This window comes from Streptomyces sp. NPDC006208 (assembly GCF_040613775.1).
Classification (GTDB): Bacteria; Actinomycetota; Actinomycetes; order Streptomycetales; family Streptomycetaceae; genus Streptomyces.
On the sequence record NZ_JBEXSW010000002.1, the window covers coordinates 55343 to 284865 of the forward strand.

Here is a 229523-nt window from a genome sequence, read left to right on the forward strand (position 1 = left end):
CGGTGGGACCCGTGGGGCCGGTGTCCCCCGTTGGTCCGGTGGGGCCCGTTGGTCCGGTGGGACCCGTGGGGCCGGTGTCCCCCGTTGGTCCGGTGGGGCCCGTTGGTCCGGTGGGACCCGTGGGGCCGGTGTCCCCCGTTGGTCCGGTGGCACCTGTGGGGCCGGTGGGGCCCGTTGGTCCGGTGGCACCTGTGGGGCCAGCGGCACCTGTGGGTCCGGTGGGACCCGTTGGTCCGACGTCACCCGTCGGGCCGGTGGGACCCGTTGGTCCGGTGGCACCTGTGGGGCCGGTGGGACCCGTTGGTCCGACGTCACCCGGCGCGCCGGTCGGACCCGTCGGACCTGTCTCACCGGTCAGGCCGGTTGCGCCGGTTGGGCCTGTCGGACCCGTGGGTCCTGTGGGTCCGGTTGCTCCGGTCGGTCCCCGCCCGCATTTGTCGCGATCGAGCGCGGCGTCGGCTCTCGCACCGTCTTCGGACGGCTTGCACTCTCCGTTGCTCAGATTCCTTGCCGTGCCCGCCGTCTCCGACCAGACGTGCGCCACGGCGAGTTGCGGACCTGCGATCCCGGCAAGCACCAGGGCCGTGGAAGCCACGAGCCCTCGAGCAGCCCACCTTCCTCTTCTGGGCACGGGGCCCAGAGATGACTTGGTCCTGCGCTCAGGACGCATACAAAGCCCTGCCTCTCTGACGTGAGTCTGAACCGGTCTCTTGTAACGGCGGTTCTTGCGAAACCGATCCGAGTGAGGATCCGGAAGCCCGTGCGAGCTCCCCGGCCGCATCGGCATGCAAAGGCGACCACTTAAGAAGCACGCGCACATATCAGCGCATTGGAGTAGCAGGCTCGGGTGAGGGCCTCGAACGGAGGCTCGGCCGCCTGGCAGAGGATTTCCGGAACGGCGGCGGGCGGGTCGGCGGCGCCCGAGCGTGCGTTTGGGTTCCGCCTTGTCCATCGACGAGCGAGCGCGGAGGTTGCGACGGCGGGCCTCCGCGCAGAGCTGGTCGTAGGTGGGCCGTCGGCACCGGAATGGGGAGCGCCGACCGCCCCGTTTACTGGAGGACATGTCGCGGGTGGAGGTGCGGCTCGCGGTGCGGGCCTAGAGCTCCTGGCTCTGCGCCCCCGTGTCGAAGGCGGCCCGCAGCTCTTCCCGCAGCGACCGCTGGAACGCGGTCACCAGGGCCTGGATCACCATCGGCTGCATATGGGCCGACAGGGACTTCATCGCCGCCACATGATCCGCGTCCGACTCGCGCTCCCGGTACGGGCCCCAGACCTCGTCCCGGAACAGCCGGGTCAGGTCGTGCGCCGCAGCCCTGGCGTGCTCCAGCAGGACCGTGCGGGAGGCGAGGATCGTCTCGTGCGCGATGGGCACGTCCAGCAGTTCGACGCCGAGCCGCAGCAGGCCGCCGTCCAGACGGAAGCTGCCCGGATCGCCCGGGCGCCGGTCCAGTACGCCCATCGCCGCCAGCCGGTCCACGTCCTGGTCCGTGAGCGGGCGTCCGGCGCGGCGCTCCAGCTCCTGCCGGGTGACCTCCTCGGCGGACTCGGGGGCCCAGGAGGCCACCAGGGCCCGGTGGATCGCCAGATCCTGCGCGCTCAGATCCTCGGGCAACTGCTCCAGGTAGCGCTCGATGGCGGCGAGCGTCATGCCCTGGTGCTGGAGCTCCTCGATGAGGGCCAGCCGGGACAGGTGGTCGGCGCCGTAGTGCCCCACTCGGCGGGCGCCGATCACGGGCGGCGGCAGCAGGCCGCGGGTGCTGTAGAACCGGATGGTGCGAACGGTGACCCCCGCGCGCGCGGCCAGTTCGTCGACGGTGAACGTCGGCTCCGCGGTCTCGGTGGCCATGGCTCTCCCTCTGTCCGAACCCTCCAGTACAACAGTATTGCTGTCTCACCGATGTTGTGAAAGTGGTGGGAGGGCACCGGAGATCGATTGTCAGTGGTGGATCGTACGGTTGTGCCATGTCCGAGATCAGATATGTCCGGGGGGACGCCACGGCGCCGCACGGCAAGGGCGTCAAACTGATCGCGCACGTCTGCAACGACCTGGGCGGTTGGGGCAAGGGCTTCGTCGTCGCCCTGTCGCGTCGCTGGCCCGAGCCGGAGGCGGACTACCGCCGCTGGCACCGCGAGCGCTCGCACAACGATTTCGCCCTGGGGGCCGTGCGGTCCGTCCAGGTCGGCCCGTATCTGTGGGTGGCCAACATGGTGGGCCAGCGGGGGATGCGCACCGGCAGCAACGGCGTCCCGGTGCGCTACGAGGCCATCGACCGGGCCCTCGCCGCGGTGGGGGACAAGGCTCTGGAGCTGGGGGCGTCCGTCCACATGCCCCGCATCGGCTGCGGCCTCGCGGGCGGGAAGTGGCCCCGCATCGAGCCGCTGATAGCCGAGCGGCTCACGGCCCGCGGGGTCACCGTGACGGTGTACGACCACGACGGCTGAATGTCGGGTCCGGGGGTGTCACAGGTGGTGCTCCGGTCCCGGCCGCGGTCGGGACCCGTCTCCCGGCCCTCCCCTGCTCAGAGCTCCGCTCGGACGAGTGCCTGGGAAACGGGCACACCGGAGCGGCGGGCGTACGCCATGCGCTCACGCACCTCGCGCATCGTCCGCGGCCGGTAGCCGGGCCCGCACCCGCAGCACTTCTGGTGGAAGCCCACGCCCGCGTTGAGCAGCAGGGTCACGACCCGCCACGCATCGGCGTCCCGCCGGGGCGGCGCTTCGAAGGCGTCCCCGGCGTGGACCAACGGCTTCGCGCACCTCGGGCACAGCCGCTCGCGCCGTTCCCCGTGCTTGAAGGAGGATCGGCAGGGCAGGCAGACGTACGCACTCCAATCGCGACCGCCGGCCCTAATCTGCGCCCACGAGCCTCGGCGACGGCGTCAGGTTGAGCCGGCCCACGGCCTCGGAGACGTCCCAGGGCCAGAGGAAGAGCCGGTAGACCGGGTCGACGCGGAACCAGTCCTCCGGGCCGTGGAGTACCCGGGTGCGCATGTCCACGCAGTACCGCTCCCGCCAGGAGAACAGGTCGCTCGGCCGGAGCTTCTTGTCCCCCTCGACCTTCCTCTTCGTCACCGAGAAGAGGTCCTCGAGCGCGCGGTATTCGTACGCCAGCAGCGTGGTGGACTTCTCCCAGATGCCGCGCTTCTCCGCCACTGCCTTCTCGGCCGCGGCCAGCATGATGGGAAGGTCGAGCTCGCCAGGAATCGAGGGGTAGATGATGAACGTCGGTGACCAGCCCTTGGTGACCAGGTCGAGGTTGAACGTCGCCCGCTCCTCGCGGGGCAGCGTGGCCAGCTCCTTGGCGGAGTAGCTGGGCGCGATGTAGGCCAGCAGCCGGTGATTGGGATCGAATGGGCTGTCGGCCATGCGGATGAACAGGTTACGAGGCGGCTTGCCGGGCCGGGCCAGCCGGTCGTTGATGTTCTTCTTGTTGAATTCCTTCGCAGCGGTGCCCTGCTCGAACTGCAGGCTGCCCGCCTTCCCGGTTTCCAGCTTCGGGAGCACGAACTCGGCGAGCCCCGGGGTGATGGGTGCGACGCCCTGCCGGATCCACTCGGCAAGCTGAACGAAGTTCTGGTCGACCTGTGCCGCGCCCTCCGCTGTGTCGGCCGTCACCTCGGGGGTGTCGACGGAGAGCATGCGAATGGGCATCCGGAAGTTCGGCGTGTCGCCGTCGTGCACATCGACCAGCGGCCGGGAGCCCAGGGCCGGCATGGTGGCACCGGCGGGCGACCACAGAATCTGGATGGGGTCGATCATGACGAAACTCCTTGCCTGGTGTCGGAGTTCGCATGGCGCATGAATGACTGCCCTTCCAGCATCACGTCATCGCCCTGCACGTGCAACCGCACGGGAGGGCAACCACGGGGGAGTGAAAGGAGCTTGGGGCAAGCGCCGAGGGCGCGCCCACACGGTGGACACGCCCTCGTCGTACAAGGGTCAACCTTCTGCCTACCGGCCGGAGCCGATCACCGGATAGTGGTCGGACAGATTCGTGTAGGTGTACGTGGTGCCCCAGCTGGACACCGACCAGGGCGCACTCTGCTCCTTGACGACCTCATTGGCCCAGCCGGCGGGCCGTGCATGCCCGGCGCGGTGCAGGACGTAGTCGAGGTCCTCGCGCGGGTCGTCCGGGTAGCGGTCCGCGGCGATGGAGTTGTCCTGTGTGTCGAAGGAGTACGGGTGCCCTGTACGCGCATCGGCGCCCGCGAGGCCCGCGTCCGCCAGCATCGAGGCGTACTCCGGAGTACGCGAATCGACGTTGAAGTCGCCCGCCACGATGACCTGTTCGGAGGCCGGAATGTTCTTGGCGTCGAGGAAGGCGTCCATCGCGCGGAACTGACGGCTGCGCATCTGGGCCGCTTCGCCCGCGGAGCAGCCCGGATCGGTCGACTGCGCGTGTGTGCCCACGACATGGACCTTCGTGCCGTTCACATTGAGCACGGCGTAGACGAAGCCCTTGTTCGACCACCAGTCCGCGCCGCAGGCGTCCTTGTAGACGTACTGCTCCTTGCGGACGATGGGCCACCTGCTCAGCACCGTGACGCCGCCGTCCTCCGGCGTGGTCGCCGAGTACGCTCCGCCCGTCGCGTCCCAGCCGCTCCTGCTGCGCCCCATCACCGGGGTCTGGTAAGGGTACTGGGCGGCGGCCGTCCGCTGGAGCGCGTCCGACGAGGAGTTGTCGAAGGCCTCCTGGAGCACCACGACGTCATTGCCCTGGAAGAACGAGGTCTTCGGTATGGCGGCGGCCCGGTGGTCCTGGCCCCAGTTGGGGTACAGCGTCTTGCTGAACAGGAACGCGTTGTACGTGAGCACCTTCAGATGCGGCTGCTCGGCGGCAGCGGCGGTCGCTGACGGCGCGGCCGCGGCCAGCACGGTGGCGGCCAGCGCGGCGGACAGAGCTGCGCCGGGGATGCGGCGAAGCGCGGAGTGCAGCACAGGATCTCCCGTTCGGAGGTGGGGGGTCAGCCGGTTGGTCAACCGGCGCGGCACATCAAATCAGCCGTAGTTACCTTCAGGTAATAGGCAGGTGCCGAGTTTCTTTCCGCAGCCGCAACGATTGCCCCCGGCACAGCCGGCGCCTGCCGAGAACGCCGCAGTCCTGTGAGCCGCTGACCCGGCTTCAGCGAGTCGGCGGCACCCGGCTCAAGGGGGACCCGGGAGGTGACCGGCCCGGGGCGCATACTGGAACATGCATGAACCGGGCATCGATCCGCGCGCCCGACGACAGCCTGGAGCGAGCAGATGAGCAAGCCGGCAGCCGAGCCCCTGCCGCCCGCCCCCGGCGGCGTGCTGTGGAGCCTCGCCGGGGACGTCCGAGCCCTGCTGATGCTGCCCGCCGCCCTCACCATGCAGGTCGCCCACCCGGCGGTCGGCGCGGGCGTCGACGAGCACTCCGTTTTCCGCACCGACCCTTGGGGCCGCGGCGAGCGCTCCCTGCGCTCGCTCCAGCTGTGGATCTACGGAGGGGACGAGGCCGCGGAGGAGGGCCGCAGACTGCGCGAACTGCACCGCACCATCCAGGGCGCCGACGCCCATGGACGCCGCTACCACGCGCTCAGCCCCGCCTACTACTCCTGGGTGCACGCCACCGGATTCCCCGTCTACCGGCACGCCGCCCGCTATCTGGTGCGCCCGCTCACCGACGCCGAGGAGCGGCAGCTGTACGCCGAGTGGCTGCAGGTGGGCCGGATCCTCGGCATCCACGACCGGGACATGCCCCAGACCGTCGAGGAGTTCTGGCCCTACTACCGCAAGGTGCTCGCCGACGAGCTGGAGGCGACCGTCGTGGTACGCGAGCTGGTCGCCGTCGACCAGCCCGTACCCGCGCCCGACCGAGGCCCGCTGCTGCTGCGATTGCTCCTGCGCGTGCTGTGGCCTGCACTGCTGCCCCCGCTCGCGCGGTTCCGCCGGTTCATGACCATCGGGCTGATGCCGCCGGACGCCCGCGAGGCGATAGGCCTGGAATGGAGCGACGAGCAGGAGCGCAGACTGCGCAGACTCGCCCGGGTCGTACGGGCCGTGGTTCCCGTACTCCCCGAGCGGCTGCGCTACCTCCCGCTCGCCCGCGCGGCGCGGCGGCGAGAGCGCGAGGCCGAGCGGCTCAGGCGCTCAGACCGCCGCGCGCGATGACGTCCGCGTACCAGCGGGCGCTGTCCTTGAACGTGCGCCGCTGCGTCGCGAAGTCGACATGGACGATGCCGAACCGCTTGCTGTAGCCGTACGCCCACTCGAAGTTGTCCAGCAGCGACCACAGGAAGTAGCCGCGAACATCCGCGCCGTCCTCGATCGCCCGGTGCACGGCCGTGAGGTGGGCGCGCAGGTACGCCACCCGCTCCGGGTCGTGGACCTCACCGGACGGATCGGCGTAGTCGTCGTACGCGGCCCCGTTCTCGGTGATCACCAGCGGTACGCCCGGCAGATCGTCACGCAGCCGGGCCAGCAGCTCGTACAGCCCGTCCGCGTCCACCGGCCAGTCCATCGCGGTACGCGGACCCGGCGCGGGCAGGAACTGCACATGCTCCTCGGCGCCGGCCCACGGCGAAGGGCCCTCGCAGGAGCCCGCGGCGACGACGGTGGGGGAGTAGTAGTTGATGCCGAGCGAGTCGATGGGTGTCGAGGCCACCTCCAGATCGCCGTCCTGCACGAACGACCAGTCCGTGACGGACGCGGTGTCGGTGAGGAGGTCCTCCGGGAGCCGACCGTGGAAGACCGGGTCGAGAAAGACGCGATTGCCCACGGCATCGATACGGCGCGCGGCATCGATGTCCGCCGCCGCGTCCGAATGCGGCCGCACCGCGTGGAGGTTGAGCGTCAGCGAGACCTCGGCGGAGCCTGGCAGCGCCGCATGCAGCACCTGTGCGGCCCAGCCGTGCGCCAGGTTGAAGTGGTGCGCGGCACGCAGCGACGCGAGCGCACTGGTACGGCCCGGAGCATGGACCCCGGATCCATAGCCGAGGAACGCGGCGCACCACGGCTCGTTGAGCGTGGTCCAGGTCGCGACCCGGTCGCCGAGGGCCGAGGCCATGATCCCGGCGTACTCGGCGAACCGCCGGGCAGTCTCGCGCTGCGGCCAGCCGCCCGCGTCCTCCAGCTCCTGCGGCAGATCCCAGTGGTAGAGCGTGGCGACCGGCCGGATGCCGGCCGTGAGCAGCTCGTCGACGAGCCGGCGGTAGAAGTCCAGGCCCTTCTGCACGGCGGGGCCGCGGCCGGTGGGCTGCACCCGTGGCCAGGCGATGGAGAACCGGTAGTCGGTGATCCCGAGCCTGCTCATCAGCGCGACGTCCTCGCGCATCCGGTGGTAGTGGTCGGCCGCGATGTCGCCGGTGTCGCCGTTGCGGACCTTGCCCGGGACTCGGCTGAACGTGTCCCAGATGGACGGCGTGCGGCCGTCCTCGGCGGCGGCGCCCTCGATCTGGTACGCGGCAGTGGCGGTGCCCCAGCGGAAGGCGTCGGGGAACCGGAGGTTCGCCCTCGTGTCGGGGCGTGCGTCGAGCGCGGTCATGTGGTGGAACTCCCAGGAGTGAGACGGAGGCTGTGGGGCCGCGGGGGAAGGGGTTTCTGGCGTCGTCGGTCCTGGCGACCGGAGAGGCCTAGCCCTTGACCGCGCCCTGCATGATGCCGCCGACGATCTGGCGGCCGAGCAGACCGAAGACGAGGAGGACGGGCAGCGTGCCGAGCAGCGTGCCGGCCATGATCACGGACTGGTCGTGGACATAGCCGCCGCCGAGCTGGCGCAGGGCGACCTGGACGGTCGGCTCCTGCGAGGACAGCGCGACGATCGGCCAGAAGAAGTCGTTCCAGGCGGCCATGAAGGTGAGCATGCCGAGCACGGCCATCCCGGGCCGGGCGATCGGTACCACGACCGACCAGAAGATCCGGGCGGTGGAAGCACCGTCGACACGGGCGGCCTCGATCAACTCGTCGGGCAGCGACTGCACCAGGTATTGACGCATGAAGAACACGCCGAAGGCGGACACCAGTCCGGGCAGGATCACCGCCTGCAGCTGGTTCACCCACTCCAGCTTCGCGATCAGCATGAAGAGCGGGATGACGCCCAGCTGCGGCGGAATCATCATGGTGCCCACCGTGATCGCGAGCAGCGCGCCACGGCCGCGGAAGCGCAGTTTGGCGAACGCGAACCCGGCGAGCGTGCAGCACAGCACCGTGCCGACGGTGATGGAGCCCGACACGATCAGGGAGTTGAGCAGCGCCTTGCCGATGTCCGCCTCTTCCAGCACGGCCTCGAAGTTGCGCATCAGATTCGAACCCGGCAGCAGTGTCGGCGGCACCTTCGCCAGATCGGCGTTGGAGCGGCTGGCGGCGACGATGGTCCAGTAGAACGGGAACGCCGAGATCAGCACCGCGAAGATCAGGATCGCGTGGGCGAGCTTGCCGCCGTGCATCGTGCGGCCGGCGCGATTCCTCCCCGGGCGGGCGGTCCGGGCGCGTTCCCGGGTCGTGGACGGCTCGGTCGGCGGTGCGGCGAGCGCGGTCATCGGCCGGCCTCCTTCGCGGAACGGCGGCGCGCGATCAGGGCGTTCACCCCGACCAGCACCACGATGAGCAGGAACATCACCCAGGCGATGGCGGCGGCCCGGCCCAGGTGGAAGAAGCCCCAGCCCTGCTCGTACATGTACAGGCCGAGCGTCTGGTACTGGTGCGAGATACCGCCGGAGATGGAACCCTCGAAGAGCAGCGGCTCACCGAACAGCTGGGTCGCCCCGATCGTGGAGACGATCGTGGTGAAGACGATGGTGGGACGCAGCCCTGGCAGGGTCACATGGAAGAACTGCCGCCAGCGGGACGCCCCGTCCATCTCCGCGGCCTCGTAGAGCTCGCTCGGGATGGACTGCATGCCTGCCAGGTAGATCAGTGCGTTGTAGCCCGTCCAGCGCCAGATCACGATCGTCGAGACGGCGATCTGCGAGGCGAAGGTGCCGGTCTGCCAGTCCACGGGATCGAAACCGGCCAGGCCCAGCAGGTAGTTGATCAGGCCGAAGTCCCGGCCGAACAGCTGGGCGAAGACAAGCGTGGCAGCCGCGACCGAGGTGGCGTACGGCAGCAGCATCGCGGTACGCAGAAAAGTCCGCCCACGCAGCCGGTAGTTGAGCAGATGCGCAAGTCCCAGCGCCATCACCAGCTGCGGCACCGTGGACAGCACCCCGATGGTGAAGGTGTTGCGCAGCGAGGTCCAGAAGAACTCGTCCTTCAGCAGCGCGGTGTAGTTGCCCAGCCCTCGCCACTCCATGTCGCCGGGTGTCTGCAGCTCGACCCGGTACAGCGACACGAACGCCGTGTAGATCAGCGGGAAGAGTCCGAACGCGGCGAACAGGGTGAAGAAGGGGGCGATATAGGCGTAGGGCGAGAGTGTGCGCCACGCGCGCAGCGCGGCCTGCTGCCTGGGCGGCGTCGGCGGCGCGAGCTGCTTCGCCGGTGCGGTGAGGGTCACGGGGCGGCCCTTCGGGTCGAGTCGGTTCGGGGCTGGGCCTTCGGGCCGGTCCGTTCGCGCGAGCGGACCGGCCCGAAGGAGCGGTGTCAGCCGATGGTGTTGGCGACGCCCTTCTTGGCGTTCGACCACGCCTTGCCGGGCGCGGTGCCCTTGCGCTCGACCTCGCCCAGCGCGTTGGTGATCTGCTGGTTGATGTTCTGGTCGTGCAGACCGAGGACCTGGACGGGAGCGGCCTTGGCGGCCTCGCCGAAGATCTGGCCGATCGGGGCGCCGGAGAAGTAGGGGTCCTTGGCGTCGGCGACCTTCTCGATGGCGCCGGTGGCGGAGGGGAAGTTGCCCTGCTTCTGGAAGAGCTTGGCCTGCTGCTCAGGGGCGGTGAGCCACTGGATCAGCCGGTAGGCCTCCTTCTTGTTCTTGGCCGCGCGCGGGATGGTCAGGTACGAGCCGCCCCAGTTGCCGGCGCCGCCGGGCAGCTTGGCGACGTCCCACTTGCCCTGGCCCGCGTCACCGGCCTGGCCCCTGATGTAGCCGAGCATCCAGGCCGGGCAGGGGATGGTGGCGAAGGAACCGGCGGCGAAGGCCTGGTTCCACTGCGGCGACCACTGGTCGAGCTTGGCGCTCAGTCCGGAATCGGCCGCCTCGACGGAGGTGTCCCAGGCCGCCTTCAGCGCCGGGTTGGTCTCCCAGATCAGCTTGCCGGAGGCGTCGTAGTAGCGCTCCTTCTCCTGGCCGATCATGATGGAGAAGAGGCTGCCGACGCTGTCCAGCCAGGCGCTCTTCTCCGGCGCCTTCTTCTTGTACTGCTTGCCGAGCTCCAGATAGCCGTCCCACGTGGACCACTTGGCGGCGAGCTCGGCGCGGTCGGTCGGCAGACCGGCCTTCTTGAACAGGTCGCTGCGGTAGCACATCGCCTCGGGGCCGACGTCGGTGCCGAGCCCGAGCACCTTGTTGTCCTTGGTGGTCGCGGCGGCCCACTTGGCCTCGGCGAACTGGCTCTTGAGCTTGTCGGCGCCGTAGGTGTTCAGGTCCTCGAACTTGTCGGCCTGCTGCTGGGTGACGGAGGCGATCCGGCCCACCTCGATGCCCTGGACGTCCGCGAGACCGCCGCCACCGGCCAGCCGGGTCTGCAGCGACTTCCAGTAGTCGGCCTCGTCCTCGGTGTCGGTCTGCTTGATCCTGACGTTCGGGTGGAGCTTCTCGTACTCCGCGTAGAGCCCGGCCTCCTTGTAGCCGAAGGATCCGAACAGGTCGACGGTGAGCGTGACCTTGCCGCCGGCGCTGTCGGAGGCGCTGTCCGACGAGCCGGATCCGCAGGCGGCGAGCAGTGCCCCGGCGAGCGCTACCGCACCCAGGCGGACGGCGGCCCTCTTGGCGGCTCGGGCTATGGGCATGGGAAGCCTCCCTTGGCTTCGGGGTGGAGCGAGACCGCTCTGCGCCGGTGGCTTTGAGAGCGCTCTCAACGATGCGTCTGGAGAGTGCCCCGCACACGCTCGCCCCGTCAAGACTCGAAGACATAACGGCTTGGACTCGGGGTCAACTCCCGTCTGTGTCCCATCTATTGACACGTGTGTTTCAGGAGTTTTACGTTCCTGGCATCTGAGAGCGCTCTCGGCCCCCCTACTCATGAATGACATGAGGTGCCGTCCATGCCAGCCCCCCGCACCAGACCGGCCACCGTGCTGGTCCTGGCCACCACCCTGGCCGCTTTCGGCCTGGGTCCGGCAGCCGCTCCCGCGGCGGCCGCGACCGTGCCCGTAGGCTCCGGCAGCTACTCCGACACCCGTCCCGCCGGCGCATCCGGCCCGACCACCAACACCGGCACACCGGTCATCCCCAAGGTCACGGCCGCCGCGAAGAACCGGCCCGTACCCACCAACGACTGGTGGTCCTCGCTCGCCTTCCAGCGCTACGGAGACAACCCGCACTCCACGCCCATGTACGGCCATCCGCTCACCTACCAGGCGACCGGCGGCGGCCTCGAGGTCGGCTACCCGACCACGCCGGCCGTCGTCGGTGACGGCCGCCAGTACGAGTACGCGCACAAACGCGATCTGACCCTCGGTCTGACCGGCCTCAACTCACCCGACACCAAGGCCGACGACTGGTCCGACTGGACCGTGACGCCCTACTGGTCCGACGGCAGCCGCACCCTGCGGACCACGATCGGCCACGGCCTGCCGTTCGTATACGCCAAGGGCTCCGGCGGGGACGCCCGGATCACCACCGCGACGGCCCCCGCCGTCTTCGCCGACCAGGGCAACGTCCTCGGCATCACGGTCGCGGGTCACCACTACGCCCTGTTCGCACCGACCGGCAGCGACTGGACGGTCTCCGGCTCCACCATCAGCGCCGGCCTCGGCGCGAAGGACTACTTCTCCCTCGCCGTCCTGCCCTCCACGGACGCGCTCGCCACCTACAAGAAGTACGCGTACAGCTTCGTCACCGGGTCCACGGCGGAGTGGAGTTACACCGGCGGCACCGTGAAGGCCACGTACACGCTGACGACCGAGGCGAAGGAGGGCACCGAGCGCGGCACGCTCCAGGCCCTCTACCGTCACCAGTGGCTGCACACCAGCGACGCGCTCACGCCCTACACCTATGTGTCGCCGCGCGGCACCATGAAGGTCCGCGAATCGGCCGCCTTCACCACCAGCCAGAAGGCCTCCGCCGTGCTGCCCGCCCTGCCGGAGGCGGACGGCGTGGACACGGCCCGGCTCCGCGGCCATCTGAACGAGGCCGCCAACGCCGCGGACCCCTTCTCCGGCTACACCGACACCTACTGGACCGGCAAGGCGCTCGGCCGGCTCGCCCAGCTGGTGCCCGTCGCCGACCAGATCGGCGAGACGGCGACCCGCGACAAGCTGCTCGGCCTGATCAAAGGCAGACTTCAGGAGTGGTTCACCGCGGGCGGCGCCAGTGAGTTCAGCTACGACAAGGACTGGAGGACCCTCACCGGCTACCCGGCCTCGTACGGCAGCGACACGGAGCTCAACGACCACCACTTCCACTACAGCTACTACGTGTACGCGGCGGCGATCGTCGCCCAGTACGACCAGAGCTGGGCCGCCGACTCCGCCTGGGGCGGCATGGTCAAGACCCTCGTCCGGGACACGGCCAACCCCAGCCGCACCGACACCGCCTTCCCCTTCCTGCGCGGCTTCGACGTGTACGCCGGACACAGCTGGGCCTCCGGGCACCAGGGGTTCGCGGCCGGCAACAACCAGGAGTCGTCGTCGGAGTCCACCAACCTCAGCGCGGCTCTGGTCCTGTGGGGGTCGGCGACCGGCGACACCTCGCTGCGCGACCTCGGTACATATCTGCTCACCACGGAGTCCGAGGCGATCGCCCAGTACTGGTTCGACGCCGACGAGCAGGTCTTCCCCTCCTCCTTCGGCCACGACACGGCCGGCATGGTCTGGGGCAGCGGCGCGGCCTACGCCACCTGGTGGACCGCCAACCCGGAAGAGATCCATGGCATCAACGTCCTTCCGGTGACCGGTGGTTCACTGCACCTGGGCGGCAAGAAGGCCGCCGTCCGGCGCAACATCGCCGAGATGGAACGTGAGAACGGCGGCCCGGCCGTCGAATGGCGTGACATTCTCTGGGAGTTCCAGTCCTTCGCCGACCCCGCCGCTGCCAAGGCCAAATGGGATGCGGGCCACGCCGGTTACACGCCCGAGCAGGGCGAGTCCAAGGCCCACACGTACCACTGGCTCGCCACTCTCGACACGCTCGGCGCACCCGACGCCACGGTGACCGGTGACATCCCGAGCTCGGCCGTCTTCACCAAGGGCACGGTGCGGACGTACGCCGCGCACAACTACGGCGCGACGGCGCGCACCGTGACCTTCTCCGACGGTAAGGCGCTGTCGGTGCCGGCCCGCTCCACGGCGACCGGCACCGGCAGCGGCGGCGACCCGGACCCGGATCCCGGCCCCGAGCCGCCGAGCGGCAACACGTTCCAGCTGCGCAGCGGCGGTGTCCTCACCAACGCGACGGGCGGCACGGCGGGCAGCGACACGGTCGCATCGGCAGGCGGCGCCAACCACGACGGCACCCCGTACCAGCCACTCGTCTACGAGGTGAGGAACGTCAACGGCACGCTCACACCCGGCGCAGCAACCGCCTTCCGTCTCCAGCTGGACGCGGGCACCTCGGTCGGGCTCGGCCAGCAGGCCAGGATCAGCTTCGACCTGACGGGCGACGGCACGTTCGACCGCGTCGAGACGTACCACTACTTCGCGACCGATCCCGTGGCGGGCTGGGAGGAGTACGCCCAGTCACGCGGCCTGAAGTCGGCGACCGGGACCCTCGGTGACCTCGCAGGCGGCACGGTACGGCTGGAGGTGTGGAGCGCGATCGGCAACGGCACGTCCAGGCTCCAGACCGGTACCGACCGCTCGGTGCTCGTGATCCCCTACGGCTAGCCAGGGGCCGCAGGGTGTGCGGCGGGCATCGGAGGTCAGGCCGATGCCCGCCGCACGAGCGTGGTCGGGGTGATCACGGAGGCGGGCGCGCCCGTCTGCGTCCCGTGCTCGTTCAGCAGCCGCATCAGCAGGCGGACCATCAGCCGGCCCATGCCCTCGATGTCCTGGCGCACCGTGGTAAGCGCCGGACTCGATTGCTCGACGACTGACGGCATGTCGTCGAAGCCCACCAGCGCCACATCCTCCGGAACCCGCACATTCCGTTCGCGCAGCGTTCGCAGTGCGCCGAGCGCCATCAGATCGTTGGAGACGAAGACCGCGTCCACGTCCGGCCGGCGGTCAAGCAGTTCCGCCATCGCGCGGGCGCCGCTCGCCTCGGTGAAGTCGCCCTGGCACAGCAGCGCCGGGTCGGCGTCCACCAGCACGTCGTGATAGCCGTCGATCCGGTCGAGCGCGGAGGTCTGGTCGCGCGGGCCCGCGATGTGTGCGATGTGCCGGCGGCCGAGCGAGACCAGATGGCGCACGGCCTCCCGGGCGCCGCCGCGGTTGTCGGCGTCGACATACGGCACGGACAGGTCGGCCCCGGCTCCGGGGCGGCCGCCGAAGACGGTGGGGATCTTCGCACGGTCGATGATCGCGGGCAGTTCGTCGTCGTCGTGGAGGGAGAAGGCCAGCGCGCCGTCGACATGTCCGCCACCGAGATAGCGGGCTATCCGGTCGTGGTCCCCGGGCCCCTCCACCCACAGGAGCACCAACTGGGAGTCGTACGCGGTCAGCTCGCGGCTGATCCCGCGCACCTGCTGCTCGAAGAACGGGTCGGAGAAGATCCGGAACTCGGGTTCAGCGATGATCACGGCCACCGCACCGTTGCGCCGGGTGACCAGGGTGCGCGCCGCGTGGTTGGGCACGTACCCGAGCTCCTCGACCGCCTGGCGCACCTTGTCGACCAGCGGCGGGCGTACACCGGCACCGCCGTTGACGACCCGCGAGGCGGTGGCCCGGGAGACACCGGCACGGGCGGCGACGGCTTCCAGCGTGGGGCGTGCCCCGGTGGACTGCTCGGGCAAGGCGGGCGCTCCTCGTCTGCTCCAGTCAGCTGCTCGGCACGAGCGCGGACGGCCTGATGCTGCCGGGGACAGGATATCCGCACCTCACGCTCTGATGAGAGCGCTCCCATCCCTGGTTCCACGGCGGGCTGCGGGACTGGTGAGTACGCATGTCCAGGTGCCGTGGATCCGCGAGCAACACCCGCGTTGCCTGCCCTGATCCGGTAGAGCGCGCTGCCTCACCGGCCGAAGCCGTAGTCGCCGCGGCCGGCGGTGAGTCCGATGCCGAGGGCGTCCTGGTCGAAGGTGATGGTGTGCGAGGCCGAGATGCCGCGGGCGGAGCCGGGCAGCACCCAGAGGATCGGGTCGGTGCCGCCCGGTGACAAGTAGCCGCCGATCGCCAGTTCCGCAGAGTGGTCCCGGTCGGTGTCCAGCAGGGCTTTCCCGTGGCCGAAGCCGGCCTCGATGTCGTCGGATCCGGGGATGCCGGGGGTGAGCCGGCTGAAGAGCCGGGCGCCTTGCGTGGTCAGGCCCTTGGCGCTGCCGAGCAACAGGATGACGGTGGGGCGGCCCACTGCGTCCGTTCCCACCGAGCCGCTGAAGGCGACATCGGCGTGACCGTCGCCGTTGGTGTCCCCGACGGACACACCAGCGGCGAAGGAGCAATAAGTGAATTTCGGCGAGCCCGGCAGCGCGGCATGCTCGGTGATACGGACCGGCTTGAGCCTGGTGCTCTGCCCCTGGGGACCGCCGTATGAAACCTCGACCCGGCTGCCGCCCTCCGGGATCACCGGATCGCCGAACCCCTCGCAGGCGAGGCCCATGACGACGTCCGCATAGCCGTCCTTGTCGATGTCGGCGGTGACGGGTGCATGGCCGTACAGGTCCCTGCCCTGGGCGTCCTTCAAGCGCGGGCCCTTGGTGAGCCGGCCGTCGGCGGCACCCCGGAACAGGACGGTGGCGCGGGGAGTGTAGGCAGCGTCGCCGTACTCCGACCAGGTGACGACGAGGTCGTCACGGCCGTCGCCGGTGACGTCCCCGGCGGCGGAGGGTGTGGCGATGTCATCCCCGGGCGCGAAGGGCTCGCCCTCCGGGGCGAGGTCGAGCCGGACGGTGCGCTCCGGCTTGCCCGCACGGCTGAAGGGGCCGAGGGCCAGGGTGCGGACGTCGGCACCCTGGCCGAGGGCCAGGGTGCCGACGTCCGTAAAGGTGTCCCTGGAGACGAGATCGGTGTAACCGTCGCCGTTGAAGTCACCGGCCACGGGTGACACGCCGGTCAGCCGGGCAGCGCCGGACTCGGGCAGGCCGCGCTTGCCGCCCCAGACGACGAAGATGGTCCTGGTGCCCGCTGTTGCGACGAGGTCCGCGTAGCCGTCGCTGTCGAGGTCCGCGCTGAGCGAGTCGTCGCCGAAGCGGCCGCCCTGCCCGGCCTTGCCCAGCCCCAGGTCGTTCTGGTCGATGACCTTGCGGTGGGCGGTGCCGGGGCCCTTCGCGGAGCCGTGGACCACGACCACCTGTCCGGCGGCGTAGACGCCCTGGACGGTGGCGTCGGAGTCGGTGACGACCAGATCGCTGTAGCCGTCGCCGTTGAAGTCGGAACCGGTCGCCGCGTCGGCCGGGCGTTGCTTCGGCTTGTCGGCGGTGCTGCTACCCGAGCATGCGGTAGTGACGGCCAGGAGGGCAGCGAGGCAGGCAAAGGCTCGTTTGCGCATGGTCGTTGGACTCCTCGTCCGCTCCAAAGGGTTGTGCGGATCACCTTCCGGTCGATGGGCGGGATGTAAGTGTGCACGTCGAGCGCGCGCTCGACGGTGCCGAAGTGCTGAAGGTCTCGAGGCCAGTCCGTCGCAATGGTCCGGCCTGCCACCGCTCGTGACCGCGCACTCTCCAGGCGCTTTTCGGCGGACCAGTCGAACGGGCAGTTCGCGACGGGCAGCGCGTCATGGAGCGCCCGCAGCCCGGAGCCGATCGCGCGTACTGCGGTGTCGGGTTCGCGCTTCCAGTGGTGGTCCACCGCCATGCGTCCGGGCAAGCCATGGGTGATGATCCAGGCCCCTGTTTCGTCAGCGCCCTCGCCGAGTACCCGCGGCACCACGGTGAACCTCGCCGCCCACCGCAGGCGTGCCACCTCAGCCGCAAGGTCATGCCGCTGCCGGCCGGCGTCCACTTCACAAACTGCCGTGTATCGCCCAAGCCGACTTGGAACGTCAACCCGCCGAGCCCGTTCGTCCATACAGTCCGTACCGGCTGCCCGCCGCGAGCTCGGTGACGATACGTGGAGGCTCGACAGGCCCCTGGGGCGAGGTGGCGATCACCCGCTCATTCTCACCAGAGCGGCCGGTAGCCGGCCAACCATATTGGGCCCACGTGTCAGCCGCCCATCCGACCACCCTTATTAGAGCCCCGCCGATCCACAGAATGTGACAATTCCTCGCAGATGTTGCACAGCATCCTTGGGCACCAGGAGCCGCTGCACCGGTTGGCCGATTGCAATGCGGTCGTCAGTTGGCGGTGACGACGGTGATGTTTCCGCCACCTGTGTGCGCCTTCACCTTGTGCGAGGAGGACGGATCGCTGGCGATGCCCACCTCGCGGTCGCCGCCGTCGGTCCTGGCATCTACCGCGTAGGTGCCTTCGGGTAGTCGCACCGCGATGTTGCCGCCCTCCGACTCGGCCTCGATCTGGTCGGGCGCCGCGGTGAAGGAGGCGTCGAGGTTGCCGCCGCCTGTGTGTGCGGAGACCTTCTTCGGGGCCGACTCTGTGATCCGGACGTTGCCACCGCCCGTGTCCACGGACAGGATGGTGCCGTGCGGGACCGCCACGGTGTAGTTGACACTGCACTCTCCGGCGTCGTCCTCCGTGCAGCCAGGAGCGTTCAGCGAGAGCTCGCCGTTGCGCACGGAGTGTTCGGTGCGCGGCTTGTCGTCCGTGTACTCGAACCTCTCGGTGACGCTGACGCCGGAGCTGTTTGCGGCAACCACTTCGACGTTCCCGCCGTTCGTCTTGATGCGTAGGGACGTCACCTTCTCGTTGACCTGGTACTGCGACTCCTCCACTGTGGTCTTGCCGTTGCAGGCCGTGAGTGCGGCGCCGGCGAGGGCGGCGGACACGGTGGCCAGGAGAAGGCGTCCGGTCTTGTTCCTGGCGCACGTCGAGTACATGGTTCTTCCTCAGGTTTGGTTGGAAAGGCAGGAGCACGGATGGTGACGGGAGCGCTTCCGGTACTCCGGTGCTCGGCCGCGGCTACTCGACGTCCTTGAGAGTGCGTTCCATGGACTCGACCCGCGATCGCATGTCGGCGAGCTGTGTCGAGATCTCCGACAGCCTCTGGTCCGTCAGTTCCTGTGTTGTCAGGGCCAGTTCGGTGAGCTGACGGTATTCCTGCTCGCGGGCGAGGACGGCCTCGGCGCGCTGTGTCTTGCCGCGCTGGCGCAGGGCCACGATGATCACGGGCGTGAGCAGCAGCAAACCGCCCAGCGTGAGAATGATGCCGTCCAGACCGTAGATGTGGTTCAACGTTCCCCCTTGGCCTGGTCGGCCTCTTCGTCGGTGGCGATGGTGATCGTCTCGGCGAGCGCGATGACGCTGCGTGGAGTCAGGTTCAAGGCGAAGGGCACGACTTCGTAGTACTTCATCGCCTTTCCGTCCTCTGAGAGCTCAAGCGTGGAGGAGACCAGGCCGGCACTCTCCAGCTTGCGCAGGTGGACCTGCAGCAGGGCCCGGCTGATACGGAGCTCGCGAGCCAGTCGGCTCACGTAGTTGCGCTCCCTGGCCACGGCCGCGACGACACGCAGCCGATGCGGATTGGACAGAGCCGCGAGCACCTTCGTCAACTCGTCTCCGGTGAGATCAGAGAGGTTCATACGTACTCCTTGCTCCTGCCAAGAAAAATTAGCAGGTGCCAGCAACGCGTACAACGGGATGGCTTGTTCGGTGTGCAGGCGTGACGGAAAACCGCACGTCCCCTGCGGCACTTCCACGAGGCCGAGGTGAGGTGCGTCGTTAGGGCCGGCAGATCGTCATGGCTCGGCTCACCGGCTTCCGCCGCCTCTACCGACGCTATGAACGCAAGGCCGAGAGCTTCCTGGCCTTCACCAGCATCGGCTGCACCCTCATCTGCTGCCGCAAGGCCCGGCCTGCGGAGCCGTTCCGAGTCATTGTTGACCTGCGAATCCTCGTTGCCGGGGGTCACGGGAAGAGGCCATGAAGGAGTCATGACAGCCCCGAAGGCCCGCCCCCGCGCACCGGCGGGGACGGGAGAGCGCCGCCGCCCCCGGAGGGACGGCGGCGCTGTCAGGGCCGTGCGCCCGGATCAGTGCCCGTGGTCATGGACCGAGTTCGTCGCGGCGATCTTCTTCCAGGACGCCGGAGGCTGCGGTGCCACGGACTCCGACCGCGCGGCCCGCGCGTTCGCCGCGGCCGGGGCGGCGGGCTTCGACGGCTCGTACAGCCAGGTGTCGAAGAGTGCGGCCAGCGGCTTGCCCGAGACCCGCTCCGCGAACGCCACGAAGTCGCCGACCTTGGCGTTCTTGTAGGCGTACTCGGTGGGCCAGCCCTTGAGGATCGCGAAGAAGTCCTCGTCCCCGATCTCGTTCCGCAGGGCCTGGAGCGCGAGCGCACCCCGGTCGTACACGGCGAGGTCGAACTGCTTGTCCGGACCCGGGTCGCCCGGCTTGACCGTCCAGAAGGCGTCGTCGGCCGGGTGCTGGGCGTAGACCCAGTCCGCGAGCTCCTGGGCGGTGCCCTCGCCCTCCTTCTCCGACCACAGCCACTGGCCGTAGCGGGCGAAGCCCTCGTTGACCCAGATGTCCTTCCAGCCGTCGACCGACACGCTGTCGCCGTACCACTGGTGCGCCAGCTCGTGCACCACCAACGAGACATTGGCGCCGTTCGCGAACTGGCGCGGGCTGTAGAACGGCCGGGTCTGTGTCTCCAGTGCGTACCCGCTCTTCACATTGGGCACGTAGCCGCCCAGCGCGTTGAAGGGGTAGGGCCCGAAGATCCCGGTCAGCCACTCGGCGACCTCACCCGTCCGCTCGACGCTGGCCCGTGCCGCGCCCGCGTTGTCGCCCAGGTCCTTGCTGTACGCGTTGAGGATCGGCAGCCCGTCGGCCGTTCTGTCGGTGGTGATGTCGAACTTGCCGACCGCGAGCGTGGCCAGGTAGGACGCCTGCGGTCTGTTGGAGCGCCAGTTGAAGCGGGTCCAGCCGAGCCGTGAACTCTGCGACTGCAGCACGCCGTTGCTGATGGCCTGGGTGCCGTCCGGCACCGCGACCGAGATGTCGTAGGTCGCCTTGTCCAGCGGGTGGTCGTTGCTCGGGAACCACCACACGGCCGAGTCCGGCTCCTGCGCGGCGACTCCGCCGTCCGGAGTCCGGTGCCAGGCGGTCCAGCCGCCGATGCTGAGCTCGGACGGCTTGCCCGCGTAGCGGACCACGACCGCCACCGGCCGGCCCTTCTCCAGCGGTGCGGCCGGGGTGATGACCAGCTCCTGGTCGCCCTCCTTGGCGAAATCCGCCTTCCTGCCGCCCACCCGTACCTCGCTGACCGGGAGGCCGAAGTCGAGGTTGAAACGGCTGAGAGGCTGCTGGGGGGTGGTGAGGAGCGTCGCCGTCCCCTGCAGCAGATCCGTGGCCGGCTGGTAGGTGAGACGGAGGTCGTAGTGGGAGACGTCGTATCCCCCGTTCCCGCTGGCCGGGTAGTAGGGGTCGCCGATACCCGGGGCCCCGGGCGACGAAGTGGCGGCCGATGCCGGGATCGCCAGCAGGAGGGTGGCCGCCAGCGCGCTCGGGACGATGAGTCTGCGGTGCACGGATGCTCCAAGTCGTAGGGACAAGTGATCTCTCTGGACCCTAGGCACGACTCCTGCCGACCGTCAGGAGCGCGGCCCGGCCATTCACACGATCGCCATGGGGCCGACATGCCACCTGGTGTCCCTTTGGCCGCTTCGGAGCGCCGACTGCCCTCTTTTGCACGGGAGTTGACCGGAGTACCTTCCGCCCATGCCGAATCGTGTGCGGGGCAACCGCTTTACGTGCAGATCGCTGGTGGTGGCGGCCTCGGCCGCTCTGATGTCCCTGACGCTCGCCCCGACCGTCGCGCAGGGCGCGTCCGTCCGCGAGAGCAGGCCGGTCTACTCGTACAACAACGCGATACGTGAGTCCGTCTGGGTCGACACCCGGCTCGACGGCGACGGCGACGGCAGGACCGACCGGGTCGCCGTCGACATCGTCAGGCCGCGCGAGGCTGCCGAGCAGGGCCGCAGAATCCCGGTGATCATGGATGCCAGCCCGTACTACGCCTGCTGCGGTCGCGGCAACGAAAGCCAGCGCAAGACCTACGACGCGAACGGCGACCCGGTCCAGTTCCCGCTCTACTACGACAACTACTTCGTCCCCCGCGGCTATGCCTTCGTCGCCGTCGACCTGGCCGGAACCAATCGCTCGGACGGCTGCGTGGACGTCGGCGGCCGCTCGGACATCCAGTCGGCCAAGGCCGTCGTCGACTGGCTGAACGGCCGCGCCCGCGGCTACACCACCCGCACCGGTGCCGTGCGCGCCAGGGCCGGCTGGAGCACCGGCGCCACCGGCATGATCGGCAAGAGCTACGACGGCACCATCGCCAACGGTGTCGCGGCCACCGGCGTACGAGGTCTGAGGACCATCGTCCCGATCGGCGCCATCTCCTCCTGGTACGACTACTACTTCGCCAAGGGCGCACCGTTGTACGACTCGGGTCCCGAATGGCTCTCCGACTACGTGGAGAGTCCCGAGGCGCGCGCCCGCTGCGGGGCCGTCCAGCAGCGACTGGTCGACGAGGCCCCGCGCAGCGGCGATCTGACGCCGCTGTGGGCGGAGCGCGACTATGTGCCGGACGCCGGCCGCGTCACCGCCAGCGTCTTCGCCGTCCACGGCATGCAGGACCTCAACGTCCGTACGAAGCACTTCGGTCAGTGGTGGGACGCCCTGGCGGCGCAGGGTGTGGACCGCAAGATCTGGCTCTCGCAGACCGGGCACGTCGACCCCTTCGACTTCCGCCGCGGTGAGTGGGTCAGCACGCTGCACCGGTGGTTCGACCACTACCTCCTCGGCTACGACAACGGGATCGACCGGGAGCCGATGGCCGACATCGAGCGCGCCCCCGACCGGTGGTCCACCGACCGGGTCTGGCCGCCGCGCTCCACCACCGCCACCAGCCTGCGCCCGGGCAGCGGCACCGCGGCCGGCGTCGGCACCCTCACGCTGCGGCCCGCCCGGCCCGGCGCCACCGAGACGTTCACCGACGACCCCCGACTGGACGAGACGGACTGGGCCTCGGCCGTCGAGACCCCGACTCCGGCCAAAGCGGGATTCATCACCGAGCCGCTGACCCGCGAACTGCGCCTGTCCGGCTCCGCCCGGGTGACCGTGACGGCCACCGCGTCCACCTCCAGCGCCCACCTGTCCGCGGTCCTCGTCGACCTCGGTCCCGACACCATCCGCGACTACGCGGCGTCCGGTGAAGGCATCACCACCGTCGCCGAACGCACCTGCTGGGGCGCGAGCACCGCAGGAGACAGTTCGTGCTTCAAGGAGACCCGAGCGCGCACCACCCCGGTCGGCCACACCATCTTCAGCCGTGGCTGGGCCGACCTCGGCAACCACGCGTCCGACGCCCACGGCCGTCCCCTGACCCCCGGCCGGCCGTACACCATCAGCCTTGATCTGCACGCGAGCGACCATGTGGTCCCGGCCGGCCACCGGCTCGCGCTGATCGTCGGTGGCACCGACCGCGATCTGATCGACCCGCCGCCCTCCGTACCGCGCCTCACCCTCGACCTTGCGCGCACGGCCGCGCACCTGCCGATCGTCGGCGGAACACCGGCCTTCGTACGCGCCACGGCCGGTTCACCCGAAGCACTCGGCCCCCGCGAGTCCCGCCTCGGCGGGGTCGCAGAACCGCGTCCGATCCGACCGATCCCGGGAGGCAGCACCCGATGACGTCCCGCCCGCCCCGCCCGCGTGTCCGCGCTCTCGCCGTGACCGGCGCCGCCGTCGCGCTGGCGGTTCCCCTGCTCACCGTTCCCGCCGAAGCGGCCCACACCCTGCCGCGCACCGGGTTCGAGGAGAGCGACGGCCAACGCTGGACCAGCCAGAGCGAGGAACAGACGTTCCTCGCTGCCGTCGACCGCGGCAGCGAACGCATGTCGGTGGCCCGGATCGGCACCACGAAGGAGGGCCGCCCTCTCCAGCTCGTACGCCTCGGTGCCCGGCGCGCCGCCCACACCGTGCTGCTGATCTGCAGTCAGCACGGCGACGAACCGTCCGGCCGTGACGCCTGTCTGACCACGATCCGCGATCTCGCCTACGCCAGGGACGGCAGAACCCGCGGGATGTTGGCCCGCACCCGGGTCCTTGTCGTCCCGACCGCGAACCCGGACGGCCGGGCCGCAGACACCCGGGGCAACTCCGACGGCGTCGACATCAACCGCGACCACATCGCCCTCAGGACGGCCGAGGGCAGAGCCGTCGCCGCCGTCATCCGTGACCAGCGCCCGGACATCATCTACGACCTGCACGAGTACGGGGCGACCCCGCCCTACTACGACAAGGACCTGTTCGACCTGTGGCCGCGCAACCTCAACACCGATGCGCGAGTTCACCGTGAGGCGCGGACACTGTCGGACCGGTACGTGCGCCCGGCGGCGGCCGGAGCGGGGTACAGCACCGGTACGTACGGCATATGGACGGACCCGGTCACCGGGGATCCCGTCAAGCAGACCGCGGGCGACGGGCAGGAACGCATCCTGCGCAACGCCTCGGGCATCAAGAACGCAGTCGGGCTGCTCATCGAGAGCCGGGTCGACCCCCTGACCGACCAGGAGAAGGCGGATCCCGCGCTCAACAACCGGCGCCGGATGCACAGTCAACTGGCGGCATTGGAAGGCCTGTTTACGTTCAGTGCGGAACGGCGCGGCCGGATCGAGGCGGCGACGTCCAGGGCCTGGGCCGCCGGGTCGGCGGACAGCGGGCCGGTCTATCTGGGTGGAGCCGACAACGACCCCGCCACCGACGAGGAGACCCTCCAGGACCCGCCCTGCGGCTACCGCCTCGACGCCGCCCAGTACGCGGAGGTGAAGGACGAACTGGCGTTGCACGGCGTCATGTCACGGCCGGGGCCGGAGGGGGCGTTCGTGCCGCTGCGCCAGCCGCAGCGGGAGCTGGTCCCGCTGCTCCTCGACGGCCGTGCGACCTATCACCTGGCATCAGGTGAACCGGTCACCGCCTGTTGAGGTCTGTGGTGTGCATCACATGTGGTAGGGGGTAGTCGAGAGCGGAGCCCCGATTCCGCAACCCCGCGAAAGGTGCCACCTGTGCCGCACGACGAACAACAACCGGCAGACCGGGGAGAGCTGTCGGTGACGGCAGATCTCCCCGGCCATCCGCAGGAGACAGGGCGCCCCACGACCGACCGTGTGGTCTTCGGAGTCACGGCCGTTCTCACCCTCGCCTTCGTGGTGTGGGGGGCCGTCGCGACGGACACCCTCGAGGACGTCTCCGACGCTATGCTCGGCGGGCTGATCCACAACGGCGGCTGGGCGTTCGTGCTTGCCGCTTCCGGCTTCGTGGTCTTCTCGCTCTGGCTCGCCATCAGCCGCTACGGCAGGATCACGCTGGGGCAGGAGGAGGAAGGGCCCGAGTTCCGCACCATCTCCTGGGTCGCCATGATGTTCAGCGCCGGCATGGGCATCGGCCTGATGTTCTACGGAGTCAGTGAACCGCTCGCGCACTTCACGAGCCCTCCGCCGGGCGCAGCGCCGGCCGACTCGGCGGATGCCATGGTCACCGCCATGGCGACCACCCTCTTCCACTGGACGCTGCACCCCTGGGCCATCTACGCGGTGGTCGGACTCGCCATCGCCTACAGCTCCTACCGCCGCAGGCGGCGGCAGACCATCAGTGCTGTTTTCGAACCGCTCATCGGCAAGCGACGGGCGAACGGCGGCGTCGGCCGCTTCATCGACATCCTCGCGATCTTCGCCACGCTCTTCGGTTCCGCCGCGTCCCTCGGCCTCGGCACTCTGCAGATCGGCAGCGGCTTCACCGAACTGGGCTGGATGGAGAAGGCCGGTATCGGACTGCTGGTCGGCATCATCGCCACCCTGACCGTCGCGTTCGTCCTTTCGGCGGTGTCCGGTGTCGAGAAGGGCATCCAGTGGCTGTCCAACACGAACATGGTGCTGGCGCTGCTGCTGGCCCTGTTCGTGCTCATCGCGGGTCCGACCATCATCGTGCTCGATCTGCTGCCGACGTCCATCGCGGCCTACTTCGGCGAACTCCCGCAGCTCGCGGGCCGCACCGAGGCGAGCGGCGGGGAGGGCGTCGCCGATTGGCTGGGCAGCTGGACGGTCTTCTACTGGGCGTGGTGGATCTCGTGGACCCCCTTCGTCGGAATGTTCATCGCCCGGATCAGCAGGGGGCGTACGATCCGTCAGTTCATCGGCGGCGTCATCCTGGTGCCCAGCACCGTCAGCCTTCTGTGGTTCGCGATCTTCGGCGGATCGGCGATGAAGCTGCAGGAACAGGGGCGGCTCGGTGACGAGACCACGCCGGAGGGCCAGCTCTTCGCGGTCCTCAGGGAGTACCCGCTCACCACCGTGATGAGTGTGCTCGTGATGATCCTTGTCGCCATCTTCTTCGTGTCGGGAGCGGACGCCGCGTCGATCGTGATGGGAACGCTCTCCCAGAAAGGTTCGTTCGAACCGAACCGGCTCGTCGTGGTCTTCTGGGGTGTGCTCACCGGCGCCGTCGCCGCCATCATGCTGCTGATCGGCGACGGCAAGGGCGATGCGCTGGCGGGCCTGCAGAATCTGACGATCCTGGTCGCCGCGCCGTTCGTACTCGTCATGCTCGGCATGTGCGTCGCCCTGATGCGCGATCTGCGCAGAGATCCGCTGATCGTGCGCAAGGAGCTCGGAGCGGAAGCCGTGGAGTCCGCGGTGATCGCCGGACACACCCACTACGACGGCGACTTCGAGCTCCAGATCGGTCCGGGTACCGGCGAGGAAACCGGCGGCGAGGGCGACGGCGCCGGAGCAGGCGGCGAAGGTGGGGGGCGGCCGCCGGCCGGCGCCGGATGACCGGGCACGAGAGACGGGACCCGCACCGCTCGGGTGCCGGGGGTCCCGCCCCGCCTTCCCTGGGCACGGAACGGGAGTACCTTTGCGGCGGCTGTGACCGGCTCAGGCCGGCCGAGCCCGGGTCGTGGCGCCGGGCGCCCGCCCCGGAATACCTGACCGGATCGGACCGGATGGGACCGGCTCAGCTCCGCGGGTGCAGCAGCGTGCCCCGCACCCGGCCGGACGTCGCGGGGACGTTGCCCGCCGGGCGTGCCGGCCGAGTCAGGACGTGCCCTCTCGCAACCGGCGTCCACCGCACGGCCGTCCACATGCCCGTCGCCTCCCCGCCGGCGGGCGGCCATCCGGGCCCGGCCTGGCCCCGCGAACAGCCGCACCCCCGTCTCCTCGGGGCACTCGGCCAACTCCTCGCAGACGTGCCGGACATGAGCGATCAGTCACCGACCAGAGTGCGCGCTCCAGGAGATGCGGCCACCACAGGGCGCCCACCCCCCCGATGACCCCGCCGCCCAGGACCATGACGTCACCCGAATCACCGTGCGTGGACGGGCCGTAGTCGGAGCGTGACCCACGGGATTGCAACCCGCCGGGAAGCGTGTGCACGGATCACGTCACAGTTGGGGATACTCACGACATGTCTGTCGAGTACGCGACCTTCGGTCTGGCTCCGGCGATGCGGGCCGGCGGGGTCCTCGCCGATGGCGGCTATCAAGTGCACCGGGACTTCCTGGACTTCATTGTCGACGGCCGGCCCTTGCTGTTCCAGCTCTGCGACCTCGATGCGGTCTCCCCGCTGGCAGCCGACGTACCACCGGCGATCTTCAGCGCACAGGTGCGCACCCTGCTGCTGGAGACGGATGCCCCGTTCGAGGGGAGCCGCTGTGTGATCTACGGCTGCCCGGAGTGCGAGGACATCCAGTGCGGAGCGGTGACCGCCGTCATAGAGCGCGACGGCGACGACATCGTGTGGCGTGACTTCGCCTGGCAGACCGACGGCAGTGCTGACCTCGACCTCAACGGCTACCAAGGGATCGGCCCGTTCCGCTTCCGCGGCGAGGAGTACCGCAGTGCGCTGCAGCGTCTGCTGCCCGGCGACGCGGACCAAGTCCCCTGCCGCCGCCGGGTGCTGCTGATCGGTGCGCGCGTGAACGTGCTCGCCAAGCTTGCCGCCGCGCTGCGCACCATCGGCATCGGCGCGGAGATCGCGCACGACGCCGACACCGTGCCTCCTGAGGAGCTGCGCACCTATGGAGCCGTCGCCTTCGGACGCGGGGTGGGGGAGGGCGAACGAGCCGCGGTGCGCGCGGCGTTCGAGCGGGCAGCCGCCCCTGCGGCGTATGTGGAAGGGTTCGCCCCGATCATCCCCCTCCTCGTCGCCCAGATCGAACACGCCCTGGACCGCAGCCCCTTGGAGCAGCGACGGCTCACACGGCTGAGCGCCACGGAGGACGGCGCGGAGGTCGAGGTGACGTCCGCGTGCCGCGTCCAGCTGGTCGCGTACCGTCTGGACCGCCTCTACCGCAGCCACACCCAGCAGCTCTTCGACGGCATGCTCGAACCGGGCCGGCACCTGATTCCGCTGGACGCGAAGACGGCCAAGGGGCAGTCCTTCGTCGTGGCACGCGCCACGGGGGGTGTGCTGGTCGCACCCGTGTCGCGATGACGAGACCGGGTGGCCCGGGCGAGCCGTGGACCGCTGAGGAGAAGGCATGCAGCCGCCGATGAACCGGAGGTCTGCCTCCTTGCGCCGATGAGTGGCGAGGCGGATCGGACCCGCTTTGCACCCGTACGCGTGACGAGCTGCGCCGCAGGCACGGGCCCCCTACCGCCGGACCGCCTCCACGCAGCGCACCTGCCGCTGCACGGCGCCGGCCCCGGGAACGCTCGCCGGCACCTGTGATGCGGTCGGCGCCTGCTTGACCGTGCCACGCTTTCCGTGGGTGCTCGAGGTCCTGGCCTGCGGCAACACCCTGCGCAAGGCACTGGGCAAGCCGCTGTGCACCCTCCTGGGACTTCGTCCCGGGGGCTAGGATCTCCCCCTGATGACTGCAACCCTCGTCGCCAAGGACCTCGCCGCCGGCCACGGCGACCGCTCGCTCTTCTCCGGGCTCGACCTCGTCGTCGCGCCCGGCGATGTCATCGGCCTCGTCGGCGTCAACGGCGCCGGGAAGTCGACCCTGCTGCGGCTGCTCGCCGGACTTGTCGCACCCGAGCACGGGGAGCTGCGGCTCTCCCCGCCCACCGCCACCGTCGGGCACCTTCCGCAGGAGCCCGAGCGCCGCGCGGGCGAGACCGTGCGGGCCTTCCTCGCCCGGCGCACCGGCGTCGCCGCCGCCCAGGCGGCGATGGACGAGGCCACCCAGGGGCTGGTCGACGGCACCCCGGGCGCGGACGACGCGTACGCCGTCAGCCTGGAGCGCTGGCTGGACCTCGGCGGCGCCGACCTCGACGAGCGGGCGGAAGAGGTCGCGAGCTCGCTCGGCCTCACGATCGGTCTCGACCAGCCGATGACCTCGCTCTCCGGGGGCCAGGCAGCCCGCGCCTCACTGGCCTCCCTCCTGCTGTCCCGCTACGACGTCTTCCTCCTCGACGAGCCGACGAACGATCTGGATCTGGACGGCCTCGAGCGTCTGGAGACATTCGTCCAGGGCCTGCGCGCGGGCACGGTCGTGGTCAGCCACGACCGCGAGTTCCTCACCCGAACGGTCACCAAGGTCCTGGAACTCGATCTTGCCCAGCAGGAGATCACCCTCTACGGCGGCGGCTACGCGGCCTATCTGGAGGAGCGGGAGACCGCCCGCCGGCACGCCCGTGAGGAGTACGACGAGTACGCCGACAAGAGGGCGGCACTCGAAGGCCGCGCCCACATGCAGCGCTCGTGGATGGACAAGGGCGTCAAGAACGCCCGCCGAAAGGCCACCGACAACGACAAGATCGGCCGCAAGCTCCGCAGCGAGGCCAGCGAGAAGCAGGCCGCGAAGGCCCGCCAGACCCAGCGCATGATCGAGCGCCTCGATGTGGTCGACGAGCCCCGCAAGGAGTGGGAGCTGCGGATGGAGATTGCCGCGGCCCCCCGCTCGGGTGCGGTCGTCGCCACCCTGCGCGAGGCCGAGGTCCGCCGCGGCGACTTCAGCTTCGGCCCGGCCACGCTGCAGATCGACTGGGCCGACCGGGTCGCCATCACCGGCGCGAACGGCGCGGGCAAGTCGACCCTGCTCGGCGCGCTGCTCGGCCGTATCGCGCTCGATTCCGGCGACGCCTCGCTCGGACCGGGCGTCCTCGTCGGCGAGGTCGACCAGGCGCGGGGGCTCTTCCTCGGTACGGAGTCGCTGCTGGACGCCTTCTGCGCGGCCGTCCCGGACACCGAACCCGCCGAGGTCCGCACGCTGCTCGCCAAGTTCGGCCTGAAGGCGGCCCATGTGCTGCGCCCGGCCACCACCCTCTCGCCGGGCGAACGCACCAGGGCCGCGCTCGCACTGCTCCAGGGCCGCGGCGTCAATCTGCTCGTACTGGACGAGCCGACCAACCACCTGGACCTGCCGGCGATCGAGCAGCTGGAGTCGGCTCTCGACTCGTACACGGGCACACTGCTCCTGGTCACGCACGACCGCCGGATGCTCGATGCCGTGCGCACCACGCGCCGGATCGAGGTGGCCGACGGGAAGGTGACCGAGCTCTGACGCAGCCCGAGCCGGTGACCGGCTCGACGCGTCGACCGGTCCGCTGGCGGACCCGCACGCGGACCCGAACCTGGACCTGGCCCCGGCGCGGACGGGACGACCGATCCGGCCGACGATCTCCGTGCCTCCGCAGGACCGCGCAGCCCGTCGGCGAGGCGGGTCGGACCCGCTGGAGAGCGTGAGGCTCCGAGCTCCGTACGAGCACTGGGCCCCGCAACGTCAGTGATGCGACACAGCGGTGCGGGCGGGCCGGGGAAGCCCCGGCCCGCCCGCACGTGGCGCTCGCTCAGCCCCGCCTGCCTCCGCCGTTCTTCGGGTCCACGAGACCGGCCCTGCGCAGGGCGTCCGCCATCGCACTGTTGGCCGGCGCGGGGGCCTGCGCCTGACGGCCGCCGCCCGCACCGCCGCGCCGGTCGCGGGCCCCGCCGCCCTGGCGCTGTTGCGGCGGGCGGCCGCCGCGCTCCCGCCTGGGCGCGCCCGGCTCCGCCGCCTGCGCCGACGCCTCGTCGTCCAGCCGCAGCGTCAGTGAGATCCTCTTGCGCGGGATGTCGACGTCCAGCACCTTGACCTTGACCACGTCGCCCGATTTGACCACGTCACGCGGGTCCTTGACGAAGGTCTTCGACATCGCCGACACGTGCACGAGTCCGTCCTGGTGGACACCGACGTCCACGAAGGCGCCGAAGGCGGCGACATTGGTGACGACACCCTCCAGCACCATTCCGGAGACCAGGTCGCCGATCTTCTCCACGCCCTCCTTGAAGGTCGCGGTCTTGAAGGCGGGCCGGGGGTCGCGGCCCGGCTTCTCCAGCTCCCGCAGAATGTCCGTCACCGTCGGCAGACCGAACGTCTCGTCCACGAACTCCGTCGGCCTCAGCGACCGCAGCACCGACGTGTTCCCGATCAGGGACGCCACCTCGCCGCCCGTCGACTTCACCATGCGCCGCACCACCGGATACGCCTCCGGGTGCACGCTCGAGGAGTCCAGCGGGTCGTCCCCGCCGCGGATCCGCAGGAAGCCCGCGCACTGCTCGTACGCCTTGGGCCCGAGCCGCGCCACGTCCTTGAGCGCCTTGCGGGAACGGAAGGGACCGTTGGAGTCCCGGTGCGCGACGATGTTCTCGGCAAGACCGGTGCCGATGCCCGAGACCCGCGAAAGCAGCGGCGCGGACGCGGTGTTGACGTCGACGCCGACACCGTTCACACAGTCCTCGACCACCGCGTCGAGCGAGCGCGACAGTTTCACCTCGGACAGGTCGTGCTGGTACTGGCCGACGCCGATCGACTTCGGGTCGATCTTGACCAGCTCGGCCAGCGGGTCCTGAAGCCGGCGCGCGATCGAGACGGCGCCGCGCAGCGACACATCGAGACCGGGCAGCTCCTGCGAGGCGAAAGCGGAAGCGGAGTACACCGAGGCGCCGGCCTCCGAGACCATCACCCTGGTGAGGCCCAGCTCCGGGTGCTTCTCGATGAGTTCACCGGCGAGCTTGTCGGTCTCGCGGGACGCCGTGCCGTTACCGATGGCGACCAGCTCGACGGAGTGCTCCTTGGCGAGCCGCGCCAACTTGGCCAGCGACTCGTCCCACTTGTTCGCCGGGACGTGCGGATAGATGGTGTCCGTGGCGACGACCTTGCCGGTCGCGTCCACGACGGCCACCTTCACACCGGTACGGAAGCCGGGGTCGAGGCCGAGCGTCGCCCGCGTGCCGGCCGGCGCGGCCAGCAGCAGGTCGCGCAGGTTCGCCGCGAAGACCCGTACCGCCTCGTCCTCCGCGGCTGTGCGCAGCCGCAGCCGCAGGTCGATGCCGAGGTGGACGAGGATCCGGGTCCGCCAGGCCCAGCGGACCGTGTCGCCGAGCCATTTGTCGCCCGGCCGGCCCTGCTGCGAGACGCCGAAGCGCGCCGCGACGAGCCCCTCGTACGACGAAGGCCCGTCCACCGGCTCCTCCGGCTCGAGCACCAGGTCGAGAACCTCTTCCTTCTCGCCCCGGAACATCGCGAGAATCCGGTGCGAGGGCAGCTCGGTGAAGCCCTCGGCGAAGTCGAAGTAGTCGGCGAACTTCGCGCCCGCCTCCTCCTTGCCGTCCCGCACCTTCGCCGCGAGACGGCCCCGCGTCCACATCCGTTCACGCAGCTCGCCGATGAGGTCGGCATCCTCGGAGAAACGCTCCGTCAGGATCGCCCGCGCACCGTCCAGGGCGGCCGCCGCGTCGGCGACGCCCTTGTCGGCGTCGACGAACGCCGCCGCTGCGGCGAGCGGCTCCACCGACGGATCGCCGAGCAGCCCCTCGGCCAGCGGTTCGAGCCCTGCCTCGCGGGCGGTCTGCGCCTTGGTGCGCCGCTTGGGCTTGTAGGGCAGATAGATGTCCTCGAGGCGCGCCTTGGTGTCGGCGGCCCGGATCTGGGCCTCCAGCTCGTCGGTCAGCTTGCCCTGCTCACGCACGGACTCGAGGATCGCGGTCCGCCGCTCCTCCAGCTCCCGCAGATAGCGCAGCCGTTCCTCGAGCGTGCGCAGCTGCGCGTCGTCGAGCATCTCGGTCGCTTCCTTGCGGTAGCGGGCGATGAACGGCACGGTCGACCCGCCGTCGAGCAGCTCGACGGCCGCCTTCACCTGCCGCTCGCGTACGCCGAGCTCCTCGGCGATCCTGCCTTCGATGGACGTCGTCACGGTTCCCCGACTCGCCTTCTCGTGCTGGCTGTGCTTGAGAGTGCATTGTGCCGGGTGGCCGGGTGCCGTGTCGCGTGGCCTCACGGGTGCGCGGGTCGCCCGGTGCGGCCGCGCCGGGAGGGGACGGGTGCGCCAGGGGCGGTCCGGCCCGTCCCGGCGGCCGGTCGGCGCACCCGGCGGGAAGCGACCCTCGGGAAGGAACCGGCTGGAAGAAGGCCGCATCCCCCGCCGCGGCCGGCGCGCGATCCCCGGCACGTCCCCGCCGGCCGAGCCCTGGCCGACCGACCGGGGCCGAAGCCCCCGGCGCCGCGCGTCGGTCGTCCCGTTGCAGCGGCCCATCGGCCGATCGGTGCCGTCCGAGGTGGCGACGACGGCCTCGCCGGGACCGGCGGACCGGGCTCAGCCCGTGGCCTCCTTGGGGAACGCGCCCGCGGCCGCCGCCGACATCAGCAGGCTGCGCCCCAGCTCGGTCAGCCGCTCCACGCCCTCCGCGCCCAGGTGCTCGTACGGTGCGAGGTCGATCCGGTCCGTGTGCTCCTCCACCTCCGCCCGCAGCCGGGTGCCGGCCTCGGTCAGACCGTCCGCGTCGTCCAGCAGTCCGCGCTCGCGCAGCCGACCCTGGGCGGCTTCCCAGTCGGTGCGCCGCCAGCCGCGGCTGGCGAGGATCCAGCGCGGGGACATGCCCTTGCCGGTCGCGGTGTGGCTCACCAGCGCCTCCAGCGGGTCGAGCCCGGCGGACAGCAGGGCGGCGAGGTGACCGTCGCCGCGGTGCTCCCGCAGCAGGGTCGCGGCGTGCCAGTAGGCGAGATGCGGCTCGTCGGGCACCGCCAGATCGGCGTGCGCGGCATACAGCGGCCGGGCGTGCGGCGTGCAGGCCTCGGTGGCGCGCAGCGCGAGCTGCGCCGCCTCGGCGAGCTCCTTGGAGGCGAGGACCTCCTCACCCAGCAGCCTGCGCAGCGTGGCGTCGACGGCCCGGAGCCGCGCCTCCAGCACGGCTTCGGGCGCGGCCGTGGCCCAGACCGCCGGCAGATGCCGGGCGATCAGCTCGGGATTGAAGTTGTAGAAGGTCGCGGCCACCGCACCGGGCCCGACGGCGCCCATCGCGGCCGCGCGGGTCACGAAGTACCCGGCGCTCACGTCCTCGATCCCCAGGCGGCCGAGCTCCGCGGCCAGGTCCGGGGAGAAGTAGACCGTCGAGTGCATCGGGTTGATGACGTTGTGGCAGCGGCGTCCCGCGCGCGGTGGCAGAGAGGTCATGGGTGCAGGTTACCGACTGGTTGGTACGTTCGGAACCCAAGGTGCGTGATGGCAGGAAAGGTGGGGTTCTCGTCATTGCGGCCATGACCGGCAGCGTCAAGCATGGAGGGCATGACACAGCGACGCCCCCTGCTCGTCGTCCTCTTCGACGGCGTGCAGAGCCTGGACGTGACCGGCCCCGTGGAGGTGTTCGCGGGAGCGGGCCAGGCCGTCGGCGATCCCGGCGCCTACCCGATCCGTACCGCATCACCCGACGGGTCGCCCGTCCGTACGCACAGCGGACTCACCCTCGTGCCCGACTGCTCGCTGACCGACGCCGAGGTGCCTCACACCCTGCTCGTCCCGGGTGGTCGCGGCACCAGAACCCCGGACCCTCGGCTCGTCGACTGGCTGCGCGAGCACGCCGACGACGCCGAACGGATCGTGTCCGTGTGCACCGGGGCCGCGCTGCTCGCCGCGGCCGGGCTGCTTGACGGCTGCCGTGCCACCACCCACTGGGCGTTCTGCGACCATCTGGCCCGCGCGCACCCCGCCGTCGAGGTCGATGCGGACCCGATCTTCGTACGCGACGGGAAGATCGCCACATCCGCCGGAGTCACCGCGGGAATCGACCTTGCCCTCGCCCTGGTCGAGGAGGACCTGGGCCGGGACACGGCCCTCACCGTCGCCCGCCATCTCGTCGTCTTTCTGCGCCGCCCGGGCAACCAGGCACAGTTCAGCGCGCAGCTGGCGGCCCAGACCGCACAGCGCGAACCGCTGCGCGAGGTGCAGCACTGGATCACCGAGCACCCCGCCGGCGATCTCTCGGTCGACGCGCTCGCGCAGCGCGCCCGGCTCTCGCCGCGTCACTTCGCCCGTGCCTTCCAGGCGGAGACCGGCATGACACCGGGTCGCTATGTCGAACGCGTGCGGCTCCAGCACGCCCGGCGTCTGCTGGAGGAGACCGGCCACGGCGTCGAAGAGGTCTCACGCGCCTCCGGTTACGGCACGCCCGAGGCGATGCGCCGCGCCTTCGTCAAAGTCCTCGGCGCCGCGCCCGCCGAGTACCGCCGCCGATTCCGCGCACCCGTCAACTGACGCCGGTCCCACTGACACCGGTCCCACTGACACCGGTCCCACTGACACCGATCCCGGTGACATCGATCGAAAGAGGAACCATGCAGATCGCGATCCTGCTCTACGACCGCTTCACCTCGCTCGACGCCGTCGGACCCTACGAGCTGCTGGCCCGGCTGCCCGGCGCCGAGACGGTCTTCGTCGCCGATCGGGCCGGCCCGGTACCCAACGACCAGGGCAGCCTCAGCCTCGTCGCCGAGCGCACCATCGCCGAAGTGCAGGCCCCGGACATCGTCCTGGTCCCCGGCGGCCCCGGCGCACGCCAGGCGATGCACGACGAAACCTTGCTCGACTGGCTCCGCGCGGCCGATGCCACCAGCACCTGGACCACATCCGTGTGCACGGGGTCGCTGGTGCTCGGCGGTGCCGGGCTGCTCAAGGGGCGCCGCGCCACCTCGCACTGGCTGGCCCTGGACGACCTCGTGCCGCTCGGTGCCGAGCCGACGGGGGAGCGTGTCGTCTTCGACGGCAAGTACGTCACGGCCGCGGGGGTCTCGTCCGGGATCGACATGGCGCTGCACCTGCTCGGCCGCATCGGCGGCGACGAGGTCGCCCAGACGGTTCAGCTGCTGACCGAGTACGACCCGCAGCCGCCGTACGACGCCGGCTCGCCGGACAAGGCGCCCGCCGAGATCGTCTCCAAGTGGCGTACGCAGGCGGGAAGGGTCACGAGCTGACCGGACGCGGCCTCACAAGGACCGCTCTCCGCGAGATCACACGGACCACTCGAAGCGCGGCGTACGCCGTTCCAGGAAGGCGGCGACCCCCTCCGCGGTGTCGCCGCTGCCGCGCGCCTGTTCCGTCCAGTACGCGTCCCGGTCGGTGCGCCCCGCCGCGAACTCCTTTGCCGCGCACTGGGTGAGCTGCGACCGCGTGGTGAGGATCCGGGTGAACTCCGCGGCCCGCTTGCCGAGCTCCGGGGCCGGCAGCACCTCGTCCACCAGCCCGGTGCGCAGCGCCCGCTCCGCATCGATCAACTCACCGGAGAAGAGCAGATACTTGGCGGTGGCCGGCCCCACCAGCGCGGCCAGCCGCCGGGTGGAGGCCGCCGGATAGACGATGCCGAGCTTCGCCGGCGTCACGCCGAACAGCGCGCCCTCGGCCGCGAACCGCAGATCGCAGGCGGCGGCGAGCTGGCTTCCGCCGCCGACGCAGTAGCCGCGTACGACGGCCAGCGTCGGCTTCGGGAACGCGGCCAGCGCCTCCTCGGCGCCCACCGCCAGCGCCTGCGGGTCCTCGCCGGGGCCACGCAGCGAGGAGATGTCGGCGCCCGCGCAGAACGTGTCGCCCGAACCGGTCAGCACCAGCACCCGCACCGAGGGATCGGCCGCCAACTCGTCGAGCAGCCCGGGCAGTGACGACCACATGCCGGCGGTCATCGCATTGCGCTTGGCGGGATTGCTGATCACCACCGTGGCGACACCGTTCTCGACGGTGTGCGTCAGCTGCGGCTCGGAAGGCGTGGTCGGCGCGGAGGGCTCCATGCGCCGGATGCTATCCGCCAGGGCCGGACCAACGATCAAGGAGGGGTACGGCGAGCACCAGGGGAGCCTCTACGAGCGGAAAAAACGATCGATACGGCAAAGCGGACAGAAGGAGATCAAAATCAGCTGCACGACTGACGCTGTCACGCATGTCCGCTCAGAAGGCGTCGATAGGCGCTGACTTCTGATCAGCGGTTCGGTACGGACCAACCGACTGCCAACACTTGTTACTCGAAGGTCAGTGGCACGGGCCAGTGGCCGACGAGCCGAGGGTGGGTGCCGGACTATGGAGAGCCGCGGGAGCGTGCCGGCCAGGCCGCTGTCGTACGAGGGCGTCTGGCGTTTCACCGCCCCGGCGGTCGACGTCTCCGTTCCGCAGGCACGCCACGCCGTACGAGATCTGATCGGCCGGCAGCGGGTACCGATGCATGACGATCTCGTCCAGGGGTTGCTGGTGATCGTCTCCGAGCTGGTCACCAACGCCGTGAAGCATGCGGCCCTGCTCTCGCCCGAGGTCGCCGTCGAGGTGGCCATCGGCGCGCACTGGGTGCGGGTGTCCGTGGCGGACAACCACCCCTACCGGCCCAAGGCGCTCGAGACCGACTACGCCCAGACGGGCGGGCGGGGCCTGCTGCTCGTCCGCGAGATCACCCGCGAGTCCGGCGGCAGCTGCGACGTCGAGCACACCGCGAGCGGCGGCAAGATCATCTGGGCCGAGCTGCCGCTCGCTCCGGTGCACAGCAGCGGCGCGGCGCCGATCTGACCGCCGCGCCGCCGCCGCACCGGGGTGGCAGGGCTCACCAGCCCACGGACGGGCCCGTCAGCTCCTTGATCGCGGGCCGGGCAGCGTCCAGCACCGTCATGAACCACGCCGAGAACACGGCCTGCTCATGGCGCTCCGCGAGCTCCTTCGGCGTCACGAAGGCCGTTTCGCCGATCTCTGCGGGATCCGGCCGCAGCGGCGCCTGCACCATTCCGACGAAGAGGTGGTTGAACTCCTGCTCGACCAGGCCCGACTCGGGATCAGGATGGTTGTAGCGGACGGTGCCGGCCTCCGCGAGGAGCGAGGGCGAGATTCCCAGCTCCTCGTACGTACGCCGGGCAGCGGCCGCGAACGGCGCCTCGCCCGGGTACGGGTGACCGCAGCAGGTGTTCGACCACACCCCGGGGGAGTGGTACTTGCCGGGCGCCCGGCGCTGCAGCAGCAGCCGCCCGTGCTCGTCGAAGAGGAACACCGAGAAGGCGCGGTGCAGCTGACCGGGCGCCTGATGCGCGGAGAGCTTCTCCGCGGTGCCGATGGTGTTGCCCTGTTCGTCGACCAGCTCGAGCAGGATCGCTTGTGACGTGCCGTTCGACGAGCTGTTCGCCGTGACGGCTGGAGTGATCGGCATACCCATCCTTCGCATCGGTCCTCGGCCCTGACAGGCCTGTCCAGTCTGCCGTACAGAAGCAGCTTGTCCGCACTTCGGCGACTCGGCATGTCCGCCCCGTCGAGCGACGTCGCCGACGGGGCGGACATACACGTCAGACCCCGAAGGCGGCCGGATAGCGGATGGTTCCCCCTTGCACGTCCCGCGATCCGTCGAGTACCAGGGCCATCAGCACCTCGTCGGGTACGTCGAAAGTTGGCCGGATTCCGTACCGCGAGGCCCGCTCGAAACCGAATCGCGGGTAGTACTCCGGATGCCCCAGCACGACGGCCAGCCGCTCACCGCGGGCCCTGGCCGCGTCCAGCACCGCACGCACGACGGCCTGGCCCGCGCCCCGGCGCTGGTGGTCGGGCGCCGTCGCGACCGGGCCGAGCGCGAGCGCGGGTGCGTCACCCACCCGGCACCGGGTGAGCAGGGCGTGCGCCGCCACTGTGCCGTCCGCAGCCTCGGCCACGTACGAGAGGCCGGCCAGCCAGGCCTCGCCGTCCAGGCGCAGCGCGTCCACCAGTTCCGCCTCCTCGGCTGTAGAAAAGGCCGCGGCGTTGAGCTCGCGCACCGCCGGGATGTCGGCCGCCCTCTCGGGCCGGGTACGCCAGTGCGCATCGGCCGGGCGCAGCACATAGCCGGTGTAGCCGTACTCCGACCCGTGCTCCTCGCGCATGGCGATCTCCGCCCAGGTGGCGGCGAGCGCCTGGTCCATGCCGGGGGCCGCCGGGTCAGCGGCGGCTGCCCGCTCGCCGAGCGGACCGTAGTACTCCTGCCAGTCGCTCTCCGGCTGCCGGTACACGCCGCGCACCGTGCAGCCCGCGGCGACCGCGGCCGCGCAGTTCTCGGCCGTCGTACGCAGCGGATGGTGCAGGTCCCAGAAGGCGCGGGCGTCGGCCGAGGGATGCTCGGCCGTCCACTCGCACTCGGTCAGGACCAGAGCGCCACCGGGCGCCAGCAGCCGTTGCCACTGCCGCAGAGCGGTGTCGAAGCCGATGCTGTAGACGGAGCTCTCGGCCCAGACCAGGTCGAACGAGCCGTCGGGGAAAGGGAGCTCGCCCATGTCGGCGCGGAGCGTGCGGACGGCGGCGCCCAGCCCACGGGCGTCGGCAGCCTGCCGCAGCTCGTCGAGGAAGGGTTCGTGCAGATCGACCGCGGTCACCCGCGCAGCGGCATCGGCGGCCAGCAGCAGCGCGGACCGGCCGGGACCGCAGCCCAGATCCAGGACACGCGGACGGGCGGGCACCGGGCCGGCCAGGTCGAGCAGCCGGCGCGAGGTGGCGTCGGAGCCGGGGCCCTGGCGCGGCAGACCCTGGTGCAGGGCGAAGAAAGCGTCGTGGAGAGTGTTGTCGGACAACGTGAAACCCTTGAGTGTGAGAGAGCTCCGGCCGACGGGCGAGATCGGATCGGTGAGGACGCGATCCGATCAGGGCCGGTGGGGAGCCCGGAGGCAGAGGGAGGACCGGGTGCTGCGCGAGGCACGGGGCACCACCACGCCGCAGGCGTAGGGGGACCTCACCGCGGCGGTCATCAACCTCAGCTCCTCTCAAGGTGACGGGACCCGAACGGTCCCGACATGTTCCCGGCGGAAACCCTAACAGCCGGATCACCTCAGTGGCAGAGCTTCGCCTCGTGCTCCGCATGCCCGACGGGCTCCAGTTGGAACGTGCAGTGCTCGACGTCGAAGTGATGACCGAGGCAGCCCTGCAGATCGTGCAGCAGCTTCTCGTGCCCCACCGCGTCCAGCACGTCCTGGGTCACCACCACATGTGCGGAGAGCACCGGCATCCCCGAGGTGATCGTCCAGGCATGCAGATCGTGCACGTCCTCCACACCGGGCAGCGCCAGTATGTGCTCGCGGACCTCGGCCATGTCGACGCCCTTGGGGGCCGCCTCCAGCAGCACGTTCAGCGTCTCGCGCAGCAGCTTCAAGGTACGCGGCACGATCATCAGGCCGATGACCAAGGAGGCGATCGGGTCCGCTGCCTGCCAGCCGGTCGCGATGATGATCGCGGCGGACACCAGCACCGTCAGCGAGCCGAGCGTGTCCGCGAGCACCTCCAGATAGGCGCCGCGCACATTGAGGCTCTCCTTCTGCCCCCGCACCAGCAACGACAGCGAGACCATGTTGGCCACCAGGCCGACCAGGGCGAAGACGACCGTGAGACCGCCGCGGGTATCGGCCGGGTTGATGAACCGGTCGACGGCCTCGAAGAGCAGATAGCCGCCCACGACGAGCAGGAGCAGACAGTTGGCGAGTGCCGCGAGGATCTCGGCACGCGCGTACCCGAACGTGCGGTTCGCCGTAGCCGGCCGGCCCGCGAAGTGAATGGCCAGCAGTGCCATCGCGAGTCCGACCGCGTCCGTCGCCATGTGCGCCGCGTCGGCGATCAGAGCGAGTGAATCGGCCAGCACACCGCCGACGATCTCCAGCACCATCACGCCGAGCGTGATGGCGAGCGCGATCCGCAGCCGTCCCTTGTAGGCCGCGGCTGCCGTACCGGTCGGCGGCCGGCCGCCGTGCGCGTGCCCGTGGTCGTGCCCAGCCCCCATGAAACTGCCTCCCGCAATCGTCGGACGTGGTCTCCCGGCACGTGCAGTGAACTACGGGTGGGGGGTATGGGGCAACACGGGACTGAACACCGTTGTCATGTGCTCTGACCTGCGGAAATGATCGCAGGTCAGAGCGTCGGGAAGATCACGCGGCGGCGTCGGGGTGCCGGAGCAGCCAGCCCTCCCACGCCGACGCGACCATGTCGCGCACATCGTGCGAGGCCGCCCAGCCCAGCTCCTTGGAGATCAGTTCGACCGAGGCGACCGCGCGGGCGGCATCACCGGCCCTCCGCGGCTCGACCACCGGATCGAGGCGGTGTCCGGTCACCTCGCCCACCAGATCGGCGAGCTCCCGCACCGAGACACCCACCCCGCGGCCGATGTTCACCGTCAGGTCGCCGGTGGCGTCCGGCTCGGTGAGCCGGCGGGCGACGGCGAGATGGGCGTCGGCCAGATCCGACACATGGATGTAGTCCCGGATGCAGGTCCCGTCCGGCGTCGGATAGTCGGCGCCGAAGATCCTGGGCGCCTCGCCGCGGGTGATCCGGTCGAAGAACATGGGGATGATGTTGAACACGCCCGTGTCGGACAGCTCGGGGGTGGCCGCGCCCGCCACGTTGAAGTAGCGCAGACAGGCGGTCGACAGCCCGTGAGCGAGGCCTGTCGCCCGCACCAGCCACTCCCCGGCGAGCTTGGTCTCCCCGTACGGGTTGATCGGCTCGCACGGCGCGCTCTCCGGGATGAGATCCAGTTCGGGCACCCCGTACACGGCGGCCGACGAGGAGAACAGGAACCGCTGGACACCGGCCTCGACCACCGCGTCCAGCAGGACGGTCAGACCGTGCACATTCTCCCGGTAGTACGTCAGCGGCCGCTCGACGGACTCCCCGACCTGCTTCTTCGCCGCGAGATGTACGACACCCGTGACCTCGTGCTCGGCGAGGGTGCGCGCCACCGTCCGCGCGTCGAGCACCGATCCGCGTACCAGTGGGATCGAGTCCGGCAGCCGCTCGGGAATCCCGGTGGAGATGTCGTCGAGCACGACGACCCGCTCCCCGGCCGCCGCCATGGCGTGCGCCACATGTGCGCCGATGTATCCCGCTCCGCCTGTGATCAGCCAAGTCATGTCGGCCACCCTAGGGCCTTCCTTCCGGATCTTGCCGGGCTCTTGTGTCCTGGCTCTCCCACGGCCTCGGCGCGGGTGGTGCCCCGGACCGGACCCTGCTCACTGAGCAGGCCTGATCCGGCCTGATCCGGAAGAAGGGCCCTGGCGGACGGGGCAAGGACCCACGCGCCGACCGGTTCCCGAGGTCCGCGGTTTGGAGGGCGGGGCGGTGATCGAGGATGATGATTCCGGCGGGCCGCCAGGGCGTAAACGGCTGGTGAACTCCTGCTTCCATTCATCCGATAGCCTCTGCCGACGTGCCGCCGCCCGGGGACCGGGCCGAGCCGCCGTGCTCTTGCACCGTCAGCTCCAAGGAGTGAGTTCGTCTGTCGACCGCCATCCTCACCGGTCCGCCGGTACCCGGATCGTCGCTCGAGGGCGATCTGCGGTCGCTTGGGTTCGACGTACGCGTCGCCTCCGGCGCCGAGGACACCGCCGCCCTGATCGCCGCCGTACCCGGAGGCGACCGGGTCGCCGTCGTGGACCCCCGCTTCGTCGGGCATGTCCACGCCCTCCGTCTCGGGCTGACCGATCCCCGTTTCGACGCCGCCGCCGTCACCGGCGCGCTGACCGTCCAGCCGCAGGCCCGCCACGCGCTGACCGATGCCGTGCGCACGGTCAGCGCCCATGTGCCGGCCGGCGCCGCGCCTGCCGGTGCCGACGGTCTCGTGGACACCGTGACCGAGGCGCTGGTCACCGAGGGCACCGTGGTGCACCGGCCCGAGCTGGGCCGGCTGGTCGCCGCCGTACCCACCGACGCGCAGGCCCGCCACCAGGCTCGCGCCGACGTCGAGGCCGTGGACGAGGAGGCCGTACGGCTGCGCTCGGCGGTCAAGGCCCGCGACGGCTTCTTCACCACGTTCTGCATCAGCCCGTACTCGCGTTACATCGCCCGCTGGTGCGCCCGGCGAGGTCTGACCCCGAACCAGGTCACCACGGCCTCGCTGCTCACGGCGCTGATCGCGGCCGGCTGCGCCGCGACAGGCACCCGCGGCGGCTACGTCGCCGCAGGCCTGCTGCTGCTCTTTTCCTTCGTCCTGGACTGCACCGACGGGCAGCTCGCCCGCTACTCCCTGCAGTACTCGACGATGGGCGCCTGGCTGGACGCCACGTTCGACCGCGCCAAGGAGTACGCGTTCTACGCGGGCCTCGCCCTCGGGGCCGCCCGCAACGGCGACGACGTATGGGCGCTCGCCCTCGCGGCGATGATCCTGCAGACCTGCCGGCACATCGTCGACTTCTCCTTCAACGAGGCGAACCACGACGCGACCGCGAACACGAGTCCGACCGCTGCTCTGTCCAGCAAACTGGACAGCGTCGGCTGGACGGTGTGGGTGCGCCGGATGATAGTGCTGCCGATCGGCGAACGCTGGGCCATGATCGCCGTGCTCACCGCCGTGACCAGCCCCCGGATCGTCTTCTACGCGCTCCTCGTCGGCTGCTCGCTGGCCGCCTGCTACACCACCGCGGGCCGTGTTCTGCGCTCGCTCACCCGCAAGGCGCACCGCACGGACCGTGCCGCGCAGGCGCTCGCGGACCTCGCCGACTCCGGTCTGTTCGCCGAGACCGTCGCCCACGCTGCCGCGTCACGCGTGAGAGGGCTGCCGGGCCTGATACCCCTCGCGTCGGCCGTGGCCGGCGGCGTCGCCCTGGTGGCGACCGCGGCCTTCACCGGCTTCGGCACCGTCTGGCCCGTCCTCGCGGCTCTTGTGTACATCATCACTTCCGGCATCGCCGTCGCCAGGCCCCTCAAGGGCGCCCTCGACTGGCTCGTCCCCCCAGTGCTGCGGGCCGCCGAATACTGCACGATCCTCGCCCTCGCGGCCCACTCGGAGGTGAACGGGGCACTTCCGGCAGCTTTCGGGCTGGTGGCCGCCGTCGCCTACCATCACTACGACACGGTGTACCGCATTCGCGGTGGCACGGGCGCGCCGCCGCGCCGGCTGGTGCGCGCCATCGGCGGGCACGAGGGGCGGGTCCTGGCAGTCGCACTGCTGGCCTTCCTGACCGACAGCACAGATTTCACCATCGCGCTGGCGGCCCTGGCCGTGGCCGTGGCTCTTGTGGTGCTCGTCGAGAGCACCCGCTTCTGGGTGTCCTCGCAGGCACCCGCCGTACATGACGAAGGAGAACCCGCATGATCGGCCTTGTACTGGCAGCCGGTGCCGGACGCCGTCTGCGCCCCTACACCGACACGCTCCCGAAGGCCCTCGTGCCCGTGGATCCCGCGGGAGACGGTTCCAGCACGGTCCTGGACCTGACGCTCGGCAATTTCGCCGAGATCGGGCTCACCGAGGCTGCCATCGTCGTGGGCTACCGCAAGGAGGCCGTGTACGAGCGCAAGGCCGCCCTCGAGTCGACGTACGGGATGAAGCTCACCCTCATCGACAACGACAAGGCCGAGGAGTGGAACAACGCCTACTCCCTGTGGTGCGCGCGTGACGTCCTCAAGGAGGGTGTGATCCTCGCCAACGGCGACACCGTGCACCCCGTGTCCGTCGAGCGCACCCTGCTGGACGCCCGCGGAGACGACCGGAAGATCATCCTCGCCCTCGACACGGTGAAGCACCTCGCCGACGAGGAGATGAAGGTCATCACCGATGGCGACAAGGGCGTGTCGCGCATCACCAAGCTGATGGACCCGGCCACCGCCACCGGCGAGTACATCGGCGTCACCCTCATCGAGCCCGAGGCCGCAGCCGCCCTGGCCGACGCGCTGAAGGCCACCTTCGAGCGCGACCCCGACCTCTACTACGAGGACGGCTACCAGGAACTGGTGAACCGCGGCTTCCGTATCGACGTCGCCCCCATCGGCGACGTCAAGTGGGTCGAGATCGACAACCACGACGACCTCGCGAAGGGCCGTGAGATCGCGTGCCAGTACTGACCCGGCTCATCCCGTCCCCGGTCGTCGTCGACATCAGCTGCGGGGCGCTGGACAACCTGGCCGGCGTCCTGGCCGACCAGCGGATCTCCGCCTCCGGCAAGCTGGCGTTCGCGATCAGCGGCGGCTCGGGGAAGGCGCTGCGCGAGCGGCTCTCCCCGATGCTGCCCGGTGCGGACTGGTACGAGGTCGGCGACGGCACGATCGACTCGGCGGTCAAACTCGCCGACGACATCAAGGGCAGCCGGTACGACGCGGTCGTCGGCCTCGGCGGCGGCAAGATCATCGATGTGGCGAAGTACGCCGCGGCCCGCGTCGGCCTCCCGATGGCCGCCGTCGCGACGAACCTCGCGCACGACGGACTGTGCTCGCCGATCTCCATCCTGGACAACGACAACGGCCGCGGCTCCTACGGCGTCCCCTCGCCCATCGCCATGGTCATCGACCTCGACGTGGTCCGCGACGCCCCCGTCCGTTTCGTCCGCTCCGGCATCGGCGACGCGATCTCCAACATCTCGGCGATCGCGGACTGGGAGCTCGCCCACCGCGTCAAGGGCGAGCCGATCGACGGCCTCGCCGCGGCCATGGCCCGCACCGCGGGCCAGTCGGTACTGCGCCACCCCGGTGGCGTCGGTGACGACGAGTTCCTCACCGTGCTCGCCGAGGCACTCGTGCTCTCCGGCATCGCCATGTCGATCAGCGGTGACTCCCGGCCCTCCTCCGGCGCCTGCCACGAGATCAGCCACGCCTTCGACCTGCTTTACCCCAAGCGTGCCGCGAGCCACGGCGAGCAGGTCGGCCTCGGTGCCGCCTTCGCGATGCATCTGCGCGGAGCTCACGAGGACTCGGCCCTCTTCGCCGAGGTGCTGCGCAGACACGGACTGCCGGTGCTGCCCGACGAGATCGGGTTCTCCCCGGACGAGTTCGTCCGGGCTGTGGAGTACGCACCGCAGACCCGCCCGGGGCGTTTCACCGTCCTCGAGCACCTCGACCTCACCAACGACCAGATCAGGGACGCGTACGCCGACTATGCCAAGACCATCCGTAGCTGAACTCCGCCCGGTCGTGCACCCGGCCGGTGTCAAGGACCGGCGCAGCGGTGAGCACTGGGGCGGCCGCCTGTACATGCGCGAGATCTCCCTGCGCATCACCCGCGTCCTGGTCGGCACCAAGGTCACGCCGAACCAGCTGACCTACCTGATGACCCTCGCCGGTGTGCTGGCCGCCCCGGCCCTGCTGGTACCGGGCATATGGGGTGCCGTCCTTGCCGTGGTGATGGTTCAGCTCTACCTGCTGCTCGACTGCGTGGACGGCGAGGTCGCCCGCTGGAAGAAGCAGTACTCCCTGTCCGGCGTGTACCTGGACCGGGTCGGCGCCTATCTGTGCGACGCGGCGGTCCTGGTCGGCTTCGGCCTGCGCGCCGCGGACCCGTGGGGCAGCGGGCGGATCGACTGGCTGTGGGCTTTCCTGGGCACCCTCGCCGCCCTCGGCGCGATCCTGATCAAGGCCGAGACCGACCTGGTCGGTGTCGCCCGGCACCAGGCCGGGATGGAGCCTGTCAAGGAGGCAGCGGCCGAGCCGCGCTCGTCCGGTATGGCACTCGCCCGCCGGGCGGCCGCCGCGCTCAGGTTCCACCGGCTGGTCCTCGGCATCGAGGCCTCCCTGCTCATCCTCGTGCTGGCCGTCCTCGACCAGGCTCGGGGCGATCTCTTCTACACCCGCCTGGGTGTAGCGGTGCTGGCCGGTATCGCGCTGCTGCAGACGGTGCTGCACCTGATCTCCGTCCTCGCGTCGAGCAGGCTGAAGTGACGCCGCTCATGAAGGCACCGGTGAAGCCGATGAAGCTGGGCGCGGTCATCATCACGATGGGCACCCGGCCCGACGAGCTGCGTGCCCTGCTCGAGTCGGTCGCCCGGCAGGACGGCGACGAGATCGAGGTCGTCGTCGTCGGCAACGGTGCCGAGGTGAGCGGCCTGCCCGAGGGCGTGCGCACCGTGACGCTGCCCGAGAACCTGGGCATCCCCGGCGGCCGCAACGTCGGCATCGAGGCCTTCGGCCCGTCCGGCTCCGGCGTCGACGCCCTGCTGTTCCTCGACGACGACGGACTGCTGCCGAACTCCGACACGGCGCAGCTGGTCCGCGAGGCCTTCGAGGCCGACCCGGAGCTGGGCATCGTCAGCTTCCGCATCGCCGACCCGGAGACCGGGCTCACCCAGCGCCGCCACGTCCCGCGGCTGCGCGCCTCCGACCCGATGCGCTCCTCGCGCGTGACGACCTTCCTGGGCGGCGCGAACGCGGTGCGGACCAAGGTCATCGCCGAGGTCGGCGGCCTTCCCGACGAGTTCTTCTACGCGCACGAGGAGACCGACCTCGCCTGGCGCGCTCTGGACGCCGGCTGGGCGATCGACTACCGCGCGGACATGGTGCTGTTCCACCCGACGCTGCCGCCGTCCCGGCACGCGGTGTACCACCGGATGGTGGCCCGCAACCGCGTCTGGGTCGCCCGGCGCAACCTGCCGGCGCCGCTGGTCCCCGTATACCTCGGCGTGTGGATGCTGCTCACCCTGGTGCGGCGCCCGTCGCTGCCCGCGCTCAAGGCGTGGTTCGCAGGCTTCCGCGAAGGCCTGCGCACGCCCTGCGGACCGCGCCGGCCCATGAAGTGGCGTACTGTGTGGCGGCTCACCCGGCTGGGCCGACCTCCTGTCATCTGACAAGCTCGGTTCTGAGAGCATCGGGGGCGCTCCCGAAATGCCGCGCATCTTGGACACGAAAGTTTCAACTTGTGAGTGACACAACCCATGACGGTGCCATCGCGATGAGCCCCACGCCATCGCCCGACGACGGCCTGTCTCCGGCACAGCTCGCCGCCAAGTACGGCCTGTCGGTGAGCGGTGCCCGCCCGGGCCTGTTCGAGTACGTCCGGCAGCTCTGGGGCAGGCGCCACTTCATCCTGGCCTTCTCCCAGGCGAAGCTGACCGCTCAGTACAGCCAGGCCAAGCTCGGCCAGCTCTGGCAGGTGGCGACCCCGCTGCTGAACGCCCTGGTCTACTTCCTGATCTTCGGGCTGATCCTCGAGGCGAACCGGGGCATGCCGACGAGCATCTACGTCCCCTTCCTGGTGACGGGTGTGTTCGTCTTCACCTTCACCCAGAGCTCCGTCATGGCCGGTGTCCGAGCGATCGCGGGCAATCTGGGCCTTGTGCGCGCACTGCACTTCCCGCGTGCCTCGCTGCCCGTCTCCTTCGCGCTCCAGCAGCTCCAGCAGCTGCTGTTCTCCATGATCGTGCTGGTCGTGATCGTGGTCGCGTTCGGCAGCTTCCCCACGTGGTCCTGGTTCCTGGTCCTCCCTGCCCTCGCGCTGCAGTTCGTGTTCAACACGGGGCTCGCGCTGATCATGGCGCGGCTGGGGTCGAAGACGCCTGACCTGGCCCAGCTGATGCCGTTCGTCATGCGTACCTGGATGTACGCCTCGGGTGTCATGTTCTCCATCCCGATCATGCTCGCCGACCGGCCCGCCTGGATCGCCGACGTCCTGATGTACAACCCGGCGGCCATCTACATGGACCTCGTCCGGTTCGCCCTGATCGACGGATACGGGTCCGCGAACCTGCCCTCGCACGTCTGGGCAGCGGGCCTGGGGTGGGCGGCCCTGATCGGCTGTGCGGGCTTTGTGTACTTCTGGAAGGCTGAGGAGCGCTACGGCCGTGGCTGAGAACAAGAACGACCGGCCGGACGTGAACGCCGCCGCACGCGTCCCCACGGTCATCGCCGACAACGTCCACATCGTCTACCGCGTCAACGCGGGCCGTGGCGGCAAGGGCAGTGCCACGGCCGCGCTCAGCCGGATGGTCCGCCGGAACAAGGGCGAGTCCCGGGGCGTGCGCAAGGTGCACGCCGTGCGCGGCGTCTCCTTCACCGCCTACCGCGGTGAGGCGATCGGTCTGATCGGTACCAACGGTTCCGGCAAGTCCACGCTGCTGCGGGCCATCGCCGGCCTGCTGCCGACCGAGAGCGGCAAGGTCTACACCGATGGCCAGCCCTCCCTGCTCGGCGTCAATGCCGCTCTGATGAACGATCTGACCGGCGAGCGCAACGTCATACTCGGCGGCCTGGCCATGGGCATGTCGCGCGAGGAGATCCGCGAGCGCTACCAGGGAATCGTCGACTTCTCGGGGATCAACGAGAAGGGCGATTTCATCACCCTTCCCATGCGCACGTACTCCTCCGGCATGGCGGCCAGGCTCCGGTTCTCCATCGCGGCCGCGAAGAACCACGATGTGCTGATGATCGACGAGGCGCTGGCCACGGGCGACCGCCGCTTCCAGATCCGTTCGGAGCAGCGCATCCGTGAGCTGCGCAAGGAGGCAGGCACGGTCTTCCTGGTCAGTCACAGCAACAAGTCGATCAGGGACACCTGCGACCGCGTTCTGTGGCTGGAGAAGGGCGAGCTGCTGATGGACGGTCCGACCGACGAGGTCATCAAGGCGTACGAGAAGGAGACCGGCAAGTAGCCCGGTCCCGCCCTCGGTGCCGGTGGACCCCTGCCGCCGCTCAGCGGCGTCAGGGGTCTTCGGCCTCAACCCCTGTGGAGCCGGGGGCGGTTGGGAGAGCTGCGTTCCATGGGGCCGGAACGCGTCGCACCCTGACGTGTCGTTCGGTGTTGTACAACGTAAGCTGGAGCGGTGCTGAATCGCGGAGAGCGGGGCGAAACCCCCTAGGCATCCCGTCCGTCAGGCGATCACCCCCGAGTCGGGACGACCGGCGGCGTGTCCGAAATAGGATGTATTGGGTCGGCAGTGTAGAACGGGAGATGTGACGGCCATGACGGAAACTCTCCAGCTCCGCGAAAACGTTGCCGTCCCCGCAGCGGGCAGCGGGCAGTGACAGGCGTCCGCCAGTCGCGTCCCCAGGCGCCCGCCCGTGCCACCCTCGACAAGGCCGCGGACGAGAACTTCCCCGTCGCCCCCTTCTTTCTGCCGCGCGCATGGCGCCAGGATCTGAAGGCCGTCTACGGCTACGCGCGGCTCGTCGACGACATCGGCGACGGCGACCTCGCTCCCGGTGGCGCCGATGCCCGGTATCTCGGCGTCGAACCCGAGCACGCCGAGGACCCGGCCGTCCTGCTCGACGCCTTCGAGGCCGATCTGCGGCGCGTATTCGACGGCACGCCGCGCCACCCGCTCCTGCTGGCGCTGCAGCCGACCGTCCGCCGCTGCTCGCTCACCCCGGAGCCGTTCCTCGGCCTGATCGCCGCCAACCGGCAGGACCAGCTGGTCAGGCGCTACGAAACCTGGGACGACCTGCTCGCCTACTGCAGGCTGTCGGCCAACCCCGTCGGCCGACTGGTGCTGCAGATCACCGGCACCGCCGGCCCCGAACGGCTGCGCCGTTCCGACGCCGTGTGCACCGGTCTGCAGATCGTCGAGCATCTCCAGGACGTGGTCGAGGACCTCGGACGCGACCGGATCTATCTGCCCGCCGAGGACATGAAGCGCTTCCAGGTAACCGAGGCGGACCTCACCGCGGCCACGGGCAGCGCGTCAGTGCGCGCACTGATCGCCCACGAGGCCGAGCGCGCCGGTGAGCTGCTGGATGAGGGCACCGTTCTGGTGGGTAGCGTCCACGGCCGACTCCGGCTTCTGCTGGCCGGATTTGTGGGTGGTGGGCGCGCCGCTCTCACTGCGATCGCCACGGCCGGACATGATGTGCTGCCCGGACCGCCCAAGGCCGCCACATCGGATGTGCTGCGTGAAGCGGGTGCTGTCCTGCGACGAGCGCGTGGAGAGAGGTGAGCCGGACGATGGAGGGGCCCATCCAGCTGTCCGCGCCTGTGCAGGCCGCCTACAGCTACTGCGAGGCCGTCACAGGCCACCAGGCACGTAACTTCGCCTACGGCATCCGTCTGCTGCCCACCGACAAGCGCCAGGCCATGTCGGCGCTCTACGCCTTCTCCCGGCGCATCGACGACATCGGTGACGGCAAGCTCGCATCGGATGCCAAGCGGGGCAGGCTCGAGGAGACCCGGGAGCTGCTCGGACGCATCAGGCGCAACGCCGTCGACCAGGACGACACCGACCCGGTCGCCGTCGCGCTCGCGGACGCCGCGCAGCGCTTCCCGGTGCCGCTGGGCGGGCTCGACGAACTCATCGACGGCGTGCTGATGGACGTACGCGGCAAGACGTACGAGACGTGGGACGACCTCAAGGTCTACTGCCGGTGCGTCGCGGGGGCGATCGGACGGCTCTCCCTCGGCGTGTTCGGTACCCTGCCCGCCGCGCGCGGCACCGAGCGCGCCTCCGAGTACGCCGACACGCTCGGTCTCGCACTTCAACTCACCAACATCCTCAGGGACGTTCGCGAGGACGCCGAGGGCGGGCGGATGTATCTGCCCGCCGACGACCTCGCCAAGTTCGGTTGCGGCGGGGGCTTCCACGGTGCCACCCCGCCGTCGGGCTCCGACTTCGCGGGCCTGGTCCATTTCGAAGTACGGCGCGCCCGTGCCCTGTTCACCGAGGGCTACCGGCTGCTGCCCATGCTCGACCGGCGCAGCGGCGCCTGTGTCGCCGCCATGGCGGGCATCTACCGAAGGCTGCTCGACCGCATCGAGCGCGACCCCGATGCGGTGCTGCGCGGCCGGGTCTCCCTGCCCGGACGCGAGAAGGCCTATGTCGCCGTGCGCGGCCTGTCCGGCCTCGACGCCCGGCATGTCAGCCGGCAGTCCCTCAGGGGGCGGTTGTGACGAACTGCGCCTGCATCCACGGCCGGTGGGCAGCCCTGACCCACCCGTGCATGTCCGCGACTGCGGTGGCTCGAAGGGAGATCGCATGCCGGACCACTCCATGACGCCGCGGCACGCGGTGGTCGTCGGCGGCGGACTCGCCGGCGTCACAGCGGCCCTCCGGCTCGCCGACGAGGGCGTCCATGTCACCCTCGCCGAGGGCCGGCCCCGCCTCGGCGGCCTCGCGTTCTCCTTCCGCCGCGGCAACCTCACCGTGGACAACGGCCAGCATGTGTACCTGCGCTGCTGCACCGCCTACCGCTGGTTCCTCGACCGGGTCGACGGCACCGGACTCGCGCCCCTGCAGCGCCGTCTCGACGTACCCGTCCTGGACGCGGCCGCCCCGCACGGCCCCCGGCTCGGACGGCTGCGCCGCAGTGCGCTGCCCGTGCCCCTGCACCTGGCCGCGAGCCTCGCCGGCTATCCGCACCTCTCGCTCGCCGAGCGAGCGGGCGTGGGCCGCGCCGCCCTGGCCCTGGGCAGGCTCGACCCGGCCGACCCGGCGCTCGACGGCATCGACTTCGCCACCTGGCTCGGCCGCCACGGCCAGTCACGGCGCGCCGTCGAAGCCCTGTGGGACCTCGTCGGCGTGGCCACCCTCAACGCCACCGCGGCCAACGCCTCGATGGGGCTCGCCGCGATGGTCTTCAAGACCGGCCTCCTCTCCGAGCCGGGCGCCGCCGACATCGGCTGGGCGCGTGTCCCCCTCGGCGAGCTGCACGACACGCTGGCCCGCAAGGCGCTCGACAGCGCCGGCGTGCGCACCGAACTGTCCACCCGCGTCCGTGAGATCACTCGTGGCGAGGGCGGACGCTGGCACGTGGACGTCGACGGCGAGCGGCTGGACGCGGACACCGTCGTACTCGCCGTGCCCCAGCGCGAGGCCCATGCCCTGCTGCCCGACGGCGCGCTGGAGGACCCCGACCGACTCCTCGACATCGGCACCGCGCCCATCCTCAACATCCATGTGCTCTACGACCGCAAGGTGCTGCGCCGGCCGTTCTTCGCCGCGCTCGGCACTCCCGTGCAGTGGGTCTTCGACCGCACCGACGCCTCCGGGCTGGGAGAGGGCCAGTACCTTGCCCTCTCCCAGTCCGCCGCCCAGGACGAGATCGACGCACCTGTCGCCGAGCTCCGCGGGCGCTATCTGACCGAGCTGGAGCGACTGCTGCCCGCCGCGCGCGGCGCCGAGGTGCGCGACTTCTTCGTCACCCGGGAGCGGACGGCGACCTTCGCGCCCTCCCCGGGCGTCGGCCGGCTGCGGCCCGGAGCCCGCACCCGCCTGCCCGGTCTGTACCTGGCCGGAGCGTGGACCGCCACCGGCTGGCCCGCGACCATGGAGAGCGCCGTGCGCAGCGGATTCACCGCAGCGGGCGCCGCACTCTCGGCGCTCGGCCGCCCCCATGAACATCCGCTCAAGGAGGCGGTGTGAGCACCAGTACTGGAACCAGAGGAGAGATTGTGCCGACAGTGCCCTCGGCGGGTACCGCTGAAGACACCGCACACAGCCCAGGTGACGTGGCGAACACGGACATCCACGCGTTGCTGGAGCGCGGCAGGACCCTGTCCACACCGGTGCTGCGTGCCGCGGTGGACCGCCTGGCCCCGCCCATGGACACCGTCGCCGCCTACCATTTCGGCTGGATCGACGCACATGGCCGGCCCGCCGAGGGCGACGGCGGCAAGGCCGTACGCCCCGCGCTCGCGCTGCTGTCCGCCGAGGTTGCCGGTGCGGCACCCGAGGTCGGCATCCCCGGCGCGGTCGCGGTCGAGCTGGTGCACAACTTCTCGCTGCTGCACGACGACCTGATGGACGGTGACGAACAGCGCCGCCACCGCGACACGGTGTGGAAGGTGCACGGACCCGCCCAGGCCATCCTGGTCGGCGATGCGCTCTTCGCGCTGGCCAACGAGGTGCTGCTGGAGCTCGGCACCGTCGAGGCCGGCCGTGCGACCCGCCGGCTGACCACCGCCAGCCGCAAGCTGATCGACGGTCAGGCCCAGGACATCTCCTACGAGCACCGCGAGCGGGTCACCGTCGAGGAGTGCCTGGAGATGGAGGGCAACAAGACCGGCGCGCTGTTGGCCTGCGCCGTCTCCATCGGCGCGGTGCTCGGCGGCGCCGACGACCGCACCGCAGACACCCTCGAGGCCTACGGCTACCACCTCGGTCTCGCCTTCCAGGCCGTCGACGATCTGCTCGGCATCTGGGGCGACCCGGTCGCCACCGGCAAGCAGACCTGGAGCGACCTGCGCCAGCGCAAGAAGTCCCTGCCGGTCGTCGCCGCCCTCGCCGCCGGCGGCCCGGCCTCACGGCGTCTCGGCGAACTGCTCGCCGCGGACGCCAAGAGCCATGACTTCGACTCCTTCTCCGAGACGGAGTTCGCCACCAGGGCGGCCCTGATCGAGGAGGCGGGCGGCCGTGAGTGGACCTCCCAGGAGGCCCGCCGGCAGCATGCCGTCGCGATCGAGGCCCTCAGCCGAGTCGACATGCCGGAACGTATCCGCGCGCAGTTCGTCGCACTCGCGGACTTCGTCGTCGTACGAAAGAGATGATCACCATCACCCGCTCGATATGAATCGCAGTCGCCGGCCGGTGACCGACATCGTCACCGGCCGACGGCCACCCCAGCACAGCAGAGATCCACTGCAACGAAGGGGAAGCCATGACAGCGACGACCGACGGAAGCAGCGGGTCCTCGGGGACCCGTGCACCCGCGGCCACTGAATCGACCGACACACGGTCCGCACTCGTCCAGGCGCCGGGCGACATCCATGAGGCCGCGCGGCACGCCGCAGAACGTTCGAGCGCCTATCTGCTCGCCCGGCAGGACGCCGAAGGCTGGTGGAAGGGCGACCTCGAGACCAATGTGAGCATGGACGCCGAGGATCTGCTGCTGCGTCAGTTCCTCGGGATCCAGGACGCCCGCACCACCGACGCAGCCGCCCGGTTCATCCGGGGACAGCAGCGTGAGGACGGCACCTGGGCCACCTTTTTCGGCGGCCCCGGCGAACTGTCCGCCACCATCGAGGCCTACGTCGCCCTGCGGCTCGCCGGCGACCGGCCGGACGACCCGCACATGGCACGGGCCTCCGCCTGGGTCCGCAAGCACGGGGGGATCGCCGCCGGCCGGGTCTTCACCCGGATCTGGCTCGCGCTCTTCGGCTGGTGGAAGTGGGAGGACCTCCCCGAGCTGCCGCCCGAGCTGATCTTCCTGCCCACCTGGGCGCCCCTGAACATCTACGACTTCGGCTGCTGGGCACGGCAGACCATCGTTCCGCTGACTGTCGTCTCGGCCAAGCGGCCGGTGCGCCCCGCACCGTTCCCGCTCGACGAACTGCACACCGATCCGCAGGTGCCGAATCCCCCCAAGCGCCCCGCGCCTGCCGCGAGTTGGGACGGCTTCTTCCAGCGGGCCGACAAGGCGCTGCGCCTCTACCACAAGGTCGCCCCGCGCCGGTTGCGCCGAGCGGCCATGAACACCGCAGCCCGCTGGATCATCGAGCGGCAGGAGAACGACGGCTGCTGGGGCGGCATTCAGCCGCCGGCCGTGTACTCGGTCATTGCGCTCCATCTGCTCGGCTACGACCTGAAGCACCCTGTGATGCGCGCCGGCCTCGAGTCGCTGGACCGTTTTGCCGTCTGGAGCGAGCAGGACGGCCTTCCCGTCCGCATGATCGAGGCCTGCCAGTCCCCGGTCTGGGACACCTGCCTCGCCACCATCGCGCTCGCCGACGCCGGCCTGCCGGGCGACCATCCGGCCCTGGTCAAGGCCGCGGACTGGATGCTCGGCGAGCAGGTCGTGCGGCCCGGCGACTGGTCGGTACGCAGGCCGGGACTGCCGCCGGGCGGCTGGGCGTTCGAGTTCCACAACGACAACTACCCCGACATCGACGACACGGCCGAGGTGGTCCTTGCCCTGCGCCGGGTCAAGCACCCGCACCCCGCCCAGGTCGACGCCGCGGTGGAACGCGGGGTGCGCTGGAATCTCGGTATGCAGTCCGGCAACGGTGCCTGGGGCGCGTTCGACGCCGACAACACCAGCGCCTTCCCCAACCGCCTGCCGTTCTGCGACTTCGGCGAGGTGATCGACCCGCCGTCCGCGGACGTCACCGCGCATGTCGTTGAGATGCTGGCGTGGGAGGGCAAGGCCCATCATCCCCGCACTCGCCGTGGTGTCCGGTGGCTGCTCGCCGAACAGGAGGCCAGCGGCGCCTGGTTCGGCCGCTGGGGCGTCAACTTCATTTACGGCACAGGGTCGGTGGTGCCCGCTCTCACCGCCGCCGGGTTGCCGCCCTCGCACCCCGCGATCCGCCGCGCCGTCCGCTGGCTCGAATCCGTGCAGAACGACGACGGCGGCTGGGGCGAGGACCTGCGCTCGTACCTCCCCCAGCGACATCGTCCTGGGGGGACCCCCACGGAGAGCTGGATCGGACATGGCACGTCCACCGCTTCCCAGACGGCCTGGGCCCTGCTGGCGCTGCTGGCGGCGGGGGAGCGGGACAGCAAAGCGGTCGAGCGCGGGATCGTCTGGCTCGCCGGGACCCAGCGCGAGGACGGCTCCTGGGACGAGCCTTACTTCACCGGTACCGGATTCCCCTGGGACTTCTCCATCAACTACCACCTGTACCGACAGGTCTTCCCGCTGACGGCGCTCGGCCGGTACGCGCACGGCGAGCCGTCCGCCGACCGTTCGGCCACCCGCAAGGGGGGCTGATGCCGGACCCCGTGGAGCCCTTCGGCTCCGCCGCGCCGCTGCTGATCGCCTGCGCGCTCGGCATCGAGAAGTTCGCCCTGCGCACCGGCGACCACAGCGGCGCCCGCGGCCAGGTCACCGTCCTGCGCACCGGCATGGGGCCGGTCTGCGCCGAACGGGCGATGCTCGCCGCCTGCGGCGACGGCCCGCTGCGGGAGGCAGCCGTGATCGCCTCCGGCTTCTGCGCGGGGCTCGCACCGGGAATGCACCCGGGCGATCTCGTGGTCGCCGACCGGACCCGGCTCGCCACCGCGCACACCCCCTGCACCGCAACCGAACTGCTGGTCAAGGCGGTGTCCAGGGCGTTGCCCGGCCGCACGGTCCACACCGGACTGCTGACCGGAACCGACCATGTCGTGCGCGGACACGAGCGGACCGAGCTGCGCGCCACCGGCGCCGTCGCGGCGGACATGGAGTCGGCCGCCACCCTCAGCAGCGCCCTGAGCGCCGGTCCGCGTCCGGTTGCGGCCGTCCGAGTGGTCGTGGACGCTCCTGAGCACGAACTGGTCCGCATCGGCACGGTGCGCGGTGGAATATCAGCCTTCCGCGTTCTTCGCGCCGTACTTCCCGCGTTCTTCGAATGGCACCGTTCTTTGCTGCTCCCCAGGAGGTGAGCCAGATGGCCATGCCGCTGCGTCAGACCATCAGGGTCGGGACCTATCTCATTGAACAAAAGCTCCGCCGCCGTGAGAAGTTCCCGCTCATCGTCGAGCTGGAGCCGCTCTTCGCCTGCAACCTCAAGTGCGAGGGCTGCGGGAAGATCCAGCATCCGGCCGGAGTGCTCAGGCAGCGCATGCCGGTGGCACAGGCCGTGGGAGCGGTGCTGGAGTCAGGTGCCCCGATGGTCTCCATCGCGGGCGGCGAACCACTGATGCATCCTCAGATCGACGAGATCGTCCGCCAATTGGTCGCCAGGAAGAGGTACGTCTTTCTGTGCACCAACGCACTGCTGCTGCGCAAGAAGATCGAGCAGTTCGTCCCGTCCCCGTTCTTCGCCTTTGCCGTGCACATCGACGGGCTGCGCGAGCGGCACGACGAATCGGTGGCCAAGGAAGGCGTGTTCGACGAGGCCGTGGAGGCGATCAAGGAGGCCAAGCGGCGCGGCTTCCGGGTCACCACCAACTCGACCTTCTTCAACACGGACACCCCGCAGACCGTCATCGAGGTGCTCAACTACCTCAACGACGACCTCAAGGTGGACGAGATGATGATCTCGCCCGCATACGCCTACGAGAAGGCTCCCGACCAGGAGCACTTCCTCGGTGTCGAGCAGACCCGCGAGCTGTTCAGGAAGTCCTTCGCCGGCGGCAACCGACGGCGCTGGCGGCTCAACCACTCACCGCTCTTCCTCGACTTCCTCGAGGGCAAGGCGGACTTCCCGTGCACCGCCTGGGCGATCCCCAACTACTCGCTCTTCGGCTGGCAGCGCCCCTGCTATCTGATGAGCGACGGGTACGTGCCCACATACCAGGAGCTCATCGACGACACGGACTGGGACAAGTACGGCCGTGGCAAGGACCCGCGTTGCGCCAACTGCATGGCGCACTGCGGCTACGAGCCCACCGCCGTACTGGCCACCATGGGCTCGCTGAAGGAGTCGCTCAGGGCAGCCCGCGAAACCGTCACCGGGAGCCGATGACGCCGCACGAGAAGGGGGTCAGACCGTGACGATTCTCGAGACCATCCGGTGCCCGCGCGACCTCAAGTCGCTGGGCGAGGAGGAGACGGTCCAACTCGCACAGGAGATCCGGGATTTCCTGATCCAGGCGGTGGCCAGGACCGGCGGCCATCTGGGCCCCAACCTGGGTGTGGTGGAACTGACCATCGCCCTGCACCGGGTCTTCGACTCACCCGCGGACCGGATCCTTCTGGACACCGGCCACCAGTCCTACGTACACAAACTGCTCACCGGACGGCAGGACTTCTCCAAGCTGCGCGGGAGGGGCGGGCTGTCCGGCTACCCCTCGCGGGAGGAGTCCGAGCACGACGTGATCGAGAACTCCCATGCGTCGACCGTGCTCGGCTGGGCGGACGGACTGGCCAAGGCACACCAGGTACGGGGCACGAGCGACCATGTCGTCGCGGTGATCGGCGACGGAGCCCTCACCGGCGGCATGGCATGGGAGGCCCTCAACAACATCGCCGCGGCCAAGGACCGGCCGCTGATCGTCGTGGTGAACGACAACGAGCGGTCCTACGCCCCGACGATCGGCGGCCTCGCGAGCCATCTCGCCGCCCTGCGCACCACCGACGGCTATGAACAGCTGCTGGCCTGGGGCAAGGACATCCTGGAGCGCACCCCCGTCGTCGGGAAGCCGCTCTACGAATCCCTGCACGGCGCGAAGAAGGGCTTCAAGGACGCCTTCGTGCCCCAGGGCCTGTTCGAGGACCTGGGGCTGAAATACCTCGGGCCGGTCGACGGGCACGACATCGAGGCCGTCGAGTCGGCGCTGCGCCGTGCCAAGCGCTTCCGTGGACCTGTCCTGGTGCACTGCCTGACCGAGAAGGGCCGCGGATACCGGCCGGCCCTGGAGGACGAGGCCGACCGGTTCCACGCGGTCGGTGTGATGGACCCGGTGACCTGTGCGCCGCTCACCGCCTCCGACCGCGCGTCGTGGACCTCGGTGTTCGGGGACGAGATCGCCGAGATCGGGGCCGAGCGCCCGGACGTGGTGGCCATCACCGCGGCGATGCTGCACCCCGTGGGGCTCACGAAGTTCGCCGAGCGCTTCCCGGACCGGGTGTGGGACGTCGGCATCGCCGAGCAGCACGCGGCGGTCTGTGCCGCCGGGCTCGCCACCGCGGGGCTGCACCCGGTCGTCGCCGTCTACGCCACGTTCCTCAACCGGGCCTTCGACCAGCTGCTGATGGATGTCGCCCTGCACCGGTGCGGCGTGACGTTCGTACTGGACCGGGCGGGGATCACCGGCACCGACGGCCCGTCCCACAACGGCATGTGGGACATGTCCCTCCTGCAGGTCGTCCCAGGTCTGCGGATCGCGGCCCCGCGCGACGCCGTACGGCTGCGGCAGGAGCTGCGCGAGGCGGTCGATGTGGGCGACGCGCCCACCGTGCTGCGCTTCCCGAAGGAGAGCGTCGGCGATCCCGTCGAGGCCGTCGGGCGGATCGGCGGGATGGACGTACTGCTCCGGCCGGAGGACGCCGATGTGCTGATCGTGTCCGTCGGGGCGCTGGCACCGGTCTGCCTGCAGACGGCCGAACTGCTGTCGGGCCGGGGCATCCGCTGCACGGTCGTCGACCCACGCTGGGTCAAGCCCGTCGACGAGCTGCTCGCCCCGCTGGCCGCCGGCCACCGGCTGATTGCGGTCGTGGAGGACAACAGCCGCAGCGGCGGCGTCGGCTGGGCCGTCGCTCAGGCATTGCGCGACGCCGGGGTGGACGTGCCCCTGCGGGACTTCGGCATCCCCGAAGAGTTCCTTGCCCACGGCAGGCGCAGCGAGGTGCTGGCCGACATCGGGCTGACCCCGGTGGAGATCGCCGGGCGGATCAGTGCGGCCATGGCAGTCAAGGAGATCTGAGCGATGACCGAGCGGCCCAAAGGCTTCGATCTCGCGGCGCTGCTCGCCGAGCGCGGGGCCGAGCGCTATGAGCTGCACACCCGCCACCTCAACCACCAGCTGCCCCGCATGCTGCACACCATCGGCTTCGACAAGGTCTACGAACGGGCCGAGGGCGCGTACTTCTGGGACGCGGACGGCAACGACTACCTCGACATGCTCGCCGGCTTCGGCGTGATGGGCCTCGGCCGCCACCACCCCGTCGTACGCAAGGCGCTGCATGACGTCCTGGATGCCTCGCTCGCCGATCTGACGCGTTTCGACTGCCAGCCGCTGCCCGGGCTGCTGGCCGAGAAGCTGCTCGTGCACACTCCGCACCTGGACCGCGTGTTCTTCGGCAACAGCGGTACGGAGGCGGTGGAGACCGCGCTGAAGTTCGCCCGGTACGCAACCGGCCGCACCAGGATCCTGTACTGCACGCATGCCTTCCACGGCCTCACCGCCGGCTCGCTGTCGGTCAACGGCGAGGCCGGATTCCGGGAGGGATTCGCGCCGCTGCTGCCGGACACTGCCGTCGAACCGGGGGATCTGGACGCGCTGGAGCGGGAGCTGGAGCGCGGCGATGTGGCGGCCTTCGTCGTCGAGTCGATCCAGGGCAAGGGGGTGAACCCCACGCCGACCGGTTTCCTGCGCGCCGCCCAGGAACTCCTGCACCGGCGAGGGGCCCTGCTGATCGCCGACGAGGTGCAGACCGGACTCGGCCGGACCGGGGACTTCTACGCCTTCCAGTACGAGGCCGGGGTCGAGCCGGACCTGGTGTGCGTGGCGAAGGCGCTCTCCGGAGGGTACGTGCCCGTCGGGGCGACCCTCGGCAGGGACTGGATCTTCAAGAAGGTCTACTCGTCCATGGACCGCGTCCTGGTGCACTCCGCCAGCTTCGGGGGCAACGCCCAGGCGATGGCCGCCGGGCTCGCCGTGCTCTCGGTGCTCGAGGACGAGCATGTCGTCGCGAACGCGCGGGTGACCGGCGAGCTGCTGCGCGCCCGGCTCGCGGCACTCGTCGACCGCTACGAGCTGCTGCATGCCGTACGAGGGCGCGGGCTGATGATCGGCATCGAGTTCGGCCGGCCGGAGTCCATGCGGCTGCGCAGCCGGTGGACCATGCTGCAGGCCGCCCGCAAGGGACTCTTCGCGCAGATGGTGGTGGTGCCACTGCTGCAGAAGCACCGGATCCTCACCCAGGTCTCCGGTGACCACCTCGAAGTGATCAAGCTGATTCCGCCACTGATCATCGGCGAGCGGGAAGTGGACCGCTTCGTCGAGGCGTTCACCGCGGTGATGGACGATGCCCATGGCGGCGGCGGACTGATGTGGGACTTCGGCAAGACGCTGGTGAAGCAGGCCGTCGCGAATCGCTGATCCTTTGCCTCATTGGCAAGAAATTTGCCAATGAGGCAACCGCCTGGCGCAATGGACGCATGACCGATGCTGCCGCCGGACGGGGAACCGGCCCGCTCCCCACCGAAGGGACGGCCCCTGTCGAAGGGCTGCCCCACGTCGCGCCGCGCCTGCGCGATCTGCGCCGCCGTCGTCGGCTCACGCTCGAGGCGGCCGCCCGGCGCGCCGGCCTCTCGCCCGCCCATCTCTCCCGGCTCGAGACGGGACAGCGCCAGCCGTCGTTGCCGATGATGCTCGCCCTGGCCCGGATCTACGGTACGACGGTCGGCGACCTGCTCGGCGAGCTGCCACCGGAGCGCGAGCCCGTCATCAGGGCCGGCCGCCGGGAGCCCGCCTCGGCGGACGGCTGGACATATCAGCAGGTCGGCGCGCCGGGGCGGGCCATGCAGGCCCTGCGGGTGGTGGTGCCCTACGGCGCCCAGGGCGATATGGTGCGCGTCCATCCCGGCGAGGAGTGGCTGTATGTCCTCGAGGGGCGGCTGCGGCTGAGCCTCGGTGACTTCGTGCAGGAACTCGCACCGGGGGACAGCGCGCACTTCGACTCCCTCACCCCCCACCGCCTGGCGGCGGCCACCCCGGACGGGGCAGAGCTGCTGTTCGTCCACACCCTCCTGCAGAGCCCCGAGCTGCACCCGCACGTCTGAGACCTTGGTGCGCGGACCGCGCTCCGTCCTGAACAGAAAGGCCCGTCATGTCACAGCAGCAGGAAGAGCGGTTCCCCCGAGGTCTGGTGATCCGGCTGTTCGTCTACCTGATAGCCGGTCACCTCTTCGCCGGCTTCCTCTATCTGCTCTTCCTGGTGGGCGGCAAGGGGTAGCGCGGGGCGTCATGCCTCGTCGAGGAGCCGTTCGCGCAGGCGCTCGCGCGTCTCGGGGGAGAGCCCCAGGCCCTCGGAGAGATAGCGCTCCGTGCCGCCCCACGTCTCCTCGATCGTTTCGAAGGCCGCGGCCAGATACTCGGCGCGGGCGTCGAACAGCGGGGCGAGCAGCTCCATCACCTCGGGGGACATGGCGGCGGGGGAGTTGTCCTTGCGCCGGACCTGGTAGCGGCGGTGGGGGTCGTTGGACTTGAGGTAGTCCGCCTCGATCGCGTCGCGGTCCACGCCGACCGCGAGCAAGGACACCGCGATCGACAGGCCCGCCCGGTCCTTGCCGGCGGCGCAGTGCATCAGCGCAGGGACGCTGTCCTCGGCGAGTGCGTGCAGCACCCGGCTGTGCTCGCCGGTGCGCTCCTTGATGATCATCCGGTACGACGCGGACATCCGTCCCGCGGCCTTGCCGTCCGCGAGGATCGACTTCAGCTGGTCGAGGTTGCCCTCGCGCACCATCTTCCAGAACTCCGCGCCGTCGGCCGGGTCGCTGAGCGGCATGTTCACATTGCGTACGCCCGGCAGCTCGACGTCGGGACCCTCCAGCTTCTGGTCCGCGGCGTTGCGGAAGTCGAAGATCGTGTGCAGCCCGAGCCCGGAGAGGAACGCCGCATCGCTCGCCGTCGCGTTCGCCAGGTGACCGCTGCGGAAGAGCCTCCCGTACCGCACCCGCCGGCCGTCCACCGTCGGCAGTCCGCCCACATCCCGGAAGTTACGAACTCCGGCCAGCTCGGGTTCTGTCGACGGGGCCTGCGGCAGCTGCTGCGTCACGTGGACTCCTGAGGTGACTGCCGTCGGCGCGGCTCGCCGACGGTGGCGTGATGTGGCTCCCGACGATACGACACCCGTTTATCGGGCAATCATCTCGACCGCCGTCAAGGGGCGTTGCGCCGTCCGCCCCGGTCGCGGGGCGGTGTGCGGGCCTGTGTGTACCTGTGAGGGCCTGAAGGGTCGGGGTGATCAAGAGCGCCGACGGGGGCATACGGGGACCGGAAGTCGCTTCGGGTCCTGCTCGGGCGCGGGTGGTCGCACAGACCTGGGGATCCCGGCTGGTTCGGGCCAGGTCTCCGGCAACGCCGTCGCCGTGTCGACGTGCCTGACACGTGTATGCGGAGAGCCCCCGAATGTTTTCGCATTCCTCGACGGAGGGGGAGCCGGTCGAATTCAATGCCGACCCCCGACCTCGCCGGTGGTGAATTAAAGGATCGCCAAGGGCCCTCACGGCGGAGCAATGGGGTGACGTGCATCACTTTCTCTCGACCCAGGTAGGGGCGAATTGCGTTGATCGTCGTGGGGCTTGATCGGTGAGTGGCGGTGTAAATCATTAAATGGTGCTTCTGTCCGAATTGGGTGGTTCCGGTATGGCGTGCCCTGATGTGGGACGCGCCGGAATCGGGTCGTGAGCAGGGTCATATTTGTGACCGTCCGTGGCCGGGCCTCGAGGTCGAATTCCGTTGACGGTGCGGGGGTCGAAGATCCGCGATCCACGGAGCGTGACCGGAAATCCGCAGCGTTTTCCCCGCCCGGCATTACTCCTGGAAATCGGCGGCTTGTTCCGGCCCGTCGAACTCGCTTACGGTCACCGCAATCCGGACGGACCGCCCAATCCTGCCGCTGTCCGGAATTCGATCCCATCCACGTGTGGCAGGAGCGGGGGACCCAGGTAGTACGCCGTATCCGATCAAATCGGACGGCTTGGGGTGAAGTCGGACATCTCGTCCGGCCGGGCAGCTCCAGCCCGAACCCGACAGCTCACCTCGCCGGCGCCGGAGAGGAATGCGCCATGCCCGCAACGGGTAAGCACCGTCGTCCCAAGTCCAACCGGATCACCCGCGGCTTCATCGCCGCCGGTACGGGTGGCGCCGCCATCGCCCTCCCGCTGATGGGTGCCACCGGCGCACACGCCGCAGGCAAGGCCGCGCCCGCCACGGCACCTGCCGCCGCGTCCGGGAAGGCACATGCCGCTGCCCCGGCCACCTTCTCGGCCGGACCGGCCGCCCACGCGCCGGCCGGCAAGAAGGCCACCACCTACTCGGTCGTCCCAGGCGACCACCTCTCCAAGATCGCCGCTGAGCACGATGTGCGCGGTGGCTGGCAGAGCCTGTACGCGGACAACCGCGAAGCTGTCGGCGAGAATCCCTCGCTGATCCACCCCGGCCTCAAGCTGACGATCAACGGCAAGGGGAAGGCGAAGGCTTCCGAGGCAAAGGCCCCCGAGAAGTCCGAGTCCCCGTCCGAGTCGCAGACCCGGCCGTCCAGTGACGACGCGCGGCCCGCCCCGGCGGACACGGCAGAGCCTGTGGAGCAGCAGTCCTCCGAGCCGAGCGCCGAGCGGACCTCCGAGCCCGCGCAGTCCTCCGAGCCGAGCGCCGAGCAGACCTCCACCCCCGAGCAGGCGGCCTCCGGCTCCGGCTTCGCCGCACCCATCGAGGGCGCGCCGATGTCCACCGCTTACCGCACCGCCGGCGCGATGTGGTCCAGCGGCTACCACACCGGCGTCGACTTCGCCGCCGCCACCGGCACCTCCGTCAAGTCCGTGACTGCCGGCACCGTCGTCTCGGCCGGCTGGGGCGGCGCGTACGGCAACCAGGTCGTCATCCAGCACACCGACGGCACCTACTCCCAGTACGCCCACCTCTCCTCGCTGTCCATCTCCAGCGGAGAGTCGGTGACCGGCGGCCAGCAGATCGGCCTGTCCGGCAACACCGGCAACTCCTCGGGTCCGCACCTCCACTTCGAGATCCGCACCGGACCCGGTTACGGCTCCGACGTCGACCCGCTGGCCTACCTGCGCCAGAACGGCGTCTCCATCTGACCGCCCTGACTCCCTGACAGGTTCGGGCGCTGTTGGACCGGCTCCCCCGTCACCGCTCACGCGGGGCGGGGGAGCCGGGGTATTCCGGGTTGGGCGAAACTTGACCGGTGGTAAAGATCACCCCGCGTCAACCCCTCCTACGGTCGCGTAGGTCACACCCGTAAGGGAAAGATGTGCTCCCGTGGCAGACGATTCGAGAACAGAGAACAGCGGCGGAATCGGGTCGTACGCGGCGATCGGTGACAGCTTCACCGAGGGCGTCGGAGATCCCGGACCCGGCGGGACATTCGTCGGATGGGCGGATCGCTTCGCGGTCCTGCTGGACGACCGCATGCCGGAGCACACCTTCCGGTACGCCAACCTCGCCGTGCGGGGCAAGCTCCTCGACCAGATCGTGGAGGACCAGGTGCCGAGGGCCAAGGAACTCGCCCCGGACCTGGTGTCGTTCTGTGCGGGGGGCAACGACATCATCCGGCCCGGCACGGACCCCGACGACGTCGCCGAGCGCTTCGAGCGTGCCGTGGCCGATCTGTCGAGCACGGTCGGCACCGTCTTGGTGACCACCGGGTTCGACACCCGCGACGTCCCCGTCCTGCGCCATCTGCGCGGCAAGATCGCCACATACACCGCGCATGTACGGGCCATTGCCGACCGCTACAACTGCCCGGTGCTCGACCTGTGGTCGCTCAAGTCCGTCCAGGACCGCCGGGCTTGGGACACCGACCGCCTGCACCTGTCTCCGGAGGGGCACACCCGGGTCGCCCTGCGCGCCGCCCAGGTGCTCGGGCTCGACGTGCCCGCCGACCCCGACCAGCCGTGGCCGCCGCTGCCGCCGCGCGGCGCGCTCGAGGTGCGCCGGGACGACATCCAGTGGGCACGTGAGCACCTGGTGCCCTGGATCGGGCGCCGTCTGCGGGGCGAGAGCTCCGGCGACCATGTCGAGGCCAAACGCCCGGACCTGCTGCCGCTGTGACCCGGACGGCGGCGCGCCTGCCCGGTCAGGGGTGCGTCGCCAAGGTCCACGGCCCGCCGGCCGGGGCCGCCGCCGGGATCCGTTCCAGCACGCCGCCCGCGAACACGTCGTACAGCGGCAGCGTCTCCAGATGCACATAACCGATGTGGCAGTCGCAGACGGCGAGCGGGCAGGCCCTCGGGCCGAGGGCCCGCCGGAACGAGCCGTCGTAGAGATTGCCCAGCTCGGCACGGACGAAGTGGCAGCGGCGCACCGTGCCGTCGCCGTCCACGGAGACGACGGACCCGCCCGTACGGCACGGCAGGCCCGCGGAGCGGTGGGGGTGGCGGCTGTAGGGGAACAGTGGGTCGAGCGCCGTCCACAGCGCCGCCTCTTCATCGGTGTATGTGTGGCCCTCGGCCGCGTTGACCCACAGATACACGTGGGGCGGCAGCTCGGAGCGCAGTCTGCGTGCCTGCTCCAGATGGTCCGGAAGACCGACGACACCCACGCTGAACCGGATCTTTCGCCCTGCCAGATCGGTGCATTTCTGAAGGAACCTGTCGTACGGGGTCTGGCCCGGGTGGTAGGTGCACCACAGCGCGAGCGTGCCGGGGTCCGCGTCCGCCATCCAGTCCGTACGGCAGCTGAGATTCGTCTGGACGGCCACCCGGCGGATGTGCGGCAGATGCGAGAGCTCGGTCAGGGTCCGCCGGTACCAGGAGCGGACGAGCCCCTCGCCCCACGGTGTGAAGAGGATCGACAGCCGGTCGTCCTGCTGCGCCGCGGCCCAGGCCGCGAACCGCTCCAGCGCCGCCCGGTCGGCGCGCAGCTGCTCCGTGCTGTCACGGCGCTTGGCGAACGGGCAGTACGGACAGTCGTAGTCGCAGGAGGCGAGCGGCCCGCGGTACAGCATGGTCAGGTCCACGGTCTGCTCACTTCAGCTCGTACGCGGCCATGGCGGCCCGTACCGGGGCCGAGAACAGTTCAGGCCCCAGCGCGTCCGAGCACGCGAGACCCTCGGGCGTCAGCTTCAGCCGGCCCGGCGCGGCGTCCTCGTCGAGCCAGCCCCGGGCCGCGAAGCGTTCCAGCTCCGCGGGGAAGTGCTCGGCGGCATCCGCGCCGAACCGCTCGCGGTAGCCGGCCCTCTCCATGCCCTCGGCCTGGAGCAGCGACTGCAGCAGGTGCCGGCGGCGCGCCTCGTCCTCGTCGACCCGGCGGCCCACCTCGGCCCGCGTGAAGTCGTCGGTCTGCGTGAAGGTGTCGATGATGCCGCGTATCTCTCGCATCTCGACGGCGTAGTCGAAGGAGTAGTGGAGGGCCGAGGTGTACGAACGCGCCCCGCAGCCGAGGCCGATCATGCCGTCGGTCTGGCAGGCGTGGTCGCCGGGGCCCTGCCGAGGGGCGCCGCGGCGGCGGAACATCCGCATCGACACCTGCTCGTAGCCGTGCGTCAGCAGATGGTCCCGGCCCGCCCGGTACAGCCGCAGCCGCTGGGTGTCCCATGCCGCGTCGCTCCGGTCCCCGAGCCGGCCGAGGCCGGTCAGCGGGCGCACATACAGCGGATACAGGTACAGCTCCTCCGGCTCCCAGGCCAGTGCCGCATCCAGCGACGTCCGCCAGGTGTGCTCCGTCTGGCCGTCGATACCGTAGATCAGATCGATGTTGAGCACCGGGACACCGGCATCACGGATCCGGCCGAGTGCCGCCTCCACGTCGGCGCGGCGCTGCGGGCGCACCGCCGCTTTCGCCTCCGCGTCGACGAAGCTCTGCACGCCGATGCTCACCCGTGTGGCGCCGCGTGCGGTGAGCACGGCAAGCCGGTCGGCGGTGGCCGTGGCCGGAGAGGTCTCGACGGAGAGCGGGACGGCCCGCAGATCCGCTCCCATCCGTTTCTCGGCGATGTCGCACAGCCGCTCGAGCTCGGCCGCGGTGAGATAGGTGGGCGTGCCGCCGCCGAAGGCGGCCGCGGCGAAGTGCACCGGACCGTCGTCGCCGAGCGCCTCGCGCACGGCGGTCGCCTGGCGGTCCAGGGCGTCGAGATAGCGGCCGGTGAGCTCGTCGGGCGCGCCGATCCGGGTGAAGAGATTGCAGAAGCCGCAGCGGACCTCGCAGAACGGTATGTGCGCGTAGAGCGAGAGCGCGTCCTTGCCTTCCCGCGCCCAGACCTCGCGCAGCGCCGGCCGGTCTCCGCCTTCCCTGCCCAAGGGGCGGTAGGCGGTCTTGTGCGGGTAGGCGTAGACGTAACTCTGGTACGGACGCAAGATGTTGCTGCCGGCGCTCATGCGGATGCCTCGAGGAAGAAGTGGGCGTACGGGACCGTCCAGACGGATGCGTGACCGAGCCGGTGGCCGGTGAATCCGTCGTCGCCGTACGCGGTGCCGTGGTCGGAGCACACGATGGCGAAGCAGCGGCGGCGGCCGGCGGCGGCCGCGAACAGCCGGCCGATGTGCCGGTCCACGTACTCGAGGGCTGCCGCGTGCGTCTCGCGGGAGTCCCCCGCCGCAGGGGTCGCGCCCGGCAGATGGAACCAGTTGGGCTGGTGCATCGAGGGCACGTTGACGAAGAGGAACACCCGCTGCTCGTGCGGCAGCGCCGCGACCACCTGCTCGGCACGAGCCACCTGGGCCTCGAAGGAGGTGGGCGAGGCGACGCCGAACTCCGGCTCCCAGTGGCTGTCCTGGAACAGCCCCGGCAGGACGGAGCCCAGCGGACCCTGTTTGGTGAAGAACCCGACGCCGCCGATGCACACCGTGCGATAGCCCGCCCCCGCGAGGGCCGACACCAGGTCCGGGGTGTCGTAGACGAAGGTGCGGCCGGCGGTGGTCTCGCTGCCCGCGAAACGGGCGGCGAACAGCCGGGGATGCGGTCCGGGCGTCGCCGGGGTGGGCAGAAAGCCGGCGAAGATCGCCTGGTGCGAGGCGTAGGTGAAGCTGCCGGGCGCATGACGCCGTTCCCAGGCGCCGCCCGGCAGATGCCTCGCCAGGTTCGGGATCCGCCCCGCCGCAGCGAGCTCGGCGGCGACGTCGAAGCGCAGCGTGTCCAGGGTGACGAGCAGAAGATCGTCACGGCCGACGACCGCGTTCATGTCCGGCTGCGGTTCGCTGCGGGGTCCGGGCTCCGGGTGGGGAGGCCGGAGGGGCTGCGGGTCAGACGCTTGCACGGTGGTGGTTCCCTGTTCCGTTCGGTTCGGTGGATCTGCGCAGTACGGCGGAGACCTGCGCCGCGTAGGTGTCCTGGCCTTCGGCCCCGCTGCCCGCCAGGCCGGACAGTCCGGGGAGCAGATCCCCGAAGGCGTTGACCTCGCCGACGGCGAAGCGACGCCAGCCAGTGGCAGGCAGCAGATCCACGCCCACGCGAAGGGACCTCGGGAAGCAGGCCGCGGTCCGCTCGCAGAGCTCCAGCGTCCGCCCCCAACTGCCGCCCGCCGCCTCGGTTGCCGCACGGGCGGCCGCCAGGTCGCCCCGAGCACCGCCCAGATGCAGGTTGGTCATGGGGGAGCGGCTTGTCCTGACCACCGCGTGGGTGGCGCGGCCCGCGACCACCACCACCCGGAGATCGGCGGTCCTGCCCCGCTGCGCGGCTTTCGGGAGCCAGCGCTCGATGTGCAGGCCGTCCGGCGCGAGCGCGTCGACGAGAGCGGCGACTTCGCGCTCGGTGGTGCAGCGGCGCACCCGCAGGGAGTTGAAGAGCCTGCCGTCCGGTGCACGCTCCACCGATGTGGTCGCCTGCACCCGGCCCCGGCTCGCCGTCTCCAGCGCCAGCACGCCGGACGCCGAGGAGCCGTGCGCCGGCTTGACGAACACCCGCGGCAGCCCGAATGCCTCCTGAAGGGCGCGGACATCGTCCCAGCCGCGCACCACCGGAGCATCCGCACCGGACGTCGGCGACGGCGGAACGGGCACTCCGGCGCGGTCGAGCACGGCATGGCAGAGCCGCTTGTCGAACAGCACGGCCAGCTCGTCGGGGTCGTCGAGCAGACTCGCGCCGCCGGCCGCGGCGAGTGCGGCCAGCTCCCGCAGGGCCGCGGTGAACCGCTCGTACCAGCGGGCAGTGCCCTCCACCCGGGTCGGGTCGTCCGTCCCGCGCAACTCCAGCTCGACCTCGGGGTCCTCGCCGGGCGAATCGATCCGCACGAGCTCGCCGGGGCGGAACCCGGCGCGGCCCCGGAGCACATCGAGCCACGGCACCACGCGAGCGGCGGGCAGCCCGGCGGCACGCACCGCGTCCTGGAACATGCCGACCCGGCGGTTCTCCGGATTGCCCACCAGGGCGAGGCGTGGCCCCGAGCGGCCACGGGCCGGGCCGGTCACTCGGCGACGGCCGTGTAGCGGTCTTCCCTCGCGCGGGTGGCGTTGCGGGCGGCCTGCTCGTCCGAGAGGTCCACCTCGACTCCGGCCGGCTCCAGGGCGTCGGACAGGCGCTTCATCATCGCCTCGCTCAGGAAGTGATGATGCACGTCCAGCTTCTTGAGGTGGGTCAGCGGCTGTCCGGTCAGCAGAGCCTCGGCGCCGTCGTCTCCGAGCGTGCCCATCGACAGATCGAGCGTCTCCAGGCCCGCCACCACCGGTGCGCTCGCCACGGCAGCGGCTATCTGGTCCTGGATCTCGCTGTTGCGCAGGGCCAGGTACCTCAGCCGGGGCAAGCGCGTGCCGGAGAGGACCGGCTCCACGTCGGACACGTCCGCGGTCCCGCCGTACCAGGACGTGCCGAGCCAGACGTCGAGATGCTCCAGCGCGGGCAGCTCGCTCGCCGCGATGCCGCGCACCACCTCCGCGCTCAGCCCGCCCGCCTCGACCCTGAGCTCACGCAGCCGCTCGTGCTTCAGGGCAGGGAACTCCAGCCCTTCGCCGCCGCGCACCCCGAACACCTCCAGTTCGGGGAACCCGTCGAGCAGTGGCCCCACCGACCCCTGGTTGATCCAGGAGATCTCGCACTGCTCGTACGTGATGTCGCCGAGGAACAGCGCGCGCAGCCGCGGCAGCCGATCCTTGGCGCCGAGGAGCGCCGATACGATCCCCTCCGGTGCCGAGTCGTACGCATCGCTCCACGAGCCCGCGATCAGCGCCCGCACCTCGGTGGTGTCCACCACGTCCGTGAAGCGGGCGAAAGCCGTCTCCCACTCCTCCTCGCTGTCGTAGGAGTCGACGGAGATCCGCCACGCCACGGATGCGGGCGGCGGCAGCTCGGTCTTCGACTCGGCGCCGGGGAAGTCGAACGCGGGCAGGCCGTACAGCTCCTGCAGATGGTCCGAAATGGTCATGACGGGCTCCAGACACCGGTGCGGTGACGATCGGCTGATGTGCGTGCAGTTCTACCAACTCCCACTGACAACGGCCGTGGCGGGGCTGGTCCGCGGCGGCGGCCGGGGCCGTTGTCAGACCCTGCCTCTAACTTCGGGTTCAGGTCCCCGGCGCACTCGGCGCCGGGCTCGGAGGGGAGAGTCATGTACCGGCAGGGGGATGTGCTGATCGTGCCCGTCGCGGACGAGGCCGTGCCGTCGCATGTGACGGACGCGCCGCACGAGGCGCGCGACGGACGAGGGCGACTGGTGCTCGCGCTCGGCGAGGTCACCGGCCATGCGCACGCGGTGCTGGGACCCGGCCGGCTCGTGCGTGAGCCGGGCCCGTTCGGTCCGATGCTGCTCCATCTGCCGGAAGGCGGACGCGTGGTGCACGAGGAGCACGCCGCGATACCGCTGCCGAAGGGCTGGTACCGGGTGGTGCGCCAGCGCGAGTACCTCCCGGGCGCGGTACGGATCGTCGCGGACTGACCGTCGGCGTACCACCACCACATCGACACAGGAACGAAACAGGGGACGGGGCTCACACATGCAGTACGCGGACAAGTGGCGGGCCGTCGCGGCGGCGACGGGACCGGCGGACCGGACAGCCGCGGAAGAGGGCGTCCGGCTCGCCTACCGCACGGCCGGGCTCGCCGCGCCGGAGCGGATCATCTGGGCCGGCTCGCCACGCGCGGGCGCCCTGGCCGTGCGTGCGCTCGACAGCCCGGGACGCTCGGTGCGCGACGAGGTGCGCACCAAGCCATGGGCCGAGGAACGGCGGCGCGTGCACGACGAGTTGGGTGCGGCCGGCTGGGCCGAGGTATGGAGCGTGACCGGCGCCCGCCTCTGGGACACCACGCGTGCGCTGGCCGAGCGGATACGCGCGGGAATCGTGGACTCCCTCGTCTGGGCGGATCCCGACGGCAGTGCGGCGCACGCCGCGGCCGAGACCGGGATCCGGATCGCCCTGCTCGACGCGGTCCTCGGCCAGCACGACGCCGCCTGGCTGGCCGCGTTCGACGGCCGCAGCGACCGGCTCGAAGGGCTGGCCAGGGTCGCGTCGCACGCCGGCTGGTGGTGGCCGTACGAGAACGTGGCCGTGATCTGCGAGCGGCCCGCTCAGCTGCACCGCGACGAAGCCGGCCGTCTCGACTGCGGGGACGGCCCCGCCCTGGTCTTCCCGGACGGCTTCGCGCTGTACGCCTGGCGGGGCATGCCTGTGCCCGCCGACTTCCTGCGCGAGCTCACCTCGCTCACCCCGGAGCGCATACGCACCGAGGAGAACGCGGAGCTGCGCCGCGTGATGCTGGAGCACTACGGCTACGACCGCTATCTCGCCGAGTCCGCGGCCGAGCCGGTGCACCGCGACGAAACAGGGATCCTGTGGCGCATCGCCCTGGCCGACGACGAGGACGTGGTGATGGTCGAGGTGGTCAACTCCACGCCGGAGCCGGACGGCACCCACCGTACGTACTGGCTGCGGGTCCCGCCGGACACACGGACGGCGAAGGAGGGTGTGGCGTGGACGTTCGGGCTGCATGCGGACGTCTACGAGCCGGTGCGGCAGACCTGAGGCGCAGGTGCGCGTGCCGCCTGCGCACCGGGGGCGACAGGCGTGCCGAGGGTGGGTCAGCGGGCGCCGGCGCTGAGGGCGGCACGATCGACGCCGAGTTCGCGGGCGAGCGCCTCGTCGGTCCACTCCAGCATGGCCGCCCGGGACAGCGACCCCGCATACGAGGTCATCTGGACCGCCAGACCGTCCAGGAAGGCCGTGAGCCGCCAGGCGGCCGCCGCCGGGTCCTCGCACGGGAACTCCCCGGCGGCGGCGCCCTCGGCTATGACCCCGGTCAGAGCCGCCTTCCACTGCTGGTCGAGATCGCGGGCCACATCACGCAGGGCCGGTTCGCGCAACGCGACCGCCCAGCCCTCGATCCACAGGCGCCAGCCCTTGGCCTGCCCGGTCGGTGCATACCAGCGCACGGCGGACCGCAGCCGCCGCAGTGCGGTGGTGCGCCGTCCGAGCAGTTTGCGCAGATGGGCGAGATCGCCGTCGGCGGCGTAGCTGAACGCAGCGGCCACCAGCTTCTCCTTGGTCGAGAAGTGGTAGAGCACCAAGGCGCTGCTCACACCCAGGGAAGCTGCCACGTCGGAGAGGCGCACGGCTGCCACGCCCCGCTGCTCGATCTGCTCGACGGCGGCGCACAGCAGTTCCTCCCGCCGCTCCGCCACACTCAACCGGACTCTGCCCACGGCGTCACCCTACACAGCGGATCTTGGAGCAGGCCCGCCGCTGTCGGAGACAGGGGCTCGCCTGCCGGTTCCGAGCGAGCGGGCGTGCTCCGCCGGTCCGACAGGGCCCCGCTGTAGGGCTGTTGGGCGCTGTTGCCCGGCCTGCTCGTGCCGTGCGCCGCCGGGCCGGCCGGGCGCGGTAGGTCAGCGCGCGGCGGCGGTCCGCGTGGGCGGCTTCACCGGGATCTCGCAGCGATCCTTGAAGCCCTGACTGGTCAGGCCCAGCGCGGAGTTGATCCGCGAGCGGAGGTTCTCCACCGCGACCATCGCGGTCAGTTCGACGAACGCCGGCTCACCCAGCGCCGCGACCAGCCGGTCCGCCAGCTCGTCCGCGACCTGTGGCGGGTTGGCCGTCATCGCTTCGGCGTACTCCATGACATCCCGCTCCAGCGGGCTGTAGGCGTCGCTCTCGCGCCACACGGGCACATCCTGCACCTTGCGTGCGTCCATCCCCTGTCGTCGGCTTTCCCAGTGCCCGAAGTCCATGCACCAGCTGCAGCCGATCGACGCGGCCGTCGCCATCACGGCGAGTGTCTTCAGCTCCTCGTCCAGGCGGTTCCACCTGGCCACCGACATTTCGAAGCGGAGATCGGACCGCATCACCCGCGGGTTGTGGGCCAGCGCCCGGACGGGGTCCAGGACCTCACCGTACGAGCGCTTCGAGTACCACTCCGTGAAGCGCAGGAACAGCGAACGGGGCGGGGTGAGCGAGATGCGGGCCATGACGGGCCTCCCTCTTTCTTCGTGATCGCTTGGACCGGCTCGGTCTCGTGCGATGCCCTTCACCGATATGACGGACCGGCCGCCCGGGAATGTGACATCGGCGGGCGGCACCGAATTCCGGCGGGGCAGGAACACCGGAAAGGGAGCAGGCGTTGCCTGGTCATGACGGATATGGACGCACAGCCGGAAGCGACCTCGAACCCAGGCGCGGACCCGCGGCACGACGCCCTGCTGAAGCTGGTCGCCGAGCAGGACGGTGGCGTGCTGGTGACCCTCAAGCGGGACGGCAGGCCCCAGCTGTCGAACGTGAACCACGCCTATTACCCCGACGAGCGGACCGTGCGGGTCTCCATCACCGACGACCGCGCCAAGACCAGGAACCTGCGCCGTGACCCGCGTGCCTCCTACCACGTCACGAGCAAGGACCGCTGGGCATGGACCGTCGTCGAGGGCGTCGCGGACCTCTCGCCGGTCGCCGCCGACCCCCACGACGACACCGTCGAGGAGCTGATCAGGCTCTACCGGGACGTCCAGGGCGAGCACCCGGACTGGGACGACTACCGGCGGGCGATGGTCGAGGACCGGCGCCTGGTGCTGCGGCTGAGGGTGGAAAGGGCCTATGGCCAGCCCCAGGCCTGATGCCCCAGGCCCCCGCCGGGCCGCCCAGCCCCGCGATACCGCTTCACACATACATACATAATGGATGGAACCCGAGCTTCAGGAGGTGCCGTGACCGGCGCTGGTACCCCCCACACGCTGCGCTCCCGGCTGCGCTCGCTCCGATCGGCCGCTTTCGGAGCCGACCCCACCGGGGCCCGGATGGAGCGGATCCGCCGCTCGCCGAACTTCGCCGACGGTGTCTTCCAGAACCCCGTGGGGGCCCGGACCCGGCCCTCCGGCGGTTCCATGGTCGAATTCGTCAAGATCTACTTCCAGAAGGAGGCGCGGGCGCACCGGTCACCGATCGGCACCGTGCCCGTCCACGCCACCACGGTCGCCGACCTCGCCAAGCCCCCGGTCACCGACCTGCGGCTCACGTGGATGGGACATTCCAGCGTCCTCGCGGAGATCGACGGCCACCGGGTCCTGTTCGACCCGGTCTGGGGCGACCGGTGCTCGCCCTTCAGCTTCGTGGGCCCCAAGCGGCTGCACCCCGTCCCCGCCCCGATCTCCTCTCTCGGTCCCGTCGATGTGGTCGTGATCTCCCACGACCACTACGACCACCTGGACATGCCCACCATCCAGGCACTCGTCTCCACGGACACCGTCTTCGCGGTGCCGCTCGGCGTCGGCGCCCACCTGGAGCGCTGGGGCGTCTCCGCCGACCGGCTGCGCGAGCTGGACTGGAACGAATCGACGAAGGTGGACGGCCTCCGCCTGACCGCCACCCCCGCTCGCCACTTCTGCGGCCGCGGGCTGCGCAACCAGCAGCACACCCTGTGGGCGTCCTGGGTGGTTGAGGGAGCCGAGCACCGGATCTTCCACAGCGGGGACACGGGCTATTTCCCCGGTTTCACGGACATCGGCGCCGAGCACGGCCCGTTCGACGCCACCATGATCCAGATCGGGGCGTACAGCGAGTACTGGCCCGACATCCACATGACTCCCGCCGAGGGCATGCGGGCCCACCTCGATCTGCAGGGCGGGCAGCCGGCCGGTGTGATGCTGCCGATCCACTGGTGCACGTTCAACCTCGCACCGCACCCCTGGGCGGAGCCCGGTGAAGGCACCGTCGCTGCCGGCGCCGAGGCCGGGGCCCGCGTCGCACTGCCCCGCCCCGGTGAGCCCTTCGAGCCGACCTCCGACACCGTCCCGGCCGTACCGTGGTGGCGCGCCGTCGCCACCGCGCCCGGCGGAGGATGGGGCTCCTCCGCCGGCAGCGGCACCCCGGAAGTGGCACCGACGGCCTGACCCCGGCCTTTCGGCCAACATCCGTTCGGGTCCCGGCCTGCCCGGTCCGCCACCCGCACCCCGCCTTCGCCCAGTTCGACGCCCCCTTGACCCCGCTGCCACGACAGATCCGGCCGCGGGGTCAAGGGCATGCTTTCGGGCGTTCGTACGAGCCCTCATACCAGAGCAGGACGAATAACGGGCAACTTTGTCAACTGCCCGTCGCACGTGTCCGTTTGGCCACTACCGTGTGTTGCCGGCGATCAACGATGGGCTCATCCTGCATGCCCGGGTCCAGCGTCGAGCCGATGTCGACCACTCGAACTACGTCGTTTTCCTGGGGCCCCACGTACCAAGGACGCTGATGTCTCAACTACGAGCACCCGCCGCGCGGTCCGACCGCCGAGAGGGCGGGCGTCACGGCCGCCCCGGCGCCCGATCCCTGTCGTCGGGGAGATCGAACCCCGCGCCGTCGTCGCCGGAAACCCGCATACGCCCTCAACTCCTGCGCACCGCGGTCCTGCCCACCGTCGTCGCCGCCCTCAGCGGTGCGACCGCGGTGATCGTCACGATCCGTGCCACCTCACCCGAGCCGACCCTCGGCCTGTGGGCGGCGCTCACCGGCATGGCCGCGCTGGCCATAGGGGCTGTCGCGGCGGCCGCCGTGGGTGCGGACCGGACGTCCAAGTCCGTGCTCGACCGCTGCTCCGCACTGCGCCGCAGCACGGCGCGCGAACAGGCCGGCCTGCGTACCCTCGTCGACCAGCTCAGACGCGGCGAAGGACCGCCCGCCCGCCGGACGCCGGCGCCGCCACCGAAGGGTGGGGACGAGTTCGACCTGCTCACGCAGGAGCTGAGCCGCTCGCACGACGCGGCCGTCGCGGCCGTGGTGCAGGCGTCCCGGCTCTCCAGCAGCGTCGGCAACGAACAGAAGGTGGAAGTCTTCGTCAATCTGGCCCGGCGGCTCCAGTCGCTGGTCCACCGCGAGATCCAGCTGCTCGACGAACTGGAGAACGAGGTCGAGGACCCCGAACTGCTCAAGGGCCTCTTCCACGTCGACCACCTGGCGACCCGTATCCGCCGCCACGCCGAGAACCTCGCCGTCCTGGGCGGCGCGATCTCGCGGCGCCAGTGGTCCAACCCGGTCACCATGACCGAGGTTCTGCGATCCGCGATCGCGGAGGTGGAGCAGTATCCGCGGGTCAAGCTGGTGCCACCGATCGACGGCACCCTGCGCGGCCACGCGGTCGCGGACGTGATCCACCTGCTCGCCGAACTGGTGGAGAACGCAACCCTGTTCTCCGCCCCGCACACCCAGGTGCTGTTGCGCGCCCAGCATGTCACGGCCGGACTCGCCGTCGAGGTGGAGGACCGCGGCCTCGGCATGCCGGTAGGCGAACAGAACAAGATGAACGCGCTCCTCGCCGACCCCGACCAGGTCAATGTCGCGCATCTGCTGCAGGACGGCAGGATCGGGCTGTTCGTGGTCTCCGCGCTCGCCCGCCGCCACGGCATCGCGGTCCGGCTCCAGACGAACATCTACGGCGGCGTGCAGGCTGTACTCGTCCTGCCGCAGGGCCTGCTCGGCGCCACCACCGACCGGCTCGAGCAGCCCGGCACCGCCTCGGCGCCGCAGGAGAACGCGCACCATATCGCCGCCACCACGCCACCCCCCTTGCCCACGCTGCCCACGCAGCCCGAGCACCCGGCCCCGGCCCACGCCCATTCCCATGTCCCACCGCATCCGATGCCGCAGCAGGCCCACGCCCAGCCGCATCACCCTCTGCCCGCGCAGCGCGAACCGGCCCCCTCCACCACAGGGACCAGCCCGTTGCCCGTACGGGGTGAGCACAGCGACCGGCCCAATCCCGCAGCCGCCCGGCCCCCCGCGGGCCGCCCGGCACCGCAGCCGGGCATCCCGGCCGAACCCGTACGCACCATGCCGAGCGACATCCCGGCGGGCCATCTGGCCCCTGGCAGCACCGGCCGCCCCCAACTGCCCAAGCGCCGGAGCCAGGAGCACCTCGTCCCCCAGTTGCGGGACGCCCCCATGCGCCGCAAGGACGACGACCACACCCTGCACGATCCAGGGCTGATGGCGGCCTTCCAGCGAGGCATCGGCCTCGCCGAGTCCCAGTCGTCCGCACAACCCGCAGCGCACCACACCCCGCAGCTCCCCGACAACACCCCCAAGGAGTAGATGACCATGGCGAGCGACATGCCGGCCGGTCATGCCTCGGACCTCGACTGGCTGCTCAGCGGTCTTGTCCAACGCGTTCCGTACACCCGCAACGCGGTACTGCTCTCCTCCGACGGCCTGGTGAAATCGGTGCACGGACTGGACACCGACAGCGCGGACCACATGGCCGCACTCGCCTCCGGCCTCTACTCGCTCGGCCGCAGTGCCGGAGCGCGGTTCGGCGACGGCGGCGAGGTACGCCAGGTGGTCGTGGAACTCGACTCCACCCTGCTGTTCGTCTCCACAGCGGGCTCGGGCACCTGCCTGGCCGTGCTCGCAGGCCGTGAGGCCGACGCCGCCGTCCTCGGTTACGAGATGGCGATGCTGGTCAAGAGCGTGCGTCCGTATCTGGTGACGCCGGCGAGACAAGCCGCGGGAGCGACGCCCAGCGCTGCGGGGCAATGAACATGCCGGCGCCCAAGGACGGGCCGTTGCTCGACGACGCGGCGGGACGCCTGATCCGTCCGTACACAGTCAGCGGCGGCCGCACCCGTCCGACGGCCGCCCTGGACCTGCTCTCGATGGTGATGGCCACCGGGACCACACCCCAGCCGCAGCTCGGCCCCGAGCACAGTGTGGCGCTGGGACTGTGCGACGGCCCGACCTCGGTCGCCGAGATCTCCGCGCATCTGCGGCTTCCGGCGGTCGTCACCAAAGTGCTGCTGTCCGACCTGGTGGACTGCGGCGCGCTGACCGCGCGGGCCCCGCGCGGGAGCGACACAACCACGGACCGTTCTTTGCTGGAGGCGGTACTCGATGGCCTACGACGAAGGCTCTGAAACCGGCGACCTCTTCCCCACCGCGCTCAAGATCCTGATCGCGGGCGGCTTCGGTGTGGGAAAGACGACCTTGGTCGGCGCGGTCAGCGAGATCGACCCGCTCAGTACGGAGGAACTGCTCACCCAGGTCAGTGTGGCGACCGACAGCCTGGACGGCATCGAGTCCAAGACGACCACCACCGTCGCCATGGACTTCGGCCGGATCACGCTGGACGCGCGCCATGTGCTGTATCTCTTCGGTACGCCCGGGCAGGAGCGCTTCTGGTTCATGTGGGACGAGCTCTCCGAGGGCGCGCTCGGAGCGATCGTCCTCGCCGACACGCGCCGGCTCGAGGACAGTTTCTCCGCCGTGGACTTCTTCGAGCGGCGAGGCATCGGATTCGTCGTCGCCGTCAACGAGTTCGACGGCGCCTATCGCTACGAGCCGGAGGAGGTGCGGGCAGCGATCGACCTCAAGCCGGAGGTTCCGGTCGTGCTGTGTGACGCGCGGATCGCCAGCTCGGGGATCAAGACGCTGGTCACCCTGGTCCAGCATCTGCTCACCACCACCGCGGTGCCGGACGCGGCACCCAGCTATGGAGCACCGATATGACCTACGACCCCACCGGCCATCTGCTGCTGACACCGGTCGACCGTGAGGCCCCCGTCCGGGTGCAGCGGCTGCGCCAGCTGGGATTGGGAGACCGGCCCGACCCGGCCTTCGACGAATTCGCCCAAAAGCTCGCGGAGGTGACCGGGGCGCCGTTCTCCATGGTCAACTTCATTGACGAGAACCGGCAGTTCTTCGCCGGACTCCATACCCCGACCGGTACGCGCAGCGGCTCCGACCTCGGTGCGGCAGCGGCGGGCAGTGGCGGGGTCAGCCGCTTCATGGCGCGCGACCACGGCTACTGTCCGCATGTGGTGGTGCGCCGCAAGGCACTCGTCCTGGAGGACGTGTGCGACTATCCACGGTTCGCGGGCAATCCGGTCGTCGACGAGATCGGCATCCGCTCCTATCTCGGGGCGCCGCTGATCGACCGGACGGGTATCGCGCTGGGCACGATCTGCGTGGTGGACACCGAGCCGCGGCCCTGGGGCAGAGCGGGCCTGGAGACCATCAAGGCCCTTGCGGCGGAGCTGATCGAGCAGATCCACCGCCGCGAGGACGGCGGCATCTGAGGCGGCGTTCCCGGGCCCACTCCCGCGGCCCCCGGGAACGCCATGAGTACGGCCCCGGCGGCGGTCCGCAGCGCCTGCCGGGGCCGAACGCCGTCTGCACTGCGGCACACCCGTCGCACGCGGACATCAGATGGCGGGAGCCATCCGCACCAGGTCGGACAGTTGCTTCGACCACTGCCCCTTGGACGTGCCCAGCGCCACCTCCGCCAGGCGCAGCAACTGCACGTCGGAGGTGCCGGCCGGGGCGAACATGTGCAGGGCATCGCGCAGATAGCGCTCCATCGGCCGGTCCGTGAACAGGCCCGAGGCCGCGTGGATCTCCATGCCGTTGCGGGCGGAGTCGATCGCCGACTCCACATTGACCAGCTTGGCGTTCATCAGCTCGGCGTCGCAGGCCATTCCCTCGTCGAGCAGATGTACGGCGTGGTAAGCGGCGAGTCTGGCCGTCATCAGCCGCGACTGCATGGCCCCCAACTTCAGTTTCACCGAGGGCAGTTCGTGCAACGGCTTGCCGTATCGGTGGCGCTGGGCACAGAAGCGGGTGGTCTCCTCGAGGACGGCACAGTGGATGCCGAGGGACACGGCAGTGAGGTTGGCCCGCCCGTACAGCACACTGGACGAGTAGGCCACGGCCAGCCCGTCGCCCTCGTCGCCGAGCCGATTGGCCGCGGGCACCCGGCAGTTCTCGAAGTGAAGCTCGCCGAAGCTGAACCCGTGCAGTCCCATTGTCGGACTCTGTTCGCCGATCCCGAGACCCGGCCGGTCCGACTCGACGAGAAAGGCCGTGAGCCCACCTGAGCCGGGCCCCGTCCTGGCCACCACGCCGTGCAGATCGCCTACGTGGCTGTTGCCGACGAATATTTTTCGGCCATTGAGCACGTACTCGTCACCGTCCCGCACCGCGGTGGCGCTCATGCCGAGCACATGGCCGCCCGATTCGGCCTCCGTGACAGCAATGGTGGGCAGGCATTCGCCGGCGGCGATGGCCGGAAGCCAGGTCTTCTTCTGCTCGTCACTGCCGAAATGGACAATCTTCGCCACTCCCAGCTGGGACGCCTGCACCATCGCGCCCATGGCGCCGCTGACTCGTGACAGCTCCTCGATGATAATGGTCTTGGCGAGGTGTCCGAGTGCCGTTCCGCCGTAATCGCTGCTGATGGTGACGCCGAGCCAGCCCTGTCGCGCTATCAGCAGGGACAGCTCCCGGTGGACCGCGCGGGCCTCCTCCATCGCCGGTATCCGGGGCTGCACCTCCCTCTCGGCGAATTCCCTCACTTCGGCCCGAAGCTGATGATGCAGTCGACTGGCGAAGTATCCGTCCATCGCGAGCCCTCCTCTGCGAAACGCCTGCTCGCGCGATTGTTCGAGCAGGTGGTGCATCGGCAGTGGTCCCGTCCCGAACAGGCCGACCACATCAGCGTGTTGACCCTTCCGGAGCGGGACAAGGTCGTTGTCAACTTTGGCCGATTTCTTGACCGTTGACGTTTGATTGAACGCGTGTTCTGTGTGGTAAAGCCTTGTCCGATCCCGTCGTACGGCATTCCCCGTGCATCACTTCCTGCCACATGCCAACGGCAAAGGTTTCGTGGGCATATGGCACTCAGGGCCAATTGATCACCTCAGAAGAACACAGGTGTGTCATCCGGGACCATCTGCAGAATCGATAAAGCGCCGAAGCGGACTGAAAAGAGCCCTTCCCTGCCTGGCTGGTGGCCACGTGCGGCGCAATGTGGTGGCGCAGAGCGCGCGGGCGCGCATCGCGGGGCGTGCATTGAGGTGTCGCACCTTCACGCGCGCCCGTACGGGGCAGCCCCACTCCCCGGCATCCCGCGGTGCGTATACCGCTGTCAGTGGTGAGTCGTACGGTCGTTTCCATGGCCACTGCCGACGACGTACGCCGCATCGCGCTCGCGCTCCCGCGGGCTGTGGAGAAGCTCGCCTGGGGTATGCCCACCTTTCGGGTGGAGGGAGGAAGGATCTTCGCCTCGCTGGACGACGACGACCAGGTGATAGGGGTGAAGTGTCCCCAGGAGGACCGCGAGGAGCTGATCGCGTCGGAGCCCGGGAAGTTTTTTCTGCGCACAGGCCACGACGAGAACTATCCGTGGATGCGAGTGAGGCTGGCGGCCCTGGACGACGAGGACGAGCTGCGGGCGATCCTGGCGGACTCCTGGCGCCAGGCCGCCCCGCGCAGACTGCTCGACACGCATCCGGAGTTGGCCGCGCCGCGGTTGGACTGAGCGGCGTCGGCGGCGCTCTCGCCGTACGGCCACCGGAGCAGGGTCCGGACCCCGCGTCCGGCGCTTCGGCGGCTGCCCGTCGGTTGGCATGGGCGGCGCCGAGCCGGGAGCGCGGCCCCGCGAGGCCTGCCCTCGGGTGACGAGGTGCCGGGGAGAGACTGCTCCGCGATCACCCCATCGGGGCGGTCGCCCGCCGCACGGTCGCGCTACCGTCGCCGACACTGCCATGTCCATGCCCTCGGTCGGGCACGCCTGCGCGCTGCCCGGCATGCGTCGGACCGCGACGACGCTCCGGCCGCGGCCCCTCGCAGCGCAGCCTCCGCCGCGTCCGGGTGGCCTGCGGCTCGCCGTCCTCAGGGAGTCCCGAGCCGGGAGGCCCGGCCTGCCTGTGCTCCCGTCGCCGGGCAACCCGAAGTGTGGCCGAGGGGAGGAGGCGCAGGGGCGACGTGGCGGACGCGGAGGGACATGAAATACGGGTTCGTGACCACCGGTCCAAGTGCGGTATTGTTCTCGTGCGCGTTCAGCCGGGGGAAACCCCAGGTCAGGCGGGCATCGGGACGTGGCGCAGCTTGGTAGCGCACTTGACTGGGGGTCAAGGGGTCGCAGGTTCAAATCCTGTCGTCCCGACTTTTCGAAGTCGCAGGTCAGAGGCCGTGTCGGAGACATCCGACATGGCCTCTGACCGTTTCTGGCGTCCTTGTGACCCGATGCGGCGTCATCCGGTCGGCTGCGGGATACCCAGCTCCGCCCAGATGATCTTGCCGTCCCGGGTGTAGCGGGTGCCCCACTGGGCCGCGAGCTGGTTGATGATGAACAGCCCCCGTCCGTGCTCGTCCACCGCCCGGGCATGGCGCAGATGCGGTGCGGCCGTGCCGGTGTCGTGGACCTCGCAGGTCAGCGTATGTGTCTTGATCAGGTGCAGGCGCACGGGCGGGGCGCCGTAACGGACCGCGTTGGTCACCAGTTCGCTGACGACGAGCTCGGCCGCGTACATCTCTTCCGCGCCGAGATCCCATGCCACGAGCTGCTCCCGCACGAGGGTGCGGGCGGTCTTCGGTGCCGTGCGGTCGTGTTCCAGGTCGAATGCGGCGTGGCAGTCCTCCACGACCGACCCGGTGCGGGCGAGCAGCAGCGCGGCGCCGTCCGGGTGGGCGTCGGGAGGCAGGTGGTAGACGAAGGCGTCGCACATCTCGCTGAGAGGGCGGCCGGGAGGCGACAGTACGTCCCGCAGGGCCGTCGGACGGACGGAGCCCGGCGTGTCCGGCCGGCCGTCGAGTGTCAGCTCACCGGTCGTGAGGGCCAGGACGCTGCCCTCCGCCAGCTCGATCTCGGCGGTCGCGAAGGGTGCGCTGTCGGACGAGCTCAGCTGTGGTCCTTGGGGCATCTCGGGCGTCTGTGTGCTCCCGTCCGGGTGAACGACGAGCGGCGCCGCGTGCCCGGCACGGGCCATCGTCAGCGTCCGGGTGAAGGGGTCGTACACGCAGAAGAGGCAGGTCGCCGTCAGTGACTCGGTGCGCAGCCTGTCGCCGGACGGGAAGGCGGCGCGCTCGGAGGCGAGGTGGACGGCCGTGTCGTTGAGGCGGGCCAGAAGCTCGTCGGGTTCCAGGTCCAGCGCTGCCAGGGCCTGTACCGCCGTACGCAATTGGCCCATGGCCGTGGCCGTGTGGATGCCGCGCCCGTGGACATTGCCGACGACCAGAGCGGTGCGCGCCCCGGACAGCGCGATGGTGTCGAACCAGCAGCCGCTGTTGCGCCCGGGAAAGTAGAGATGCGCGGTCTCGACGGCGATGCGGTCGGCGGCGGCGTACGGGAGCAGACGGCGCTGGACCGTCGAGGCGATGGTGTGGTCCCGGGCGTAGCGACGGGCGTTGTCGATGCTCAGTGCGGTGTGCGCGGTCAGCGTCGCGGTGAAGGAGAGATCGTTCTCGCTGAAGGGCTCGGACCTCTTGCAGCGGTAGAGGCTCACCGCGCCGAGGACCATGCCGCGCAGCGCCAGGGGAGCGACGATGAGCGAATGGGCCCCCGTCGCCTCGATCGCGCGGCTCCTGGCCGGGTCGGCCGCCAGCCAGGGGGTGTCCGGGCCCAGCGTGACGCGGCGCGGCCGCAGGTCGGACAGCGCCTGCGCATAGGGGGTGGGGTACGGGACGTCGCGCACATCCCCCACCGGATAGGCGGCGTCGACCCCGCTGGGGCCGCGGAAGGCGGTGCGCCGCAGCGCGGAGTCGCGGGTGAGGGGCTGAAGGGGCGGCTCCGCGCCGCGCAGCACTTCCTCCACCACGTCGACCACCGCGATGTCGGCGAAGGCCGGTACCAGAGCATCGGCCAGATCGCGACAGGTGGCCACCAGATCGAGCGACTGCCCCACGCGTTCGCGCACCGCGTCCAGTGCCGCCGCCCTCGAACGGCCCTGTTCCTCCTCCGAGACATCGGCCACGAGCACCAGCACACCGGGCGTGGCACGGTCGGAACCGGCGAGCCGGTAGAAGGAGACGGTGAAGCTGCGGTCCGGACCGGAGCCGTCCGCACGCCGGCCGCGCACGCGCCATCTGCGGGTGGGCGCACCGGTGTCCAGGGCTCTCTCCAGCAGGCGCTCCGCCTCGTCCGGCCGCTCGAGCCGGTAGATCTCGGTGAATCTCCGGCCCAGGAGCGATCCGACGGGTGCCACAGGGGACGCGGTGTCGACGCGCACGGTCCGCAGGTTTGTGTCGAGGACGTACAGCGCCATGGTGGACTGGCTGAACAGCGCGTCGAGGAGTGCCGCCCCCATGCCGTCGGTCATCGAGTCGTGAATCGGCGCATCGGCGTCCGACACGGTGTCACCGCCTCCAAGGTGCCTCTGATGCTGTGCGCCAACACCAGGACACCAGGATCGGACGACGGTCGTGCCACCGCGACCGAGCGGGGGCGTGCGGGTGAGGCCGCGCGCGGCGGGAGGCATGTCCGGCCCTTACGGCGTTGCTCCCAGAAAACGCTCCGCCCACAGACCCAGCAATTCCTGGTCGAACGAGGGGTTCTCACGCAGCACGCCGGTGAGTGCGAGGCCGCGGTGCAGGACCAGCAGCGACTCGCAGAGCATGGCGAAGTCCGAGCGTGCGGTGACCTCGGGCCCGAAGATGTCGGCGAGGACGGCGCGTTGGGCGGTGCCCACCTCGCGCTCCGCGGGCAGCAGGGCCGACTTGAGCTCGGGGTCGGTGCGGGCGGCCAGCCACAGTTCCAGGCCGGCGAGGAAGTAGGGTCCCGACATCGCGGCGCGCAGCAGTTCGAGACCCTTCTCCGGGGTCCTGCCGTCGCTGTCCGCCTCGCTGCGGATGTGGGCGAGCCGCAGCTCGGCGGCATGGTGGGTCGCGGCGGCCAGCAGGGCCGCCTTGGAGGCGAAGTGGTGGAGCAGGGCGCCGCGCGAGACTCCGGCCCGCTCCTGCACCCGGTGGGTGGTGGTGCCCGCGAAGCCGTACTCGACAAGGCAGTCGATGGTGGCGTCGAGGAGCCGCTGCCTGGTCTCCTCCCGGCGTTGCTGCTGGGTGCGTCCGGTGGGTGGCATGGCGGGAGCGTACGGCACGGATCATGTATCAACAAACAGTCTGGACGGACTGTATGGGGGTCCTCTATCGTCCCGGTCACCACGCGTCGCCGGACGGGTGCAGGCTGGGGACGTCTGTCGAAGGCATCCGCCCGGCCCGGCCGGTCCAGGTGCCAGGAAAGGGGATCGATGGACGACAACCCGGCCGTGCGGATCGAGCGGTACGGGCCCGTCTTCACGGTGGTGCTCAGCCGTCCCGCGGTCCGCAACGCCGTCGACGGGCCGACGGCAGGCGAACTCGCGGACGCCTTTCGCCGGTTCGAGGCGGACAAGGACGCGTCGGTCGCCGTTCTGTGGGGCGAAGGCGGCACGTTCTGTGCGGGTGCCGATCTCAAAGGCATCGGCACCGAGCGCGGCAACAAGGTGCTCGCCGAGGGCGACGGGCCGATGGGGCCCACGCGGATGCGATTGACCAAGCCCGTCATCGCGGCGGTCTCCGGGCATGCGGTGGCCGGCGGGCTGGAGCTCGCGCTCTGGTGCGATCTGAGGGTTGCCGAACAGGACGCGGTCTTCGGGGTGTTCTGCAGGCGCTGGGGTGTGCCCCTCGTGGACGGTGGAACGGTACGGCTGCCGCGCCTGATCGGCGAGAGCCGCGCCATGGACATGATCCTCACGGGACGCCCGGTGCCGGCTTCCGAGGCGTACGACATCGGGCTGGCCAACCGGCTCGTACCGCCGGGCGAGGCGCGCCGGGCCGCGGAGCAACTCGCCCGGGAGATCGCCGCGTTCCCGCAGCTGTGCCTGCGCCACGACAGGCTCTCCGTGCTCGAGCAGCACGGACTGGGCACACCGGACGCGCTGGCCGCCGAGTACCGGCACGGCATGGTCCCACTGACGGCGGGGGAGACCCAGTCGGGCGCCGACCGGTTCGCGGGCGGCGCGGGCCGTCATGGGTCGTTCACGGACTGACCGTCGGGGCTCCTTCCGCGCCCAAAGGGGTCCGCTCACAGATACGGCAGCGGGGTCCGGGCCGGGCCACCCAGCGGCAGCGCCGCCCCGGCATGAGCGCGGGCCCGACCAGCGGCGGTGCGCCCGGCCCTGGTGCGGCCCCACGCGTGTCCCGGCAGGCTCGGCGCCCAGGGCCGGCGACATCCCCGCGCCGGACATCTCCCAGGCCGTCTCCCAGGCCGCCGCGCGGCAGAACCGGGCCTTCCTCCGAACGGCCCCGCCCCGGTGCCGCACCCGCACTCCATCGGCGACCCTGGACAGATGCAGCACGACGCCTCCCGGATCCGGGTCCGCAGAATCTACGACGCCCCCGAGCCGGACGACGGCACGCGGGTGCTGGTCGACCGCCTGTGGCCGCGCGGCCTGAGCAAGGCGGACGCCCGCGTCGACGAGTGGCCGAAGGCTCTCACGCCGTCCACGGAACTGCGGCGCTGGTACCACGGCCCGGAGGGGACGTACGAGGAGTTCTGCCGGCGCTACGAAGGCGAACTCGCCGCAGCCGCCGCCGCCGAGGCGCTGGAGCGGCTGCGGACGCTCGCGGAGGCCGGGCCGCTCACACTCCTGACGGCGGCCAAGGAGCCGGCGCACAGTCATACGTCGGTCCTGGTAAGGGCGTTGGCACCGAACCGCTCCTGACGCGGAGGTGTGACGCGCCCTTCACGCGCGCTGCGGGCCTCGTGCACGATGGCGGACGTTCCGGGTGTCCACAGGGCCCGGAGTCCGCTGTCCGTCCTCAAGCCCTGGAGGCGCCGCATGGCGAATAAGGATCACGGAAGGCTCGACGCGTTACAGCGCGACCCCTATCCGCTCTACGCCGAGGCCCGCGGCACGCCGGGCCTGACCTTCGTGCCCGAACTCGACGCCTGGCTCGTCGCGCGCGACGCGGACGTACGCGAAGTGCTGATCCGCTCCGACGACTTCTCGTCCGTGCGCGCGCTGCTCCCCGACGTCATGCCCTCGCCCGCCGCGCTGCAGGTGCTGTCCAAGGGTTCGGCAAGCGGCCCACCGTCGTCTCCACCGACGGCGCGCCGCACCAGCGGCACCGGGCCCCCCTCAACCGCGGGCTCTCCGGGGCCCGCGTCGCGGCCCTCGCGCCGTACGCCGCCGAGCGCGCCGAGGCGCTCGTGGACGACTTCGCCACGGACGGCCGCGTGGAGCTGATGCGGGCGTACGCCCGCAAGCTGCCGGGTCAGGTGATCGGCCGGCTCATCGGCATCGACCCGGAGGACGTGCCGGCCGCGGTGTACGGCGGCTACCGCGCCGAGCAGCTGCTGTTCCGTCCTCTCGAGCCCGACGAGCAGGTCGGTGCCGCCGAGGACGTCGTGGCGCTGCAGACCATGCTCGACCGGTACATCCGCGACAGGCGGGCGCATCCCCGCGACGATCTGCTGTCCGGCATGGTCGAGGCCCTTGCACCCGGCAGCGGCGAGCTCACCCTCGACCAGCGCCACGAACTCGTCTCCAGCTTCCAGAACTTCCTGATCGCCGGGCATCTGACCACCTCGGCCCTCATCGGCACCACGCTGCTGCACCTGCTGCGCGACCGGCGGCAGTGGGAGATGATCTGCGACGATCCCGAGCTGGTACCCGCCGCGGTGGAGGAGGCCGCCCGCTATGACACGGCCGTCCAGGGCTTCCGCCGCACCACCACCCGACCGGTCACCGTCGCCGGAACCGAACTGCCCGCCGGAGCGACCGTGTTCGTGGCCTACGGCTCCGCGAACCGCGACGAGAACAGTCATGATCGACCCGATGTCTTCGACATCACCCGACCCCTGTCCCGCCGCCATGTGGCCTTCGGTCACGGTGCGCACGGCTGCCCCGGCTCCCAGCTCGCCCGCGAACAGCTGGCCCTGACCCTTGGACTGCTCGCCCGCAGACTGCCCGGACTGCGGCTCGACGAGGAACAGGCCCCGGTCGTCATGCGTCCGACGCTGATCCACCGCTCGCCCGAGACCCTCCATGTCCAATGGTGAACGGATCCCGGTGACCCGATGTTTCACGGCCCGGGTTGGGACGCATGGCCCGTCATCCCGCATATCCTCCGGCCATGCGCGTCGCACTCTTCATCACTTGCGTCAATGACGCGGTGTTCCCGGATACGGGCATCGCGACCGTGAAACTCCTGGAACGGCTGGGGGTCGAGGTGGACTTCCCGGCCGGGCAGACGTGCTGCGGACAGCCGCAGTTCAACACCGGATACCGGCGCGAGTGCGAGCCCCTGGTCCGGCGTACGACGCGGGCCTTCGAGGGGTACGAGTACGTCGTGACCCCCTCGGGCTCCTGCGCGGCCATGGTCCGGCAGCACTATCCGCGGCTCGGCGGCCCGCCGGGCGGGGAACTGGCGGCGCGCACCTACGAGCTCACCGAATTCCTCGTCGACGTGCTCGGCGTGACCGACGTCGGCGCGTACTTCCCGCACGTCGTCACATATCACCCCTCCTGCCATGCTCTGCGGCTGCTCGGCGTCGGGGACCGGCCGCGCCGGCTGCTGGCCGCCGTCAAGGGCCTGGAACTGCGCGAACTGCCCGGCGGTGAGGAATGCTGCGGCTTCGGCGGCACCTTCGCCGTGAAGAACGCCGACGTCTCCGCCGCCATGGGACAGGACAAGGCGACGAGCGCGGTGTCCACCGGGGCCTCGGTCCTGTGCGGCGCGGACAACTCCTGCCTGATGCACATCGGAGGCATTCTGCGCCGCCGAAGGGAGGCGATGCGCACCCTGCACATCGCGGAGATTCTCGCCGGCACGGAAGCGCATCCCCGCACGGGAGAGGAGTCCCTGGCATGAGCGGCACCTATCTCGGGATGCCGTCCTTCCCCGTGGCGGCGAGGGAAGCGGTGCACAACCCCACACTGCGTGCCAATCTGCGGCACGCCACCCACACCATCCGCGACAAGCGGGCACTGGCCGTCGCAGAGCTGGAGGACTTCGCGAAGCTGAGGGAGGCCGGCAAGCAGATCAAGGACCACACGCTGCGTCATCTCGACCGCTACCTCGTCCAGTTGGAGGCCGCGGTCACCGCGGCGGGCGGCTCCGTGCACTGGGCGGCCGACGCCGCCGAGGCCAACCGGATCGTGGCCGATCTCGTCAAGGCCACCGGCGAGCGCGAGGTCGTCAAGGTCAAGTCGATGGCCACCCAGGAGATCGGTCTGAACGAAGCGCTGGAGGCCGAGGGCATCGTGGCGTACGAGACCGATCTTGCCGAACTGATCGTGCAGCTGGGCGACGACCGCCCCTCACACATCCTCGTCCCCGCCATCCACCGCAACCGCGACGAGATCCGCGACATCTTCACCCGCAGGATGGCGGACTGGGGCAGAGGCGCGCCCGACGGACTGACCGACAGCCCGGCCGAGCTCGCCGAGGCTGCCCGGCTGCATCTGCGGGAGAAGTTCCTGCGTGCCAAGGTCGGCGTCTCCGGCACCAACTTCATGGTCGCCGAGACCGGCACCATGGTGGTCCTCGAGTCCGAGGGCAACGGCCGGATGTGCCTGACGCTGCCCGACACGCTCATCTCCGTGGCCGGCATCGAGAAGGTGGTGCCGACCTGGCGGGATCTGGAGGTCTTCCTGCAGACCCTGCCACGCTCCTCGACCGCCGAGCGGATGAACCCGTACACCTCCATGTGGACGGGGACCAGGGACGGCGACGGGCCACGGACCTTCCATCTGGTACTGCTCGACAACGGCCGTACGCGGACACTGGCCGACGACGTCGGCCGGCAGGCCCTGCGCTGCATCCGCTGCTCGGCCTGTCTGAACGTCTGCCCGGTGTACGAGCGCGCCGGCGGCCATGCCTACGGCTCCGTGTACCCCGGCCCGATCGGCGCGATCCTGAGTCCCCAACTGCGCGGCACCGGCAGCGAGATCGACGCCTCGCTGCCTTACGCCTCCACCCTGTGCGGCGCCTGCTACGAGGTGTGCCCGGTCGCCATCGACATCCCCGAGGTGCTCGTCCACCTTCGGGAGAAGGTCGTGGAGCAGGGCGGCAAGGGCCACAGACGGGAGAAGGCCGCGATGAAGGCCGCCACCTGGGTGCTGAACCATCCGGGGGCTCTGGCTGCCGCCGAGCGGGCAGCGTCGAAAACCCGCGGGCTGCACCCGAAGAAGCCGCCCGGCGCGGGCGCGTGGACCGGCACCCGCGAACTCCCGCAGATGCCGGCCACATCCTTCCGTGACTGGTGGAAGAAGAACCGCACATGAGCGAACGTTCCCACCGGGCGAGCTCCCGCGACCGGATCCTCGGCCGCATCCGGGCCGCCGTGGCCGACGCCCCCGCGGCACCGGAAGCCGCCCGCGACTATCTGGAGAGTCACACGCCGCACGACCCGGCCGCGCTGCTCGACCTGCTGCACGAGAACCTCGCGGACTACCGGGCCCATGTCCACCGCGCCTCCGAGGCCGAGGTGCCTGCCCTGATCGCCCGGTTGCTGGCCGGGCGCGGTGCGCGCTCGGTGGCCGTGCCCGACGGACTCCCGCCGGCCTGGCTCGCCGCCGCCGACGTCGAACGGCGGACCGACGAAGTCCCGCTGACTCCGTACGAACTCGATGCGACGGACGCCGTGGTGACCGGCTGCGCGCTGGCGATCGCCGAGACCGGCACGATCGTCCTTGACGCCGGTCCGGGCCAGGGCCGCAGGGCCCTCACCCTCGTACCCGACCTGCACATCTGCGTCGTGCGCGCCCCGGACCAGATCGTCGCCTCCGTTCCGCAGGCCATGCCACGCCTGGACCCGACCCGCCCCCTGACCTGGATCTCCGGTCCGTCGGCCACGAGCGACATCGAACTCGACCGGGTCGAGGGCGTGCACGGCCCGCGCACACTGGAAGTGGTCCTGCTACAGGGTCAGCCGCGGCGCCTGTGACGCCGCGTCCACCGGACCGCTGAGGCCGGCCGCCAGATCGCGCGCCCAGGCGGTCAGACCGGCGACATCGATGGCGTACGGATCGGGGAAGTCCGCGATCCGGTCCGCGCCGCGCCGCAGCAGGCGCGCGCCGCCCGTCGTATTGCCGCGGGCCGCGTGCGTCAGGCCGACCGCGAGCTGGGCGAGGCCCCGCCACAGCTCACGCTCGGTGTCCGGTCCCGACTTCCACGCGTCCTCGAAGACCTCGTGCGCATGGAAGGGCATGCCCGCATCGAGCAGACGCTGCGCCTCGGCCAGCGTCTCGGCCGGAGTGCGCAGCACCCCCTCGGGCTGGCGTTCGACGCCGCTCTCTCCGTACGGCAGGGGGCGGCCCAGTCCGTCGCGCGGGCGGGCATTGTGTGCGCGGCCGTCGGCGTCGCGGTCCCTCGGTGCCTTCTCCACGCCCCGATTGTGCCCCGGACACCGCCCGGCGCGGCGGGCCGGGCGGTGTCCGGCAGCCGAGTGCGGCGCCGGAGCGGACGGTGGGCCGCCCACGTCGCCGCAGTGGTGGGGATCCCCGCCGCAGCGGACGGCCTCCCCGCCCGTTCGGTCCCGTCGCCGCGCCGGCTGGGACCGGTCCCGCCTCACGGCCGGTACCGCCGGCCTGCGGCGCCGGGACGGCCCCGGAGGACCCGTGCTCCAGGTGCGTGCGCGCCCCCGGCCGGGACGGCGCGGTCCCGTCGGGCAGCAGCCCGACGCGGCCGGCCCGGCCGCGACCAGGGTCCTCGTGGCTGCCCGTCAGGTCGGGTGTGCGCACACAGCGTTCGATCCGCCGGCGGGTGTCACACCGGCCACGGCACACCCCGTCCGCCCGCCCCGCGGAGTGGGGTATGGTTCTCTTGCACGTTCGGCCAGGGGGAAGCCCCAGGTCAGACGGGCATCGGGACGTGGCGCAGCTTGGTAGCGCACTTGACTGGGGGTCAAGGGGTCGCAGGTTCAAATCCTGTCGTCCCGACTTTTCGAAGTCGTCGATCAGAGGTCGTGTCGGAACATCCGGCACGGCCTCTTGGTCTTTCCTCCAGGCACCCATTCGTGCGGCCGGCAACGCCGGGAAACTCCGTTCGCCCACGTCAGTGCGGATCGATAGGGTTTATGTGGAACTGCACCCGGACAACGGGAGCGGTCGGCAGGCGGAGCGCCCGACACCCCGGGGTTAGGTCGTTGCGTTGGACACACACGGGTCGACGAGTGATGCGCCGGATCAGCCACTGTCGGCGATCGGGTATGCCGGTGTGCTCCGCGACCTGCTGCCGATCGCGCTGTGGAGGTCCGATGCGGACGGACGCATCGTGGAGTGGTCGCTGGCCGCCCAGGACCTGCTCGGCTATACGCACGAACAGGTGGTGGGCCGGAGCGCGGTCCCCGCTCTGGTGCCCCCCGCCGGCTGGGAGCCGGCCGAGCGGATGAAGCAGAAAGTGCTGGCGGGCGAGGCAGTCGTCGGGACCCTGGCGCTGCGGCACCGCGACGGCCACCTCGTGCCGATGGAGATGTGGGTGGTCCCCTCCGCGGACGTGCAGGGGCACACCGGCATCCTGGCCATCGCGGTGGAGACATCCGCCGTCCGCACGATGAGGGACTCGCTCGCCGCCCTGGAGGGCCTGTTCACCCAGTCACCCATCGGTCTCGCGATCCTCGGCCCCGATCTGAGTTTTGTCCGGGTCAACGACGCGCTGGCGCGGATGAACGGCCTCTCCGCGCCCGAGCACCTCGGCAGACGGCTGTCCGAGGTCGCACCCGGCATCAACGCCACCGTCCTGGAGAGCGTGATGCGGCAGGTCCTGGACTCCGGGGAGGCGGTGGTGGACGTCCGCCGTACCGGTCGCACCCCCGCCGATCCCGACCAGGAGCGGACGTGGTCCTGCTCCTACGCGCCGCTGCTCGACAGCGCCGGCCGCCGGCTCGGCCTGATCGCCTCCGTGATCGACATCTCCGCGACGGAGCGGGCACAGGCCGAGGTGGGGCGGGCGCGCCAGCGCTTCGCCTTCCTGGCCGAGGCCGGTGCGCGGATCGGGACCACGCTGGACCTGCGGCACACCGCCGAGGAGGTGGTGCAGGTCCTTGTCCCCCAGCTGGCCGACTCCGCCGACGTCCAACTGCTGGAGGAAGTACTCGGCCCCGACGAGGCAACCGCGTCCAGCCACGGCGTTGTCCGGCGGCTGGCCGCCGCCTTCCCCGACCCCACCCCACAGCTGGCGGTCGGCATGACCTTCCAGATCCCGCTGGGCTCGGTGTACGAGCAGGTCATCACCGACGGACGCCCCATGAACCTCTATCTGTCCGACATCCCGCAGCTGATCACCGATCCGCGCGCCGACCGACTGCGCACGTACCTCAGCACGCGGTTCGGCTGCGCGCGGCTGATCCCTCTGGTCGCGCGCGGTACGGTGCTCGGCGCCGTAGTGGTGACCCGGGTCCGCGGCCGTGAGCGGTTCGACGAGCAGGACTGTGTGCTCATGGACGAGCTGGTCTCCCGTGCTGCGCTGAACATCGACAACGCGCGCATGTTCACCGGCCAGCGGGAGGCCGCCCTCACACTCCAGCGCAGCCTGACGAACACCGCGCTGCCCGACGTGGCGGGGCTCGAGCTCACCGGGAGATATCTGCCTGCCAGTGACCACGAGGTCGGCGGGGACTGGTACGACGTCATCGCCCTGCCCGACGGCACCACCGGGCTGGTCATCGGCGATGTCATGGGACATGGCATCCACGCGGCGGCCGTCATGGGGCAGCTGCGCACGGTGGTACGCACACTGGCCCGGCACAGCATGCCCCCGGCCGAGCTTCTCCGCTCCCTCGACTCCGCCGTGGCCGACCTGGGCGAGAACGAGATGGCGACCTGCGTCTACGCGGTCCACGACCCGGCGGCCGAGGGCTGTCTGATCGCCCGGGCGGGGCATCCGCCCCCGGCCGTGGCCCACGCCCGAGGGACGATCACGTTCCTCGACGGGCCTTCCGGTACGCCGCTGGGTGCGGGAGGGCAGGACTTCCCGACCGAGAAGGTGCCGCTGCCCCCTGGGAGCCTCCTGGTGCTGTACACCGATGGTCTCATCGAGGCCCGCGACAGGGATCTCGACCAGGGCATGGAACAGCTGGCCCGGGCACTGCGCGACTTCGACCGCCCGCTGGACGAGATCTGCGACCACGTCCTCGACCGGTTGCTGCCCACCGAAGCGCAGGACGACGTGGCGATGCTTCTCGCCCGGACCCGGCACCCGCACCGTTCCGCGGCCGGCACCCCGCCGGCTCGGCGCGGTCCTGCCGGCCATGAGGTGGGGAGGGGGTGGTAGCTGTGGACACACCGGTGACGACATTCAGCGAGGGGCCCGAGGATCCGTTCGCGCTGAGCCGTGCGGCGAGCGTGGTGCTGGACGACCGCGGAGACATCGTCGGCTGGAGCGAGCGGGCAGAGGCACTGCTCGGCTATCCGTCCGGTGAGGTGCTCGGGAAGTCGGCGGCCGCCCTCTTGGTCGACCCACGCGACCGGGAGGTGGTGCTGGAGGCGGTCACGGACTGCCTGCACGGCCGGGGATGGTTCGGGGTCGTGCCGGTGCGGCACAGCAGCGGCCGCCGGGTGGAACTGGGCTGCCGGGCCCGGATCATCCTGCGGGAAGACTCCGGCGTCGAGTGGTTCCTGGTGGCCGCGCCCGCCGCGGAGGTGATCCAGTGGGAGACGGACCGGGCGGTCCTCGACGGACTCTTCCGCCGTTCCCCGATCGGCCTGTCCGTCCATGCCCCGGACATGAGCATCCTGCGGGTGAACCGGGCGATCGCGAGATTCAGCGAGCTGTCCGTCGAGGAGCATCGAGGTCTCCACACCAGTGACTTCCTGGTCCAGCAGGACACCGACACGGTCGAACGCCAGATGCGGGAGGTTCTCGAGACGGGCCGGTCCACGATCTTCGCCGAGCAGCCGGCCCGGCTGCGCCACGATCCCAGCCATGAGTTGTTCGTGTCGGTGTCGGCGTTCCGGATCCAGGACTCGGCGGGCCGGATCCTCGGCGTGACGCAGACGGTCGAGGACGTGACGGAGAGATACCGGGCCCGGCGCCGGCTGGCCCTGCTCAACGAGGCAAGCGCCCGCATCGGCACCACGCTGGACGTCGCGCGGACGGCACGCGAGCTGGCTGAAGTCGCGGTCCCCGAACTCGCCGACTGCGTCTCCGTGGACCTGCTGGAGCCGGTGACCCGCGGTGAGGAGCCCAGCCAGGAGATGCTCGGCACCGTGCGTCGCGCGGCGATCCGCAGCATCCTGCCGGGCCAGTCGGAGATCATGTACCCGGTCGGCCACACGATCCACATCCCGCCGGAGTCCCTCCAGGCCCAGTGCATGGCCGAGCGGAGGCCGGTCCTCGACGCCGACCAGAAAGGGCTGACCAAGTGGCTCGCCGGCGACCCGGAGCGGGCCGCGCGTATCGGCGAGGCCCTGGGTACCCCGTCGCTGGTGGTGGTGCCGTTGATCGCACGCGGACTGGTGCTGGGACTGCTGAGCCTGTGGCGGTGGCACCGGCGGGACCCGTTCGAGGAGGACGATCTCACCCTCGCCGCGGAATTCGCCTCCCGGGCCGCGGTCTGCATCGACAACGCACGCCGATACACCCAGCAGCACGACGCGGCGCTGACCCTGCAGCACAGCCTGCTCCCGCACGACGTGCCCAGGCACCCCGCCGTCGACGTCGCCCACCGCTATCTGCCGGCCGACGCCGAGGCCGGTGTCGGCGGCGACTGGTTCGACATCATCCCGCTCTCGGGGCTGCGCGTCGCCCTCGTCGTCGGGGACGTGGTCGGGCACGGCATCCACGCTGCGGCGACCATGGGCCGGCTGCGCACCGCCGTACACACCCTGGCCAACCTCGATCTCGCACCCGACGAGGTGCTGTCCCATCTCGACGATCTCGTGGACCGCCTGGCCGCCGAGCAGCCCGCGGACGACGAGCGCGTCCCGCAGGTCGTCGGCGCCACCTGCCTGTACGCGGTGTACGACCCGGTCTCGCGGCAATGTGCGCTGGCCCGTGCAGGGCATCCGCCGCCGGTGATGGTCACCACGGACGGACAGGCGCAGCTCGTCGACGTACCCGCGGGGCCGCCCCTGGGCCTGGGCGGCCTGCCGTTCGAGGCGGCCGAGATCACGCTGGACGAGGGCACCCTGCTGGCGCTCTACACCGACGGTCTGATCCAGGGCCGTAAGCGGGACGTCGACGAGAGCCTGGCGGATCTGTGCGCTGCCCTGGCCCTGCCCGCCGACTCGCTCGAGGAGACCTGCCGGACGGTGGGGAGCGCGCTGCTGCACGACCGGCCGGCGGAGAACGGCGTCGCCGACGACGTGGCGCTGCTCGTCGCGCGCAGCCGGGTGCTGGCGGGGGAGCAGGTGGCCGTGTGGGAGCTGGCCGTCGACGTGACCGCCGCCGCCAAGGCCCGGGCCCTGGCCACGGCCCAGCTGGCCGAGTGGGGTCTGGAGGAGATGGCCTTCACCACCGAGCTGATCGTCAGTGAGCTGGTCACCAATGCCTACCGTTACGGCGGCGGGTACATCGGGCTGCGGCTCATCCGTGACCGGCACCTCATCTGCGAGGTGTCCGACGCGGGCAGCTCCTCGCCGCACCTGCGGCGCGCGCGTACGACCGACGAGGGCGGCCGCGGACTCTTCCTCGTGGCCCAGCTCACCGAGCGGTGGGGCACCCGTTACTCGCGCGACGGCAAGACCATCTGGACCGAACAGCCGCTGACGCCGGCGCCGGAGCCGTGAACACGCTCACCGGGTGCCACTCAGGCCGTGCCTTCCTTGTTCGCCTTCAGCTTGTGCCACACGGTGCTGAGGGCTTCCAGGTCCTCCTCGTCCAGGAGGTCGGTGAAGACCGGGGCCAGGCTCGCTCTGCGCGTGGCATCGGCCTCGGCGAACAGCTCACGGCCCGCGGCCGTGAGGGCGACCTCGACGGAGCGGGCGTCCCGTGCGGACGGGGTACGGGTGACCAGGCCGCGTCCCTGGAGCGCGTCCACGACCCGGGACACCTGGCTGCGGCTCAGCATCGTGCTGTTGCCGAGGACGGAGGCGGGGACCGGGTCCGGGCTGGAGGCCAGCCAGAGCATGACCTCGAACCACGAGACGGGCAGGTCGTGGGCCTTGCTCAGGGCGCGGTCAACCCGTTCGGTGAGGACGGTGCCGGCCCAGACCAGCCCGTAGAAGGCGTGGTCGGCGACGGGCATCTCCGCCTGGTTGAGCTTCCTCTTCTTCATGATCCGAGTCTACCGGTTGCGTGTGCACGCACATAATGGTTATGGTGTGTGTACACGCACCTAATCGTGTTCCTCCCCGACGAAGGGCCCACATCATGTCTTCCAAGGTTGTTCTGATCACCGGTACCTCCTCCGGCATCGGCCTTGCCGCCGCCGTCGCCGCGGCCCGGGCCGGCTGGCGCACCGTCGCGACCCTGCGTGACACCGGCCGTGCCGACGCACTGCGCAAGGCGGCAGCGGAGGCCGGCGTCGAGCTCGACATCCGGCAGCTGGACGTGACCGACGAGGCCTCCGTCACCGCCGCGATCGACGGCGTGATCGCCGACCACGGCCGCCTCGACGCCGTCGTCAACAACGCAGGCGCGGGCCACCTCGGCACGCTGGAGAACGAGTCCGTCGCCGACGTGCGTCAGGTCATGGAGGTCAACTTCTTCGGAGTGCTCCATGTCTCGAAGGCGGCGCTGCCCCATCTGCGCGCCTCCGGCGGCCGTCTGATCACCGTCACCAGCGTCGGTGGCATCATCGGGCAGCCGTTCAACGAGGCCTACTGCGCCGCCAAGTTCGCCGTCGAGGGCTACATGGAAAGCCTCGCGCCGGTCGCCGCGAAGCTCGGCGTGAGCGTCAGTGTCGTCGAACCCGGCGCCGTGGCCACCGAGTTCGTCAACAACCTCGGGGTCGACCTGGAGTCCGAGATCGCCGCCGCAGGGCCGTACGCCGAGGCGCTGCGGGCCTATGTCGACCGCACCGTCTCGCAGTTCCTCACCGGAGCGCAGACCCCGGACGAGGCCGCCGTGTCGGTGCTGGAGACGCTCACCGCGGAGCGGCCCGCGTTCCGCGTCCAGACGTCCGAGTGGGCCCGTGGTTTCACCGGCACCAAGCTCGCCGACCTGGACGGCTCGGCGGTGCTCGGCCTCACCGGTGGATGGCTGGGCTGACCGCCGAACCGCGCCCTGTGGCGGTCAGCCGGGCGGCGGACCGTCCGGCACCGCCGCAGGCGGCCGGCTGCCCGGCCACGAGCTCAGGGCGGTGGCCAGCTGGGCCCGTGAACGGACGTCCAGTTTCTGGTAGATACGGGTGAGGCGCGCCTCGACCGTCTTCACGCTCAGATACAGCTTGGCCGCGGCCTCCTGGTTGCTGGCACCCTGGCCGACCAGCCCGGCCAGCCGGAGCTCCGCATCCGTGAGCGTGGACAGGGCACCGCCGCCGCGGGCTGCTCCCGTGGCCGGGGCGGGCTCAGCGGCCCCGGAGAGGGTCTCCGTGGCCAGCGCCAGCCAGGGCGTCGCACCTACCCGTTCGAAGGCGCCCGCCGCGGCCTGCAGCGCACTCTGGGCCGCCGACCGCCGCCGCCGGCGGCGCTCCACGCGGGCGAGCGCGATCAGCGCGCGGCCGTGCTCCAGTGGCAGCCCGGCCGCCGCGAACTGCTCGGCGGCGCGCATGAGCAGCTCCGCCGCCTCGTCGGACCTGCCGCTCGCCGCCAGATACAGCGCGTAGGCCCGGTCGCAGCCGAGGAGCACCGTCGTACGGCCGAGGCGCCGGGCGACCGGTCGTACTTCGGCGATGAGATCCGCGGCCTCCTCCAGGGCGTCGTTCGCGAGCAGCGCCTCGGCGAGCTCCTCGTGCCAGCGCAGCATCGACGGATCGACCGTCGACTGGGCGCGTTCACTGGCCTGGACCCGCCGCAGGGTCTCCAGTGCGCCCGCCACGTCCCCCGTGACGAGCTGGACGCGGCCCAGCGCGTACAGGCTGCGCGACAGGAAGACATGGTCGCCCTCCTCTTCCGACGCCTGCACGCTGCGCCGCGCATAGCTCGCAGCCCGTGCGAAGCTGCCACCCGCGGTCTCCGCGAGCGCCAGCGCGTACCAGGCAGGGCCGGGCGAGAGCCCCGCTTCCAGGGTGAGGGCGAGGGACCGTCCGGCATGGGGGATCGCGGCCGCGCAGGGGCCCTGCCGGGCCTCGACCTCGGCGAGCGTACGGAACAGCTCGATGGCGTCCTCGACCGGGCCGCGGCGTTCCACCAGCGGCAGCAGGGCGTTGAGCTGGTCGCGGGCGTCGGTGAGCCGGTCGTCGAACAGGGCATGACGGATCGTCAGAATCTGTGCGGCGTTGCGGATTCCCTGCGGACGCTCCGCCAGCTCCAGGGCACGTGCCCTGGCGAGCACCCGCTCCGACTCCGGCGAGCCCAGCACGCGGTCCATGCGTGCCTGGACGGTCAGCGCCTTGGCCGCCGTCGTCCGGTCGCCCACCGACCCCGCCAGCACCGCCGATTCGACCGCGGCGCCCCGGGACCGTACGGGATCGCCGTCGGCGAGCACGTACTTGACCGCCAGCCGCAGCTGGACGGCGGCCCGCATCGCCGTATCGCCCTCGGAGTCCTCCATGGCGTGCACATAGATCTCGTCGAGATCGCCGAGTCCCTGCCCCGCCGTGTCGAGCACCGCGAGCCGCGCCCGCACCCGGTCGCGGGGCTCGGCGTCCCGGGCCAGCAGGTCGCCGGCGGCGCGCACCGCCAGATCGGCGCGGGCCGCGCGGGCGGCCTCCTCGGCGGCGTCGGCGAGCCGGGAGATCCGCCGTGCACCCTGTTCCACGGGCGTGGACTCGGCGGCGAGCAGGGCGAGTTCGGCGGCCAGCGGGCTGTTGCCCCGGCGCCGCGCGGTGTCGGCGGCCGCCGCGACCTGCGCGGCGAGCGACTCGTCCGGGACGTCCGTGGCCAGCGCCCGGTGCCGCACCGCCGCGACGGGGTCGTCGACGACGCGGGCGAGCGCCGCGTGCCCGGAGCTGCGCGCCGTCCAGCACGCGTCGTGCACCAGCGTCGACGCCAGTACACCCGCCGTGAACGCGACGGTCCCGTCCTCCGTGAGCGAGATGAGATGCGCCCGCTCGGCCGCCGCCAGGTCCGCCTCGGCGGTCGGCCGGCCGGCCCGTCTGATCAGGGAGGCACTCGGCCGCAGCGCGAGCGCCGCCAGCAGCAGGGTGCTGCGCGCCTCGGGGGAGACGACACCGAGCAGCTGCCGGGCCAGGTCACGCGCGCGGCCGGACAGCGACAGCGCCTCGGCGTGGTGCACGGGTGTGCGGGCGTCGGCGAGGGACCGGCCGACCGCGAGCGCGAGACGCGGGTTGCCGCCGCTCGCCTTGTGGATGCGGCCGGCCATCCGGGACGGCAGCCGGTGGTGGAAGAGGAGCTCCGCGATCTCGTCGGCCTGGAGCGGTGGCACGGACAGGACGTCGGCCTCGGACGGCACCCACAGGGGCTCCGGGCCGCTGCCCGGTGCGGCCCGCACGTCGGCGGCGAAGGCCGCGGGCGTCTCGAGGGCGATGACCCGCAGTGCGGCCGGCGCGAGGTGCAGCGCGAAGCGCAGCAGGTCCGCGCTGTCGGAGTCGATGCAGTGGACGCCGTCGACGACCAGGAGGACAGGGCCGCGTGAGGTCAGGGTCTGCAGGATCCGGGCGAGCGCGAGCCGCAGGGCGACGGGGTCCCAGCCGTCGTCGGGGACCGGCGCCTCGCGGCACAGCATGGCGAGAGCCGACCGCTGCGGCCCGGGAAGTCCCTCGAGGACGTCGAGGGCGGGTGAGGAGCCGGACACGCCCGGCGACGGCCATGCCATGGACGCGGCGATGGAGGCGACCATCGCGGCCGCGGCCGCGCCGGGTATCTCCCGGTCCGCAGGGAGTGCGGGGAGCCACAGCACGGTCTCGCCGAGGGACTCCGCACCGGAGGCGACGGCCAGGGCGATCTCGGTCTTGCCGACCCCGGCGGGCCCGGTGAGCAGGGCCCGTCCACGGGTGTGCAGGACGCGTTCGAGCCGCGCGATGAGCTCTGCCCGTCCGACGGGCGCAGGGCGGTTTGCCGCTGACGTCACGAACCCACCACCACCTTCCGGCGTGCGCGGGCCCCCTGCCCGTTCGAGCAGAGAATACGAACCCTGTCGCCCCAGTCCAGGCCCGGTGTCCGGCATACGGACAGACGGTGCCCGGACAGTGCCGCGGGCGCGCCCCCGGCATATGCCGGAAACGCGCCCTTGACCTGCGGAGATGCCCTTGAGCCAGTGGCTCAGAAGGTGAGACTCCAGGAGTCGATGTAGCCGGTGTCACCCGAGGCCACATCGCGGACCTGAAGCTTCCAGGTGCCGTTCGCGACCTCGCTGGAGGCGTCGACCGTGTACGTCGCAAGGACGTTGTCGGCGCTGTCCGAGCCGGAGGAGGCCTTGAGGCTCCGGACGGTTCCGTCCGGGGCGATCAGGTCGATGGCCAGGTCGCCGCGCCAGGTGTGCTTGATGTCCACGTCGACCTTGAGGGCGGCGGGGGCGTTCCCGGTGCGGCCGGTGACGGCGATCGACGACGACACGGTCGAGTTGTCATCGATCGTGACATTTGCCGAGTTGGTGAACGTGGCACCGCCCGGGGTCCCGGTGACGGCGTTCACGGTCTTCGTGGCGTCGGCGATGCCGGTGCCGCAGCCGCCGGTGCAGGTGCCCGGCAGCGCACGGGCGTTGGCCTTGATCGCGGACTCGATGTCGGCCGGGGTCAGGGCCGGCTTGGCCGACTCCAGCAGTGCGGCGAGGCCCGCGATGTGCGGCGCGGCCATCGAAGTGCCCTGGTAGGGCTTGTAGTTCTCGGCCGACTGGGTGGTGGTGCCCGAGTTCAGCGTGGAGAGGATGCCGTTCTCGGGGGTGGTGACGGTGCCGGGCGTGTCGGTGGCGCGACGGGTCTCGCCACCGGGTGCGGCGACATCCACGATGCTGCCGAAGTTGGAGTAGAACGAGCGGTTGCCCTCGCGGCTGGTGGACGCCACGTTGATGATGTTGGCGCAGTTGGCGGGCGTGAAGCCGGACGCGTTGGCGTTGCTGTTGCCCGCGGCGACCACGACGGTGGTGCCGCGGGAGACGGCGCCGTTGATGGCGTTCTGGTAGACGCTCGGGCAGGTGGCGCTGGCGCCGCCCAGGCTCAGGTTGATGACCTTCGCCGGGGTCGCGTTGGCGGGGACGCCGGGGACACTGCCGCCGGACGCCCAGGTGATGGCGTCGGCGATGTCGGCGGAGGAGCCGCCGCACTTGCCGAGCACCCGCACGGGCTGGATCTTCGCGTTGTACGCGATGCCCGCGACGCCCTTGCTGTTGCCGGCCGTCGCCGCGATGGTGCCCGCCACGTGCGTGCCGTGCCAGGAGGAGTTGCCCGCCTTGGAACCGGTGCCGCATTCGCCGTCGGTGGCGTTCCAGTCGCCCTCGTCCTTGGCGTTGCTGTCACGGCCGTTGCCGTCACGGGCGTCCGCGGAGGTGGAGATGAAGTCGTAACCGGACACGACATTGGTGGCCAGGTCCGAGTGGGTGGCGTAACCGGTGTCGATGACGGCGACGGTCACGCCGCTGCCGGTGGTCTTGTCCCAGGCGCCCGGGACGTTCATGCCGCCGGTGGCCTCGAACAGGTCCCACTGCTTGGTGTACTCGGTGTCGTTCGGGGTGACCGCCATCGCGTAGGCGCGGATGTCGGGCTCCACGGACGCGACCTGCGGGTCGGCGCGGAAGGCGTCCATGACCTCTGCGACGTCCTTCTTGGACGCGTCCTTGCCGAGGTCGACCAGGGCGGCGCCGCCGGCGAGACGGCGCTCGAAGGACAGGTTCTCGCCCGTCTCGGAGCCCTTGTCCGCGGCGTCGGATGTGGCGGCGGCGTTCGAACTGGCCTCGGCGGCCTTGGACTTGTAGGTGACGATGACCTTCTCGACCGGCGCGGCCGGCAGCTTGGTCATGGCCTGGGAAGCCGGGGCAGGCTTCGGAGAGGGCTCCGCCGGGCCGGCGGCAAGCGCCACGGAGGAGGTGGCAGCGGCGCCGGCGATCGTGGCGCTCACGGCCGCGACGGCTATGAGTCTCCGTCTGGAACCTTTCAAGGTGTTCCCTTTCCAATGACGGTGCGGAGCGCGGGCGGGCGGCGCGGGATGTGAACCGCGTTGCGGTGTGGGGGGTGCGACCGCGGTACCCCTGGGCCGGGGCCGCCCGCGCGCCGCCGCCGGCGCGACAGCCCCTGGTCAAGGGCTGTCACCGGCGGACTCCGATCTGCATGCACCTGACATCGGCCAGGTGGAGTACGGAATCTGCCGGTGCGGCAGACAGTAGGGAACGGCGAGATGAAGCCGATACGGGGAAAACCCTTGTCACCCCCGCGCGGCCCCGAGGGCGGCTGATTTCGGGACTCCGGGGTGAAGCGGTTGAATGGGGGAGAATCTGAGCGAATCATTCACGCCGATTTCCGCAGGTCTCGATGGACGTCCTGGCGCTGATCGGACGCATCCTGTTCGTGCTGCTCTTCCTGGGCTCAGGCGTTGCCACTTCGCGCAGACCAAGGCGATGGCGGGGTACGCGGCCTGCCCGCCCCGGTGCCGGCGACACCCGCCGGCGGAGTGGTGCTCCTGGCCGGCGGGCCGAGCGTGCTGCTCGGCATCCGGCCCGACCTCGGTCCCTGCTGCCGGCGGTCTTCCTGTTCCCCACCGCGTTCCTGATGCACGCCTTCTGGAAGAGACCGAGCCTCAGGCGCGCCAGACGGAGCAGACGGCATTCCTGAAGGACGTGTCGCCGGGCGGCGCCGCGCCGATGCTGCTCGCGTCCTTCAGCCTGACCGGCGACGAGCTCGGACTCACCGTCACCGGACCGCTCTTCGGCATCGACCGACGTCTCCCGGGGGGCGCTGTCCGAATATCGCCGGGAGCGGCCCCATCGTCTCGGTGGCGGCCATGCCGCCACCCCTGAGCCCCGGCAGGTGATGAAGCCCGGCGGCAGGCGGCCCGTACACGGGAGGACCGGGCGGCCCGGCTCCTCGTCGTGGACGTCCGGACGGAGCCTGCGCGCCAGGACATCGAGGATGCGTACAGCTCGGCCGCGCCCACGGTCCACACGAACCGGTGGCGCCCGCCTCGGGTGACGGCGTCAGGCGATGCAGGCCGAAACGATCGCGGACACCGCGAGGTTGCAGGACGCGGTCACCCACACCGCCGGGTGCGGCTCGGTCTCGACCAGCGTGGCACCGAGTTTGCCCGGAGTGACCAGATCGACGATCAGGAACGCCACCGCCATCATCACCAGGCCCAGCACGCCGAACGCGGCGGTGGAGACAAGCCCCTTGGCGAAACTGTCGTACGTCGTCCAGATCGAGGTGAAGACGATCCCCCCGATGCCGAGGAGCGCCGAGCTCAGCAGCACCGCCGCGTTGCGGTTGCGCTCCTCCCAGATCTGCCGCCCCAGCTTCCCGGGGGTGAGCAGGTCGACAAGCACGATGCCGAGGATGAGGAGGACCACACCGAGGGCGCCGTACGCGCTCGCGCGGCCAAGTCCACTGACTATGTCGCTCATTGAGGGGCACGTCTCCGTATCGAAAAGATCTTGCTGGTCAAGGGCGCGCAAAATCTACCGCAAACATCCGGCCACCCCCGCGCCCCCTGCCTCACCCGTACGGCTCAGCAACACACGGGTCCCCGCCCCGGCCCGGACGAGAGTGGATCGCGACGCCACCCCCCAGGAAGCAGGAGAAGCCATGGGACCCCTCGTCCGACGCGATCTCGGTCTGCTCGCGCTGCGTATCGGCACCGGCGCGGTACTGGCCGCGCACGGCACCCAGAAGCTCTTCGGCTGGTTCGGGGGCCCCGGTCTCGAGGGGACGGCGAAGGGCATGGAGGCCATGGGATTCCGTCCCGGCAGGCCGAGTGCCGTCCTTTCCGGGCTCTGTGAGACGGGCGGTGGCGCGCTGCTCGCCCTCGGTCTCGCCACCCCGGCCGCCGGTGCCGCAGTTGCGGGGAACATGGCAGGGGCTGTCTCCGTCCATGCGCCGGCGGGATTCTTCAACCAGGACGGCGGCTTCGAGTACCCGGCCTTCCTGGGTTTCACGGCCGCGGCCATCGCCGTCGCCGGCCCCGGACGCTACTCGCTCGACCACGCCGCCTCCCACCGCTTGAACCAGCCGTGGATGGTCGCTACGGCCCTCACGGCGAGCGTCCTCGCCGCGGCCGCCGTCATCGGCAGGCGGGCCAAGGGGAAGGCGGAGGACGACGCGCAGCAGTAGCTGTGCGCTGAGTCCGGTCCGCGTCCCCGGCATGGAGGATGATGAGAACGGCCAGGACAGCCGACGGGATGTGCCATGTGCGCCACCGAGAGCGATCACGACTACCCCTTCGACGCCGCCCACACGGCTGCATCACTGCTGGACGGCGCGGGAACGGTCGTGGCCTGGACGGCGGCCGCCGAGACGCTCCTGCAGCGGCCCGGCAGCGAAGTGTGCGGCCGTCCGGTCCGTGACCTCCTCGCGGAGCCGAGCACCTGGGCAGCGGTCCTCGCACAGCGCACGGGGCCGCCGGAGGAGGTCTGGGACGGCACAGCAGCCCTGCGGCGCGGATCCGGCGACTCTCTCGAGGTCACCTTCCACGTGATCCCGCTGCACGCATCCGCCGGGAAGAGCCGGGCGCGGTTTCTCCTGCTCGGTGCCCCCACCGAGCAGGACAGCAAGTGGCGGCAGGATCTTGCCTTCACCCAGGAGCTGTTCCTCCAGGGACGCATCGGTCTGGCCGTCTTCGACGAGCACCTGCGGCTGCTGCGGACCAACACCCAGCTCCTGCCCTACACCGGGGTCCCCGACGACCTGAGCGGCCGGCGCCTGGCGGACTTTCTCCGGGCGGAGGACGCCGGGATCATCGACGAGAGGCTTCAGGAGGTGCTGACCAGCGGCGAACCGCTGGTGGGCTTCAACGCCACGGTTCGCACACTCGACGACCCCGGAGCGGGCCGAGTCATGACGCTCTCGGCCTTCCGGCTGCAGGGGCCCAGCGGGCAGCTCATGGGGGTCGCCGCGGTCTTCAACGATGTCACCGACCACGAAAGGGCCCGGGCCCGGCTCGATCTGCTGCACCGGGCCACCGCCGTACTGAGCGGCTCCCTGTCCCTCACCCGCGGGAGCGAGGATCTGGCCGCCGTACTCGCGCCGGCGCTGGGGGACTGCGTGGCGGTGGATCTCGCGGAGGAGGTGTTCAGCGGCAGCGAACCGGCCGCAGTCCGGTCCCGCCCGCTCGTGCTGCGCCGTACAGCCGTGGCCGGGCATGCGGCCGAAGGGCTGCGGACCGGCGTGATCCACTCCACCCAGAACGCCCCCCTCCGGGCGCGGGAGGGCAGGGGAACCCTGGTCACGGGAAATGATGCACCGTCCGCGGGAGGACAGCCGCCACGCTGGAGCGAGGGCGTCCCGACCGCCCACTCGGCGATGATCGTGCCGATGACCGCCCGGGGCACCCTGCTCGGCCAGGTCACGGTGTGGCGCACCGGGAAGCGTCCCCCGCTGGACCGACACCACCTGAGCCTTCTCGAGGAGATCGCCACCCGCGCCGCCCTGGCCGTCGACAACGGCCGCCGCTACACACGCGAGCGCCTCACCGCAGTGGCCCTGCAGCGCAGCCTCCTGCCACCGGCGACGACCGACACACCGGCCGTGGAGGCCGCCAGCGTGTATCTGCCCACCGACGCGGCGAGTGGCGTCGGCGGCGACTGGTTCGACGTCTTTCCGCTGTCCTCCGCCCGGGTCGCTCTGGTCGTCGGCGACGTCGCGGGCCACGGACTGCATGCCACCGCCATGATGGGCCGCCTGCGCAGCGCCGTACGCGCGCTGGCCGATCTGGAGCTGGAGCCCGCCGAACTCCTCGTCCATCTCGACGACCTGATCCTCCAGCTCACCGCCGAGGCCGAGGGGGTCGTCTTCGACGAAGGCCCGGCCCAGATCGCCGAGCACATCGGGCCGGTGGCCGCCACCTGCCTGTATGCCGTGTACGACCCGGTGACCCGGCTGTGCGTCATGGCGAGCGCCGGGCATCCGCCGCCCGCGGTCGTGGTCCCGAACGGCACGGTGCGCTATGTCGAACTCAGCCCCGGGCCGCCGCTCGGCGTGGGCGGCTGGCCCTTCGAGATGTCCGAGGCGGAGCTCCCGCCCGGAAGCGTGATGGCCCTGTACACGGATGGGCTGATCGAACGTGACGAGGGCGACATCGACGAGGGCATGCGGGGACTGGCCGACCGTCTGGTGCGTGCCGACGTTCTCGGCCGGCCGCTGCGGGACGCCCGGCACGATGTCGTCGCCGACCTGCCGCCAGGACGCCTCGCGGACGACGTCACACTGCTGCTCGCCCGCACCCGGCTCATCTCGGAGGACTCCATCGTGACCTGGCAGCTCGACGCCGACCCCGCCGTCGTCAGTGATGCCCGCCACCTGGTCACCCGGCAGCTGTCCGAGTGGGACCTGGACGAGCTCGCCTTCACCACCGAACTGATCGCCAGTGAACTGGTCACCAACGCGATCCGCTACGCCGGCGGGCCCGTCCGGCTGCGCCTGATCCGTGCGGGCGCGCTGACGTGCGAAGTGTCCGACCCCAGCAACTCGCAGCCCAGAATGCGCCGCGCCAGGTCCTCGGAAGAGGGAGGACGAGGCCTGTATCTGGTGGCCCAGCTTTCCCACCGATGGGGCAGCCGCTACACGCGGGAGGGCAAGACCGTCTGGTCCGAGCAGCCCCTGCCGCTGCAATGAGAGCTCGCCCGGGCACAGGCCTCACTCATGGCCGTTCCCGAGAACGACGGACCGGGTGAGGTTGCGCGGCCGGTCGGGATCGTGGCCCTGGGCCTCGGCGCGTGCGACCGCGAGACGCTGGGCCCGGACGAGGTCCGCCAGCGGGTCCAGATCGCCGTCGACGGAACGGGACCCGGCGACCAGGGTGCCGCCCACGCGGTCGACATCGTCCGCCAGGCCCTCCGGCACAGAGCCGAACACCCATGCCACGCGGCCCGGGGCCGTGATGCTGATCGGTCCGTGGCGGTACTCCATCGCCGGGTACGCCTCGGTCCACGCCCCGGCGGCCTCGCGCATCTTCAGACCTGCTTCGAGCGCGAGTCCGTACGTCCAGCCGGTACCCAGGAACGTGAACTGTTCGGCCCCGCACACACGGGCGTCCAGGGGTGCCGAGACCGCTGATTCCGCGTCCTTTGCCGCCCGCTCGACCGTGCGGATCCCTGACGGCAGCGCGCCCTCCGCCTCCAGGTGCGCGCGCAGGAGCGCGAGGGTGGTGGTGGCGAACCGGGTCTGCACCACCGACTCCTCGTCGGCGAAGTCGAGTACGGCCACGGAGTCGGCCGCCCGCATGACCGGCGTCGCCGGGTCCGCGGTGATCGCGCTGGTCGGCGCCGTTCCCTTCACCAGCCGGAGCAGGTCCAGGACTTCGGTCGTCGTGCCGGATCGGGAGATCGCCAGGATGCGGTCGTACGTGCGGGAGTGCGGGAACTCCGAAGCGGCGAAGGCGTCCGTCTCGCCGTGGCCGCCGCTCTCGCGCAGTGTCGCGTACGACTGCGCCATGAACCATGACGTGCCGCAGCCGATCACGGCGACCCGTTCGCCCCGGCGGGGCAGCGCGGCCGCGTGCCGGGCGACCGATGCCGCCGCCTGCCGCCATGTGGTGGGCTGGGAGTCGATCTCGGCCGACGTGCGGGAGGAAGCCGTGGTGGACATGGGACGGGACTCCTTCGGAGAGTGCTTCACCGAACAGGCACAGGGCCATCGCGGCGACTCAGCCGCACCCCATGCATGTACCTGATCAGTCTCCCGATATTTCGAGCAGTTACAAGCATCAACCATGTGCGAAGATTCTGAGTGCAGGAACAGGCGGTGAAAGGGAGCCGACGGATGTCCAAGCATGAGCGGTGGAGTGCCCTGCTGGAGCTGCTTGCCGCCGAAGGCAGACTGGACGTCGAAGAGGCGGCGACGGCACTGGAGGTCTCGCCCGCCACCATCCGCCGGGATCTCGACGAACTGGCCGAGCAGCAGATGCTCGTACGGACCCGGGGCGGAGCGATCGCCCACGGCGTCTCCTACGAACTGCCGTTGCGCTACAAGTCCGCCCGGCACGCGTCCGAGAAGCAGCGGATCGCCGCAGCCGCCGCCGAACTCATCGGTTCCGGAGAGGTCGTGGGCCTCAACGGGGGCACGACCACGACAGAGGTGGCGCGGGCAGTGGCGCTGCGGGTCGGCGGCAGTCGGCGGGATGCTCCCGACCATCTCGCCGCCCCGGCCCTCACGGTCGTCACCAACGCCCTCAACATCGCGGGTGAGCTCGCGGTCCGTCCGCAGATCAAGATCGTGGTCACCGGGGGAGTGGCCCGCCCGCAGTCCTACGAGCTGGTCGGCCCCCTGACCGTCGGCGTGCTCAACGAAGTCGTCCTGGACGTCGCCGTCCTCGGTGTCGACGGGATGGACCCGCACCTGGGGGTGATGACCCATCACGAGGACGAGGCGAGCATCAGCCGGCTGTTCGCCCAGCGCGCCCAACGGGTGATCGTGGTCACCGACTCGTCCAAGATGGGCAGGCGGGCGTTCGCCAGGATCTGCGGACTGGACAGCATCGATGTCGTCGTCACCGACTCGGGCATCCCCGCCGCCATGACCGCCCGACTCGCCGATGCCGGAATCAAGGTGGTCGCCGTCTGAGGTGCCCCGCGGGATCCGCGGAGCACCCCTCGGCCGAGGGTGTCGCAGCCCGCGTCAGGGAGCGATCGCCATGTCGAACACATGGATGTTGCCGTTGGCCGGCAGGACCACCAGCTCGACGGTCTTCGACGCGTCGATCGCGATCGAGTTGGCGAAGATGTTGTAGTCGATCCCGGCATTCCCGTAGCCGTCCGGCCGGTTGCGGCCGTTGGTCGACTTCACCAGCGTGGCACCGTGGGCGGTCACCGAGTGGAACGACCAGTTGGGGAATCCGAACGAGCCCGAGGTGGTCGTACCGTCGGTGTAGTGCACCGTGGCGCTGCCGACGGCCCCGCTGGTCACGCCCGAACCGAGGAACACCAGCTTGCTGCCCCTGCCCGTCAGTGTGATCGCCTGGCCTGCGCTCGACACGTTGTCCTTGCTGCCGGCCGGCACGTCCGGCCAGGTCAGCTCGGCGCCGAGGGCGCTCACAGCGGCCTTGCGGGTCAGCCCCACGTCGGCGAGCTTCTGCGCGGAGAAGCTGTTGCCTTCCCCGTCGTAGTCGCCGGGCTTCGTGTTGCTCTCGTCCGTGACGGCCACGCTGTTGTACGCCGCGGCCAGGTTCGGCAGCGGGGTGCCCGTGCGCTCGGACCTCGTGCCGGTCGCCGATCCGAGCCCGTCCCCGCCCTGGTACTCAGCCGTCGCCGTGAAGGTCCGTACCGTGAAACCGGCCCGCCTCTCGGGTACTTGGATCCGGAAGGCGGCATCCGCGGACGCACCCGTCGCGAGCGATCCCGGCACACTGCGGACGGACGGCTGGACCGCCCATCCGGTCGGTCCCTGCAGGGACACCTTGAGCGAGCGCAGGCGGTGCGGGGCGGCATTCCTGACGGTCACCTTCACCGACGAAATGGCCGGGCCGTCGAGGTCGACGGAAGAGATCGTCACCTCCGTCCGTGCCGAGGGGCCGGCGGGCTCCGGTTCGGCCGCGACCGCGGGCCCGGACACCAGCATCATCGCCCCGGCCGCAGCCATGGCTCTGAGAGAGTTGATCAAGCGGGCTGATCTCACTGTCTGCTCCTTCAACGAGGTCGGCCGAACGGGCAGGCTCAGGCGACGGGGGGCATCTCGGACACACGGGAGTCGAGGCCGAGCCGCAGATTCACCCAGGCGCCGCGGGTGAAGTCGGGGACGTCGACGGGCCGCCCGTCCGCGGCCAGGGACGTGACGCTCAGGGGGATCGGCGAGCACCAGGCCGCCGAGTCGTACACGTCGATGTCGGGCACCAGTCCGGCCCGCATCAGCTGGACGGTGCGCCACTGGAGCACGTAGTCCATGCCGCCGTGACCGCCGTTGTTCGCGGCGTCGTCGCCGATCTTCTTCCACAGCCAGTGGTCGAACTCCTTGCGGAAGGTGTCGAAGTCACGCCAGGAGTGGCCGCTGTGGTCCGGTTCGACGTAGACCCGTCCGCCGGTCGACGACGTGCCGGCGTAGTCCTCGAAGATCCCCCGGCTGCCGGCGAGCGAGTTGATCCGGCTGTAGGGGCGGGGCGAACTGACGTCGTGCTCGGCCCGGATGACCCTGCCCTTCGCGGTGTCGATCAGGCAGGTGACCAGGTCGCCGTTGATGTACGTCTCCTTCCACGAGGGGTGCGACCGGGGCACGAACCGCTCGCGGTAGTCGGCCAGTCCCTTGGGAGCGGTGGCGGTGGCGCGCAGTGTGGTCATCCGGTCGCCGCGGTTGATGTCCATGGCCGCAGCGACCGGAGCGAGGCCGTGCATGGGATAGAACGACGCGGTGCTGCGCGTGTGCCAGCGCCGGCGCCATGCGTCGGTGTAGTACGTGTCGGAGAACAGCAGTTGGCGCAGGTCGTGCAGGTAGCCGCCGTGGCCGTTGGTGATGTCGCCGAACATCCCCTCGTGCGCCATCTTGAGCATCGCCAGCTCGTTGCGGCCGTAACTGCAGTTCTCCGACAGCATCAGATGCCGACGGGTGCGCTCCGAGGTGTCGACGAGATCCCAGAGCTCGTGCAGTTCGGTCGCGATGGGCAGTTCGACGAGGACGTGCTTGCCGGCCAGCAGCGCGGCCTTGCCCTGCTCGTGGTGGAACTCCCACGGCGTGGCGATGTACACCAGGTCGATGTCGTCGCGCCGCAGCAGTTGCTCGTACGAGTCGGCGGTGCCGCCGAACTCGGCGGGACGCGGCTTTCCCTGGGCGACCAGCTGGTCGGCGGTGCGCCTGGCGCGGTCCGCGCGGATGTCGCAGACAGCTGTCACCGTGCAGCCGGGGACGACGGACCACCCGGTGGTCATCCCCGAGCCCCGGTTGCCGAGCCCGATGACACCGACGCGGACCGTGCGGTACGTCTCGAAGGACACATTGATCATGGATTTCTGGCCTGGCCGGCGACCGGGTGCGGGCAGGGCGGCAGCCGTACGAGCGGATCCGACTCCGGTTGCGAGCGCTCCGGAGGCCAGCGCTCCCCCCAGCAGCAGGCGACGTGAGATTCCAGACAGTTGAGTCATGACGCGTGGCACTCCTCCGTGTTCGGCATCGCTGGTGAGCGCTGAAGACTCTGGCGGTGCTGCTCGGGCCATGTCAATAGACGCTCAAAAGAACGAGGTTACGAGCAGAAATGAGCAATCCATGCCCGTGGCTGTTGGTGATGCGCGGCCGGTCCGGCGCGAGGAGGCGTCACAACCGGCAACCGGGGATGATGGGAAGGACCCAACGGGATGTCGGCCGAGAGGCGGTCCGATGCGACGACGCCACCACTTCCACATCGATCATCTCGGCCACTCGGTGAGTGCCACGGTCCAGACCGGCCGGACGTCCGTGGTGGAGGTGCTCATCGACGGCAAGGAGACCGGGCACGTCACGACGAGCCGCGACCGGACGGTCGCCGTCGCGGTGGAGCTGCCGACGGATCCGCCCACACCCGTGTCGGTCCGCGCGACGCCAGGACCGGGCGTGCCGCGCTGTGTGTGCGAATTCCATGGCGGCGAGCAGCACGTCATGTCGCCGCGCCCGTACTGACCGGCGTCGGCGGTGCCGGGCCCGGCCGCCTTGGGGAGCGCCGGAGAACGGGACGGCCCCGGTAGGCGGAGACTCTGCTCACCGGGACCGCTCGTCGTTCACCGGATTGCGCGCCCGCTTCCTGCTGAGCGCGTCGGAGCTGCTACCGGTTCGCGGGCGGCAGGAGCGCCATCTCCCGAGCGTTCTTGATCGCCGCGGCTATCTGCCGCTGCTGCTGGGCGGTGACGCGGGTGACGCGGCGGCTGCGGATCTTGCCGCGGTCGGAGATGAACCTCCGCAGCACATCGGTGTCCTTGTAGTCGATGTGCGTGATCCCGGCCGTGTCCAGGGGGTTGGGGCGGGGCTTCTGCGGCTTGCGGGGGTCGTGGCGGCGGGCCATGGGGTCCTTCTTCCGTGCTGATGTCGGACGGGGATGTGGTGCCGGGGTCAGGAGACGGGATCGAGGAGGGAGTCGAACGCGGCCGGCAACTGCTTCCACGCCTCGGGGCCGGCGGCGTACTCGTCGTCGGTGAGCAGACACGACTCGAGAAGCTCGGCCAGGCCGTCGCGGTCGAGCCCGGGGGAGGTGAAGACCAGGTGCTGGCAGCAGTCACCGTGCTCCGGGTGCCAGTCCGTCGCAGCGGCCGCACGGCGCATCGGGGGCACCATGTCCCAGGCGGCGTCCGGCAGGGAAGCCAGCCACGGGCCGGCGTTCTCCACGCTCAGCGCGCCGCCTGCGGCGTCCCAGCCGAGCAGGGTGTCCGGGCGGTCGGCGAGCCAGAACCGGCCGCGGCTGCGAGCGGCCGCGCAGCAGAGGTCTTCCAGTGCCTTGTAGAGGCGTTCGGGGTGGAAGGGACGGCGGCGGTGCCAGACGAGAGTGGCGACTCCCGCTTCGTCCGCCTCCTGGGGCAGCAGGGCGCAGGCCGGGTGCTGGGCGGCGGCCGCGGTCTCCACATCGAAGCCGGCGAAGGCCAGTTGGGCGAGTTCACCGGATCCGGCAGGCACCTGACGTGCGGTCGGGTGGAGCTGGGCAAGGAGTGCGCGGTCCTCGTCGTCGGCGTCCTCGCTGTCGACGAGAGCGAGCACGGGCGCGTACTCCAGCTGACGGGCCCAGGTGTCGCCGACCGTGCGCCGGTCGGTGGCCGCAGCGGCGAGCCCGACCTCGGCCAGATCGTCGCCGTTGGCGAGGTAGGGCAGTACGAGCGCGGGATCGACGGCGGTCATGACACCGGTGAGTTCGAGGGCACCGCCGCCGTGCGCGACGACGACCTCGGCCATCGCCCTGGGCTCGACCGAGTCCCACAGCTCGACGATCGCCAGCCGGGTCGGTCCGTCGACGGCCAGACGCTCCAGCTCGGGGACCAGGTCCTCGCGGAGCGCGCAGCAGGCGCAGTCGTTGACGAGCGGGGCGTCGCCGTATGCCAGTTCGCCCGAGGCGTCGCGCACCAGGCGCCGGACGGTGCCTTCGGCCGCTGTGGCCAGGTCGTGGTGGAGAGCCACGCTGCCGGGGACGGTGCGCAGCAGGCGGTCCACGACCTCCTTGCGGGCGTCGGAGTGGAGCCCGCCCACGATCACGACGGGCAATTGGCGCTGTTCCTTCATCAGTTGGACCCGCGGCTGCCGTAGCGGCGCTCGAATCGCTCGACGCGGCCGGCGGTGTCCAGGACGCGGGCGGTGCCCGTGAAGAAGGGGTGGCTCACGTTCGAGATCTCGACGTCGACGACGGGGTAGGTGTTGCCGTCCTCCCACTCGATCGTCTTGTCGGTGGTGGCGGTCGAGCGGGTGAGGAAGGCGGAGCCGGCGGCCTTGTCGCGGAAGACGACGGGGCCGTACGGGGGATGGATTCCAGGCTTCATGGCGTGGTCCTTCGGGGCGGGAGGTGGTGAGGTCAGCGGTCTTCGCGGAAGTCGACGTGCCGGCGGGCGAGCGGGTCGTACTTGCGCAGGACCATGCGATCGGGATCGTTCCGCCGGTTCTTGCGGGTGACGTACGTGTAGCCGGTCCCGGCGGTGGAGCGGAGCTTGATGACCGGGCGTACTTCGTTGCGAGCCATGGGCGGTACTATATGGCAATGATTTCCATTACCAAAAACCCTCGTCCGAGGAGAGGCAGGTAACACCTTGTCCGCCCACTGCCAACTGACCGGAGCCCAGCCGGGCTTCGGCAACACCATCTCCCACTCGCACCGGCGCACTTCGCGCCGCTTCGACCCCAACATCCAGCGCAAGCGGTACTGGCTGCCGAGCGAGGGCAGGTATGTGCGCCTGACGCTCAGCGCCAAGGCGATCAAGACGATCGACAGCATCGGTGTCGAGGCCGCGGTGGCCCGCATCCGCGCCCGGGGGGTGAAGGTCTGATGGCCAAACAGAGCAAGATCGCCAAGAACGAGAAGCGCAAGGTGACTGTCGAGCGGTACGCCGCCCGGCGGGCCGAGTTGAAGGCGCTCATCAGCCGTCCGGGCACCCCGGAGACGGAGCGGGCTGCCGCTCTGGCCGAACTTCGGCGCCAGCCGCGCGACGCAAGTGCGACCCGGGTGCGCAACCGGGACAGCGTGGACGGCCGGCCGCGCGGGCACCTGCGTCGGTTCGGGCTGTCCCGCATCCGTATGCGCGAGCAGGCCCATGCCGGATTCCTCCCGGGAGTCACCAAGTCGTCCTGGTGACCGTGCCGCCCTCGCGGCGGACCGGCTGATGCGGCCGTGACTCGGCGGAGTCGCGGCCGGCAGCCGGTCCGCCGGGGGCCGCGGCACCTCTGTGCACGCCTTGATTCCGCCGGACGCCCCAAGTCGGCCCGCCGTACAGGCGCTTGCGTGTGTGACCTGGTCGTCAGCGCACCCGGCGGTCCTCCAGCGGGCCGCCTGAAGAACTTCGTCCGTCGTACGGGGCGGACAGGACCATGAAGGGACGTCCCGCACGACGGGACCCCGCTCCCGCGCAGCCTGCGCGTCCGCACGCGTGACAACTGGCCGCGGTTCAGTACGTCTCCCCGGATGCGAGCGCAGCCTTCGACGGAGACCGCCGGGCCTTGGCACGGACGCACCGCTTCGGCGATCACGCGCCGATCAGTCGGGGGGCGGCAGCAGCGTGCCCAGCGGGCCGAGGTCGAGGTTGAGGTCCTCCATGGTCAGCCCGTACTGGCCGCACAGCTCGTTCATCCGGTCGTGCAGCACCAGAAGCGTCGCCCCCAGGCGTTCTTCCTGCTCCTCGGTGAGATCACCCTGATCGACCCGGTGCAGCGCCTGACGCTCCATCAACTGGCGCAGCAACTCGACCAGGGTGAGGACCAGCCGTACCAGATCCCGTTCGACGCTGTCGGGGTCGCTGCGGATCCGGTGGGCAGGGGCGGCCGTGCCACCACCGGGCGCGGGCAGGTCCCTGGGAGCGGCAGGCAGCAGCCGGAAGGCACGGGCGGCGGCGTCCGACACCTCTTCGAGGCGGCGCCCCGTGTCACCGGAGCGGCGGCCCGTGCCCGCGGCCTCCTCCTCACGCGCCATGGTCGTCCTGCGGCTGCGACGTACGGATGGAGACGATCAGAGCACGCAGTGACACGCGGACCAGGTCGATGTCGGCGATGGACAGCACCACATCCCCGGTGATGACGACACCACCGCTGAGCAGACGGTCCAGCAGATCGATGAGGGCGACCTGGCGGTTTGCCAGAGGCTCCTGCGACGACGGGTGGGCCATGGTCATGACGGCCCGCCTTCCTCCGCGTCGCCGGGCGTGACGGGGGGCATGGCGAAGGAGTACGGCGCCCAGGGGCCGGTGACCTCGACCCGTACGCCCTGGAGTCCTTCGGCGGCCCGGGCCACCTCGTGCCGGAATTCCTCCGCGCGCTCACGGGGCACGAGGTAGGCGTCGTTGACCACGTTCTCGGCTGTCGCGTCGGCCAGTTCGCCCTGCTGCACCCGGTGGCGGGCCCGGTCGGCGGCGTAGGCGCGCCCTGTTTCCTCGACCCGTTCCGCGGCCTTCTGCGCCGCCCGGTAGACATCGTCGCGCACGCTCTTCTGAGCCTTGCGGGCACGCAGATACGCCCGCCCCGGAGTGAGTCCGGGAGCCGACGCGGCGGCAGGCGGGGCGGGAGTGGCGGGCCCGGCGGACGCCTCGACGTAGATCTTGACGCCCCATTCGATGTGCGCGGCGAGGTGGTCAAGACGTTCCGCGAACGAGTCCCAGCCGGTGTCCAGGACGGTCCGGGCCCGGTCGTCGTCGAGGTACACGGTCGCGAGGCGCAGAGGGAGAATCGTGGTTCGGTCGGCGAGTGCCTCGATCACGCTGTGGTGGGCCCGGGCGACAGCCTCGAGCCACTCGATGTCTTCGAGATGACGTTTGAGTGCGTCCTCCTGGAAGTCCTCCGAGGGCACCGCGCTCACCACGAGCACCATGTCGTCACCTTGTGTGCCCGTCACGAGCCGGACGGGTGCGTCGGCGACTCCGGTGAGTGAGGCCGCGGCGGCCTGGAGGTCCTGCGTGGTGCGGGCCACCGCGTAGACGTAGGTGACACGCTCAGTCATCGTCGGTCTTCCCTTCGCGACGAGGGGCGCGTGACTTGGCTGCGCGCGGCTTCCTCTCGCGTTCGGGGACTTCCTCGGGACGGCTGTCGGGAGTTCCTTCGGGCAGCGCCCCGCTCCTGCGCATCGCATCGATCTCCGCGCGCAGTCGCCGGTTCTCATCGGCGAGCGAAGTCTCGTCCCTGGCCCGGGACGACAGCGAGGGGTCGTGCTCCCACCAGTCGATGCCCATCTCCTTCGCCTTGTCGACGGACGCGACGAGCAGACGGAGTTTGATGGTGAGCAGCTCGATGTCGAGCAGATTGATCTGGATGTCGCCGGCGATCACGATGCCCTTGTCGAGCACGCGCTCGAGGATGTCGGCGAGGTTCGCCGACGAGCCCTGCGCGTACTGAGGTGCCGCTCTGGACGGGTAGGAGCCAAGCCTGTTGGCCACGGGTTCACTCACGGCCCGTGCCTCGCTGTTCCTGCCATGCCCTGATCTCCTCGAGCCGGTCGAGCAGTTCGTCCTCTCGCCGGTCGAAGGTCTCCTCGTCGATCTCCCCCGCCAGCAGTTCCGCTTCGAGGGCCGCAAGCGCCTGTTGCACAGGTGCCGGGTCGTAATACTCGTCCTCTGCCGCTTCCAGGACGCGCTCCACCACCCATCCGACACCGCGCACGGGTGCCAGCGGCAAGGTGACGATCTGAGTGAACAAACCCATCGGATGTCCTTCAGACGAAGCTGTACGGGGGAAGAGGTCCGTTCAGCCGGAACTGGAACTCGTCGCCCATCTGGTTGGCCAGGCTCAACTCCGTGGCGAGGAAGAGCTCTTCCTGATCGTCCGGCACCAGGAAGGACACGCTGAGGAAGTCGCTTCCGGTCGGCTGGGAGGAGTCCTCCTCCCGGGAGAACGGCCGCAGTGCCTCGACCACCCCTGCGGCCAGTGCCTCCTGGCGGGCCTGCACCTCCTGGGCGACCAACTCACCCAGGGCAAGCGGTGCGTCCGGCCCGGCGGTGCCGCGGCGGATCTCGTCATTGAGCTGCCTGGCCTCACTCGACGCCTCGAGGATCTGGCGCAGAAGTGCCTCCTCGTCCTGCATCACCTTCAGGTGGTACTCCGCGCACCCCTTCAGCGCCCGCAGCCTGTCCGCGTACTCGGCGCCACGCTCTTCGAGCGCGGCGCGGACGGCGTCGTCGTCCGGTGCCGTGAGGCCGAATCTGAGGGGCAGAACCGTGCCGTCCTTCATCAGGCGGTCCTGGACCTGCTGGTGGGCGTTGAGATCGCGGCGTTTGGGACGCAGGTCGTCCGGCGCGTCACTGACCACTGCACACAGTGCACCGGCCGTGACGGTACGAAGTTCGGAGGGCGGTTCGCCGACGCCGGTGACGTCGTCGAGACGGAGCGGGTGCGACTCCTCGGCGATCGAGTAGACGTATACGGCCATGGCTCACTCCTCCTCGCGTTCCCTCGCGCGCCGGGAGGAGGTCCGCCGGGTCGGCCTCCGTCGCCTCTCCACCGGTTCCTTCTCCCTGCTCTCCTCGTCCTCCTCGTCCTCTCCCTCGTCCTCCCGGCCGCCGCCCTTCAGGGAGTCCGTCACGGCTTCCACAGCGCCGCTCAGGGCGCCCTTGGACTTTCCACGCGCGCCGCTTTCGATCGTGTCCCCGACGATGTCCGTCAGCTGCGCCGGCTGCTTGCTCCCGGACTCGAGATCGAGGCGATTGCACGCTTCGGCGAAGCGCAGGTACGTGTCGACGCTGGCCACGACGATGCGGGCATCGATCTTCAGAATCTCGATCCCGACCAGTGAGACGCGGATGAAGACGTCGATGACGAGCCCGCGATCAAGAATCAGTTCCAGAACGTCGTAGAGGGTGCCAGTGCTGCCGCCTCTGGCAACGCTGCTCCCACCTTGCGGCACCACGGTCATGGTGCCTCCCTTCACCGGTCCCTCTCAGGACCGCCGGTCGATCTGTCCGCGGGTGTAGCGACGTATGCGTTCGTACGCCACAAGGTCGCCCTCCTTGTCCAGTGTCACGCGGTAGCTGGCCATCACGCTGGTGGTGTCGGGGATGCGCTCCAGCTCCAGGACCTCCACGTCGGCCTCCCATCCGTCGTCCGTCGGCTTGAGGGCCGAAACCGACTCCGGAGCCCGTCCCAGCAGCGCCGAGAGCTGCTCAGCCGCGGATCGCATGGCGGCCGCGGCCTTGCCCTTGGACCGCCGCTTGGCGGGTTCTTCTGGGGCCATCTTGTTCTCCGGTGGGCGGAGCGGGCGCGTCATTCCATACACAAAACTACAATTGCATCATATCGGGACATATGCCGCGGCGGCGTGGGCAGCTTGTCCCTTGCGGGGTCGGGATCACCTTCGTTCTTTCAATCGCCCTTGCCGGAGGGATCAGTTCATGAACGACACCACCAAGATCGCTCTCGCGGCTGCTGTCGCGGGCGGATACGTGCTGGGACGGACAAAGAAGGGGAAGCTGGCCTTCGCCATCGCGACCTATGTCGCAGGACGCCGATTCGGGCTCGACCCGCAGCAACTGGCCGCGGAGGGCCTGCGAAAGCTCAAGGACGTCCCGCAAGTTGCCGAGTTGAACGAGCAGATACGGGGCGAGCTGATGGACGCGGGACGCAGGGCTCTTGCGGCCACGGCTGATCGCCGTCTCGCCGATCTGGCCGACTCGCTCCACGATCGCACGCTCCGCCTCGGTGAGAAACGCGAGGAGGAAGAGCCCGAGGAGGAGGAAGAGGAAGAGCCGGAGGAGGAGGAAGAGGAGGAGCCCGAGGAGGAAGAGGAGCCTGAGGAGGAAGAGCCCGAGGAGGAGGAAGAGGCGCCGAAGGCGGAAGAGGAGGAGCCCGAGGAGGAAGAGGAGGAAGAGCCTGAGGAGGAGGAAGAGGCGCCGAAGGCGGAAGAGGAGCCTGAGGAAGAGGAAGAAGAGGAAGAAGAGGAAGAAGAGGAAGAAGAGGAGGAGGAACCTCCGCGTCGCCGACGGCCGGCCGCCAGGAAGACCGCAAGGCCCGCTCCGCGGAAGACCGCGGCCAAGAAGTCCGCGAAGAAGCCTGCGAAGAAGGCTGCGCCCCCGGCCAGGAAGAGCGCGGCGAAGAGGGCTCCGGCGAAGAAGGCGGCAGCGAAGAAGGCTCCGGCGAAGAAGGCGGCAGCGAAGAAGGCTCCGGCGAAGAAGGCGGCAGCGAAGAAGGCTCCGGCCAAGAAGACCGCCGGCAGGCGGACCGTCGCCAGGAAGAGCACGGCGAAGAAGGCTCCCGCCAAGAAGACGGCTGCCAAGAAGACGACGGCGAGCAGGACGCCCGCGCGGAAGTCGTCCGCGAAGAAGACGTCCGCCAAGAAGACGTCCGCACGGCGGAGGTAGTCATGGCCAAGACAGATCGTGACTCCGGCAATGGCGAGGCCTCGGGCCTGGAAATGCTGCGCGACGAGTTCGTCGACTACCTCGGCGCCCAGGTCGAACACCTCGCGGACAAAGCGGGCGACCGACTGGGCGATCTCACGGACCAGTTGCTCGACGCCGCGGACGGCGGTGGACCGCTGCCCGGCGGTGGGATCCTTAAGAAGATCATCGGCGGGAAGGCCAAGGGCATCAAGGACAGCGTGCTGGGCAAGGCGAAGGACGCCCTCGGCGGTGGTGGCGGGGGCCGCAAATCCGGCGGCGGCAAGTCGATGAACATCGTCGAAGTCATAGACGTCGGCGTCCCGCGCCGTACCGCCTACGACCACTGGACCCAGTACGAGGAGTTCAGCACCTTCACCAAGGGTGTCCGCAGTGTGTCCAAGAACGACGAGACCACCAGCGACTGGAAGCTCAAGGTCGGACCCTCGACACGAGGCTGGAAGGCCACGGTCCAGGAACAGGTGCCGGACGAGCGCATCATCTGGACGTCCGAGGGGGCGAAAGGCACCACGCGCGGTTGTGTCAGCTTCCATGAGGTGACGCCCGATCTCACACGCATCGTGCTCGTCGTCGAGTACTACCCCTCCGGATTCTTCGAGAAGACCGGCAATCTCTGGCGCGCTCAAGGACGGCGCCTGCGGCTGGACTTCAAGCACTTCCAGCGGCACGTCTCGTTCGCCGACGAGGAAGTCGAGGGATGGCGCGGCGAAATCCGTGACGGTGAAGTGGTCCGCAGTCACGAGGAGGCACTTGAGGAAGAAGAAGCCGAATACGACGAGGAAGCCGAGGACGAAGAGCCCCCGGACGAGGAAGCGCGGGACGAGGAGGAGGGCGACGAGGAAGGCGACGAGGAGGAGTACGAAGACGAGTACGAGGACGAGTACGAAGACGCGAAATGACGCGGCTGTTCACGAGGGGTCTCGCTGCGGCAAAACCGCTTCATGGCAGCGGAACGCCGCCCCGGTCCGGTCGAGGCTGGTCCAGTTGCCGCACGTCATCGGACGGGGGTGGCGCGCGACGGGATCCCGGTGCTCATGCCGGTCCTCGACGGTGCCCCCTTGTCACGTCAGGTTCCCGTCCCCGGGGCGGCGTTCGTCCCGCGGTGGTACTCGGCGCGGGAGGGAAATGTCGAGCGGTACGCGCAGGCTCGTGCGCCCCTCGCGCCACATGGACGTCAGCCGGTGCCCGAACCGGTCGTCGAGCATGGCCGTCGCTGCCAGGCCGAAGGCCATGTCCGATGCGAGCGAGGGCTCTTCCGCGAGCAGTCCGCCGATGACGTCCCGGCGCACCACCTGTTCGTGCACGGCGTCGGCCGTGACGTGCTCGGCGTAGAAGTGTTCCGCTGCGGGCCCTGCGCCGGTCCGGCGCATCGCCCCGGCCAGTCGTCGCGACGCGGGCGAGGACGTCGTCTCCACCGCTGCGAAGTGCCCGACCAGGGCGCCTCGTAGCGCCCGGTGGAGGCCGAACAGCGACATCATGTTGACCGTGGCCAGCATCTCCGGTCCGGCAGCGTCCAGATACCGCCCGTAGGTCGTGTCCAGGCCGAGGTCGTGCATGAGATCGGCGAAGAGCTGCGCATGGATGCGCTCGGGGTGCCCGGCGCCGAACTCGTCGAACTCGACGGCAGCGAACGCGGCCTTGGCCCTGCCTCGCAGCCGGGGGATGACCCAGGCGTGCGGGTCGGCCTCCTTGAGGTGGTACAGGGAGCGCTGAGCCGCGTACTCCCGCAGCTGCCACAGCGTGCCCTCGTCGGCGAGGAAGTGGGTGATGCCTGTTCCGTCGACGGGTTCGACGACCATGTGGTCGAGGGCGGCCTCCAGATCCGGATGTCCCGCTGTTCCCTCGCGCAGCCCTGCCAGGAAGCGGCGCTCCATCGCGCCGCGCAGACGCAGAAGTTCCGGATCCCACTCCCATGCCGCGTCGACGCCGGCAAAGCCTTGGTAGTGCAGTTCGTAGCAGATGTAGAGGACCAGTTGGAGATCCTCCGAGAACGGCGCCGCGCGCGAGGCGGCCGCGGGGTCCGGCAGGTGCGTGCCGACCGTGCCGCGCAGGGCGGCCAGCAGGTCACTCGACACCTCACCTCGTGCCTGCGGAAGGACGGCGCCTGCTGCCGTGGCCGTGGTGGTCGTAGCCCGAGGGGCGGGCGTGGGAAGGTTCATGCCCTGCTCCTGCGGCGGTGGCTGGTGTCGCACCACGGGTAGGTGCGGCTGCGCCGGCACGTGCAGATGGCCACGACGAAGCGGTCAGACCTCACGGTGGTGCCGTCGTCGAGGGTGAGCTCCACGGGACCGTCGACGAGCATCGGTCCGTCATCGGTCAGGACCATGCGTCGGGGCGGACACTCACCGGGTACGTTCGGCACGGATGATCACCAGCTCTTCCATCGACTCGCCGGGGGAGATGAGGCCGCGCGTCTCGAGCCAGTCGGCGCGGGAGCGCAGCACCGGTCCGAACGGCACCTGCCGCCGCCGGACGATCGCGGCGTCGAGGCCCCGGCGCCGCAGCTGCGTGAGCGTCCGCGCCGTTCCGCACAGCGCGGACTGCACGATCAGCAGCGCGCCGCCCGGCCGCAGCATGTGCGGCGCCTGTGCGCAGATCGGGTCAAGCACGGCACGCCCGTCGGGCCCCGCGTCCCAGGCCTGGGCGCGTCCCCGGTCCGGCGGACGGCGATCAGGCGCGGGGACGTAGGGCGGATTGCTCACAATCAGATCGAATCGACGGTCCTTCACCGGCGTGAACAGATCGCCCCGCAACACCTGCACCGGGAGACCGTCGAGGCCGGAGTTGGCCCTGGCTGTCGCCACGGCCTCCGGTGAACTGTCGACGGCACTCACCCGCGCGCCACGACGCGCGGCGGCCAGGGCGAGCACGCCGGTACCGGTGCACAGATCGAGGACGTCCCTTCCGGTGCAGGGCGCTGCCTCCTCAAGCGCCTCGGCGAGAAGATGCGTGTCGGCCTGCGGGATGTAGACCTCGCCGGCCGGTCCGACCTGCCAGGGTGCTCGTGGGGCCTGCGACGTGTACGTCATGGTGCCGATTTCCTCAGCTCGGAAGCCGGGCCCACTCACGCGGGCCGTGATCGGCGGGTGCCCGTTCTGATCCGGTCCATGCCGGTATGCGGATATGCGTCATCGATCGCGTCCGTGCACACACTCAGGGCGTGAACAGCATCTTCACCGCGCCGTCCTGCTTCTTCTGGACCATCTCGTACGCCTCCGGCGCCTGCTCCAGCGGCAGCCGGTGCGTGGTGAAGCCCTCCACCCCCAACGGGTCGCCGTCGCTCACCAGTGGCAGGAGATCGTCCACCCATCGGCGTACGTCGGCCTGCCCCATCCGCAGCTGAATCTGCTTGTCGAACATGGTGAGCATCGGGTCGGCCATGCCTTCGTACGCACCCGACAGGGAGACGGTCCCGCCCCGTCGAACCGGCTCGATGGCCAGATGCAGCGCGGACACGGGGTCGGGCTCGTACCAGTGCCTCCGCAACCACCCGCCGGACGCCACGAGTCCTGGGCGCCGCGTCGGGACTCCGTTCGCTGCCGGGACGGGCGATGGTCGTGTGATCCCGTCGAGGAGTGCCCGGTGCCGTACCGGATTCGGTCCCGATGCCTTCACGGCGTGCGGGCCGTTCGCGCGCCCAGCGGCTCCCGGGCAACCCGGTCGTTCACCCACGGCGACCACTCGATCACCGCTAGTTTGGCTGGATCCGCCGCTGCGGGACAGGCGATCACGATCACCGTTTTCGCCCGTCCCGCAGCGCTGCGGGCCAATCCGGAGGACGGGCAGGCAGCGGCCCCGGCCGCCCTGAGCCTTGAAGGAGTACGTGTGCAGCGGCCGCTTCCCCAGGGGATCGAGTACCTGATCGAGCAGTTCGACGCCTTCGCCGGAAACCGGAAGGGGAGCCGTCGGTTACCGGTGGTGCTGCTGCGCCGTGACGGTGGTGCCTCCGGCGCAACCGCAGCGGCCGGTGCAGCGGCCGGTTCCACCGTGCGATCGATCATCGTGGGCTACCGGGAGCGCCTCTTCGAGCAGGACCTCGACCGCACGACCGACCTCGTCCCGCACGCGCTGATCGAAGACGGCGATTCAACTCCGCCCGCCCCCGCCCCCGCGCCCGGCGAGGATCCGGGCGCCGCGGCCGAACCGCATGTCGCCCTCCTCGACAGCATCGTCGACCAGTTCGAGAACTCCATGCCGCACGATGCAGGCGAGCTCAGGCTTCCCCGCTTCCACACCTGCCGTGCGGTTCTGGACATATCCGTGGGCGCCGGTTCGGCCGCCGGCAAGCGACGGCGCCTGCGGGACGAGCTCTACCTCCAACTCCTCGGCCGCCGGCCTCTCCTGGGGACGCTGGCGCGGCTGGCCGGCGCCAGTGGCACCAGCTTCCTCGCGACCATCTGGCTCTCGCTGTTCCAACTGCTCGTCGTCGGACTGCCCCGGCGGTTCTACGGCCTGTGGCTCAGCAGACGCCGCACCGCGCGCTGGGTCGGCTCCCGACGCCCCAAGGGACCGAACTTCCTCCGGATGGCACTGGCGATCACCAGGTCCGGCACCTCCCGGGGCAATCACGCTCTGATCCAGCGCATGCTGCTCATGGCCCTGCTGAACGACCTGTCGAGGGCAGCCCGGCCGTCCGGACTGTGGGTCTACCGGGCCCGACGGCAGTGGCCCTTCGTGCTGCTCCTGCCGGCCGTGGGTGAGGAGGGCACGCCCGTGCGCCGGCTCCTCGACACGTACGCGGACATCGTCCGCACCGAGCGGCCGGCTCCGCTGATGGTGCTCGGCGCGCTCGCCGGTGAGCACCCTCCCTCGTACGCCCAGGCTGTTGCGGCCGATCCCCGGAGCGTCACGGGCGTCGCCGACAAGGTGCATGCGCTGTATGCCCGCAGTTCCGCCTCCGCCGTCCACCTCGTCCCTCTGTCCGCCGGCGATGACGACGGCCCGGCGGAACGGTGGCTGGAGACGAATCCGAAGGTCTCCGTGCGCGCGAACGGTCGGAGCGACTACGTACGGGCCGTGGGGGCTCCGCTCATGGCGCTGGCTCTCGTCGCCGGTGCGACGGCTTTCTACGTGGGGGACGGCGAGCGGGCGCCGTCGTGCCATCCCGTGAGCACGGGGGAGATCGTGGGCATCACCGACGGGCGGGAATGCCATCTGGGAGTCGCCGGCCGGGACGACGAACTGCTGGAGCTGGAGAGCATCGCCGCGGAGCAGAACGAGACGGCCGTGAACAGCAAACGGCCTTACCGCACCGTGGTGTTCTTCGCGCCGCTGACCGCGGAGCCCGGCGATTCCACTCCGGTCAGCATCCAGAGCCTTCGGGGTGCCCTGGCCGCGCAGAAAGAGGTGAACGGGCGAGAGGGGGACATAGTTCAGATTCGCCTTCTGATCGCCAACTCCGGCAAGTACTTCGCGTACGGCTCGCAGAGCTCACCGGGCCCCGATGTCGCGCAGGAGATCATCGACCGGAAGGACCGGGACAGGATCGCCGCAGTCATCGGGATCACGCAGAGCCGGCCCTCGTCGTTCGCGGCGGTGCAGGAACTCTCCGCGGCGAGCATCCCCGTCATCGGGAACTCCGTCACGGGCAGCAAGATGGTCGATGAAAGGTCCCCCTCCTACTACTTTCAGGTCTCTCCGTCGAACGAGCGCATCGCCGAGATCATGGCCGAGTTCTCCAGGCATTCCGAGCAGATCGGCGAGCTGACGACGAACGTGGACGGCGGCAGGGCGGCGGTCCTGGTCTACGACCCGGACGACGCGTTCTTCAGCGCTGATCTGGGGGCGAAGTTCTCGGAGAAGTACAAGGGCGGGAAGGTGGTCACCGTTCCCTACTACGAGAACCGGAACGGGCAGATCGCCTCGGAAGTTGCCAGGAACGTCTGCACCGAGGTCCGCACCACGGGCGGCTTCATCGTCTACGCGGGACGCTCGGGCGAGATGCCGGAACTGTTCGACGCGCTGCAAGGCGCCGCGGACTGCCGGAAGTCGGACGGCAAACAGGTCGCCGTCCTCTCCGAGAGCACAGCCGCCAAGTACCTTCAGGATCCGGCGGAGATGCTGAAGAAGCACTCCGTACTGAAGCCGTACTACGTGATGTTCAACAACTCCAACGGCAAGGAGACCCCCGACAGCCCGTACTCGGAGTTCACCTCCCGCTTCCGGGAAGTGTTCAAGGACAGGGTCGTACCGGAGGGCAACGCGGCCGGAGCCTACGATGCACTCCGTGTGGCCTCCGAAGTGATCAACTCGGTGTACGCCCAGTACAAGACCGCGGAAAACACCGATGCCCGCTTCCAGCCGACGGACGTGTACGCACGACTGTCGAATCCGGGGGTCCAGAACTTCTCGGGCGCGTCCGGACTCCTCTCACTCGACACCCGGCACAAGTACCCGCCGAACAAGGCCGTCTACATTCTCGAGTCGCACGTCGACAGGAGCGTGACCACCTGGATGGCGTGCGGGCTGCTGCCCGACAAGCCGCCCGGCCTGAACGATCCGGACACCTGGGGCACGGCCGGGGAGGCACACTCCTGTCCATGAGCACGAGGGCTGCCGCGTGTGTGGCGACAACTCCCCGGTTCAGCAGCCGGTGCAGGGTGGCCGGGGCCGCCCATGAGGGGCCGCCACCGGCCGCCGTCCTGCTACTGGGTGCGCGACATCAGGTCGCGTCGGGTGCTGTCGCCGTAGACGCCGGTTTCGTCGCCACGGATGCCGTACCACTCCTGGAACCTGGCCACAGCCGCCTGGACTTCGATGTCGTAGTACCCGTCGGTCTCACCGTCGTCGTAGATGTTGGGGACCTGGAGCAGACGCTTCTGCAGGTCGGACACCTCCTGCCCGTTGTCCCCCTGCTTCAGCGCGCCCTCGGGGGACGTCGCGGCAGCATCGTCGGGCAGCGGCCACTCGGGCTGCGCGGAGGGCGCGGACGGGACCGGGGCCATGGTGCCCCCGTTGGCCAGGAGCGAAGAGGCGACGATGAGACCGCTCGCCGCGCCCACCCCGAACGCCCCGGCGACACGCACCCGTTTGACGGGGAGTCGCGGCAGCACACGGCCCGTGATCCTCACACGCCAGCGGGCGGCGGGCGGTGCCATCTCCGGGGTCTCGTCCGGCCACCGGGCGGTGTGCGACCCAGCGGTGCCCGAAGAGACCGTGTCCCGGCGGGCCGCGCCCCACCAGGGCTCCTCCGGCTGCGGGGGGTTCCGGTGGTCCGTGTCCTCCTCCAGGAATCCAGGGAGCGGGGCGGTGCCGGGAAAAGCGTCGTCCGCCGGGGGTGCGCTCCCTGCCCACAGCGGCTCGCCCACCACGGCGGGCCGGGCGTCCCTCAGGTTGGCGCCGCGAGCCCACAGCGGCTCCACCACCACGGACGACGGGGCGGGCGGCGGGCTATCGGCCCGGCCTCGCTCCTCGTGGGCCCCGTACAGGTGGGGGTCCGTCCGGCGGAGCTCGGCGCGTGCGGCGTCCAGCGCATCCAGCACCCGCTGGAAGGAGTTCGTGATCGAGTGCTCGGTGTCAGGTCCTGAACCGACAGTTCGCTCAGGTTCGGTGTCGTCGACTATCACCGGCAGTCCTCCTCAACCGACATCCACCAGATGTCCGGTCCCGGAGAGGTGGAGGATGTCTTGTCGTGAACAGATAAGCACCAGAATCAAGCGGTATGTGATCTCCGGAGGCAGGGGGATCCCGGGGCGGCCGAAGCCGCACGGGTTGGTTTGTCATGAAGCGATACGCGGCGCGAGTGAGCCGCTCTCATTCGGCTTCGGCGATGTGGCGCACATCTCGGCGTCGCCGTACAGGAGATGACGCTGCCTCCGGATAGGGGTTGCCGTGGTTGTCTGCGAGCCGCACCTGACCCGGCCCGGCTGCCGGACGCCCGGAGGGGTGCCCGGCCACCGAACGGCCGGCACCGGCCGGGCGAGCCCGGAGCCGGCGTGATCGGGCGATCGGGGGATCGGTGATGACGGATCAACGGTGGTTGTTAGCCTTGCACGGCCTCGTTCGACAACCGTTGGAGTTCGCGTGAGTGATGGGCCGGCTCGGGACCTCGTGGGAACGGTGCGTCGTATCGACTCGCTGCTGGACCGCATGGGATTGAATCGCGGGGACGTGCTGCGGGTGGAGGGCGAGGGCGGGCTCTCGTATGCCTCGGGGGTGGCGGCGCAGGAGGTACGGGAGTTGCTGCGTGGCGAGCGGCTCGGTGGGCCCGGCCCGGGTGTGGACGTGGTCGAGGCGCGCCACCGGCGCGTGGTCGAGCGGATCCTGTTCCTGCGCGCGACGCGGCTGCGCGCGGCCGCGGACGGCAGCAGGCGGGCGTACTCCCTGGCGGAGATCGCGGCCGGCGCGGGAACGAGCGCGCAGTGGCTCGACAAGATGATCAAGACGGGCCGCGCTCCGAACCTCGACCACGCCGCCGGGATCGCGGGATTCTTCGGGGAGAAGATAGAGTTCCTGGTCGCAGAGCCCGCCGAGGCGCTGGACCGAGTCCTGCAGCAGATCCACAAGGACCTGCTGGAGCGGACCGTGGAGCGGCAGGACCAGGACCTGCGGCGCCTGCGAACGGCGGGGCCGGCGGGCGAGTTGGATCCCTCGCTCGGCGTTGTCGGGTACGCCACCCGGGCCCTGGCCGACGTACCGGACGACACCGCTCAGCCCCTGATCGCCCTGATCGAATCAGTGGCGCGGCGGTCCCGGGAGGAGCGCGCCCGGGAGGCCCGGGCCGCCCTCGAGACGGCGGTGGTGCACAATGACGTCGATTGACCGCGGCGGCGTGGACACCACGGCTCACCAGGGGTAACGCGCAAGGAACGATGCATGGGGGGCTGTGCATCCGGCACGAGGGACGGGTGGCACGGGTGGGGGTCTCGCGCGAGATGAAGCGGTATCGCGACGCGCTGTTCATGGGGATGCCGCAGCCGGTTCCCGAGCAGCCGGAGGAGCTGCTGAAGGCGATCTGCGCGTGTGCGGCACGGAGCAGCGGGCGCGAAGTGCGCCTGATGCTCGAGGAGTTCCCGCTGGACACGGTGACGGGCCTGTGGTTGGACATGGGCGACTACGATCTGATCGCCATCGAGGCGAACACCTCGCCACTGCACCAGGTCGTGATCCTGGGGCACGAACTGTGGCACCTCAAGGAGGGGCATTGCGGTCATGGCAGCGCGGCCGGTGCGATGGCCGCGGCCCGCATGCTGGGGGAACGCTGGAGTCTTGCCGACGCGGTCGCCTACGTCGCCGCCCGTACGGAGCCGGACCTCGAAGAGGAGCGGCGTGCGGAGAGGTTCGGCCGGATGCTCGCCGACCGGGTCAGGCCCTGCCTGGAGGGCAGGCGTAGCACGACACCCTTCGGCGGAGTGGCCGGCCGCATCTGGGCGTCGCTCAGAGGATGACGAGCGAGAAAGCGTGAATCTCTACATCCCGGCCGCCGCGCTCAGCATCGTGCTGGTCGTCAAACTTCCCTCGTTGGTGAGGCGCTGGCGCAGTCCCGTGGTCCGCAGCGTCAACGCCGTGATCTTCTTGCAGGCTGCGGCGTTCTTCTTCTCAGCACCCCCCACGATCACGCTCGTCAACGAAACGACCGGCGTCAGCAACTTCTCGATCGTGCTCGTCTACTGCATCCTCTCCGCCCACTCGTGTGCCTGCCGGGTGCTCATGGAGAACTGGCGCGAGGACGCGCAGGTCCTGCCCCACACACGCCGCCGGGTCAGGTGTTGGCTCTGGGGCCATGGTGTCGTGACCATCCTGCTCATCGGCTGTTTCGTACTGGGCGAGGCACCGGTCGAACGGCGGCGTGACTTCGAGACCTACTACGCCGACACCCCCTTCATCCGCGAGATGGTGCTGCTCTGCATGCTCGCCGTCACCGCCGCCGCGACCGCGGCGGCCGCCGCGTGCTGGAAATGGGCGCGCGACATCCGCAGGGAGCGCCCCGAGCGGAGGACACCGGCCGGAGGATTGCTGCGTATCGGGCTCACCGTCCTGGCCGTCGGTTTCCTGACCAACGTCACCTACGGTATGGCCGAACTGGCCGCGGTCGTGGCCGCCTGGAGCGGCCGTGACTGGAAACCGCTCAACCGGGCGGCCGTGTCGTTCGCCTGCCTCGGCACCCTCCTCGTCGCCGTCGGCTTCCTCATCCCCATCGTCGGACCCTGGATCACCCGGCTGTTCGGGCCTCTGTGGACCCTGCGTGCCCTGGGCCCCCTGCGGCGGACCATATGTCGCGACGGTGGTCCCCGGGGCCCGGTGCGGCTCTCCACTCCCTGGAACGCCGGCCCGGGCCGGCGCCTCACGGACCGGATGACCGACATCCACGACCGGATGCTGGAGCTGGGGGCGTACTGCTCGGAGGAGGTACGGGCGGACGCCTACGCCCGGGCCCGCGAGGGCGGCAGGACGGAGGCCGAGAGTGTCGCCTTCGGCCTAGCTGCCATGTTCACGGCCGCGGTGGACGCTCGCGCCCTCGCGATGCCCCCCGACAAGGAACAGGGCGTGGTGGCGGTTCGGGCGCTGCGGGCCGCCGAAGCCGAGTACCGCGACCTTCTGGTCGGCATCTCCCGGGCTCTTCCGGCCCTGGCCGTCATGCCTCACGGGGCTCCTGCCGGAGCGGCTTCCCCGAGTCCGGACCGGCACCCCTCCGGGCAGTCGCCGGACGGGGCTGCCGACACGGAGGCCGCCTAGGTGGCGGTCTGTTGGTCAGGCCGCCACCTCGTCAGAATGCCCGCTGGGCTGGCCGCGACTGGGACGCGCTGAACGACAGCCTGGCGCGCCCTTCATGTCGGTCAGCGGGCTGATGATCGGTGTCGGGGCTCGTACCGGCCTACGGACCGGGGCGATCGACCGGGTGGGGAACCCGCTGCTCGGCATCGCCGCCCTGCGGCCCCTGTGGCGTCTGGTCCACCGGCCCGGGCCCACCCCCAGGAACGCGACGGTGCTTCCCCCGCCTTGGTACACCAGACCCGAACAGGTCCTGCGCACCGGATGACCACGATTCACGACTGGATGCTCGAACTGTGTGTCTACTGCACGGACGAGGTACGCGAGCCGGCCTACCGGCGGGCGAAGGACAGCGGGGCGCCGGAGCGCGAGTCCGTGGCCGCCGCACTCGCCGCCATGTTCACGGCGGTGTCGATCTCCCGGGCCCTGACGGCGGCACCCGGCCGTGGCGGCCGGCGCACGCGGAGGGCGTACCGGCGCGGACGCGCCCGAGGCACGGACGAGAACACTCCGGTGGCGACGCCCTGAGGAGCCGGCGGCATCTCTGCTTCGGGCTCGGCTCCTCAGGGGTCTCAGTACGCCACCGCTCAGTGCGCGGTCATCCGGTTCATGATCGCCCCCCACGCGTCGAACGCGGAGTTCGTAAGCTCGACGGTCCTGTGGGAGATCGCGGAGTTGACCGCCTTGAGACGACTTCCCACTCCGAGGGTGAAGATACTGAAGAGCGCGAGCCCGGCGGCCGACTCGAACTCCTCGCTCTCCCATCCGTAGCCCTTGTACGCGCAGAACGCGCTCCAGACGTCGAGGCCGACGGTGACACTGCTCAGGCCGAGGGCCGCGTACCCCACAAACCTGTTGCCGGTCAGCGCACTGGCGACACCGACATAGGCAGCGGCCGTACCGGTCCAGAAGGCCCACTCGTGCGAGGTGTGGGACCAGTCCTGCCAGTCCTTCTTCGACGGGTTGAACAGGCTGGTGTCGTTCTCGGCGGTGTCGGCCGGGTTCGTCTTGGCGATTTCGTGCGACGCCATCTTGTTCGCGGCCAGCTCGGCCGCTGCCGTGTTCTCCAGGTCCCGCTTCTGGTTGGCCTCCAGGCGAGCCTCACTGGCCGCGGTGGCCGCGTCTGTCGAGTTCCTGCCCGCCAGGATCGCTGAGGCGCGGGCCTTGGTCGCCGACTCCTTGGCCCGGTCGGCGGATGCACGCGCACTGCGGGCGGATTCCAGTGCCCGGTTGGCGGAGTAGTTCGCCGAGCGGGCGGCGGTGCGCGCAGCGGCCGCCTGCTGCTTCGCCTTGTCGGCCGAGGCCTGGGCGTTGCGGGCGGACTCTTCGGCCTGGTTCGCGTAGGCGTCCGCCTTCTGAGCGGAGGTGGCGGCCCGAGTGGCCGCCTCCAGCGCCTTCCCCGCCCACATCTGCGCTTCCTCGCCCGCCTTGCGGGCCGTGGCAGCGGCCTCCTGGGCGCGGGCGGCGTCCTCCTGCGCCTTGTCGGCGATCTTCGCGGCCGCGGCGATGGCACCCTGCATGGCCGCGACGTGGGTGGCGAAGTCGTGGTCGAGCTGCGCGGTCTCGTACTGGACGGTGGCGATGAACGTCCGGCGCATCCACGAGGGGCCCTCGAGGACTGCCTGGGCATGGGCCTTGGTGTAGGGTCCCGCGGTCTGGAGGAGGGCCGCGGCGGCCACCGCATCGTCCTCCCGCTGGGCCTTCTCGAACGTGACGAAGACGAACTGGTACAGCGCCTCGGCCGTTCCGGCGTTCAGCGCGGCGTTGGCCGCCTCGGCCACCGCACGGCCGGGCTTGTCGGCCAGCAACTGTGTGACGAGGACGCGGTTGTCCATGGCCGCTGCCTGGATGCCACCGGTGCGCAGGAACGCCGCCGCAGCGTCGGGATCGGTGCTCCGCAGCGCCGCGGTCGCGGCGAAGCCGACCTTCGAGGAGGAGGTGTGGGCGAGGTGGACGACGGTCTCCCGGTCGTCCTGGCGCTGTGCGATCTGCCGGTCGCTGTCGATCCAGACGTGGACGTCGGCGTCCGCACCGGCCAGGGCGAACTGCGCGGCCTCCCGGGACCAGATGCCGTAGGAGTCCATGACGGCGAGGGCCGCCTTGCGGCCCGCGGCGGCGGCCCCGGCCAGGTTCCCGCCCCGCAGCGCCGACTCGGCCTGCGCGATCAGGTCCTTCGTCGCCTGTGAGGTCTGCTCGGCCTGGCTGCGCTTCGCCTCGGTCTCCGCCCTCTCGCGGGCTTCGACCTGGGCGAACAGGCGCATTTCCTCCATCCCCCGCCGGGTCTCGTGGTCCAGCCGCTGCTGCTCGGCCTCACGCGCGTCCTTCTCCACCTTGAGAGCCTGGACGACCGCTTCCGTGGCCATGTCGGCGGCCTTGGTGGCCTCGTTGGCGAACTCGGTGGACTTGTTCGCGTGGTCCACGGCCTGCCCGGCGTACGTGACGGCCCACTCGGCGGCGTCCGCGGCCTTCTCCGCGTGGGCGGCCGCACTGTAGGCGGCGTTCCGGGCGTTGCGCGCCGCGGTCGCGGCTGCGTTCGCGAGGGCCTGCGCGGTGCCGGCGGCGTTGGTGGCGATCGTGGCGTTGGCGCTGGCGATCTGTGCCTGACGCCTGGCCTCCGCGGCCTCCGCATCAGCCACACCGGCCGAGCTCTCCGCGGAGCGCCAGGCAGCCTCCGCCACACCGGCGGCGTCGCGTGCTGCACCGGCGGCTTTGAAACCCTCCTTCGCGGCCAGGTCCGCGGTGTCGGCGGCCAGCATGGCCTGATCCGCCGTGGCCCTGGCCAGTCGGGCGATCCTCCGGCACTCTCCGGCGTCTGCCTTGGCCTGGGCAGACTTGTCCAGGTTCGCGGAGGCGTCGATGGACGACCTGAACGCCCGTGAGGCGGCGGTACCCGCGGCGGCTGCCGCCTGGCTCGCGGCCATCGCGGCGTTCGCGGCGCGACGGGAAGCCTGAATGGCGGCGTTGGCGGCGTTGGTCGCCATCCGGGCCGCGTCGGACGCTCCCTTCGCGGCCTCGGCCGCCTTGCGGGCCGCCTGTGCGGCCCTCACGACGTCGTTCTCCGCCAGACGTGCCTCGGCCTCCGCGGTTTGCGCGGCCTCCTTGGCCTTGGCGGCTGCTTCCACGGCCCGGGCGCAGGCCTCTTCGGCCTGCTTCGTCTTCAATTCGGCCGCCTTGCCCTCGCGCGTGGCGACGGCGACGAGCTCCTCGATCTTGGACCGCTCCTGATCGCGGGCGCGGGCGATGTGCTGGCCGGTGTCGAGGAACCATTCGACCTCGGCCTCCGTGCCCGACAGGGCCCTGTTGGCGTACTTCTGCACCTCCGGGCCCGCCAGCATCAATAGCTTGGCGGCCTCGACGCGCATGTCCTCCAGACGGGCCGTGAACCGGTCCGCGGTGAGGAACTTCTCCAGCGCGGCCTGCGAGCCGTCGTTGAGGGCGGCGTTGCCCGCCTTGATCACGGCCTTGCCACCCGTGGCGATCACCATCGTGGCGGCCACGCGCAGGTCCTCCGCGAGGGCGGCCTTGAAGCCGCCCTTGAGGAAGGCGGAGACGGCGGAGTCACCGCCGTTGAGCGCGGCGGTGACTTCACGACGGGTCCCCTTGCCGGCCTTCGTGAGGCTGCCCAGGAGCGCGGCGCGGTTGTCCACCGCGGTCTCCGAGGCGAGTCTGACGGCCAGGAAGTTCTGCACGTCGGCGTCGGAGCCGGCCAGCGCGACAGCGGCGGCGGCGCGAACGGCCGTACCGCCCAGCACCCATGCCTTGACGACCTTGGCGCGGTCGGTGTCCGGCAGCCCGAACGGGTCGGCTTCCGGAGGCTCGGTCTCGGCCCAGGCTGCCGTGGGGTTGAGAACGAGGCTGGAAGTCGTGACGACGGCCGCGGTGGCCGCAATGGCGCCGAGAATGCGCCGCCTACTCCAATAAATGGTGTCCAAAACGGTCCTTCGCTATCGGCGCATGGCACGCTGCAAAAGTGCGGCGGGTTCATGGCGGCAAGGTATGAGTCGCGTTTCAATCGCCGGACCATGGAACGCATTGCGAGGTCCGAGAGGCGCGCAGCATGAACCTACCCGGGACACGCTGCTTTGGCCAGACGGTAGATGATGGACAATCAACTTCCGTTTATGCGATCTGGTCTGACGGGGCTTCACCCGGGCGCAGGTTGGGGCACCCAAATCGGGCACAACTCCCCTGAGTGGGCACATACTCCCTGGTCAGCACCTCCGTCCTGTGTGAGTCAAGTCACTTGCCCAGAGGCCCGCCGGAATCCTTCGCTGCGCTTGAGCCCACCCGTACGGCGCTCGGTGAACGGACGTCCTCGCGTCGCCGTCAATGCGGGGGAATTGACTGACCGGCTGTCATGTTCGTTTCTCTGGACTTGATTTCCGCTCCAGGTGTGCGGTTAAGATCCCGGAGGAAGTTGGGGGCTTCCAAGGAGAGAACACCCGTCTTTGGTGCACCTCTTGTTGGTTGGACATGAGCCTTCGCATCCGTATGGCTTTCCGGGCAGTGAACCGGACTGAAGACTGGGGTAGGGATGAAGGCACGCAAGAAGCTCGTCCGCACGGTGGCCGCGGCCACGGCCGCCGGCGCCTTTGCATGGCTGGCGATCACGGGCGCCAACGGTGCCACTGGGGGCGGGACCGCCACGGACGCCGCCGCGATGAAGTCCATCGCCGAGGAAGGCCCGGGCTACGCCATCGAGGACTTCGGCTACCCGAACGCCGACAAGATCCTCGCCGAGCAGAACATCACCCTCAAGCGCGGTGACGGCCACATCCTTCTCGCCGACTGCGCGAGCGCGACCGACCTCCTGGAGGTCTGGTCCCGCGCGGAGGAGAAGATCTGCTTCCGGGTCACCGGGACCACCGGCTACCTGACCCTGGAGATCCCCTCGGTCTTTGCCGTCAAGGGCAACGACTACTCCGCTCAGGTCGACATGAAGGTCGGCGAGGAGGAGAAGACGTGGGACGTGAACAAGAACTCCTGGACCGCGGTGGGCGAGAGCGCCGACGAGCAGGGCCGCGAGTTCATGCTCATGGAGATCCGGACCTCCAGGTAACGCCTGTACGGCACTGGCAGGGGTCAGCCAGGACCACCGACTTGAACGGCGGCCGGACGCGTCTCCGGTCAGTACTCGACCGCTTCTCCACGCACCTGTTCACCGAAGGAAGAACCATGCTCGCACCCCGTCTGCGCCCGGCGCGGACAACCGGTCTGCTCTCCGCCACCGCGGTCGCCGCAGGTCTGATCTCGGCCGCCCCCGCTCTTGCGGTGGCCGGTCCCGAGGCTCCGGCCGGCCAGTACAAGTCCATCGTGAAGCTGAACATCGGCGACGAGGCCAACTCCCGTGCCTGCACGGCGACCCTGGTCGACGCGAACTGGATCGTCACGGCCGCCAGCTGCTTCGCCGGCACTCCCGGTACGTCGGTCCCGGCCGGCAAGCCGGCGCTGAAGTCCATGGCCACGCTGTCCGACGGCAGGGCCGTCGAGGTCGTCGACCTCGTGCCCCGTACCGACCGCGACCTGGTTCTCGCCCGGCTGGCCACCGCCGCCACCGGTCTCCCGTGGACCAGGCTGGCCCCTGCGGCTCCCGCAGCCGGCACCGACCTGACCGCGGCCGGGTTCGGACGTACGAAGACCGAGTGGGTACCCGACAAGCTTCACACGGGCACCTTCACCACCAATGCGTCCGACACCGGCAGCATCACGATCACCGGCAAGGGCACCGACGTCCTCTGCAAGGGCGACACCGGCGGTCCCCTTCTCAACGCGGCCGGTCAGCTCGTCGGTGTCAACAGCCGCTCCTGGCAGGGTGGTTGCCTCGGCACTGTCACCACCGAGACCCGCACCGGGGCCATCTCCGCGCGGGCCGACAACCTGAGCGTGTGGTCCGCAGAGGTCCGCTCGCTGACCGCCGGCTGGAAGACCGAGGCCGTCGTTCAGGCGGGCACCTCCCTTTACCAGGGCATCCGCCTGGAAGACGGCTCCTGGACCGGCTTCACCGACGTCCAGTCCAAGGCGGGGAACATCGGCGGTGTCCGTTCGGCCACCGTCGCCGGGATCAACGGCGACACCCACGTGGTGGCGCTCGGCAGCAACGGCCGCATCTACCACACCATCCGCAAGGCGGACGGCACATGGGGCACCTTCGGAGACGTCGGTGCCGAGGCCGGCGTGCTCTCCAATGTCACCCAGGTGTCCGCCGTCTCCACCGGCAGCGAGATGCAGGTGGTCGCGGTCTCCAACGGCAAGGTCTTCCACACCGTGCGCCGCGCGAACGGTACTTGGGCCCCCTTCGGTGACGTCGCCTCCGTGAGCAGCCCCATGAGCGGCGTGACCTCGATCGCCACCGCCAACACCGGGGGCGAGCTCCAGGTCATCGCCATCACCGGCGGCAAGGCCTACCACACCCTGCGCACCACCGCCGGTCACTGGTCCGTCTGGGGCGACGTCGCCCAGGCCGCAGGCGCCACCGGCCCGATCACTTCCGTGGCCATGGCCGGCATGGGCAGCACCGCCCACATCGTCCTCGCCACGGACAACGGCACCCGCCAGTACCACGCTGTCCGCCTCGGCACCGGCGGCTGGAGCACCTTCAAGGAGCTGACGGCCCACCTCGGCAACATCACCGTCAAGTCCGTGGGTGCGGCCGGCGTCGACCGCGACGTCGAGATCGCCTTCACCACCAGCGACAACCGGGTTGTGCACACCTCCCGCAACACCGCCGGCGCCATCTTCACGAACCCGGTCACCGTGCCCACGATCCAGGGCATCGCCGCCACCCCGCTCGGCTCCATCGCCCTCGCCGGCACGCTCTGATACCGAGCCGGCTCTCCGCACCCGCCCACCCGCCCCCGTCCCCCTTCGGGGGCGGTGGGCGGGCACGGCCATGGCTGGACTGTCCGGCCGTGAGCAGGCCACCACGTGACGGGGTCCGGGTAGGCCCCTTCGCCTACGCCAGGGTCGGGGCACCAGGACCCCCTTCGCCGAACTTGAGGACGTCGTTGGAACCGTCACGGCCTCCTTCGCCACCACCTGGAACGGCTGACCCCGGGCAGGTGCTCCGGGTCGCGGGCTTCGGTCTGGGTGAAGGAGTCGAGGACGACCTGCTCGGGTACACGGATCACCGAGGCGGTGCACCAATTCCGCTCCGCTTTTGGGCCCGGTGGGACAGTTGGGGCACGCGCCGATAGATCATCCGGCGTGTGATCGTGAACGTCGCGTCGTCGGGCAAGAGCGACCTGTTCCGGCCTGGCACTGCGCTGCGGAGGTGGGCGCTCCATCGCAAGGAAGCGTGCCTGGCCCGGCGGGAGGGATGTGGACCTGTCCTGGTCGACGCGACTCAGGCCTTCTTTGCAGGGCGTCGACGCGGCAGGGAGGTGGAGGGCGTGGGCCAGCCTCACGCTGATCTGATAGCGCGTCAGAACGGTCGGCAACGGGTCAGCGCAAGTCCTGAAAGGCCCGGGGGCAGCTGACCGAACATGCGAATCGTTGTAGGGTGCCGAGACCGCCCTTGACCTGCGTGAAGCAGGCAGGGAGCAGAGATTTCGGGAGTTTCTTCATGTTTCGGACAATGTTCAAGTCCAAGATCCACCGGGCCACCGTGACACAGGCCGACCTCCACTACGTCGGTTCCGTCACTGTCGACCGCGATCTCATGGACGCCGCGGATCTGCTGCCCGGTGAGCTGGTGCACATCGTGGACATCACCAACGGCGCCCGCCTGGAGACCTACGTCATCGAGGGCGAGCGCGGCTCCGGCGTCATCGGCATCAATGGTGCGGCCGCCCATCTCGTGCACCCGGGTGACCTCGTGATTCTCATCAGTTACGCCCAGGTCGACGACGCCGAGGCCCGTGCGCTGGTGCCGAGCGTCGTCCATGTGGACGCGGACAACCGGATCGTGGAGCTCGGATCGGACGCGTCCGCGCCGGTGCCCGGCACCGACACGGCACGCAGTCCGCACGCCGTCGTCTGACCCACCGACCGCCCGCCGGCCGCGCCGCACAGGCGGCCCGGCCGGGCTCGAGCCGGGTGGCGACCCTCTGTGAGGCCCTAGCATCGCGACCATGCTGGCCCTGCTCCACACCTCCCCGGTGCATGTCCCCGTCTTCGACGCCCTGCGCGACAGGCACCATCCCTCGCTCGAGATGCTGCACCTCGTCCATGAGGATCTGCTCGTCCGCGCCAGGACCGGCGGGCCCCAGGCGGTCGCGCCTGCCGTCGCGTACGTGCTCGCCGGAGCCGTTGCCGAGGGGGCGGACGCCGTCCTGTGCACCTGCTCCACGATCGGCGCGGTCGCCGAGGCATGCGCGCCCGGCCTCGGCGTACCGGTCCTTCGGGTCGACCGGCCCATGGCGGCGGGAGCCGCCGGGCACCGGCGGATCGTGGTGGCCGCGGCGCTGGCCGGCACCCTCGGGCCGACGGCAGACCTCATCAGGCAGGAGGCCGCGGGGCGTGACATCGAGCTGAGGACGCTTCTCGTCGAAGGCGCCTGGGAGCGCTTCGAGGCCGGGGACCGGGAGGGGTATCTGGATACGATCGCCGCCGCCGTCGACGCGGTGCGTGAGGCGGACGTCATCGTTCTGGCCCAGGCGTCCATGGCGGACGCGGCAGACCGCACGAGCACGGCCGTGCCCGTGCTCTCCAGCCCCGGACCAGGGCTGCGGGCAGCCGCCGGCGCCGTTTCGGCACCGCCCCGCGCCGTCGGTGACGCGTGAATCCGGCGGGCGTGGGCACCCGGAGGGGGCGACAGTGGGATCGCACGGCTTCGAACCCTGGAGGTCCGGCATGACCCATCCGTTCCCAGACCCCGTACCGCCCACCCCCGGCCCCATGCCGGGGCCGCCGGGACCCGGCCCGGGACCGCTGCCCGGCCCGGTGCCGCCCGGCCCACCCCCACCGGGACCCGCGCCCGATCCGATCCCGAACCCGCCGGGCCCCGACCGCCCCGAGCCGGAACCGCAGCCCGGCCCGGAACCGCAGCCCGGACCGGCGAGTTGACCGGTCCGGCGAACAGCCCGGAGAACCGCCCGGCGGGCCGATCGGAGAAGCCGATCGGCCCGCCGTTCCGCGCGTGCGCCCCGGTCCGCCGCCCGCGTTGATCAGCCCGTGACCTCCGAGCGGTCACCACCCCAGAGGGTGTGGAACGATCCCTCCCGGTCGGTGCGCCGATAGGTGTGCGCGCCGAAGAAGTCACGCTGTCCCTGCGTGAGCGCCGCCGGCAGACGCTCGGCGCGCAGGGCGTCGTAGTACGCGAGCGCCGCCGCGAAGCCCGGTGTCGGGACGCCCTGCCGGGCGGCCGTGGCGACGACTTCGCGCCAGTCGTCCTGTGCCGCGCCGATCTCCTCGGCGAACTGCTTGTCGGACAGCAGGCTCGGCAGGTCCGGCTGGGCGTCGTACGCGGCGCGGATCCGGTCCAGGAACGCCGCCCTGATGATGCACCCGGCCCGCCACAGTGCCGCCACGGCGCCCGCGTCGACACCCCAGTCGTAGGCCTCGCTGCCCGCCTGGATCTGGTGGAAGCCCTGCGTGTACGACACGATCTTGGACGCGTACAGCGCCTGCTCCACCCGCTCGGCGAAGCGCGCCGCCTCCTCGGCCGCGAGCGGCTGCGCCGTCGGACCGGGCAGGTTGCGCGAGGCCTCGCGCAGTTCCGCGTGGCCCGACAGCGAACGGGCGAACACCGCCTCGGCGATGCCCGAGACCGGCACCCCCAGGTCGAGGGCGATCTGCACGGTCCAGCGGCCCGTGCCCTTCTGCTCCGCCTGGTCGGTGACGATGTCGACGAACGGCTTCCCGGTCGCCGCGTCCGTGTGCGCGAGCACCTCGGCGGTGATCTCGATCAGGTACGAGTCGAGCCGGCCGGTGTTCCAGGCGCGGAAGGTCTCGGCGATCTGCTCGGGGGAGTAGCCCGCGACGTCGCGCAGCAGGTGGTACGCCTCGGCGATCAGCTGCATGTCGGCGTACTCGATGCCGTTGTGCACCATCTTCACGAAGTGGCCGGCGCCGTCGGGGCCGACATGGGAGACGCACGGTGTGCCGTCGGGCGCCTCGGCCGCGATCTTCTCCAGCAGCGGGCCGAGCGAGGAATACGACTCGGCCGAGCCGCCCGGCATGATGCTCGGGCCGTGGAGCGCACCCTCCTCGCCGCCGGAGACGCCGACCCCGACGAAGTGGATGCCGCGCTCGCGCAGCTGCTTCTCACGGCGCCGGGTGTCGGCGAAGTGGGCGTTGCCGCCGTCGATGATGACGTCGCCCTCTTCAAGCAGCGGCGCGAACTCCTCGATCACCGCGTCCGTGGCCTCGCCCGCCTTGACCATGATCATCAGTCGCCGCGGCCGCTCCAGCGCCGCCACGAACTCCTCGGGCGACTCCGCCGCCACGAACGTGCCCTCGTCGCCGAACTCCTGGATCAGCGCGCGCGTCTTGGCCGGCGTGCGGTTGTGCACGGCGACCCTGAGGCCGTTGCGGGCGAAGTTACGTGCGAGATTGCGGCCCATCACCGCGAGCCCGGTGACGCCGATCTGGGCAGTTCCACTCATGCCTACGCTCCTGGAAGTCCGTCGAAAAATCCGTGTCCCGCAAATCCGGGTCCCGCCCCCACGCATACGTACGGGCGCAGCCGGCCATTCATCGATCATCAAGTCTCGCGGAGGTGTCCGCATTCCCTGGTGACCTGGGCATCGTGCCCGGTGGCGCGGCCCGGGCGCGAGGCGGGCCCCCTCCTTCTCACGGATCGGACTCGGTCGGGCGGGGCGGGGCGGATGCGGTCCCCGCGACGAGTGAGTGTGCGGGGCCGGCCGCGATCAGGCCGCCGCGGCCACCACGTCCTTGGTGGTCACCACCGTCGCGAAGCCTCCGCCGTGCAGTGACACGGCCGACGCCTGCGCCAGTTCGTCCGCGGACCGCCGCCAGCCGAACGGCCCCTCCAGGTCGAAGGTGTATGTCGCGTCCAGCGCGAAGAGCACCTCGTACCCGAGGTTTCCACCCATCCGTGCGGTGGTCTCCGCGCACATGTTGGTCTGGATCCCGGCCACCACGAACTGCGAGATGCCCTCGGCCCTGAACCACGCGTCCAGGTCCGGCGTCCCGTAGAAGGCTGAATTCACTGTCTTGGTCACGAAAAGCTCCGCCGCTGCGCCCTTTCCTCGCCGCTGCTCGACGTACTCCTTGAGACCGTTCCCCTCGTGGCCCGGTCGCAGCGGCGAGTCCGGCTTCGACGAGTCGTGGCGGACGAAGACGACCGGCCGCCCCGTGGCCTGCCATGCATCGATGAGCGAGGCGATGTTCTCGTCGGCCTCCGGATTGTTCCGCGGACCCCAGAAGGCCGGCTCATCGAAGCCCTTCTGTACGTCCACCACGACCAGTGCTGCGTTCAGTGCGATCTCCATGCCGACCATGCTGCCGCCGCGGCCGACCCGGCCCCAGTGGGGCGAAAGTCAGCGATCGATGGTTTACTGCCACGGTGGCCACCGACCCCGCCCCGTACCGTGTCGCCCTGGTGAGCTTCCCGGGCATCCGGGCCTTCGACGTCTCCGTCGTCAACGAGGTCTGGGGCACTGATCGCACCGACCGCGGCGTCCCCGCATTCGACCTGCGCCGCGTCGCCACCGTCGCCGCGCCCGTCCCCATGCGCGGGGGTCTCAGCCTCACCCCCGACCGCACCCTCGCCTGGCTGCCCCGTGCCGACCTGATCGTGGTGCCCGGCCTGGACGACCATCTCACCCCCGCACCGGAACCCGTACTCGACGCCCTGCGCCGGGCGCACGCACGCGGCACCACCATCGCGGCCCTGTGCGGCGGCGCCTTCACACTCGCCCAGGCCGGCCTCCTCGACGGCCGCCGCGTCATCACCCACTGGAACCTCGTCGACCTGCTCCGGGCAGAGCACCCCCGCGTCACCGTCGAACCCGACGCCCTCTTCATCGAGGACGGCAACATCTGGACCGCCGCCGGCACGGCCGCCGGTATCGACCTGTGCCTTCACCTGGTCCGCACGGCCCACGGCGCCGAGGCTGCCGCGGCGATCGCCCGCTCCATGGTCACGGCCCCCTTCCGCACCGGAACCCAGGCCCAGTTCATCGAGCACCCCATCCCGCGCACCGACCGCGACGCCGACGCGCTCGCATCCGTACGCGCATATGCCGTCCATCACCTGCACGAACCGCTCGCCGTCGCCGACCTCGCCGCCCACGCGGGCATGTCGGCACGCTCTTTCGCCCGCCACTTCGCCGCGGCCACCGGCACAACGCCGCTGCGCTGGCTCCTGGACCAGCGCATCGCCGCCGCGCAGAAGCTCCTCGAGCACACCGACCTGCCGATGCCCGAGGTCGCCCGCCGTACGGGCTTCGGCAGCGAGATCACGATGCGCCAGCACTTCGCCTCGCGCCTCACCACCAGTCCACGCGCCTACCGTGCCTCCTTCGCCGCCCATGCGCGGCGCGGCCCGGCACCGAACACACGGCGCCCGCCCAGTGCCTGACGGCTCGCCACGCCGGTTGCTCCCGTGATCCGGGCCGACGGCCCGGCGGGAATGCGGCTGCCGTCCCTGGTCGCCCCTCGCGGCGCTGTGGGGACAGTGGATGATGCCGTAGGGATGTGCGGCACCTCGGGGTCTCTCTGCCGCCGGACCACAAGGCGTTCATGGTTCTGTACGGACCCGGCGGACTTGACGAGTACCTGTGGCTGCCGTCCTGGCAAGATGGCGGCATGGAACGTGTGCTTGGAATCGGTGGATACTTCATGCGGGCCGCCGACCCGGCTGCCCTGAGCGCGTGGTATCGCGATTGCCTGGGCCTGGACGCCGATGAGAACGGCCTGTGGCGTCAGGGAGCCGGGCTGACGGTGTTCGCGACGTTCGAGTCCGAGACCGACTACTTCGGGTCCCGCGCCCAGCAAACCATGCTCAACTTCCGGGTCCGTGACCTGGATGCGATGCTCGCGCAACTGCGCGCCAAGGGAGCGGACGTGGCCGAAGGAACGCAGGACATGGAGGGTGTCGGTCGATTCGGCTGGGTCACCGATCCTGAGGGCAGTCGGGTCGAGCTGTGGCAGCCGGCCTGACCGCGTCTTCACGCAGGCGGTGACGTGCTGGTGGACCACCAGGTTGCCTAGGTGTGAACCTTGGTCAGGCCCGCGCGGCATGTCCCGTCGCGCCTGCCGCGGGCTGTCACGGGAACACCTTGGCGAGCGTGTCACCGAACTCGCGCCGCAGCGGGAGGCGCGATGCGAATCCGGACGCCGCCGCCCCAGCACCGAACTCGTACCCGCCTTCCCCTGCGACTGCTGAACCGTCCGACCCACCTCACGCCGGCATGCCCCGACCCCGACCGCGGGGGAGGTTGTAAGGGCACGAGTGCGCAGACGCCCGATCAAGCCGCCCTGCGCGCCCTTCGCGAAGCCGCGCGGATGATGTCCGCGTACCGGTGGCCGCTGCCCTTGATGGTCCGCTTCTGTGTCGCGTAGTCGACATGGACGAGGCCGAACCTCTTGTCGTAGCCGTACGCCCACTCGAAGTTGTCCATCAGGGACCAGGCGAAGTACCCGGCGAGCGGCGCGCCCTTGGCGACCGCGCGGCCGCACGCGGCCAGGTGCTCCTCCAGGTACCGCACCCGCTCGGGGTCGTCCACGGTGCCGTCGGCGCGCACGACGTCCGGGTAGGCGGAGCCGTTCTCGGTGACATGGATGCGCCGGGCACCGTACTCGTCCGTCAGCCGCATCAGCAGCTGTTCCAGGCCGTCCGCGTGCACCTCCCAGCCCATCGCGGTGTGCCGGGCGCCCGCCGGATCGATCTGCCGGGCGTACGGGGCCCGGCCGGCCGGGTCGGCCTCGACGATCTGGCGGAAGTAGTAGTTCAGCCCGATCCAGTCCAGCGGCGCGGCGATCGTGTCCAGGTCGCCGGGGCGCTCCGGCAGCTCGACCCCGTACAGGTCGAGCATGTCCTCCGGATAGCCGCGGCCGTGGATCGGGTCCAGCCACCAGCGGTTGGTGTGGCCGTCCGCGCGGACCGCCGCCGCGATGTCCTCCTCGCGTTCGCTCGCCGCCTCGATCGGGCTGAGGTTGTTGACGATCCCGATCCGCGCGTCGGACGACGCCGCCCGGACCGCCTGCGCGGCGAGACCGTGACCGAGGTGGAGATGGTAGGAGGCCCGTACCGCCGCGTCGAGGTCGGTCAGCCCCGGCGCCATCGCGCCCTCCAGATGGCCGATCCACGCCGAGCACAGCGGCTCGTTGAGGGTCGCCCAGTCCTTGACGCGGTCGCCGAGACGCCCGGTCACCGCGGCGGCGTAGGCGGCGAAGTGCTCGGACGTCTCACGGGACGTCCAGCCGCCGCGGTCCTGCAGGGCCTGTGGCAGATCCCAGTGGTAGAGGGTGGCGAACGGGGTGATCCCGGCATCGAGGAGACCGTCCACCAGCCGGTCGTAGAAGGCGAGTCCGGCCTCGTTGACCGGCCCGTCGCCTCCGGGCACGATCCGCGGCCAGGCGATCGAGAACCGGTAGGCGTCCAGGCCGAGTCGCTTCATCAGTCCGATGTCCTCGGGCCACCGGTGGTAGTGGTCGCAGGCCACGTCACCGGTGTCGCCGTTCGCGACCTTGCCCGGGGTGCGGGAGAAGGTGTCCCAGATCGACGGGGAGCGACCGTCCTCGGCGACGGCTCCCTCGATCTGGTACGCGGCGGTGGCCGCGCCCCAGGTGAAGTCGGACGGGAGGGCGTTGAGGTCGTTCACAAACTGCCTTTCGCTCGGCGTCACTTGACGGCCCCCGCGGTGAGGCCCGCGACGAGATAGCGCTGGAGAAGCAGGAACCCGGCGACGACGGGCACGCTGACGACCAGTGAGGCGGCCATGACCTGGTTCCAGTAGACGTCGTTCTGGGTGGCGTAGCCCCGCAGGCCGATGGCGAGCGTGCGGGTGGTGTCGTTCGTCATCACCGACGCGAACAGCACCTCGCCCCATGCGGTCATGAACGCGTAGACGGACACGGCCACGATGCCGGGCACCGCGGCGGGCACGACGACCTTGAAAAGCGCGCGCAGCGGCCCGCAGCCGTCCACCATCGCCGCCTCGTCCAGATCCTTCGGGATGGAGTCGAAGTAGCCGATCAGCATCCAGATCGAGAAGGGGAGCGAGAACGTCAGATAGGTCAGGATCAGCCCGCCGCGCGATCCGTACAGGGCGACCCCGGTGCTGTTCCCGATATTGACGAAGATCAGGAACAGCGGGAGGAGGAAGAGGATGCCGGGAAACATCTGGGTGGACAGGACCGTGACCGTGAACACCCGCTTGCCGCGGAACCGGTAGCGGCTGACCGCATACGCCGCGAACACCGCGATGACCACGGACAGCACCGTCGCCGAGCCTGCCACGATCAGCGAGTTGACGAAGTACCGGGCCAGCGGCACGGTGTCCCAGATGTCCACGTACGGGCGCAGGGTGAGCCCGCTCGGGACCCACTGGAACGTGCCCGACACGTCCTGCAGCGGTTTGAGCGAGGTGGACACCATCACATAGACCGGCAGCAGTGCGAACGCCGTCAGGAACGTGAGGATGACACGGCGCGTCCACAGGAAGGACCGTGGCGGCGCGCTCGGGGACCTGGGCGGCCTTGTCGCCCTAGACATCGGCGGCCTTCCTTCCTCGCGAGGTCAGTAGCAGGTACCCGGCCGTCACCAGCAGCAGGAAGAGCAGGAGCAGCACCGACATGGCCGAGCCGCTGCCGAAGTTCCAGGTGACGAACGACGACTGGTAGATGTGCACGGAGATCAGGTCGGCGGCCTCCGGTGCGGACCTGCCGAACAGCACGAACGGGGTGTTGAAGTCGTTGAAGGTCCACAGGAACAGCACGAGCACCAGCACCTGGTTGACCGGGCGCAGGGACGGCAGGGTGATCCGGCGGATCTGCTGCCAGACCCCGGCCCCGTCGATCGCCGCCGCCTCGTACAGCTCGCGCGGAATGTTCTGCAGCCCGGCCATCACGATGAGGAACGCGAACGGCCAGGACTTCCAGACCGCCACGATCACCAGCGCGATGAAGCTGTTGTCGCCTATCAGCCAGAACGAGGGCTCGTCGGTGAGCCCGAGCTGGTCGTGCAGCACGTGGTTGATCAGGCCGTTGTCGCGCTGGAACATGAAGGCCCAGGTGATGACGGCCGCGTACACCGGCAGGGCGTACGGGGTGAGGAATACGGCCCGCAGAAAGCCTCGTCCCCGGAAGTTCTCCTGCATCACGATCGCCGCGCTCACGCCGAACAGCCAGGAGAGACCGACAGCGAGGACGGTGAAGACGCAGGTGACGATGAACGAGTCGAGCAGTGCCCGGCCGATCGGGGCGTCGACATCGACGGCGACCTTGTAGTTGTCCAGTCCGGCCCAGGGCGCCGCGCTCCAGTTGCGGATGTAGAACTGGGTCAACTGGCGGAAGCTCATCAGGATCCCGATCGCCATCGGGATCAGATGGACGAGCAGTTCGAGCACGACGGCCGGCAGGAGCAGAAGATAGGGCAGGCCGCCGCGGCGGATCCGGTCGGGGATGCGCGGTACTCGGCGGTGCGCATCCCCCTTGCCCGTGCTCCCGCCGGTGCCCGCCCGGTCCAGGTGGCCGGGTGTCATGGTGGCGGTCATCGCTGGGCCTCAGCTCTGCATCAGCTGCTGGGCCTTTTCCAGGCGTGCCCTGACGGACTCGGTGGTCACCGGGCGCCCCGCGGCGGCGTCCGCCCACAGGTCCTTGACGGCGGTCCCGACGGCAGTCTCGAACTGCGACTCCTGGGGCACCTGGGGGAGCGGGGCGGCGCTGGTGGCCAGCGTGTCGCGCAGGACCTTCAGATCCGGGGCGGAGAACGCCGGGTCCTCCTGGGCGGCCTTGACGGGCGGGATCGAGCCGTAGCTCCTGTTGAGGAACTTCTGCTCCTCGTCGCTGGTCATGAACTTCACGAACTTCTTCGCGCCGTCGATGTTCCTGGTGTTCTTGAACACCGCGATGTTGATGCCCGCGACCATCGAGTTGGTGTTCTTGCCGCTGCCCGGCTCACCGGCCGGCACGGGCACCGGGGCGACGCCCCAGTCCTCGGGCTTCATGCCCTGTGCGGCGAAGGTGGACGCGGCGGCCTGCCACAGCACCATCGCCGTCCTGCCCTTGGCGAAGTCGTTCAGCGACTGGTTCTGCGCGTACTCCGCGTTTCCCGGCGCCACGATCTTGTCCTTGGCCATGAAGTCGACGTACTGCTTGACCGCCGCGACCGCGCCGTCCGAAGTGAAGGTCGGCTTCCCGGACGTGTCGAAGAAGTCTGCGCCGTGCTGCTTGCCGAGCACGAAGGCCTGGTGGATGTTGTTGGCGAGGTTGCCGCCCTCGGCGCCCAGCGCCCACTTGCCGTCCTTGGAGATCTTCTTGCCGTCCGCGACGAGTTCGTCCCAGGTGGCGGGCGGGCCGTCGATGCCCGCGTCGGCGAACATCTTCTTGTTGTAGTAGAGCGCGTAGGCGAGCGAGTAGAGCGGTACGGCCGCCGGGTCCTGGCCCTCTGCGCCGGCCGAGGCGACCGCCGAGTCGACGAAGCGCTCCCGGCCGCCGATCGCGCCGAAGTTCTTCTCGTCCCACGGCAGCAGGGCACCGGTCGCCTGGAGGGAGGCCGACCAGGTGTTGCCTATGTTCAGGACATCGGGGCCCTGGCCGGACGTGGTGGCGGCCAGGATCCGGTTGAGCAGATCGGACCAGGGGATGACCTCGAGCTTGACCTTGATGCCCGTCTGCTGCTCGAACTTCTTCAGCTCGGCGGTGAGGATCTTCTTGTCGGCCTCGATGCTGGGGCCCTGGTTCGAGGCCCAGTAGGTCAGTGTCCTGGGCGATTCGTTGCTGCCCGCGCCGTCGGTCGCGGTGCCGCCGCCGCAGCCGGTGACGGCGGCGAGGGCACAGACGACGACGGCTGCTGCGGCTCTTGTTCTGCGCATGAGAGGTGGCCCCTTTCCGGGGGTGGCTGCGTTCGGGATCCGAACGGCCTCCATGACTTAATTTACGCCGTGATTTAAGAGGTGAGGGAAGGTCGCGTCAAGGCCTGGGACCGGGGTATGTTGCCTGAAGGGAAGGAGACCCATGGCTCAGAGCGACAGACGGACGGTGCGTGACCTGCGGCGCGGCAATCGCGCACGGGTTCTGCAACGGTTGTATTTCGACGGCCCGTTGAGCCGCCAGGAGCTCGGACCGGCGACCTCGCTCAGTTCAGGTTCCATCAGCAACGTGGTCTCCGAGCTTGTTACGGAAGGCGTGATCGAGGAGGCCGGAGTCGTCGACTCCGACGGTGGCCGGCCGCGCACCCTGCTGCGCGTGGCGCCCGGCAGCGGGCTCCTCATCGGCATCGACATCGGCGAGACCCGGGTCCGTGTCGAACTCTTCGACCTCTCCCTCACCGAACTCGCCCGCACCGAACGCCCGCTTGCCCAGCACGGCTACGACGTGGAGCGCGTCGTCGCCCATGTCCGCGCCGGCGTCGCCGACGTGCTGCGCGACGCGGACGCCGACCCTGCCCGTCTGCTCGGCATCGGCATCGGCGTGCCCGGACTCATCGAGTACGACACGCCAGAGGGCGCGATCGTGCACGGCCAGACCATCGGCTGGAGCGCCGTGCCGTTCGAGCGGTTGCTCCGCGAAGCCGTCGACATCCCGGCCGCGGTACCGCTGTTCATCGACAACGGGGCCAAGACGCTGGGGCAGGCCGAGATGTGGTTCGGTGGCGGACGCGGCTCGCGTGAGGCCGCCGTCGCGCTGATCGGCTCGGGCGTCGGCGCCTGCGTCGTACACGCCGCGACCCCTGACGAGAACGCCCGCAGCAGCGCGCTGGAATGGGGCCACACCACCGTCCGTATCAGGGGGCGGCGCTGCCGCTGCGGATCGGCCGGCTGCCTGGAGGCGTACGTGGGAGGCGAAGCGCTGCGCGAACGCTGGCAGGAGGCGGGCGGTCCGCTGCCTGCCGGCGCGGACGACGAGACCGCGCTGGCCGCCTTGCTGGCCGCGGCCTTCCCGGAAGGGGGCGCAGAACCCGACCCGGTCGCGCTCTCCCTCCTCGACGACACCGCCGAGTACCTCGGCGCCGCAGTCGCCGACCTGATCAACCTCTTCCGTCCCGAACGCATCCTGCTCGGCGGCTGGGCGGGACTGCTGCTCGGCCCCCATCTGCTGCCCGAAGTACGTCGTTACGCAGGCGAGTACGCGCTGCGCCACGCGGCCTCGCGCACCACCATCGAACTGGGCCGCCTCGGCCCCGACGCCGTCACCGTCGGCGCCGCCACCCTGCCGCTCGCCGACTTCCTCGCACGCGGCGGCAGCCGCCCGCCGGTGACGTCGCAGCCATCGAGCTCACCCGGGCCGGGCGCCATGGCGCCGGCCCACCGCCGCAGCTCCGGAGCCCCGGCCTGAGACCTGGCGGCAAGGGGTTCCCGGCCGGCAGGCGTGGGTGTCCACTCGTGGCCCGTGCGCCCCGGACCCCGGGCGGAAGGCGCCGGCCCGGGGACTTCGCCCCCGGCGGTGCCTGCCCTTCCCGTACGGCGCGGGCCACGGTTCGAGCAAGGCCGGGAACCGGCCACTCTGAGACTGAAGCCTTGTCATGGTCCTTGTGCTGCACCTAAGTTGGCCGCTTGCGACATGACCTGCATGCGTGACCGACATGTCAGTGGGGGAGTCTCAGCCATGGCCGCAACCGGTCGGCACCGCCGATATCAGCCGAGCCGCATCAACCGCGCGTCACTCACCGTCACGGCCGGCGGTGCGGGAATGGCGCTGCCCCTGATCGGCGCCGGGTCGGCCCATGCGGCGTCCGTGGACGTCTGGGAGAAGGTCGCGGCCTGCGAGTCCACCAACAGCTGGAAGATCAACACGGGCAACGGCTACTACGGCGGCCTCCAGTTCAGCCAGGCCACCTGGGAGGCGTACGGCGGAAGGCAGTACGCCCCGCGCGCGGATCTGGCCACCAAGGACCAGCAGATCGCCGTCGCAGAGAAGGTCCTCGAGGGCCAGGGGCCGCGCGCCTGGCCCACCTGTTCCGTAGAGGCAGGTCTGACCCGAGGCGGCGACGCCCCGGACGTCGAGCCGATGACCGGTCCGAGCAAGCCGGCCCAGCCGAAGCAGCTCGCGCCGAGGAAGGCCGGCCCGAAGCGGAACGCGTCGCCCACCACAGTGCCGACCGAGCGCGAGGGTTACACGGTCGCCCACGGCGACTCACTCTCCGAGATCGCCGGACGGAAGCGGGTCAGCGGCGGCTGGCAGCGGCTCTACGAACAGAACCGCGCTGTCGTCGGCGACGACCCGGACCTGATCTTCCCCGGCCAGCGGCTGACCCTGCGCATCGCGGCCCCGCGCACCGACACCCGCACCGACTCCCGCCCCACCGCACCGGACCGGCAGCAGCCCCCGCGCACCCGGCCGCAGCAGCAGACGCCGCAGCCCCGGTCGAAGCCCCGGTCGAAACCGCAGCCGCAGCCCGAGCGGTCGGCTCCGAAGCCGAAACAGCAGGTCAAGCCGGTCACGGCCGCAAAGCCCGCCCAGCGGGCGGGATTCAGCGCACCCGTGGACGCCGACCCCTCCACCGCCTACCGCAAGGCCGGCTCCGCCTGGGCGAGCGGCTACCACACGGGCGTGGACTTCCCGATACCCACCGGCACCTCCGTCCAGGCCGTCGCCGCCGGTCGGGTGGTGTCGGCCGGCTGGGGCGGGGCGTACGGCTACGAGGTCGTCATCCGGCACACCGACGGCAAGTACAGCCAGTACGCGCACCTGTCGGCCCTCACGGTGCGCTCCGGCCAGCAGGTCTCCAGTGGTCAGCGGATCGGCCGCTCAGGATCCACCGGCAACAGCACCGGACCGCATCTCCACTTCGAGGTGCGCACGGGGCCGGGGTACGGGTCCGACATCGACCCCCTCGCCTATCTGCGGTCGGGCGGTGTCAGGATCTGAGCCCGCCCGCGGCGGGTTCGGCCCCGTACCGAGCCGCTCGACGGTCAGCAGGATGAGGCCGCCCGCCGCCACCACACCGAAGCCCAGGGCCAGCACGGTCCCGGTCACGCCGTACCGGAAGGTCTCGCCGAACATGGTGAGGCCGACGACCGCCGCCACCACCGGGTTGACGACCGTGACCGTCGCAAGCGGTGCCGCGAGGCCCGCACCGCGGTAGGAGGCCTGCGAGAGCAGCAGCCCGCAGGTGGCGAAGGCGGCGATCGCCAGCAGGCTCGGCCACTGCGTGAGCGGCGCGGCCCAGTTCCAGTCGACCGCGGCCGTCTTGGTGAACACCGAGGCGATACCGAACGACACACCCGCCGCGCCGGCCAGCAGCACGCTGCGGGCGATCGGCCGGTGCATGCGCTGCGCGAGCAGGAACAGCAGCCCCACCGCGCCCACGGTGACCGCCGCGAGCACCACGCGCTGTGCACCCGGCAGCGAGTGGGAGTCGGTGTTCCCGGTCAGGGAGAGCAGTCCCGCGAGACCCACCGTCGCCATGATCGCGCCCCGCCACGCGGTCGCCCCGGCCTTGCGCCGTACGAACAGCGCGGCCATCGGCAGCGCGAACACGATGGTCAGAGCGCCGAGCGGCTGCACCACGCTCAGCGGCCCGTACGCCAGCGCCACCACATGCAGGACGGCGCCGATTCCGTTGAGCGCGACGGCGACCCACCAGCCGCCCTGGTGCAGCGGCGCGTAGGGGCGGGAGGGCGTGTGGGACGCCACGTGCTCCTGCAGGATGGCCCCGCCCGCGTAGGCGACCGCGGAGACCAGTGACAAGAGCACGGAGAGCGCTAGGGAACTCATACCGACCACCCTGTCCCCCTTCTGCGTTCACGTCGTCGTTCTTGAGCAGGCATTTGGTCGTACTGCTGACGGAGTACGGGATGACCCCCGTAGTCCCCCTAGGGGACGGGGCGCGGGCCGGCCGGGGTGGTTGCCGGCCCCTCTTCACGCGTACGGCGCTCACCCCCAGTATCCGGTCAGCGCTCTTTCGCCGCGCGCTGCCGGGCCGACCACGCCGGCGGCCCGTGCCACCGCGCCATCGTTACGGTGTTCGGGTGCGGTCGCACCGTATTTTCGGTGCGACACCTCGCGCGGGCGACGAAAGAGAGCGGAGAGTGGGCGTGGACCTGGCAGAGCTGGCCTCCGTGGGGGGTTTCTTCGCCCTGCGGACCGGGACGCCGGACGGCGGCCACACACCGCTCGGCCGCGTCTACGCCGGTGACGGCGCGCGGCTGACGGAACGTGTCGACACGGTCGCCACGCGACTGGGCGTCACCGAACGACGGGTGGCCGCCTCCGTCGCCCACCTCGGCCTCGCCGCCCGCCTCTGGTCCGTCGCGCTCGGGTCCGCGGCACTTCACGGGCAGCTGCCCGACCTCGATCCGGCGCTGCTGCACTGGGACACGGACCGCGCCGCCCCGGACGACCTGCTGCTCACCGAGGTGCGAGCGCTGCCTGGGACGCCGGACGGCGTACGCGAGGCGGTGCAGTACGGGCATCTGCTGCCGCTCGCCGAGGCGCTGCGGCGCGACACGCGCGTCTCCCGGCAGCTGCTGTGGGGGAACGCGGGGTCCGCCCTCGCCGGGGCCGTACGCGCCCTGCACACATGGGCGCGCCGCAGTGGACGGCCCGAGGTGGCCGAGCGCGCTTCCCGTCTCGCCGCGGAGCTGTTCGCGCACGCGGATCTCGCGGGCACGGTTCAGATGCCCGGGCTGCGGCGGCGCAGCTGCTGTCTCTACTACCGCAGTCCGGGCGGCGGGCTGTGCGGCGACTGCGTCTTCGACCGCCCGCCGCGGCCCGCCGCCGAGTCCCGCCCCGCAGCCGAGTGATCGTCGTGACTCCACCTACAGGTGGATGCGCGGGTTTCCTGTGCCGTGGCCTGGTCACGGCACAGGGCCGGCCCGGCACTGTTGATGCGCACCGTCTCGCGCAACGGCGCGATCGCTCGCGGCAAGGTGCAGCCGGTCGCAGCCGGCCGCGCCCGGCAGCCGGCGGTTCAGCAGGGCTGGCGCCACACGCCCAGATCGAGCTTCTTGCGCATGGAACTCAGGCCGAGACGCTCGGCCTGCGTGCAGAACCGGCCCACCGGAAGCGCGTACTCGACGTGGAACACCGCCTTGCCCGCGGCCACGAAGGGCTCGAGCGCCGCGCAGTCGCCGAACTCGGCGCATTCCTCGTTCACCGCAAAGTCGAACTCCCGTACAAGCTGCGGGACATGGGGCAGATCGTTCTTCAGCCCCACCGACAGACCACGGTCGTGAGCGAGCCGCGCGATCATGCGGTTGTAGGCGAGCTGATCGGCGCCGGTCAGGGCGAAGCCCGTGTCGTTGAGGTAGCCGTCCATCAGATCGGGCTCGATCGCGTCGAAACCGCGGTCCCGGCACATGTCGAAGCGCTTCGCCATCAGCGGGCGCAGCACGTCGCGCCGGCGGATGTCCAGCCAGCGCTCGCCCTCCCAGCCGTTCGGCTTGCCCAGCAGCGACTCGGGGAAGTCGTCCCGGTCCGGACGGAAGTCCTCCCAGGCACCGACGTTGATGTAGCAGATGACCTTGCGGCCTTCCCGGTGCAGCCTGCGCACCGTCGCGGCTTCGTTCTCGAAACCGTCGATGTCGTAGACGGGCACGTCGACGCTGTGGTCGATCCTGCCCTGGAGCTGCCACTGCCAGGCGAGTCCCGGTTTCGGCTTCCACCGCGGCCCCGAGCGGGAGGCGGTGGGGCCGGGGCCGGGCTCGGGGGGCGTCGAGCAGGCGGCGAGCAGGAGCAACGCGGTGGCACACAAGGCCGTCCGCAGCCGGGCCGTACGGGTCATGACGCCTTCCGGAGTGCGGGTGGCAGAGCCGACCAGGGGTTCGGGCCATGCCCGGTCACGGCGCAGTGTACGGCTGCTCCGCGCAGCTCCGCGGTCCGCGCCGCCAGTCCGCACAGCCCGCTGGGCACCCCGTGCACGAGGTGACAGAAGGTCTCGGGCGGATGGCCGCCGGTCCACGGCGGCGGCGCCGGAGCCGTGCGATAGGCGTCCCAACCGCCCTCGAACGTCACCAGCAGATCGGCGAACGCCGCGTATCCGGAGGCCGGATGGACCCCCGGATTGAGCACGACGGTTCTCGCGCCGTACGTCCGTGCCGTCCGCGCGAGCCGCCGGTAGTGACGCACCCCGCCACGGTCGGCAGCGACCTGGTCGAGGAAGAACCCGTCCGCGGCGTACCAGTCGCGGTGGCGCGCGAAGTCCCGCGCCACCTCCCGGGCGGAGCGCCGGCCGTAGTCGGTGTCGACATACCCCAGCACCGGCGCCCCGGCCGCCCGCAGCGCTGCGGCCGCACCGGTGAAGTGCGGGTCCGGTGTCCGGCCGGGTCCGTCGTCGGCATTGAGCACCACGCCGTACAGCAGCGGTGCACAGGCGACGAGAGCCTGCCAGGCGGCCGGGTCGACGGCCGGATGGACGTACAGGGGCACGAGCAGTCTCATGACGGGACGCTCACCGGACGGACCCGCCCGGTGGGGCCGAGTTCCACAGATCGGCCAGCGAGTCGGCGAGCGCGTGCCGAGGCTGCCAGCCCAGCGCCGTGCCAGCGGCCGCGATGTCGGCGCACTGCCACGCGACCGCCGACGAACGCACCGACCCGTCGCCGCCCTCGTCCAGCTGCCCGGTGAAGGAGGCCACCCGCACGAGAGTCGTCGCCAGGTCCCGTACGGCGGTGGCCTGTCCGCTGCCGATGTTCAGCACCGGCGGCAGCGGCCCCTGTGCCGTCGCCGCACGGGCCACCGCGTCCGCCACATCCCGCACATCGACGAAATCGCGGTGCGCGGACAGATCACCCACCCGGACCGTGCCGTGCGCACCGGCCCGCCGCAGCTGCGCGGCGAGCCGCCCCGGCAGTCCGGCCGCCGGTGCGCCGGGCCCGACAGGGTTGAACACCCGCAGCACCACGGCGTCGAGCCCCGAGGAGGTGACCGCGACGGTTCCCGCGAGCTTGGTGGCCCCGTACGGGCTCAGCGGGCGCGTGGCGGCCGACTCGGCCACGGGCGTACCGCGGTCGGCGGGGCCGTACTCGGCCGCCGACCCCAGATGGACCAGCCGCGTGGCCGGCAGCACCTCGCCCAGAGCCTCGCACAGGGCGGCCGGCCCGCGGGCGTTGACATCGGTGAGCTGGACGGCGCTGCCCGCCACGAGCCCCGCGCAGTTGACGACCACATCGGGCGCCGCCCGCAGCAGCGCGTCGGCGATGGCCTGCGGACATGCGGTCAGGTCGACGGGCAGATCCGCCGCCGGCGTAGGGCCGCTCACGAGCAGGCGCACGTCGGGCAGACCGCGCAGCCGTGCCGCGGCATGCGCGCCGAGGAACCCGGACGAGCCGAGAAGGAGGATGCGCACGGCGCCCGTCACGCTCCCTTGAGCAGCAGACCGCGGTGCGTCGTGAACTCGGCGTTCGCCCGGTCGTAGTCGTCGGGCCGCCCGATGTCGAGCCAGTAGCCGTCGAACTCGTAGGCGTGCGGCGGGTTCTGTGCCTTGAGCAGGTCGAGCACGAGCTCGTCGAAACCGAGCGGCAGACCGGGAGTGTATCCGGCGAGCGTGTCGCGGCTCAGCCCGTACACGCCCATGGAGACGCGGTAGTCCATGCTCGGCTTCTCGGCGAAGCCGACGACCTTGCCGGCCTCGGTGGTGAGCACGCCGAAGTCGATGGAGACCTTGCGGGCGTAGGTGGCCACGGTCAGCGGCGCGCCGGATGCGCGGTGCTGCTTGACGACGTCCCCGTAGTCGAGGTCGGTGAGGACGTCGCCGTTCATCACGAGGAACGACTCGGGCAGCCGGTCCATCATGGTCAGCAGCGGGCCCATCGTGCCGAGCGGGCTGTCCTCGGTGGAGTAGCCGACGCGCAGTCCCCAGCGGGAGCCGTTGCCGACATAGGCCCGGATGATGTGGCCGAGGTGGCCGATGGCCAGGGTGCAGCTGGTGAAGCCCGCGGCGGCGAGCTGGCGCAGCACGATCTCCAGGATCGCGTGCTGGTCGCCGATGGGCACCAGCGGTTTGGGCAGCGCGGTGGTGTACGGGCGGAGCCGGACGCCCTTGCCTCCGGCGAGTATCACTGCGTGCATGGAAGCCCCCCTGCTGGTCATATGTTGTAGATGCCGGTCTTGTAGCGGGCCAGGTTCCCCGGGTCTCGGAAGAAGTCCACGGTGTGCCGCAGCCCGGCCTCCAGGCCGTGCTCGGGCCGCCATCCGGTCGCGGCGCGCAGCCGCGTGGCGTCGGCGACCAGGCGCAGCACTTCGGAGCCGGCCGGCCGTACCCGCTGCGGGTCCTCCCGTACGTCCAGCTCGGTGTCCATCAGCTTGCCGATCAGACGCGTGAGTTCACCGACCGAGATCTCCTCGCCCGTGCCGGCGTTGAAGGTGCGGCCGACGACGGCTTCGGCGGGCGCGGTGCCCACCGCGAGAAAGGCGCGCGCGGTGTCCTTGACGTACAGGAAGTCGCGGGTCGGGCGCAGATCCCCGAGGGTGATGGTCTGTTCGCCCGCCGCGATCTGGCCGATCACGGTGGGGATGACCGCCCGCATCGACTGCCGCGGCCCGAAGGTGTTGAACGGGCGCAGCGTGACGACCGGTGTCCCGAAACTGGCGTGGTAGCTGTCGGCGAGCCGGTCCCCGCCCGCCTTGGAAGCGGCGTACGGGGACTGGGTGTTGATGGGGTGGTCCTCGGTGATCGGCACGGTCTGAGCGGTGCCGTACGTCTCGCTGGTGGAGGTGTGCACCAGGCGCGGGACGCCGAACCGGCGTACGGCCTCGAGCACATTGAGCGTGCCGGTGACATTGGTGTCCACGTAACTGTGCGGCGCCCGGTACGAGTACGGGATCGCGATCAGCGCGGCGAGGTGGTAGACGGCCTCGGCGCCCTCGACGAGCTGCTGCACCGAGCCGGGGTCGCGCACGTCCCCGAGGACGATGTCGACCCGGTCGAGCACGTCGGGGGGCAGGGTCTCCAGCCAGCCGTAGGAGGAGAAGGAGTTGTACTGGGCCATGGCGCGGACCCGGAAGCCCGCGGCTACGAGGGTCTCCGTCAGATGCGAACCGATGAAACCCTCGGCTCCGGTGACGGCGACCAGCGCGTTCGATGTCACGGAAGTGCTCTCCTGTTGTCGGTGGTCGGGTGCGGACGCGTGGGGGCGTGGGTGGGTGGATCAGCGGTGGGCGGTGGGCCGGGTGAGCAGCCGGGCGGCCGCGGCGGCCAGCACGAGTGCCGCGACGGTGCGGCCCGCCAGGGCGACGGGATCCGGTGGCAGGCCTGCCAGTGCCGCACCCGCCTCGGTCGCGGCCGCGGCGAGTGAGACGAGGGCCGGGAACCACGCCAGCGAGAACGCCTGGAGCAGAAGGGCCGTCCAGAGCACGGCCCCGAGCCCGAGCAGCGGGGCCGGCCGGACGCCAACGGCCAGGGCGCCGGCGGCCAGCAGGGCCAGATACGAGCCGAGACACAGCACGAGAGCCCGCACCTCCAGCAGGACGTAACGGCGCAGCGTGCCGGCGGCGCGCAGGGCAGCCAGCGAGAGGGAACGGAAGTGGTACAGAAGCCATTCGGCGCACCCCATGCTGAGGGTGAGCACGACGACCGAGAGTGGTTCGGCGCTGCCCGCCAGCGCCGCGAGGACACCGGCGGCCAGCCCGAACAGCCCGTACGGCAGGGAGCGCAGCCGCGGCGGGCCCGCGCCCGTCGGCGCGGCCGGTCCGGACCGCAGCAAGGCCCGTACAGCGTGGGCGGCGGCACCGGCGGTCAGGGTCACGGTCGACAGCAGGAGCACTACGGCGAGTACGTCGGGCGGCTGCTGCAGCCAGCAGGCGGCGCCCCCGGAGGCGACGGGCAACAGCGCGGCGAGCAGCGCCCGTTCGCGGCCCAGGACCAGCAGGACGCTCGCGGCCGCGAGATAGCAGGACTGGCCGGCGGCGAACGCCGCGCCCGTGTCCGGGCCGCAGACCAGCAGCCCGACGCCCGCGGCTCCGAGCGCTCCGGCCGGAGCGCCGACGGCCAGCGTGCGCGCGGCCGCGGCCCCGCCCTCGGTGGCGAGCCGCAGATGGGCCCGGTGGCTGAGCGCCTGGTTCCAGGCCCAGGCGGCAAGACCGGAGACGACGAGCCCGGTGATGTCGGCGGCGCCTTGCCACAGCCCGGCGCCCAGCACATACGCCAGACCGGGCAGCGCGAACACGACCCCGCGCAGGGCGCAGCGGACGGTGTCGGGCCGCCAGGGGTCGGGGGCGGGCGCCGGCTGGGGATAGTGGCGCGGCACCCGGGCGTAGAGGTCCTCGGCGAGCGTGAACAGATCGGGGCGGTCGTAGCGCCGTGTCATCTGCTCGTTCGTCATTCCGTCGGACTCCAGCAGCGCGGCGACCTCGTAGGGATGGACCGCGGATGCGACCTGCTCGACCATTCGCTCGGCCAGCTCGTCGATCGGGTCCTCGGCCCAGCTCGGCCGGGTGGGAGTGCGCGTGCGCGGCCTGGCTGCAGCAGGCAGCGCCTCCCCGTCGCCCGGGATCAGGCGCAGCGGGCCGCTCATGCCGTCACCCCCGCCGTACGCCGCTCGTCCTCTGCGGCGAACTCGCCGGATTCCAGGGCGAGTTGGTGATAGATCGACCGGAAGGTGTCGACGGTCTGCCGGAGCGTGAACTGCTCGATCACCCGCCGCCGTGCACCCTCACCCATCACCGCCCGCCGTGGCCCGTCGCGCAGCAGTTCAAGTGCGGCGGCGGCCATCGCCGCAGGTTCTCGGGGCGGTACGACCAGCCCGCAGTCGCCGACCGCCTCCCGCACTCCGCCGACATCCGTCGAAACGGTGGCACGCCCGCAGGACATGGCCTCGATCAGCGTGAACGGGAAACCCTCGCTGATGCTGGACAGCATCACCACATTGCCCGCCGCGTAAGCGTCCCTGATGTCGTCGACCCGCCCCTCGAAGGTCACCGCGTCGCCGTGACCGAGCTCGACCGCGAGCGCCTCGCAGCGCTTCCGGTAGGCCTCGCCCCCACGCGGGGTGCCGCCGAAGAGCCGCAGCCGCGCATCGGGCACTTCCTCCCGCACCAGCGCGAACGCGCGGATGAGGGTCTCAAGATCCTTGATCGGGTCGACCCGGCCGGCCCAGCTGAGCGTCGGGGTGCCCGGTTCGGGGCCCGCGGGCGGGAAGGCCGCCGGGTCGACGCCGTTGTAGACCGTGCGGATGAGCGCAGGGTCCGCGCCGCCGCGCTCCTCCCACAGCCGGTTGTACCGGTTGCCCGGCGTCACCAGCGCGGCCCTGCGGTACGTCTCCTCGGCGAGCAGCCGGAAGAAGCCCAGCAGCAGCGCCTTGACGGGCCAGCTGTAGGGGCCGGTGCGATAGCCGAGATAGCGCTCGCGCAGATAGACGCCGTGCTCGGTGAGCAGCAACGGCACACCGTGCAGCTCGGCGCCCACCAGCGCGGGCAGCACCGCGAGCCCGCCGCTGACCGCGTGCGCGACCCCACCCGCCGGGGCCGGCGCGACCAGCGGCCGCAGGGCGTGCTCCAGCAGCTCCGTCGCGGTCAGTGCGTCGTGCACGGTGGGCCGCGCCGCGAACACCGGCAGATCGGGGCGGGTCCAGACGTCCACGAGAATGCGTACGGCACGGTCGGTGCGCAGCGCGGGCGCGAGGTGGCCGTCGCGGGCCGCCCTGGCCAGTTCGTACAGCGCTGGTCCGAAACCGGGCTCGGCCGCGGGGTCGAGCAGTGCGGTCAGGAACGTCTCGTAGCTCGACATCAGCCGGCGCAGCCGGCGCCCGACCGGCGGCGACCCGGCGGGATCGGGACCCCACAGCGGGATGCAGACGGGCGGGGACACATGGGTGGGCAGCTCCCAGGCGAGGGGCTCCCTTCCGGTGCCCGTCACCGCGATGACCCGGAAGTCGATGTCCGGCATCCCGCTCACCAGCTGGTCGCACCACACGCTCACGCCGCCGTGGCTGTGCGGATACGTTCCTTCGGTGAGCAGGGTGACCACCGGCGCGCCGTTGCGCAGCGGACGGAGTACGTCGGCCATGGCGGGCGTCAGCCCGTCACGCCGTACGCCACCCGCTCGCGCGTGCGGCGCTGCCCGTGGCCGGCCTGGCCGGGGGGCGTTGGTGGTTGCTGGGGGTGGAGGGTGGGGTCGTTGTGTGTGCGGCGCTGCCCGTGGCCGGCCTGGCCGGGGGGCTTCCCGGTGCTGGCAGCCTTTGCCTGGGCCGCCACTTCCTGTCCGGCCGCCGGGCCCGGCAGGGTGAGCTTGAGCCGGTCCTCCTGTGGACCTGGCTCGGCCCAGCCGGAGACGGATCCGGCGTACGGGCTCCCGAACGCGGCGCTGCCCAGCGGCAGGGACTGCCGGGTGCCGACGGGCATGGTGGCGGTGATCCGCACGCCGGCGGGCGCCTGCACGGTGACGGCATCGCCGATCCGGTACGCGGTCACCTGCCCGTCCGCGACCGCAGTCCGCCAGTCCGCCCGGTCGCGCAGCTCGGCTCCGATGTCGCGCTGGCGCAGATTGACCAAGGGGGCGCTGTCCGCATACAGGCCCGCGTACTCGTCGAGGATGCGGCCCAGCACCGGGTAGGCGATACGGTCCTCGGCGAGGTTGGACTGGTGGATGTAGTGCGGCCGCGGGTCGCCCGCGAGCACATGACCCAGGCCGATCCGGGCCTCCAGCGGCACGATGTGGTCCGCGTAACCGGTGACGGGGTCCAACGGCCCGTCCAGACAGGTCGTGTTGGCGGCGGTCTCGCAGAGGCCGCTGCCCCCGTCGGCCGCGCGGGTGTAGATCCAGTTGTACTCGTCGATCTGCTCGGCGGTGCGTCCCGCGTTGTAGAAGACGTTCATCGGGTGACGCGGCACCGTCAGCGCCGTGCCGACCGGGCGCTGTTCACGTTCGCGGGAGTTGTCGGAGCCGAGCGAGGCGATGCCGTTGTCGGCGAGCGCGGGCGCGAGATGAGGATTGTCGTCCGGCTGCTGCGGCAGGATCCGCAGCCCCGAGTGCTCGCCCGTCACCAACTCGTCGGTCCGCATCGGGAGTCCGGCGCGCAGGCCCCAGCCGCGGTTGTCCGCGATCTGGGCGGATATCTCGGCACGGCCGGTGTACCGCACACTGCCGTCCGCGTTCTTCGCACAGGTCCAGGGGACGACGCTGACGTCCTGGACACAGCCCAGGAAGGGGTGGTTGTAGGTGTGGTTCACCCAGCGGTACGCGGCACTGTCGGCGGTGAGCTGCTGCGCGAGCGGGTCGCTGCCGCCGTTCTCCTCCTTGAAGAGCTCGCTGCCACCGCCGTTGAAGACCATGTCGAGCGTCAACCCCCGGCCGGCCGACCACTGGGCGGCGTACTGGGCGTCGGACGCGGTCATCCTGATGGGGTCCGGCTCGCCCTGGCCCGGCGGGCAGTCCACATCGCCGGGCGTGCAGTTCAGGGTGCTGTCCCAGCGGTCGTCGGCCGCGAACACGTCGTCGACGTGGACGGCGAAGTAGTGGCGGGACGCGCCGAGACGGACGCCTTGGGTCATCCAGTCCACGATGCCGCGGGCGAGCAGCCGGAACTGCTGCTGGTACTGGTTGTAGGCGAAGGTGACGACGAGCTCGCGGCGGCCGTCGTGGCGGTACTCGCCGACGATCGAACCGCGCTCGCCGGAGCCGTGCAGCGGGGCGTCCACATAGCTGGTGAAGTCGGCGCCCGCGGCCGGGCGCGCGGCATAGCCGTAACTCTCGCCCACGGTGGGGGAGTTGTCCTCGAACGGCACCGGCCCGTCGAGATAGCCGAACGGTCCCGACCTCCCCGCGGGGGTGACCTGTGCCCGCACGCCGTCCAGCGAACCGCTGAAGCCGCCGTTGACGGGATGATCGAGGCCCACCTCGGGGCGGGCGTAGGTGTAGGCGTCGACCTGCGGGATCGCGAACGTCCGCTCGTACGCGGTCAGAGCCGCCAGCTCCGCGGAGTCCAGCCCGGCCGGAGCGTCGCTGGGCAGCACCACGGCCTGGAACCTGGCCCGCGGCCGTCCCTCCACGGTGTCGGCGAGGAACGCCGCGTCGATCGCCGGCCGACCGTCCTGTGCGAGGTCGACAACCGTGTACGGCGTTCCCGAACCGGAGAGTTCGGCCGTGATCGCCCCGACCGCCGGACCGCCGTCGTCCACCACCAGCACCCGCAGATCGATGCGCGGCGTCGGCGGTGGCTCTGCCGCCCGGGCCGGCGGTGACGCGACGGCGAGCGCCGTCGCCAGTGCTGATACGCCTGCCAGGGCAGCCCGATGGACGGTGCGCCTCATGTGGTCCTCCCCCGGTAGGGCATGCCGGGCCCCCGCCCGACATGCCCTACCCCCCCTTTGAAGTGGTCGGTGTGCAGTGGTCACCGTCCACGTCGGCTCTGTCGGATCACATAGTGGGGGGCGATTTGGTCGAACTGTGGGGGCATTGTGAAACCTGGCGTGAAACGGATGCGCGGCCGGGGCAGATGTGATGGGGGAACACGGCCGCGGCCGCGGCCGTTCCGGAAGCGGCCGGACGGCATCCCTGCATCCGCGTGGCCAGACGTCCCATGTGGGCAAGCGGTTGTCATCCGCGGCGCTGTCCTTCAGAGGTCCGGTCCCATCGCGGTCCACCGCGCCGAGGCCCGGCGATCGCGGAAATCCGGCCAGCCGTGGGACGACTCGACGACCCGTCGCGGCGCCTTCGACCGACAAGTCGAAGTGTCTGGACAAAATTAATTGTCGGTGAGAACCTGAAGTCATGTTGGACGTGACAGTGATCGAGGACTCGGCGGCGGCCGCCGTCTCGCTGGACCCGATGCGCTCCCGGCTCCTCGCCGAGCTGGCGGCCGGCCCGGCCTCGGCCGCCATGCTGGCGACCCGGGTCGGACTGCCCCGGCAGAAGGTGAACTACCACCTCAGGGCGCTGGAGCGGCACGGACTGGTCGAGCTGGCCGGCGAGCGCCGCAAGGGGAATGTCACCGAGCGCCTGATGCGCGCCACGGCGGCGTCGTACGTGATCTCACCGGTGGCCCTCGCCGCCGTGCAGCCCGATCCGGAGCGCTTCCGCGACCAGCTCTCCGCGCGCTGGCTGCTCGCCGTCGCGGCCCGGCTGGTGCGCGACGTCGGCACCCTGATCACGGGTGCGGCCAAGGCTCGCAAGCGCCTCGCGACATACGCCCTCGACGGCGAGGTGCGCTTCGCGTCCGCCGCCGACCGGGCGGCGTTCGTCGAGGAGCTCACTCGCGGCGTCGGCGCGCTCATCGCCAAGTACCACGACGAGCACTCCGAGGGCGGCCGCGACCACCGGGTGGTCGTCGCGCTCCACCCCACCGTCAAACCCGCAGCCGAACCCGCCCCCGTCCCGATCGAGGAGTCGTCATGAGGAGGCATGGGGCCGCCTTCACCTGGCACGGCCCGTTCTGCCGCGGCAAGCGCCTCTGCCAGGACGGACCCGCCGGGACCACCCTCAGGGTCGTCCGTGCCACGGCCTTCGGTTCGGGAGTCCGGCACATCGTCCACGCGCCCGAGAGCGTCTGAGCATCAGGAGTCGTCATGGAGAAGGAATTCGAGATCGTCCGGGAGTTCGAGGTCGACGCGAGCCCCGAGCAGGTGTGGGAGGCGATCACCACGGGCACAGCGGGCTGGCTGTGGCCGATCGAGTACGAACCCCGGCAGGGTGGCGCAGCCCCCTTCGGCGGCACCGTCACGGCATGGGATCCGCCGCACCGGCTGACGGCGCGGACGGAGGACGCCGAGGGCGTGTCCGTGCAGACCTTCAACCAGCTCGACCATGTCGTCGAACCGCTCGAGGGCGGCGGCTGCCGGGTGCGTTATGTGCACAGCGGGATCCTGGTCGACGACTGGGACAACCAGTACGACGGCGCGAACAAGCACACCGACTTCTATCTGCACACGCTGCGCCAGTACCTCACGTACTTCACCGGCCGGCCCGCCGCGTTCTGCACGCTCGACGCCCCGGACGCCTCCAAGGCTCCCGACGCACTGGAGACCGTCGCCCGCGGCCTCGGCCTGCCGGACACAGCGGCCGAGGGGACGACCGTCCGGGTCGAACTGCCGGGCGCGGGTGTGGCCGATGCCGTGGTCGACTACCGCAACCCCTACTTCGTCGGGCTGCGCACCGATGACGCGCTCTACCGTGTCTTCGGCCGCAACCACTTCGGTGCGCCGGTCGGTGTCAGCGTCCACGACTTCGCCGGCGGCGCGGACGCGCAGAAGACCGAGGCGGCCTGGCGGACCTGGCTCACCGGCCTGTTCACCTGAACCCTCGCGCCCAGGGCCCGCCCGGACCTCCCCTCCCGGCCGGGCCCTTCGCTCCGCCCGGACGTGACTTTCGTCATTTGGCCGGCACCCCGTCACTCAGTAAAGTTGCGCTTTTGGAACGACGGCATTCGAGTGATCGAGGAACGGCAGCGGCGATGACGGTGACAGAGGACAGCCCGGTGTACGGCCAGGGCATCGACCCGGAGCGTCTGGCCGTCTGCCTGAGCGTGCTCGAAGAGCTCGACAAGCTCGAGGTCGACCACCCGGACGCGATCACCGTCCGCCGGGCCACCGCCGGGGTCTACCGGACCGTGAAGCAGCGCCGTCGCCAGGAGCGCCGGGCCGCCAAGACCGCCCACGACAAGGCGGTCACCGAGGCCACCGCGACCGGCTCCGCCGAGCGGATCGACGACGAGACGCAGGGCCTGCTGCCCTCCTCGTCCGTCGTCGGCGAGATCGCGGGCATACTCCAGCGCCCCCGCTCCTGCTACATCTGCAAGGCGCGCTATGTCGAGGTCGACGCCTTCTACCACCAGCTGTGCCAGAAGTGCGCGGCGGAGAACCGGGCGCGGCGGGACGCCCGTACCGATCTGAGCGGCAAGCGCGCCCTGCTGACCGGCGGCCGCGCCAAGATCGGCATGTACATCGCTCTGCGGCTGCTGCGTGACGGTGCCCACACCACCATCACCACCCGGTTCCCGAACGACGCGATCCGCCGCTTCAAGGCGATGCCGGACAGCGACGAGTGGATCCACCGCCTCAAGATCGTCGGCATCGATCTGCGCGACCCGGCGCAGGTCGTCGCGCTCGCCGACTCCGTGGCCGCCGAGGGCCCGCTGGACATCCTGATCAACAACGCCGCGCAGACCGTACGCCGCTCCCCGCAGGCGTACCGCGAACTGGTCGCCGCCGAATCCGCTCCGCTGCCCGCGGGCGAGCTGCCGCCCGCCCACGTCATCGGCACCTTCGGCAGCGGCGCGGTGGAGTCCGTGGCCGCGCTGCCGTCCGCCGGCGGCGAGGGACTGACCGCGCAGGACGTCACCGACCTGGCGCTGGTGACCGGATCGGCCTCGCTCGAGCGCATCGCCGCGGGCACCGCCATCGACGCCGGTGGTCTGGTCCCCGACCTGCACGACACCAACAGCTGGATCCAGACCGTCTCCGAGGTGGACCCGGTCGAGCTGCTCGAAGTGCAGCTGTGCAACTCCACGGCGCCGTTCATCCTCATCAGCAAGCTCCGCCCGGTGATGGCAGCGGGGCCCGGCAAGCGCAAGTACGTCGTGAACGTCTCCGCGATGGAGGGCGTTTTCAGCCGCGGTTACAAGGGCGCCGGCCATCCGCACACCAACATGGCCAAGGCCGCGCTCAACATGCTCACCCGCACCAGCGCGCAGGAGATGTTCGAGGCGGACCGCATCCTGATGACCGCCGTGGACACCGGCTGGATCACCGACGAGCGCCCGCACCCCGACAAGATGCGACTGGCCGAAGAGGGCTTCCACGCACCGCTCGACCTGGTCGACGGCGCGGCCCGGGTCTATGACCCGATCGTGCGAGGCGAGTGCGGCGAGGACCTCTTCGGCTGCTTCCTCAAGGACTACGCCCCCGCGAACTGGTAACCCCCCTTCCCGAACGGCGTGCTTCGGCCGGTGCACCAGCAGGTGCACCGGCCGTTGTCCATTTGGAGGGGGTCGTTGGCCTGAATTGAGTCGATGTGCAGCCCCCATCGAGCAGGGGGGCGCTCATTTGGTTAACCTTGGGGGACTGGACAGCCTCCAAGGGATCCACGAAACCCCTTCGGCCGTCCTGGGACAGGCCTGCAACCCGGCTGCGGTCCCGCCCGAGTTGACGGCGCCACCGCGACGGAACTGCCCCTGTCCCAGTTACGCGACACAGAGGAGTGCGCGGTGACACCAGATGTGAAGCACGAACAACGACCGTCGGAGTACGGCGGCGACCGGCCCGGCAAGGCCGAAGAGATCCGTAACCTCGAGGTCTGGGCCCGCTCGGCCCCGATCAGGCTGGCCGGGTACGAGGAAGATCTCGCCGAGCCGCACATCCTGCCCGGGATCGACTGATCCGGCGCGTAGCGTCCGTGCCCCCTGCCCGCCCCGGCAGGGGGCACGGACGTACTCACGAGAGCCTGGTGGGATAGAGGAACTCGCGCACATGGGTCCGGTGCCACCAGGCGCCGGTCGCCCGCAACTCGCTCCAGGTCGTGAACCGGTAGCGGTAGAGCCGCGCCCGCACGTACACGGGCGGGGCGTCCGGGAAGGGGTTGTGGCGCAGCAGCCGGAGCGTGTCCCGGTCGCCGTCGAGCAGCCGCTCCACGAACGGCAGGAACCACGACCGCGCATAGGCGGGAGACAGTGCGGCGAACCACATCAGCCAGTCGAGCCGCAGATGGTACGGGGCGAACTGACGCGGCAGTCTGCGCACGTCCCCGGGCTTTCCCCGGAACCCGTACTCACGCCACACCGTGCCGTCGTGGAGCACCCTCTCGTCCGTGCCCTCCACCACGATCTCGTGCCTGACCCGGCCCACCGTGCCGAACGCGCCATAGGCGTTGACCAGATGGAGCGCGTCGTAGGACCGGTTCATGGCCTGCCGCCTGGAGAACAGGTTGCGCGCCGGGTGGTAGCTGAGGGCCAGCAGCCCGGCGCTGACGGCAATCACGACGATCTCGTACCAGAGCGGGGCGGCGGGCGCATCGGGCGGGTCCATGAACAGCGAGCCGTCCACGGCGGGCAGGGCCAGTGTGATCGTCAGCCAGTTCAGCCAGGCGAAGTTGCCGGAGAACACCAGCCACAGCTGGGTCAGCACGATCACGCCGGCGGCCGCGCTCGCGACGGGCTGCGGTGTGAACAGCAGTACGGGGACCAGCAGCTGGACCGCGTGGTTGGCGCCCGCCTCCACCCTGTGCAGAGGCCTCGGCAGGTGGTGGAAGAACCAGCTGAGCGGCCCCGGCATCGGCTGGGTCTCGTGATGGAAGAACAGACAGGTCAGATTGCGCCAGCACAGATCGCCGCGGATCTTGATGAGGCCCGCACCGAACTCCACCCGGAACAGCACCCAGCGCAGCAGCCAGAGCACCAGAACGGGCGGCGCGGTGCGCTCGTTGCCGAGGAAGACCGCGAGGAAGCCGGTCTCCAGGAGCAGGGACTCCCAGCCGAACGAATACCAGGTCTGCCCCACATTGACGATCGAGAGGTACAGCGCCCACAGCACCGCCCACCACACCATCGCCACCGCGAGCGGCAGCCGGTCCGCGGCGCCCGCGACCAGGGCCGCCGAGAGCAGGCATCCCGCCCAGGCCACCATGGCGAAGAAGCGGTCGGAGTAGTGCAGCCGGAACAGGGTCGGCGCCGCCCTGGGAGGGACCCGGCGCAGATGGTCCGGCACGGGCAGCATGCCCCGCTCGCCGATCAGCGCCCGGAACTGGAGCGCGGCGGAGAGGAACGCGACGAGATACATGACGGCCAGAGCCCGCTGGAACACCAGCCGGCTCAACCAGTAGGCATCGTCGCCGAACCACTCCATCAGGTCCAGTATCAGGCCGCGGCGATCCGCCGCAGGCAGCGGCCGAGCCGCCGCGCGTACGCCTTCTGCAGGACGGGCACCACCGGACCGGCCAGCCTGCTGTACCAGGCGGCGGGCCGGCTGAACGCCGTGACGGTGAACCACACGGAACCGTCGTCGCGCAGGTCGACCATGAACACCTCCTCGCCGCACTCCGGATGCCCGGCGAGCGTGCCGTACGCGAAGCCCGTCCGGTCCTCGCCGTAGGCCGTCCACACCACCTCGCACGGCGCGGTGAGCCGCAGGGGACCGAGGCCCAGCGAGACCGTGACCCGCGTGCCGGGCTCGGCCCTGTCCGTGGTGGCGCGCACCCGGGCACCCGAGTCGCAGTGCATGGCCCAGGTGGTGACCGCTGTGCCCGCCGCCTCGAAGACGGCGCGGCCGTGGCCGATCCGTTCGGTGTGGTGCAGCTGCTGGTAGCCGTCCGGCAGCGGGCGGCGCGCGGTGGCGCCGACCTCGGGGTAGCTGAAGGGCCCCCCGGCGTCCGCGTCGTCCGTACCGGGGAGCGCACTGCGCACCACGCGGGGCAGCCCGAGCACCGCCCGTGTCCGCCGAATGGACGCGGCCCGCCGTGCGTCCACAGGATTCAGCCCTACGGGTGGGATGGCCCAGGTGCCCGGCTTCGCGATCAAGCTGACCAGTACGGACATCACGCACCATCCTCGAATTGAACGTGTTCAAGTCCCTGTGGGCAGAGCCTATGGGGTGAACGCGAACGCGTTCAAGTCGCGAGGCGCCTGTGCTTCCGGCACAACTTTGAGAAACATCTCGAGGAGAAGAGGCAGGAGACACTGGTGCGCTCACCGATGCGGCGTGTGTGCGCGGCGGCCGCCGCGCTGTCCGTGGGGCTGCTCATGTCCGGGTGCGACGGCGCGGGCCGTGCGCACGACTCCGCGGAGGTACACCTCCAGGCGCTCGCGTCACCCGGGCCGGCCCCCTTCACGGCGTCGACTGCCACGTCCGCGTCCGTTCCCGTCCTGCCGCCCGTCACCGCCGTGCCCGTCGGCACGGCCGGCGGCGGACCCGTGCTGCGCACGCTGTCGGGCTCGGCACCCGGCCTGTACAGCGGCACCCAGGAGGTCGGCAGCTGTGACGTCGAGAAGCAGGTGCGCTTCCTCGACGCGGACAAGGCCAAGGTGCGCGCCTTCGCCAAGGGGGCCGGGATCCAGGAGACGGTCGTGCCCGCCTTCCTGCGCGGGCTGACGCCGGTCATGCTGCGCGCCGACACCCGGATCACCGCTCACGTCTTCCGGGACCGGACCGCCGTCGCTCAGCAGGCGGTGATGCAGGCCGGGACGGCTGTGCTGGTCGACCAGTACGGGGCGCCACGAGTGCGCTGCGCGGGCGGAAACCCCCTGAGGCCCCCGGTCGCCGCCGCGGGCGCCGTGACCGTGAAGGGCACACCGTGGCAGACCTACCGCACCGACCAGGTGGTCGTCATCAAGCCGGCCAACCAGGTCGTGCGCAGCCTCATGATCGTCAACAACCTCGACAACGGCTGGATCGAGCGGCCGACAGGTACGGACGGTGCGGAGGACGCGCAGCCCGCGGTGTTCCCGCCCGTCAATCCGGACGAGGTCTTCATGGACACACTCAGCCCCGCACCGAACGACTCGGTGGCGCCGGCTGAACCCTCGGCCCCGGCCGAGCAGGCCGCGCCGCCGGCCCCCGCACCGGCGGACCCGGCTCCCGCACCGGCGGACCCGGCTCCCGCACCGGCGGACCCGGCTCCCGCACCGGCGGACCCGGCTCCCGCACCGGCGGACCCGGAGCCCGCCCCGGCCCCGGCGGACCCGCAGCCCGTGCCGCCCGCCCCCGTGCCGGCGGACCCGCAGCCCGCGCCCGCAGATCCTCGGCCCGCCCCGGCGGACCCGCGGCCCGTGCCGTCCGCCCCCGTGCCGGCGGACCCGCAGCCCGAGCCGCCCGCGGACCCGCCGCAGCCTCAGGGTGGCCTGGACCCGATGCCCCCCGACCCCGGCGGCCCCGCGATCGACCCGGTGCCGGACGCTCCGGCGCCTGGCCTGCCGTCCCGGGCTGCCACCGACCCGGGCACCTTCCAGGGGTGAGCGGTCTTCCGGGACGACCGCTCGTGGATTGTGACAAATGATGGCAGAGTGGCTCCATGGCTGATCGGGCAGAGGGTGCCCTGTCGCTCCCCGACGACTGGCCGACGCGTGCGGATGTGAGCCTGACTCTCAACCACATGGGCACCTTCGACTGGGATCTGACCAGCGGGCTGATGCACATGGACAGGCCCGCGCTGGACGTCTTCGATGTGCACCCCGATGAGTACGACGGCCACCCGGAGAGCCTGGCCCGCCGGGTGCCGCCGGACGAGGCTGTCAGGCTCGACTCCATGATCGCCCAGGCGCTGAAGAACGGCAGCGACCATTACGGCGCCTACTTCCGCATCCGCCGCCGCGACGGCAGCCTGCGCTGGACCCACACCCAGGGCTGTGTGCGACGCGACGGGACCGGCCGGCCGCTGCGCATCATCGGGGTCGTCCGCGACGCCACGGAGGAGCTCGCCGACTCCACCGCCCGTGTCGAGGTCGACACCGAGCGGCGCCGGCAGACCAGCGTGGTCGAGAGCACCACGGCCGCGCTCGCCCACGCCCGTACCGTCCGCGACGTCATCGCTGTGCTCAAGGACTCGCACGGCCTGGAACACCTCGGCGCGACCAGCATGGTCATGGGGCTGCTGGAGTCCGGCGGCCGGATCCACCTGGTCGCCGAGGGGCCCGAGGGCTCCTTCGTGCCGGGGACCCGCTACACCAGGGTCGACGAGCAGTACCCCATGAGCGAGGTGGTGCGCACGCTGGCTCCCCGGTTCATCGAGTCCAAGCGGGATTTCGCGGATTCCTACCCCATCCTGTGGCCGCACATCAAAGGGCTCGGTATCTCGGCGGCCGCCTATCTGCCGCTGATCGCGCAGGCCCGGCCCATCGGCGCGCTCGGCCTGCTCTACCGCGACAAGACCGGCTTCAGCTCCGAGGAGCGCAATCTGCTGGTGGCGCTCGGCAGCAGCATCGCGCAGAGCCTGCAGCGTGCCGTGCTGTACGAGCAGGAGCACGATCTCGCCGAGGGGCTGCAGCAGGCGATGCTGCCCCGCCGGATCCCCGACGTGCCCGGCGCCCAGATCGCGGTGCGCTACCGCTCGGCGCGGCTCGGGCGCGACATCGGCGGCGACTGGTACGACATCATCGCGCTTCCCGGTGGCCGGGTCGGCGCGGTCATCGGGGACGTACAGGGCCATGACACCCACGCGGCCGCCGTGATGGGACAGCTGCGCATCGTGCTGCGGGCGTACGCCGCCGAAGGGCACACCCCGGCGACGGTGATGGCCCGCGCGTCCGTCTTCCTCCATGAGCTGGACACCGAACGGTTCGCGACGTGCACCTACGCGGAGGCGGACCTGTCGACCGGCGTGGTGCAGGTGGTGCGGGCGGGCCATGTCGACCCGCTGATCAGGGACCAGGACGGCAGCTGCCGCAGGCTGCCGGTCCAGGGCGGGCTGCCGCTCGGGCTCTCGGCGGAGTTCGGGCGCCTCGAGTATCCGGTCAGCACCGTCGAACTGGACCCCGGGCAGACGCTGCTGCTCTACACGGACGGCCTGGTCGAAGAGCCCGGCGCCGACCTCGACGACGGACTGCAGCTGCTCGCCGAGCTGGTGCACGGCGGGCCGCGCGATCTGCAGCTGCTGGCCGACCGGCTGTGCGAGGTGGTGGACGAGCGGGGCGGCGACGACGACGTGGCGCTGCTGCTGCTGCGCCGCAAGGGCGCGTACACCCCGCAGGCGGGCGGCCGGCTGCAGCAGCATGTCGCGCAGAACGACCCCGAGGCGCTGCGCTCGGCCCGGCACATGGTCCGCGCGGCCGTACGTGCCTGGGGTGCGCGTGAGCGCGCCGACGAGATCGAGCTGGTCGCCGACGAGATGATCACCAATGCGCTGATGCACACCGACGGCGGGGCGATCGTCACCGCCAGGGTGCTGTCCGGCGCCGAGCGGCGGCTGCGGGTCGAGGTCGAGGATCGCTCCAGCGCGCTGCCACGGCGGCGTGAGGCGGGCGAGTCGGGAGTCTCGGGCCGAGGGCTGCTGCTCGTTGACCGGCTGACCGAGGCGTGGGGGGTGGAGTCCCGTGGGAGCGGCAAATGCGTCTGGTGCGAGTTCATCATTCCGGAGAGGGCCACGGTTCGATGATCATCCGCTGTTAACTGACCGTAAACTTATCGTACTTGACCGTAACTGATCGAAGGCGATTGACTTCGCATCCCTGGCTTCTAGGACATGAGGACCACTTGAGCAGCGAGCTTCTCGCCCCCCTGGACCTGGCGTTCTGGCATCTCGAATCCACCGGCCATCCGATGCATCTCGGTGCGCTCGCTTTCTTCGCTCCTGCTCCGGGCTCCGGGACCGGGGGCGACCGGGAGGACGACGCCGAACGCATCCTGGGTCTGCTCGCGAACCGCGCGGCCGCCATCCCCCGGCTGCGGATGCGGGTGCAGGACGTCCTGCTGCCTGTCGGCGGGGCGGCCTGGGCCGCCGACGACGGCTTCGAGGTGCTGCGGCATGTGCGGCATCTGCGCCTCCCGGACGGCGACTTCGCCGCCGAAGCCGCCCGTGCGGCGGGCGAGCTGATGGAGCAGCCGCTCGAACGCGGCCTGCCGCCCTGGGAGATGTACCTCCTGTCGAGCGAGCGCGCGACCTGCTTCGCGGTGCTCGTCAAGCTCCATCACGCCCTCGCCGACGGCATGCGCGCCGTGGCCATCGGGGCCGGCATCTTCGACGAGATCGCCGACGCCCGCAGGACCGTCGCCCGCCGCTCGCGCACCGTGACGTCCCGCCCGCTGCCGTGGGGCGCGCGGCGCATCGCCGGATTCGCAAGGGGGCGCATCGCGGAGCTGGGCCAGGCGCTCGGCGTCGGGGCCTCCGTCGTACTGGCCAGCCGGCTCGACCCGCGCGGACTGCCGGCGCTCACGGCCGGTTCGAGTGGCACCCGTCGCGTCGGCACCGCCGTGCTCGACCTGGAGGAGGTGAGCCGCGTCCGCAGGGCGGCGGGCGGCACGGCCAACGATGTGCTGCTCGCGGTGGTGACGGGTGCGCTGCGGCGGTGGATGTCCGGACGGGGCGACCAGCTGCCCGAGGCCGGCCCGCGCGCCCTGGTGCCGGTCTCCCGGCGCAGGCCCGGCGGCCGCCCCGGATCCGGCAACAAGCTGTCCGCCTATCTGGTGGAGCTGCCGGTCGCCGACCCCGACCCGTGCTCACGGCTGGCGGCCGTACGCCTGGCCATGGACCGCAACAAGTCCGCCGGACCCCTGCGCGGCGCCGGAGCGGTGGCCGTACTGGCCGACCAACTGCCGCCACTGGCTCATCGGTTCGGCGCGCCGTTGGCCGGCGGCGCGGCCCGGGTACTGTTCGACATCCTGGTCACCAGCGTGCCGCTGCCCCGCTCGGCGCTCTCCCTCGGCGGCTGCCCGCTGCGCGAGATCTATCCGCTGGCGCCGCTCGCCCGCGGGCAGTCGCTGGCGATCGCCATGTCGACGTACGGCGGGCAGGTCCATGTCGGCCTGGTCGCCGACGGCAAGGCACTTCCCGACATCGAAAAGCTGCTCCTCGCGCTGCGCGAGGAGCTCGACGAGCTTCTCGCCGCCGTCCGGCAGCCCGGGCAGCGCCCGTAGACCGGACAGCGACGCGCCGGTGGAGTGACGGCCTCGACCGCGTGGCGCGGCGGCACGCCGCGCCCGCCACCGCGACGGCTCGCGCACACGGCCGGTGCGCGACCGGCCACTCGACTTTCCCGGGCCCCCGGCGGGCACCGGGCACGCCGGTGCGGCAGGGTGGAGGCATGCCCGAACTGCCTGAGGTCGAAGCCCTGCGAGAGTTCCTCGACGCACACCTTGTGGGCCGGCAGATCACCCGCGTCATGCCGGTGGCCATCAGCGTGCTCAAGACGTACGACCCGCCACTCGGCGCCGTCGAGGGCGAGACCGTCACCGCCGTGGACCGGCACGGCAAATGGCTCGACATCACGGCGGGCGGCCTGCATCTGGTCACCCATCTCTCCCGGGCCGGATGGCTCCAGTGGAAGGACGAGTTCCCGGCCGCGCCGCCCCGGCCCGGCAAGGGACCGCTCGCCCTGCGCACCGTGCTGGCCGACGGCAGCGGCTTCGATCTGACCGAGGCGGGCACCACCAAGCGCCTCGCGGTGCATCTCGTGCACGACCCGGCCGAGGTGCCCGGTGTGGCGCGGCTCGGTCCCGATCCGCTCGCCGAGGACTTCGACCGGGCCGCGTTCGCCGCCGTACTGGCCGGTGAGCGGCGGCAGATCAAGGGGGCGCTGCGTGACCAGAGCCTGATCGCCGGGATCGGCAACGCGTACAGCGACGAGATCCTGCACGCGGCGAAGATGTCGCCGTTCAAGTCCGTCCAGAATCTCGGCGAGGCCGAGACGGATGTTCTCTACGAGGCGCTGCGCAGTACACTCGGCGATGCCGTGGAACGCTCGCGGGGGCTTGCGGCCGGGCGGCTCAAGTCGGAGAAGAAGAGCGGCCTGCGGGTCCACGGCCGCACCGGCGAGGCATGCCCCGTCTGCGGCGACACCATCCGCGAAGTGTCCTACAGCGACTCGTCGCTGCAGTACTGCCCCACCTGCCAGACCGGCGGCAAGCCGCTCGCCGACCGCAGGCTCTCCCGGCTGCTGAAGTAGCGCCCGCCTCCCCGTCGGTACCGCGGCCGGGTCACCCCCCGATCGACAGCAGTTTCTCCCCGTTGTCCGCCCGGACCTCCCAGCGGCCGATCTCCGCAGCGTGCAGGCCCGTGCTGCCCTCGATGTCCAGCGGTCCCTGATGCCCGGCGCCGCCCATCCCGAAGCCGCCCTTGGGCACCTGCCAGGTGAGCACGGGATGCTCCACCCCGTCCTTGCCGATCGCAACCAGCCGGCAGACGCGCGGCCCGGTGAGTCCCGTGAGCCGCATCGCGACCGACGTACCCGATCCCGCCTCCCGAAGAGCCACCGAAGCGCTGACCCCTGAGGCCGGATCGCTTGCCACGACACGTACCTCGGGCGGTACGTCGGGCAGCGGACCGGCGCCGCCCCGGAGGGCGACGACACCCACGGGCAGTGCGACGATCAGCGCGGCTGCCGCGGAGACGAGCCGCAGCCGCCGTCGCCGCTCGCGCCGGTGCTCGCACGCCACCGCATCGGTCAGCTGCGCCAGCAACCGGGGTGTGGGGCGGACATCGACCCGGCCCGGGCTGCCGAGCTGGGACAGGGCCGTCGCGACCGAGGTGAAGTCCGACAGCTGCACGGCGCACATGACACACCGGGAAACATGCTCCTCAAACAGGTACGCGTCGGCAGGTTCCAGGATGCCCAGCGCATAGGCGGCCACGTCATGGTGCCGCTGCTGCCGGTCCATGGGGGTTCCTCTATTCCTCGTGTTACGGGCGGTCACCCTGGAATACGCAGCAGGAAGGCCTTGCGCTCAACCGGTCGGCACGGTGTGAACGCGATCGCAAAGCCGTGCGTCGAACAGGCCATGGTCCCGGCCCTTGAGGCGCGCCTACACTCCGCACCATGCTGCGCGTACTGGCTGTGGACGACGAGAAACCGGCACTCGAGGAACTGCTCTATCTGCTGCGTTCCGACACCCGGATCAGCAGCGCGGAGGGGGCGACGGACGCCACCGAGGCGCTGCGCCGCATCGGCCGCGCACTGGACGCCGGCCCCGACGGCGACGACGCCATCGACGTCGTCTTCCTCGACATCCACATGCCCGGGCTCACCGGACTCGACGTCGCCCGGCTGCTCGCCGGGTTCGCCCGTCCGCCGCTGATCGTCTTCGTGACCGCGCACGAGGGGTTCGCCGTCCAGGCCTTCGACCTCAAGGCCGTGGACTATGTGCTCAAGCCGGTGCGCAGGGAGCGCCTGGCCGAAGCGGTACGCCGGGTACGCGACCTGCATCTCACCTCCCGCGAACCGCACCGCGCGGGCCCGGCTGCCACTGCTCCCGCCCCGTACACCGCACCGGCACACCCAACTCCCGGCCCGGCCCAGGGCGGCGAGCAGATAGCGGTGGAACTGGGCGGTGTCACCCGCTTCGTACCGATCGACCAGATCACCTATGCCGAGGCACAGGGCGACTACGCGAGGCTCCACACCGCCGACGGCAGCCACCTGGTCAGAATCCCGCTCTCCACCCTGGAGGAGCGCTGGGCATCCCGGGGCTTCGTACGCATCCATCGCAGCCATCTGGTCGCCCTCGGCCGCATCGACGAACTGCGCCTGGACGCCGGGGCCACCACCGTCCGGGTCGGCACGGCCGAGCTCGCCGTCAGCCGCCGGCACGCACGCCAGCTGCGCGAACTGCTGATGCGCCACGCCCGGGGCTGACCTGCCGGCACCGCGGCGACCGGCACCCACGACCGTTCGACCCCGTCGGAGCGCCGCTCGTCGCCCGGCCACGGCCGCCCGGCGACGCACGGCACCCGTCCGCCGAGACGGGCCCGGATCGGGCACGCGCCGCCGCACCGCGCGCCTAACCTTGATCGCGCCAGGGAGAAGGGTCCGGATGTCCGACATCGAAGCACTGCTGGACGAGCTGCGCAGCCTGCCGGCGACCCGGCCCACCGGTCCGGGCGAACTGCAGGCGCTGCTGACCGCAGCCAAGAGCGCCGCGGGCCGCTGGGCCGATGTGCTGTACGAGATCAGGGAGTCCGCCCAGGGGCTGGCCGGCCCACGCGCCGAAGCCGCCCTCGAGGTCGCCTTCCGCAGGGCCGAGGAGTCGTACGTGGAGCTGGAGATCGCCCTCGGCGACTGCGCCCGGCACACCACCGGCTGACCTGCCCGGCCCGGCGGGCGCGTGGCCGCACCGCCTGCCCACCGGTCTCTACCGCAGCCGATCCCACCTGCGTAGACTCCACTTCTCCCGAGGCCGCCGACAACGCTGGAGCGGACGACGATGTCTGCAGAGCAACCCCCACGCCGAGTGGTCGTCACCGGAGTGCCGCGCAGCGCCCGCCGGGCCCCCGGACACGCGCCGGCCCGCTCGGAGATCAGCGAGCAGACCACGCTCGGCGCCACCTATGTGCGCTCCCTGATGCGCAGCCAGCTGCGGGCCGCCCTGTGCGCTCTCGGGGCACTCGTGCTGGTCGTCGGATCGCTGCCGCTGCTCTTCGCGCTCCCGGCCGCACTCGGCGGCGGTGTCTCCTCACCGGCGCCGTTCATCTGGGCCGCGCTCGGCGTCGGGGTCTACCCCGTGATGTGGCTGACCGCCCGCTGGTACGTGCGCCGGGCCGAGCGCAACGAACGCGACTTCACCAGGCTGCTCGAAGGCCGCTGACCGTGCCGCCCGGGGAGCCCGTGTGAACCAGACCTACGCGGTGGCCGCCGTCACCGCCGTGGTGCTCGCCACCGTGCTCATCGGTGCGCTCGGCCTGCGCATATCCCGTACCACCTCCGACTTCTACGTCGCCTCCCGCACCGTGAAACCCGGCCTCAACGCCGCGGCGATCAGCGGCGAGTACCTGTCCGCCGCCTCCTTCCTCGGCATCGCCGGACTCGTCCTGCTCCAGGGCCCCGACATGCTCTGGTACCCCGTCGGTTACACCGCCGGATACCTCGTCCTGCTGGTCCTGGTCGCCGCCCCGCTGCGCCGCTCCGGGGCGTACACCCTCTCCGACTTCGCCGAGGCACGGCTGGAGTCCGCACATGTGCGCAGGCTTGCGAGCCTGTTCGTGGTCGGCATCGGCTGGCTGTATCTGCTGCCTCAGCTGCAGGGCGCCGGCCTGACGCTGGAGATCCTCACCGGCGCACCGGACTGGGTCGGCGGACTGGTCGTCGCGTTCGTCGTCACCGGGGCCGTCGCGGCGGGCGGCATGCGCAGCATCACCTTCGTCCAGGCCTTCCAGTACTGGCTCAAGCTCACCGCACTGCTGGTGCCCGCCCTGTTCCTCGTCGCCGTCTGGGCGGGCGACGACACTCCGCGGGCCCGCTTCGACGCACCCGCCGTCTTCCGCGAGCACACCGACGTACGCGTCGACGACACCGTCCGCATCGACCTCGACGAGCCGCTGACGCTCACGGTCACCGGCCGGGTCGACGGCACCCGTCACCAGGCGCAGCGGATCACCCTCGACCGGGGCACGCACCGCGTCGACGCCGGCACCGTGCTCGCCTTCCCGCAGGGCGCCCCGGTTCCCGAGCGGACCGCCGCATCGGGCGCGGACACCTTCAGATGGTCCCAGCCGCTGTCGGGCGGGCGGGACGGCTATCAGCTGTACGCGACGTACGGGCTGATCCTCGCCACCTTCCTCGGCACGATGGGGCTCCCGCATGTCGCCGTCCGCTTCTACACCAGCCCGAACGGACGTGCCGCACGCCGCACCACCCTCGTCGTCCTCTCGCTGATCGGCGCCTTCTATCTGCTGCCGCCGGTGTACGGCGCCCTCGGCCGGATCTACGCTCCCGAACTCACCCTCACCGGGGCCGCCGACGCCGCTGTCCTGGTGCTGCCCGAGCGGATGGTGGGCGGCCTCGCGGGCGATCTGCTCGGCGCGCTGCTCGCGGGCGGTGCCTTCGCCGCCTTCCTGTCCACGGCGTCCGGGCTGACCATGTCCGTGGCCGGTGTCATCACCCAGGACGTGCTGCCCTCGCGGGGCGTACGGCACTTCCGGCTCGCGACGGTGCTCGCCATGGCAGTCCCGTTCGCGCTCAGCGTCGTGGCGTCCCAGGTGCCGGTCGCCGACGCGGTCGGACTCGCGTTCGCCGTCTCGGCGTCGTCGTTCTGCCCGCTGCTCGTCCTCGGCATCTGGTGGCGCGGACTCACCCCGCCCGGTGCCGCTGCCGGTCTCGTGGTGGGCGGGGGAGCGGCACTGACCGCGGTGATGGCCACCAGGGCGGGGCTCGCGCCCGAGGGCTGGCCGCACACGCTGATGGCCTGGCCGGCCGTCTGGTCGGTGCCGCTCGGCTTCCTGACCATGGTGGCCGTGTCCCTGGCCACACCCCGTCACATACCGCCGGGCGCCGCCGCGATCCTCGCCCGGCTGCATCTGCCGGAGGACCTCGTCGGCAGGCCACCACACGAAGGAGCGCAGCGTTGACCGGCACGGGAGTGGCCGCGCTCGTCGCGGCGGGGGCGGTGCTGCTCGCCATCGGCATCGTGGTCGGCCGCATCACGGCGCGCCGCGGCGCGGGGCCCGACCTCGATCTCGGCACGCCCGTCGAAAGGGCCACCTTCCACACCCTGCACACCGCATCCCTCGCCGCGCCCCCGTTGCGGGCCGGGCTCACCGAGGACACCGCCCGCAAGGCCGCCCGGCGGCTGCGCTCGCTGCTCGGCACCGAGGCGCTCTGCCTCACCGACCGCGATTCCGTGCTCGCCTGGGACGGCCGCGGCGCCGACCATCACCGCGAGCAGGTCCTCGCGCGCGTCGCCGAGATGCTGGACTCCGGGCGCAGCCAGAGCCTGCACTCCGAGTGCGCGGACCTCGAGTGCCCGCTGCGCTGGGTCGTCATCGCCCCGCTCACCGGCGAGGAAGGAGTGCTCGGGGCGCTCGTCGCCTACGGCTCACGGGAGTCGGCCGTGCTGGTGCGGGCGGCCACCGAGGTGGCCCGCTGGGTGTCCGTACAGCTGGAGCTCGCCGAACTCGACCGCTCCCGCACCCGGCTGATCGAGGCCGAGATCCGTGCGCTGCGAGCCCAGATCTCCCCGCACTTCATCTTCAACTCACTCGCCGCCATCGCCTCGTTCGTCCGCACCGATCCCGAACGGGCCCGTGAACTGCTGCTGGAGTTCGCCGACTTCACGCGCTACTCGTTCCGGCGCCACGGCGAGTTCACCCATCTCGCCGACGAACTGCGCTCCATCGAGCAGTATCTGGCGCTGGCCGGCGCCCGGTTCGGCGACCGTCTCAAGGTGACCCTCCAGGTCGCGCCCGAAGTGCTGCCGGTGACACTGCCGTTCCTGTGTCTGCAGCCGCTCGTCGAGAACGCCGTCAAGCACGGCCTCGAGGACTCCAGGAACGAGTGCCGCGTCACGATCATGGCGCAGGACGCAGGCGCGGAGGCAATGGTGACCATCGAGGACGACGGCGTGGGCATGGACCCGGAGGTGCTGCGGGGCATCCTGGCAGGGGAGCGGACCTCCGCCTCGGGCATCGGCCTGTGCAATGTCGACGAGCGGCTGCGCCAGGTGTACGGGGACGGGCACGGCCTGGTGATCGAGACAGCCGTCGGCGCAGGCATGAAGATCACGATCCGGATCCCCAAGTACCGCGCGGGAGTGCATTCGTCGGCGGGCCCGCGGACGGGTACCTGACGGGCCGGGTGGCGGTCGGGAGCCTCAGTACAGATGAACGGCCAGATGGCCGAGCGGCAGACCCAGCTGCCAGGCCGGAGTCCACACCTGTACGGCCTCGTCGATACCGCACTCCAGCGGCTGGTGCGCGGCCTGCCAGGGCTCCAGGCCTCCGAGGTCGGCGGCGAGCAGCTCGGTGTCGCGCAGCCACCGCCAGGCATCGACGGCAAGGTCCCGATCGGGATCGTCACCATCATGCGTGGCTCTCGCCCCCAGCTGCGCCAGCACCCACTCCTGCCAGGGATGGCCGTAGGAGGTCAGGCCCAGCCAGTCCTCGATGCGGGCGGCCGAGTTCTCGGCGGAGAAGTCGTCCCTCGTCTCGCACAGATGAATGGTGAGCGCGAGCGTCTGCCGTCCGGCGCGGAACTCCAGCGAGCCGCTCTCCACCAGAGCGCTCGACCGCAGCATCTCGTCGGCGATGTACTCGGCGCACAGCCACGCCATGGGCACGGCGAGCCCGCCACCGCTGGTGCCATTCGTACTTTCGGGCTGCACCCGCACCACCCTCTCCCCTACACGTTGGTCCGCTTCGTCCGCGCCTCGACCACGAGCCTGTACCGACTGACACGGCTGGGGGCCCTTCTTTTCTCAACTTGAACGTGACGTTTCGCATATCGCCACGTCCGGTGCGGGGCCCCAGGGGGACGGGTCACCCGGCGGTGCGTCAGTGGCGCACGGGACGGGGCGCTCGGCTGTAGCCGGGCAGTCCGCGGGCGAGTGCGCGCAGGGCATAGTGCGACCGCGACTTGACGGTGCCCGGTGGTATCCCGAGCGCCTGCGCGGCCTCGTTCACGCTCAGCCCGTGGAAGTAGATCTGCACCAGCACGGCGCGGTGCTCGGCGCTGAGCGACTCCACGGCGGCGCGCACATCGAGCACGGCGACGGCGCTCTCGGTGGGGTCGCAGGGGTCGGCCGTGGTGGCGAGTACCCCGTCACCGATCTCCGTGGGGCGGGCCATGCGCGAGCGGCGGGCGTCGATCGCGAGCCGGCGGCCGACGGTGAACAGCCAGGGCCGCATCGACTCGTAGGGGGCGTCGAACGCCTCGGGGTGCTGCCAAGCCTTGACGAAGGTCTCCTGCAGCAGGTCCTCGGCACGCTGCTGGTCGCCGTAGGTCAGCCCCTGGAGAAAGTTCAGCAGGGCGGGGCCGTGCTCACGCTGCAGCTCCACCAGGGCCCGCTCGTCGGTCGTCGCGGTCGCCGTCGCCATTGCCAACACCCTTTCGCGCAGAGGTCGCTGCCACGTGGCGTATCCGAACGCATCCCGGCGCCCGGGGACAGGCGGCGTACAGCGGTCCTCGGCGAACGGTCGTACGGAGCGGTGAATGGTGCGGCGAACGGTCGGCCGGACCGGCGGCCGGACGGAGCGCACCGGTCCGCTCCGGTGACCGGCTCTGCTAAGGAACGACCGTCACCGGCCAGCGGCCGGCCTTCACGAGCCGCACGGCGACCGAACCGACGATCCGGTGCCCCGCCGACTGTGAGGCCCCGACCACCACGGCGTCCGCCTCCAGCTGGTCGGCCGCGGTGACCAGACCGCCGAACGGGTCACCGTGGAAAGTGTGGAACTCCCAGCGGACGTCCCAGATGCCCTTCACCCTTTCCGCCGCAGACCGGATCTCCGCCACCAGGCTCTCGGCGATCTCCCCGGTCGTGTCCGCCACCGGCGCCCCGAGCGCGGCGCCCGCGGGCAGCACCGGCTGCACGTACACGATGGCCAGCAGCGCGTTCTGCCGCCGCGCCAGCCCTCCCGCATACGCCGCGGCCCGCAGCGAGGAGTCGGATCCGTCGACGCCGACGACGATCACCTTGGGGCCGTCCGTACCGCGTTCGAAACGGTGAGGCGCGTGCTCGTTCACATGAACGAGGCTATCGGCTCCGACAGGCGGTCCGCCGAGGGTCTCCTTAGAGTGCAGACCATGAGTGTCACCGTGGCGCAGCGCACTCCCGCCCGCGGCAGCCTGGCTTCCAAGGTGCCCGGTGCGTTCGCGGTGTTCTTCGGGCTGCTGGGGGCGTTCTGTGTACTCCTCGCCCTCATCCCGCCGCTGCGGCTCCTGCTGCACCCCGTCGTCCTGTTCCTGGACCGTTTCGCCGTCCCGGTCAGCGCCAACCTCGCCTACGCCGTGTTCCTGCTGCTGCTCGCCGCCGCAGTCGGAGCCCGCAAGAGGGCCGCGTGGTGGCTCGTCGTCATCTATCTGGGGCTGCTGACGCTGTCCGATGTCCTGGTGCTCGCCATCGCCGCGGAATGGGGCTGGCTTCCCAACCTGGTGCTGTGTCTGCTCGCCGTCGCGGTCCTGATCTGGGCCCGTGGCGAGTTCTACGCCCGCAGCAGACGCGGCACGTTCCGCCGCGCCCTTGCCGTGCTGGTGCTGGGCCTGGCCACCGGGATCCTCGTCGGCTGGGCCCTCGTCGAGGTGTTCCCGGGCGGGCTGCCGCAGAGCCAGCGCCTGCTCTGGGCCGCCAACCGGGTCCTCGGCGGACTGGTGTCGGGCGACCAGTTCGACGGCAGGCCACCACGCTTCCTTTTCTTCCTGCTCGGACTGTTCGGCGCGCTCGCCCTGCTTGCCGCCGCCCACACCCTGCTGCGCTCCCAGCGTCTGGAAGCCGCACTCCACGGCGACGAGGAGGCCCGGCTCCGCGCCCTGCTCGGCGCCTACGGAGCCCAGGACTCGCTCGGCTACTTCGCCACCCGTCGTGACAAGGCCGTCGTCTTCTCACCCAGCGGCAAGGCCGCCGTCACCTACCGTGTCGAGGCGGGTGTCTGCCTGGCCAGCGGTGACCCGGTCGGTGAACGGGAGGCCTGGACGCCCGCCATCGACGCCTGGCTGGACCTCGCGCGCCGCTACGCCTGGGCCCCCGCGGTCATGGGCGCGTCGGAAGAGGGGGCCAAGGCCTACGCGCGGTCCGGACTCGGGGCGATCCAGCTCGGCGACGAGGCGATCCTCATCGTCGCCCGCTTCGACCTGGGCGGCCGGGACATGCGCGTGACCCGGCAGGCGGTGAACCGGGTCAAGCGGACCGGCGCGCACACCCGTGTCCGTCGCCACCGCACCCTGACCGACGAGGAGATGCAGCGCATCGTCGACCGGGCCGACGCCTGGCGGGACACCGAAGCCGAACGCGGCTTCTCCATGGCCCTCGACCGGCTCGGGGACCCGGCCGACGGAGACTGCCTGCTCGTCGAGGCCTTCGACGGCGACGGCGAACTGATCGCGCTGCTGTCGTTCGTGCCCTGGGGCGAGGACGGGATCTCCCTCGACCTGATGCGCCGCGACCCCGGGGCACCCAACGGGATCATGGAGTTCATGGTCGCGGAGCTGTGCGCCCATGTCGGCAAGATCGGCGTCCGCCGTATCTCCCTCAACTTCGCGGTCTTCCGCTCGGTCTTCGAGGAAGGCGCCCGCATCGGCGCCGGTCCCGTGCTGCGGCTGTGGCGCCGGATGCTGCTCTTCTTCTCCAGGTGGTGGCAGCTCGAGGCCCTGTACCGGTCCAACGTGAAGTACCAGCCCGAGTGGTATCCGCGCTTCCTGTGCTACGGCGACGCGGGCTCGCTCGCCCGCGTCGGACTCGCCTCCGGGATCGCCGAAGGCTTCGTCTCCGTACCGAGCCTGCGCACCATGTGGGGGAGAGGACGGTCCGGCAGACGGCCCGAGGGCGTGGTCCCACCCCTGTCCACAGAAGGACTGCCGTCCATCGACGCGCTCGGCCTGGCCGCGCCGGCGACGGCCGCCGGGGCGGGTCAGGAACGGCTCCCCGAGCAGGTACGCATCCGCCACGCCAAGATGGAGCGGCTGCGTGCCGCCGGCATCGATCCGTACCCCGTCGAGATCCCCCGGCGCACCCGTACCCTCGCCGAGATCAGCGCCGCGCACTCGGCGGACGCTCCCGGCAGCCGAAGCGGCGAACGGGTGACGGTCGCCGGACGGGTGATGGTCGTACGCGATTTCGGCGGCATCGTCTTCGCCCTGCTGCGCGACTGGTCGGGCGATCTGCAGCTGGTCCTCAGTCGCGACGCGGCCGGCGCCGGCGTGCTGGACGGCTTCACCTCCACCGTCGACTTCGGCGACCACATCACCGCCGACGGCGAGATCGGCGTCAGCGACCGGGGCGAGCTCTCCGTCTTCGTCACCGGTTGGCGGCTGACCGGCAAATGCCTGCGCCCGCTGCCCGACAAACGGCACGGGCTCGCCGACCCTGAGGCCCGCGTTCGGCAGCGCTATCTGGATCTCGTCGCCAGCCCCGACGCCCGCGACGTCGTGCGCCGCCGGTCCACCGCCGTTCAGGCACTGCGACAGGGCCTGCTGGACCGCGGTTTCCTCGAGGTCGAGACGCCGATGCTGCAACAGATCCACGGCGGAGCCAACGCCCGGCCCTTCACCACCCACATCAACGCCTACGACCTCGACCTGTATCTGCGCATCGCACCCGAGCTGTACCTCAAACGGCTGTGCGTGGGCGGCATGGAGAAGGTCTTCGAGATGGGCCGTACGTTCCGCAACGAGGGCGTGTCCTACAAGCACAACCCCGAGTTCACGATGCTCGAGGCCTACCAGGCCTTCGCCGACTACGACGAGATGCTCGAGCTCACCCGCGAGCTGATCCAGGGCGCGGCGACCGCCGCCTTCGGCTCTCAAGTCGCCCACAAGGCCGGTCCGGACGGCAAGCTCGTCGCCCACGACATCTCAGGCATCTGGCCGGTCAGGACGGTGTACGAGGCGATCTCCGAGGCGCTCGGCGAGGAGGTGGACGCCGACACCGGGGAACAGGCGCTGCGGACCCTGTGCGACCGTGCGGGCGTTCCGCACATCCCGGACGACACCCGCGGCGACATCGTCCTGGAGATGTACGAACGGCTGGTCGAGGAAAGGACGAAACTGCCCACGTTCTACAAGGACTTCCCGACCGACGTCTCCCCGCTCACCCGCCGGCACCGCCGTGACCCACGGCTGGCCGAACGCTGGGACCTGGTCGCGTTCGGTACGGAACTGGGCACGGCGTACTCGGAGTTGACCGACCCCGTGGAGCAACGGAGCCGGCTGACCGCGCAGTCGCTGCTCGCGGCCGGCGGCGACCCGGAAGCCATGGAGATCGACGAGGACTTCCTGACCGCCCTGGAGTACGCCATGCCGCCGACCGGGGGCCTGGGCATCGGCGTCGACCGGCTCGTCATGTTCCTCACAGGGCTGACCATCCGCGAGACCCTGCCCTTCCCGCTGGTCCGCGGCACCTGACCCGCGCCAGACCTGCCCGTCGTAGCAGACGTATCTCCGGTACGCATCCGATGTACGCGGCGCCACCATGTTCTTCGCGCAGCACTGCTCCCATCGGGTGGTTTCGCCGGCGCATCCGGTGTCGCTGTGCGGCGCACGGCGCTCATCGTGCGAGCAGTTGGCCATGAAAGAGGATCAACCGACTCCCGGCCGTCGCTCGGTGCTCCGTACGGCCGCATGTCTGGGTGCGGTCGCCACTGTCGGACTCATTGCTTCCGAGCAGGTGCGAAGGCCGGGAAAGGAACCGGTCCCGAGCCCGGCCCCGACTGCGGCGCCGGCGGCGGGGCCGACCGTGGCAGCGGGGCCACCGCACGGCCTGGCGCAGGCCGGGGTCCGCCCTCGCAAGGCCTCCGCCTACCGGCTTCAGCCCATGACGGGGTATGCCGCGCCGCCCGTGCTGCGCCGCGCGGCACCGCCCGTGCGCACATCGCCGTTCCTGAAGGTGGCGGATGTCGGACGGGCCTTGGTGCTCACCTTCGACGACGGGCCCGATCCGCGCTACACGCCCGCGATCCTGAAGACACTGCGCAAGCACGCAGTGCAGGCGATGTTCTTCGTGTGCGGTGAGATGGCCACCTACAACCGCGATCTGCTGCGCGAGATGGCCGACGACGGGCATGTGGTGGGCAATCACTCGTGGTCGCATCCGCGGATCCCCGACCTTCCGCCGTCCGGGATCCGCAGGGAGCTGGGCCGTACCAGCGAGGTGGTCGAGAGGACGCTGGGGGAGGCGCCGCTGTGGTATCGGGCTCCCTACGGCGCCTGGAACAGACTGTCCTTCGAGATCGGCGCCGAGCTCGGCATGGAGCCGCTCGGCTGGACGGTGGACAGCCACGACTGGACGGCGCGCGGCACCGCGACCATCGTGCGACGGGTACTGGACGGCGCCGCGCCGGGCGTGATCGTGCTCTCGCACGACGCCGGCGGCGAGCGGTCGCAGAGCGTCGCAGCGCTGCGCAGCTATCTGCCCGAGCTGCTGGTCGACGGATACCGGATCACGGTGCCGCGTCGCTGAACGCGGCGTCCGGCGCTGGGACCGAGCGCCGGACGCGGTGGCCCGGGAGCCGCGAAGGGACCGTGGGGCAGGGGCGAAGGGGGATCAGGGGATCAGGGCGAGGATGTGACGGTCCTGACCATCCGTGCGAAGACGACGACGTTGCCGTCGTAGCCGTCCGTCTGCGAGTAGCCGCCGCCGCAGGTGATGACCCGCAATTCGGGCTGGCCCGTGTCGCCGTACACCCGGGCCCCCGGGAAGTCGTTCTTGGAGAACACCTCGATGCCGTAGATCTCGAAGACGGCGACACGCCCGTCGGACCGGGACACCTCGATCTGCTGGCCGCGCTGGAGCGCACCGAGCCCGTAGAAGACGGCAGGACCCGTCTGGTTGTCGACATGTCCCACGATCACGGCGGTGCCGCGCTGTCCGGGCGAGATCCCGTTCTGGTACCAGCCCGCGAGGTTGGGTTCCTCCGGCGGCGGGGCGCCCACCCAGCCGTCCTGGTCCAGACCGACGTCCATGACCGGAGCGTCAACCTTGAGCGACGGGATCCGCACGCGCGCCGCGGGGGCGTACGGCAGCGGCTCCAGTGGTACGGGCAGAAACGTCTCCCCCTGGAAACGGCCGTTCAGGGTGGCGGCGTGGGCCGGCTGCGGCGGGCCGAGCGCGACGTCCACTCCGTTCTTCATCAGAGCGATTCCGCTGAGCATGACGAGAGCCAGGACGCCCCAGGGCGAGCGCTTCCTCGACTCCGAATCGCCTGTGTGGTGGCGCATGGTTCTCCCTTCGTACGCCTGTAGGCACGCTAAGCGCATGCTGCGAAGGCTGCGAGGAGGGAACGGCGAACGGGTGGTGGGGGCCACTCGGGGTGATCCATCCGGGTAATCGGAAGATAAAAAGTTCTGACGGTCTGTGACCTGCGACTCCATCAGATCGCTCGGCGTGTCGCCTCACCAGGGCGGACCAACGCCGAAATGCGACCGGTCAGCCCCCCAGTGAGTGTTCGTTATGGAAGGCGTACTCGTCGAATTTCCCGGAGCCCGGCTTTGGGGCGTCTTCCAGGAGGTTGAACGATGCGTGCCTATCGCGCTGTCGCGGCGACCGCGACCGCCTTCGCGGCAGTCGGGCTCTGCGCCCCGCTGGCCGCCGCGGGCGGTAGTCCCAGCGGCGGCCCCAGAAATGTCCGAGTCAGTCCATCTTCCGTCCACCAGGGCGGCATCCTGACCATCTCCGTCGACGGCTGCGAGCGGGGTGGCACGGTCAGGTCGAACGCTTTCCCGGACACCCACCTCTCCAGGGACTTCGACATCCGCCGGGACGAATTCGGGAACCTCGTCAACCCCGGGACCCTCGTCAACCCCGGAAACCTGGGCAGCCGCAGCGACTCCAAGGGCCGCGGGAACCTCGCCGACCGCGGAAGCTTCAACGACGCCGGGATCCCGGACGACGGAGGGGTCTTCGACAACCGCGGAGTCCTCGGCGATCGCGGATTCGACCCCGGTGGGAACTTCAACAACCGCGGGAACCTCGGCAATCGCGGGTTCGACGACCGCGGGAACTTCAACAACCGCGGGAACTTCAACGACCGCGGAGGCGACCGCGGGAACTTCAACGACCGTGGGAATCTGGGCAACCGCGGTGACTTCAACGATCGCAGGGATGACCGGGGCAACTTCAACGACCGCGGGAATCTCGGCAACCGCGGTGACTTCAACGACCGTGGGAATCTGGGCAACCGCGGTGACTTCAACGATCGCAGGGATGACCGCGACCGTGGGAACCTGGGCAACCGGGGTAACTTCGACGACCGTGGGAACCTGGGCAACCGGGGTAACTTCGACGACCGTGGGAACCTGGGCAACCGGGGTAACTTCGACGACCGCGGGAACCTCGGCGTGCGCGGTGAGTTCGACGACCGTGACCTGCGGGACGGTCGTGCGGTCGCCTTCGCCCGGGTCAGGAACAATGCCACGCCCGGGCGCTACAACCTGACCGTCCGTTGCGACGGCAGCCCGGCTGTTGCCTCCGCGCAGTTCACCGTGCTCCGCGGCCGGGGCGCGCAGGGCGGTCTCGGCGGTTCGATCGGCCCCAGCTCCGCGGAGATGGGGGTCGGCGCCGGTCTCGTCGCCACGGCGGCCGTCGGCGGCAGCCTGTTCATCGTTCGTCGCCGTCGGATCGGCGGACAGGGCTGACCGGTCGAAAGAAAGAACCCCGGTCGGTCAACCGCAAGTAGCCCCGAATCCTCTCGAGGATTCGGGGCTACTTGCGGTTCAGTGCTGGCGGGTCGAGGAACGCCGGCGGATCACGACGACCGTCGCGGTGGTCGCCGCGACGACGAGCGCGGCGCCGGCAACGATCTCGCCGGTGTTCAGACCGTCCATGCTGCCGCCGAGTCCGCCGCGGACGCCCTGGGGAGCCACGGTGGAGCCGGTGGTCGGAGTGGTGGTGCCGCCACGAATCGTGAGGTCGATGGTGCCGATACGGCCGATGCAGTTGAACTGCACCGAATACACGGAGCCGGGCCTGGCGTTGAGGTCGATGGTGGCCGCGGTCGACCCGTTCTGGGGGATCGTGACGGTGTCGAACACCCCGGAGGTGACCGTGGTCGTGCTGGGGCAGCCCCCGGCGGTCAGCGTGACGCGTCCACCGGGGGCGACGGTCGAAGGGGTGACGCGGAAGTCGTAGGGGGTGGTGTTGATACTGGTGGCAGCGAGGGCGGTGGGAGCGGTCAGGGCGAGAGCGGCCACTCCCAGCAGAGCGGCGGATGCGGCACGTATCGCGCGCATGGTCAATCCTCCGGGTCTCCGAGGAGCATTTGCGGAACGGTTCCACAACGGGCGGACAGTGCACCTCGATCACGGAAACGCTAAAAGCGGGACGAACCGTCCGCGATCCGTGTCGGGCATTCGGGGTATAGCGGTCCCCCTGGTGGCTCAATGAAGCCCGTGTCGCCGCGTCATTCCCGGCCGGGGATGAGATGGGGGGCCGCGTCGGCGATCCGCGCGCGCATGGGCCGCCTCCGCAGGGCTTCGAGCGCCTCGCCGATCAGCTCGCTCAGCGGGTGGGACAGCTCGGCCTCGAAGGCGGTGGCCGCCGCCGCGGTCGCCTCCCACTCGGCGTCCAGCGCGGGCAGCAGGGACTCGGCCCTCGGGGTCAGTGCCGCGATACGCCGCCGCCCGTCCTCGCCGGGGCCGACCACGACCAGCCCTTCCCTGACCAGTTGGGCCACCGTCTGGCTGGCCGCGGAGTGGGTCACGCCGATTGCCGCGGCCACCTCCTGGATGGTGCTGGGGCCGCGGGTGGCCAGCATGCGCAGCACCGGCGTGTAACGGGGGCGCACTCCGTCCAGGCCGAGGTCGCTGTAGACGGCGGCGACATCCGCTTCCAGGAGCCCGAGCAGCAGGCGCAGTCGGGTGCCGAGCAGTTCGGGCCCGGCGGCGGGGGAGTCCATGGAGCTAATGTAACAGCGCTGTCATATCTCATCGGAGGGGTGTCGCCATGGCAGAGTTGTATCCGCCGATCGAGCCGTACGAGCAGGGAATGCTCGACGTCGGGGACGGCAACCGCGTCCACTGGGAGGTGTGCGCGAACCCCGGAGGCAAGCCGGCCCTCGTCGTCCACGGCGGTCCGGGCTCGGGCTGTGTACCCGGCATGCGGCGCTATTTCGACCCGGAGCGCTATCGGGTCGTCCTGTTCGACCAGCGCGGCTGCGGACGCAGCACTCCGCACGCGAGCGACCCGGCCACGGACATGCGGCACAACACCACCGGCCACTTGATCGCGGACATGGAACGTCTGCGCGAACACCTCGGCATCGAGTGCTGGCTGCTGTTCGGCGGGTCGTGGGGCTCCACCCTGATCCTCGCCTACGCCGAGCAGTACCCGGACCGGGTGTCCGGGATCGTCATCAACGGCGTCACCATGACCAGGCGCTCGGAGATCGACTGGCTCTACCGGGGTGTCGCCCGCTTCTTCCCCGAGCAATGGGACCGGTTCCGGGACGGCGTACCCGAGGCCGAGCGGGACGGAGACCTCGTGGCCGCGTACGCGCGCCTGATGGAACACCCCGATCCTGCCGTGCGGGCGAAGGCGGCGGCCGACTGGTGCCGCTGGGAGGACGCCGTACTCTCCCTGGAACCGCACGGCGCGCCCGATCCGTACAGCGGACGGCCCGACGACGCGCGGCTCGCCATGGTGCGGATCACGTCCCGCTACTTCGCCCACGGTGCCTGGCTCGAGGAGGGTGCGCTGCTGCGTGACGCGCGACGGCTGAAGGGAATCGAGGGCGTGCTCTTGCACGGCCGGCTCGACCTCAGCGGGCCGCTCGGCACCGCCTGGGAACTGACCCGTGTCTGGGCGGACGCGGAACTGGTGGTCATGCAGGACGCGGGGCACAAGGGCAGCGAGCTGATGCGGGCACAGGTGACCGGGGCGCTCGACCGCTTCGCACTCCGCGACTGATGTGTCTCCTGGGGCAGTTGAGATCCGGCCATTCCGCCTGGGGTGAATTGCGAGGGTGAGAGCCGGATTTCGCCCCTTCGCGGCTGCGGCCCGGGTCACGGTCAAAGATTTTTCTCGGCGCGTTGAACACAAGCCGTCCTGGCGTCCGTACCTAAGGCCATGAACGGCGCACCCTGGCGCCGGGACGGGTTCGAAAACTAACGGGAGTGGACATGAACACCTGGCGCAACGCCTCACTCGCGGTGACTGCGGCGGCCGTACTCTCGCTGACGACGGCGTGCGGTCAGGAAAAGGGAAGCGAGACTCCCAACGGTCAGGCAGTCGGTGCCGCCCAGCCCGCGGATGCCGGCTACGGCTCCGGAGGGTACGGCGCAGACGCCGGCGGGCAGGCGGCCGGCGCCAAGCCCGCCGGTCAGCTCGCGGTCTGGGAGAGCAAGGACCTCGGCAAGGTCGTCACCGACAGCGCGGGCTTCACCCTCTACCGGTTCGACAAAGACACCGCCGAGCCGCCGAAGTCGAACTGCGAAGGTGACTGTGCAAAGGCATGGCCCGTCGTGGCCGCCGGAGGCGCCTCCCCGGCGCCGGGCGTCGACGACTCCCTGATCGGGCAGGTGACCCGGGCGGACGGCGTCAAGCAGCTCACCATCGACGGCTGGCCGATGTACCGCTATGCCAAGGACACCAAGCCCGGTGACGTCAAGGGCCAGGGTGTGGGCGGCACGTGGTACGCGGCGGCTCCCGACGGCAAGAAGGCCGCCCCCGGCGCAGGCGGCGGCGCGGGTGCCGAGGAGGCCGACCTCGCGGGTCTGTCCGTGCGCAACGACCCCAAGCTCGGCGAGGTCGTCGTCGACAAGAACGGCATGACGGTCTACCGCTTCACGAAGGACTCGGCCTGGCCGATGAAGACGGCGTGCACCGGCGCGTGCCTCGACAAGTGGCCGGTGGTCGAGCCCGTCGACAAGAACGACACCGAAGGAATCCTGAAGAAGGGCTTCGTCACCTTCGACCGGCCGGACGGAATCAAGCAGCAGACCATCGACTGCTGGCCGATCTACACCTTCGCCGGCGACAAGAAGCCCGGTGACACCAACGGCCAAGGCGTCGGCGGTACTTGGTTCGCAGTCTCGCCCGAGGGCAAGCCGGTCGGAGCGCCCAAGTAGTCCCCACGTCGCGACTCCGGCAGGGCCGGCCCGTCTCACGCCTTTGGCGTGACGGCGGGCCGGTTGCATGTGCCGGTCGCGTGTGACCAAGAACGGACCGCTAATTTCCGTTTGGGCTCGCCCTCTTGGCGGGCGATCAGTAGCCTCGGCTCGAACGCTGGCCATGGACATGGCCGTCCCCCGTGGCGACTTGTTGGAGACTTCGATGGAGCGTCCCGCCTGGGCCCCGCAGGGCATCGACATATCGGTGCCGAGCGTGTCCCGCATTTACGACTACTATCTGGGCGGATCGCACAACTTCGAAGTCGACCGGGAAGCGGCGCGCAAGGCCATGGAGTTCATGCCGGGCCTCCCCAAGATCATGCAGGCGAACCGGGCGTTCATGCGGCGGGCCGTGAACTACGCGGCGGCCGAAGGCATCACCCAGTTCCTCGACATCGGTTCCGGCATTCCGACCTTCGGCAATGTTCATGAAGTCGCCCGCAAGGCGACGTCCGACGCCCGCGTCGTCTACGTGGACCACGACCCGGTGGCCGTCGCCCACAGCCGGGCCGTACTCGAAGGCGACGAGCAGTCCGCGATCGTTGCCGCCGATCTGCGCAAGCCCCGCCAGATCCTCGACAGCCCCGAAGTCACCGGACTGCTCGACCTCGAACGTCCGGTCGCGCTGATGCTGGTGGCCGTACTGCACTTCATCGAGGACGAGGACGACCCGAAGGCCGCCGTGGCCGAGTTGCGTGACACACTGGCGCCCGGCAGCCTGATCGTCGTCACCCACGCCTCGTACGAAGGTGTGCCCGTGACCCAGGACGAGGCGGGCGCCGCCGTCGATGTGTACCGCTCCATACGCAACCCCCTGATCATGCGCTCGCGCGACGACATAGCCCTCTTCTTCGACGGCTGCGCGATGGTCGAGCCCGGTCTGGTCCCCATGCCGCACTGGCGGCCGGACGTGGCCCCCGAGCAGGAGGATCCCTATGCCTTCTCCGGGTTCGCCGGGGTGGGGCGCACGGCGTGAAGGCGCCGGAGAAGGCGGCGCCGCCCGCGGGCGAACCGGACGGACCCGAGGACCGGCTGAGGAGATTCGCGACGATCTGGAGCCGGGCGATCTTCCCGGCCACAGCCACGTCGATGACCCGGCCCGAACTCGAGGCGCATCTGCTTCCGCTGGCCCGGCAGCTGGCCGGGGCGCTGCACGGCCGGCCGTTCGTCCCGCAGGCCGCAGGGCCGGTCGGGGCGGCTCTCATCGACGCCCACTGCACGGACCCCGACGTCCTCAGCCGCACCCTCGGCGTCATCGACGCCTATCTCGTCCTGTACTGCGGCACGGACGACGAGCAGCGGACCGCCGAGGAGAACAGGGCACGCTGCGCCCGCTTGCAGCACGCGCTGGCGGCCGGCTTCGCCGGGGCCCTGCGCGAGCGCACCCTCTCCGAACAGGAGTCCATCGCCCGGTCCTCGCTGCTGGCGCGCAGCGACGCCCTCGACGCCATGCACGCCACCGAGGTCCGCTTCCGCGCCGTGTTCGAGGGGGCCGCGATCGGCATCGCGATCGCCGACCTCGAGGGCAATGTGCTGGAGGTCAACGACACGCTGACGCAGATGTTCGGCGGTCTCGAGCACCATGTGCGCGGCCGCAAGGTCACCGACTGGGCACACCCCGAGGACCGGCCCCAGGTGTGCGAGCTGTACCGCGAACTGGTACGCGGCGAACGCGACCACTACCGGACCGAGAAGCCGTTCTACCGCAACGACGGCACGGTCCTGTGGACCAACCTGACGGTCTCCCTGCTGCGCGACGCGGAGGGCCGGCCCCAGTACCAGCTGGCGCTGACGGAGGACACCACCGAGCGCCGGCTGCTCAATCTGCGGCTGCGCTACGAGGCCACCCACGATGCCCTCACCGGACTGCCCAACCGCACCCTGTTCTTCGAACGGCTGGAAAAGGCCGTCACCGCCGGCGACGGTGCCCGCTTCGGGCTGTGCTATCTCGACCTCGACGGCTTCAAGGCCATCAACGACAGCCTCGGCCATGCCACGGGTGACCGGCTGCTGGTGGAGGTCGCCGACCGGCTGCAGAGCTGCGCCACCGCACCCAGCGAGATGGTGGCCCGCCTCGGCGGTGACGAGTTCGTCGCGCTGACCACCGGGCCCGACACACAGCGCGAGGTCGACGACCTGGCCACCCGCATCCTCGGCGCGCTCGCCACGCCCATCAACGTCGACGGCCGGGAGTTCTCGGTGCGCGGCAGCATCGGCATCGTCGAGGGCCCGGGCGGCGAGCGCACCAGCGCCGAGGTGCTGCGCAGCGCCGACATCACGATGTACCGGGCCAAATCGGCGGGCGGCAACCGCTTCGAGCTCGCCGACCCCGAGGCGGACGCGCGCGCCATCACCCGGCACGGGCTGACCAACGCCCTCCCGGCAGCCCTCGAGCGCGGCGAGTTCTTCATCGAGTACCAGCCCCTGGTACACCTCGGCGACGGCAGCGTGCACGGCGCCGAGGCCCTGGTGCGCTGGTGCCATCCGCAGCACGGCGTGCTCGGACCCGACCGGTTCATACCGCTCGCCGAACGCACCGGGCTGATCGTGCCGCTGGGCCGCTGGGTGCTCCAGGAAGCCGTACGCCAGGCGAGGTACTGGAGCAGACGCCACTCCGACGGCGGTCCGCTTCGGATCAACGTCAACCTCTCACCCACCCAGCTCAAGCATCCCGGGCTGGTCACCGACACGATCGACGTCCTCGAGCGCTCCGGCCTCGAACCGCGCGCACTGTGCCTGGAGGTCACCGAGTCGGCGCTGATCGGCGCAGACGAGGATCTGCTCAAGCCGCTGCGTCAACTCGCCGAGATGGGCGTGGACATAGCGCTCGACGACTTCGGCACCGGCTACTCCAACCTTGCCAATCTGCGCCGGCTCCCGGTGAGCGTGCTCAAGCTCGACCGCTCCTTCACGCAGGGGATGCAGCGCCACCCCGCCGATCCCGTGGATCTGAAGATCGTGGAGGGCATCGTCTCGCTGGCGCACAGCCTGGAGCTGGCCGTGACGGTCGAGGGAGTGGAGACCGGGCGACAGGCGGAGCAGCTGCGGGAGCTGGGCTGCGACACCGCCCAGGGCTGGTACTACGCGAGACCGGGCGCACCGGACCGGATCCACACGCTGGTCCTCGCCGACGCGGTCTAGGGGTTCTCCGGCGCGGATGTTGTGGGCCGTCCCCAGGTTGCCTCGCGATGCAGTGAAGTTCGCGACAGCAATTCGGCTGGGGACGGCGTCGGCGGTCTCTTCCTCGGTACCGGCCAGGCCTCCGCCGCCGGCAAGGTGATCACCTGCAACATCCCGCAGATGCGGCAGCAGATCGCCCAGCTGCGCAACAAGGCCGCCAAGCTGGACAACCGCGGCGAGGCTGCCGCGGCCAGGAAGGCCCGCGCGGAGGCCACCGCCATCGACAGGAAGATGCGCGCCTGCATCGCGGCCGAGAGCTGATGCACCGCGTCCGCCCCGGCACCGGCCGGGGTGGATGCCGTGTGCGACCGCAACCGCGCAGCCCAGCCCTTCTCTCCCGCACGCCGTCCGCCGTCGGTCCGGCCGCCCGCGTCGGCCCGCCCCGCCCTGTCAGACGCGCCGCCGTCGTTCGTCGTCCGCCCGCGAGTCGAGCAGCACCCGCTGGAGTTCACGCGCGGCCCGGGGCGGAGCCACGTCGCTGCGGTGCGCGAGCGCGATCGTACGGCGCAGACCGGGGCGGGCGAGCGGGGTGACGCGCAGATCGCCGCCCGCACGCGCGGCCACCATGCTCGGCACGACCGCCGCGCCGAGCCCGGCACGCACGAAGCCCAGTACGGCGTCCATCTCGCCGCCCTCCACGGTGAAGGAGGGCTCGAATCCGGCGGCGCGGCAAGCGGCGACGGTCAGTTCGCGCAAGTCGTAGCCGTGCCGGAACATCACCAGCGGCTCGCCCTGCAGATCGGCGATCCGCACGGGCCGGCGGGGCTCCTTCGACGCGGGGGAGGTGACCACGACCAGGTCCTCCTGGAGCAGCTCGACCGTGGTGAGCGCGGGGGACGGGCTGGGCAGCGGCAGGACGACCAGGGCCAGATCGAGCGAGCCGCGCGCCAGTTCCCGTACGAGATCGTGCGAGCCGCCCTCCTCGATCAGCAGCCGGATGCCCGGATGCAGGGCGTGGAAGTCCCGCAGGACCTCGGGCAGCAGTCCCGTGCACAGGCTCGGGGTGGCTCCCAGCCGTACCCGCCCGCGCCGCAGCTGGGCCAGCTCCTGCACCTCATGGCGCGCGGTGTCGGCGTCGGCGAGAATGCGGCGGGCGAGTGGGAGCAGCGCCTCACCCGCGTCGGTGAGCGCGATATTGCCCCGCGCCCGGGCGAACAGGTCCGCCCCCAGCTCCTTCTCCAGCGCCCGGATCTGCTGGGAGAGCGACGGCTGGGACACATGCACGCGCTCGGCGGCGCGGGTGAAGTGCCGTGTCTCGGCAACGGCCACGAAGTAGGCGAGCTGCTGCAACTGCATGGTCCCAGCATAGGACCACCATAGGCAGCGGCTATCGAGATGAGCCGGATCATGTCTTGGACCTCTGATGGTTCCCGGCTTTAGCGTCGAAGACATGGCTCTGGCAACGCGGACGGACCGAAAACCGTCCCTCACGCGCACGTTCTGGGGATCGACCATCGGCAAGAAGACGGTCATGGCCGTCAGCGGCCTGGTCATGCTCGGCTATCTGGTCGCCCACATGTTCGGCAACCTCAAGATCTTCTTCGGTGCGGGCGAGTTCAACGCGTACGGCCACTGGCTGCGCACCATGGGCGAGCCGGTCATGCACTACGGATGGGCCCTCTGGCTCGTCCGCGTGGTGCTCCTCGCCGCAGTGGTGGGACACGGCGTCGCGGCGTATCAGCTCAGCCGCCGCGACATCCGCGCCCGGCCGACCCGCTACCTGCACAAGCGCCCGCGGGCGAGCTACGCCACCCGCACCATGCGCTGGGGCGGGATCATCCTCGCGCTGTTCATCGTGTGGCATGTGCTCGATCTGACCACCGGCACGGTCCACACCGGCGGATTCCAGGAGGGCCACCCGTACCAGAACGTCGTGGACACCTTCTCCACCTGGTACGGCAACGTCATCTACATCGTCGCCATGCTCGCCGTCGGACTGCACATCCGGCACGGCTTCTGGAGCGCCGCACAGACCCTCGGCGCCGGCAACGCCGCCCGCGACCGGATCCTCAAGGGCGCGGCCAACGGGCTCGCGCTGCTGCTGACCGCCGGATTCCTCTCCGTACCCGTCGCCGTCATGACCGGAATGGTGAACTGACATGACCGACCACATCGACTACACGGCCTACGGGGCCGGAGCGCCGCTGGCCGACACCAAGGCCCCCGACGGCCCCGTCGCCGAGCGCTGGGACCGCCGCCGCTTCGAGGCCAGGCTGGTCAACCCGGCCAACCGGCGGGCGCACACCGTGATCGTGGTCGGCACCGGTCTCGCCGGCGGAGCGGCGGGCGCCACACTCGCCGAACAGGGCTACCACGTCGAGCAGTTCTGCTACCAGGACTCCCCGCGCCGGGCCCACTCCATCGCCGCGCAGGGCGGAATCAACGCGGCCAAGAACTACCGCAACGACGGTGATTCGATCCACCGCCTGTTCTACGACACCGTCAAGGGAGGTGACTTCAGGGCCCGGGAGTCCAACGTCCACCGCCTCGCGCAGATCTCCGTGGAGATCATCGACCAGTGCGTGGCCCAGGGAGTGCCGTTCGCCAGGGAGTACGGCGGGCTGCTCGACACCCGCTCCTTCGGAGGCGTCCAGGTCTCCCGCACCTTCTACGCCCGTGGCCAGACGGGTCAGCAGCTGCTGCTCGGCGCCTACCAGGCCCTCTCCCGGCAGATCGCCGCGGGCAACGTCACGATGCACGCCCGCACCGAGATGCTCGACCTGATCGTCATCGACGGGCGCGCACGTGGCATCGTCGCCCGCGACCTGATCACCGGAAAGATCGACACGTACGTCGCGGACGCCGTCGTGCTGGCTTCCGGTGGCTACGGGAACGTCTTCTATCTGTCGACGAACGCCATGAACTCCAACGCCACCGCCGTCTGGCGGGCGCACCGGCGCGGCGCCTGGTTCGCCAACCCCTGCTTCACCCAGATCCACCCCACCTGCATCCCACGCACCGGTGACCACCAGTCCAAGCTGACGCTGATGAGTGAGTCGCTGCGCAACGACGGCCGCATCTGGGTACCGAAGGCGCCTGGCGATCACCGGCCGGCGAACGAGATCCCCGAGGACGAGCGCGACTACTACCTGGAGCGGATCTATCCTTCCTTCGGCAATCTCGTCCCGCGTGACATCGCCTCGCGTGCCGCCAAGAACGTGTGCGACGAGGGCCGCGGCGTCGGCCCGGGCGGCCAGGGTGTCTATCTCGACTTCGCCGACGCCATCCAGCGGATGGGCCGCGCGGCGATCGAGGAGAAGTACGGCAACCTCTTCGAGATGTACGAGCGGATCACCGCTCAGAACCCGTACGAGGTCCCGATGCGGATCTATCCGGCCGTGCACTACACGATGGGCGGACTGTGGGTCGACTACGACCTCCAGACCACCGTCCCGGGTCTCTTCGCGATCGGCGAGGCCAACTTCTCCGATCACGGTGCCAACCGCCTCGGTGCGTCGGCGCTGATGCAGGGCCTCGCCGACGGCTACTTCGTCCTGCCGGCCACCATCAACGACTACCTTGCCCGAAGCCGGTTCGACGGCACCGTCGGACCCGGCCATCCCGTGATCGCGGAGGCGGTCGCCGACACCGAGGACCGGCTGAACCTGCTGCTGGCGGTCGACGGCGACCGCACCCCCGACTCCTTCCACCGCGAGATCGGTGAACTCATGTGGGAGTACTGCGGGATGGCCCGCACCGAGAAGGGCCTGCGCAAGGCGCTCGAGCGGATTCCGCAGATCCGCGAGGAGTTCTGGCGCCGGATCAAGGTGCCCGGCACCGGCATGGAGTTCAACCAGTCGCTGGAGAAGGCCAATCGCATCGTCGACTACCTGGAGCTCGCCGAGCTGATGTGCCTCGACGCGCTGCACCGCTCCGAGTCCTGCGGCGGCCACTTCCGCGAGGAGTCGCAGACAGCCGACGGCGAGGCCGCCCGCAGGGACGGGGAGTTCGCGTATGCGGCCGCCTGGGAGTTCAGGGGCACCGGTGAGGCGCCCGTCCTGCACAAGGAAGACCTCGTCTTCGAGTACGTCCACCCCACTCAGCGGAGCTACACATGAAGCTCACCCTGCGCGTCTGGCGCCAGCACGACTCCGGCGCCCCCGGCGCGATGGCCACCTACGGGGTGGACGGGATCTCCCCGGACATGTCGTTCCTCGAGATGCTCGACACGCTCAACGAAGAACTCATCCTGCGGGGCGAGGACCCGGTCGCCTTCGACCACGACTGCCGCGAGGGCATCTGCGGCGCGTGCAGCCTCGTCATCAACGGCGACGCCCACGGCCCGGAGCGCACCACCACCTGCCAGCTCCACATGCGGTCCTTCCAGGACGGCGACACCATCGACATCGAGCCCTGGCGGGCGGCCGCATTCCCGGTCGTCAAGGACCTGGTGGTCGACCGCTCCTCCTTCGACCGGATCATCCAGGCCGGCGGCTACATCAGCGCCCCCACCGGTTCCGCCCCCGAGGCCCACGCCACCGCGGTGCCCAAGCCCGACGCCGACTCGGCCTTCGAGCACGCCGAGTGCATCGGCTGCGGCGCCTGCGTCGCGGCCTGCCCCAACGGCTCAGCGATGCTGTTCACCTCGGCGAAGGTCAACCATCTCAATGTGCTGCCCCAGGGTGCGCCCGAGCGGGAGACCCGGGTGCTCGACATGGTCGCCGCCATGGACGAGGAGGGCTTCGGCGGCTGCACGCTGGCCGGGGAGTGTGCAACAGCCTGCCCCAAGGGCATTCCGCTGCCGTCGATCGCGGCGATGAACAAGGAGTGGCTGCGGGCCGCGAGGAGCGTCCGACGCCGTTGACGAGCCGTCCGACGCACCGTCAAGGACGCATGGGCGGACGGCGCGCCGGTGTCCGGCGCTCCGGGCCGCCGATTGATCGCGCCGGACAAGGGGCCGAGGCGGGACGGCCGCACGCTCGGCGTGCGCCGGAGTGCGGGCTGTTCTCCGCCCGGTGGAGGAGTAGGTTCCGGACATGTTTGTGGAGTGAGGATCGACACAAGTACGCACCTTGAGCCGGAGATTCTTCATAGGAATGTCACGTCTGCCGCGGAATCTTCGGCTCATGTCGCATAAAGCCGGGAGCCGGGAACAAGATCAATTTTGTTCAAGTCTGCACATCGTATGACGACATGTCCGTATCAGGTGCAATCGCCTTCCACCGACTTCGGGCGAGAGCGGATGGCCCTGTAGGCATGCAGGGCAACGGCGGTTCCGACCACACCGCCGACCCGACCACAGCCATTCCTGGGGGAACTCCCATGTCCCGAACAACCCGCCGCCAGGCCCTCGGTGTCGCCGCCGGCGCGGCCGCAGGGCTCGCGCTCATCGGCGCCGCGCCCGGCCGGGCGGCCCGGAGCGCCGCGCCCGCGCCGCGCACGCCGGCCCAGCCTGCCCCCTTCGACGAGGTCTACCGGGGGCGTCGTATACAAGGCGGGCCGTCGCACGCCGCCGGCCACCACGGCCACCACGGGGGCGGATACGCCGTGCGCGTCGACGGCGAGGAGCTGCATGTGATGCGCAACGCCGACGGCACCTGGATCAGCGTCGTCAACCACTACGAGCCGCATGCCACGCCGCGTGCCGTCGCGCGCGCCGCCGTCGTGGAACTCCAGGGCGCGGACCTCGTTCCCGTCGAACTCTTCTGATCCCGGAGCAACCCGCACCATGACCGTACGCAAGAACCAGGCACAACTGTCCGCTGACGAGAAGCGCCGCTTCACAGATGCCCTGCTGGAGCTCAAGCGCAGTGGCCGCTACGACACCTTCGTCTCCACCCACAACGCCTTCATCATGAGCGACACGGACAACGGGGACCGGGTGGGCCACCGCTCGCCGTCCTTCCTGCCCTGGCACCGCCGCTACCTCATCGAGTTCGAGCAGGCTCTGCAGGCCGTCGACGCATCGGTGGCCCTTCCTTACTGGGACTGGACCGCCGACCGCACCTCCGCATCCTCTCTCTGGGCATCGGACTTCCTCGGTGGCACCGGCCGTGCCAGGGACGGCCAAGTACTCGACGGCCCGTTCTCCGGTCCCTCCGGCGCCTGGCAGATCAACGTCCGCGTGGACGGCCGGACCTACCTGCGCCGCGATCTCGGGGCAGGTGGCCGACAGCTGCCCACCCGTGCCGAGGTCGACTCCGTCCTCGCGATGTCCACCTACGACGCCCCGCCGTGGAACAGCGCGTCGGACGGCTTCCGCAACCACCTCGAAGGCTGGCGCGGCGTCAATCTGCACAACCGCGTCCATGTCTGGGTCGGGGGCCAGATGGCCACCGGCGCCTCCCCGAACGACCCGGTGTTCTGGCTGCACCACTGCTTCATCGACAAGCTCTGGTCGCAGTGGCAGGCCCGCCACCCGGGCTCGACGTATCTGCCCACGGCAGGTACTCGCAACGTCGTCGACCTGCGCGACACCATGCGCCCGTGGAACGACGTGACCCCCGCAGACATGCTCGACCACACCCCGCACTACACGTACGACACGGCCGCCTAGGCCCCCTGCCTAGTCCGGACCTGGCCTCCCCAGGGACGCGGCGAGATAGGGCGCGGTCCGGCTGCCCGCCGCCCGCGCCACCTCCGCCGGCCTGCCGGCGGCGACGACCCGGCCGCCCTCGTCGCCGCCGCCCGGACCCAGATCGATCACCCAGTCCGCGCCGGCGACCACATCCATGTCGTGTTCGACCACCACCACCGAGTGGCCGGCGTCGACCAGGCCGTGCAGCTGCCGCATCAGCACCTCCACATCGGCCGGATGCAGTCCCGTCGTCGGCTCGTCCAGCACATAGAGCGTGTGACCGCGGTGCAGCCGCTGCAGCTCGGTGGCGAGCTTGATGCGCTGGGCCTCGCCGCCCGACAGCTCGGTCGCCGGCCGGCCGAGCCGCAGATGGCCGAGCCCCACATCGAGCAGGGCCCGCAGACTGCGCTCGGCGGCGGGCACGTCCCCGAACAACTCCGCGGCGGCCTCGACCGTCAGATCCAGGACCTCGGCGATGTTCAGCCCCCGGTACGGAACCTGAAGCGTCTGCGGGTTGTAGCGAGCCCCCGCGCAGGTGGGGCAGGGCGCATAGGTACTGGGCAGGAACAGCAGCTCGACGGAGACGAACCCCTCACCCTGACAGGCCTCGCAGCGGCCACCGGCCACATTGAAGGAGAAGCGCCCGGCCTTGTAGCCCCGTGCGCGGGCCTCGTCCGTGCCGGTGTAGAGCTTGCGGACCACATCGAACAGCCCCGTGTACGTCGCCAGATTCGACCGAGGGGTGCGCCCGATGGGCCTCTGATCGACCGTCACCAGCCGGTCGAAGCCTGCCGGTTCGGCGGTGATGGAACCCACCAGAGTGGACTTGCCGGACCCCGACACACCGGTGACCGCCGTCAGTACGCCGAGTGGCAGCCGGGTGATGAGCCCGCGCAGATTGTGACGGGTCACCGGCCCCAGCGAGAGCTGTCCGGACGGCTCGCGCGGCGTGCGCCCGGGTGTGCGTTCCCCGCCGAAGAGAAACCGCCGGGTCGCCGAGTCCGCCACCCCGGCCAGCTGCCGCGGCGGACCGCTGTGCAGTACGCGGCCACCGTGCTCGCCGGCCCGAGGCCCGACATCGACGAGCCAGTCCGCATGCCGCATCACCGTCAGATGGTGCTCCACCACGAACACCGAATTACCCCCGGCCTTCAGCCGGTCCAGCACGACGAGCAGCGCCTCGGTATCGGCCGGATGCAGCCCGGCCGACGGCTCGTCCAGCACGTACACCACGCCGAACAGCCCTGAGCGCAGCTGCGTCGCCAGCCGCAGCCGCTGCAGCTCACCGCTGGAGAGCGACGGTGTGGCACGGTCCAGGCTGAGATAGCCGAGACCCAGCTCGGTCACCGTGCCCAGCCGGGCCAGCAGATCGGTGGTGAGCACCCGTGCCGTCTCGCTGCCTGTGCCGCCCTCACCGAGCACGTCGGCGAGCACCGTCAGCGGCAGCGCTGCCAGTTCGGCGATCGTGCGGCCTCGGAAGGTCACCGCCAGCGCCTCGGGCCGCAGCCGGTTCCCGCCGCACACCGGACACGGCGAACCGGTGAGAAAACGCTCGGCCTTGGCCCGCAGCGTCTGGCTCTTGGAGTCCGAGAACGTGTGCAGCACATAGCGCTGCGCACTCATGTACGTCCCCTTGTACGGGCGTTGGATGCGCCCCGCCTCCCGTACCGGATGCACCGTCACGACCGGCTGTTCGTCCGTGAACAGGATCCACTCCCGGTCCTCGCGGCTCAGCTCGCGCCACGGCCGGTCCACGTCGTACCCCAGCGCATCCAGCACATCGCGCAGGTTCTTGCCCTGCCACGCGCCCGGCCAGGCCGCGATCGCGCCCTCCCGGATCGACAGCGACGGGTCCGGGACCAGCAGCTCCTCGCTCGTGCGGTGCACCTGTCCCAGACCGTGGCACTCGGGGCACGCACCTGCCGCCGTGTTGGCCGAGAAGGCGTCCGAGTCCAGCCGCGAAGCGCCCTCGGGATAGTCACCCGCCCGCGAGAACAGCATCCGCAGCGAGTTGGAGAGCGTGGTCACCGTGCCCACGGAGGACCGCGAGGTGGGGGAGGAGCGGCGCTGTTCCAGCGAGACCGCGGGCGGCAGCCCGGTGATCTCGCCGACCTTGGGCGCGCCGACCTGGTGGATCAGCCGGCGGGCATAGGGGGCGACGGACTCGAAGTAGCGCCGCTGGGCCTCCGCGTAGATCGTGCCGAACGCCAGCGAGGACTTCCCCGACCCCGAGACCCCGGTGAAGACCACCAGGGCGTCCCGCGGGATGTCGACATCGACACCACGCAGATTGTGCTCCTGGGCGCCGCGGACGCGCACGAACGGGTCGTGGGGGGTGTGCATAGTGGACGATTCTAGGCGTTCGGCCAGGTCAGGCCGGGCCGGCCGGTCAGGCTCGGGCCGTGGAGGACAGACCCGCCACCCGGGCCAGCCGCCTGAAGGAGTCCCGCAGCGCCTCGCGGTCGTACGTGCTGGTCGTGACCAGCACCTCGTCGGCCGCGCTGTCCCTGATCACCGCCGACAGTGCGTCGGCCACCTGGGCCCCGGTCCCGGCGACATGTCCCTCGAGGCCGGCCTCGTAGTACGACCGCTCGCGGGCGGTCATCGTCATCGACTCGATCCGCTCCGGCGCGGCGAGCGGCGGAAAGGAGCCGTGCGTACGGGAGTACGCCGCCGACCAGGCCTCCGGCCGCAGCAGCCGGCGTGCCTCCTGCTCGCTCCGGGCCACCACGACCGTGCCCGAGACGATGACATACGGCTGCTGGGCCCACCTCGACGGCCGGAACCCGCTGCGGTAGAGGTCGATGGCGGTGAGCATCCGCTCTCGGTGGCGCATGTCCCCGATGACCAGCGGCAGCCCCGCGCGGGCCGCGATCGAGGCACCCTCGCCGGTGGCCAGCACATACGGCGGGACGCGCAGACCCTCGGCCGGGCGGGCGTGCACCTGCGGACCGGCCCTGTGCCCGCCGGTGGCCTCCCCGTCCGACGGACGGCCCCCGGACCCGTCGAAGTAGCCCAGGAGCTCATCGAGCTGCTCGGCGAAGTCGTCCGCGTCCTGCCTGTCCCGTCCGAGTGCCCGCCGTACGCCGTCGGTGAAGCCCACCGAACGGCCGAGTCCCATGTCCACCCGGCCCGGGTACAGCGACTCGAGCACCCCGAACTGCTCGGCGACGACAAGCGGTTGGTGGTTGGGCAGCATCACCCCGCCGGTGCCGACACGGATCGTCGACGTCGCCGCGGCCACGGCCGCCGCGAGCACGGTCGGCGCGGAGCCCGCGACACCGGGCACGCCGTGGTGCTCCGAGACCCAGAAGCGGTGGTAGCCCAACGCCTCCACCTCCTGGGCGAGACGCACGGTCTCCCGCAGCGCCGAAGGGCCGTCATGACCCTCGCGGATGCGGGAACGGTCGAGAACGGACAGCCGGACGGACGCGATCGGTGTACTCACACTCCGTTCAACGCGCACACCGTGCCCGGATTCCCCAACCGCTGTCCGAGCCGCTGTCTAAGGTGGTCGGCGTGATACGCAGCCGCAGGCCTCTGGCCGTGTTCGACCTCGACGGGACGCTCTCCGACTCGGGACACCGTCAGCGCTTCCTGGAGCGCAAACCGCGCGATTGGGACGCCTTCTTCGCCGCCGCACCCAAGGACCCGCCGCTCGCCGAGGGCGTGGCACTGTGCCTGGAGGCCGCCGCGGAGTGCGAGGTGATGTACCTCACGGGTCGGCCGGAGCGGTGCCGGCAGGACACTCTGGACTGGATCGCCGCGCAGGTGCTGCCGCAGGGACGCGTGTACATGCGGCGCGACGACGACCGGCGGCCGGCGCGCAGGACCAAGCTGGAGATCCTGCGCAGGCTCGGCCGCGACCGGGAGATCCGGATGCTGGTGGACGACGACGAGCTGGTGTGCGGCGACGCCGAACGGGCGGGCTTCAGGGTCGTACGCGCCCGGTGGGCGGCCGCTGCCACGTCGGAGGCGATGCGCGTCGCACAGCAGCGTGAGGGCCGTACCTGACCGGACCCGTACCCCCTGCCCGCGCCGGATCGCGCCGGTCAGGCGGTGTCCTCGAGCCGGAAGCCGACCTTCAGGCCGACCTGGAAGTGCTCGATCTCCCCGTCGACGATATGGCCGCGCACCTGGGTCACCTCGAACCAGTCCAGTCCCCGCAGGGTCTCGGACGCGCGGGTGATGCCGTTGCGGATGGCCTGGTCGACGCCGTCGGGCGAACTGCCCACGATCTCGGTGACCCGGTAGGTGTGATTGGACATGGGGCCGCACTCCTCTCGATGCGTTGACTCCACCGTGCCCCACCGTGAGGCGGCGCGCGAGGCGACCGAACGGCGCCACAGCGGGTGCCGGGTACGCGGCGGGAGGTTGCCCGCGGCATCCGAGGAGGTCTTGACCGGTGCTTTGGTCCATACCAAAATCCAGCCACACACCCGTGCGAGCGCGGCGCGCTTCCCCCCACGTCGGGTCCGTCTCCGTGCCCTCGCAGAAGGTGACCTCTCGTGACGAACCGCTCGCTCGTCCTGTCCACCGCACTCCTGTGCACCGTCACCCTCGGCGGCTGCGGGATGATTCCGGGCACCGGTTCCGCCACGACCACGGTCAGGGTCTGGCTGATGCAGGACAGCGTCTCCGACGAGTTCCTCGAACGCTTCACCACCGCCTACGAGAAGGAGCATCCCTCCGTCGAACTGGACGTCACCTTCCAGGAGTGGACCGGCATCGGTAAGAAGATCACCACGGCGCTCGAGGGCGGCAAGGCCCCGGACGTCATCGAGGTGGGCAATACACAGGTGGCCCAGTACGCGGAGAGCGACGCGCTGCTCGACCTCACACTCGAGTCCGTACGCGACCTCGGCAACGAGGAATGGCTGCCGGGCCTCGCGGAACCGGGCAGCATCAACGGCTCGCAGTACGGCATCCCCTGGTACGCCGCCAACCGGGTCGTCATCTACAACAAGGACCTGTTCGCCGACGCGGGCATCGCGGAGCCCCCGAAGACCCGCGCCGCATGGCTGGAGGTGTCAGAGCAGCTCAACACCGGTGGCAATCAGGGCATTTACCTCTCGGGCCAGGACTGGTACACCCTCGCCGGCTTCATCTGGGACGAGAAGGGCGAGTTGGCCGTCGAGCGGGGCGGCGGCTGGGAAGGGACGCTGGACTCCCCGGCCGCACTGCGCGGCATGCAGTTCTACAAGCAGCTCCAGTCCCACGGCAACGGACCCAAGGACGCGGACGAGATGACACCGCCGCAGACCGACGTCTTCGCCAAGGGCAAGGTCGCCCAGATCATCGCCGTGCCGGGCGCGGCGACCGTCATCGAGAAGGCCGATCCGGCGCTCAAGGGCAAGCTGGGCTACTTCCCCGTGCCGGGCAAGACGGCCGAGGCACCGGGCGCGGTGTTCACCGGCGGTTCGGATCTGATCGTGCCGAGGGGCGCGCGGGAACGGGCCGAGGGCGTCGAGGTGGTCAAGGCACTGGCGAGCGAGGAGTGGCAGACGGACCTGGCCACGACGATGAACTACGTCCCCAACAAGACCACGCTCGCGGGCGTCATCGACGGCGAGGAAGGCACCAGGGCGATGGCTGCGGGGGCGGCCCACGGCAGGGCCACCCCGAACTCGCCCCAGTGGGCGGACGTCGAGGCCGACAACCCGATCAAGCCGTACATGACGGCGGTGCTCCAGGGCGCGGACCCCGCCACCGCCGCCCGCGCCGCCTCGAAGCGGATCACCTCCGCGCTGCTTCCCTGAGCGCTGCACAGCCGGGCATTCAGCGTTCGCACATCCCCGCTCCGCCGGACGGTCATGTCGAATCCAGCCGGCCACGGAAGAAGTAAGGAGCCGGGCCGCCGCACCTGCGGTCCGTCCCCTTCGTCCGGCAGGAGGCCGCCATGCCCGCATCCCCCCTCGTCGTCCCCGCGCCGCTGCCCCAGGCGCCGGCGCCGGTGCCCGTCCCCACCCTCACCCCTGCCGCCGAGCACGACCCGCGCTATGTCGTCTCGCTCGCCCGCGACCAGGAAGACGTCCGCGCCGCCCAGCGGCTGCGCCACCAGGTGTTCGCCGGCGAGATGGGCGCCCGGCTCGACGGCCCGGAGCCGGGGCTCGACATCGATGCCTTCGACATGTACTGCGACCACCTGCTGGTGCGCGAGGCCGACACCGGCGAGGTCGTCGGCACCTACCGGCTGCTGCCGCCCGACCGCGCCCGCGTCGCCGGTCGGATCTACTCCGAGAGCGAGTTCGACCTGACCCGCCTCGCCCCCATCCGCGACGACCTTGTCGAGGTCGGCCGCTCCTGCGTGCACCCCCTGCACCGCAACGGCGCTGTCATCGCCCTGATATGGGCGGGGCTCGCCCGCTACATGACCCGCACCGGGCACAACTGGCTGGCGGGCTGCTGCTCCATCCCGCTCACCGACGGCGGCACGCTCGCCGCGGCGACCTGGGACACGGTGAAGGCCAAGAACCTCGCACCCGAGGAGTACTGGGTCACCCCGCACAAGCTCTGGAACGCCGAATCCGTCGCCCGGCCCGAGGGACGCACCGAGCTGCCGCCGCTGCTGCGCGGCTATCTGCGTCTCGGCGCCTGGGTGTGCGGAGCGCCCGCCCACGACCCCGACTTCGGCGTCGCCGACCTGTACGTGCTCCTCTCGCTGCGCCGCACCAACCCGCGCTACCTGCGGCACTTCCTCTCCCTCGCCCCCGTGCGATGAGCGTCTGGCTGCCCAGCGCGCCCTGCACCCCGCAGGGCTGCGCCACCCGTTCGGGCGCACCCGCCGGCCGGATCGCCGCGACTGCCCGGCTCGTGGCCGGCACATCGGTGGTCGTCGCCGGGGTGCTGCTCGCACCGGTCGTGGCCCTGTCGGCCGCACTCCTCGGTCCCGGGATCCGCGACCGGCTGACCCGCCGGTGGGCGCGTGCGGTGCTGCGCTCCTTCGGCATCCGCGTACGGATCGTCGGAAGCCCCCAGCCCCAACGGGCGTCCCTGGTGGTCGCCAACCACATCTCCTGGCTGGACATCCCGCTGGTCGCGGCCGTACTGCCGGGGCGGATGGTGGCCAAGAGCGAGGTACGCCGCTGGCCCGTCCTCGGGCCGCTCGCCGCCCGCGGCGGCACCGTGTTCCTGGAACGGGACCGGCTGCGCGCCCTGCCGGCCACCGTGGCCTCGATGGCGGCGGCGATGCGCGGTGGCTCACGGCTGATCGTCTTTCCCGAGGGCTCCACGTGGTGCGGTCGGGACCAGGGCCGATTCCGTCCCGCCGCCTTTCAGGCCGCGCTGGACGCGGGCGTCGCCGTCCAGCCTGTACGCATCGGCTACACGCCCACCGGCCCGGCCGCGTTCGTCGGCGACGATCCGCTGGGTGCGTCGCTGTGGCGGGTGGTGGCGGCCGGCGGGCTCACCGCGGAGATACGGCTGCTGGAGCCGATCCTCCCGGGAGCCTGCGCCGACCGCCGCTCACTGGCCCGGGCCGCGCAGTCCCGTGTCGCCCGGAGCCGGACCGATCAGCGCAGCCGGGCGAGACTGAGCGCGAATCTGCCTGCTTCGTCGGTCCACCAGCGGGTCAGCTCCATGTCCGCATCGGCGAGCTCCTTGCGCACACCTTCCTGACGGAACTTCGCTGACACCTCCGTGCGCATCTCCTCGCCCGCCTCGAACGGCACCACGAGGTCCAGCTCGGGAATCTTCACGGTCACGGCGTGGCGCGCCCGCAGCCGCATCTCGATCCACTCGTTCTCGCGGTCCCACTGCGCCACATGGTCGAAGTCGTCAGGGTCGACGTCGGCGTCCAGCTCGCGGGCGATGACGGCCAGCACGTTCTTGTTGAACTCCGCCGTCACCCCGGCCGCGTCGTCGTAGGCCCGCACCAGCACGTCCTCGTCCTTCACCAGGTCCGTGCCCAGCAGCAGACTGTCCCCGGGGGACAGCAGCGAGCGCACCGAACGCAGGAACACCGCCCGCTCGGCGGGCATCAGATTGCCGATCGTGCCGCCGAGGAAGGCGACCAGACGCGGCCCAGGGGTGCCCGGCAGCGCCAGCCCCCGGGTGAAGTCGGCGATCAGCGCATGCACATGGAGCGCGGGCCGCTCGGCGAGCAGTGCCTCCGCCGCGCCGACGAGAGCGCTCTCACTCACATCGACCGGCACATAGCTGTGCAGCTCCGGCAGCGCATCCAGCAGGTAGCGGGTCTTCTCCGACGAGCCGGATCCCAGCTCCACCAGGGTGCGTGCACCGCTCGCCGCGGCGATCTCCGGCGCGCGGGCGGCCAGGATCTCCCGCTCCGCCCGGGTGGGGTAGTACTCCGGCAGGCGGGTGATCTCCTCGAACAGCTCACTTCCTCGCGCGTCGTAGAACCACTTGGGCGGCAGTTCCTTGGGCGTACGGGTCAGGCCGTGCAGCACATCGGAGCGCAGCGCGGCGTCCGTGGCGTCCTCGGGAAGGGTGCGGGTGAGCAGAAACGGGCTCATCGGTTGGGCTCCTTGAGCTCGGTCAGCAGGACCTCGCCGCGGCTCGCGGTGAGCACGGTGCGATCGGGCGCCTCCTGCCACAGTGGATCGTCGTCGTAGGGTTCCGAGGCCACGACCGTGCGGCGGCCGGGCTCCGTCAGGTACCACAGGGTGTCGCCCCACGCGGTCGCGGCGATCTCGCGGCCGTCGGTGAGCAGCAGGTTGAGGCGGGAGCCCGGCGCGGCCTCCGCCACCTCGCGGACGGTGTCCGCCAGAGCCTGGCCGAGGCTGTCGCCGGCGCGCAGCCGGTGCAGCACCAGCGCCCACAGCAGCGCCGCATCACAGCGGGACTCCAGGGAGAGAAGGTCCGCCGCGGGCAGCGTCGCCGCCAGCGGCGCCAGGGAGGCGGGCCAGCCCCGCACCGCCCCGTTGTGGCTGAACAGCCAGTTCCCGAAGGCGTAAGGGGCGGCCGCCGCTTCGCCGTCCGCACCCGGCTCGGTCGCATCGCGTACGGCGGCCAGCACCGCGGCACTGCGCACGACCCGGGCGAGATCGGCGAACGGGAGATCCGCCCAGATCGGCCCGTCGCGGCGGTAGCGGGCGGGTACGGGGTCACCCTCGGCGTACCAGCCGACGCCGAAACCGTCCGCGTTGACCGTGCCGTGCCGCTGCCGGCGCGGCGCCCACGACTGGCGCACCAGTGCGTGCGGCGGCTCGACGAGGAGGGCGCCGAGCGGCTGCGGCGTCCCCAGGAAGGCGATGTGCCTGCACATCAGGCCAGACCCCCCGTGTGCCCGTCCGCGTCCCGCGCGGTGCGGAAGCCGGAGAAGATCTGCCGGCGCACCGGCAGGTCCCAGTTGCGGAAGGTACCCCGGCAGGCCACCGGGTCCACGGCGAACGAGCCGCCGCGCAGCACCTTGTACTCGCTGCCGAAGAAGACCTCCGAGTACTCGCGATAGGGGAAGGCGGCAAACCCGGGATAGGCAAGGAAGTCGCTCGACGTCCACTCCCACACGTCCCCGATCAGCTGCCGCACACCCAGCGGCGAGGCGCCCTCGGGATAGCTGCCGGCCGCGGCGGGCCGCAGATGGCGCTGGCCCAGGTTGGCGTGCGCCGGTGTCGGCTCCTCGTCGCCCCACGGATAGCGCCGCGTCCGGCCCGATCCCGGGTCGTGCCGGGCGGCCTTCTCCCACTCCGCCTCGGTGGGCAGGCGCCGTCCCGCCCAGCGGGCGTACGCGTCGGCCTCGTACCAGCTCACATGGAGCACCGGCTCGTCCGGGGGGACCTCCTCGGTCACCCCGAAGCGGCGGCGCAGCCACACCCCGCCCTCGCGCCGCCAGAACAGGGGCGCGCCGATGCCGTGCTGCCGGATCTGCTCCCAGCCCTCGTCCGCCCACCAGCGGCGCTCGGTGTAGCCGCCGTCCTCGATGAACGCCTGGTAGGCGCCGCAGGTCACCGGCACCGTGTCGACGTAGTACGCGGGCACCACGCGCTCGTGCGCGGGCCGCTCGTTGTCCAGGGCCCAGGGCTCGGAGGATGTGCCCATGGTGAACGGGCCGGCGGGGACGAGGACCTCGGACGGAAGCAGCTGCCCGTTCCCGGTCGCCGGCGGCTCGGGTGCGGTCAGTGCCGCCGGGCCCCTTCTGAGCTGATGGGTGATCAGCATGGTCTCGTCGTGCTGCTGTTCGTGCTGGGCGATCATCCCGAAGGCGAACGCCGCGTCGAGAAGCGGACCGCCCTCCAGCGGGGTCCGCTCAAGTATGTCCAGCACCCGCCCGCGGACGTCGGAGGCGTACACGCGTGCTTCGGCCGGGGCGAGCAGCGGCAGCGTCGGCCGCAGCGCGCGGGGGTGCTCGAACGCGTCGTAGACCGAGTCGATCTCGGGCCGCAGCGCCTCACGGCCGCCGACGGTCCGCAGCAGCCACTGCTCCTCCTGGTTGCCGATGTGCGCGAGGTCCCAGACCAGCGGGGACATCAATGGTGAGTGCTGGGCGGTCAGTTCGTCGTCGTCGACGCACGACGTCAAGGTCGCCGTACGGGTACGGGCGGCGGTGAGCGCCTCCAGGGCGCGCGTGCGCAGTTCGTCGGTCATGTGCCACGTTCCTCGGTCAGGGCGGCAAGGCGAAGATCGTCGGCGGGACAGCGGCCCGGCAGGACATGGCGCTCATGGAATGCGGCGACTGCCTCGATGACGGCCTTGGAGGCGCCGATGCGCTCCAGAGCCTCCAGCGCGGCGGTGAAAGCGGCGGCGGCGGCGTAGTGCAGCTCGGGATCCGCCAGTCCGTGCCGAGCGGCGCGGACCCACAGCGGATTGAGCGGGGCGGGCAGCGAACCGGCCGTCTCGGCGAGCGGCTTGACGGCGCGGTACACCGTCTCGGCCGCCTCCGGATCGTCGAACAGGGCCGCGGTGACCGCGACGGGCACCATCCAGCCGTGTTCGCCGCGCTGGGTGTCGATCATCCGCAGCTCCAGATGGCCGCGCGGGCGCACCGGAGGAAACAGGGTGGTCAGGTGGTATTCGAGATCACTCGCGGTCGGCGGGCGAGGGACGCCTGAGCGGATCCACTCCCGGAAGCTGAGCCCGTGGGGCAGGTCCCACGGCCCTTCGGCACGGCGCACCATCATCACCGGGGCGTCCAGCACATGTCTCGCCCAGGCCGAGCGCGGCTCCGCGTCCAGCGGTGGGGAGAGGGGGCGTACGGGGTCGAGGGAAGCCCACACGGCCTGCCGTGTCGACCGCCAGCCGGTCCGACGCCCGGCACGGAAAGGAGAGTTGGCGAACGCGGCCAGCAGAACCGCGCCCAGCAGATGGGCCAGTCGCCAGCGTCTGCCGTGCCCGAGCGGGCCGGGCTCGGCCTCGCCCGCGTCCAGACAGACCTGGATGGCGGTCGAACTGCACATCATGGCGCGACCCGACGGACCCGATCGGTCCAGATACGACTCCATGGCGTCGTAGCGGGGATCGTGAAGCAGGCGGCGCGGTGGGTGGTAGGGGTCGAGGCCGAGCCCGGTGAGAGTCAGGCCTGCCGGGGCGAGCGCGGTGCGCACGGCCTCAAGATCGGCGGCGAGGGAGTCGATGCACTCCATCAGAGTGGCGGCAGGTCGCGAGCTGAGCTCCAGCTGGCCGCCGGGTTCGAAGGTGAGAGCGGATTGGAGGGGGAGTGAACGTACGTGGTCAAAAGCAGCGGCGAGGCGGTCCGCCGCCACCCGGCGTTCGGGCTGGTCGCGCTCCTGGACCAGCCATTCCAGCTCCGCTCCCAGGGTGCGGGGCGGGCCGGTCTTGAAGCAGATACATCGGAGCAGGTCCTCAGCATCGTCCTCGGATATCGGACGGCCGAAGTCGCCGGTATCGGGTGGGTGCATGATCGGCTCCTCCTGTCGAAGGCACTCTGCCAACCTAAGGCCACGGCCGCGGGTTCGCACAAGGGTGCCCCTGAGGAGGCGAAATATGTTTGCCGTCGCCCTCGCTGGTCAGGGACGATCACCGCCATGAGTGCACGACTACGGGGGATCGCGAAACAGACCGAGGAGATCGTCGGGGCGGGCCGCTACCGTCTGCCCGACGGGAGCGAGGTGCCGATATCCGAGGAGCTCACCGCGGCGCGGGCGGGCACCAGGATGTACGGCCCCGCCGCCGTACCGGTCGCACCGGACACCGACCGCACGACGGCCTTCGAGGTCACGGGCGAGAGCAGCATGGAAGCCGCTCGTCGGCTGACCGCCGCCGGCCCGGGGGCCGTCGCCGTCCTGAACTTCGCCTCCGCCCGCAATCCCGGCGGTGGCTACCTGAACGGCGCGCAGGCCCAGGAAGAGGCCCTGTGCCGCTCGTCGGCCCTGTACACGACGCTTCTGCAGGCTCCCGAGTTCTACGACCACCACCGCGCCGACCGCAGCCCGTTCTACAGCGACCGGGTCATCCACTCGCCGTCGGTGCCGGTCTTCCGCGACGACCGCGGGCGGCTGCTGGAGCGGCCGTACACGGTCGGTTTCCTCACCTCACCCGCGCCGAACGCCGGCGTGATCACCAGCCGTGCGCCACAGGAGGCGCACCGCATCCCGGCCGCTCTCGCGTCCCGCGCCGAGCGGGTCCTGGAGACCGCGGCCGACAGCGGCTACCGCAGACTGGTGCTCGGCGCATGGGGCTGCGGAGTGTTCCGCAACGACCCGGCGAAGGTCGCCGGGGCCTTCCACGCGCTGCTCGGACCGGGCGGCCGGTTCGCCGGTCATTTCGACGAGGTGGTGTTCGCGGTGCTCGACCGCACGGCGGCATCCTCGACGCTCGGCGCCTTCCGCAGCACGTTCGCCGCTCAGCTCCAGCCGTAGCGCTCGCGCAGACGCTGCACGACGGTGTCGAAGCGGGGCCGGTCCAGTGCGCACGCCTCCCGGCGCATACCGTCCTCGTGCACCCGCAGCACACGGTCCAGATCCACCCACGAGGGGCGGCGCGCGCTGTCCCACGATCCGGTACCGATCGCCACCCACTCACGGTCGTCGTCATGGGCCTTGCTGGACAGCTGCACGGCGAGCACGGTGCCCGCCTGCTCCCTGGCGACGACCAGCACCGGCCGGTCCTTGCCGCGGCCGTCGTTCTCCTCGAACGGCACCCATGTCCAGACGATCTCGCCGGGGTCGGGATCGCCGTCCCGGTCCGGGGCGTACGAGGTTCGCACCCGCCCTACCCGGTTGGGATCGGCCTCGGTCGTGGCCGCGGGACCGCTGCGGCCGGGCAGTTGGTCCACGGGGTCGCAGCCGTTCGGGCGGGAGGAGCCGGAGAAGGTCGTCACGCGGTCACCGTAGGACCTCCGGGCCGTCAGGATCCAGCCGTCCGGCAGCACAGGGAGGCCCTGGGGTGGGGGTGTTGTGAAGCCGCAGGGCATCCGTCCCCCTGCTCATTTCCGGCCAAGCTGCATCAGCGGCCCCGGAATGGTCTGGAAGGATGCCGAGGGCGATGAGCCATTCACCCGAACAGCCCTTGGAACGTTCCGTCCCCACCAGCGCCGATGTCGCCCGCCTGGCCGGGGTGTCCCGGGCCACCGTCTCGTACGTGCTCAACAACACCGCGGCCGTACGGATCAGTGAGCCCACCCGCCGGCGCGTCCGTGCGGCCGCCGAGGAACTGGGGTACGTGCCCCATGCCGCGGCCCGCAGCCTGCGCGCCGGACACACCCGCATCGTGCTGCTGCCGAGTGCGCACATCCCGGTCGGGCCGCTCTACAGCCGCTTCCTCGGCGAACTGCAGCGCTGCCTGCGCAGCCTCGACTACACCGTCGTCCAGTACGGCGGTGTCGGTCCCGACGGCGATGCGGCCGCCCGCGCCTGGGCCGAGCTGCGTCCCGTCGCCGTCGTCTCGCTCGGCGAGGTCGCCCTGACCCCGAGCGGCGTGGACGTGCTCAAGCGCTCCGGCGCCAGAGCCGTGATCACGCTCGGACCCCGGCGCGTCGAAGGTGCGCATGCGCTCGTGATGGACCAGCGCGAGGTCGGCGGCTGTGCCGTCAGGCATCTGCTCGGGCGGGGCCGTCGGTCGATCGGCGTCGTCATGCCCGAGGAGGACGGACTGCGGATGTTCTCCGAACCCCGGCTCGAGGGCGCCCGGCGCGCCGCGGCCGGCGCGGGCGCGCACATCGTGCCGCTGCCGCTGGCGTACGAGGAGGAGCCGGCCCGGGACCTGGCCGCGCGCTGGCGCTCGCTCGGCCTCGACGCCGTCTTCGCCTACAACGACGAGTACGCGATGCTGCTGATGCGTGCCCTGCAGGACGAGGGCATCGACGTGCCGGGGCGGTCCGCGTTGATCGGCGCCGACGATCTGCCCCTCGGCAGACTCCTGCGCCCGCGCCTGAGCACGGTGCAGATCGACCTCGTGGAGGGCCGGCGGCTCGCGGAACTTGTCGACCGGGTCGTCCGCGACCCGGGCAGCGAGCCCGAACGCCACGACCTGATGACGGCGCGGCCGATCCACCGCGAGTCCAGCTGACCCGCACCCGTGGGCGACGACATGCGCCCCGGGCGGCCCGTGTCTAGCGTCGCTTCCATGAGCACTCATCCGCAGCGCTTCGAGATCCTGGTGGTGCCCGAGCACATCGAGGGTGACGACGCCGCCTCGCTGGCGGAACACGCCATCCGCTCGGCCATCGTGGAAGCGACGGGACAGTTCGGCCGCTCCGGATACCCGCGCTATGTCGGGGACGGCGTCGAGGCCGACATCGACCCGGTCACCCGCACGGTCGAGGCACTGCTGGTGGACGGCGCGGAACTGGACTACGGCCTGTCGGTGCGGGTCCTCGACGCGAAGGACGACTGACCCGTGCCGACAGGCCGCCGCTCGGGTCACGCTCCGACGGGAGGACGCGCGGCGAGCGAGGGCACGCACGTCGGCGGGCCCTCCCGCACCCCGGGGCTCCCGAGGCGGCGCGCGGTTCACGCCTCGGCGGCGCCGCTCTTCGTGTCCTCGATCGACTTGCGGACCTGGTCCATGTCCAGTGCCCGTGCCTGGCCGATCACGTCCTCCAGCATGGTCTCGGGCAGCGCGCCGGGCTGCGCGAAGACCGCGACCTTGTCACGGACGATCATCAGCGTCGGAATGGAACGGATCTCGAACGCGGCGGCGAGCTCCTGCTGAGCCTCGGTGTCGACCTTGGCGAAGACCAGATCCGTATGACGCTCCGAAGCACCCTCGTAGACCGGCGCGAACTGCCGGCAGGGACCGCACCAGGAAGCCCAGAAGTCGATCAGGATGAAGTCGTTGTCCTCCACGACCTGATCGAAGTTTTCCTTGGTGAGCTCAACAGTGCTCATGACGTGCTACCTCTTCCTGACGCTCGTCGACGTCCGGCGGACTCGCCCCGCACAACGGTGTCCGGGACCGGGCTATTCCTGCCCCTGCCCATGTGGCCGAGGCGCACACCCCGGATCAGACTGGTCCTTATGACCCAAGCTGTGGAGTACGACGTCGTGGTGCTGGGTGGGGGCCCTGTCGGGGAGAACGTGGTCGACCGTGCCAGGGCGGCGGGCTTGAGCACCGCTCTCGTGGAGAGTGAACTGATCGGCGGCGAATGCTCGTACTGGGCCTGCATCCCGAGCAAGTCGCTGCTGCGCCCGGTCATCGCCCGCTCGGACGCGCGGCGGGTGCCCGGACTGAGCGCGGCGGTGCAGGGACCGCTGGACACCGGCGCGGTGCTGGCTTGGCGCGACGAGCGGGTGGGCAACTGGAAGGACGAAGGCCAGGTCGGCTGGCTGGACTCGATCGGCGCGCGCGTCTACCGCGGCCACGGCAGGCTGCACGGCCCGAAGGCGGTCGCCGTGGAAGGCCCGGAGGGCGAGCACCACCTCCTCACCGCCCGGCACGCCGTCGTGGTGAGCACCGGAAGCCGCGCCGTACTGCCCGGCATCCCCGGCCTCGCGGGTGCCGGGGCGTGGACGAGCCGTGAGGCCACCAGTGCCCGGAAGGCACCCGGCCGGCTCGCGGTCGTCGGAGGAGGTGTGGTCGGCACCGAGATGGCAACGGCCTGGCAGTCACTGGGATCGCAGGTCACGCTTGTGGTGCGCGGCGGGGGACTGTTGCCGCGCATGGAACCCTTCGTCAGCGAGTACATCGTCGATGCACTCGTCGAGGCGGGCGCCGATGTCCGGCTGAACGCGTCGGTGAGCGCGGTCGAACGCCCCGGCGGCTCGGGGCCCGTCACGCTGGTGCTGGACGGCGGCGGGCGCGTCGAGGCCGACGAGGTGCTCATCGCGACCGGCCGCGCACCGCGCACCGATGACATCGGCCTCGAGACCGTCGGCCTGGAGCCGGGCTCCTGGCTGCCGGTCGACGACAGTTGCCGGGTGGAGGGCAGTGAATGGCTGTACGCCGTCGGTGATGTGAACCACCGCGCCCTGATGACCCATCAGGGCAAGTACCAGGCCCGCATCGCGGGTGCCGCCATCGCCGCACGGGCGCAGCACGTGCCCTTGCTGGAGACCGACCGCTGGGGCGCACACACCGCGACCGCCGACCACGCCGCACTGCCGCAGGTGGTGTTCAGCGACCCGGAGGCGGCGGCCGTCGGCCTCTCGCTCGCCGAGGCCGAGCGGGCGGGCCACCGGGTCCGCGCCGTCGACTACGACCTGGGCGCGGTGTCGGGTGCCGGGCTGTATGCGGACGGCTACCGCGGCCGCGCCCGCATGGTCGTCGACCTGGACCGCGAGATCGTGCTCGGCGTCACGTTCGTCGGGCCGGGTGTCGGCGAGCTGCTGCACTCGGCCACGATCGCGGTCGCGGGTGAGGTGCCCGTCGACCGGCTGTGGCACGCGGTTCCGGCCTTCCCGACGATCAGCGAGATCTGGCTGCGGCTGCTGGAGTCGTACCGCGGCAACTGAGCGCATTCGGCCCCGCCTTGGTGTCCCGGCGGGGCCGAACCGCGTCCAGAACCTTGACGTCCGGTTCCGGTCGGGCCGATTCTGAGAGCGCTCTCAAGGGCGCTCCGAGCCGACCAGGAGGTTGAGTGTGCTTGCCACAAGGAAACTGCCGGCGTCGAGGAAACTTCCGGCATTACTCATCGCCCTGCTGCTGTGCGCAGCGGGATTCACGACCGCAGGGCCGACCGTGCGCGCCGAAGCCGCGGTACCCGCGACGATTCCACTGAAATTCACGAACAACTCGGGCCGCAGCGAGCCCGTCCACATCTACAACCTCGGCACCCTGCTCAGCACGGGGCAGCAGGGCTGGGCCGACGCCAACGGCACCTTCCACCCCTGGCCGGCCGGCGGGAATCCGCCCACCCCCGCGCCCGACGCATCCATCGCGGGACCCGCGAACGGCCAGTCCAGGACGATCCGGATGCCGAAGTTCTCCGGCCGGATCTACTTCTCCTACGGGCAGAAGCTGGTGTTCAAGCTGACCACCGGCGGTCTGGTGCAGCCCGCCGTGCAGAATCCGAGCGACCCCAACCGCAACATCCTCTTCAACTGGTCGGAGTACACCCTCAACGACTCCGGTCTGTGGATCAACAGCACCCAGGTGGACATGTTCTCCGCCCCTTACGCGGTCGGCGTGAAGGCGGGCAACGGAGCCGTACGCAGCACCGGGCGCCTCAAGCCCGGGGGCTACAACGGCTTCTACAACGCGCTGCGCGGCCAGCCCGGAGGCTGGGCCAACCTGATCCAGACCCGCCCCGACGGCACCGTGCTCAGGGCCCTCGCCCCCGGTCACGGCATCGAAGCCGGTGCCCTGCCCGCGGGCGTCATGGACGACTACATCAACCGGGTGTGGAGCAAGTACGCCACCTCGACACTGACGGTCACGCCGTTCGCGAACCAGCCGAACACAAAGTACTACGGCCGGGTCTCCGGCGGTGTCATGAACTTCACGAACAGCGCGGGCGCCGTCGTCACCTCGTTCCAGAAGCCCGACTCGGACAGCGTCTTCGGCTGCTACAAGCGGCTGGACGCCCCCAACGACCAGGTACGCGGCCCCATTTCACGCACCCTGTGCGCCGGGCTGAACCGCTCCACACTGCTGGTCAACCCCAACCAGCCGGACACGAGCAGCGCGAACTTCTACCAGGACGTGGTGACCAACCACTACTCCCGCAAGATCCATGCACAGATGGCGGACGGCAAGGCCTACGGCTTCGCCTTCGACGACGTCGGCGCGCACGAGTCGCTGGTGCACGACGGCAACCCGCAGGAGGCCTACGTGACGCTCGACCCGTTCAGCTGACCCCGTATCGGCCGCTCCCGGCGCACGCCAGGGGGCGGCCATCGCGTGGTGATCACACTGGGGCATGCTTGGCCCGGTGACCCTGCTCTCCGGCTTTCTGCCCATCTGGGCGATCACGGCGGTCGGCTGGGCGGCCGGCCGCTTCGACGTGCTCGGCCATCAGGCGCAGGCCGTCCTCGGGCGGTTCGCCTTCGCGTTCGCCATGCCGGCGCTGCTGTTCCTGACCCTGTCGCGCGCCCGGCTCTCCGAGCTCGCCGCTCCCGGGGTCGCGGTCTTCGCCGCCAGCCTCCTCATCGTCTTCGCTCTGGGCCTGGCCCTGGGCCGTCTGGTGTTCCGGCGGCGGCGGGCCGACCGGGCCATCGGCGCGATGGCCGGTGCCTACGTGAACTCGGCCAACCTCGGCATCCCGGTGGCCGTACACGTCCTGGGCGACGCCTCGTTCGCCATCGCCGCGGCGCTCTTCCAGACCCTGTTCATCACCCCGCTGATCCTGGTCCTGATCGATGAGGAGGTACGGCGAGGAGCGCAGGACCGGTGGGGACGGATCCTCCGCCTGCCGCTGCGCAACCCGATCATCGCGGCGTCAGCGGCCGGGGTGACCGTGGCGGCACTGGGCCTTCGTCTGCCGGAGGAGGTCACCACCCCCGTCCAGATGCTCGGTGGCGCGGCCGTCCCCGCCGCGCTGTTCGCACTCGGCATGTCGCTGAACACTCGGGCCGCCGGCCGCCCGAGCGCCGACGGCCGCGCGGAGAGGCGGGTGCTGGTCGCGCTGAAGATAGCCGTCCAGCCGCTGCTCGCCTATGCGCTGGGGCGCTGGGTCTTCGGTCTCGAGGGGCGCGACCTGTTCGCGGTGGTGCTGTGCGCGGGTCTGCCGACGGCACAGAACGCGTTCATCTTCGCCTCCGAGTACCGCCTCGACACCGCCCTCGCACGCGACGCGGTGCTGCTCTCCACGCTGCTGTCCATGGGATCGCTGTCCCTGATCACCTGGCTGCTCGCGTGAGCAACCAGGTGAGTCACCGTGTGGGCGGCTCGCCGGACATCGCCGATGCCATCCGCAGATGCGGTGCCGCGTCCTCCGGCCTGCCCTGCCGCTCCAGGGTGCGTCCCAGCATCAGTCGCGCGTAGTGCTCCACAGGGTCGCGCTCCAGCACGGCACGCAGCTCCGCCTCGGCCCGGCCCAGCTGTGCGGAGTGGTAGTAGGCCCGGGCGAGCAGCAGCCGGGGAGCGACCTGCTCAGGAGCCTCCTCGACCAGCCCGCTCAGGATCCGGGCCGCTGTCGTGTACTCCTTGGCGTCGAAGAACAGTCCCGCCCGGTCCCACCGCTCGGCAGCGGTTCCGTACTCGTAGTAGCTCTCGCTCACTTGTCTCTCCTCCTGGCGGGCCGGACGTGTGACCTGCAACATCCAGGGATTGTTGAATATTCCACTATAGTTTTGGAGTGGGGGGCCGACCTCTGGACCCCGTACAGGAATAGGTTGTGCGCCATGAGCAATCTCGATCGTCAGGCCGCACTGTCCGTCTGCGGCGGTCGGGGATTCGTCGTCGCCGAACCCGTCCGTGAACTCCTCAGCCCCCGCCAGGTCCCGCTCGGCGAGTCCACCGTGGTCCGGAGGTTGCTGCCCAATCTGGGCCGGCGCATGGTCGGCGCCTGGGCCTTCGTCGACCACTACGGACCTGACGACATCGCGGACGAGCCCGGCATGCAGGTGCCGCCCCATCCGCACATGGGTCTGCAGACCGTCAGCTGGCTGCACGAGGGGGAAGTGCTGCATCGCGACAGCACGGGCGTCAAGGCCACCATTCGCCCCCGCGAACTGGGCCTGATGACCTCCGGCCGGGCGATCAGCCACTCCGAGGAGAGCCCCAGGTCCCACGCCCGCTTTCTGCACGGCGCGCAGCTGTGGGTCGCCCTCCCCGACGACCACCGCGATGTCGAGCCACACTTCCAGCACCACCACGACCTGCCACGGGTCACCGCGCCCGGCCTCGCCGCCACGGTCATCCTCGGCACCCTCGACGGTGCCGCCTCACCTGGTACGACCTACAGCCCGATCGTGGGCGCGGATCTTGCCCTCGCCCGCGGCGCCGAGGCGATGCTGCCCCTCGACCCCGACTTCGAGTACGCGGTGCTCGCGATGTCGGGTGAGGTGAACGTCGACGGAGTTCCCGTGCTCCCCGGATCGATGCTCTACCTCGGCTGCGGCCGCACCGGACTACCGCTGCGCGCCGAGTCCGACGCGGGGCTGATGCTCCTGGGCGGCGAGCCGTTCGACGAGGAAATCGTCATGTGGTGGAACTTCATCGGGCGTTCGCAGGAGGAGATCGAGCGAGCCCGCAGGGACTGGACGGAGGGCTCCCGCTTCGGCGAGGTGAAGGGCTACGACGGCGACCGGCTGTCCGCGCCCGCCCTCCCGGCAGTACCGCTGAAACCGCGCGGACGAATGCGTTGACCTGGGGCTATAAGTATCGGTCTCGTTGTCGGGAGTTGCGGCTGTCGGACCACTTCGCCTGTCATGTGGAGGGGATGCTCGCGCCTCGAAGTGATCCACTCTGATGTGAGGTGCGAGCTGCGCGTGTTGGCAGCTGTGACCAGGTCTCATCAGACTCTCGCTGCCCCCTTGCTGACCCTGCTGATCGGTAATCAGATCACACTCCTCCTCGGTGGAGTGAGGTGGCTCGAGTGCGGGGTGAGGGCGTGCAGCCCCAAGCGATGCTGGTGCCGAACGGCGGCGCTCACCCGTAGGGCATTGCGGTCGACGGGGTTCCTGTGGAACCTCTTGCCGGGGCGCGGGGTCTGGCACGCGGTCCCCCAGACACCCCAGGGTCTGTCGCGGGGGCCGACCGGTCAGGTGTTGTCCGCCTCGTCCTCCCGGGCGGCGTCTCGGGCGAGCGCGGCGAGGTCCGGAAGCAGCCCGGCCAGTTCCTCCAGCAGCTTGTCCATGTCCACGACATCGAGCAGCGGGTACACGAAGCACGCCCCGTCCTCCCTGAACGAGACCGCCGGTCCGGCGAACCTCACCAGGCGCTTCGGCAGATCCGAGGCGTAGAACCGCTCGGCCGTCCCCGCGGAGTCGTTGCTCATCGTCAGGTAGGGCAGATCCTTGGAGAAGGCGAGATTGAGCTCCGCCGCACTCCAATGGCGCTCCAGACGTAGACCCGGTCCGCTGCCCCGAAGGTCGAAGCACACGATCAGCCAGTGCTGGTCGTCCCTGCGCGAAATCTGCTCGTAGCGCCTGGCGACGGTGACCTGCTGATCGCCGAGCGGGCCGGTAAGGGTGGTTCCGTGCCACGTTCGCAACAGCCAGGGGAAGTGGCCCGCGTACCCGGCCCACTCCTCTCCGTCCTTGCCGCGCTCGATCGGCTGCCAGCCGGGACGGGCGGCCAGGACGCGCATCGCCCGCTCCGCCTTGCCGACCCGGCGAGCGGTACGGACCGCGAAGGTGAGTCCGATCAGGGACGGGGCCAAGATGACGGCGAAACCAATGATCCAGCCCACCACGTACGTCCTTTCGCTCCACCCCGGGAAGTCCGTTCGCCCGCATCTTCACGCACCGGGTTGCCGCAGGACATCGGTGAAACTACGTAAAGAGCTATGGATGTAGTCGAAGCCCATGCTGCTGAGCCTGGCGCGGCCGGCCTGGCGGCCCGCCCGAGGGCCTTATGGCCGCCGCCGTCGGGGATCCGGCCGAGCTGATGACATCGGCGAGGATCAACTCGCCGAGCTGGTGGCGGTGTTGTTCGGGTCGGTGGAGCGGTCGGCCAGGCCTGCGTCTCCCTCGGCTCGACAGCGGCGGGTCCATGTGTGGGCCGTGGGGCGGGACGTACCCGTCTTGGCTGCGACATGTGCGATCGGGCGGCCGGCGCAGACACGTTCGACCAGCGGCGCCTGCCGTGAACGGTCAGCCGCCGTTGCGGTGGAACGCGGAGGCCGACCGGAAATCGACCTGGTCGAATGACGCCCCCACGGACTGCGCAGTCGGCTCCCACCGGGGATGATGACGTCTCTATGAAGGTATCGGCTGGCTGTGCAGGCAAGGTTGCGGTGGAGCGACCACTCGGGAATGAACACGCGGACGTGGTGGAGAACGGAGACGCACTGGAACCGGCGTGGGACGAGACGGCGACGATGCTGGTCGGCAGAGCTGACGAACTGAAGCGGCTCGTCTCGGTGATCGGCAGTCTGGGGCGGGACGGCGTTCCCGCTGTCGTAGACATCGCCGGAGATGCCGGCATGGGGAAGAGCCGGCTGCTGAGCGAGCTCTGTGCGCGGGCGCGGCAGGACGGGCTGACCGTGCTCCGTGGCAGGGCCACGGAGTACGAGCAGCACACTCCGTTCCAGACGTTCACGGACGCGTTCGCCGACGTCGATCGTGCCTTTCTCGACTCGGATGCCGTGCCCGAGGCGGCGGCAACGGTGCTGCGCGGAGGCGACGGTGTGCAGGGCTCGGATTCGGCTTCGGGCAACCGTGACCGGTTCGGCCTCTATCGCGCCGTCGCGGAAGTGCTGACCGGGCTCGGGGAGCGCAGCGGGCTGGTGATGGCCCTGGACGACCTGCACTGGGCGGATCCCGCGTCTTTGGAGTTGTTGGACCATGTGATCCGGCACCCCGTGGGCGGCCGGGTGCTTCTGGTCGTGGCCCGACGAGAACGGCAGACGCCGCACTCCCTTGCCGCTGCTCTGACACGCGGCGTCGACAGCGGGGCCGTACTACGCATGGCGCTGCGACCGCTGCCCGAGCAGGCGTCGATCGAGGCGCTCGCCTCCGACCTGCCACCGGGCGACGCGAAGCAGATCTATGAATCCAGCGAGGGCAACCCGCTGTACCTTCACTGCCTTCTGCACGCCTACCGGCATGGCGCGTCGTTGCGCGGCACCGCGGTCCGGGCCCACGACGACACCGCGTCCGGAGTGCCGAGCGGACTGGGATCCCTGCTCCTGGACGAACTGACTGCGCTGACCGCGACGCAGCGCCGTACCGTCGAAGCAGTGGCGGTCCTCGGCGACCATGCCACGCCCGCAATGCTGTGCCTGACGACCGGACACACCACGCCGGAGGAACTCGACGACTGCATGGGTGCACTGGCGCGGCGCGATCTGCTGCGCATGGGGTCCGACGGCCGCTGGACGCTGCGCCACCCGTTGCTGCGGACACTGGTCTACGAGAACACCGCCGCACCACGCCGTGCCGAGATCCACCGCGGCGCTGCGGACGAATTGGCCCGGGCAGGTGCCTCCGCCGCCGAGCGTGCTCATCACGTCGAGCGGTCGCTGGTCGGCTGGGATCCGGTGTCGGCGGCCGTGTTGAGTGAGGCGGCCGCCCAGTGCGCCCACACGGCGCCCGCGACGGCCGCTCATCTGCTGGACGTCGTCCTCCGGCTCATGCCGGACACGCCCGCCTGCGCACAGCAGCGTGGAGAGTTGACGCTGGCGCGCGCCAGAGCACTCGGAGTGGGCGGCAGCCTGCGGGAAAGCCGTGACCTGCTCCACACGCTGATCAGTAGGTCCGGGCAGGACGACCCATCGCTGCGCAGGGATGCGATAGCGCTGTGCGCCATGATGGAACGGCATCTCGGACACTCGCCGGAAGCGACAGCCCTGCTGCGGCGGGAACTGGCCCGCAGTCCCGGCCCCGAGCCCCGCCAGGCGGTCTCCTTGGGACTTGCGCTGGGCATGGCCGCCCTGAACACCGTCTCCTACCCCGAGGTACGTGACGAGATCGAGCGGACGCTAGCGGCGGCCCGCTCCCACGGCGACCTCATGGGAGAGATGGGGGCCTTGGCGCTGGGGGCGTTGGGAGAGGTGTACGAAGGGGAGACGGCGGCGGCCCGTCGGCTCGCCGATGTCGCCGCCCGGCTCGCAGACGGTCTGACCGACCCCAACCTCACGGAACTGTGCGAGTCGCTGGTGTGGCTGGCCTGGGCGGAAGCCCTGCTCGAGCGCTATGCCGACGCGGAGCGCCACGCCGACCGGGGTCTGGACATCGCCCGTCGCAGCGGTCAGGTCCACGTCCTGCCGCACCTGCTGAGCAGCAAGGCCTTTGTGCACCTCAACACTTGTCGGCTGCCGTCCGCCCTGGAGTCGGCCGAGGAAGCGGAATCCATCGCACGAGCCATTGGCAGCAGTGATCTCCTGGCCTTCACTCTGTGCTTCAAGGCGCTGATCCTTCTCCTGCGCTCCCCCCTGGGCGACACCAGGGCCTTGACGACCGCAGAGGAGGCCGTGGCTGCAGCCGGCGGAAGCAGACACTGGTGGGCGTCGTTGGCCAGGTGCGTGCTCGGCCACACGGCGCATGTGAGCGGCGACCCGCACCGTGCGCAGGACGCCATCCTGAAGGCCGGCGGTCCCGAACTACTGGGGCTGCAGCCCTCCACACGCCCTGGCCAGCTGGAAACCCTCGTCGGCACGGCCATCGCGGTCGGCGACACCGATCAGGCCGCGCGCTGGGCCGCACAAGCCGTCGTGGAAGCCGACCGGATGGGTCTTCACGGTCAGCGCGGGGCGGCACTGCGCGCCGAGGCGGCGCTCGCGCAGCACCACGGTGACAGCCGCGCGGCCGCACACCTCTTCGAGCGTGCCGCGCAGGCGTACGCGCCGTCCGGTGCGACGGTCTGGGAGGCGTACTCCCTGCTGCTGGCGACTGTCCAGGCGCAGGCCGCCGGCGACGGTCCGCGCGCCGTCGCGATGTGGGAGCGGGCCCGTCGTCTCGCCGACGACGGCGGCGCGCGCCTGCTGTCCGACCTGGCCTCGATTGTGCGCCCCCAGGCAGAGGAAACCTTGCGCGCACCCACGGAGCTCGACCAACTGACCACACGTGAAAGGGAGATTGCCGAACTCGTTGCCGAAGGACTGAGCAACCAGGCCATCGCGACGAAGCTGTACCTCAGCCGCCGCACGGTCGAGACCCACCTGTCGGCCATCTACCGGAAGACGTCCGTGCCGTCCCGCTCGGCACTGGCAGGTCTCATGACGCGTGCGGCCCTCGACCGTCGAGCGTGATCAACGCACCACAGGTCCGCGCGGTGAAACTACGTATTCGATTACGTAGTTCCCCTGAAGCCTGAAGGAGATGCCGCGGAGGAGACTCACGCGACGGACGACGACGGGGGGCTTCGATGACGGGCGGGTTTCCGGGCGACTGGTGGGTGCTGCTGCTCTTCCCGGTGGCGCTGTGGGTGCCGTTCGGGCTCTTCATCATGGGTACCCCGGGGGTGTGGTGCGCCAGTGGACCCGGCCGGCGGCCGTGGTTGGTGCCGCTGGAGCCGGTGGGGTCTTTGGTCACCCACACGATGCTGCCCCTGGGCGCGTTGGACGATCCGGTCCAGAGGCACGACTGCTACGGCGTCACGCGCGTGACGCGCACCCTGCGCGCCCGCCCGGGTCGGGTCTGATGGCGACGCAGGAGGGGGAGTCCGCCACCACGACCGACCGGACCTCTCTGGCCTTTCGTGGCATCACCGCCTATTTAGCGGTGTCGCTGGCCATCGCAGGGCTGTATGTGGCGTGGCTGTTCGGCGCGAAGGTCCTCGCCGGTGCCGGGTGGGTCGGCACCCCGGGCCGGCTCGTGGTCGAGCGGTGCGTGGACCACGAGTCGACCTCGTCCGACGGTGACGTCGTCCGGACGAACTGGTGCTCCGGCACCTTCCGCCCGGACGACGGCGGACCGGAGATCGAGCACGTCATGCTCAAGGGCGGCCGTGGGGGGGGGGGGGGGGCCCCCCCCCGCCCGGGGGGGGGGGGGGGGCGGACACCCGACCGCGCCACGGTGGGGGCGGGAGGGGAAAAGGAAGAGATGAGGGGGAAAGGAGTAAGGGG

The 229523-nt window shown here is 70.7% G+C and carries 204 protein-coding genes, 2 tRNA genes, 6 pseudogenes and 1 riboswitch; of the genes and pseudogenes, 116 read left to right on the forward strand and 96 right to left on the reverse strand.

The window, feature by feature from the left end; genetic code table 11:
• Positions 1-1096 precede the first annotated feature (1096 nt).
• Positions 1097-1846: a MerR family transcriptional regulator gene (locus ABZ208_RS01595; RefSeq protein ID WP_328393558.1), complete on the reverse strand. Its 750-nt coding sequence runs from the start codon at positions 1844-1846 to the stop codon at positions 1097-1099.
• Between the two features lie 116 nt (positions 1847-1962).
• Between ABZ208_RS01595 and ABZ208_RS01600 the strand changes: the two genes are divergently transcribed.
• A complete protein-coding gene (locus tag ABZ208_RS01600) occupies positions 1963-2442 on the forward strand; it encodes a macro domain-containing protein (RefSeq protein ID WP_356907557.1) in 480 nt (159 codons plus the stop codon).
• Between the two features lie 77 nt (positions 2443-2519).
• Here the strand turns inward: ABZ208_RS01600 and ABZ208_RS01605 are convergent, their stop codons facing one another.
• The 3 genes from ABZ208_RS01605 to sph form a co-directional block, all read right to left on the reverse strand.
• On the reverse strand, positions 2520-2852 hold the full coding sequence (locus ABZ208_RS01605; protein ID WP_356907739.1) for a deoxyxylulose-5-phosphate synthase: 333 nt from the start codon (positions 2850-2852) through the stop codon (positions 2520-2522).
• On the reverse strand, positions 2848-3759 hold the full coding sequence (locus ABZ208_RS01610; protein WP_356907558.1) for a nuclease: 912 nt from the start codon (positions 3757-3759) through the stop codon (positions 2848-2850). Before ABZ208_RS01610 ends, ABZ208_RS01605 begins: the two co-directional genes overlap by 5 nt.
• A gap of 192 nt (positions 3760-3951) precedes the next feature.
• The gene (gene sph / locus ABZ208_RS01615) at positions 3952-4938 is read right to left on the reverse strand and encodes a sphingomyelin phosphodiesterase (protein WP_356907559.1); all 987 of its coding nucleotides are present in this window, start codon (positions 4936-4938) and stop codon (positions 3952-3954) included.
• Positions 4939-5244: 306 nt separating this feature from the next.
• Between sph and ABZ208_RS01620 the strand changes: the two genes are divergently transcribed.
• Complete coding sequence (locus ABZ208_RS01620) at positions 5245-6132, forward strand: oxygenase MpaB family protein (protein WP_356907560.1); 888 nt, start codon at positions 5245-5247, stop codon at positions 6130-6132.
• Here the strand turns inward: ABZ208_RS01620 and ABZ208_RS01625 are convergent.
• From ABZ208_RS01625 to ABZ208_RS01640, 4 genes are all read right to left on the reverse strand, one after another.
• On the reverse strand, positions 6104-7504 hold the full coding sequence (locus ABZ208_RS01625; protein ID WP_356907561.1) for a GH1 family beta-glucosidase: 1401 nt from the start codon (positions 7502-7504) through the stop codon (positions 6104-6106). The two genes, ABZ208_RS01620 and ABZ208_RS01625, sit on opposite strands and share 29 nt — an antisense overlap.
• Positions 7505-7592: 88 nt before the next feature.
• Positions 7593-8498, reverse strand: a complete 906-nt coding sequence (locus ABZ208_RS01630; protein WP_356907562.1) for a carbohydrate ABC transporter permease — start codon at positions 8496-8498, stop codon at positions 7593-7595.
• Positions 8495-9388 (reverse strand): sugar ABC transporter permease, encoded by an 894-nt coding sequence (locus tag ABZ208_RS01635; protein ID WP_356907740.1) that lies wholly within the window; start codon positions 9386-9388, stop codon positions 8495-8497. The genes ABZ208_RS01630 and ABZ208_RS01635 overlap by 4 nt, the downstream gene beginning before the upstream one ends.
• A 149-nt stretch (positions 9389-9537) precedes the next feature.
• A complete protein-coding gene (locus tag ABZ208_RS01640; RefSeq protein ID WP_356907563.1) occupies positions 9538-10842 on the reverse strand; it encodes an extracellular solute-binding protein in 1305 nt (434 codons plus the stop codon).
• Positions 10843-11097: 255 nt separating this feature from the next.
• Between ABZ208_RS01640 and ABZ208_RS01645 the strand changes: the two genes are divergently transcribed.
• Complete coding sequence (locus ABZ208_RS01645) at positions 11098-13878, forward strand: glycosyl hydrolase (protein ID WP_356907564.1); 2781 nt, start codon at positions 11098-11100, stop codon at positions 13876-13878.
• 35 nt (positions 13879-13913) lie between these two features.
• Here the strand turns inward: ABZ208_RS01645 and ABZ208_RS01650 are convergent, their stop codons facing one another.
• The 6 genes and pseudogenes from ABZ208_RS01650 to ABZ208_RS01675 form a co-directional block, all read right to left on the reverse strand.
• Positions 13914-14945, reverse strand: a complete 1032-nt coding sequence (locus ABZ208_RS01650; RefSeq protein WP_356907565.1) for a LacI family DNA-binding transcriptional regulator — start codon at positions 14943-14945, stop codon at positions 13914-13916.
• Positions 14946-15163: 218 nt separating this feature from the next.
• The gene (locus ABZ208_RS01655) at positions 15164-16636 is read right to left on the reverse strand and encodes a VCBS repeat-containing protein (protein WP_356907566.1); all 1473 of its coding nucleotides are present in this window, start codon (positions 16634-16636) and stop codon (positions 15164-15166) included.
• 143 nt (positions 16637-16779) lie between these two features.
• Positions 16780-17154, reverse strand: a pseudogene (locus tag ABZ208_RS01660) (hypothetical protein); the annotation flags it as partial.
• Between the two features lie 268 nt (positions 17155-17422).
• Positions 17423-18082, reverse strand: a complete 660-nt coding sequence (locus ABZ208_RS01665; protein WP_356907567.1) for a DUF4097 family beta strand repeat-containing protein — start codon at positions 18080-18082, stop codon at positions 17423-17425.
• Between the two features lie 82 nt (positions 18083-18164).
• Positions 18165-18437: a hypothetical protein gene (locus tag ABZ208_RS01670; protein ID WP_356907568.1), complete on the reverse strand. Its 273-nt coding sequence runs from the start codon at positions 18435-18437 to the stop codon at positions 18165-18167.
• Positions 18434-18784, reverse strand: a complete 351-nt coding sequence (locus ABZ208_RS01675; protein WP_328393531.1) for an ArsR family transcriptional regulator — start codon at positions 18782-18784, stop codon at positions 18434-18436. Before ABZ208_RS01675 ends, ABZ208_RS01670 begins: the two co-directional genes overlap by 4 nt.
• A 158-nt stretch (positions 18785-18942) precedes the next feature.
• Between ABZ208_RS01675 and ABZ208_RS01680 the strand changes: the two are divergent.
• Positions 18943-19050: pseudogene (locus ABZ208_RS01680) on the forward strand (IS5/IS1182 family transposase); the annotation flags it as partial.
• Positions 19051-19233: 183 nt separating this feature from the next.
• Here ABZ208_RS01680 and ABZ208_RS01685 read toward each other — a convergent pair.
• The gene (locus ABZ208_RS01685; RefSeq protein ID WP_356907569.1) at positions 19234-20733 is read right to left on the reverse strand and encodes a M1 family metallopeptidase; all 1500 of its coding nucleotides are present in this window, start codon (positions 20731-20733) and stop codon (positions 19234-19236) included.
• Between the two features lie 190 nt (positions 20734-20923).
• On the opposite strand from ABZ208_RS01685, the gene ABZ208_RS01690 reads away from it, so the two are divergent.
• The 5 genes from ABZ208_RS01690 to ABZ208_RS01710 all read left to right on the forward strand — a co-directional run bounded on the left by ABZ208_RS01690 (position 20924) and on the right by ABZ208_RS01710 (position 29717).
• On the forward strand, positions 20924-22900 hold the full coding sequence (locus ABZ208_RS01690; protein WP_356907570.1) for a Xaa-Pro dipeptidyl-peptidase: 1977 nt from the start codon (positions 20924-20926) through the stop codon (positions 22898-22900).
• A complete protein-coding gene (locus ABZ208_RS01695) occupies positions 22897-24192 on the forward strand; it encodes a M14 family metallocarboxypeptidase (RefSeq protein WP_356907571.1) in 1296 nt (431 codons plus the stop codon). The genes ABZ208_RS01690 and ABZ208_RS01695 overlap by 4 nt, the downstream gene beginning before the upstream one ends.
• Positions 24193-24312: 120 nt before the next feature.
• Positions 24313-26040, forward strand: coding sequence for a BCCT family transporter (locus ABZ208_RS01700; RefSeq protein ID WP_356907741.1), 1728 nt, complete (start codon positions 24313-24315; stop codon positions 26038-26040).
• 631 nt (positions 26041-26671) lie between these two features.
• Positions 26672-27700, forward strand: coding sequence for an oxidoreductase (locus ABZ208_RS01705; RefSeq protein WP_356907572.1), 1029 nt, complete (start codon positions 26672-26674; stop codon positions 27698-27700).
• A 379-nt stretch (positions 27701-28079) separates the two neighbouring features.
• Positions 28080-29717, forward strand: coding sequence for an ABC-F family ATP-binding cassette domain-containing protein (locus ABZ208_RS01710; protein ID WP_356907573.1), 1638 nt, complete (start codon positions 28080-28082; stop codon positions 29715-29717).
• A 286-nt stretch (positions 29718-30003) separates the two neighbouring features.
• Here the strand turns inward: ABZ208_RS01710 and ABZ208_RS01715 are convergent, their stop codons facing one another.
• Entirely contained in the window at positions 30004-32385 is a 2382-nt protein-coding gene (locus tag ABZ208_RS01715) for a Tex family protein (protein WP_356907574.1), read from the reverse strand.
• 399 nt (positions 32386-32784) lie between these two features.
• Positions 32785-33642, reverse strand: coding sequence for a hypothetical protein (locus tag ABZ208_RS01720; RefSeq protein WP_356907575.1), 858 nt, complete (start codon positions 33640-33642; stop codon positions 32785-32787).
• Between the two features lie 111 nt (positions 33643-33753).
• Between ABZ208_RS01720 and ABZ208_RS01725 the strand changes: the two genes are divergently transcribed.
• On the forward strand, positions 33754-34719 hold the full coding sequence (locus tag ABZ208_RS01725) for a GlxA family transcriptional regulator (RefSeq protein WP_356907576.1): 966 nt from the start codon (positions 33754-33756) through the stop codon (positions 34717-34719).
• 80 nt (positions 34720-34799) lie between these two features.
• Positions 34800-35435, forward strand: coding sequence for a DJ-1/PfpI family protein (locus ABZ208_RS01730; RefSeq protein WP_356907577.1), 636 nt, complete (start codon positions 34800-34802; stop codon positions 35433-35435).
• A gap of 36 nt (positions 35436-35471) precedes the next feature.
• Here ABZ208_RS01730 and ABZ208_RS01735 read toward each other — a convergent pair whose 3' ends face one another.
• Positions 35472-36242, reverse strand: a complete 771-nt coding sequence (locus ABZ208_RS01735) for an enoyl-CoA hydratase/isomerase family protein (protein WP_356907578.1) — start codon at positions 36240-36242, stop codon at positions 35472-35474.
• Between the two features lie 286 nt (positions 36243-36528).
• Here ABZ208_RS01735 and ABZ208_RS01740 point away from each other — a divergent pair, with 286 nt between their 5' ends.
• Positions 36529-37005, forward strand: a complete 477-nt coding sequence (locus ABZ208_RS01740) for an ATP-binding protein (protein WP_356907579.1) — start codon at positions 36529-36531, stop codon at positions 37003-37005.
• Positions 37006-37039: 34 nt separating this feature from the next.
• Here ABZ208_RS01740 and idi read toward each other — a convergent pair whose 3' ends face one another.
• The 4 genes from idi to galE form a co-directional block, all read right to left on the reverse strand.
• Positions 37040-37633: an isopentenyl-diphosphate Delta-isomerase gene (idi, locus tag ABZ208_RS01745; RefSeq protein ID WP_356907580.1), complete on the reverse strand. Its 594-nt coding sequence runs from the start codon at positions 37631-37633 to the stop codon at positions 37040-37042.
• 133 nt (positions 37634-37766) lie between these two features.
• Positions 37767-39014, reverse strand: coding sequence for a bifunctional class I SAM-dependent methyltransferase/N-acetyltransferase (locus ABZ208_RS01750; protein ID WP_356907581.1), 1248 nt, complete (start codon positions 39012-39014; stop codon positions 37767-37769).
• Between the two features lie 254 nt (positions 39015-39268).
• Positions 39269-40210 (reverse strand): cation diffusion facilitator family transporter, encoded by a 942-nt coding sequence (locus ABZ208_RS01755; RefSeq protein ID WP_356907582.1) that lies wholly within the window; start codon positions 40208-40210, stop codon positions 39269-39271.
• A 145-nt stretch (positions 40211-40355) separates the two neighbouring features.
• A complete protein-coding gene (gene galE, locus ABZ208_RS01760; protein ID WP_356907583.1) occupies positions 40356-41336 on the reverse strand; it encodes a UDP-glucose 4-epimerase GalE in 981 nt (326 codons plus the stop codon).
• Positions 41337-41701: 365 nt separating this feature from the next.
• On the opposite strand from galE, the gene ABZ208_RS01765 reads away from it, so the two are divergent.
• The 18 genes from ABZ208_RS01765 to ABZ208_RS01850 all read left to right on the forward strand — a co-directional run bounded on the left by ABZ208_RS01765 (position 41702) and on the right by ABZ208_RS01850 (position 61587).
• Complete coding sequence (locus ABZ208_RS01765; RefSeq protein ID WP_356907742.1) at positions 41702-43516, forward strand: DUF5941 domain-containing protein; 1815 nt, start codon at positions 41702-41704, stop codon at positions 43514-43516.
• Entirely contained in the window at positions 43513-44262 is a 750-nt protein-coding gene (locus ABZ208_RS01770; RefSeq protein WP_356907584.1) for a phosphocholine cytidylyltransferase family protein, read from the forward strand. Before ABZ208_RS01765 ends, ABZ208_RS01770 begins: the two co-directional genes overlap by 4 nt.
• Entirely contained in the window at positions 44250-45311 is a 1062-nt protein-coding gene (locus tag ABZ208_RS01775; protein ID WP_356907585.1) for an iron-containing alcohol dehydrogenase family protein, read from the forward strand. The genes ABZ208_RS01770 and ABZ208_RS01775 overlap by 13 nt, the downstream gene beginning before the upstream one ends.
• A complete protein-coding gene (locus ABZ208_RS01780; RefSeq protein WP_356907586.1) occupies positions 45289-46068 on the forward strand; it encodes a CDP-alcohol phosphatidyltransferase family protein in 780 nt (259 codons plus the stop codon). Before ABZ208_RS01775 ends, ABZ208_RS01780 begins: the two co-directional genes overlap by 23 nt.
• 29 nt (positions 46069-46097) lie before the next feature.
• On the forward strand, positions 46098-46970 hold the full coding sequence (locus ABZ208_RS01785; protein WP_356907743.1) for a glycosyltransferase: 873 nt from the start codon (positions 46098-46100) through the stop codon (positions 46968-46970).
• Between the two features lie 71 nt (positions 46971-47041).
• On the forward strand, positions 47042-47971 hold the full coding sequence (locus ABZ208_RS01790) for an ABC transporter permease (protein WP_356907587.1): 930 nt from the start codon (positions 47042-47044) through the stop codon (positions 47969-47971).
• Positions 47964-48770 (forward strand): ABC transporter ATP-binding protein, encoded by an 807-nt coding sequence (locus ABZ208_RS01795; RefSeq protein ID WP_328393489.1) that lies wholly within the window; start codon positions 47964-47966, stop codon positions 48768-48770. Before ABZ208_RS01790 ends, ABZ208_RS01795 begins: the two co-directional genes overlap by 8 nt.
• Before the next feature lie 369 nt (positions 48771-49139).
• Positions 49140-50051 (forward strand): squalene synthase HpnC, encoded by a 912-nt coding sequence (gene hpnC / locus ABZ208_RS01800; protein WP_356907588.1) that lies wholly within the window; start codon positions 49140-49142, stop codon positions 50049-50051.
• A gap of 8 nt (positions 50052-50059) precedes the next feature.
• Positions 50060-50998, forward strand: a complete 939-nt coding sequence (gene hpnD, locus ABZ208_RS01805; protein ID WP_356907589.1) for a presqualene diphosphate synthase HpnD — start codon at positions 50060-50062, stop codon at positions 50996-50998.
• An 85-nt stretch (positions 50999-51083) separates the two neighbouring features.
• Positions 51084-52469: a hydroxysqualene dehydroxylase HpnE gene (gene hpnE / locus ABZ208_RS01810; protein WP_356907590.1), complete on the forward strand. Its 1386-nt coding sequence runs from the start codon at positions 51084-51086 to the stop codon at positions 52467-52469.
• Between the two features lie 38 nt (positions 52470-52507).
• Complete coding sequence (locus ABZ208_RS01815; protein WP_356907744.1) at positions 52508-53593, forward strand: polyprenyl synthetase family protein; 1086 nt, start codon at positions 52508-52510, stop codon at positions 53591-53593.
• Between the two features lie 110 nt (positions 53594-53703).
• Positions 53704-55755: a squalene--hopene cyclase gene (shc, locus tag ABZ208_RS01820; RefSeq protein WP_356907591.1), complete on the forward strand. Its 2052-nt coding sequence runs from the start codon at positions 53704-53706 to the stop codon at positions 55753-55755.
• Complete coding sequence (locus tag ABZ208_RS01825; RefSeq protein ID WP_356907592.1) at positions 55755-56408, forward strand: 1-hydroxy-2-methyl-2-butenyl 4-diphosphate reductase; 654 nt, start codon at positions 55755-55757, stop codon at positions 56406-56408. Before shc ends, ABZ208_RS01825 begins: the two co-directional genes overlap by 1 nt.
• A 5-nt stretch (positions 56409-56413) precedes the next feature.
• Positions 56414-57433, forward strand: a complete 1020-nt coding sequence (gene hpnH / locus ABZ208_RS01830; protein ID WP_356907593.1) for an adenosyl-hopene transferase HpnH — start codon at positions 56414-56416, stop codon at positions 57431-57433.
• A gap of 25 nt (positions 57434-57458) precedes the next feature.
• Positions 57459-59333, forward strand: a complete 1875-nt coding sequence (gene dxs, locus ABZ208_RS01835) for a 1-deoxy-D-xylulose-5-phosphate synthase (protein WP_356907594.1) — start codon at positions 57459-57461, stop codon at positions 59331-59333.
• 3 nt (positions 59334-59336) lie between these two features.
• Positions 59337-60731, forward strand: coding sequence for an aspartate aminotransferase family protein (locus tag ABZ208_RS01840; protein ID WP_356907595.1), 1395 nt, complete (start codon positions 59337-59339; stop codon positions 60729-60731).
• 59 nt (positions 60732-60790) lie between these two features.
• Entirely contained in the window at positions 60791-61414 is a 624-nt protein-coding gene (locus ABZ208_RS01845; protein ID WP_356907596.1) for an XRE family transcriptional regulator, read from the forward strand.
• A gap of 47 nt (positions 61415-61461) precedes the next feature.
• Positions 61462-61587: a DUF6126 family protein gene (locus tag ABZ208_RS01850; RefSeq protein ID WP_328393469.1), complete on the forward strand. Its 126-nt coding sequence runs from the start codon at positions 61462-61464 to the stop codon at positions 61585-61587.
• 9 nt (positions 61588-61596) lie between these two features.
• Here the strand turns inward: ABZ208_RS01850 and ABZ208_RS01855 are convergent, their stop codons facing one another.
• Positions 61597-62409: a tyrosine-protein phosphatase gene (locus tag ABZ208_RS01855; protein WP_356907597.1), complete on the reverse strand. Its 813-nt coding sequence runs from the start codon at positions 62407-62409 to the stop codon at positions 61597-61599.
• A gap of 828 nt (positions 62410-63237) precedes the next feature.
• Positions 63238-63417: riboswitch (cyclic di-AMP (ydaO/yuaA leader) on the forward strand.
• Between the two features lie 4 nt (positions 63418-63421).
• Here ABZ208_RS01855 and ABZ208_RS01860 point away from each other — a divergent pair.
• Both ABZ208_RS01860 and ABZ208_RS01865 read left to right on the forward strand, forming a co-directional pair.
• A complete protein-coding gene (locus ABZ208_RS01860; protein ID WP_356907598.1) occupies positions 63422-64453 on the forward strand; it encodes a peptidoglycan DD-metalloendopeptidase family protein in 1032 nt (343 codons plus the stop codon).
• A 181-nt stretch (positions 64454-64634) separates the two neighbouring features.
• Positions 64635-65426 carry an SGNH/GDSL hydrolase family protein gene (locus ABZ208_RS01865; protein ID WP_356907599.1) on the forward strand — a complete coding sequence of 264 codons (792 nt, stop codon included), beginning with the start codon at positions 64635-64637 and terminating at the stop codon, positions 65424-65426.
• Positions 65427-65451: 25 nt separating this feature from the next.
• Here ABZ208_RS01865 and ABZ208_RS01870 read toward each other — a convergent pair whose 3' ends face one another.
• The 5 genes from ABZ208_RS01870 to ABZ208_RS01890 all read right to left on the reverse strand — a co-directional run bounded on the left by ABZ208_RS01870 (position 65452) and on the right by ABZ208_RS01890 (position 70668).
• Positions 65452-66333, reverse strand: coding sequence for an STM4011 family radical SAM protein (locus ABZ208_RS01870; RefSeq protein WP_356907600.1), 882 nt, complete (start codon positions 66331-66333; stop codon positions 65452-65454).
• Between the two features lie 7 nt (positions 66334-66340).
• On the reverse strand, positions 66341-67690 hold the full coding sequence (locus ABZ208_RS01875; RefSeq protein ID WP_356907601.1) for an STM4012 family radical SAM protein: 1350 nt from the start codon (positions 67688-67690) through the stop codon (positions 66341-66343).
• A complete protein-coding gene (locus ABZ208_RS01880) occupies positions 67687-68493 on the reverse strand; it encodes an STM4013/SEN3800 family hydrolase (protein WP_356907745.1) in 807 nt (268 codons plus the stop codon). The genes ABZ208_RS01875 and ABZ208_RS01880 overlap by 4 nt, the downstream gene beginning before the upstream one ends.
• Positions 68494-68554: 61 nt before the next feature.
• The gene (locus tag ABZ208_RS01885) at positions 68555-69643 is read right to left on the reverse strand and encodes an STM4014 family protein (RefSeq protein WP_356907746.1); all 1089 of its coding nucleotides are present in this window, start codon (positions 69641-69643) and stop codon (positions 68555-68557) included.
• 71 nt (positions 69644-69714) lie between these two features.
• The gene (locus ABZ208_RS01890) at positions 69715-70668 is read right to left on the reverse strand and encodes an STM4015 family protein (RefSeq protein WP_356907602.1); all 954 of its coding nucleotides are present in this window, start codon (positions 70666-70668) and stop codon (positions 69715-69717) included.
• Positions 70669-70851: 183 nt separating this feature from the next.
• Here ABZ208_RS01890 and ABZ208_RS01895 point away from each other — a divergent pair, with 183 nt between their 5' ends.
• The gene (locus ABZ208_RS01895; RefSeq protein WP_356907603.1) at positions 70852-71178 is read left to right on the forward strand and encodes a hypothetical protein; all 327 of its coding nucleotides are present in this window, start codon (positions 70852-70854) and stop codon (positions 71176-71178) included.
• A 58-nt stretch (positions 71179-71236) separates the two neighbouring features.
• Complete coding sequence (locus ABZ208_RS01900) at positions 71237-72262, forward strand: DUF6745 domain-containing protein (RefSeq protein ID WP_356907604.1); 1026 nt, start codon at positions 71237-71239, stop codon at positions 72260-72262.
• 56 nt (positions 72263-72318) lie between these two features.
• On the opposite strand, the gene ABZ208_RS01905 is transcribed toward ABZ208_RS01900, so the two are convergent.
• Positions 72319-72939 (reverse strand): TetR family transcriptional regulator C-terminal domain-containing protein, encoded by a 621-nt coding sequence (locus tag ABZ208_RS01905; RefSeq protein WP_356907605.1) that lies wholly within the window; start codon positions 72937-72939, stop codon positions 72319-72321.
• A 183-nt stretch (positions 72940-73122) separates the two neighbouring features.
• Positions 73123-73701, reverse strand: coding sequence for a carboxymuconolactone decarboxylase family protein (locus tag ABZ208_RS01910; protein WP_356907606.1), 579 nt, complete (start codon positions 73699-73701; stop codon positions 73123-73125).
• Positions 73702-73863: 162 nt separating this feature from the next.
• On the opposite strand from ABZ208_RS01910, the gene ABZ208_RS01915 reads away from it, so the two are divergent.
• The 7 genes from ABZ208_RS01915 (at position 73864) to ABZ208_RS01945 (ending at position 79770) form a co-directional block, all read left to right on the forward strand.
• Complete coding sequence (locus ABZ208_RS01915; protein WP_356907607.1) at positions 73864-74340, forward strand: PPOX class F420-dependent oxidoreductase; 477 nt, start codon at positions 73864-73866, stop codon at positions 74338-74340.
• Between the two features lie 90 nt (positions 74341-74430).
• A complete protein-coding gene (locus ABZ208_RS01920) occupies positions 74431-75612 on the forward strand; it encodes an MBL fold metallo-hydrolase (protein WP_356907608.1) in 1182 nt (393 codons plus the stop codon).
• A gap of 343 nt (positions 75613-75955) precedes the next feature.
• Positions 75956-77791: an ATP-binding protein gene (locus ABZ208_RS01925; RefSeq protein ID WP_356907609.1), complete on the forward strand. Its 1836-nt coding sequence runs from the start codon at positions 75956-75958 to the stop codon at positions 77789-77791.
• Between the two features lie 6 nt (positions 77792-77797).
• Positions 77798-78235, forward strand: coding sequence for a roadblock/LC7 domain-containing protein (locus ABZ208_RS01930; RefSeq protein WP_328393438.1), 438 nt, complete (start codon positions 77798-77800; stop codon positions 78233-78235).
• Between the two features lie 2 nt (positions 78236-78237).
• Positions 78238-78609: a DUF742 domain-containing protein gene (locus ABZ208_RS01935; RefSeq protein ID WP_328393436.1), complete on the forward strand. Its 372-nt coding sequence runs from the start codon at positions 78238-78240 to the stop codon at positions 78607-78609.
• The gene (locus ABZ208_RS01940; protein ID WP_356907610.1) at positions 78587-79201 is read left to right on the forward strand and encodes an ATP/GTP-binding protein; all 615 of its coding nucleotides are present in this window, start codon (positions 78587-78589) and stop codon (positions 79199-79201) included. The genes ABZ208_RS01935 and ABZ208_RS01940 overlap by 23 nt, the downstream gene beginning before the upstream one ends.
• On the forward strand, positions 79198-79770 hold the full coding sequence (locus ABZ208_RS01945; RefSeq protein WP_328393431.1) for a GAF domain-containing protein: 573 nt from the start codon (positions 79198-79200) through the stop codon (positions 79768-79770). Before ABZ208_RS01940 ends, ABZ208_RS01945 begins: the two co-directional genes overlap by 4 nt.
• Before the next feature lie 126 nt (positions 79771-79896).
• Here ABZ208_RS01945 and ABZ208_RS01950 read toward each other — a convergent pair whose 3' ends face one another.
• Complete coding sequence (locus tag ABZ208_RS01950) at positions 79897-81093, reverse strand: acyl-CoA dehydrogenase family protein (RefSeq protein ID WP_356907611.1); 1197 nt, start codon at positions 81091-81093, stop codon at positions 79897-79899.
• A gap of 551 nt (positions 81094-81644) precedes the next feature.
• Between ABZ208_RS01950 and ABZ208_RS01955 the strand changes: the two genes are divergently transcribed.
• Together ABZ208_RS01955 and ABZ208_RS01960 are read left to right on the forward strand one after the other, a co-directional pair.
• Positions 81645-82010 carry an MmcQ/YjbR family DNA-binding protein gene (locus ABZ208_RS01955; RefSeq protein ID WP_356907612.1) on the forward strand — a complete coding sequence of 122 codons (366 nt, stop codon included), beginning with the start codon at positions 81645-81647 and terminating at the stop codon, positions 82008-82010.
• A 553-nt stretch (positions 82011-82563) separates the two neighbouring features.
• Positions 82564-82637 (forward strand) — tRNA-Pro (locus ABZ208_RS01960).
• A gap of 88 nt (positions 82638-82725) precedes the next feature.
• Here the strand turns inward: ABZ208_RS01960 and ABZ208_RS01965 are convergent.
• Together ABZ208_RS01965 and ABZ208_RS01970 are read right to left on the reverse strand one after the other, a co-directional pair.
• On the reverse strand, positions 82726-84822 hold the full coding sequence (locus ABZ208_RS01965) for a SpoIIE family protein phosphatase (RefSeq protein WP_356907613.1): 2097 nt from the start codon (positions 84820-84822) through the stop codon (positions 82726-82728).
• Between the two features lie 135 nt (positions 84823-84957).
• Positions 84958-85548, reverse strand: a complete 591-nt coding sequence (locus ABZ208_RS01970; RefSeq protein ID WP_356907614.1) for a TetR/AcrR family transcriptional regulator — start codon at positions 85546-85548, stop codon at positions 84958-84960.
• Positions 85549-85716: 168 nt separating this feature from the next.
• Between ABZ208_RS01970 and ABZ208_RS01975 the strand changes: the two genes are divergently transcribed.
• The 6 genes and pseudogenes from ABZ208_RS01975 to ABZ208_RS02000 all read left to right on the forward strand — a co-directional run bounded on the left by ABZ208_RS01975 (position 85717) and on the right by ABZ208_RS02000 (position 91400).
• Entirely contained in the window at positions 85717-86496 is a 780-nt protein-coding gene (locus tag ABZ208_RS01975) for a crotonase/enoyl-CoA hydratase family protein (protein ID WP_356907615.1), read from the forward strand.
• A 300-nt stretch (positions 86497-86796) separates the two neighbouring features.
• Positions 86797-87171, forward strand: coding sequence for a DUF488 family protein (locus tag ABZ208_RS01980; RefSeq protein WP_356907616.1), 375 nt, complete (start codon positions 86797-86799; stop codon positions 87169-87171).
• Positions 87172-87288: 117 nt separating this feature from the next.
• A pseudogene (locus tag ABZ208_RS01985) lies at positions 87289-88511 on the forward strand (cytochrome P450).
• Positions 88512-88585: 74 nt separating this feature from the next.
• Positions 88586-89323, forward strand: a complete 738-nt coding sequence (locus ABZ208_RS01990; RefSeq protein ID WP_356907617.1) for a (Fe-S)-binding protein — start codon at positions 88586-88588, stop codon at positions 89321-89323.
• Complete coding sequence (locus ABZ208_RS01995; RefSeq protein ID WP_356907618.1) at positions 89320-90738, forward strand: LutB/LldF family L-lactate oxidation iron-sulfur protein; 1419 nt, start codon at positions 89320-89322, stop codon at positions 90736-90738. Before ABZ208_RS01990 ends, ABZ208_RS01995 begins: the two co-directional genes overlap by 4 nt.
• The gene (locus ABZ208_RS02000) at positions 90735-91400 is read left to right on the forward strand and encodes an LUD domain-containing protein (protein ID WP_356907619.1); all 666 of its coding nucleotides are present in this window, start codon (positions 90735-90737) and stop codon (positions 91398-91400) included. The genes ABZ208_RS01995 and ABZ208_RS02000 overlap by 4 nt, the downstream gene beginning before the upstream one ends.
• On the opposite strand, the gene ABZ208_RS02005 is transcribed toward ABZ208_RS02000, so the two are convergent.
• Positions 91374-91841 (reverse strand): DUF309 domain-containing protein, encoded by a 468-nt coding sequence (locus ABZ208_RS02005; protein ID WP_356907620.1) that lies wholly within the window; start codon positions 91839-91841, stop codon positions 91374-91376. The genes ABZ208_RS02000 and ABZ208_RS02005 overlap by 27 nt on opposite strands.
• A gap of 479 nt (positions 91842-92320) precedes the next feature.
• On the opposite strand from ABZ208_RS02005, the gene ABZ208_RS02010 reads away from it, so the two are divergent.
• The 3 genes from ABZ208_RS02010 to ABZ208_RS02020 all read left to right on the forward strand — a co-directional run bounded on the left by ABZ208_RS02010 (position 92321) and on the right by ABZ208_RS02020 (position 97182).
• Positions 92321-92394 (forward strand) — tRNA-Pro (locus tag ABZ208_RS02010).
• 211 nt (positions 92395-92605) lie between these two features.
• Positions 92606-94726: a SpoIIE family protein phosphatase gene (locus tag ABZ208_RS02015; protein WP_356907621.1), complete on the forward strand. Its 2121-nt coding sequence runs from the start codon at positions 92606-92608 to the stop codon at positions 94724-94726.
• Between the two features lie 2 nt (positions 94727-94728).
• The gene (locus ABZ208_RS02020; protein ID WP_356907747.1) at positions 94729-97182 is read left to right on the forward strand and encodes a SpoIIE family protein phosphatase; all 2454 of its coding nucleotides are present in this window, start codon (positions 94729-94731) and stop codon (positions 97180-97182) included.
• Between the two features lie 20 nt (positions 97183-97202).
• On the opposite strand, the gene ABZ208_RS02025 is transcribed toward ABZ208_RS02020, so the two are convergent.
• A complete protein-coding gene (locus ABZ208_RS02025) occupies positions 97203-97670 on the reverse strand; it encodes a MarR family winged helix-turn-helix transcriptional regulator (RefSeq protein WP_356907622.1) in 468 nt (155 codons plus the stop codon).
• Positions 97671-97765: 95 nt separating this feature from the next.
• Between ABZ208_RS02025 and ABZ208_RS02030 the strand changes: the two genes are divergently transcribed.
• Positions 97766-98605 carry an SDR family oxidoreductase gene (locus ABZ208_RS02030; RefSeq protein ID WP_356907623.1) on the forward strand — a complete coding sequence of 280 codons (840 nt, stop codon included), beginning with the start codon at positions 97766-97768 and terminating at the stop codon, positions 98603-98605.
• 24 nt (positions 98606-98629) lie between these two features.
• Here ABZ208_RS02030 and ABZ208_RS02035 read toward each other — a convergent pair whose 3' ends face one another.
• The 3 genes from ABZ208_RS02035 to ABZ208_RS02045 all read right to left on the reverse strand — a co-directional run bounded on the left by ABZ208_RS02035 (position 98630) and on the right by ABZ208_RS02045 (position 105004).
• The gene (locus ABZ208_RS02035) at positions 98630-101527 is read right to left on the reverse strand and encodes an AAA family ATPase (protein ID WP_356907624.1); all 2898 of its coding nucleotides are present in this window, start codon (positions 101525-101527) and stop codon (positions 98630-98632) included.
• Between the two features lie 191 nt (positions 101528-101718).
• Positions 101719-103410: a S8 family serine peptidase gene (locus ABZ208_RS02040; RefSeq protein ID WP_356907748.1), complete on the reverse strand. Its 1692-nt coding sequence runs from the start codon at positions 103408-103410 to the stop codon at positions 101719-101721.
• A gap of 1171 nt (positions 103411-104581) precedes the next feature.
• Complete coding sequence (locus ABZ208_RS02045) at positions 104582-105004, reverse strand: DUF350 domain-containing protein (RefSeq protein ID WP_356907625.1); 423 nt, start codon at positions 105002-105004, stop codon at positions 104582-104584.
• A gap of 181 nt (positions 105005-105185) precedes the next feature.
• On the opposite strand from ABZ208_RS02045, the gene ABZ208_RS02050 reads away from it, so the two are divergent.
• Together ABZ208_RS02050 and ABZ208_RS02055 are read left to right on the forward strand one after the other, a co-directional pair.
• On the forward strand, positions 105186-105710 hold the full coding sequence (locus ABZ208_RS02050; protein WP_356907626.1) for a DoxX family protein: 525 nt from the start codon (positions 105186-105188) through the stop codon (positions 105708-105710).
• Positions 105711-105785: 75 nt separating this feature from the next.
• A complete protein-coding gene (locus tag ABZ208_RS02055) occupies positions 105786-108209 on the forward strand; it encodes a SpoIIE family protein phosphatase (protein ID WP_356907627.1) in 2424 nt (807 codons plus the stop codon).
• A 21-nt stretch (positions 108210-108230) separates the two neighbouring features.
• Here ABZ208_RS02055 and ABZ208_RS02060 read toward each other — a convergent pair whose 3' ends face one another.
• On the reverse strand, positions 108231-109181 hold the full coding sequence (locus ABZ208_RS02060) for an SIS domain-containing protein (RefSeq protein WP_356907628.1): 951 nt from the start codon (positions 109179-109181) through the stop codon (positions 108231-108233).
• Between the two features lie 174 nt (positions 109182-109355).
• Between ABZ208_RS02060 and ABZ208_RS02065 the strand changes: the two genes are divergently transcribed.
• On the forward strand, positions 109356-110156 hold the full coding sequence (locus ABZ208_RS02065; RefSeq protein ID WP_356907629.1) for a DeoR/GlpR family DNA-binding transcription regulator: 801 nt from the start codon (positions 109356-109358) through the stop codon (positions 110154-110156).
• A gap of 54 nt (positions 110157-110210) precedes the next feature.
• Here ABZ208_RS02065 and ABZ208_RS02070 read toward each other — a convergent pair whose 3' ends face one another.
• Both ABZ208_RS02070 and ABZ208_RS02075 read right to left on the reverse strand, forming a co-directional pair.
• The gene (locus ABZ208_RS02070) at positions 110211-111206 is read right to left on the reverse strand and encodes an NEW3 domain-containing protein (RefSeq protein ID WP_356907630.1); all 996 of its coding nucleotides are present in this window, start codon (positions 111204-111206) and stop codon (positions 110211-110213) included.
• 38 nt (positions 111207-111244) lie between these two features.
• On the reverse strand, positions 111245-112660 hold the full coding sequence (locus ABZ208_RS02075; protein WP_356907631.1) for a Gfo/Idh/MocA family oxidoreductase: 1416 nt from the start codon (positions 112658-112660) through the stop codon (positions 111245-111247).
• 232 nt (positions 112661-112892) lie between these two features.
• Here ABZ208_RS02075 and ABZ208_RS02080 point away from each other — a divergent pair, with 232 nt between their 5' ends.
• Complete coding sequence (locus tag ABZ208_RS02080) at positions 112893-113171, forward strand: hypothetical protein (protein WP_356907632.1); 279 nt, start codon at positions 112893-112895, stop codon at positions 113169-113171.
• 142 nt (positions 113172-113313) lie between these two features.
• On the opposite strand, the gene rpsR is transcribed toward ABZ208_RS02080, so the two are convergent.
• Genes rpsR through rpmG form a run of 4 tightly spaced genes read right to left on the reverse strand, consistent with a single transcriptional unit; the run spans position 113314 to position 115203 of the window.
• Positions 113314-113550, reverse strand: coding sequence for a 30S ribosomal protein S18 (gene rpsR, locus ABZ208_RS02085; RefSeq protein WP_356907633.1), 237 nt, complete (start codon positions 113548-113550; stop codon positions 113314-113316).
• Positions 113551-113597: 47 nt separating this feature from the next.
• Positions 113598-114752 carry a GTP-binding protein gene (locus tag ABZ208_RS02090; RefSeq protein WP_356907634.1) on the reverse strand — a complete coding sequence of 385 codons (1155 nt, stop codon included), beginning with the start codon at positions 114750-114752 and terminating at the stop codon, positions 113598-113600.
• Positions 114752-115006: a type B 50S ribosomal protein L31 gene (locus ABZ208_RS02095; RefSeq protein ID WP_356907635.1), complete on the reverse strand. Its 255-nt coding sequence runs from the start codon at positions 115004-115006 to the stop codon at positions 114752-114754. Before ABZ208_RS02095 ends, ABZ208_RS02090 begins: the two co-directional genes overlap by 1 nt.
• A gap of 32 nt (positions 115007-115038) precedes the next feature.
• Entirely contained in the window at positions 115039-115203 is a 165-nt protein-coding gene (rpmG, locus tag ABZ208_RS02100; RefSeq protein WP_356907636.1) for a 50S ribosomal protein L33, read from the reverse strand.
• Positions 115204-115270: 67 nt separating this feature from the next.
• Between rpmG and rpmB the strand changes: the two genes are divergently transcribed.
• Positions 115271-115507: a 50S ribosomal protein L28 gene (rpmB, locus tag ABZ208_RS02105; protein WP_356907637.1), complete on the forward strand. Its 237-nt coding sequence runs from the start codon at positions 115271-115273 to the stop codon at positions 115505-115507.
• Positions 115507-115812, forward strand: coding sequence for a 30S ribosomal protein S14 (gene rpsN, locus ABZ208_RS02110; protein ID WP_356907638.1), 306 nt, complete (start codon positions 115507-115509; stop codon positions 115810-115812). Before rpmB ends, rpsN begins: the two co-directional genes overlap by 1 nt.
• A gap of 399 nt (positions 115813-116211) precedes the next feature.
• Here the strand turns inward: rpsN and ABZ208_RS02115 are convergent, their stop codons facing one another.
• From ABZ208_RS02115 to ABZ208_RS02150, 8 genes are read right to left on the reverse strand one after another with little or no spacing between them, the layout of a single operon-like run.
• Positions 116212-116643: a gas vesicle protein K gene (locus ABZ208_RS02115; RefSeq protein ID WP_356907639.1), complete on the reverse strand. Its 432-nt coding sequence runs from the start codon at positions 116641-116643 to the stop codon at positions 116212-116214.
• Positions 116633-116842, reverse strand: coding sequence for a gas vesicle protein (locus tag ABZ208_RS02120; RefSeq protein ID WP_356907640.1), 210 nt, complete (start codon positions 116840-116842; stop codon positions 116633-116635). Before ABZ208_RS02120 ends, ABZ208_RS02115 begins: the two co-directional genes overlap by 11 nt.
• On the reverse strand, positions 116839-117663 hold the full coding sequence (locus ABZ208_RS02125) for a GvpL/GvpF family gas vesicle protein (protein WP_356907641.1): 825 nt from the start codon (positions 117661-117663) through the stop codon (positions 116839-116841). The genes ABZ208_RS02120 and ABZ208_RS02125 overlap by 4 nt, the downstream gene beginning before the upstream one ends.
• Positions 117656-118108, reverse strand: coding sequence for a gas vesicle protein (locus tag ABZ208_RS02130; RefSeq protein ID WP_356907642.1), 453 nt, complete (start codon positions 118106-118108; stop codon positions 117656-117658). Before ABZ208_RS02130 ends, ABZ208_RS02125 begins: the two co-directional genes overlap by 8 nt.
• Positions 118101-118361: a gas vesicle protein GvpG gene (locus ABZ208_RS02135; RefSeq protein WP_356907643.1), complete on the reverse strand. Its 261-nt coding sequence runs from the start codon at positions 118359-118361 to the stop codon at positions 118101-118103. Before ABZ208_RS02135 ends, ABZ208_RS02130 begins: the two co-directional genes overlap by 8 nt.
• Before the next feature lie 10 nt (positions 118362-118371).
• A complete protein-coding gene (locus tag ABZ208_RS02140) occupies positions 118372-119085 on the reverse strand; it encodes a GvpL/GvpF family gas vesicle protein (protein WP_356907644.1) in 714 nt (237 codons plus the stop codon).
• Between the two features lie 3 nt (positions 119086-119088).
• Positions 119089-119568 carry a gas vesicle structural protein GvpA gene (locus ABZ208_RS02145; RefSeq protein ID WP_356907645.1) on the reverse strand — a complete coding sequence of 160 codons (480 nt, stop codon included), beginning with the start codon at positions 119566-119568 and terminating at the stop codon, positions 119089-119091.
• Positions 119569-119592: 24 nt separating this feature from the next.
• Positions 119593-119886 carry a gas vesicle protein gene (locus tag ABZ208_RS02150; protein WP_328405373.1) on the reverse strand — a complete coding sequence of 98 codons (294 nt, stop codon included), beginning with the start codon at positions 119884-119886 and terminating at the stop codon, positions 119593-119595.
• 157 nt (positions 119887-120043) lie between these two features.
• Between ABZ208_RS02150 and ABZ208_RS02155 the strand changes: the two genes are divergently transcribed.
• Together ABZ208_RS02155 and ABZ208_RS02160 are read left to right on the forward strand one after the other, a co-directional pair.
• Positions 120044-121009 (forward strand): histone H1-like repetitive region-containing protein, encoded by a 966-nt coding sequence (locus tag ABZ208_RS02155; protein WP_356907646.1) that lies wholly within the window; start codon positions 120044-120046, stop codon positions 121007-121009.
• A gap of 2 nt (positions 121010-121011) precedes the next feature.
• On the forward strand, positions 121012-121947 hold the full coding sequence (locus ABZ208_RS02160) for an SRPBCC family protein (RefSeq protein ID WP_356907647.1): 936 nt from the start codon (positions 121012-121014) through the stop codon (positions 121945-121947).
• 162 nt (positions 121948-122109) lie between these two features.
• Here the strand turns inward: ABZ208_RS02160 and ABZ208_RS02165 are convergent, their stop codons facing one another.
• From ABZ208_RS02165 to ABZ208_RS02180, 4 genes and pseudogenes are all read right to left on the reverse strand, one after another.
• Positions 122110-123207 carry an iron-containing redox enzyme family protein gene (locus ABZ208_RS02165; RefSeq protein ID WP_356907648.1) on the reverse strand — a complete coding sequence of 366 codons (1098 nt, stop codon included), beginning with the start codon at positions 123205-123207 and terminating at the stop codon, positions 122110-122112.
• Positions 123204-123374, reverse strand: a complete 171-nt coding sequence (locus ABZ208_RS02170; RefSeq protein ID WP_356907649.1) for a CDGSH iron-sulfur domain-containing protein — start codon at positions 123372-123374, stop codon at positions 123204-123206. Before ABZ208_RS02170 ends, ABZ208_RS02165 begins: the two co-directional genes overlap by 4 nt.
• Positions 123375-123390: 16 nt before the next feature.
• A complete protein-coding gene (locus tag ABZ208_RS02175; RefSeq protein ID WP_356907650.1) occupies positions 123391-124077 on the reverse strand; it encodes a HemK2/MTQ2 family protein methyltransferase in 687 nt (228 codons plus the stop codon).
• Positions 124078-124201: 124 nt separating this feature from the next.
• A pseudogene (locus tag ABZ208_RS02180) lies at positions 124202-124510 on the reverse strand (glutathione-dependent formaldehyde dehydrogenase); the annotation flags it as partial.
• Between the two features lie 363 nt (positions 124511-124873).
• Between ABZ208_RS02180 and ABZ208_RS02185 the strand changes: the two are divergent.
• Positions 124874-127591, forward strand: coding sequence for an ABC transporter substrate-binding protein (locus ABZ208_RS02185; RefSeq protein WP_356907651.1), 2718 nt, complete (start codon positions 124874-124876; stop codon positions 127589-127591).
• A 101-nt stretch (positions 127592-127692) separates the two neighbouring features.
• Here the strand turns inward: ABZ208_RS02185 and ABZ208_RS02190 are convergent, their stop codons facing one another.
• The gene (locus tag ABZ208_RS02190; protein ID WP_356907652.1) at positions 127693-128613 is read right to left on the reverse strand and encodes a peptidoglycan-binding domain-containing protein; all 921 of its coding nucleotides are present in this window, start codon (positions 128611-128613) and stop codon (positions 127693-127695) included.
• Between the two features lie 457 nt (positions 128614-129070).
• On the opposite strand from ABZ208_RS02190, the gene ABZ208_RS02195 reads away from it, so the two are divergent.
• The 5 genes from ABZ208_RS02195 (at position 129071) to ABZ208_RS02215 (ending at position 132286) form a co-directional block, all read left to right on the forward strand.
• Complete coding sequence (locus tag ABZ208_RS02195) at positions 129071-129808, forward strand: hypothetical protein (RefSeq protein ID WP_356907653.1); 738 nt, start codon at positions 129071-129073, stop codon at positions 129806-129808.
• 50 nt (positions 129809-129858) lie between these two features.
• Complete coding sequence (locus tag ABZ208_RS02200) at positions 129859-130434, forward strand: toxin-antitoxin system, toxin component (protein ID WP_356907654.1); 576 nt, start codon at positions 129859-129861, stop codon at positions 130432-130434.
• A 13-nt stretch (positions 130435-130447) separates the two neighbouring features.
• Positions 130448-131722 (forward strand): DUF6545 domain-containing protein, encoded by a 1275-nt coding sequence (locus ABZ208_RS02205; protein WP_356907655.1) that lies wholly within the window; start codon positions 130448-130450, stop codon positions 131720-131722.
• Positions 131723-131816: 94 nt separating this feature from the next.
• Positions 131817-132026: a hypothetical protein gene (locus ABZ208_RS02210; RefSeq protein ID WP_356907656.1), complete on the forward strand. Its 210-nt coding sequence runs from the start codon at positions 131817-131819 to the stop codon at positions 132024-132026.
• Positions 132023-132286, forward strand: a complete 264-nt coding sequence (locus tag ABZ208_RS02215; protein ID WP_356907657.1) for a hypothetical protein — start codon at positions 132023-132025, stop codon at positions 132284-132286. Before ABZ208_RS02210 ends, ABZ208_RS02215 begins: the two co-directional genes overlap by 4 nt.
• 59 nt (positions 132287-132345) lie before the next feature.
• On the opposite strand, the gene ABZ208_RS02220 is transcribed toward ABZ208_RS02215, so the two are convergent.
• Positions 132346-135690 carry a hypothetical protein gene (locus ABZ208_RS02220; RefSeq protein ID WP_356907658.1) on the reverse strand — a complete coding sequence of 1115 codons (3345 nt, stop codon included), beginning with the start codon at positions 135688-135690 and terminating at the stop codon, positions 132346-132348.
• 602 nt (positions 135691-136292) lie between these two features.
• On the opposite strand from ABZ208_RS02220, the gene ABZ208_RS02225 reads away from it, so the two are divergent.
• The 4 genes from ABZ208_RS02225 to ABZ208_RS02240 all read left to right on the forward strand — a co-directional run bounded on the left by ABZ208_RS02225 (position 136293) and on the right by ABZ208_RS02240 (position 140478).
• A complete protein-coding gene (locus tag ABZ208_RS02225; RefSeq protein ID WP_356907659.1) occupies positions 136293-136817 on the forward strand; it encodes a hypothetical protein in 525 nt (174 codons plus the stop codon).
• A gap of 116 nt (positions 136818-136933) precedes the next feature.
• Positions 136934-138577, forward strand: coding sequence for a trypsin-like serine protease (locus ABZ208_RS02230; RefSeq protein ID WP_356907660.1), 1644 nt, complete (start codon positions 136934-136936; stop codon positions 138575-138577).
• Between the two features lie 742 nt (positions 138578-139319).
• Positions 139320-139736, forward strand: coding sequence for an aspartate 1-decarboxylase (gene panD / locus ABZ208_RS02235; protein WP_328393322.1), 417 nt, complete (start codon positions 139320-139322; stop codon positions 139734-139736).
• Positions 139737-139827: 91 nt separating this feature from the next.
• The gene (locus tag ABZ208_RS02240) at positions 139828-140478 is read left to right on the forward strand and encodes an aspartate/glutamate racemase family protein (protein ID WP_356907661.1); all 651 of its coding nucleotides are present in this window, start codon (positions 139828-139830) and stop codon (positions 140476-140478) included.
• Between the two features lie 384 nt (positions 140479-140862).
• On the opposite strand, the gene gndA is transcribed toward ABZ208_RS02240, so the two are convergent.
• Both gndA and ABZ208_RS02250 read right to left on the reverse strand, forming a co-directional pair.
• Positions 140863-142302 (reverse strand): NADP-dependent phosphogluconate dehydrogenase, encoded by a 1440-nt coding sequence (gene gndA, locus ABZ208_RS02245; protein WP_356907662.1) that lies wholly within the window; start codon positions 142300-142302, stop codon positions 140863-140865.
• A gap of 264 nt (positions 142303-142566) precedes the next feature.
• On the reverse strand, positions 142567-143151 hold the full coding sequence (locus ABZ208_RS02250) for a cysteine hydrolase family protein (RefSeq protein WP_356907663.1): 585 nt from the start codon (positions 143149-143151) through the stop codon (positions 142567-142569).
• Between the two features lie 74 nt (positions 143152-143225).
• On the opposite strand from ABZ208_RS02250, the gene ABZ208_RS02255 reads away from it, so the two are divergent.
• Positions 143226-144242, forward strand: a complete 1017-nt coding sequence (locus ABZ208_RS02255; protein WP_356907664.1) for a helix-turn-helix domain-containing protein — start codon at positions 143226-143228, stop codon at positions 144240-144242.
• Positions 144243-144469: 227 nt separating this feature from the next.
• Positions 144470-144823, forward strand: coding sequence for a VOC family protein (locus tag ABZ208_RS02260; protein WP_356907749.1), 354 nt, complete (start codon positions 144470-144472; stop codon positions 144821-144823).
• 308 nt (positions 144824-145131) lie between these two features.
• Here the strand turns inward: ABZ208_RS02260 and ABZ208_RS02265 are convergent, their stop codons facing one another.
• The 4 genes from ABZ208_RS02265 to ABZ208_RS02280 are packed head-to-tail and all read right to left on the reverse strand — an operon-like array spanning position 145132 to position 149700.
• Positions 145132-146487 carry a GH1 family beta-glucosidase gene (locus tag ABZ208_RS02265; protein ID WP_356907665.1) on the reverse strand — a complete coding sequence of 452 codons (1356 nt, stop codon included), beginning with the start codon at positions 146485-146487 and terminating at the stop codon, positions 145132-145134.
• A 20-nt stretch (positions 146488-146507) separates the two neighbouring features.
• The gene (locus tag ABZ208_RS02270; protein WP_356907666.1) at positions 146508-147380 is read right to left on the reverse strand and encodes a carbohydrate ABC transporter permease; all 873 of its coding nucleotides are present in this window, start codon (positions 147378-147380) and stop codon (positions 146508-146510) included.
• The gene (locus ABZ208_RS02275) at positions 147373-148380 is read right to left on the reverse strand and encodes a sugar ABC transporter permease (RefSeq protein ID WP_356907667.1); all 1008 of its coding nucleotides are present in this window, start codon (positions 148378-148380) and stop codon (positions 147373-147375) included. The genes ABZ208_RS02270 and ABZ208_RS02275 overlap by 8 nt, the downstream gene beginning before the upstream one ends.
• 9 nt (positions 148381-148389) lie before the next feature.
• A complete protein-coding gene (locus ABZ208_RS02280) occupies positions 148390-149700 on the reverse strand; it encodes a sugar ABC transporter substrate-binding protein (RefSeq protein WP_356907668.1) in 1311 nt (436 codons plus the stop codon).
• A gap of 142 nt (positions 149701-149842) precedes the next feature.
• Here ABZ208_RS02280 and ABZ208_RS02285 point away from each other — a divergent pair, with 142 nt between their 5' ends.
• The gene (locus ABZ208_RS02285) at positions 149843-151162 is read left to right on the forward strand and encodes an ROK family protein (RefSeq protein WP_356907670.1); all 1320 of its coding nucleotides are present in this window, start codon (positions 149843-149845) and stop codon (positions 151160-151162) included.
• 270 nt (positions 151163-151432) lie between these two features.
• Positions 151433-152695 (forward strand): transglycosylase family protein, encoded by a 1263-nt coding sequence (locus ABZ208_RS02290; protein WP_356907671.1) that lies wholly within the window; start codon positions 151433-151435, stop codon positions 152693-152695.
• On the opposite strand, the gene ABZ208_RS02295 is transcribed toward ABZ208_RS02290, so the two are convergent.
• Entirely contained in the window at positions 152576-153544 is a 969-nt protein-coding gene (locus tag ABZ208_RS02295) for a DMT family transporter (protein WP_356907672.1), read from the reverse strand. The two genes, ABZ208_RS02290 and ABZ208_RS02295, sit on opposite strands and share 120 nt — an antisense overlap.
• Positions 153545-153864: 320 nt before the next feature.
• Here ABZ208_RS02295 and ABZ208_RS02300 point away from each other — a divergent pair, with 320 nt between their 5' ends.
• Entirely contained in the window at positions 153865-154572 is a 708-nt protein-coding gene (locus ABZ208_RS02300; protein WP_356907673.1) for a (2Fe-2S)-binding protein, read from the forward strand.
• A 167-nt stretch (positions 154573-154739) separates the two neighbouring features.
• On the opposite strand, the gene ABZ208_RS02305 is transcribed toward ABZ208_RS02300, so the two are convergent.
• Genes ABZ208_RS02305 through ABZ208_RS02340 form a run of 8 tightly spaced genes read right to left on the reverse strand, consistent with a single transcriptional unit; the run spans position 154740 to position 164014 of the window.
• Positions 154740-155552 carry an endo alpha-1,4 polygalactosaminidase gene (locus tag ABZ208_RS02305; RefSeq protein ID WP_356907674.1) on the reverse strand — a complete coding sequence of 271 codons (813 nt, stop codon included), beginning with the start codon at positions 155550-155552 and terminating at the stop codon, positions 154740-154742.
• The gene (locus tag ABZ208_RS02310) at positions 155549-156208 is read right to left on the reverse strand and encodes a spherulation-specific family 4 protein (RefSeq protein WP_356907675.1); all 660 of its coding nucleotides are present in this window, start codon (positions 156206-156208) and stop codon (positions 155549-155551) included. The genes ABZ208_RS02305 and ABZ208_RS02310 overlap by 4 nt, the downstream gene beginning before the upstream one ends.
• Positions 156209-156218: 10 nt before the next feature.
• Positions 156219-157115 (reverse strand): NAD(P)-dependent oxidoreductase, encoded by an 897-nt coding sequence (locus ABZ208_RS02315; protein WP_356907676.1) that lies wholly within the window; start codon positions 157113-157115, stop codon positions 156219-156221.
• Between the two features lie 8 nt (positions 157116-157123).
• Positions 157124-157837, reverse strand: coding sequence for a sugar phosphate nucleotidyltransferase (locus tag ABZ208_RS02320; protein ID WP_356907677.1), 714 nt, complete (start codon positions 157835-157837; stop codon positions 157124-157126).
• Between the two features lie 17 nt (positions 157838-157854).
• Positions 157855-158856: an SDR family NAD(P)-dependent oxidoreductase gene (locus ABZ208_RS02325; RefSeq protein ID WP_356907678.1), complete on the reverse strand. Its 1002-nt coding sequence runs from the start codon at positions 158854-158856 to the stop codon at positions 157855-157857.
• Between the two features lie 60 nt (positions 158857-158916).
• Positions 158917-160281 (reverse strand): hypothetical protein, encoded by a 1365-nt coding sequence (locus ABZ208_RS02330; RefSeq protein WP_356907679.1) that lies wholly within the window; start codon positions 160279-160281, stop codon positions 158917-158919.
• A complete protein-coding gene (pelF, locus tag ABZ208_RS02335) occupies positions 160278-161771 on the reverse strand; it encodes a GT4 family glycosyltransferase PelF (RefSeq protein ID WP_356907680.1) in 1494 nt (497 codons plus the stop codon). The genes ABZ208_RS02330 and pelF overlap by 4 nt, the downstream gene beginning before the upstream one ends.
• 8 nt (positions 161772-161779) lie before the next feature.
• The gene (locus ABZ208_RS02340) at positions 161780-164014 is read right to left on the reverse strand and encodes a hypothetical protein (protein ID WP_356907681.1); all 2235 of its coding nucleotides are present in this window, start codon (positions 164012-164014) and stop codon (positions 161780-161782) included.
• 460 nt (positions 164015-164474) lie between these two features.
• Here ABZ208_RS02340 and ABZ208_RS02345 point away from each other — a divergent pair, with 460 nt between their 5' ends.
• From ABZ208_RS02345 to ABZ208_RS02365, 5 genes are all read left to right on the forward strand, one after another.
• Complete coding sequence (locus ABZ208_RS02345; protein ID WP_356907682.1) at positions 164475-165098, forward strand: helix-turn-helix domain-containing protein; 624 nt, start codon at positions 164475-164477, stop codon at positions 165096-165098.
• On the forward strand, positions 165095-165253 hold the full coding sequence (locus ABZ208_RS02350; protein ID WP_356907683.1) for a hypothetical protein: 159 nt from the start codon (positions 165095-165097) through the stop codon (positions 165251-165253). Before ABZ208_RS02345 ends, ABZ208_RS02350 begins: the two co-directional genes overlap by 4 nt.
• 15 nt (positions 165254-165268) lie before the next feature.
• Positions 165269-165997: an SRPBCC domain-containing protein gene (locus ABZ208_RS02355; RefSeq protein WP_328393278.1), complete on the forward strand. Its 729-nt coding sequence runs from the start codon at positions 165269-165271 to the stop codon at positions 165995-165997.
• A gap of 155 nt (positions 165998-166152) precedes the next feature.
• Complete coding sequence (locus ABZ208_RS02360) at positions 166153-167616, forward strand: SDR family NAD(P)-dependent oxidoreductase (protein WP_356907684.1); 1464 nt, start codon at positions 166153-166155, stop codon at positions 167614-167616.
• 288 nt (positions 167617-167904) lie between these two features.
• Positions 167905-168075: a hypothetical protein gene (locus tag ABZ208_RS02365; protein WP_356907685.1), complete on the forward strand. Its 171-nt coding sequence runs from the start codon at positions 167905-167907 to the stop codon at positions 168073-168075.
• 55 nt (positions 168076-168130) lie between these two features.
• On the opposite strand, the gene ABZ208_RS02370 is transcribed toward ABZ208_RS02365, so the two are convergent.
• Entirely contained in the window at positions 168131-169537 is a 1407-nt protein-coding gene (locus tag ABZ208_RS02370) for a lipase maturation factor family protein (RefSeq protein ID WP_356907686.1), read from the reverse strand.
• An 11-nt stretch (positions 169538-169548) separates the two neighbouring features.
• Positions 169549-170094 (reverse strand): DUF1990 domain-containing protein, encoded by a 546-nt coding sequence (locus ABZ208_RS02375; RefSeq protein WP_356907750.1) that lies wholly within the window; start codon positions 170092-170094, stop codon positions 169549-169551.
• 276 nt (positions 170095-170370) lie between these two features.
• Here ABZ208_RS02375 and ABZ208_RS02380 point away from each other — a divergent pair, with 276 nt between their 5' ends.
• From ABZ208_RS02380 to ABZ208_RS02395, 4 genes are all read left to right on the forward strand, one after another.
• On the forward strand, positions 170371-171642 hold the full coding sequence (locus ABZ208_RS02380) for a DUF6777 domain-containing protein (RefSeq protein ID WP_356907687.1): 1272 nt from the start codon (positions 170371-170373) through the stop codon (positions 171640-171642).
• 56 nt (positions 171643-171698) lie between these two features.
• Positions 171699-173777 carry a SpoIIE family protein phosphatase gene (locus ABZ208_RS02385; protein WP_356907688.1) on the forward strand — a complete coding sequence of 693 codons (2079 nt, stop codon included), beginning with the start codon at positions 171699-171701 and terminating at the stop codon, positions 173775-173777.
• A 98-nt stretch (positions 173778-173875) separates the two neighbouring features.
• Complete coding sequence (locus tag ABZ208_RS02390) at positions 173876-175255, forward strand: wax ester/triacylglycerol synthase family O-acyltransferase (RefSeq protein ID WP_356907689.1); 1380 nt, start codon at positions 173876-173878, stop codon at positions 175253-175255.
• Positions 175256-175422: 167 nt separating this feature from the next.
• Positions 175423-176283, forward strand: coding sequence for a DNA-formamidopyrimidine glycosylase family protein (locus ABZ208_RS02395; protein WP_356907690.1), 861 nt, complete (start codon positions 175423-175425; stop codon positions 176281-176283).
• Between the two features lie 31 nt (positions 176284-176314).
• On the opposite strand, the gene ABZ208_RS02400 is transcribed toward ABZ208_RS02395, so the two are convergent.
• Positions 176315-176995, reverse strand: a complete 681-nt coding sequence (locus ABZ208_RS02400) for a hypothetical protein (RefSeq protein ID WP_356907691.1) — start codon at positions 176993-176995, stop codon at positions 176315-176317.
• A gap of 158 nt (positions 176996-177153) precedes the next feature.
• Between ABZ208_RS02400 and ABZ208_RS02405 the strand changes: the two genes are divergently transcribed.
• The 5 genes from ABZ208_RS02405 to ABZ208_RS02425 all read left to right on the forward strand — a co-directional run bounded on the left by ABZ208_RS02405 (position 177154) and on the right by ABZ208_RS02425 (position 181894).
• Positions 177154-177969 carry a response regulator transcription factor gene (locus tag ABZ208_RS02405; protein ID WP_356907692.1) on the forward strand — a complete coding sequence of 272 codons (816 nt, stop codon included), beginning with the start codon at positions 177154-177156 and terminating at the stop codon, positions 177967-177969.
• A 178-nt stretch (positions 177970-178147) separates the two neighbouring features.
• The gene (locus ABZ208_RS02410) at positions 178148-178417 is read left to right on the forward strand and encodes a hypothetical protein (RefSeq protein ID WP_328393255.1); all 270 of its coding nucleotides are present in this window, start codon (positions 178148-178150) and stop codon (positions 178415-178417) included.
• Between the two features lie 120 nt (positions 178418-178537).
• Positions 178538-178918, forward strand: a complete 381-nt coding sequence (locus ABZ208_RS02415) for a hypothetical protein (protein ID WP_356907693.1) — start codon at positions 178538-178540, stop codon at positions 178916-178918.
• Positions 178919-178940: 22 nt separating this feature from the next.
• Positions 178941-180677, forward strand: a complete 1737-nt coding sequence (locus ABZ208_RS02420; protein WP_356907694.1) for a cation acetate symporter — start codon at positions 178941-178943, stop codon at positions 180675-180677.
• The gene (locus tag ABZ208_RS02425; protein WP_356907695.1) at positions 180674-181894 is read left to right on the forward strand and encodes a histidine kinase; all 1221 of its coding nucleotides are present in this window, start codon (positions 180674-180676) and stop codon (positions 181892-181894) included. Before ABZ208_RS02420 ends, ABZ208_RS02425 begins: the two co-directional genes overlap by 4 nt.
• A gap of 24 nt (positions 181895-181918) precedes the next feature.
• On the opposite strand, the gene ABZ208_RS02430 is transcribed toward ABZ208_RS02425, so the two are convergent.
• The 3 genes from ABZ208_RS02430 to ABZ208_RS02440 all read right to left on the reverse strand — a co-directional run bounded on the left by ABZ208_RS02430 (position 181919) and on the right by ABZ208_RS02440 (position 183789).
• A complete protein-coding gene (locus ABZ208_RS02430; RefSeq protein WP_356907696.1) occupies positions 181919-182428 on the reverse strand; it encodes a hypothetical protein in 510 nt (169 codons plus the stop codon).
• Between the two features lie 169 nt (positions 182429-182597).
• Positions 182598-183140, reverse strand: a complete 543-nt coding sequence (locus ABZ208_RS02435) for a sigma-70 family RNA polymerase sigma factor (protein ID WP_356907697.1) — start codon at positions 183138-183140, stop codon at positions 182598-182600.
• Positions 183141-183327: 187 nt separating this feature from the next.
• On the reverse strand, positions 183328-183789 hold the full coding sequence (locus tag ABZ208_RS02440; RefSeq protein ID WP_356907698.1) for a universal stress protein: 462 nt from the start codon (positions 183787-183789) through the stop codon (positions 183328-183330).
• Between the two features lie 60 nt (positions 183790-183849).
• Here ABZ208_RS02440 and lysX point away from each other — a divergent pair, with 60 nt between their 5' ends.
• Both lysX and ABZ208_RS02450 read left to right on the forward strand, forming a co-directional pair.
• A complete protein-coding gene (lysX, locus tag ABZ208_RS02445; RefSeq protein WP_356907699.1) occupies positions 183850-187161 on the forward strand; it encodes a bifunctional lysylphosphatidylglycerol synthetase/lysine--tRNA ligase LysX in 3312 nt (1103 codons plus the stop codon).
• A gap of 163 nt (positions 187162-187324) precedes the next feature.
• Positions 187325-188215, forward strand: coding sequence for a polysaccharide deacetylase family protein (locus tag ABZ208_RS02450; protein WP_356907700.1), 891 nt, complete (start codon positions 187325-187327; stop codon positions 188213-188215).
• A gap of 92 nt (positions 188216-188307) precedes the next feature.
• Here ABZ208_RS02450 and ABZ208_RS02455 read toward each other — a convergent pair whose 3' ends face one another.
• Entirely contained in the window at positions 188308-188973 is a 666-nt protein-coding gene (locus tag ABZ208_RS02455) for a class F sortase (RefSeq protein ID WP_356907701.1), read from the reverse strand.
• Positions 188974-189270: 297 nt separating this feature from the next.
• On the opposite strand from ABZ208_RS02455, the pseudogene ABZ208_RS02460 reads away from it, so the two are divergent.
• Positions 189271-189492 (forward strand): annotated as a pseudogene (locus ABZ208_RS02460) (hypothetical protein); the annotation flags it as partial.
• Between the two features lie 975 nt (positions 189493-190467).
• On the opposite strand, the gene ABZ208_RS02465 reads toward ABZ208_RS02460, so the two are convergent.
• Positions 190468-190983 (reverse strand): hypothetical protein, encoded by a 516-nt coding sequence (locus ABZ208_RS02465; protein ID WP_356907702.1) that lies wholly within the window; start codon positions 190981-190983, stop codon positions 190468-190470.
• Between the two features lie 170 nt (positions 190984-191153).
• Entirely contained in the window at positions 191154-191648 is a 495-nt protein-coding gene (locus tag ABZ208_RS02470) for a helix-turn-helix domain-containing protein (RefSeq protein WP_356907703.1), read from the reverse strand.
• A gap of 47 nt (positions 191649-191695) precedes the next feature.
• On the opposite strand from ABZ208_RS02470, the gene pip reads away from it, so the two are divergent.
• From pip to ABZ208_RS02495, 5 genes are all read left to right on the forward strand, one after another.
• Positions 191696-192658 carry a prolyl aminopeptidase gene (gene pip / locus ABZ208_RS02475; RefSeq protein ID WP_356907704.1) on the forward strand — a complete coding sequence of 321 codons (963 nt, stop codon included), beginning with the start codon at positions 191696-191698 and terminating at the stop codon, positions 192656-192658.
• Positions 192659-192870: 212 nt separating this feature from the next.
• Positions 192871-193818: an SCO0930 family lipoprotein gene (locus ABZ208_RS02480; protein ID WP_356907705.1), complete on the forward strand. Its 948-nt coding sequence runs from the start codon at positions 192871-192873 to the stop codon at positions 193816-193818.
• Between the two features lie 205 nt (positions 193819-194023).
• Positions 194024-194836, forward strand: coding sequence for an SAM-dependent methyltransferase (locus ABZ208_RS02485; protein ID WP_356907706.1), 813 nt, complete (start codon positions 194024-194026; stop codon positions 194834-194836).
• Positions 194833-197001 (forward strand): EAL domain-containing protein, encoded by a 2169-nt coding sequence (locus ABZ208_RS02490; protein WP_356907707.1) that lies wholly within the window; start codon positions 194833-194835, stop codon positions 196999-197001. The genes ABZ208_RS02485 and ABZ208_RS02490 overlap by 4 nt, the downstream gene beginning before the upstream one ends.
• A 159-nt stretch (positions 197002-197160) precedes the next feature.
• Positions 197161-197301 (forward strand): hypothetical protein, encoded by a 141-nt coding sequence (locus ABZ208_RS02495; RefSeq protein ID WP_356907708.1) that lies wholly within the window; start codon positions 197161-197163, stop codon positions 197299-197301.
• A gap of 129 nt (positions 197302-197430) precedes the next feature.
• Here the strand turns inward: ABZ208_RS02495 and ABZ208_RS02500 are convergent, their stop codons facing one another.
• Positions 197431-198336 (reverse strand): LysR substrate-binding domain-containing protein, encoded by a 906-nt coding sequence (locus tag ABZ208_RS02500; RefSeq protein ID WP_356907709.1) that lies wholly within the window; start codon positions 198334-198336, stop codon positions 197431-197433.
• 94 nt (positions 198337-198430) lie between these two features.
• On the opposite strand from ABZ208_RS02500, the gene ABZ208_RS02505 reads away from it, so the two are divergent.
• From ABZ208_RS02505 to ABZ208_RS02525, 5 genes are all read left to right on the forward strand, one after another.
• Positions 198431-199138 (forward strand): succinate dehydrogenase, encoded by a 708-nt coding sequence (locus ABZ208_RS02505; protein WP_356907710.1) that lies wholly within the window; start codon positions 198431-198433, stop codon positions 199136-199138.
• 1 nt (position 199139) lies between these two features.
• On the forward strand, positions 199140-201098 hold the full coding sequence (locus tag ABZ208_RS02510; protein WP_356907711.1) for a fumarate reductase/succinate dehydrogenase flavoprotein subunit: 1959 nt from the start codon (positions 199140-199142) through the stop codon (positions 201096-201098).
• Positions 201095-201844, forward strand: coding sequence for a succinate dehydrogenase/fumarate reductase iron-sulfur subunit (locus tag ABZ208_RS02515; RefSeq protein ID WP_356907712.1), 750 nt, complete (start codon positions 201095-201097; stop codon positions 201842-201844). Before ABZ208_RS02510 ends, ABZ208_RS02515 begins: the two co-directional genes overlap by 4 nt.
• 458 nt (positions 201845-202302) lie before the next feature.
• Positions 202303-202689: a tyrosinase cofactor gene (locus tag ABZ208_RS02520; RefSeq protein WP_356907713.1), complete on the forward strand. Its 387-nt coding sequence runs from the start codon at positions 202303-202305 to the stop codon at positions 202687-202689.
• Between the two features lie 19 nt (positions 202690-202708).
• Positions 202709-203536 carry a tyrosinase family protein gene (locus ABZ208_RS02525; RefSeq protein WP_356907714.1) on the forward strand — a complete coding sequence of 276 codons (828 nt, stop codon included), beginning with the start codon at positions 202709-202711 and terminating at the stop codon, positions 203534-203536.
• A 9-nt stretch (positions 203537-203545) separates the two neighbouring features.
• Here the strand turns inward: ABZ208_RS02525 and ABZ208_RS02530 are convergent, their stop codons facing one another.
• Both ABZ208_RS02530 and ABZ208_RS02535 read right to left on the reverse strand, forming a co-directional pair.
• Positions 203546-205900, reverse strand: coding sequence for an excinuclease ABC subunit UvrA (locus tag ABZ208_RS02530; RefSeq protein ID WP_356907715.1), 2355 nt, complete (start codon positions 205898-205900; stop codon positions 203546-203548).
• Positions 205901-205946: 46 nt separating this feature from the next.
• Positions 205947-207005: an LLM class flavin-dependent oxidoreductase gene (locus tag ABZ208_RS02535; RefSeq protein WP_356907716.1), complete on the reverse strand. Its 1059-nt coding sequence runs from the start codon at positions 207003-207005 to the stop codon at positions 205947-205949.
• A gap of 71 nt (positions 207006-207076) precedes the next feature.
• Here ABZ208_RS02535 and ABZ208_RS02540 point away from each other — a divergent pair, with 71 nt between their 5' ends.
• The gene (locus ABZ208_RS02540) at positions 207077-207571 is read left to right on the forward strand and encodes a hypothetical protein (RefSeq protein ID WP_356907717.1); all 495 of its coding nucleotides are present in this window, start codon (positions 207077-207079) and stop codon (positions 207569-207571) included.
• A gap of 38 nt (positions 207572-207609) precedes the next feature.
• Here ABZ208_RS02540 and ABZ208_RS02545 read toward each other — a convergent pair whose 3' ends face one another.
• Positions 207610-207825 (reverse strand): dodecin, encoded by a 216-nt coding sequence (locus ABZ208_RS02545; RefSeq protein ID WP_356907718.1) that lies wholly within the window; start codon positions 207823-207825, stop codon positions 207610-207612.
• Between the two features lie 240 nt (positions 207826-208065).
• On the opposite strand from ABZ208_RS02545, the gene ABZ208_RS02550 reads away from it, so the two are divergent.
• From ABZ208_RS02550 to ABZ208_RS02560, 3 genes are all read left to right on the forward strand, one after another.
• The gene (locus tag ABZ208_RS02550) at positions 208066-209316 is read left to right on the forward strand and encodes an extracellular solute-binding protein (RefSeq protein ID WP_356907719.1); all 1251 of its coding nucleotides are present in this window, start codon (positions 208066-208068) and stop codon (positions 209314-209316) included.
• Between the two features lie 140 nt (positions 209317-209456).
• Positions 209457-210278: a GNAT family N-acyltransferase gene (locus ABZ208_RS02555; RefSeq protein WP_356907720.1), complete on the forward strand. Its 822-nt coding sequence runs from the start codon at positions 209457-209459 to the stop codon at positions 210276-210278.
• Positions 210275-211174, forward strand: coding sequence for a lysophospholipid acyltransferase family protein (locus ABZ208_RS02560; RefSeq protein WP_356907721.1), 900 nt, complete (start codon positions 210275-210277; stop codon positions 211172-211174). Before ABZ208_RS02555 ends, ABZ208_RS02560 begins: the two co-directional genes overlap by 4 nt.
• On the opposite strand, the gene egtD is transcribed toward ABZ208_RS02560, so the two are convergent.
• The 4 genes from egtD to egtA are packed head-to-tail and all read right to left on the reverse strand — an operon-like array spanning position 211069 to position 215373.
• Positions 211069-212031 (reverse strand): L-histidine N(alpha)-methyltransferase, encoded by a 963-nt coding sequence (egtD, locus tag ABZ208_RS02565; RefSeq protein ID WP_356907722.1) that lies wholly within the window; start codon positions 212029-212031, stop codon positions 211069-211071. The genes ABZ208_RS02560 and egtD overlap by 106 nt on opposite strands.
• On the reverse strand, positions 212028-212783 hold the full coding sequence (gene egtC / locus ABZ208_RS02570) for an ergothioneine biosynthesis protein EgtC (RefSeq protein WP_356907723.1): 756 nt from the start codon (positions 212781-212783) through the stop codon (positions 212028-212030). Before egtC ends, egtD begins: the two co-directional genes overlap by 4 nt.
• On the reverse strand, positions 212783-214102 hold the full coding sequence (gene egtB, locus ABZ208_RS02575; protein ID WP_356907724.1) for an ergothioneine biosynthesis protein EgtB: 1320 nt from the start codon (positions 214100-214102) through the stop codon (positions 212783-212785). Before egtB ends, egtC begins: the two co-directional genes overlap by 1 nt.
• A complete protein-coding gene (egtA, locus tag ABZ208_RS02580) occupies positions 214099-215373 on the reverse strand; it encodes an ergothioneine biosynthesis glutamate--cysteine ligase EgtA (protein ID WP_356907725.1) in 1275 nt (424 codons plus the stop codon). Before egtA ends, egtB begins: the two co-directional genes overlap by 4 nt.
• Positions 215374-215499: 126 nt before the next feature.
• Here egtA and ABZ208_RS02585 point away from each other — a divergent pair, with 126 nt between their 5' ends.
• Positions 215500-216333 carry a TIGR02452 family protein gene (locus tag ABZ208_RS02585; protein ID WP_356907726.1) on the forward strand — a complete coding sequence of 278 codons (834 nt, stop codon included), beginning with the start codon at positions 215500-215502 and terminating at the stop codon, positions 216331-216333.
• Here the strand turns inward: ABZ208_RS02585 and ABZ208_RS02590 are convergent.
• Positions 216318-216794 (reverse strand): type II toxin-antitoxin system PemK/MazF family toxin, encoded by a 477-nt coding sequence (locus ABZ208_RS02590; RefSeq protein ID WP_356907727.1) that lies wholly within the window; start codon positions 216792-216794, stop codon positions 216318-216320. The two genes, ABZ208_RS02585 and ABZ208_RS02590, sit on opposite strands and share 16 nt — an antisense overlap.
• Before the next feature lie 164 nt (positions 216795-216958).
• Here ABZ208_RS02590 and ABZ208_RS02595 point away from each other — a divergent pair, with 164 nt between their 5' ends.
• The gene (locus ABZ208_RS02595) at positions 216959-217981 is read left to right on the forward strand and encodes a LacI family DNA-binding transcriptional regulator (RefSeq protein ID WP_356907728.1); all 1023 of its coding nucleotides are present in this window, start codon (positions 216959-216961) and stop codon (positions 217979-217981) included.
• A gap of 57 nt (positions 217982-218038) precedes the next feature.
• A complete protein-coding gene (locus ABZ208_RS02600) occupies positions 218039-218308 on the forward strand; it encodes a hypothetical protein (protein ID WP_356907729.1) in 270 nt (89 codons plus the stop codon).
• A 116-nt stretch (positions 218309-218424) separates the two neighbouring features.
• On the opposite strand, the gene trxA is transcribed toward ABZ208_RS02600, so the two are convergent.
• A complete protein-coding gene (trxA, locus tag ABZ208_RS02605; protein WP_328393184.1) occupies positions 218425-218802 on the reverse strand; it encodes a thioredoxin in 378 nt (125 codons plus the stop codon).
• A gap of 129 nt (positions 218803-218931) precedes the next feature.
• On the opposite strand from trxA, the gene ABZ208_RS02610 reads away from it, so the two are divergent.
• From ABZ208_RS02610 to ABZ208_RS02620, 3 genes are all read left to right on the forward strand, one after another.
• Complete coding sequence (locus ABZ208_RS02610) at positions 218932-220365, forward strand: NAD(P)/FAD-dependent oxidoreductase (RefSeq protein ID WP_356907730.1); 1434 nt, start codon at positions 218932-218934, stop codon at positions 220363-220365.
• Positions 220366-220549: 184 nt separating this feature from the next.
• Entirely contained in the window at positions 220550-221707 is a 1158-nt protein-coding gene (locus ABZ208_RS02615) for a glycoside hydrolase family 64 protein (RefSeq protein WP_356907751.1), read from the forward strand.
• A 76-nt stretch (positions 221708-221783) separates the two neighbouring features.
• Entirely contained in the window at positions 221784-222710 is a 927-nt protein-coding gene (locus ABZ208_RS02620) for an AEC family transporter (RefSeq protein WP_356907731.1), read from the forward strand.
• Positions 222711-222723: 13 nt separating this feature from the next.
• Here ABZ208_RS02620 and ABZ208_RS02625 read toward each other — a convergent pair whose 3' ends face one another.
• Positions 222724-223071 carry a tetratricopeptide repeat protein gene (locus ABZ208_RS02625; protein WP_356907732.1) on the reverse strand — a complete coding sequence of 116 codons (348 nt, stop codon included), beginning with the start codon at positions 223069-223071 and terminating at the stop codon, positions 222724-222726.
• A gap of 123 nt (positions 223072-223194) precedes the next feature.
• Between ABZ208_RS02625 and ABZ208_RS02630 the strand changes: the two genes are divergently transcribed.
• Positions 223195-224160: a pirin family protein gene (locus tag ABZ208_RS02630; RefSeq protein WP_356907733.1), complete on the forward strand. Its 966-nt coding sequence runs from the start codon at positions 223195-223197 to the stop codon at positions 224158-224160.
• Between the two features lie 395 nt (positions 224161-224555).
• Here ABZ208_RS02630 and ABZ208_RS02635 read toward each other — a convergent pair whose 3' ends face one another.
• Together ABZ208_RS02635 and ABZ208_RS02640 are read right to left on the reverse strand one after the other, a co-directional pair.
• The gene (locus ABZ208_RS02635) at positions 224556-225206 is read right to left on the reverse strand and encodes a hypothetical protein (RefSeq protein WP_356907734.1); all 651 of its coding nucleotides are present in this window, start codon (positions 225204-225206) and stop codon (positions 224556-224558) included.
• 243 nt (positions 225207-225449) lie between these two features.
• Positions 225450-225613, reverse strand: a pseudogene (locus tag ABZ208_RS02640) (leucine zipper domain-containing protein); the annotation flags it as partial.
• A 172-nt stretch (positions 225614-225785) separates the two neighbouring features.
• Between ABZ208_RS02640 and ABZ208_RS02645 the strand changes: the two are divergent.
• Both ABZ208_RS02645 and ABZ208_RS02650 read left to right on the forward strand, forming a co-directional pair.
• Positions 225786-228707: an AAA family ATPase gene (locus ABZ208_RS02645; protein WP_356907735.1), complete on the forward strand. Its 2922-nt coding sequence runs from the start codon at positions 225786-225788 to the stop codon at positions 228705-228707.
• 116 nt (positions 228708-228823) lie between these two features.
• Positions 228824-229099, forward strand: a complete 276-nt coding sequence (locus tag ABZ208_RS02650) for a hypothetical protein (protein ID WP_356907736.1) — start codon at positions 228824-228826, stop codon at positions 229097-229099.
• Positions 229100-229523: the final 424 nt, after the last annotated feature.

Coding starts and splice junctions, on each gene's coding strand:
- ABZ208_RS01595 (WP_328393558.1), bottom strand. CDS start 1,846: ATGGCCACCGAGACCGCGGAGCCGACGTTCACCGTCGACGAACTGGCC.
- ABZ208_RS01600 (WP_356907557.1), top strand. CDS start 1,963: ATGTCCGAGATCAGATATGTCCGGGGGGACGCCACGGCGCCGCACGGC.
- ABZ208_RS01610 (WP_356907558.1), bottom strand. CDS start 3,759: ATGATCGACCCCATCCAGATTCTGTGGTCGCCCGCCGGTGCCACCATG.
- ABZ208_RS01620 (WP_356907560.1), top strand. CDS start 5,245: ATGAGCAAGCCGGCAGCCGAGCCCCTGCCGCCCGCCCCCGGCGGCGTG.
- ABZ208_RS01625 (WP_356907561.1), bottom strand. CDS start 7,504: ATGACCGCGCTCGACGCACGCCCCGACACGAGGGCGAACCTCCGGTTC.
- ABZ208_RS01630 (WP_356907562.1), bottom strand. CDS start 8,498: ATGACCGCGCTCGCCGCACCGCCGACCGAGCCGTCCACGACCCGGGAA.
- ABZ208_RS01640 (WP_356907563.1), bottom strand. CDS start 10,842: ATGCCCATAGCCCGAGCCGCCAAGAGGGCCGCCGTCCGCCTGGGTGCG.
- ABZ208_RS01645 (WP_356907564.1), top strand. CDS start 11,098: ATGCCAGCCCCCCGCACCAGACCGGCCACCGTGCTGGTCCTGGCCACC.
- ABZ208_RS01655 (WP_356907566.1), bottom strand. CDS start 16,636: ATGCGCAAACGAGCCTTTGCCTGCCTCGCTGCCCTCCTGGCCGTCACT.
- ABZ208_RS01665 (WP_356907567.1), bottom strand. CDS start 18,082: ATGTACTCGACGTGCGCCAGGAACAAGACCGGACGCCTTCTCCTGGCC.
- ABZ208_RS01675 (WP_328393531.1), bottom strand. CDS start 18,784: ATGAACCTCTCTGATCTCACCGGAGACGAGTTGACGAAGGTGCTCGCG.
- ABZ208_RS01690 (WP_356907570.1), top strand. CDS start 20,924: ATGCCGAATCGTGTGCGGGGCAACCGCTTTACGTGCAGATCGCTGGTG.
- ABZ208_RS01695 (WP_356907571.1), top strand. CDS start 22,897: ATGACGTCCCGCCCGCCCCGCCCGCGTGTCCGCGCTCTCGCCGTGACC.
- ABZ208_RS01705 (WP_356907572.1), top strand. CDS start 26,672: ATGTCTGTCGAGTACGCGACCTTCGGTCTGGCTCCGGCGATGCGGGCC.
- ABZ208_RS01710 (WP_356907573.1), top strand. CDS start 28,080: ATGACTGCAACCCTCGTCGCCAAGGACCTCGCCGCCGGCCACGGCGAC.
- ABZ208_RS01720 (WP_356907575.1), bottom strand. CDS start 33,642: ATGACCTCTCTGCCACCGCGCGCGGGACGCCGCTGCCACAACGTCATC.
- ABZ208_RS01725 (WP_356907576.1), top strand. CDS start 33,754: ATGACACAGCGACGCCCCCTGCTCGTCGTCCTCTTCGACGGCGTGCAG.
- ABZ208_RS01730 (WP_356907577.1), top strand. CDS start 34,800: ATGCAGATCGCGATCCTGCTCTACGACCGCTTCACCTCGCTCGACGCC.
- ABZ208_RS01735 (WP_356907578.1), bottom strand. CDS start 36,242: ATGGAGCCCTCCGCGCCGACCACGCCTTCCGAGCCGCAGCTGACGCAC.
- ABZ208_RS01740 (WP_356907579.1), top strand. CDS start 36,529: ATGGAGAGCCGCGGGAGCGTGCCGGCCAGGCCGCTGTCGTACGAGGGC.
- idi (WP_356907580.1), bottom strand. CDS start 37,633: ATGCCGATCACTCCAGCCGTCACGGCGAACAGCTCGTCGAACGGCACG.
- ABZ208_RS01755 (WP_356907582.1), bottom strand. CDS start 40,210: ATGGGGGCTGGGCACGACCACGGGCACGCGCACGGCGGCCGGCCGCCG.
- galE (WP_356907583.1), bottom strand. CDS start 41,336: ATGACTTGGCTGATCACAGGCGGAGCGGGATACATCGGCGCACATGTG.
- ABZ208_RS01770 (WP_356907584.1), top strand. CDS start 43,513: ATGATCGGCCTTGTACTGGCAGCCGGTGCCGGACGCCGTCTGCGCCCC.
- ABZ208_RS01780 (WP_356907586.1), top strand. CDS start 45,289: ATGCCAAGACCATCCGTAGCTGAACTCCGCCCGGTCGTGCACCCGGCC.
- ABZ208_RS01785 (WP_356907743.1), top strand. CDS start 46,098: ATGAAGCTGGGCGCGGTCATCATCACGATGGGCACCCGGCCCGACGAG.
- hpnD (WP_356907589.1), top strand. CDS start 50,060: ATGGAGGGGCCCATCCAGCTGTCCGCGCCTGTGCAGGCCGCCTACAGC.
- hpnE (WP_356907590.1), top strand. CDS start 51,084: ATGCCGGACCACTCCATGACGCCGCGGCACGCGGTGGTCGTCGGCGGC.
- shc (WP_356907591.1), top strand. CDS start 53,704: ATGACAGCGACGACCGACGGAAGCAGCGGGTCCTCGGGGACCCGTGCA.
- ABZ208_RS01825 (WP_356907592.1), top strand. CDS start 55,755: ATGCCGGACCCCGTGGAGCCCTTCGGCTCCGCCGCGCCGCTGCTGATC.
- hpnH (WP_356907593.1), top strand. CDS start 56,414: ATGGCCATGCCGCTGCGTCAGACCATCAGGGTCGGGACCTATCTCATT.
- ABZ208_RS01840 (WP_356907595.1), top strand. CDS start 59,337: ATGACCGAGCGGCCCAAAGGCTTCGATCTCGCGGCGCTGCTCGCCGAG.
- ABZ208_RS01845 (WP_356907596.1), top strand. CDS start 60,791: ATGACCGATGCTGCCGCCGGACGGGGAACCGGCCCGCTCCCCACCGAA.
- ABZ208_RS01850 (WP_328393469.1), top strand. CDS start 61,462: ATGTCACAGCAGCAGGAAGAGCGGTTCCCCCGAGGTCTGGTGATCCGG.
- ABZ208_RS01860 (WP_356907598.1), top strand. CDS start 63,422: ATGCCCGCAACGGGTAAGCACCGTCGTCCCAAGTCCAACCGGATCACC.
- ABZ208_RS01875 (WP_356907601.1), bottom strand. CDS start 67,690: ATGAGCGCCGGCAGCAACATCTTGCGTCCGTACCAGAGTTACGTCTAC.
- ABZ208_RS01880 (WP_356907745.1), bottom strand. CDS start 68,493: ATGAACGCGGTCGTCGGCCGTGACGATCTTCTGCTCGTCACCCTGGAC.
- ABZ208_RS01885 (WP_356907746.1), bottom strand. CDS start 69,643: ATGTTCCAGGACGCGGTGCGTGCCGCCGGGCTGCCCGCCGCTCGCGTG.
- ABZ208_RS01890 (WP_356907602.1), bottom strand. CDS start 70,668: ATGACCATTTCGGACCATCTGCAGGAGCTGTACGGCCTGCCCGCGTTC.
- ABZ208_RS01895 (WP_356907603.1), top strand. CDS start 70,852: ATGTACCGGCAGGGGGATGTGCTGATCGTGCCCGTCGCGGACGAGGCC.
- ABZ208_RS01900 (WP_356907604.1), top strand. CDS start 71,237: ATGCAGTACGCGGACAAGTGGCGGGCCGTCGCGGCGGCGACGGGACCG.
- ABZ208_RS01910 (WP_356907606.1), bottom strand. CDS start 73,701: ATGGCCCGCATCTCGCTCACCCCGCCCCGTTCGCTGTTCCTGCGCTTC.
- ABZ208_RS01915 (WP_356907607.1), top strand. CDS start 73,864: ATGACGGATATGGACGCACAGCCGGAAGCGACCTCGAACCCAGGCGCG.
- ABZ208_RS01925 (WP_356907609.1), top strand. CDS start 75,956: ATGTCTCAACTACGAGCACCCGCCGCGCGGTCCGACCGCCGAGAGGGC.
- ABZ208_RS01930 (WP_328393438.1), top strand. CDS start 77,798: ATGGCGAGCGACATGCCGGCCGGTCATGCCTCGGACCTCGACTGGCTG.
- ABZ208_RS01935 (WP_328393436.1), top strand. CDS start 78,238: ATGCCGGCGCCCAAGGACGGGCCGTTGCTCGACGACGCGGCGGGACGC.
- ABZ208_RS01940 (WP_356907610.1), top strand. CDS start 78,587: ATGGCCTACGACGAAGGCTCTGAAACCGGCGACCTCTTCCCCACCGCG.
- ABZ208_RS01945 (WP_328393431.1), top strand. CDS start 79,198: ATGACCTACGACCCCACCGGCCATCTGCTGCTGACACCGGTCGACCGT.
- ABZ208_RS01950 (WP_356907611.1), bottom strand. CDS start 81,093: ATGGACGGATACTTCGCCAGTCGACTGCATCATCAGCTTCGGGCCGAA.
- ABZ208_RS01955 (WP_356907612.1), top strand. CDS start 81,645: ATGGCCACTGCCGACGACGTACGCCGCATCGCGCTCGCGCTCCCGCGG.
- ABZ208_RS01970 (WP_356907614.1), bottom strand. CDS start 85,548: ATGCCACCCACCGGACGCACCCAGCAGCAACGCCGGGAGGAGACCAGG.
- ABZ208_RS01975 (WP_356907615.1), top strand. CDS start 85,717: ATGGACGACAACCCGGCCGTGCGGATCGAGCGGTACGGGCCCGTCTTC.
- ABZ208_RS01980 (WP_356907616.1), top strand. CDS start 86,797: ATGCAGCACGACGCCTCCCGGATCCGGGTCCGCAGAATCTACGACGCC.
- ABZ208_RS01990 (WP_356907617.1), top strand. CDS start 88,586: ATGCGCGTCGCACTCTTCATCACTTGCGTCAATGACGCGGTGTTCCCG.
- ABZ208_RS01995 (WP_356907618.1), top strand. CDS start 89,320: ATGAGCGGCACCTATCTCGGGATGCCGTCCTTCCCCGTGGCGGCGAGG.
- ABZ208_RS02000 (WP_356907619.1), top strand. CDS start 90,735: ATGAGCGAACGTTCCCACCGGGCGAGCTCCCGCGACCGGATCCTCGGC.
- ABZ208_RS02025 (WP_356907622.1), bottom strand. CDS start 97,670: ATGAAGAAGAGGAAGCTCAACCAGGCGGAGATGCCCGTCGCCGACCAC.
- ABZ208_RS02030 (WP_356907623.1), top strand. CDS start 97,766: ATGTCTTCCAAGGTTGTTCTGATCACCGGTACCTCCTCCGGCATCGGC.
- ABZ208_RS02040 (WP_356907748.1), bottom strand. CDS start 103,410: ATGACCAAGCTGCCGGCCGCGCCGGTCGAGAAGGTCATCGTCACCTAC.
- ABZ208_RS02045 (WP_356907625.1), bottom strand. CDS start 105,004: ATGAGCGACATAGTCAGTGGACTTGGCCGCGCGAGCGCGTACGGCGCC.
- ABZ208_RS02050 (WP_356907626.1), top strand. CDS start 105,186: ATGGGACCCCTCGTCCGACGCGATCTCGGTCTGCTCGCGCTGCGTATC.
- ABZ208_RS02055 (WP_356907627.1), top strand. CDS start 105,786: ATGTGCGCCACCGAGAGCGATCACGACTACCCCTTCGACGCCGCCCAC.
- ABZ208_RS02060 (WP_356907628.1), bottom strand. CDS start 109,181: ATGTCCACCACGGCTTCCTCCCGCACGTCGGCCGAGATCGACTCCCAG.
- ABZ208_RS02065 (WP_356907629.1), top strand. CDS start 109,356: ATGTCCAAGCATGAGCGGTGGAGTGCCCTGCTGGAGCTGCTTGCCGCC.
- ABZ208_RS02075 (WP_356907631.1), bottom strand. CDS start 112,660: ATGACTCAACTGTCTGGAATCTCACGTCGCCTGCTGCTGGGGGGAGCG.
- ABZ208_RS02080 (WP_356907632.1), top strand. CDS start 112,893: ATGCGACGACGCCACCACTTCCACATCGATCATCTCGGCCACTCGGTG.
- rpsR (WP_356907633.1), bottom strand. CDS start 113,550: ATGGCCCGCCGCCACGACCCCCGCAAGCCGCAGAAGCCCCGCCCCAAC.
- ABZ208_RS02090 (WP_356907634.1), bottom strand. CDS start 114,752: ATGAAGGAACAGCGCCAATTGCCCGTCGTGATCGTGGGCGGGCTCCAC.
- ABZ208_RS02095 (WP_356907635.1), bottom strand. CDS start 115,006: ATGAAGCCTGGAATCCATCCCCCGTACGGCCCCGTCGTCTTCCGCGAC.
- rpmG (WP_356907636.1), bottom strand. CDS start 115,203: ATGGCTCGCAACGAAGTACGCCCGGTCATCAAGCTCCGCTCCACCGCC.
- rpsN (WP_356907638.1), top strand. CDS start 115,507: ATGGCCAAACAGAGCAAGATCGCCAAGAACGAGAAGCGCAAGGTGACT.
- ABZ208_RS02115 (WP_356907639.1), bottom strand. CDS start 116,643: ATGGCGCGTGAGGAGGAGGCCGCGGGCACGGGCCGCCGCTCCGGTGAC.
- ABZ208_RS02120 (WP_356907640.1), bottom strand. CDS start 116,842: ATGACCATGGCCCACCCGTCGTCGCAGGAGCCTCTGGCAAACCGCCAG.
- ABZ208_RS02125 (WP_356907641.1), bottom strand. CDS start 117,663: ATGACTGAGCGTGTCACCTACGTCTACGCGGTGGCCCGCACCACGCAG.
- ABZ208_RS02135 (WP_356907643.1), bottom strand. CDS start 118,361: ATGGGTTTGTTCACTCAGATCGTCACCTTGCCGCTGGCACCCGTGCGC.
- ABZ208_RS02140 (WP_356907644.1), bottom strand. CDS start 119,085: ATGGCCGTATACGTCTACTCGATCGCCGAGGAGTCGCACCCGCTCCGT.
- ABZ208_RS02145 (WP_356907645.1), bottom strand. CDS start 119,568: ATGACCGTGGTGCCGCAAGGTGGGAGCAGCGTTGCCAGAGGCGGCAGC.
- ABZ208_RS02150 (WP_328405373.1), bottom strand. CDS start 119,886: ATGGCCCCAGAAGAACCCGCCAAGCGGCGGTCCAAGGGCAAGGCCGCG.
- ABZ208_RS02155 (WP_356907646.1), top strand. CDS start 120,044: ATGAACGACACCACCAAGATCGCTCTCGCGGCTGCTGTCGCGGGCGGA.
- ABZ208_RS02160 (WP_356907647.1), top strand. CDS start 121,012: ATGGCCAAGACAGATCGTGACTCCGGCAATGGCGAGGCCTCGGGCCTG.
- ABZ208_RS02165 (WP_356907648.1), bottom strand. CDS start 123,207: ATGAACCTTCCCACGCCCGCCCCTCGGGCTACGACCACCACGGCCACG.
- ABZ208_RS02170 (WP_356907649.1), bottom strand. CDS start 123,374: ATGGTCCTGACCGATGACGGACCGATGCTCGTCGACGGTCCCGTGGAG.
- ABZ208_RS02175 (WP_356907650.1), bottom strand. CDS start 124,077: ATGACGTACACGTCGCAGGCCCCACGAGCACCCTGGCAGGTCGGACCG.
- ABZ208_RS02200 (WP_356907654.1), top strand. CDS start 129,859: ATGCATGGGGGGCTGTGCATCCGGCACGAGGGACGGGTGGCACGGGTG.
- ABZ208_RS02210 (WP_356907656.1), top strand. CDS start 131,817: ATGTCGGTCAGCGGGCTGATGATCGGTGTCGGGGCTCGTACCGGCCTA.
- ABZ208_RS02215 (WP_356907657.1), top strand. CDS start 132,023: ATGACCACGATTCACGACTGGATGCTCGAACTGTGTGTCTACTGCACG.
- ABZ208_RS02225 (WP_356907659.1), top strand. CDS start 136,293: ATGAAGGCACGCAAGAAGCTCGTCCGCACGGTGGCCGCGGCCACGGCC.
- ABZ208_RS02230 (WP_356907660.1), top strand. CDS start 136,934: ATGCTCGCACCCCGTCTGCGCCCGGCGCGGACAACCGGTCTGCTCTCC.
- panD (WP_328393322.1), top strand. CDS start 139,320: ATGTTTCGGACAATGTTCAAGTCCAAGATCCACCGGGCCACCGTGACA.
- ABZ208_RS02240 (WP_356907661.1), top strand. CDS start 139,828: ATGCTGGCCCTGCTCCACACCTCCCCGGTGCATGTCCCCGTCTTCGAC.
- gndA (WP_356907662.1), bottom strand. CDS start 142,302: ATGAGTGGAACTGCCCAGATCGGCGTCACCGGGCTCGCGGTGATGGGC.
- ABZ208_RS02250 (WP_356907663.1), bottom strand. CDS start 143,151: ATGGAGATCGCACTGAACGCAGCACTGGTCGTGGTGGACGTACAGAAG.
- ABZ208_RS02260 (WP_356907749.1), top strand. CDS start 144,470: ATGGAACGTGTGCTTGGAATCGGTGGATACTTCATGCGGGCCGCCGAC.
- ABZ208_RS02270 (WP_356907666.1), bottom strand. CDS start 147,380: ATGTCTAGGGCGACAAGGCCGCCCAGGTCCCCGAGCGCGCCGCCACGG.
- ABZ208_RS02275 (WP_356907667.1), bottom strand. CDS start 148,380: ATGACCGCCACCATGACACCCGGCCACCTGGACCGGGCGGGCACCGGC.
- ABZ208_RS02280 (WP_356907668.1), bottom strand. CDS start 149,700: ATGCGCAGAACAAGAGCCGCAGCAGCCGTCGTCGTCTGTGCCCTCGCC.
- ABZ208_RS02285 (WP_356907670.1), top strand. CDS start 149,843: ATGGCTCAGAGCGACAGACGGACGGTGCGTGACCTGCGGCGCGGCAAT.
- ABZ208_RS02290 (WP_356907671.1), top strand. CDS start 151,433: ATGGCCGCAACCGGTCGGCACCGCCGATATCAGCCGAGCCGCATCAAC.
- ABZ208_RS02295 (WP_356907672.1), bottom strand. CDS start 153,544: ATGAGTTCCCTAGCGCTCTCCGTGCTCTTGTCACTGGTCTCCGCGGTC.
- ABZ208_RS02305 (WP_356907674.1), bottom strand. CDS start 155,552: ATGACCCGTACGGCCCGGCTGCGGACGGCCTTGTGTGCCACCGCGTTG.
- ABZ208_RS02310 (WP_356907675.1), bottom strand. CDS start 156,208: ATGAGACTGCTCGTGCCCCTGTACGTCCATCCGGCCGTCGACCCGGCC.
- ABZ208_RS02320 (WP_356907677.1), bottom strand. CDS start 157,837: ATGCACGCAGTGATACTCGCCGGAGGCAAGGGCGTCCGGCTCCGCCCG.
- ABZ208_RS02330 (WP_356907679.1), bottom strand. CDS start 160,281: ATGAGCGGCCCGCTGCGCCTGATCCCGGGCGACGGGGAGGCGCTGCCT.
- pelF (WP_356907680.1), bottom strand. CDS start 161,771: ATGGCCGACGTACTCCGTCCGCTGCGCAACGGCGCGCCGGTGGTCACC.
- ABZ208_RS02340 (WP_356907681.1), bottom strand. CDS start 164,014: ATGAGGCGCACCGTCCATCGGGCTGCCCTGGCAGGCGTATCAGCACTG.
- ABZ208_RS02345 (WP_356907682.1), top strand. CDS start 164,475: ATGTTGGACGTGACAGTGATCGAGGACTCGGCGGCGGCCGCCGTCTCG.
- ABZ208_RS02350 (WP_356907683.1), top strand. CDS start 165,095: ATGAGGAGGCATGGGGCCGCCTTCACCTGGCACGGCCCGTTCTGCCGC.
- ABZ208_RS02355 (WP_328393278.1), top strand. CDS start 165,269: ATGGAGAAGGAATTCGAGATCGTCCGGGAGTTCGAGGTCGACGCGAGC.
- ABZ208_RS02360 (WP_356907684.1), top strand. CDS start 166,153: ATGACGGTGACAGAGGACAGCCCGGTGTACGGCCAGGGCATCGACCCG.
- ABZ208_RS02370 (WP_356907686.1), bottom strand. CDS start 169,537: ATGGAGTGGTTCGGCGACGATGCCTACTGGTTGAGCCGGCTGGTGTTC.
- ABZ208_RS02385 (WP_356907688.1), top strand. CDS start 171,699: ATGGCTGATCGGGCAGAGGGTGCCCTGTCGCTCCCCGACGACTGGCCG.
- ABZ208_RS02395 (WP_356907690.1), top strand. CDS start 175,423: ATGCCCGAACTGCCTGAGGTCGAAGCCCTGCGAGAGTTCCTCGACGCA.
- ABZ208_RS02400 (WP_356907691.1), bottom strand. CDS start 176,995: ATGGACCGGCAGCAGCGGCACCATGACGTGGCCGCCTATGCGCTGGGC.
- ABZ208_RS02405 (WP_356907692.1), top strand. CDS start 177,154: ATGCTGCGCGTACTGGCTGTGGACGACGAGAAACCGGCACTCGAGGAA.
- ABZ208_RS02410 (WP_328393255.1), top strand. CDS start 178,148: ATGTCCGACATCGAAGCACTGCTGGACGAGCTGCGCAGCCTGCCGGCG.
- ABZ208_RS02415 (WP_356907693.1), top strand. CDS start 178,538: ATGTCTGCAGAGCAACCCCCACGCCGAGTGGTCGTCACCGGAGTGCCG.
- ABZ208_RS02435 (WP_356907697.1), bottom strand. CDS start 183,140: ATGGCGACGGCGACCGCGACGACCGACGAGCGGGCCCTGGTGGAGCTG.
- lysX (WP_356907699.1), top strand. CDS start 183,850: ATGAGTGTCACCGTGGCGCAGCGCACTCCCGCCCGCGGCAGCCTGGCT.
- ABZ208_RS02450 (WP_356907700.1), top strand. CDS start 187,325: ATGAAAGAGGATCAACCGACTCCCGGCCGTCGCTCGGTGCTCCGTACG.
- ABZ208_RS02455 (WP_356907701.1), bottom strand. CDS start 188,973: ATGCGCCACCACACAGGCGATTCGGAGTCGAGGAAGCGCTCGCCCTGG.
- ABZ208_RS02465 (WP_356907702.1), bottom strand. CDS start 190,983: ATGCGCGCGATACGTGCCGCATCCGCCGCTCTGCTGGGAGTGGCCGCT.
- ABZ208_RS02470 (WP_356907703.1), bottom strand. CDS start 191,648: ATGGACTCCCCCGCCGCCGGGCCCGAACTGCTCGGCACCCGACTGCGC.
- pip (WP_356907704.1), top strand. CDS start 191,696: ATGGCAGAGTTGTATCCGCCGATCGAGCCGTACGAGCAGGGAATGCTC.
- ABZ208_RS02480 (WP_356907705.1), top strand. CDS start 192,871: ATGAACACCTGGCGCAACGCCTCACTCGCGGTGACTGCGGCGGCCGTA.
- ABZ208_RS02485 (WP_356907706.1), top strand. CDS start 194,024: ATGGAGCGTCCCGCCTGGGCCCCGCAGGGCATCGACATATCGGTGCCG.
- ABZ208_RS02495 (WP_356907708.1), top strand. CDS start 197,161: ATGCGGCAGCAGATCGCCCAGCTGCGCAACAAGGCCGCCAAGCTGGAC.
- ABZ208_RS02500 (WP_356907709.1), bottom strand. CDS start 198,336: ATGCAGTTGCAGCAGCTCGCCTACTTCGTGGCCGTTGCCGAGACACGG.
- ABZ208_RS02505 (WP_356907710.1), top strand. CDS start 198,431: ATGGCTCTGGCAACGCGGACGGACCGAAAACCGTCCCTCACGCGCACG.
- ABZ208_RS02510 (WP_356907711.1), top strand. CDS start 199,140: ATGACCGACCACATCGACTACACGGCCTACGGGGCCGGAGCGCCGCTG.
- ABZ208_RS02515 (WP_356907712.1), top strand. CDS start 201,095: ATGAAGCTCACCCTGCGCGTCTGGCGCCAGCACGACTCCGGCGCCCCC.
- ABZ208_RS02520 (WP_356907713.1), top strand. CDS start 202,303: ATGTCCCGAACAACCCGCCGCCAGGCCCTCGGTGTCGCCGCCGGCGCG.
- ABZ208_RS02525 (WP_356907714.1), top strand. CDS start 202,709: ATGACCGTACGCAAGAACCAGGCACAACTGTCCGCTGACGAGAAGCGC.
- ABZ208_RS02530 (WP_356907715.1), bottom strand. CDS start 205,900: ATGCACACCCCCCACGACCCGTTCGTGCGCGTCCGCGGCGCCCAGGAG.
- ABZ208_RS02545 (WP_356907718.1), bottom strand. CDS start 207,825: ATGTCCAATCACACCTACCGGGTCACCGAGATCGTGGGCAGTTCGCCC.
- ABZ208_RS02555 (WP_356907720.1), top strand. CDS start 209,457: ATGCCCGCATCCCCCCTCGTCGTCCCCGCGCCGCTGCCCCAGGCGCCG.
- ABZ208_RS02560 (WP_356907721.1), top strand. CDS start 210,275: ATGAGCGTCTGGCTGCCCAGCGCGCCCTGCACCCCGCAGGGCTGCGCC.
- egtD (WP_356907722.1), bottom strand. CDS start 212,031: ATGAGCCCGTTTCTGCTCACCCGCACCCTTCCCGAGGACGCCACGGAC.
- egtC (WP_356907723.1), bottom strand. CDS start 212,783: ATGTGCAGGCACATCGCCTTCCTGGGGACGCCGCAGCCGCTCGGCGCC.
- egtB (WP_356907724.1), bottom strand. CDS start 214,102: ATGACCGACGAACTGCGCACGCGCGCCCTGGAGGCGCTCACCGCCGCC.
- egtA (WP_356907725.1), bottom strand. CDS start 215,373: ATGCACCCACCCGATACCGGCGACTTCGGCCGTCCGATATCCGAGGAC.
- ABZ208_RS02585 (WP_356907726.1), top strand. CDS start 215,500: ATGAGTGCACGACTACGGGGGATCGCGAAACAGACCGAGGAGATCGTC.
- ABZ208_RS02595 (WP_356907728.1), top strand. CDS start 216,959: ATGAGCCATTCACCCGAACAGCCCTTGGAACGTTCCGTCCCCACCAGC.
- ABZ208_RS02600 (WP_356907729.1), top strand. CDS start 218,039: ATGAGCACTCATCCGCAGCGCTTCGAGATCCTGGTGGTGCCCGAGCAC.
- trxA (WP_328393184.1), bottom strand. CDS start 218,802: ATGAGCACTGTTGAGCTCACCAAGGAAAACTTCGATCAGGTCGTGGAG.
- ABZ208_RS02610 (WP_356907730.1), top strand. CDS start 218,932: ATGACCCAAGCTGTGGAGTACGACGTCGTGGTGCTGGGTGGGGGCCCT.
- ABZ208_RS02630 (WP_356907733.1), top strand. CDS start 223,195: ATGAGCAATCTCGATCGTCAGGCCGCACTGTCCGTCTGCGGCGGTCGG.
- ABZ208_RS02650 (WP_356907736.1), top strand. CDS start 228,824: ATGACGGGCGGGTTTCCGGGCGACTGGTGGGTGCTGCTGCTCTTCCCG.